Source organism: Nitrospira sp., from assembly GCA_029194675.1.
Lineage (GTDB): Bacteria > Nitrospirota > Nitrospiria > Nitrospirales > Nitrospiraceae > Nitrospira_D.
Genome location: JARFXP010000002.1, coordinates 345,690 through 576,375 on the forward strand (window position 1 = coordinate 345,690; position 230,686 = coordinate 576,375).

Consider the following 230,686-nt stretch of genomic DNA (forward strand, 5'->3'; position numbering starts at 1 on the left):
AACCCACATTCAAGCGTACCCGACCTTCGCGGCACGGGTTGAAGGGTTGAGCCGTGAAGAAGTTGAGTCCTACATCACGCAGGTGTTCACAGAAAAAAAGGAGACGAACGACAAAATAGACGCACCCTCTACCACGTGAAAGGATAGGTGCTCGTGTCGACTTGTTGACACGGTTTCTCATCGGCAGTAGCCTGGCGCAGGCGTTGCCACTGAACGGATTGAGGTCGCGCCACCCGCCAGTCACCGAGGACTTGGATGTCCAAAAACGTCTTCATTTCCTCAACTTTCAAAGATCTTGAATCGTTTCGCAGGACGGTCATTGACGCTGTCAGGCAGTTAGGTGCCGTTGATGTCTCCATGGAGCACTTTGGAGCACGCGACGATCGCCCGAAGGATGAATGTATCAAGTTGATCCGTGAACGGTCGGATGTCTTCGTGGGGATCTATGCCCATCGATATGGGTACGTCCCTGATGGGGATTCGATTTCGATTCTCGAAGCAGAATATGACGCGGCGACATCGGCCCAGGTGCCTCGCTTTATCTACATGCTGAAAGACGAAGCGGCTTGGCCGGCCGATCTCAAGGATTCCGGGGAGTCGGCAACGAAGCTGTCGGGCTTCAAACAGCGGTTGCTGAAACTGCACATCGTGCAACGGTTCACCAATAAAGACGATGTTGCGACGCATGTGGCGGCTGATCTCGGGCGATATTTTTCAGAAGGGGTCATCGCCGCTGACGGATGGCATCGAGGGATTCTGCACGAACCACCGCCCAATTGGGTGGCGCCGCTCGCGCAGAATCGCCGGCGTTACAAGGTTGTGGCGTTCGACCTCGACGGTACATTACTTCGGGGAGACCAGTATCAATTCTCTTGGGAACTCTTCTGGAACGGCCTCGGTTTTTCAGGGAAGATACAGAAAGACTTGATTCGAGAGTACCGGAACAAAGCCCAACAAGGGGAGGGTCGAGCACAACGGGTGCTCGCGTATCGAAACTGGTGCCAGCAGGCCTGTCAGAAGTTTATGACGAGGAAAGTGACCAGAGCGCAACTGACCCGGATGGTGGCCTCGCTCCGGCTCACCGTGAATTGTTGCAGCACACTGAAAGCCCTGCGGGATGAAGGTATTGTGTTAGCCATTGTCTCGGGTGGAGTCAGCCTGTTGTTGGAGGAGAAATTATCGGACTTTCAAGATCTCTTTGACTTTGTATTCATCAATGAACTCCTCTTTGATTCCCGTGGCTACCTAAACGATGTGGTGTCAACCGAGTATGACTTCGAAGGCAAAGCGGAAGCGTTGGCGTATGTGTGCCAACGGGTCGGGTGCGAACCGAAAAGCGAGGCTGTTTTTGTCGGAGACGCATTTAATGATGAAACGATCATGCTGTCGGTGAGTTTGGCGATCGCCTATCCTCCCAAAGATAAGGTTGTCGAGGGAATCGCCACGCCGATTGAAGAGGACGACCTCGAACTTGTCCGTCAACAGATCGTCAAGGAGTGAGGGGCTGAGTTGAAGAAAGCAGATCGTGCGCGGCAATGAGGCTAATCGATTGATCAGCCCACATGCTCGTTGAGACTCGGGGAGGCTCATGAAACCCCATGCCTTTGTGGCGATGCCGTTTGGCGTGAAGTTGGCGTGAAGAAGGACGGTCAGGGCAACGAGGTTGATTTCAATCGCGTCTATGCGGAGCTGATCAGACCGGTGCTGGAGGCCACAGGGGTGGAGGTCTTTCGGACGGACGAAGAAGAGTCTGCAGGGGATATTCGCACAGATATGTTTCAAGAGTTGCGTCTGGCAGCTCTCGTCGTAGTCAATCGGGTGCGGGGCCTTGCCATCATCGTGGCAGCGAGAGTACATTGCCCAACACTTAGACTGTAAACGTTTTCGAAATCGTGCTACTAGCGGGGAATAGAAGTTTGGAGTGAACATAACCAATGAGGATGCACATGAAGCTCATGCGCGTCGATCTTCGAAGCAAGCAACCCGTAACCTTCACCAGTTCCCCTCAATCTGGGTCTCTGCGGTTCGGATACCAACAACGAATACGTGGTGGTATTTGCTCGCGACAAACGCTGGGCAGGTATCTAGTGGGCAAGTTTATGCGGATTCTCTCCCGTCAGCGTTTTTGCGAATCGGTCAAGTAACATATCAAACAGCATGACTTCGCTGCCTTCAATGTTTGGGAGAGGACTTGGGCAAAACGGCTGCCCACCTAGTTCAGAGCTGGTTTGGAATATGGCCGTAAGCGGTGCTGTTATAAGAAGAAGATAAGTGTCCGTGGTGGATTACGGAGAATCCCGTGACGGCGGCAATCCACTTTGTCGACCGTGAGTGAACACCCAACACTGATGCAGATGATCTCCAATATTCTTGCGGTACGGAATTTTCATCTAACATGCGGTAACCTGGGATGCATATGACCCTGCGGGACTGCTATTTCTGTGGGCAGATCAAAGGACGACCTGAACGTGACCTCATCGCCCAGATGCTCCCTGGGTCAAAATACGTTCGTCGAGTGATGATGGAAAGCGACGCGTTCGCGGTCATACCAAGCCTCGGTCAACTGACCGATGGTCACGCCTTGCTGTGCCCCAAATGGCACGTGCGTAGCTTCGCCGCGCTTGGTCCTGATCTGCACGTTGAGTATGACGCCATGAAACGACGATTGCAACAGGCGCTCAAAGCGCTCTACGGCGACACGGTGCTGTTGTTCGAACATGGTATGGCTGCTACGGGCCGTCGGATTCCTTGCTCGGTGGATCACGCTCATTTGCATTTTGTGCCACTGCCTGCGGAGGTTGCGGCCACCTTGGTTCCTGTCCTTCGCTGGCGAAGGTTCGACGGCTCGATTGCGATGTTGAGTAGCCTGGCTGGCGGTGACGAATATCTTCAACTTGAGACTGCCGACGGTATCTGTCGCATCGCGACACAGGGCGCGGAAGGTTTCGAGTCGCAACTCATGCGCAGGGTGATTGCTGCGAGGGCAGGGAGCGAAGGGGAGTGGAACTGGCGCGATCTGCCCAAACCAGACGCTGCGCATGCCACCTGGCAGCACTTCAGGTTGCGTTGGCGGGGGCTTTGATGAACAACTATTGCTTTGTCATCATGCCCTACGGAAGAAAGAAGGGTGTGGGTGGCCGGCGGATGATCGATTTCGACAAAGTGTATGAAGACATGATTGTCCCAGCAGTCGACGGCTTCCTCGATCTACACTGCATACGGTGCGACCGCATCGACGAGCCGGGTTCGATCCACAAGCGGATGATGACGCAAATTTTCGAAGCGCGAGTCGCCATTGTTGATACCTCCACCCTGAACGCCAATGTGTTCTATGAACTTGGGGTGAGGCATGCCCTCACGCGTTCGGTCACGGTACTGATTCAGGAGGAGGAAACCGAATCGCCGTTCAACATCGCCGGGATGGCCACAATTCGCTACGGCGCAAACAAACAGAGCATGGCGCATACGAAGGACACCATACGGGCCTACGTCAGGAACGCATTGTCCAACCCCAATGGCACGGATAGCCTTGTGTATGAGGCTTTGCCGCAATTGAGGGTGCAACGGACGCAACAACAGGTCTCGAAGTTCACCGTCACACACTATCGCCTCAAAGGCTGTCCTGAAACCGGAATAAGCCGACGTAGGGTGGGATTCGTTACGGGTGATCGGCGTGACATCAATGTAGGCCAGATATGGGTCAATTCTGAGAACACCAATATGCAGATGGACAGTTTCTACGGCAAGTCCACCTCCGCGACTATTCGCTACCTTGGCGCCGAAAAAGACGCCATCGGTATGGTGGCCCGCGATACCATCGGTGACGCGCTGCGCGCAAAGCTGGATGGTCGTCTCGTGGTCGATCCGACGACCGTGATCCCTACAACGGCCGGGGCGCTGGAAGCAACCAATAACGTCAAGTGGATCTTTCACGTTGCCGCGGTTATCGGCCAGCCGCTGGTGGGGTATAGACCGATTGAACAGGTTGATCAGTGCGTGAAGGCAGCGTTGCGACTTGCCAATCACCAGGATTTCGCAAACGACGAGATTCGCTCCATATTGTTTCCCATCTTCGGCACCGGACCGGGGGGCGGCGATCTGGAATCCACGATCAAGGCATGCCTTGATGCGGCAGTAGAACATTTGGGGCGCAGCTGTGAACAGCCAAGGGGGATGCGTGACATCTACTTCTATGTTTGGGGAGCGCGGGATCTTGAGATCTGCACAACGGTTGCCTCCAAGAACCCCGCACTGCTTGCCGATGACAGCCCCGTTTGAAGTGGAAATCGGCATCGGCCCCCTGTCCGATGTCTATTTCGATTGCGACGAAACCCTCATACCCTGGGGGGTTGTTGAAGCCTTGGACGTTCGTCACATCCGAGCAGTCGGTTCGTTCACCGATCGACCGAGACGCATACACAACGCTGCCACCAGACTGCGTGGGTGCTCCGGTCTTGTGTGTGCTTCGCTCAATACGGAGATCGCTGAGGTGGCTCGAGAGCAAGGGCTTCCCGTCCTCGCCATCTCCGATCAGTCTTCAGCCAATCTGGACGAGTTCTGCCGAGCGGTGGTTGCTCATCCGTGCACCGTGCGCTCCTACGCTTTCTACATCGGTCGCCTGGAGCGTGATTTTGTCCATGCGCGCGAGGCGATTCGGGTTGCAGTCGAAAGCGAGGCTGGAATGCATTTCCTGTGCATCGACGACGGCTGTCATACCACCAATGTCGCTGGCATTCGCGAACGGACGCGGTTGCTGGTTCGGCATGCCGCTTTCTTGATCGCTGACCTGACGCTGGGCATCGAGAATCCGAGGTGCGAGAACCCCAGCCGGGCTCATGAGATCGGTATGGCCATTGCCTATGAGCGGCCGCTGTTCCTAAGCAGTCAAGAACCGCGGCGCTATCCATATTTTTCCGTGGCCGACATGCAGATGAGCTTCTGGGCGCGTGAAGATGAACTTGAGACAGCCCTACGTAGCTGGATACGCACTCACCGAATGGCGGTGGCGCGGCGGGTGCTTAACTACTCGCTGGCGAAAGCAGTTGTGTCGGAGCCCAAATTTCAATTTGATCCTAACCGACGCTTCATCGGGCCGAACTTCGCAGATCAGTCGGTACGGGTGGAGTGTTGAGGCCAACGTGTCCACTGCTTGTGTTTACTGTTTACACAATGGGCATCTGCGCGACGAGCAGATCCTTCTGCGCGGCGATACTTTCTACCTGTGTGCGCCACGAGGACAACTTGTCGAAGGGTTCCTGGCGATAGCACCCTATCGCTGTAAGGGCTGTCTGGCTCAGCTGCCAGCTACCGACATCGACGAGTTATTGGCCATGCAGGATCTGGTTCGCGACTTTTATGCCAGGAGCTACCACACGCAGGCGGTGATCTTCTATGAACAAGGCCGCGCTGGTGGCGGGGCGCTCACCGACTTCAGAGAGCGTTTCCCGCTACATGCGCACCTGTGCGGCTTACCGGCTGTTGTTGATCTCCACGGGTACCTCCGCCACACATATTTGCCGGTGCCGGTGGGAAGCCTCGCCGGGTTGGCAACAGCTGTGGGTGGGCAGCCATATCTATATGTCGAGGCATCCGATCTATCGCTGGCGTACCTCGCGCGGCGAAATGACCAAGCCACCGTGCTGGAACGGGCCCGTTTGAAGCCTGTCATCGCGCAGTTGATGGGCATCAGCGAGCGAGGAGACTGGCGAGCCTATCCCGGAGACCGCGAACTCCAACACCTGGTTGAGAACTGGAGGCACTATTGGGATGGGCAAGCATAAAGGTCTTGCAGCGCAAGGCCCAGTTGCAAAAAAAAGCAGGTGAGGCTGATGCCGCCGCAAAGACACTCCTCACCGCGATGCGCATTGCCGCAGCAAGCCTGGCGGATTTGCATGGGACCCTGGGTGGTGTGTTTTGGGACCAGGGGCGGCTTGCAGAAGCCACAAATGAGTATGATCGTGGGTATCGGATCGAGCAACGCTACGGCATCGTCAGCTCCTACAATGCACTCAACCGACTGTTGACGCGTCTGATGGCGGATGGAGCAAAACCAGATGGCAAAGCAGTGGCTAAGGGTATTCGCATTCAAGGTGGAGTCGACATCAACACGGAACTGCGGCGCCTGCAGCTGCAGTTGACAGGCCAATTACGTGGGATCGATGCAGTTGAATTCTGGACGGCCGGCGACCTCGCGGTAGTCGCGGCGCTTAACGATGACCTACGGGCGATGAGGAGGGGGCTCGCGTTGTTTATGGTGCCATCGACGCCGCGCTCCGCATACGAGGCATATCTGAAGACGGTAGCCAGACTGCTCAGCAGCAAGCATCCACGCAATCGTGGTTTGCCCATCTTGCATCGTGAATTGTTGCGCGGTGTAGACCAGCGGTGCTGAGTCTTATGCACTCTTGAAGAACCGCGTGGGCGCGGTCCACGCGAATACGTTCAGTGTGCGAGGCTCAGGTGGGGAGACGTACTGTGATTCGCCATTGAGAAGCCAACTGCCGTTGTTTCAGTTCGTGCTACGGCGGCATGCCCGGAGGGTCCTGGAGTGACGACGCCCCATCCGCTCTGCTTTGTGCTGATGCCATTCGGCCGCAAACCAGGCCTCGGCTGCGGCATCGTCGATTTCGATGCCGTGTATGCGGAGTTGATCGCACCCGCGATAGAAAAGGCCGGTCTTGAACCTTTGCGTGCCGACGAAGAAATGGCGGGCGGCATCATTCACAAACCGATGTTCGAGCGGCTGATTCTGTGCGACTATGCCGTCGCCGATCTTACCGGCGCCAATGCCAATGTCTTTTACGAGTTGGGTTTGCGGCACGGAATCAAGCCGGCTAGCACGGTGTTAATTTTTGCTGATAGCGGCGGGGTGCTTCCGTTCGATGTTGCTCCACTCAGGGCGATACCCTACAAGCTCGGTCCCGATGGGAAGCCAACCGCAGCGACTGAAGGCCGGCAGGCGCTGGCGGAAAAGTTACTCGCTGCCCGAAGCGGGCTTGTTGACAGCCCGGTGTTTCAGCTGATCGATGGTTTTCCGGATATCCAGCGGTTGAAGACAGATGTCTTCCGTGATCGAGTAGAGTATGCGCGGCAGCTGAAGGAACGGTTGGCAAATGCGCGGGAGTCAGGATGGGAAGCACTAAAGGTGATCGAGACTGAGCTCGTCGAAGCTCCAGGCGGTCTGGCGGATGCTGAGGGCGGGGTTGTCATTGACCTCTACCTCTCCTACCGTGCGATTAAAGCGTGGGATGCCATGATCGCGTTGGCAGATAAGATGTCGAAGCCTTTGGCGGCAACACCTTTGGTTCGGGAACAATTGGGTTTGGCCCTAAACCGCGCTGGCCGTGGTGATGAGGCAGAGAGCGTGCTCCTGGAATTGATCACGCGGCGTGGCACGTCCAGCGAGACCTGTGGAATGCTGGGACGGGTCTACAAGGATCGCTGGGATGCGGCGGTGAAGTGCGGCGACACCTTTGCGGCGCGTGGGCTGCTCAATAAAGCGATCGATGCCTATCTTCGTGGGTTCGAAGCCGATTGGCGCGACGCCTATCCCGGGATTAATGCTGTGACGCTGATGGAGCTGAAAGACCCGCCCGATGCCAGGCGCGAGCGGCTCATACCGGTGGTCGCATACGCGGTGGAGAGACGTATTGCGTCCGGCAAACCGGATTATTGGGACTATGCCACGCTCGTGGAGCTAGCGGTACTTGCCAAAGACGAACAAAAGGCCGAGTCAGCCCTGGCCGATGCGCTTGCGGCCATGCGCGAACCTTGGGAACCGGAGACGACGGCCAGGAACCTAAGATTGATTCGCGAAGCCCGCGAGCGGCGCGACGAATCTATCCAGTGGGCGAAGGTCATAGAAGCTGAATTGGAGCGTCGCTCGGAATAGTAATGCATGCCTGATAAGCATTGCGCATCAGGCAACTTTCCGCGGTCGTTCGTGCGAGGATTGTTAACCAGGCCGCCTCAGAACGCCGTCTCATACAGCAGAATTCACACGGGGGTGGTACCACGGGAGAGATTATTTTGGATAGCAGTGGGAGGAGCTATTGGTTGACCCTGAACAATTACCCAATAACGGCCGATACTTTCAAGACACAATGCATTATGGGGAATTAGTTCGTGGGTTCCGCGAGAAGGGTTACATGGCAGATGCCCAAGATTGGAAAGTTGTGGGAGGATAGCGCTCATGCCTGGCTCAAATTCAATGGATATAATGGATATAAAGGGTGCCAAGATTTTCATCAGCTATTCACGCAGCGACCATGAGATAGCTGCTCGAATTGCGAATGCACTCAAGAAAACCCAATTTGAGGTATGGCTAGATATCGATCGCATTCAGCCAGGCCAGAATTGGGTTCGGGTCATTGATCAAGCGCTCACTGATGCCGGCTATCTTATTGCCTTGCTATCCAAAGCTTCCTTGGAATCCCTGTGGGTGCAACAGGAGTGGACAACTGTTCTGACGAGGCAACTGTCAGGCACCAATGGTGGCGTGGTGATCCCGTTGCGTTTGGAGCCCATTAGTCTGCCAACCATCTTGCGCGCAATGCAGGCCATTGACTTATTCCCTGATTTTGACGAAGGGCTCAAGAAGTTGGTTGGGTTTCTCTTGTGTGATACCAGGCCTGCCTGGCTCGTTCAGCATGAGTTTCATGCCACGAGGCAGATCGATAACTTGGCCGACTCTCCGTCCTTGCAGACGCTAAAGACTGAACCCGCGAGATACTCCAATGCTACATGGAACGCGTGGCATCAGGCGTTGCATTCTGAACAAGTCACTGACCCGGCTCTGGCAAAGCTGGACAATCGAACCATACGCCGCATTGCTCTGAGATGTCTTAGTCAAGCGGAATTGCAAAGTTTCTGCTTTGACAATGGTATTCAGCCAGGTTCGGTGGCGGGAAACAGTTTGAATGAGCAAATTCTTTCTCTTCTTCAGCAGCTATTGAGAGATGGCATTCTGGAGCAGTTCATCAAATGGCTTGCAGAGGAGAGTCCGCGTTGCGTAGAAAACGCCATCAAGATTTTCATGCCAACTTCTCCGAACTAGGAGTCCATGACGCTGAAATAAGTATGGAAACATGTGATAACCGGAGCTATGCGGACTCCCGAAACTCCCTTGTTGGCTTCCGTCTCGTCCGGGACATTGAGCCCTAACCCTTTGTTCTTTATTCTTTGACCCGTTGCTCTTGCCCGGAAAATCAGGAAGGGAACAACAACGTCGGCAACCATTGATGAGGCTTGCAGGTATCTGTCTGGAGCAGTGGCGTGGTTTGATGCCGCGGATAAAGGATGGTTGTAGCCATGGCGTGATGTACATTTCTCAAACACAAGGAGGCTTCATGCCACACGTCACATTTATTCATGGACTTTCTAATAAGCCAGCGGCAGACATTCTTCATCAAATCTGGCGGCGCGCGCTCGCAAAGGGCAGTGGCGGTTTGGATCTCGGAGCGAAAGGTGTGACCACCAGAATGGTGTACTGGGCCGATGTGGTCTATCCAGAGCCAGATCCAAATGTAGCTGCTTACGAAAGTACGTCAGAACGAACGGCCCAAGAAGTCGATGCGAGCGGAGATGCGCACATTCCCGTGGGTGAGAACGCCAAGGAAAAGCGTTTTATCCAAGCGATGCGAGCACAAGACACCAGGATGACCGATGCAGAAATCGAGAAGGCGGGGGACCAGGGCTCGACCGACGAGAGTGCCACCAAGCTCGAGCGCATTCCCCTTCCGTGGTGGATCAAGAAGAAAGTCATGGAGGCGAAGGTGCGGGACGCCTATCTCTACCTGTTCAACAAGGAGTTCTCCCCAAGACCAGGCATAGCCTACAAGGTGCAAGACCACATCCGCAAACTGTTCATCGATGCAATCAAAGCTGCGCCAGCTCGTGGTCCACATGTCGTGGTCAGTCACAGCATGGGGACGATTATTGCTTACGACTGCCTGAAGCGTGTCCCCGGGTGCCCAGTCATCGACGGCTTGATGACACTAGGCAGTCCGCTTGGCATCGATGAAGTGCAAGATTGTTTGGAGCCGGAATGGTCACGTTCTAACGGATACCCCACATCGCTGATAAGGTCACAATGGGTGAACGTCTACGACCATCTCGATGTTGTCTGCGGAGCCGATCCAATAATTGCCAACGATTTTTGCGAAGGGAGTGTCAAGCGTATCCAAGACGTCAGCGTGACCAATGAAGGGGCTTGGCGCCATTCAATCGTGAAATACTTTGCGCGTGACGAAGTGCGTAACGCCCTACGCCAAGCTCTTGGGTTTTAAGGGAGGGCTGGATGGACACACAACAGAAGGCAGACAAGAAGGTCCAGCGCACCAGAGAGTTGCTGGGCCGCGCTCACTGGCCTATGGGAAGTGCAGATGCCCGCGAGGCCTTGCAACTGAGCAGTGATCTCAAGGACCTGCGCCAGTTTGCCCTGCTCGCAGATCTCAGTGAACGCGTGGTGCGAATGCAGCCCAACGCGATAACTGAGCAAAAAGTTTACGCACAGGCCCTGATCGAAACCGGCCAGGCGACCGCCGCGATCGCCGTGGCCGAGAAGGCCTTGGACGGACTCTCTTCCCGTCATAAGGAATGGAACGAGCTCACCGGTCTGATTGGACGTGCGTACAAACAAATTGCCATCGACACCGGAGATCCCCATTGTCCGGAAAGCCGAACGGCGCTCGCACGCGCGCTCGACGCCTACAGTAAACCTTACAAACGGAATCCGAAAAACACCTGGCATGCCATCAATCTTGTCGCGATTGCTGCATTCGCCAAGCGGAGCGGCGTGGCCATCCCGACGTCGATCAATCCCACCACACTTGCCAGGAATATCATTGCGACGATCAACCATAAACCAAAGCGTATGCGCGACCGCTGGGATGCGGCGACGTTAGCCGAAGCGTACTTGGCGCTGCACGATCTGGATGCGGTGGAGCAGTATCTACACATCTATCTCTCGGATTCCAAGATACGCCCCTTTGAGGTCGGTAGTACCCTCAGGCAATTCAGTGAGGTCTGGGGATTGCGGGACGCCACCGATTCTCGCAGCAAAGGCCTCTTGCAAGCTTTGCGGGCACGGCTCATGTGCCTTCCAGGGGCGCAGTTACATCTCTCATCCAGTGACGTAGCACTTCAGCGAAAGATGCCTCCGCCGGAGGAACGACAACTTGAAGCAATCCTTGGAAACGAAGGGACCCAATCCTACGAATGGTGGAAGTGGGGGTTGGACCGTGCCTGCTCGGTGGCCGCCATCTATGCCGGCATCGGGCAGCGTGTGGGAACGGGATTTGTCGTGTCGGCACGAGATCTGACGTACGCCGATACGGATGAATTAGTAGTCGTAACGAACTTTCATGTGGTGAACGAAAAAGGAACTAGCAGGGCTCTGAGGCCAAGCGACGCCCAGATCGTCTTCGAGGCCATCAATCCCCGCAAGCGATACAGCATTAAGGAAATCGTGTGGTCGTCCCCAGTCGACCGTCATGACGCAAGCATCCTTCGCCTGGCCGAACAGCCTTCCACCGTGACCGCCATCCCTCTTGCCAAGAACCTCCCCATTGTGGAACCGACCGCAAAAGTTTACATCATCGGCCATCCGGGGGGAGGTGGATTGGAGTTTTCATTCCAGGACAACGCGCTACTCGATCATGAAGGGGTAGAGGGGGGGAAGCCGAGTACGCCCGACGTGTGTCGCCTCCACTACCGTGCTCCAACAGAAAAAGGAAGTTCGGGCAGCCCCGTGTTCAATGCCGGCTACTGGGAAGGCATTGCCTTGCATCATGAGGGAGGCATCCTATCAAAATTGAACGGCCAGCAAGGGACCTACCCGGCCAATGAAGGGATCTCCCTTCTCTCGATCGCTGAAGCGATTGCCAACAAAAGAAATTATCACTCATGAATTCATCAGCCACCAATCCATTGATGCTCCTTTGAGATGGAAACGGGATCGTATTGTTGCAGGCCAATTATCAATGTCCGTACCGATTACCAAACTTGATTGTGACATTGTCCTCAGTCGTTCGCACAAGGACCGCCATTTTGGCTTGTAACTCGAACAGTGGCTATCCGCAATGATCTTTCCCTCACGCAGGGCGTCTGCAGTGGCGATCTCTTGTTCGCCGCAGCTTGCCAGCAACGTGGAGTCAGGGTGCAGTGGCTACGTCAGCTTTCATATGGCATCAGCAAGGTCCAATTCATCTGTCTCCGGGACGGGGGTGGGGGCGACGGTCCCGGCGGCACCGCGCACATGTATCGGGAAGTGAACCGCCGGACAGGTCAGGTGACCTGGATCGATACTCGATCTCTTTAATTCGAAACCCACCGTACCCATTTCGATACAGTCCCGTATCGGTTTAGATTCTCCACCCAATTGCTACGACCAGTCTCGCAGCGGTTTTATACCTTCTTCACAGCCGTTGAAGAAACCATAGTGAAAAAAATCCTTAGAAAGAGTACATAGGGATGCAATCAAGCTAAGTCCCTTCTGCCGGTACGTATTGGCAAGATGATTGCTCAAGTCACAGGTCGACACTATCTCGAGTTTCGTCCCGGTCGGTCTTGCACCTATTACATCACAGAAAGGAGTGCATATGGCAAAACGAGCGGTGCTCATCGGGATCAACAAGTATCAGGTTCCTGGGTCGGATCTGAACGGGTGTGTCAATGACGTGAAGAACCTGAGTGGAGTGCTGAAGACATACTATGGTTTTGCGGACAAAGACGTCATGACCCTCACCGATCTGAAGGCAACGAAGAAGGCGATGCAGTCGGCGATCCAGAAGCTGATTGCGAGCGGGAAGAAGGGCGATGTCCTGCTCCTCCATTATTCTGGGCATGGGTCGAATGTGCCGGATGACAACGGCGACGAGGCGGATCATCGGGATGAGATCTTGTGCCCGACCGATCTGGATTGGAAAGACACGCTGCGCGACGATTGGCTTCGAAAGACGTTCGACAAGCTACGTAAGGGCGTCAGCCTCACGGTGATCATGGACTGTTGCCACTCCGGCAGCATCACTCGCGCTATCACGCCGCTGGATGCGCCCAGAAGAGAACGGTTCCTTCCGTGCCCGTTGGATCTGATGGCCACTGAGTCCGGCAGAAAGCTGCGAGGAACGATTCGCGGTCAGCTGGGAAAAGCTCCCCGAGAACGGAAGAGAAAGAGCGATATCGTCCATGCCGACATTCAAGAGCTGTTGATCACTGGCTGTCGGGATACCCAAACGTCAGCCGATGCCGATATCGGAGGGACCTATAATGGGGCGCTGACCTATTACCTCGTCGAATCGATCAAAGAAGCTGAGGGTAAGCTGACCTATCGAGAACTGCACCAGCGGACCACCGCAAGACTGAAGAAGAACGATTTCGATCAGGTGCCTCAACTTGAAGGACAGCGCGCCTCGTTCGATCGGCAGTTTCTGAGCTAGAGAGGCGGGGAAAACGGTGAGAAAGGAGGCACCATGATGCGCACCTAAAGGCACGCATCACGGCCAAAGGGCCCAAGAAAATTCTTGCCCTCGATGGCGACGGCATTTCCCGGATGACGACGATCGAGGTGTCGCGGACATTGAGCGTCTGATTCCGTGCGGGACGATCATCGCCCCGCACGAGCGGTGGATCACTTTGCTGGGTCGTACGCGACATCCAGGACTTTGACGTCGAAGAAGAGTGTTTTGCCGGCCAGCGGATGGTTGAAATCCAGGACGACCGTATCGTTTTTCACCTCGGAAACACGCGGAAACACCTTTCGTCCCTCAGGGGTTTTGCCTTCCAACCGTGCCCCAACTTTTTGAGCATCCGCCGGTATCATTTTTTTGTCGATCTCCTGAAATGCTTTCGGATCAATGGTGCCGTAGCCGTCGGTTGGGGCCACCGAGAACTTCTTTTTCTCGCCAACCGCCATACCCTCGATCTGTTTCTCGACCCCGGGAATAATTTGGTGACTACCCTGAGTGACTTTTAACGGTTGCCCACCGACGTTGGTATCGACGACTGATTGATCGTCCAGTTTCAGGGTGTACTCCAGGCTCACTTGTTTTCCGTTCGAGACTGTTATTGGTGAGGTTCCTTTCTTCTGGTCTCCGGCACATGCAGCCACAGTCGAGAACAACAGCACTGCGCTCCAAGCGGACAGCACAAAGGATAGGTATGGACGTCTCATAGGTATCGTACCTCCTGTGAGAAATGGTTCGTCTGTAGACTGGAATGGGTCGCGGGACCGGATGCGCGACAGGACGGGCGATCGGTTCCAGACTATGTTGCTGGGTTACTTATCACGCTACCACATGAGTGCGCCTGATGCTACCCAGTAATTTACCGACCGTTCAACTTTGATACAGCGCGAGAAATGCGATGTTGCCACCGAACTGTGGCCCTGTTACTCCCTGGCAGAGGAGCAGTCATGATCTGTGGCATCTATTTTCAGGTGATAAGGCTCGCGTGGTGATGGCCACGTCTCGTTAAATGCTTTCGGCCACGATGCTTCATGTGCCGTCGTAAGCCTGTTGGATCTTTTGAAGATCCGGCTTAGTCATTTGAAGGATGGCCTCCATGACTCGTTCCGATTTCTTGATATCTTTGTCTCGCAGCATTTTGTCCCATTCCGGAGAGACGATTTGCCATGAGAGCCCATACTTATCCTTCAGCCAGCCGCATGGCCCAGGTTCCCCGCCTTGGGAGAGTTTGTCCCACATCTCGTCGATTTCGGCTTGCGTCTCGCACTTCACCATAAAAGAGACTGCCTCGGTGAATTTGAAGAGAGGGCCGCCGTTCAGGGCCACGAATTCCTGGTTTTCGATCTCAAACGTGACGGTCATCACCGATCCCTTCGGCTGTCCGAATTGAGCGCCGGCTTCTCCATAGCGTGTTATGGGACCCATCCTCGAATGCTTGAATATCGACAGGTAGAACTTCGCCGCCTCTTCGGCTTGGTCGTCGAACCAAAGACAAGGGGTAATTCGTTGTATAGTAGGCATTGTGCCCCTTCCTCCTCGCACGTGGACTGTGAATGAGGCTGCATTCTGATGCAAGTCGAACTGTCAGCCACAGGCCTTTCGTGCCGCCTCCTTCAATTCATCCGGGTTGACGTCTCGAACGTGCGTGGCGATCGACCACTGATGCCCAAAGGGGTCTTCCAGCAGGCCGTAACGATCTCCCCAGAACATGTCGGCGACCGACATCATGATTTTCGCGCCGGCTGCGACGGCTTGGTTGAAGACCGACTCTACATCCTGGACATAGAGATGGATGGTGACCGGTGAACCTTTCAGCGACTTCGGCCCGAATGAGTTGTGATCGGGAAATTCATCGACGAGCATGACGGGAGAGTCACCGATTCGGATCAGGGCATGGAGGAGTTTCCCCTCTAGTCCTGGTACCTTGCACAACTCCACGGCATTGAAGGCCTTCTTGTAAAATTCAATTGCATCGGCGGCACCGGCGCACACCAGGTGCGGGGTCACAGTATGCATCCCATCTGGAATCGGCTTGACCGGCTTGTTCATCGCGTGCTCCTTTCGGTTGATCCCTCGGGTGACTTATTCTTGGTTTCTATGTTGCGGGAACTATCCTCCCGCCATGGCTCCCACGATGAGGAACGGCTCGCTTCCCATGACAACGGCGTCGGGCAGGGGACTATCCGGCAATTCATGGGACAGATCCTGCTCACAGGCAAAGAAACGGATAAACGGTCTGCGTTTGAGCGTGACGTGATCACGGACTGTTCCCCGTAACACCGGATAGCGGGCTTCAAGCGCGTCGAGCACCGACCGTTGCGTCGCCGGACCTTTGACCTCAAGGGTCACTTCACCGTTCACACGCGCCAGGGTCCGTAGATGTTGAGGAAGGATGACGCGAATCATTTGTCACTCGTCTCTTGTAACGCTTGGTTACCGTATGGTCTTCCGACTCAGCACTCAGTCTTCAGCACTTCTCATGGGAGCGTCTGTACCTCTACGGAAAGCACTGCCGGCAGATCCCTTACAATCGGCGCCCAACTGTCGCCGCCATCGGCCGACCGTTGATCACCTGGCCGAACCAACTGCTGGTTTGGGAGGCATAGATGCGATCCGGATCGGCTGGCGAGGCGTTCAGGTGGTACAGCTCCCATCCGCCGAAGTGAGGGCCTTGTACCTCCCATCGTTTGCGCGTGCCGTCCGATGTCAGAATGAACGCCCCCTTTTTGGTGCCGACCAGCAGTCGTACGCTGCTCATGGTGTGATCCCTTTCTCGTGATGACCGGTTTTCGGCGGTCAGCGTCAGCCGCTTCGTCAAGTTGTCGTCCGATTACAGTTTCCTGCTGTAGATGATCTCCAGAAATTTCGTTTCTTTTTGCTTTCCGTGGGCACCGTACATCTCGAACGTAGGGTTGTTGGCGTCGGCGATTTTCCAGTGCTGTGGGTCCATCGCTCTTTCATGCTTCTTCTCTTTGGCGAAAACCGGCCAGCCGGTCAGCATGATGCACAATGTGGTCACTGCCAAGGGTTTCAACTGCATGGTGGCCTCCTGCCGGTTAAGTTTTGAGCAAAACCGCGTTCGATACGATTGATAGTCGATTGCATGGGCCGGTTTCTCAGCATCATGCTGGCTCATGAAGCGGCTAGGCGTCGGCGAGGACCTTGAATCCACCGTAGGCCATTCGTATGCAATCGAAAACCATGCCTGCGTTTGATTGCGCAGCCCGCTCGTTTCGTCCCGGCCTTTGAACGGGACATCATTATTTCCTTTTGGCAGTCTCTGCCCGCAATCGTTCTTCCTGCCCTCGCAGTTCCGGCGTGAACTCGGCACCGAAGTCGTCCGCTTCGAAGACTTGACGAATTTCGATCTCGGATTCTCCCGGCATGGGGTTGGGGCAGCGTTTGACCCATTCGATCGCCTCTTCCTTCGATTTCACCTGCCAGAGCCAATAGCCGGCAATAAGCTCTTTAGTTTCGGCAAAGGGGCCGTCGATCACGGTGCGTGTCTTTCCCGAAAATATGACACGTGTACCCTTCGAACTCGGCTGGAGCCCTTCACCCGCAAGCATCACCCCCGCCTTCACCAGTTCTTCGTTGAATTTGCCCATTTCGGTCAGCAGTTGTGTACTCGGCATGACACCAGCTTCCGACTCCTTTGTCGCTTTCACAATGACCATGAATCGCATATCAACCTCCTCTGTCGTCTCATTTGTGGGTTCGGCCAATGGTTCCGTCTATCTGTAGTCGAACGAGTAGACCTGAAATCGACAGCGATCTTCAATGCTCTTCTACGTTCAGAAACGTTTTGTGATGTCCGCACTTCATTCAGAAGGTTATGAGAGCGTCACGCGGCGCTTGCACCATAGCCTCGACCAAGCTTGCAGCCAGACGAAGGCTGGGCGCGGCTATCCCCGGTCTGATGGGGCGTACTGCGCGGCCAGGATGGCAACCAACGCAAAGGCCGGGAGGAAGTATAGGGAGGAAAGGAGTAAGCCGATCATCGTTGCCCTGCGCGGCTTTCCGTGCATTCATTCAGGAAGCCAACTCCACCTGAGTTGCCCAACTGTTCACCGATTGCAACCCTCTGAGATGCGATGACCTTCAGGGTCAGACCTGGTATAGCCGGGTCCAACGGCACAGACCACGAGCGACCAGGTTCCTATTAATAGACTGGCTGTAGGTATGATGCTTCCGCTCATTGCTTTCGCTTCAGATCGATGATACGGGCTATCTTGAGCCGGTAATTTCTTCGACGAGGTGTCCGGTACAGCATCCTGTTGCGATCAATTGAGCTCCCTCTCGCCACAGCTGTTTCAGTAGAAGCTTACCGTCCTCTCCCACAAAGGTCACACCCGTGAGGTCCACGACGAAAGGGACTGCTTCGACCGATTGGATAGTTCGCCACTCCTGCTCGAGTTCACCGACCCAGGGTCCGGTCAGGCTGCCCTCCAGTCTGAGTCGCATCGAATTCTTCTCTGAGGTGATCTTCAGCATGCGAATATCCTCGGAACTATTCCATCACAACCATCCACTCATGCGGGTGTTTCCATCGGCAGCAATTTCTCCTCTTCGAGATTAAACGACGCCGCTTCAGGCTCTAAGATCGGTCGGTGTTGGGCAGCGATCAGCGAGTAGAACACCGGCACCACGAACAGCGTGAAGATCGTGCCGACCGTCATCCCCGTGACCAAGACCATGCCGATGCTGTTGCGTGCCGCTGCGCCGGGCCCGGATACCAGCACCAGGGGAAGATGTCCGAAGACGGTGGCCGCCGAGGTCATCAGCACCGGACGCAGTCTGGTCAGGGCCGCCTCACGCACCGCGTCGAGACGAGCGAGTCCGCGAGCCTGAAGCTTGTTGGCGAATTCCACAATCAAGATGCCGTTCTTCGCGATCAACCCGACCAGCGTGATCAACCCGACTTGTGAGTAAATGTTGATGGTCGTGAAATCCAAGAAAGTAAAGATCAGTGCGCCGGAGATCGCGAGCGGCACTGAGCCCAACAAGACGATCAGCGGATCTCGGAAGCTGTGGAACTGGGCGGCCAATACCAAATAAATGAGCACGACGGCGAAGCCCAGTGTAACGGTCAAGGCAGCGCTCTCTTGGCGGATCTGTCTGGACTCGCCCGCATAGTCGAGCATGACAGGAGGATTGCTTGCCTTCGCCGCAGCCGCTTCCAGCACCCGCAGTCCTTGATCTTTCGTGACGCCGGGCTTGACGCCGCCGAAGATGCGCACGGCGTTCCGCTGCTGAAAGCGGTTCAGGGTACGAGGCGCGGTACTCGTTTCGATGTGCGTGAACGTCGACACCGGCACCAGTTGGCCGCCCGGTGTTTTAATCTTCAGATCGAGCAGGGGACCGACGGTCGAACGGTCCTTGTCTCCGAGCTGCGGGATGACCTTATAGCTTCGATCGAAGTAGTTGAACCGGTTCACATAGGCCCCGCCGAGCATGGTGCCGAGTTCGCGGCCGATTCCGGCCAGGTCGAATCCAAGATCGGCGAGACGCTCCCGGTCCAGCACGACACGCGCCTCGGGCAAATCGATTTTCAGGTTTGTGTCGACGTACAAGAACATGCCGCTCTGCCACCCGGCGTTCAGGACTGCCCCCGTCGTTTCGAGTAATCGCTCGATCGGCAGGTCGCTCTGCAACAGCAGTTCGACGTCATATTGGCCCGGCGTCGGCAGAGGCGGGTCCAAACGCGGGAAGACCCGGAGGCCAGGCACCTGAGAGACCAGGCCGAACATCTCACCGTACATTTCCTCGGTCGAGCGTGTCCGCTCGTGCCAATCCTTCGCGACCAAGCCCCCGAAACCGCCCCAGGACGTCGTCAGTGACCAGGTGAACTTCGTTTCAGGAAGGGACGTGATGGCTTGGACGACGTTCAGATGTTCGCGGTTGCTGGCGGCAACCGTCGAGTCTGGGGACGCTTCGAAGAACAAGCTGATGTGGCTTTGATCCTCCACCGGCGCGAGTTCTTGTCGCGAAAACAGGTAGAGCGGCCAGATCATGGCCATGATCAGTAATGCCGCCGCCACGATTCCCCAACGCATGGTCAATGCGCCGTCGAGCAGCCAGGCGTAGGCGCGGCGTGCCTCTTCGAACCGTCGGTTGACAAAGGCGGTCAACCGGCCTTCCTTCCCTTGCGGGTGGACAAAGCGCGAGCTCATGACCGGCGAGAGCGTGATGGCGACGACGCCCGACAACACCACTGCCACGGCGAGCGTAATGGCAAACTCCAAGAAGAGCGAGCCGGTTAACCCTCCCTGGAATCCGATCGGCGTGTAGACCGTAGCCAGCGTGATCGTCATGGCGATGATCGGACCGAGCAGTTCGCGGGCTCCGATCAACGCCGCCTCGATCCGCGACTTGCCTAGGCGCACATGCCGCTCGACGTTTTCAACGACGACGATCGCGTCGTCCACGACCAGCCCGACCGACAGGACGATCGCGAGCAACGTCAGGAGATTGAGGCTGAAGCCGAACGCAACCATGAAGATAGCCGCGCCGATCAGCGATACCGGCATCGCGACGAGGGGGACCAGCGCGGTTCGCACCGAGCCCATAAAGAGGAACACGACGAGGGCGACGATCAAGATCGTCTCAGACAATGTCTTCGTGATTTCCGTCAGTGCATTCCGCATGAACATCGTGCCGTCCCACACCAGCTGCATGTCGATGTCGGGGGGCAGTGTCGGCCGGATGCGCTCCATCTCGTCGACCAACCGATGCTGGACCTCGATTTCATTCACACCCGGTACCGGCCAGATCCCGAGGTACACGCCTTCCGTCGCGTTGTACTTGGCGATCATGTCGGCTTCTTCGGCCTCGCGCTCGACCTTCGCAATATCTTTTAGCCGGACGATGGCCCCGCCTCGATCGGCGACGATCAGCTCCTCGAACTCGGTAGCGGAGCGAAGATCGGTGTTCGCGAGCAGATTGATCTGAGCGAAGTTTCCCTTCGTCCGCCCGACCGCGGCCAGGTAGTTGTTGCGCCGCAGCGCGTTCTGCACGTCTCCGGGCGACAGATTGAAGGATGCGAGGCGGTCGGGATCGATCCAGATGCGCATGGCGATTTGGCGACCGCCTTCGAAGGTGACTCGCTGGATGCCGGCGAGTGTGGACAGTTGCGGCTGGAGCGTGCGCAGCAGCCAGTCCGTGACGGCAGGCACAGTTCGTTCGCTGGAGGCGAAGCTGAGGTAGAACGAAGCGTAGGGCCGATCGGCCCGCTGCAGCTCGATCACCGGCGGTTCGGCTTCCACCGGCAGTTCGGCGCGCACCTGTTGGAGTCGTGCCGTGACCTCGGCTAGGGCCGCCGTACTGTTATGGTTGAGTTTCAGGTGTACCGTGACGGTGCTGACACCGGCCCGGCTGGTTGACTCCACGTAATCGACGCCGCTGATTGCAGAGACCACTCGCTCGATCGGTGTGCTCAAAAATCCGCGAACCGTTTCGGCGCTCGCGCCGTAGTAGACAGTTGTGATGATGACCGATGAGCTTTCGATCTGCGGGTACTGCTGCACAGGCAAGGACATCAACGCTCGCCAGCCGACGAGGATGATCACGAGGTTGACGACCACGGCAAGGACCGGATGCTTGATAAAGATGTCTGTGAATGAGCGCATGCGGATATCCTTTTTGTGCCTTTTCGGCTGGTTCAGCGTCTGCTGAGCAAGTGACTCAGCCGATTCTCTTTACCCTGTTCATCGATGATGGCCACCAGCACACCGTCGCGTAACTTGAAGGAGCCGGATGCCGCCACCATCTCGTCGACCGACAACCCTGTGTGGATGACGATCTCGTCGCCGACCATCGCGCCGCTTTCGACGGACCGCACATGCGCCCGCATCTTCTGCTCTTGATCCGGCGCGATCACAAATACCTGATCGCCTCCCGGCCCCTTGCGCAACGCACTGACCGGAACGGCGACCGCCTTCCGGAGGGGCCCGACCGGCACGCGCACCCGGACTGACGTGCCGGGGGTCAGCCTATGGCTTGTACCATCAACCCGCGCCCGCACCATGGCATTGCGAGTCGTCGGATCTATCCGCGCATCGAGGGCGACGATGGTGGCTCTGGTGGCCGCCGCTTCACCGGCCGCGAACACCTCGACCATCTCCCCATCCCGTAAGCCGGATGCGACTTGCTGTGCCACGGTGAAATCCACATGTACCGCATCGCTCACGCCCTGGAGCGTTGTGAGCAATGTTCCTTCGTTCAGGTATTGGCCTGGGTGAACATCGGCGATCCCTACGTGTGCCAGGAACGGCGCCCGAATCGTCTTCTTGGCGATGATCGCCTTGGTACGGGCAATCTGGGCGCGGGCAATATCCAAGTCGGCACGAGCCCGGTCGACTTCCTCCTGAGTTGTGGCGAGTTCCTGATTGAGGTTCTGTCGACGATTGAGCACCGTCTTGGCAAGAGCGGCCTGGGCTTCCTGCGCCTGCAGCTCCGCTTCCTCGACGGAAACGTCGAGCGCGACCAGCAAGGTGCCAGCTTCCACGATCTGTCCCGGCGTGAGCCGGACTTCGCGGACTGTCCCGGCGAGTTCGTTCTTCAGCATGACCGAACGTAAGGCCAGAACCGTGCCGATCGAGGTGGTGGTCTGTCGATGTTCAATGTCCCTGGCCGCAGCGACCATGACCGATTCCATCGGCTCCGGTTGCCTGGCGGAAGCCTCGGCACTGGCTTGAACGGATGCATATTTCCACAATCCCAAGCTGAGACCGATAGAGATTATGCTGAACAACAGTAAGGAGCTGAGCCACCCACGACGATTCATGATCAATAACCTCCTGCCCACTGGCGTGAATCTGACAGAGGGAGTTCAGCAATGGACGTTCCAGCAGGTGTTGCGAGCCGGTAGAATGTGTAACGCATGAATATAATAGTGAAATATTTATTCCGCTGGAAGAATCTTGGAACAAAAAGAAAGGCATTGCCGGTAGGAGTCTGCCGTCAGTTCGACAGGTGCCGAAATATCGGCGAATGTCAGTGAGATGAGAAGTGTCAAACTGATGATAGATGCCCTCGGTCTCCTTCGTGGAGACGAACTCCGGAATGTCTGGAAACAATAGCGCGGCGATTATACCTATACCCGGTTTGTTCCTTCACGTGTATCATTGCTCTTTCGGCCAGTAGTCCCGTTGAAATTCCTTCAAGACTCCGTCTGGGCCGAACGTGAGAATCTTATTCCAACCCTGAGCACCGCCGTAGCCCCGAAACTCCCATCGCAAGATTTCTCCACCGTCTCCAGCTTTCGCTCGCTTCGTCGGCCGTCCCCATTCGCGCACATAGTAATCCTTCGTCTTCACGCCGACCTCCTGCCGCATCTGCGCGTCAAACGCCTCCCAACGTTGTTCCAAGGTCCAATAGCATCCGGAGAGGAGCGGTACGGTGGCAGCCAACACAACAGAGAACAGCAAGGTCACAGTCTTCATGCTACACCTCTCGAATTCTTGAGAAGTCTTGCATCATGGCGCCTTCGCTATCAGCCGGGCCAGTGCGCCGTCGAGTTCAGGCGCGTCCGGCAGAACGATCCGAAACTCTCCTTCAAGCGTTTCCCTCATATCGGTCACGCTCGTAATCAGATGCCGGTCTTTACCGCCGGCTCGATGATGCACGGTCAGTTGGTTGTTGAGCAGCCCATATCGTCGATCCGGTGCGGGCCTGGCCGCCAGAAGACTGCTCACAAACCGAGAATTCGGGTGGGTGGATACGTACCAATTTGCCATCTCATAATCGGGCAACAATTGCTCGGCCAAGCTGAACCAGTACAGCGAGACCCAGTGGTCGTCGATTTTGACTTGCTCGATAAATTCCTCAAATTTCTCCTGGGCCTTCACCAGACGGAAGGGTTCATGCGGGGTGGTTTGCTCGATATCGAGTTCGAGCCGTAATGGGCCCGTCAGCGTGATCCCACCGAATCCGGCGTCCACGACGTAGCGCTCCCCGTCGAGATCGACCAGAAGCAACATATGACTCCGGGGAGGCACGGTTCCTTCCGGCATGCTCCATAGCACGCGCGCCGCCAGTCCGGTGACGCGAAACCCCAGCGCGTCGAGCGCATGTTTGAGCAGGAGATTGTGTTCGAAGCAATAACCGCCGCGACCGTCCCGCACCAGCTTCTGCTGAAGCGACTCCGCATCTAAGCGAACCGGCCATCCCATCAAGGGATTCAGGTTTTCAAACGCAATGGTCTCGGCGTGCCGGAGCTGGATGGCGGCCAAAGTATCCAGCGTCGGCTTGCGTGCTCCCTCGTAGCCGATACGCTCGAAATAGGCGGTTAAGTCGATTGCCGTCGTCGGAGCCCGTTGCAGCGTCGGACTATCCATGCATGCTCTTGAGAGCCGGTACGGCTGTACCGCTCTCGTCGTGACAGGATGCGATCATACCGTAGGCTCCGCGCGGTATACCCAAACCTTCGGCAACAAGAGGTTTGTGGCGATGACCGCAAGCACACAAACTACACCGCCGCTCCACAGACTGATAGAAACGCAGCTCTGCGCAGTGACCCAGCCGGCGCGCCGTGCAGGGGACCGGGTGTTCGGTGAGGGGGTAGACGCAGGCGGGGTGTCCTCAATCCCGCGCTGGTTTTGGTCTTGAGCGAACTCGGGTCGGTCGAGGCGATCAAGACGATTGAGATACTCCAAGGTGCTCGGCATGTGTTTGGTGATGCCCATGCCGGGCCAGCGCAAGACGATTCACGGCAGGCCGAGGCTCAGAAGCACCACGAGGCCCGCCGTGACATTCTGTCGACGGGTTTAGCTCATGCTCTTGCCCATCCGCGCTATTTCTTCTTGCCTATCGTTTGTTGCAGGAGAGATTTCCATTCGTCCCGGTTGACGGACGGCATCGTGGTAATCTGAATATGACCCATCGAGGCATTCAATACTGCTGCTTTCATGGCCGTCTTATTATCTGGAAATTCCCAAATGGCGACGACGTCGTATTCGCCCAGGCAATAGTACGCCTGGATCAACTTGCCGCCGAGCGTCTGAGCGTTCTTCTTGACCATGTCGGCGCGCTCGGTCCCTTTGTCTTTCATGGTTTGAAGACCATGCTGCGTGAACTTGATGAGGCTGACGTAACTCGGCATAGTAGACCTCCTTGGTGGGTCGACGCAGAGGGAGCGTCGAGTTGCGGAATTTTAGACGCTTTCGGACGGCCAACACAAGCGAGAAGTCAAGTGGATGGTTAAGCTCGGAACCCACACTATTCATGAACGTCTCTACTGCAACCCCGGATATGCCTCTGCGACGAGCTTGGCGAGGAGTTCGCACGGCCAAACGGGCTGGGTGGGCCGGTCAGGTTCTTACGGTAATCTTCGGTTCAGGCGCGTGTGCTCTCGCGTTCATTCGCGCATCTCACTGGTACCAGGTCGACGCTGACTAGGGCGTGTCATCAATTAAGCCATGTCATCGAAGCAGCGAGATAGATGGCACCGAGGAAATTGGCGGCGCGTTTATCATAGCGGGTGGCGATGGCACGGAATTGCTTGAGTCTCGCGAAAAAGTTCTCGATCAGATGGCGGGCTCGGGAGAGGTCTTGATCGTATTCACGTGGGGTTGTTCTGTTGGATTTGGGTGGGATGACGATGGTCTTCCCTGCTTTTCGCAGCGGTTCAATCACCCGTTCATCGGCATCGAAGGCTTTATCGGCGATGACGGTATCCGCCTCAATGCCGGGTAGCAAGACATCGGCGCCCTCCAGATCATGCGCCTGTCCTGGGGTGAGATGAAACCCGGTCGGATTACCCAGCGCGTCACAGGTGGCGTGGATTTTCGTGGTCAGGCCCCCCTTGCTGCGTCCGATGGCTTCCTGCACTTGGTGCCCCCTTTTGCCCCAGCGCTGTGCTGGTGGGCACGGACGATGGTGGAATCGATCATCGCGTATTCATTGTCGAGATCCTCGGCCAGACGCGCAAACACCCGTTGCCAGACGCCGCGTCGACTCCAGCGCGTATGGCGCGTGTGGATCACTCGGAAATCTCCGAACCGCTCCGGCAGATCCCGCCACGGGATTCCCGCGCGATACCGGAACAACACCGCTTCCACAAATAGCCGGTTGTCCTGCGCGGTCACCCCCACCGTGCCTTCACGCCCAGGCAACAGGGTTTCAATCTTCTCCCACTGGTCATCCCGCAACCCGTACCGTCTCACCATCCGCAGGCCCCTCCTTCGGCCTGGGACGGAGTGAATCACACCACGATGGCTTTGTGAACCTAGAAAATTAATTGATGACACGCCCTAACCTGAACCGGCATACTTTTCAATTCTTCTTCCGCCGGTCGTAGGGTAGGTGGGCGAGTCGTTCAGGGCGCAAGCCGTATCGCGGAGGTCTGGGCGAGGCTTCGTCCCCAGTTGCTGGTAATCCGGCGTCTGGTTGACGGTTGCTGATGCGAGGCGTGACAGATTCAGGCAGGGTTCTGCCGGTTGGCTGCCGCATGCGGGATCCGGGAGCGCTTCGTTCGAAAGTGGACCAGGTCCTTCGAGAAGAGCACATCCAGCGTCCAGTCCAAGGCCACGAGCAGTTTCTTTTCAAAGCGAGGCAGTTTCAGCAAGTAGATCGTCCGCCACAACCACCAGGCGATGAAGCCGGAGAAATTCACCCCGAGAATGTTCGCGACGCCGGTCCGTTTCCCAATGGGAGCCAGCAGCCCGAGCGTCGAGTAGACGAAGGGCTTCATGCGCTCCCCTCGCAGGGTCGCCAGGATATTCCGCGCCGCCACTCTCCCTTCACGCAGCGCATGTTGCGCGGTCGGAGGATGGAAGGCTCCGGTTTTACGATCCGGCACGAGCGCGCAGTCGCCGAAGGCCCAGAGGCCCGGCCACCCCGGCACTTCCAGGTACTCGTTGACGAGGACCCGGCCCTTCGTTTTCGGGCAGGGCAGGGTCTCCAAGAGGGCATGCGGGCTGATGCCGGCGGTCCAGACCAGCGTATTGGTCGACACTGTCGTCCCATCGCTGAGGGTGACATCGAGGTCCGTCACGGCGGTGACTTTACAACTTGAATGGATTTCCACCTTTTGCTCGATGAGTTTGCGCTGGGCGTAGGTGCCGAGCTCCTCCCCCAGTTCCGGCAAGATGAATTTCCCCGCACTGACCAGGATGATCCGCAGCATGTCCGCCCGCAGATGCGGGAAGAACTGCACTGCCTCCCGCAGAAAGTCATTCATGGCCGCGATGGTCTCGACCCCGGCGAACCCGCCGCCGGCCACGACGAAATTCAGTAAGGGCGCCCGGAGCGACGCTCCGCACTCATAGTCCGCCTCTTCCAGATTCGCGATGAGGTGGTTGCGCAGCACAATCGCATCATCCAACGATTTCATGGTCAGCGCCCGGTCGGCCAAGCCGGGGATGTGGAAGAAGTTCGTGGTGGACCCGAGGGCCAGCACCAGGTGGTCGTAGGGCAGCGAGTGGCAATGGGCCTCGTGCCCATGCGAGAGGCCGACGCGCTTGTGCACGAGATCAATGGCTTCGATCTCGCCGTGAAAGAACGTCACGCGCCGCAGCAGCTTCCGGATCGGGCTGACGATATTGGTGATATCCAGGTCGCTCGCCGCGACTTCGTGCAGCATCGGGGTGAAGAGGAAAAAGTTGTCCTGGTTGACGAGGGTGACGTCCAAGTCGGCTCCGCGTGTCAGGGCCCGTTCGAACTCCAGCGCGGCATACATCCCGCCGAACCCCCCACCCAGAATCACCACGCGCGGTTTTCCGTTAGACATCAATCCTCCTCAATGGCGAGCATTTTCTTGGGAATATGAAGCTAGGGAGGTGAGAAATCGAGGCGCGAGAAGTGACGGTTCCTGAGGGGATTGTCGAAGGTGCGAGCCTCCACCTGTTTTCATTCCACCACCCAGATCGCAAATCCTTTGGCGGTGTGCAGGAGATGGTCGGTCGTGCCGCCGCCGAACATCTGTTTGATCCGCGATATCCCCTGCCGACCCACGACGATGGTATCGTGATGCCCGTTTCGAGCCTCTTCGAGGATATTTCTGGCGATGTTGTCGTCATGACCATATTTTACCATCACTCGGTTCATGTCGAACCCGGATCGTGTCAACGTCTCACAGGCCTGTTTCAGGACATGACACTCGGATTCCCGCTCCTTTTGAATCCAGGCGTCCTGCTCATTGCGCAACTGGGCGCTCAATTGCGCCTCGACCGCCGGGTTCTCCGATCCACCATGCTCCAGGAACCTCCGCGGCATGGGCTTGAGCACATGAAAGAGGGTGATGACGGCGTTGGGCGTTCGGCTCAGCAGAGATCCAACATACTGGACCACGCGATGGGAGTTTTCGGACTCGTCCACAGCCAGAAGAATTCGCCCAGCGACCGACCTACTTGCTTCCTTCTCTCCATTCTCTATATTCTGCTCTGCCTGTTGAAACATAGGCACCTCCCAAATCCTTGACAGGTTTCATCTAGAGCCATGCCTTCACACTCACGACATGAGTGCTTGAATCTCGTCTTGAGTTGAGCATCGATATTTCCCCAATGCGGCCTACTCCAATTACTTGGGCCGAGAAGACAGATGCTAAACACAGTCCGCTTACCTCATCCCACCCCTCATTTCCGGCATGACGAACCACACAATTCCCAGCACTACGAACCACAGCATCAGCCCAAATGAGCTGACCGCGCTGACCATCACGAGACAACAGAGGAAGATAAGCGGCACCCGGGTTATAACCTCACAGGAATCTACGCACCACTTCGCATATCGCCGGCGCGTTACCGATGTTGAGCAGCCGGTTCTTCATGATGTTGCTCCTGACCGAGGGACCACTCGTGGTTCATCAGGCTCATGTGATAGCTCAGACCCACTCGATGGAGTGCGATCAAGTTCTGTCGGCTCAGACGATTGATTGCAACAAACACGTGGCTCCAAGCGAAGTCTGGTTGGCCGACCGTCAGCATCTCGTCCATCGTCATTACTTCGTATCGTTGAAGCATCGTCAGGATGGCCAGCTCCATATCCGCATGTCCCGTGGTCATAGACTGTCTCCCGCTGCGCTATGGACCAACCTGCTCGAATGCCCGTACAGATTCCCGTTCCACACTCTGAGTCATGGCCGAGCTCAGCATGCTCAACAGGATGCTCGGGTCGGATGACTTTCGAACCCAGGCAAAAGCTCCCAGCGTCTGCGCCAGGTCGTACATATCCCAGTCGACTTCCGTGAATAGAATGATCGGTCGTTCGGGCCAGGTCGTTCGAGATTGCTTCAGGAGATCGAGCCCATTAAGGTCAGGAATGTGAGAGTCGATGACGACCGCATCAACGTGGCGAAACTGCATCTCGCATAGTGCCTGAACCCCATCAGGCACCTGCACGACGACAAACCCCTCCTGCTCTAGTAGTCCGGCGAGAGGCAGTTGCGTTGTCTCCGGATCATGGATGAGCAACAAGCGTCTCCCATAGCCGATCATGGGCTTCTCCTCTCCGAGGTCGTGCCGCCGTTCGGCTGCTCTGCAGGACTGTCGCTCCTCTCTTGTAGCGAACCCGCTCGCATCGAACTGTCGACCTCGTCGCAATGACAGTAGGGACCATCGATGACCGCCCACCCACAGACCAATTCGTCCATCTCAGCGGCAAGATCGGCTGCTGACATTCCTCCGCAACGTGGACAACTCATCCCGCCCCTTTCTTGCAATCATCTCACCCGAGGAGGCCTGTGCACGATTCGGCCCGCACAAGCTCCACGAGGTCATGAGCACCGAAAAGCCATGGATTGTAGTAAACACCATGGTCTCATTCAGGAGGATAGGACCGAGGCGCTCGTACATGTGGGAGTCAGTTGGAGCGGTCTGTAGGAATTGTCCGACAGGGAAGCGACTCGGGAGAGTAGGGGCGCTAAGGGTGTATCACCACCGGCGGTGAACTACGTTGGGAAGACACAGAAGGGGTCGGCTGTCGTGATCATTCCACGAGGTGATGTTGTACCGCGTAGCGCGCCAGGTCTGCATTGGTCTTGAGATTCAGCTTCTCCAGGATGCGGGTACGATAGGTACTGATGGTTTTGATGCTGAGGGACAGTTGGTCGGAGATCTCCGTGATCGTGCTGCCGCCGGCAATCAGGCGAAACACCTGGTCTTCGCGATCGGACAAGGAACTGTGAGGCGGTCGCTCGTGGTCGCCTTGTTGATGAATGTGCGATGCCAGGAGTTCAGCCGTTTTGGGTGTGATGTATTTCCCTCCGCGCGAGATCACCTTGATGGCCTGCACCAATTCCTGGGGAGCGCTTTCCTTCGTCAGATACCCGGCTCCGCCGGCACGTAACACGCGTACGGCAAACTGGTCCTCCGGATGCATGCTCAATACCAGTACGGGAAGGTTTGGGAAGAGCCGTTTCAGTTCGTGCAACCCCTCCAACCCGCCGCGGCCCGGCATAGTTAAATCCAACACAACCACATCCCACCGGCGTTGCTGTGCTTGCTCCACTAACTCATGGACGTTCGAAGCCTCACCGATCACGGCTCCGGAAAACTCATCGGTGAGAATCTGCGTCAGGCCTCGGCGAAGGTACGGGTGATCGTCTGCAAGGAGAATGTTAATCATCGCTTGTCGGAGATCGCGGCATTCTGACGGTGACCGTTGTTCCGATTCCCGGCGTGCCTTGAATGTCGAACGCACCGCCCTGCTCTTTGGCGCGTAGGCGCATCCCCAGCAGGCCGAAGGCTTTCGGCCCGGACTTTTCATCGGCGGTGATGCCTTGGCCGTTATCCCTGATTTGCATGATCACATGGTCGCGGGTTTCTTCCAGTCTGATGTCCACTTTGCTAGCATGGGCATGCCGAGCCACGTTCGTCAAGACCTCTTGGAGGATGCGGAAGAGCGCGGTCGATTGCTGATCCCCCACACCAATCCGGTCCGGTGAAATACTGGTGGTACAGGCGATTCCGGTCCGATGACGAAACTCACGCGCTTGCCATTCAACCGCGGCTTCCAGGCCGAGTTGATCCAACACACCGGGCCTTAACGTCGTCGCGATCTCCCGCACCGATTGAATGGTGGAGTCCACGAGCTCCAGCGACGAAGCCAATCTTGACAGGACGGCAGATGGCTCGAACGAGCCATTCGATTCCATAATTTGCTTGTAGACCCACGACACATCGAGTTTTAAGCCTGTCAAGGCTTGCCCCAGCACATCATGAGCCTCCAACGCGATTCTTCCTCGTTCTTCTTCACGCACCGACTCCAAGCGAACGGCGAGGGCCGCGAGTTGGTTGCGGGAATTAAGCAGCGCCTCCTCTCCGCGTTTCCGATCAGTGATATCCATCGAACAGCCGACGATGCCGATTGGAGCACCGCTGTCATTCCGCAGCAAGACGAGCGAAAGGTGGGCAACCCGTAGTGCTCCGGACTTGGTGAGTCTCCGGATTTCGACCTGATGGGTTCCTTTGGTCTTGACAGGGGTAAGCACGTCACGTTCCAGGAACTCGCTGTCCTCCACTGGGTAGACAAATGAGATATGTTTGCCAAGGGCCTCGTGTATCGTATATCCAAGCAATCGTTCCGCCCCGTTATTCCAGCTCGTCACGTAGCCGTTCATATCAACAGTGATAACCGTTTCTTGGATTTGATTGATGATGTCGGCCTGTCTCCGAATCAGTTCATCCGCTTGTCGTTGTGCGGTGATGTCGGCGAAGAGGCCGACGAGTTCTTGAGAGGTTCCGTCTGACCGTAGGATCAACACCGCTTGGTCGCGGAACCAGCGGTACTCGCCGTCGTGTGTCTGCCAGCGGTACTCAGTCGCCAGTGCGCCGGTTTCGGACAGTTTGTTGAACTCCGTCAGGGTCTTCTCTTGATCGTCGGGATGGAGCCGCGATGCCCAAAGGGATGAGTTATCCACAAAACTTTTTGGTGGATAACCGGTCACCGTCTCACTGTTCTCGCTCACCCACAAGGCACCATAGTCCCCCGAAGGCTTTGCAGAGTACATCACGATGGGCAAACTGCGCAAAATCAAGGCTTGGCGGGCGTGCCCCACCATGACGGCTTTCTCAGCCTGGCGGCGTTTCGCCAAGTCGTAAAAGATCACGAGTCCTCCCCCGCCGGCAAGAACAATGGTCAAGAGGGTTCCACCAAAAATGAGCGACAACGTGAACGCAGCCTCGCTGTCTGTGTGCTTCGACCAGTCAGCCAAGAGCATCTGCTCCTGCTCCCGCATCTTCCCAAGCACGACTTTGATCTTGTTCATCGTCTCTGTACCGGCGTCGAGATGTGCCTTCATCTCATGGATGTCCATCTTGTCAGCATCCCTGAGGTCGATTAATGTTCGGGATTGTGTCAACCTCAGGTCGATCAGACGATGTAACGTCAGCACGTGTTGTCGCTGAACCTGACTGTCCACCGTCTGGTCGGCAAGGGTGCGCAAGACTGCCTCGATGTTCTGACGCTTGTCACGATATGATCGCAGGTATTGCCGTTCACCTGTCAGCAGATCGATCAGTTGCCTGGATTCCAAGTCCTCCATGAGGAGAAGCAGCTGCTCAATCGTTTCTCTGATCTCATGCGTTTGCACGACTCGGGATTCATGAGCGATGAGGTCAGCCGCACTACGATAAGAAATGATCCCGATTCCAAGCAGGAGGATGAACGCAGCCACGAGGCCCACCGCAAGCTTCTTCTCAAGCGAAACCTGGATCAGACCTTCAAACATTGACCCGCCTCCTCGCACGCGCGTGGAGTCAGACAGCCACTAAACACGTGCAGCGTCTCTTCGCGTACCCTGAGTCATGTCCACGCTATCACGGTCCACGAAACCTTGCTCAGGTATCATTGCCGACGCGACGGCATTCGATTGCCGCTCCCGCGGCGAGACATTGCGGCTCAGCTGAATTTCTATGACCTGCTTGACGGACGCCGAAGTATCATCACCATGATCAGCCCCACCAGGATCATTAGGGCTCCAATGCCGATCCATCTGAACGTTTGATGAAGCGTGGCGGAGGAGGTCACCCATTCCTCACCAAGAAGATAACCCGCTGTGATAAATGTGGCAGACCAAACCATCGCGCCGGTGTACGCAAAAATTGCAAAGGTGGGATATCGAAGTCCAGATGCACCTAACATTAGGGCGCTCAGATGTCGCAGACCTGGTACAAAGTACGCAACAAGGAGTCCATACTTCCCCCATTGGCTGACCCACCGCTGTGCAGTAAGAAAGCTGGTTTGGTCGATATGGAGCCATGGCCCCAGTGTCATGGGGACGTGTGCCCCCAAGAGATGACCCAGGCCGTAACTGATCGTGATCCCACAGGCGCTGCCCACCACGGCGGCCGACAGTGAGAGCGGTGTCGACAATTCACCCTTAAAACTCAAATAGCCGACAAAGAGCAGCAGTGTTTCATCGGGAATCGGGAGGCCGACAATCCCCAACATGAGCAGCAGGACAATGGCTGGGTACTCATAGTTGTGGACCCAGGCAAGCATTGTCTCCATGATGTTCCGCTCACTGCCCGTTAATTGATCCACAACGGCTGAGATGTCTTCACCAGGCTCTCATCCGGTTTTGGCATGAGACTCATGTGCAAAAAGTCTTCGCTGCGCGCGTTACCGGAATCGGCCCGATTCCCGCATAAGCTCGGGGGGCGATGCTTTACGTGCAACCAGAGGTCTCCGTCCCGCATTGCTCCCTGCACGATGACGGCCCCAATAGCACAAGTCGATTTTGATAAAGCAGGGGCGTGGTAGACGGTGTAGAAAACGTGAGGTTCGAGGCTACCTCACGCCGGCTAGTTGAGCGGCAGGGCGATGCATCCGACGGTCACGCACAGGGCCGACAAGCAGAGGATTCAAGCCAACCTGGTACTGCTTATCTGCATCCACCTGTCTCATGCAGACCCGTTTTACGCGGCAGCGGACGAGGACGCGCCGTGCTCGCAAAGCCGGTGTGCTGATCGAAGAAGGGGTTGAACGACTCGTGTTCGAGGACCGCTGATGAAGGTAGTCGGAGCGATCCAGCCTCGTCGTCCTGATCGGTTCCACCTCAAAGGACAGTCCCACAACACTGGCACATCTCGCCGTTTCGCGGATGCAAGCCCATAGCGTTTGTACGCACAGGCGGAACTTAATTTTGTTGAAATGTGCCAGTTTATTGTGGAGCTACGACCAAGTACAGACCCCCAATGAAAGGCTGTCCTCTCTCATGTCTGTGAGCAGACCGGCGATCCAGCGAGGATGCTCCCCTCGGCAGGCTCACTGCCTGGTGATACCAAGTAAGTTGGTGAGCAAAGCCGTGATTGCAACAACTACCCCGATGCCGATAAACCCGTAAATCATGATTTTTATATGGTCCATGCGTACCTCCTTGTTAGGGCGCAATCATGGCATAAACAACGTCTCTCGTACAAGGCCTTACAAGTCGATATGCCCCGAAAGTTGTTTCCACCCGGATGCTCATTCCAGCACAGGCATTGTAGGGCAGATACCCTCTTGACTATCGAGCTGTATCATGGGTGTATCTTTTTTGGATTGTCCTGTATCGGAACAGATACCGGTAATGGTCCTAGTCGAAATCAGACTGACCCTTCTTCACATCTGCCTGGGCGATCATGACGATTCAACCACAAGTCATTCCTTGTGTTTGGCCGTTTTCCCAGACATCGCTCCACACAACCTGTCCGATACTTTCCATGCGTCCATGTCTTGCATAAGTGAAAGAGTCTGAGGAAGGAACAACCTGTTAGAAGAAGCTGGGAGGACACCATGAGACGTTCGGGTAGGGCATTGCGCGTGATGGCGTGGTGTTACAGGGCATTGAACCGCATGGTCCCGTGGCATCGACTGCCGAAACTGCCGGGGCTTCTCAACCTGATCGCCCTTCAGCACGACCTGCGGCGATGGAATTTACACGATACGACCCAGTTTGCAGAAAACACGGGCAAGCGATGTCCATTTCATGCGACCGATCTTTCGGCACGACGGGCGGACGGATCGCATAATGACCTGCAACACCCCTCGATGGGGCAAGCAGGAACGCCGTTCGGCCGCAACTGTCCATTGAATCTAATCCCAGTCTCGCAAGACCCCGGTAACGAGAACCCCAGTCCCAAGACCGTCAGCCGTGTGCTCTTGACACGCACACAGTTCATTCCGGCCACCTCGGTGAATCTGCTTCTTGCCGCGTGGATTCAGTTTCAGTTGCACGACTGGTTCAATCATAAACGAAGCGATTACCCGGATACGCCGATTCACTTGGGACCAGGCGACGAATGGCATGAGGACCCGATGATGGTTCGCAAAACCAACGAAGCGCCACGGGCTCGAGGCTGTCCCGCCTCCATGCCGGTCTTCTTAAACACTGAAACGCACTGGTGGGACGGATCCCAACTGTACGGAAGCGATGTCACCCGCCAACAGCTGGTCCGCGGCGAGGCGCGACATGGCAAGCTGATGCTCATCGACGGCCGCCTCCCGTCGATGGCAACAATCGACGCGGACCAGCCAGGTATTGATCTCACGGGCTTCAACGACAATTATTGGATCGGCCTCAGCATGTTTCACACGCTCTTTGCGCTGGAGCACAACGCGATCTGCGAAGCCCTGCATGTCAGCTATCCGTCATGGACCGATGAACAACTCTTCCAAAAAGCCCGCCTGATCAACAGCGCCCTCATGGCCAAAATCCACACCGTGGAATGGACGCCCGCATTGCTGCAGCACCCAACGGCCGATCGCGCGATGCGGATCAATTGGTGGGGCGCGTTCGGAGAACGGATTCGCAAGCGATTCGGGCGATTGAGCAACAGTGACCTGTTGGGAGGAATTCCAGGGTCTCCCACGGATCATCATGCCGTTCCCTATTCCCTGACCGAGGAGTTTGCCGCCGTCTACCGGTTGCATCCGTTGATTCCTGACGACTATCGGTTCAACTCGCTCACAGACCCGACAGCTTGTCACTACAAGACATTCGGAGAAGTCGAAGGCAACAACACGCGTCCCGTGATGGACAAGCTGGGCATCGAGAATATGTGGTTCTCGTTCGGCTTGGCACACCCCGGGAAACTCACGCTGGGCAACTTCCCGCGCTTTCTCCAAGAGCTCAAGCGGATCAAGCCGCTTCAGGACGGCAAGGAGGAGGTCCTCGATGTGGCCGCGATCGACGTCTTCCGGGATCGTGAACGGGGGGTACCGCGGTACAACAACTTCAGACGCATGTTGCGAATGCGCCCTGTCCGGAGCTTCGAAGAGTTAAACCGTGAATGGGCAAAAACACTCCGGGATGTGTACGAAAACGATGTTGAGCGCATCGACACCCTGGTTGGATTGTTCGCCGAAGAGCCGCCCGAAGGCTTTGCGATCAGCGACACGGCATTTCGCATCTTTGTGCTCATGGCGCCGCGGAGACTGAAGAGCGATCGGTTCTTCACGGCTGATTTTCGCCCGGAAGTGTATACCCCCATGGGAATCGACTGGGTGCAGATGAACGACCTGACGAGCGTCCTGCTTCGCCACTATCCGACGCTCGCCCCGGCCGTGCAGGGATTGGGCAACGCGTTTTTCCCTTGGCATAACATTCACGAACCGGCTGGACACAAACCGACCTGATTGAGGAGCCTCGACCGCTGGATGCGGCGCAAACCCATTGGTTCCTTCTCGTGAAGGAGGCTGGCTTATGTCGTTGATGACCACATTACAATGGACCATTCGGAAGGGATTCTGGAACTTCGTGGCGAAGAGAAAATATAAAGGCAATATCCCGATGGTGGTCGATCATCCCCATCGAACGCCTGCTCGTCTTCAATTGATCCCTTTGATACAGGTGTATCCGAGCATCCCGATCAGCGAGATTCGGATCGCCGATCATCCGCTACAAGACGAAGGCCGCGCCAAGCGAGGAATGCTACGGCGATTGTTGACCAGGCTGTATCCGAAATTCTTTCCAGAAGAACTGTTCCTGCGCGTCTTAGCATGGCTCTCTACCACCAAGTGTGGTCCTATGCAGCCGGGCCGCCCCGAGATCCCGGCTGATCCCTATGTCGCCCTGGATCAAGCCTATACCAAAGGACACCGCCGGACGGTGATACAAACGTCGACAGCGTTGAACCTTGAGCCGAAGAGAATGCTGAAGCCGCCCGCCTTGCCGCCCGAGCTGGAACAGTTCCCGGATCTCGGTACGCTAGCCTTGCGGGGGCCTTATGCGGGTTACTTGAAGAAAGTGAAAGGCTCCCGTACGCAGTACGAGTGGGATTTGCGAGAGCTCTCATCGTACGAGTCATATCCAGACCTCTACGAACCGTGGGCTCACGTCCTGTTCCAATTCCATGAGCAAGACGCCTCGCTCAAACCCTGTCGGATTGAATGTCAGCTTGGAACGATTGTCCCGGGCGATCCCGAGTGGCCGCTTGCATCGCGCATTGCCGTCTGTGCCGCCACGACCCATACCGCCCTCATACGGCACTGGACCTGGACCCATTTGGTCGGCGGCGAGCTCTTTGCCTTTGCGACCCGCACAAGGCTGACCGAATCTCATCCGCTGTACCGCCTTCTCTGGCCGCATCTGGTCGGTACACAGGCCAGCAATCGGCTTGCGACGTTAGGGCAACTGGTGCCGGGCGGCGATTTTGAAGCGATCTACAGTTTGACCTACAAGGGCCTCTGTCATTTGATCAGCAAGTCGACCGCAACGTTCCGGTTGGGTAGCTTCGATCCCAGGGAAGACCGGCATGGTCGGGACATACGCGGAATCGTTCCTACCCCGACACTCGACAATTGCAAGCGCCTGTTTCGAATCATGCAGGCCCATGCCTACCGGTACTTCCGGCTCTACTACACCGACGAGGCGATACGGTACGATGAGCAGATACAAGACTGGGTCGGCGAGTTGGACCGATTGCTTCCAAACGGTCTGGGGCTCCCCCCGGTCAAGCTGGGATGTGCTTCGCTCGCCAACGTAGTCGCAAAACTTATGTATATGGAGTGCGTGCATCATGAGCAGGTCGGCACGCACTGTTGGAACTATCAATTATGGGCACACACACATCCGGTGCGTGTCTATCGCGACGATCGCCGAGTGCCTGAAGACGTCTACCAACGCTTGGTCAATACCAACTATATTCTCAATATTGTGCGCACTCCCTTGTTGAGTGATTTGATGAATCTGGCTCTGGAGGGCGAGCGGATGGAAGATGCGAAGAGAGTCTTTCGAGTCTTTACGGACAGGCTCCGAGATTTAGAGCATGCGATGGAACAGGAGCCGTGGGCGCCATGGAAGATTTACCCTGCCCAACTTGAGGTCAGCAGTAATGCCTGATGTATCGGCAAGCCCGCTTGCTGCCGACACCCTTGTGTCGGACAGTGAAGAGCAGAAGGAGTTGTTGACTCAGGAGCACACGATCCTCGATCGTGCGCTGATGAAATTTCGGCCTTTTGGAAAGGATGAGCAGGGGCAGAAAATTGCCGACGTGAGCGGAACCCTCGTCGTTTCTGCGATCCAACATCTCGAACACTGTGTGGAAAAATCCAGCGGAACGGCGGGCGTCCAGACTGTCGAACAGTTATGCCGGCTGCTCAATGGCCGTATTCAAGATCCTTCCTACCATGTGACGCCCGCATTTTTGCGAAAAGAATGGAACAGCTATTCATATGAATTCTTGAGCTATCTGCGGGAATTCTGCAAGCAGCTCTCGGGTGATCCGCAGTTTCATTACAATACCGGCCTGACCACCGTCATTTCACCGGTGTTTCGAGTACTGGGGCGCCCGTTCACGCTTGCGCAGTTCTCCAAACTTGCATTGTACTGGACCCAACGGTATACGCAGGGGACCGTCGAGTGCGAGATCGCCGATGTCACGAATTGCTCGATGATCTATCGGCTTCGCTTTACCGAGCATACGCTGAAGCAGTTTGGACCGTATCTCAAAGCTTGTGCCCACCAGGTCTGCGCTTCGACCAAGGGACGAATAGTGGCGGCTCCGCCGCTTATCCACGGTGGACCGCCCGCAAGGGTGACGGATCGGACTTGTATCGTCGACGGGGCACCCTGGTGTGAATGGGAGGTACGCTGGCAGCCCGAGCCGCGACAAACATTTTGGTCTGCCTGGACATTCGTGCCGGGAGTCGCGGCGTGGCTTTACCTCCATTATTTCTATCCCATGGTGTCCGGAATCGAGGCGTTGTTGTTGGCGACGGCGCCCACCTTGGCTGCGGGAATGTTGTCCGAATCTCGTCAACGGGCCGCGAATCGCAAACGGGAGTCATTAATCAACGAGCAAACGCAGTTTGTCGAAGAACGGTACGCAGAACTAAAGGAAGCGTACCTCGATCAGGAACAGACCCGTGTCGAACTCCGTCGCAAGGTGAGTCAGCTCACCGCGCTCCACCGCGCAGGTCTCTCGTTCGGATCGACGCTGGACCGCGAACCACTGGTGCAGACCGTCCTGGAGACCCTCATCCAGGACCTCCACTACGATCGAGCCATGATCAGCTTTTACGACCCGGTACGCCGGGTTCTTCACAGCGGCAGGGTCGTAGGAGTCTCCGATGACATCGCAGAGTTCGTACGTCGGCGAGAGCTGCCGGTGTCCGATCCCAACGAATTTCCGGCGTCGGCGCTGAACGCCGGCAAACCGGTGCTGATTCAAGATATCAAGACCGTGTGGGCGCGTCTGCATCCGATGAATCAGCAATTGGCTGCATGGACCGGCGCGAATTCGGTGATCTGGGTCCCGCTGAAGGCGAAGGACCGTCTGCTCGGCACGCTCACGGTTGACCGTACTACGCCGAACAGCTTGACGGACGATGACCTGGAACTCATGGAGACGGTCTCCAGCCAGGTGGCCATCGCTCTGGACAACGCCTCGGCGTACGCACAGATCGAGGAGCTGAATACCGGGTTGGAAGCCAAAGTCCGGGAACGCACGGCGGAGTTGGAACGGGCGGACCAGATCAGGTCGAGCTTCTTGTCGCATGTCTCGCATGAGTTACGGACGCCGCTCACGTCGGTGAAGGGCTACGTGGAGAACCTCCTCGATGGGCTGACCGGTCCGTTGAACAGCAAACAGCAACGGTACCTGGGGCGCATCTCCGACAATCTTGAGCGACTGATCCGAATGATCACCGACCTCCTTGACCGAACCCGCATTGAAACGGGCCAGCTTGCCCTCTGCCCGGCGGAGGTGGATTTGGAACGTTGCGTGGCGGAGGTCATCGAACAGCTTCGACCCTTGGCGAGGGAAAAGCAGCAGATGCTGACGAGTCATTATCCACCTTCAATACTCATTGTCTGGGTCGACCGGGATCGGTTGATCCAAATCCTCACCAACTTGGTGCACAACGCCATCAAATTCACACCGACAGAGGGACGCATTGACGTGTCGGTATCCGCGTCCGATAGGGCCTTTGCCACAATTCGCGTCCGCGATACGGGGCCCGGGATTCCCGAGGAGGCGGTGGCAAAGATCTTCGATCCGTTCTACCGGACAGTGCAAGGACGACAGCAACGCACCGAAGGGCAAGGGCTCGGTTTAGGCCTCTCCATCGTGAAAACGCTCGTCGAACTCCATAGCGGCCGGATCACTGTACGCAGCGAACCGGGTCAGGGTTCCGAATTTTCTGTGACGCTCCCCCTCATCCCAGCCGCCCCTTTGGTATCGGCGCATGACCAGCCGGTCTCGAAGCGATTGCTGATCGTGGATGACGACCCGGACATTCGACAACTCTTGGCTGATCGCTTGACCGCCGAGGGCTATGAAACGGAATCGGCGATCGACGGGATGCAGGCCCTCAAGGCCATGCAGGAACGACGGTTTGCCGGAGTCCTGTTGGACATCGGCCTTCCACAGTTGGATGGACTCGAGGTCCTTCGTCAGGTGCGACGGTGGAACCAACAGACTCCCATCGTCGTGATCACGGCGGCGCAATCGAAGGACCTCGCGGTCCGCGCCATCAGCCTGGGCGCTCAGGCCTATGTGTTGAAGCCGTTCAACCTATCGGAACTCCATCACGCCGTCCGGAGTTGGTTCGCAAACCCTTCGACATAGAATTGCTCTGCGTCGTTCAGAAGCCGATATTGGATACCGACCGAGGGTCAAGCCCTATTAAGACAGCAGCGAACGATGTTGTGGCGGAAGGGCCATATCGAGCAGTAAGCGGTGATGTCGCAACGTTGCCTGGGCCTCGGCAATGGTGCATTGAACGAACGAGATGGTGTGACCAGGCATCAGTTGAGCGGCCAGAGGGAGATCGGCCGAGATGACGACGGCGATCTTGGGGTATCCGCCGGTGGTCTGTCGGTCGGCCATCAGGAGAATGGGCTGCTCGTCCGGTGGGATCTGCAAGGCTCCCATCACGGTACAGTCGGAAATGAAATGCGCTGATCGCTGGAAGGCCATCCTCGGCCCGATCAAACGATATCCCATGCGGTCGGATTGTGGAGCGACTTGGTAGGAGGAATCAGTCAGGGTCGCGAACGACGCAACCGAAAAGCACTCTCGCTGCGGGCCCGGGACGATACGCAGGGTCGCCGATCGGCAGTAACGAGGAAGCAGCTGAGCAGGCAACCGTTTGCCGATCAAACGGCCGACGGAGCGGCTGGGTTGTCCACTGCGGAGAATGTCTCCCTGTTTCAATGGTCTTCCCTGAAGTCCGCCTGTTTCGCTCGAACAGTGGGTAGAACGGCTGCCAAGAACCAGTGGGACATCGATGCCGCCGGCGATGGCGAGGTACGCACGAGACCCGGCGCGCGGCCTGCCGAAGCTCAATCGGCTGCCACGCCGGAGTTCCATGCTTTCCCAAGGTGGTGTGGCCATCCCGTCGATGGTCGGCGAGAGATCTGCGCCGGTGATGGCGATGATCGCATCTTGCTCGAACTGAAGTTCAGGTCCTTTCAGGGTGAGTTCGAGGACTGCTGCGCCGTCGGAATTTCCCACGAGGCGATTGGCAACTGTTGCGGCGAAGCAATCCATCGCTCCCGCAACGGTGATGCCGTATTGTTGGTGGCCGTACCGTCCCAGGTCTTGGACTGTGGTCAACCAGCCGTTCTTCACGACTCGGAGGCTGACAGGTTCCATCACGTGCAACTTGTCCGAGCGATGTGTACGCCGGCCGATTCGACATCGCGCCGAATGAGACGAACAAACTCGACTGCGTCCGGGGTATCTGCCTGGGGGGCGTTGGCTTCTGAATGCGCGCGGACGTCCGTCGGCCCCGTGCCCATCGCGTCCGTGGCCGGCGATCGCTGTGGTACAGAAATTCAGTCGGATTCCTCTCTCCACGTTCTGGATCGACCTTGACGCGGCGAGAGGAACTGAAGCAATTAAACTGAGAACTCCCCTGACCGAAGTGACATCAGCGGTCGCTCACGGACGGTGCCGTCAGGGTGGCTGCCAAGGTCGACTCCTTCCCTACGGCATCCAGATGCTTATCGATCCATTCCGACGCGATCCGCCGTCCGATGGCATGGAGGTGTCGCAGGAAGCGCAATTCATTGTTGAGTTTGCTCGAGGCGCCGAACTCGCGCAACTCTTCGGCATGGATCTCGTGCAGTCGGGGATTCCGGCCCTTCAAGGGATGACCATCCTGATCCCTCCCGGGCAACGCGAGGACATATTTCACGGCTTCCAGCTCCAAGAACAATGCGGTGCTGAAGCTGATCTCAGTGGCCCTATCGATAATTTCGCTGGCCCTCCAAGGCAGCTCGGGTCGAATCAACGGATTAATGCCGATGATGATGAGATCATCGACAGGCGTCTCGTGAAAGAGCGGAGCGATCGCCGGGTTCCCGGAATAGCCGCCGTCCCAGTAGGCCTGACCATCGATTTCAACAGCCTGAAAGAGGTGCGGCAGGCATGCGGAGGCCAAGACCGCATCCACGGACAGTTCGCTATTACTGAACACTTTTCGCCTTCCTGTCCGGACATTGGTCGCGCACAGGAACACGCGAATGGTCTCACTGCGCCGGAGCCGATCAAAATCAATCGACTCGGCGAGCAAGTCACGAACCGGGTGATAGTTGAACGGATTGAGTTTATACGGCGACCACATACGAGACATCAAATCAAAAAACAGATAGACCGGTGAGGAATCGAAACTGAACCGGTCCCCTATGCCGAACGGATTGCAGAATGCGGCAAGCCCAGGCATGCGGCCGACTGCCTCCCACATCGCAGTCAGCGAGGCTTTGCCGCCTTTCTTGCCATCCCGAGACAGACCGTCGGCAAGGGCGACGGTGTTCATTGCGCCGGCGCTGGTCCCGCTGATTCCAGTAATCTCAAGATCTTCTTCTTCAAGCAAACGATCGAGCACGCCCCACGTAAAGGCGCCATGTGAGCCACCCCCTTGAAGCGCCAAATTGACTTTGCGTGTCGGCATCGACGACCTCCTGCTGGCTGTTGAAGCCTTCTTGTGATGGGATCGATTGGCGGAAACCATGACGGGCACTTACCCGCGGCCTTGCTTGCGCATTCTTAGCACATCGAGATGCAGTATTACAAACGCCGGCAGCGGCCGCCCGTAGCTTGTCGAGCGGGAGTCGGGTAGCAGTCTCATGTCCGAGCTACTTTCATGACGACCGGTTGAATCCTGTCACGGCCGCTTGGGTAGGAACTGGCATGTCTCTGGGCAACGGGTCGGGTGTGGCAGCTGCAAAGAGATTGGACAGACCTACGGGCCGGACACAAATCGAAGGAAGAGGGCAACGGCCTGTGGATCAGTTTTCAGTTCGTCATGCGTCAATCCAGGCAGCCGCTTGTTCTCCGCCCCCTTGAGAGCCGGACTGTCCGCATCCCCGACAGGCCATCCGAAGAGCCATGAGCGATAAAAGATGTCCGCTCCGGTTCCGTCATAGATCGTCATGTAACGTGCGGGGCGCGGTGTTTCACCCGTGCCGCGACCATCGTTCAGTTTCGTCAGCCAGTCGGAACCGGGAACCAGCTCGTCACAACCTATGAAATCGTTCCAGCCAATGAACCACATCAACCAGAGCCGACGGCAGACGGTGGTGCCATGGTTGGGACCGGCGATGGCAACCACGTGCTCGACTCGATTCAACAGGTCCGCATGTTCGGCCAGCACCGTTCGGCTAATGACGACTCCCAGCGAATGACCGACCAGATCCACTTTTTCCGCGCCGGTATAAGCCAGCACGGCTCTTATAAAAGCGGCTAAGTCGGACGCGTTGGCTTGCGCATTGGTCCGGCACTGCGAGGTTGGCGGTTCACGTCTCATGGACTTGCCGTTATAGGAGAGGGCCCACAGCTCCTGCCGCGAGTATCCCGCCTCCAAGAAGCGCTGTTTCACGCTGTTCGCCGGCTCATCCCAGTCGTCGGCATCACGGGTATTGCCGTGAACGAAGATGATGGGACGATGCCGCAACGGGGCGCCTTGTTGCGCACCACCCCATCCCCCGAGGCGGTAGTTCCACTCATAGTCCTGAATGATCGGAAAATCGGATGGAAAGAGCGCTTCGGCAGGCCCGGGGCGGCAGTGGCCGAGCTTGTGTCCGGCCTCGGCCGGATGTCCGAAGAGCGTCAGCACAACGAGGAGTGAGACTCCTGGGAGTAGGAGCGTGACGGGTCTCACCGGCGACACCTTCGAGCCGCCCACTAACCCCGGTCTTGCAGCCACTGCACGATCGTCGGGGGCAAATCCCGTTGCACCTTTCCGCTGACATACATGCCGATGTGCCCGACGGGGAAGGATCGCAAGGTATAATCCTTGGTCCCTACATAACGTTCGAGCGCGATGGAGGAGGTCGGCGGAACGAGGTGATCCTGCTCGGCATACACATTCAACACCGGCGCCCGGACCTGGGAGAGGTCGACCCTCTTCGTTCCGATCATGACATCGCCACTGATCAACTTGTTGCCCTGGTAGAAGTCCTTCATGAACTGTCGATAGGTCTCCCCCGCTTGGTCCGGACTGTCAAAGATCCATTCCTCCATGCGGAGGAAATTGAGCAACTTTTCGTCGTTGTCCATGATGTCGATCATTTCAAGGTATTTCCCCAGGCCCAACTGGAAGGGTTTCAGCATGAGGAAACCGAGATTCATGAACTCGCCGGGGATGTTGCCGAAGGCATCGACCAGGGTATCCACGTCCATGGTGTGGGCCGTCGTACTACATCCGGCCCAGAGATTGGGCACGCCCTCCTGGACGTGAAAGTCCACTGGGGTGACCATCGTGATCAGGTTCTTGACCTTTTCGGGATAGAGCGAGGTGTAGCAGAGGCTGAAGGTGCCTCCCTGACAGACTCCCAGAAGATTGATCTGCTCCAAGCCGTGCCATTCACGCACCACATCCACACAGTCGTTGATATACCCGTTGATATGGTCGTCCAGGGTCAACCATCGGTCTCCCCGGCCAGGATATCCCCAATCGATCAGATAGACGTCCATGCCCAGCTTCAAGAGATTGCGGACCAAAGATCTGTCTTCCTGCAGATCGACCATATAGGGCCGGTTGACCAAGGCATACACGATGAGGACGGGAATGTGGAACGGCTTCTCCACCATGGGAGTGTAGTGATACAAGACCACATTGTCTTCTCGATACACTTCCTCCTTTGGACTGACCCCGGCCTTGATGTCCTTTTCCCGGACATGGCTCAGGCGCTCGATTCCAGTGACGACCTTGCGGTTCAGGTCGATGAGTTCACGCATGGTCTGCTCAGGACTCAGATAGAACGGACGAGACATCTCATAATCTCCTTGCCGGCTCGGCGCCATCCATCGATGCAGAATGGTTATCCTTGGGCCGGTTGACTCTTAGCCTGGGTGGAAAGTTCCGCCTTGATGGCGTGCAGCGCTTTTTTCAGTTCCTTCACTTCCTTGCGGAGATGATAGATTCTGCGATGGGCTTCGTCCATCTCGCTTCGATAGGGCACATCACTGGTTTTCAGAAAGGTTTCGACGATTCCGCGCTCATGGAGCCGATACGTCATCGCCGTGTTGAGCAAGTGTCCCTGCAACCGAATGTAGTCGTCGGATCGGAAGGCCTTCGCAAATACCTGATCGATGACGTCGATCCATTGAAACAGGAGTTGCCGCAGGCTCTGAACGGTCTCGCCCTTTTCGGTCTGGGCGATCAGGCTCCGCATAAACTCTTCGAAGGCGCGCGTCCAGGTTTCGCCTACCTCGACTTGGTATGCAAAACTCGCCTGGCGGTACTCCACCCACGCCGAGAATCCCTTGATGAGGTCTTCGTTCAGTTCGCGCGTGTGTCCGAGGCTCGGGCTCTCGACAAGACGGCCGAAGGTGCGCTCGTACGCGTCCCCGTAGAGATGCATCAACTCGACGAGGGCCGACCCATCCCCGGTGGAAGCTTGGCTGACACGCCACGGAGCCTGCTGGAGGGACGACGCCCATGGCTGGACAAGTTTTTGCCACTGCTCCAGATAGAGGCCCCAGAGCTCACCCGTGTCCTGAGTCGCCTTTTGCGCTGCCTGGGGAGACAGCAAGAACTGCTCACGCAACTGCTCGGTATATTTGGCCAAGACGGTGTGCCAGCCCTCGCCGGCTTCAACCTTGGGAGCGATGGCATTCCATGAGTTGAGCGAAAGTTCGAGAAAGCGCAGGACACAATCTTGAGAGTTGATCAGTCGTTGACTGACGTCCTTCGCGATTTGCTCGGCTTCGGTCGTCCAACCCTTGAGCGCCTGGGTCGCGGTGTCACGCCACTGGTCGGCCATGGCAGGCGACACCGGCGTCGGCGCTGGTGCCGCACGCATCAGACCCATCCAGCTTTCCCACATCTGCTTCTGAACGTCGCTTAATGCCTTGGCCATCGTCTCGGACTGCTCAGTCGAATGCACGGTATCCCCCCACAATGGTTACACCCGTTATCGCGCCCGGTTCAGCCTCCGGTTTTTCCCTTGGATTTCTGACCTTGGCCTGCGGACCATTGACGGACCCATTCTGCCTGACTATCCATCGCTTTCTGAACAGCGTCCTGCCATCCCTGCAAGAATTTCTGACCCTCTCCTGCCCAACTCATCCCCGTTGCCGCAGTGGGGTCCAGCTTTCTCACGACCTGGAACCAACTGGTCCAGAGCTGCCTCTGAGTCTCCGTCCATCGGCTGCTCATTTCCTGACCTTGCTTGGCCCATTCCACCATTTCCTTCGGCGTGCCCTGGCTTGCGGTGAAGCTCTCTGTCCAGCGCTTGGTCCAATCGCTCTGAGCGTCCAGAATTTTCTTGATGGATTCATCCCACGCGTCAAGCGTCTTGTCCCACACCTGACTGGAGGGAGACTTCCCGAATCCTTGTATCGCCTTCAACCAGTCATTCCACATCTTCGTCTGCGTGTCGGTCCAGGTCTTGAACATCTCTTCCGATTGTTTGGTCCATTCCATCGTTTCCATCGCTCCCTCCGTGTTTAGTCTTTGTTGTGATTGCCTTCTGCAACGGTCCATTCATGCATGAGAACAGGGCTTCTCACATGTACAGACCCCCGTTGACACTTAAGACCTGACCGGTCACGTAGGAAGATTTTTCATCCGCCAGAAACGCAACCGCTCGGGCAACTTCCCATGGTTCGGCCATTCGTCCCACGGGGATCGTCTCGACGATCTTCTCAATGATCTCCTTTGGAATCTTGTCCGTCATCGCGGTCTTCACGAACCCCGGCGCAACGGCGTTCACGGTGATACCTTTCTTGGCCGTTTCCAGCGCGAGGGATTTGGTGAAGCCGATAATCCCGGCCTTGGCCGCCGCATAATTCGTCTGTCCCACATTCCCCTTCTCTCCGACCACTGAACTGATGCTGATGATGCGACCATACCCCCGGGCAAGCATCTGGTTGATCACCGCCTTTGAGCAATAAAAGACCGAGGAGAGATCGACCGCAATCACCTGTTCCCACTCGTCGGGAGTCATGTTCTTGAGGGTTCGATCCTTCGTGATACCGGCATTATTGACGAGAATATCGATCTGGCCGAAGTCTTTGATGATCGTTTCGACCACAGCCGTGACTGCTTCATACTTAGCGAGATCCGCTTTGTAGAGCTTCGCTCGATATCCTTCTTGGGTAAACCCCTTGAGAAACTCCGCCGCCACGTTGTCCGGTTCGACAAGATAGTGGAGGGCGAGGGCAGCCCCTTCCTTCGCCATCTGGGACGCGATCACCTGGCCGATCCCTCCCACTGCTCCGGTCACCAGCGCCACTCGACCCTTTAACGCATCTCCCATGTGTCTGCCTCTTTTTGTCCAGTACGGTTATCGTTCGCACAGCCGGTCGCACCGACCATGGTGAAGACGGTTCAGCTCAAGAGTTCGACCGCCACTGCGACCGCCTCTCCGCCGCCGATGCAAGGGCTTGCGATCCCTCGCTTCAGACCCATCCGCTTCAGCGCGTATAGCAACGTGGTCAGCATCCTGGCGCCCGTGGCGCCAAGGGGATGGCCGAGTGCGACCGCCCCACCATGGATGTTCAATCGGGCCGGATCAATCCTCAGTTCCTTCATTGCGGCCATCGGCACGACTGCGAACGCCTCATTCACCTCATAGAGATCGATCTGAGCCGCATCGACTCGCAGCTTGCTCAGCAAGGCCGAGATGGCCTGGATCGGCGCGATGGTGAACCACTCGGGCGCGATCGCCTTTTGAGTGTAACCGAGGATTCTTGCCAGTGGAACCACACCCATTGACTCGGCTCGCTCTTCGGAGAGGAGCACCATGGCAGCCGCTCCGTCGTTCATGCCGGACGCATTACCTGCCGTGATGGTTCCGTCCTGCTTAAAGGCGGGCTTGAGCTTGCGCAATTTGGCCTCGTCGAATCGTGCAAGCCGTTCATCATCGCGGATAACGATCGGTTTCGGTTTCCCCGGAACCTCAATCTCCATGATCTCGCCGCTGAACCAGCCTTCCTGCCTGGCCTTCAGCGCTCTGCCATAGCTCTGCACTGCAAAATCGTCCTGTTCTTCGCGCGAGAGTTGATACTTTTCAGCGCACAACTCACCGCAGGCGCCCATGGAGAGGTTCCCGTACGGATCCCAGAGCCCATCCTTGATCATGCTGTCGGTGAGTTCTCCATGTCCCACTTGGTATCCGGACCTGGCCCGCTCCAGGATATAAGGAGCCCGGCTCATACTTTCCATTCCACCTGCCACAATGACTTGGGAGTCTCCGGATTGAATCGACTGGCAACCCATCATGACGGCTTTCAACCCTGACCCGCAGACTTTATTCACCGTTGTGGCACAGACGGTATCAGCGAGCCCCGCTCCCTTTGCGGCTTGCCTTGCAGGAGCCTGGCCAAGTCCTGCTGAAAGCACATTCCCCATGATGACTTCATCCACGGTTTCAGGATGGACATGCGCCCGCCGTAAGGCCTCCCGGATGACGGAACTTCCCAAGGCCGTGGCGCTCAAGGTGCTCAGCGATCCATTCAGATTGCCGATCGGGGTGCGCACCGCTCCAGCTATGAGTACGTGTTGCACAACCCACCTCCTTGTTTGAGATTCAAGCCCGGATTCATAAGTGTTCCTCAGTTGCTGCGCTGTATGATATTAGAGTGACCGATCCAATACTAGGCTCATCTGATCCTGATGTCTAGATCCTAATCCGCCTGCGAGCAGTTAGACTTCCCCCTCACTCAGAAGTGGCGATGGCCGGATGACCTCTGAATCGGTAAACCGAATAGTTAGGGGAGACGCCGAAATGCTGAGGGAAAGTTCCCGAGGTCCTCGATACCGACGAACCAGCAGCACGTTGACATATCTGGCACCACGGTACAGGCTAAGGGGCGCGCCTGGCCACCCCTTAGCCCATACACCACTGCTTTGTAAGTTTCAGATTTACGAAGGAATCATCACGTTCAACACTTGCTTGTTGATCTCACGGACGTATGTCCTCGACGGGGCCGCCACCGAGCGCTCGTAATATCCAAAGGAGTTCTCAGCAATCGTCTCCGAATGTTTGAAGATCGGTTCGATCGCCGCCAGAACAACACCGGTCGACTGCTTTGTCAATCCTGGAATCGGACTTGCCACGCTCGACTGTCTCTGGGCCTCCTCTTGCTTCTGCGCTTGATCTTCTACCCAGCCTTTCCACCAACTCAGGACTTGACGCGACCCGGACAAGCCCTGTTTAAACGAATCCCTAATCAGGCGCTCGTTGTCTTCCTGCCATTGCAGGCACAGGTTCAAACCTTGAAGATATCCGTCCTTCCAGTTCTTTGCCATTTCTCTATACCCGTCCTTCACTCTTTCCTCGCTCATCGCTTCAGCAGTCATGTTTGACCTCCTCAATTCTTGTGCAGGTGATGGTTCTAGTCGGCTCGTGTGCTCTGCTTCTTTTGTAGCTACTGTCGCTACGGGAACCGGCGGCTCGAGCCGAACGGCCTGTTCGGTTCCTTGGCTCCTCCCGATTTCTTTGTCGCCTTTCTTTGTGTGTTTTGCTGCCATAACTTCCCCCTCTCGACAATCAGCAATCTATAGGAGCCGATGCTTCTCGCGCAAGCCGTCGCGAACGACATGGCGAATTGTTAGGGTAGTGCTAACACATTTCTTATGAACGAGTCCACAAGAAATATTTCAAGGCTGCTTGGCTGGGCAGGTGTGGGAGTCTGATCTCCGAGGGGAACCACAGTCCTGACGCAACACATCAACTTTCTACCGTAAAAGACTATCGCAGGTCAAGTACCCCGCATCACGTTTGGGCCAAGACGGGGTCTACACAATAGGAGAGGGGGACCGTTCAGCCCTATCATAATTTAATACTGTCAGTATTTAATGCTAGCTTTTAGAGACATTTTTCTATATAGCATAGCGCCATTCGACCAGGGACATTTGCACCTACGGCAGCAAGGCGGCGGGCCGGTCTAGATCATGTCGCAGCGAGGGAAATCAACCTCCGTCGCCTCCAGGCAATTGACCAGGAGGGACGGCATTATGGTCCTACACGAAAGGAGACTCATATCATGAAGACTTGGACGCTCCATCTCATCATCACCCTGTTCGCAGTGACCGGATTCGCCACGACCTCGTTCTCGGGTGAGACCACCGCCACCATGGAGAAAATGAAAGGGGAAGCCAAGGCGCTCACAGAGGAGGCGAAGGGTCAGACGAAGGGGGCAATCGAAGATGCGAAGGGCAACAAGATCAGTGCCGAAGCGGAACGAGCGAAGGGCAAGGCTAAGGGTGAAATGGAACGGGCGAAAGGAACAGCGAATGAAATGAAGGAGAAGGCCAAGTAATCCCGGCCCTGAAAGACCGGGATCGAGATATCCCGCATCACCCGATCACACATTGCTCGACTACCTTCTATAGATCAGGAGGAGGTTCGCGATGCACAAAGGATTCCGATCAAGAAAAATGGTTTATTACGGAACGATGCTGATGTTGTCATGGAGCCTGATGCCCATGGGATTACCGGTCGCCTATTCGCAACCGACGCCCGAACAGCCTGTTCCCATAGAGCCGGTCCCCACAGAGCCGATCCCTAGTCAGCAGCCGCCTACCGTGACGCCGACGGAAGCTGAACGGGCCAATGAGGCCAAGCAGTTGAAACAGGCCGAACCAGCGCGAGTGGCCGAACCGGAAACGAGAATTGAACGGAAACTGGTGCGCCCGAGCGAAACGTACGTGGGAGGGTTCGGCGGCTATACATTCGGCGGTAGCCTCAGTGACGTGGCAAACACGGGTAGGGATCGCGATCTTGCAGATTCAGTCGTCTATGGTGGAAAGGTCGGGCATTTCTTCGGCGATCGACTGGATTGGCTGGGCCTGGAGATGGAGGCGTACAATACGACTCCCCATGTGGAGCAGGACGGTCAGGCGCCCGGGATCCACCAGCGAGTCACGACCTTGGCCTTCAATGTGGTCGGCCGGCTCAAATTCGGCTGTGAAATGAAAAGAGAGCGAACGGAAACGCGAACGGAGCGGACGGCAGAAGGCACCTACAAGGAGCGGAAGCATCCGACGACGGGAGAGACGTACAGGGAACGGCGAGATCCGAGCACCGGAGACATATACATGGAATACATGGAGCGGCGAGATCCGAAGACGGGAGAGCTGTACGTGGATCGGGTAGATGCGAGTACGGGACAGAGGACCCGCGTGGAGCGAGCTGTGATGGAGCGAGCTGTGATGACGACCCGTGACATCCACCATGAAACTCACTATGAGCGGGAGTTTTGCCGGCTGCAACCCTATGGCGGGGTAGGGCTTGGGGTCTTCTTCGCCCATCTGTCGAACAATGGCAACGGCTTCTCCGACAACGCCGTGCCTGGCTTCAATGGCTTGGCTGGTCTGCGCTATTTCATCACCGAGCGCATCGCACTGTTTGGTGAATATAAATACAATTTTGCGCCGTTCGATTACACGCCCGATGGCTTTTCCGGAGGAGCAGGAGTGAAAGCTGATTACCATATTAGTCATTTCGTCGGAGGACTGTCGCTCCATTTCTGACGGGCTGCTAGGACAAAGTACGAAGTATTGCCGAGAGGAGCAGTCATGGCGAAGCCAAAGCCGGAGCAGCGAAGAGGGTCCATCTCATCCTCATCTAGACGCCAGCGGCCGAGTCGCCGAGCCGCAAAGGATGCGCAAGGTCGGCAAGGCCGGAATGGGTTAGCCGCCTATTCCTACCGCGAAGACCAGATCGAGGACGCTTTGGCGACGGGCAAGGACGCCGACCTACTGAAGTCCTATTTCGGCGAGGCCCAGTATCAAGAGTTGCGAGAGCTGGCGACACAGGCTCAGCGCCGGACAGTCCGAGGTGGCCCGCGGGTGCTGATTCTGCCCGGCATCATGGGGTCGACGATCGGAAAAGGCCGTTCGATTCTTGACGATGTGTTGTGGTTTGATCCGGTGGATATTGCGCGGGGGAGGCTGAGTCAGCTGGCCCTCGATGGGTCGCCCGACAATTTCACCGCATTGGGAGCCATTCCGTTAGCCTATACAGGGTTGAGGTTGCGGTTGAAGTCGGCAGGCTTCGATGCGGAGTTTCACTATTACGACTGGCGAAAGGGCTTGGATGTGCTGGGAGAAGGATTGGTGACCCAGCTGCAAGCAGAAAGTGTAGAACAGGTTGGGCTTGTGGCGCATAGTATGGGAGGGTTGGTCGCACGAGCGGCTATCACACGGGACTCGTCCGTGACAAGGAAGATCAGTCGTCTGGTGATGCTTGGAACCCCGAACCATGGATCGTTCGCGCCGGTGCAAGCGATTCGGGCCGTCTACCCCGTGGTCAAGCAAGTCGCCGCCATCGATCTCGTGCACGATGCGGAGGAGCTGTCGTCGCTGGTGTTCACGACGTTCCCGGGTCTGTACCAGCTGCTCCCGACCAAGGAGGTGTTCAACGACGTCGATCTGTTCGAGGTCGACTCCTGGCCGACCGAAGGTCCCAAGCCGCAGCAGTCCCTCCTGGTACAGGTGCCGCCGGTTCAGCAGTCGCTCGCGCCGGCTGACGATCGATTCTTCCTCATCGCCGGAGTGAACCAGGAAACGGTCGTCGATTTGGAGTTGCGTGACAATGAATTCGTGTATCAGCAGTCCATCGAAGGTGATGGCACGGTGCCGAAAGCATTCGCTGAACTGGAGGGAACAAAGACCTATTATATAGAGGAATCACACGGCAGTCTGCCCAACAATCGCCTCGTCGCTCAAGCGACCATTGACATTCTGCAGCAGGGCGATACGTCGCTGTTGCCTCAGCAATGGGCACCGAGCCAGCGCAGCACGGCCCGCGCCCTGCCGGAGCAGGAACTCCGCACCCCGGCCTATGGGGGCCGTAAAGGGAAGGAGTTAACCGAGCAGGACATTCGGTACGCCCTGGACGGTTTTGTCGCTCCTGACAGTCGAACACAACCGGTTGTGGCTGGTGCTCCAGTCGCCGCGGCAGCAGCGCAACCAACTCTGCTTGAGCAGCCGTTGAATCAGGTCATCGTCGGACGTCGAAGACAGCATCGCCTCGACATCCGACTGGCGCTCGGCAGTATCACAGAGTTGGACAGTCGCGCCTACGTGTTGGGCATCTACCGCAATGTCGCTCCCAGCGGCCCGGCCGATGCCCTCGATGAACGGATGGGTGGGGCCATTAGAGATTTTACGGCGAGGCGAATGTTTGCCGGCAATGTGGGTGAGGTGTTCGTGATGCCGACCGGCCGCCACCCGCTCCAAGCGGACTTCATCATCTTCGTCGGGCTCGGCGACTTCGATCGGTTTAGCGATACCGTCTTGCAAGTGAGTGCCGAGAATATCGTCCGCACCTGTATCCGAACGAGCGTCGAAGAATTCGGCACGGTATTGCTGGGAGGGCGGAGCGGCCAGGACATCGACAAGGCATTGCAGGATTTATTGACCGGCTTCTTCCGTGCGTTGAAAGACACAGACGGGGACCATTGGTTCAGACGAATTACGGTTTGTGAGATGAACCAGCAGCGCTATCAAGACATTCGCTCGGCCCTCTTGCGGCTTGCGACCACTCCGCTCTTCGATGACATCGAAGTCACGTTCGATGAGGCGCGGCTCAAGCCTCCGTTGGTACCCAGCGGGCTTCGTGCATCGAAAGGCCCCGAGCCGGCTTACTTGCTGGTTCGGCAGGAGGCGCCCGATCAGGATAAGGGCATGCTCAGCTTGACGTCGTCCATCCTGACGCCTGGATCCAAGGCCAGCGTCATTACTGATACGCAACACCTTACGAACGAGGCTCTGGATCGACACTTTAAGAAGGTGGAGTCGCCGTCCTTCAGTCTTGACACGCTGACTCGATTCGGCGATGAGTTGGCGCACCTCGTGCTTCCGCAGCGAATCCTCGCCGTGCTGCCACAAATGAAACAGCAGCATCTGGTAGTGGTGCATGATGCCCCATCCTCACGGATCCCTTGGGAGACGATTCAGATCAACGGATGGGCCCCGGCGATCAGTCAGGGTTTGAGCCGGCGTTATCTTGCCGGTAACTTGTCGGTGGCCAAGTGGCTGGAACAGCGGCAGCGCACCGATAAACTCAAACTTCTCCTCGTCGTGAATCCCACTCAAGATTTGCCGGGAGCCGAGAGGGAAGGGGAGCGGATCGAGAGTCTCTTCAGCGCTCAACCGGGGGTCGTTGTCGAAAAAGTCCATGGCCCACAAGCCACGAAGTCGGCGTTGCTGAAGAAGTTCCAATCCGGCGCCTATGATGTGGTCCACTATGCCGGGCATGCGTTCTTTGATCCTCGCATGCCGGCTCGCAGCGGCATTCTGTGCCACGGGAAGGAAATATTAAATGGCGCAGATTTGGCGGCGATCGGCAATCTTCCGAGCCTGGTCTTCTTCAATGCCTGTGAAGCGGGCCGTATCAGGAAGCCGCCGGAAAAGAAGCAGCGAGACCTCGATATGGACAAGCGCATTGAGCGAGCGGTGGGATTGGCCGAGGCGTTCCTGCGCGGAGGCGTGGCGAACTACGTGGGAACGTACTGGCCAGTCGGGGACCAGGCTGCTGAAGCCTTTGCCCAAACCTTCTACATGGAATTGCTACGGCAAAAGACGATCGGCGCCGCGCTCCTGGCCGGCCGGGAAAGGGTCCGCACCGAGCTCAAATCCGTCGACTGGGCCGACTACATTCACTACGGCAGCTACGATTTCGCGCTGAAACAGGGTTAAGAGCCAAGGCAGGGCTCGCGAAGACGCTGGGGAAGCTCAAGCATGGTAAGGAAGCCGCACACCATGGAGATGCACCCTATGAGTTTCTACGACATTGACCTCGTGACCATCGACGGCAAGCCGCAGAAGATGGACGTTTATCAAAGCAAGACGCTGCTCATCGTCAATGTTGCGAGCGAGTGCGGCTTCACGCCGCAGTATCAGGGACTGCAAGCGCTCTACGACAAATTCAAAGATCGGGATTTCGTGGTGCTCGGTTTTCCCTGTAATCAGTTCGGGCACCAGGAGCCGGGCGGCGAAGCAGAGATTGAGCAGTTCTGCACTACGACCTATGGGGTCACGTTCCCGATGTTCGCAAAGATCGACGTGAACGGCGTGAATGCACACCCACTTTACCAATACCTCAAGTCGGAGAAGCCCGGGATTCTCGGTACCGAGGCGATCAAATGGAACTTCACCAAGTTCCTCGTCGGCTCCGACGGCACGGTCGTGAAGCGCTATGCGCCGAGCGATAAACCGGAGATGATCGAGGCCGACCTGGCCGCGAAGCTGTAAGCGCCCGCCAAACCCTGAGCCGTCCGCACATCTTCGCTCAAGATCTATTTCATCGCGCGAATCGTTCCACAACCTGAGCGGTGGTGGTCGAACAAGAGGGAGGGGAGTGTGCTGATATAGGAGATTCTTTCCCTTGCTCGTCGGACATAGACGAGGCTGGATTCTCGACTGCTCCTTAGTCGATCTTGCTGCGGTGTGGAACTGCCCAGGTCACACATCACGATAACCAAATCTTCAAACGCTCGGGGCAGGGATCTCATTCGCCGGATTCCTGGCTCGCTTGTGACCGTCTACGCGCCTCGGTTCAGCGCTGACGTCAGCATTCCTTTTCGCACAAGTCGATTACTGCATCGACTTCCAGTCCAAAGCGGCCTCGACCTCGCTGCACAAGTCTTACATCCGGACATTTCTGCTCCAGCCGTCGGCGAAGGAGAATCAGCCGGGTTTCCAGATTGTCCTTGATCTCGGGTAAGCCCAGCCAAGCATCCATGCGCAGTTCTCGATTCGTGAATTCTATCCGGCTCTCATCTCGATAGTGCTTGAGCAACCGCCAGAGGATCCTGGCTGGCACGTTGCGGATGAGATAGTCGCCATCTACGAAGATGCAGTCGTCTTTGTGAAAATAGCTGAACCGGCGTATAGCTGTCCGGTTGGGCATGGAGGTTGCCGACACAGATCTAACTCGATCCGTCGGCGCCTCGTCCGTGTCGCGGCTGAGTTGGTCGATCGCTGTGGCGAGATGCAGTCCGATGATGGACAGCAACGTGTTCTTGCGTGGATGAAAGGCAAGCGGATCCTTGCTCTCAACGGCCAGCACACCGACCAAGCGCCGGCGCGTCACCAATGGCACCGCGATTTGGCTGGCTGCATCGGGCAGACCTGGAAGCGGGATCGCGCGCTCGATGGCTTCCGTCTTTCCCATAGATTCGGCGCGGTCCCGTACCGCACGCGCGTATCGCAAACTGTGATCCATGGCGGATAAGTGTAAAACCCGCTGTGCACGCGCCACCATGCCGATCAAGCCTTCACCTATGCCGATCTCCGACCCGACGCCGTTCTCTGGATAGCTGTGGCTGGCGATGGTCATCAGCTTGGCGTTCCGCTCATCGGCAAGAAGGATCATCGAATGGTGGAAACCAAAGAGATCATCAAGCATCTGAAGCGACCCTTGCAACGCCTCATCCAATGTCTGCGCATGGTTCAGCCGCTCGGCGATCAAACGAAGCGACACCAAATCGGGCTCGATGAAGAGCTCGGACGGGCGTTCGGATCGCAGTGGAACAGGCAGTCTTGTGAAGCCATTCAAGCGTTCGATGCCCAGCACCTCATACACGTCGGCCGCCAGCAGGCGAAACACCTGTGTCATGCCCGAGTAGGACGCAACCACCTGGAGTTGAAGTGACATCGAGTCGAACAAAGGTCCAGTCTCTTCAGAATGGTCATACCGGAGTTGGAGTCGATAGGCGTGCAATGTTCGCGGGTCTAACACGACGACAGAGGCGAACGGATTCTCGCGGACGTTGCGATGAGTCTTGTTGAAGAATTGAAACGAAATCGCGACGTGTGTGGAGTCCACATAATAGACCTGGCTGATAAAGGTGATATTCGGCGTGCCGTCATTCGCGCAAGTGCTCAAGGCAGCTGGGACCATGCCTTGAAAGCATGCCCATAGATCCTCGATCGGCAACGATACCTGGTTCACGGTCCAATCTTCTTGCCTGCGCCGGGTCCAGGTGTTTGATCAAAGACATCGGTGACAGCGATCTCCACGGCAACGGTCGGTTCGACAATCCACCCCTCAGCCAATGTGGACGATACGCCGACGGCCGTCAGTTCGGCCGTGAAGTCCCGATGCCAACGCCGGCTCAGCTCTCGCTGAGCCGATGTCACCGGCTTGATGCTTCGGACCTGCCCCTTCAACTGGCAGGTGATATGGTCAGTGGGTCTGGTGCAGGTGACTGCGATCATGCCGTTGTCGCGCAGGTTGTCGAGCGTTTTGCCGGCGAATGTCTCGGCGAGGAAGAGCGTCAGGCTGACACGGTCCGCTGCGACATGCATCCCCCATGCGCGCGTGCATTCCGGCATCAGCGATTCATTGCGAGTGCCGACCATGACTGAGAAGCCTGTTTGAAGAAGCGTGACGACCCAATCAGGAATCATGCAATCGAGGAAGTCCGTTAGGAAAGATTTAGGCGAAGGTTAGCATAGTTTTAGGATCCGTGTCGCGGAACGGCGTGGTAGTGTCCCGCTTGCAATGTACGAAATGAGTACGTTCCAAACGAGCGAATCACACACAGGAGGAGATCATGCGATACAGGTTATACGGTTCGATGGCGTTCCTATCCATAGCGGTTGCGTCACTGTCGGCCTGGGCAGGCGACCGTCAGAGTGCCGCAGCGCTGCCCGGCGGGGACGGATCGGTGGTGTTTGTGGCCCACGACTACAGCTTCAGCGGCCCCGACCGTCTGACTGCCGGTCTTACGACCGTTCGGATCGTGAATGAAGGGCGAGACCTTCACCACATCCAGTTCTTAAAGCTGCTGCAAGGGAAATCGGCGGCTGACTTCCGTGCGGCCATTGCAGCCGATCCACATCATCTGCCCGACTGGGTGCAATATGCCGGTGGACCGAATGCGCACCAAGAGAACAATTCGGCATCCGCCACGGTGAACCTGACGGAAGGCGACTATGTGCTCATCTGCTGGATTCCGGATAAGAACGGTGTGCCTCACGTTGCGCTGGGGATGCAGAAGGTGCTGTCCGTGCGAGGAGGAAAGCCAGTGAGGGTCTCGCAGCAGAAACCGTCAGTGACCATCACGCAAGTGGATTATCAATTCATACTTTCAAAACGAGTGGAGTCCGGACTTCAGACGATCGAGGTTGTGAATCACGGGACTCAACCCCATGAAGTCGTGGTGGTGCGGCTGGCGACCGGCGCAACGGTTCAGGATGTGATCGCCTCGTTCGAACCCGGTGCTTCGGGTCCGCCACGGGGTGCCTTGGTGAGCGGAATTACAGGCATTAAAAAAGGAGCGCGCATGTCCTTTACCGGAGAATTCGAAACGGGGAGGTACGGCCTCATCTGTTTTGTGCCGGATACGGTCACCGGACGACCGCATTTTCTTCATGGCATGACCACCGAATTCACTGTGGAATGAATGATAGATAAGGCGGATCCAAACTTCAGAAGGCGCAAGGGCCGGTCAGAGCACGGAATCTGACCGGCTTTTCTTGCCCATGTTGGCTATCCCTCACACCGGACGCATCTGTCATCCTTGTGTGGTACGGAGGTTTGGAATAACCGGACTTCTGACGAGTGGAACAGACCGCGCGAATCGTTCTACAACCTGAGCAGTCGTGGCGACTTCGCCGAAGATGCCGCCTTCCACACCGATCATGGCCAATGCAGCCTTGTGTAAGGCTGCATCACCCGAAGTGCAGGCATCACTCACCGTGATACATCGGTATCCAAGGTCGACCGCAGAACGCAGCGTTGAGCTGACGCACACCTCCGTGGTGACGCCTGTGATGATGAGCGTTTCGATACTGCGCTTGGTCAGCGCCTGTTGCAGTGTGGTGTGAGAGAACGCACTATAACCGGGCTTGTCGATGACGATCTCACCGGTCTTTGGGCGTAAGCTCTCGACGAAATCGTGCCCGACTTCTCCACGCACCAGCCGGCGTCCGAGCGGCCCTTTCGAGCCGATTTCCGCACCGGCCCTTCGGCTGCATTCCAGCCTATATGGGGGACAATCGGAAAGGTCAGGCACATGGCCTTCTCGGGTATGCACGATCAACAGCCCGGCTGCCCGTCCCACTGCGAGCAGCTTTTCAATCGGACGGATGGTCGCGATCAGAGGCGTGATGTTGAGCCCCGCCTGTGCCGCGTACCCTTCCGGCAGGAGAAAATCACGCTGCATGTCGATCACCAGTAAGGCCGTCCGTGCGGGCATCAGAGAATCGAGGAGATTCGTCGGAGAACGGTCCATACCATATGATTTTCCCGGGAAGGCTCCCAAGTTACCAAGCAAGGCGGCAACCCCGATGTCGGCTGCGACTTTGCTTCCGTGAACAAGAATGTCGCGCCGCGATGGGCCATCCTCGCTCGTAGACGTCTGGTCTCCAACTATAGGATCGGTCTTATTGGATTGCTTCGATCTCATCGCTTACTTTTTATTGCAGCGAAGGTCCGTCTTCTGAATCGCTGCAATTTTCTCATCGTCGAAGGGGATTGGAGCACAGCCGTGTCCCTTTTCACAAACGAAGTCGAATTTCGCCGCCGGTTGATGACAACTTAAACATGTGACCCCCTGAGAATGATTAACGACATTCTCTCCTCGCTCTTTGATCTTGGTCCCCTCCTTGGAGACCTCCAGGTCGAAAAATTCCCAGCCGTTCGTCGTGGGAAACCTCTCACGCGGATGCTTCACCATGGCTTCAAACGGAATAAGCTGAAGGACGGTGCCGACTGGATATTCCTTGTCCGGCACGCTGTCGCGGAAGATCCGCATCGCCTCTTTCAACTTCTTCGGATCGTCGTGCTTGAAATACGTATTTCTGACCTTCGGCCAGTCGAGGATGCAGCCAAAGGTTTGCTCGGTTACCGTGATATCTTGAGCCAACACGCCGGACACGATGAACAAGCCGAGTCCGGCAGCAAGGATGGTCCGTTTCAAGACACAGGCTGAAAGCCGGCCGATGATCGCGATCCTATGACGCATGTGGTGTACTCCTTTCATGGTCATTCCTCGGAAACACTCAGACAGCCCCTTGTGCCGAGGGGGTAAACGTCGCCGCATGCTTCCCGATGAACTCCTGGACGCTCAGCGGCCTCTGGCCCGTTAGCGTGAGCACGTCGTCGGACATACGATCGTCACGTCCCGCGCGGTGCAGATCGGCCATGGTCGTGAGGTGGTTCACCAGATGAGCCGGCAGGCTGTGCTTGAGCAGCCTGTCCCGCCACGCCCCGACCGGAATGTCCTGATAGGTGATCGGGCGGCTGAGCGCCTTCGGGTACTCCCGCGCAAAGAACTCTATATTTTCGGACTGCGGACCCGTCAGGTGATGGGGGAGCTTGCGGATGAGATCCCCCATGCCCCAGAAACAACCGCCGGCCAATATCGCTGTTTCAGTTCGGCTCACGGAAGTACTTCTTTTGTCGTGTGCCTGTCCCTTCGTCGAAAGTCGTCTTTTCAGGCAGATCAACCCCCGGCGTTCCGCAACGAGAGGGCGTTGATGCAGAAGCGTAATCCGCTCGGTTCAGGCCCATCTGGAAACACATGGCCGAGATGAGCATCGCATACATTGCACGTCGTCTCGATCCGGTTCATGTCATAGCTGTCATCCTGATGATAGGCGATCACGCCCGGCGCCACGGGCTGGGTGAAACTGGGCCAACCGGAATGGCTCTGATACTTCCGTGTCGCATCGAACAGTACGGTATCACAGCAAAGACACCGATACTGTCCTGGCTCGAACAGCCGACACATGTCCGAGCTGTGTGCCCGCTCAGTCCCCTTCAGACGTGTCACGCGGAATTGGTCGTCGGTGAGGAGCGCACGCCACTGCGCCTCCGTCTTTTCTACTCGACGCGGCGGCAGAGGATTGCCGTGACGGGCTAAGCGGACCACATCGTCCCATTGCAAAATTTCCGCTGAAAAGGAATCGCCCTTCGCGCGGTCGGCTGTGGTGGAACGGTCCTCATCCTGCATCATAGATCCTCCGTTCAACGGCCAGATGAGGCACGCTTCATGTACCACAGATTGGTATGCATGGTAGACCTCCATACCGCCGAGATCTGCTCTAGTAGTCGACCAAGCGCGCCCAGTCGGCGGCTTTGAAGGCGTCCGCGCGGTTGGGGCGCGGCGGATAGATCCACTGCGTGTTGATCTCGCGCTTCATCGCCTTGGCCTTGTCGCCGCTCATCTCGACCTTGGCGTCCCAGCCTCTAGTGAACACGGCGCCGGGCGGGCCAAGATCGAGGCAGGTGACGTAGTTCTTCTGTCGATATGGCTCCAGCGGCACGCCGAGCAGGTCCGCCGCCGCGTTGAACCCGGCGGAGGCACCGAGCCGGTTGGCGTGCTGACACGACATGAGTGCTTGGTGCCCCAGGTCGTCCGTCGCCGCCTGCGCGGTGTCGCCGGCTGCGAAGATCGTCGGCACCGCGGCAACGCGCAGATTGCGGTCAACCACCAGTCGGCCGGAGCGATCGCGCTCAGCCGGGACCTGCGCGGTGAGTGGACTCGCGTGGAAGCCGCCCGCCCAGATCACGGTGGCGCTCTCAATGGACTGCCCGTCGCTCAGCGTGACTCCGCTCTCGTTCAGCGCCGAGACGCCCACGCCGAGCCTGGTTGTCACGCCGGCCTCGCGCAGCGCCTTCTCGATCAGCGGACGCGGATTGGGGCCCATCGCTGGCGCGATGGCTTCGTTGCGGTCGACGATGATGACGCGGACGTTTGCCTTTGGCCCGAGGATAGCGCGCAGGCGCGATGGCATTTCGGTCGCCACCTCGATGCCGGTGAAGCCGCCACCCGCGACGACCACTGTGTCCCGGGCGGCAGAAGATGGCCGGTTCGCCAAGGCGTTGAGGTGGTGGTCGAGCGCAATCGCGTCGTCGAGCTGATCGACGGTGAAGCCGTACTTGGCAAGGCCTGGGATGTCCGGCTTGAACCCTTGACTGCCGGCAGCCAGCACCAGGCAGTCGTAGGGCAGCGGGCGCCGCATCCCGTCGGGCCCGACGACCACGGCCGACTTGCTGGCGGAGTCGATGACGTCGATCCGGCCCCGTTCGTATAGGACGTCGATGGCCTCGAACACTTCAGCGAGCGATGCCACCATGGTCTCGGGTGCGGGCTCGTACAGGCGGGGGCGGATCACCAGCCGCGGCTCCGGCGCAACGACGACGATCTCAAGAGTGTCGGACGAGACGCCTTGCTCGTTGCGCAGGCGCGCAGCGGACAGGGCTGCATACATGCCGGCGAAGCCGGCACCGATGATCAAGATGCGCTTCATGGTTGGATACCTCCTGTTTCGGTTGGTCGATGTGAAGCATGAATGGAAGCGCCTCGGGGACACCAGCTTGATGCAGCCGTATTGCTTTCATGGGAAGCCCCCTCCGCGTGACCTTCCATATGACTCTTTTATCAGAGCTGGTTCATGCCGCCGTCCAATGTGTTCTGCATGTCTTGATCCATTACTACACGCATGGGGTGGGGGTATATCGCTCTCGTTTGGCCATGTTGTTCATGATTGCTTCCTAAACAAGAAGAACAGTGTGGTGCATCGATCCCATGTGCCGTTACCGCGCGCCTCCGGCGAAGAACTGCTCGCGCGTGATCTTGCTGTCCTTGACCGTATAGATACCGACCTCTTCCACCGTGATCTGTTGGCCGGTGGCTTTGGGGGTGACTTCGAAGGTGAAGTGAACCGCGAACTGATTGGGACCGTTGAAGAATGGACCGCGGACCTTTTCTCCGCTGATGGGATTTTGGGCTTGAAAGCGCTCGGACTTCTGGATGACCGGTGTCTTGCCGGCAGTTTCCTCGCCGTTAGGCTCGACGGACACGATGTCGGGAGCGTACATCGTCTGCATCACGTCGAAGTTCTTACCCTGGTTGCACATCTCCACAAACTGGCCGGCAATGGTTTGAAGGCTCATAGTGCACTCCTTTCTAGAAGAATTGCTCGCTGCGTTCTTGTGTGGCACTGGCTTGGGGTCCGGTAGCCATAGCACACCTCCGCAGTAAGGTGATGGGTTGTGGTACTGCGCAGACCGATCCTCATCGGTCCTGTCACATCAATGGAAATCAATCGCGTGGAAGGTTTCGCAAGCCGTGTCATAGCAAGAAGTGCTTAACTCGACCGCCTTTCTCATGGAGTAGGGCAGTCGCGCCTCAGGTGGTCGCAGGCGGGTGTAGAATTCAAAGTATGAACTTCTTCAACAGGCACTGTCAAAGAGCGTGAATGGAAATTATGAAGCTGCCTGGCTCACCTTTCCCCACTCAATCGTCTTGGCCCACTCCGTAAACGTGGTGAGCGGGATACCGAATTGCTGCTTCAGCTTGGGAATGTCGATCGCGTAGCCGACCTCGTTGAACCAGCGGAACATCACCGCGAAGTCATGTCCCATAGCGCCCTCGGCCTGGTCCAATGGAACCTCTTGGAAGCTGATCGGTCTGCCCATGGTCTTTGTCAAAATGGCAGCGGTCTCGGGGATGGTGAGTTCATCACCCGCCAGGTCGATCGCTTGGCCGATGAAATCCTTGGGGCGCATGAACGCTGCCGCACTGAAAGCACCGATGTCCTTGAGAGCGACCATGGCCAGCTTTCTGGCCGGTCTCATGGGCAATGTGAGGATGCCCTCAGCCGAAGGCTTCGCAAACGTGGTGAAATTGTCCATGAACCAGACCGGCCGCAGAATCGTCGCCGGCAATCCGATCTTCTGAATATGCTGCTCCACCTTCCACTTGCTCTCAAAATGCGGAATGCCGGTATGGCGATGCGCACTTCCGACGGACGTATAGACGTAATGCGTGATCCCGGCTTGCTTGGCCGCATCGGCCAGCATGATCCCTTGGCGCACCTCGACATCCATACCCGCCTCGAAGGGGGTGGACATGGCAAAGACGCCGTTCACGCCGCGCAACGCGAGTTGTAAAACAGCCTGGTTTGTGAGATCGCCTTGCACGATTTCCGCTCCAGCCTTGGCTAGCGCCTTAGCCTTCTCCGGATGCCGCGTCATCACGCGAACCTTTTGCCCCTTCGCGATCAGCGCCCGCGCAACCGCTCCACCCTGCTGCCCTGTCGCCCCGGTCACCAATATCGGATTGTTTGAGGCTGTCATAGCCACCCTCCTTTGTTTTGACACACCAAGGAAAATGGAATTCTCGTTACGCTTTCATAAAATTTGGCACAAATCGAATCGTAATGCACCCCGAAAAAACTTGGACAGGGTACTTGATGGTTTGAAACAGTGTTTGGAGAGCTAGATCGAGACGGTCGCTCCAGGCAAGCACCTAGCAGAGGCCATAGGCGAGAGTGGAACAGAAGAAGCTGTCGAGGCTAAATATGTTGTGGCGGCAGAGCTGCATCGAGCAGAGTACGGTGTTTCCTCAATGCTGCTTGCGCCTTGGCAACAGTGGATAGGGCAAAGGTGACGGTGTCGCCAGGACTCAATTGAGCTGCAAGGGGCAGATCAGCTGAGATCACCACGGCGATCTTGGGGTACCCTCCGGTTGTCTGTCGGTCGGCCATCAGAAGAATTGGTTGTTCGTCTTGAGGGACTTGCAAGGCGCCCATCGCGGTGCAGTCGGAGATGAATTGAGCCCGCTCCTTGTGGACGAGCGGTGGTCCGCTGAGACGATACCCCATCCGATTGGATTGCGGAGTGACCCTGTAGGAGGAACCGGTTAGGGTCGTGAATGATGCGGCCCGAAAAGAATCTTGTTGAGGACCCGGGATGATGCGTAGAGTCGCCGATCGGCTGTAGCGAGGGATCAACCGATCCGGAAGCCGTTTCCCAACCAAACGGTCTACGGATTCAGTGGGCCTCCCGCCGCACAAGATGTCTCCCTGTTTCAATGGCCTTCCCTGGACCCCACCCATCTCGCTTGCGCAGTGTGTCGAACGGCTGCCCAGAATCCATGGGACGTCGATGCCGCCGGCGATCGCCAGGTATGCGCGAGCCCCAGCTCGCTGATTGCCAAAACTCAGTCGGCTGCCACGTGAGACCTCGAGGCTTTCCCAAAGCGGGACACTGTTGTGATCGATGGTCGGGGAGAGGTCTGCTCCGGTGATGGCAATGACAGTCTCTCGCTCGAACAGAAGCTCAGGTCCTTTCAAGGTCAATTCGAGCACTGCCGCATGATCGGGATTTCCCACCAGGCGATTGGCGACGATTGCGGAATAGCAGTCCATCGCGCCGGCGACAGGGACTCCATACTGTTGATAGCCGTATCGTCCCAGGTCCTGCACCGTGGTCAACCAACCGCCCTTCACCACGACAAAGCTGGTAGGCTGATGATGCCTCACGCTTGTGCCTTGATGCGTATGCCTGCCGATGCGATCTCGCTTCGAATGAGCCGGACGAACTCGACGGCGCGCGGAGTATCCGCGTGCATGCACAGACTGTCGGCATGCAACAACACCAGTCGGTCATCGATGCTGGTCACGTAGCCGTTCAGGATTTCGCGCAATTGCCGGCGCACCTCCTGTTCGGTCTGCAGCAGCGCGCCTGACTCAGAGCGTGAGACGAGTGTGCCGTCGGCGCAATAGGCTCGATCGGCAAAGGCCTCCTGGACAACCACCAACCCTGCGTTTTTGCCGCTCGTCACGAGGACTGATCCCGCGAGCGCAAAGAGCAGAAGCTGTGGATCGAATGTCGCCACGGCTCGTGCCACTTCATCGGCCGTGGCCCGATCCCTGGCAGCCAAGTGATACAGCGCTCCATGAAGTTTCACATGGGTGAGTCTCAGATGATCTCGCGTCAGCACATCGGTCAGTGCCGTCAATTGCCTGGACACTAACGATGCGACCTCATCGGGAGAAGTTCGACGATCCCGGCGACTGAAATCTTCGGCGTCCGGAAATCCCGGATGCGCGCCGATTGCGATTCCGTGTTGTGCAGCTAGCGTTGCCGTCCTGCGCATGAGGTCGGGATTGCCGGCATGAACGCCGCACGCGATATTGACCGACGTGATCAGCGGCATGAGTTCAGCTTCACAAGCCAGAGCCTCCGCGCTCTCGTACTCACCCATGTCACTGTTCAAATCAATGGTTGTCATGTGGTGTCTCATGGCTCAGACGATCGAATTCAGCTCGATCGATCGGCTTGAATTGGACCACGTCCCCTGGCTTCAGCAGAAAAGGGTTTCCGCCGGTCTTGTAATACAGGCAGGTCGGAGTCCGTCCGATCAGGCGCCAGCCGCCCGGTGTCGTGGTCGGGTAAATGCCGGTCTGACGGTCGGCAATGCCGACTGACCCGGCCGGGACCTTGGCGCGGGGCGTGGACAGGCGCGGCATGGCTAAGCGCTCGGGGACCAATCCCAAATAGGGAAAGCCAGGGCTGAATCCGAGCATGTAGACACGATAGCGGATCGAGACGTGCAACCTGACGGCCTGAGCCGGTGGCAGGCGGGCGAAAGTCGCAACGTCCTCCAAGTCCGGCCCTCCTTCGCCGCCAGAGAGAACGGGAATCTCATGCAACGTTCCCTGCGATTCGGTGTCGTTTGACTCCGGTCGAGGCAAGGTTTTCAGTCTGTCGACCAAGACGACCGACTTCCAGTGAAGGGGATCGAAGTGGATTGTGACCGACCGATAGGTTGGTACGACATCAAGAATGTCGTTCCAGCCTTGGTCAACAACGGTTTTTGCAAAGGCGACGGCGCGGGCATTGATCCGGGGATCGATCTCATCGCCGAACTCCACGGTGATCGCGGAGTCGCCGAGCGGCGCAAGACGGAATATTTCTTTGGATGTTCGATTCGGACGTCTTGAAGGATAGGAAGGAGACATTCGTCACGCCATAGCTGATCCCTTCTAACCGGTTTGCGGCAGCAGGTAAAGAAGTTAACGAGACCAAGAAGACTCCAAGATTTGACAGGTTCATGCGTGAGTCGTAGTCTGTGCGCGAGTTGATAACCTAGGACAATGTACGTAATTCTGGTAGGTCGGAGCAAGAGAACCGTGGGATTGGCGGCGGCGTGGCAAATTACGTGGGAACGTACTGGCCCGTCGGGGACCAATCGGCTGAAGCGTTTGCGCAAACCTTCTACATGGAATTGCTAGGGCAGAAGACGATCGGCGCCGCACTCCTGGCCGGCCGAGAAAGGGTCGCACCGAGCTCAAATCCGTCGATTGGGCCGACTACATTCATTACGGCAGCTACGATTTCGCGCTGAAACAGGCGTAAGACGCATGTTATCGGGTATGCGCCTCAAATAATAGGAGTGCTTCGCGGGCTTCGCTCATCAGGACGAGTCGTCCATCTTCGGCCTTCCAGTATCTCGTCCTTTCAAGACCATTCAAAAATGCCCGCTCCTGTTCCATGAGCCCTGGGCAGAGCTTTCGCGTGGTGGCTAAGCCGACAAATCTCACATTCCGGCCCTCTAATTCGTAGTGACCATGCAAGCCATTGCAGCCTGTAAAGCCCTCTACTTTTCGGCCATCTGAAACGAGGCGCGCATGGGCCCTGGGTCCTGAACCTGCCTGGACTAGGCGATCGTCGTTCTTGATGAGCCTCCACTCACGGTCGAAGAGGTCCATCTGCTGCATCGTTTCATTCACGATCCGGCCGGGCGTTCGGTCGTGCGATGTTCCCTCACGAGGAAGCGCAGAGAGTTCTTCCCCGAGCGGCCATAGAAGCAGGCCGCTCGGGCCGACGGCATTATACACCGGGGCGAACCGACTGACCTCGATGCCGGTGAGGGCCATGCCCAAAATGGTAAGGCTGATGAGCGCAGGCGTCATGGCTCACTTGGTATGGTCATTGATCCACTTCACGTATTTTGACACGCGAGCATAGACGCCCGGCTTATCCTCTCTTGCGCAACCTTCTCCCCAGCTCACCACACCGGCCAGCGCATACAGGTCGTTGTCCATTTTTACCGCCAGTGGGCCTCCGCTGTCCCCTTGGCACGAATCCACCCCACCTTCCTGATGTCCCGCGCACAGCATGTTGTCGGTGATGGCGCCGTCATAGGAACCCTGGGCGTTGCATGTTTTCCTGTCCACAACAGGCACGGTCGCGCGCTGGAGCTTCGGCGAGACCTCACCATTCTCCTTCGTGTATCCCCATCCGGTGATGAGGACCGTTTCACCGGCTTTCACCTTCGACTTTTCTTCCTGCGCAGTGATCAGGCGTATGGGCGCGCGCAGGCTCGAGGCCTTCACGCGTCTGGAGAGCTTCAGCAAGGCGACGTCGTTGTCATTGGTGTTCGCGTTGTATTTGCCGTGGATGATGATTTGTTTGACCGAACTTCTTTTCCCACCCGACCGAAGATCATCGGTCCCTGAGATGATGTCGATTTGATCCGGTATGGTGCCTCGACTGACGCAATGGGCCGCCGTCAGGACCCAGTTGGGTTTGATCAGAGATCCTCCGCAGAAGTGTCCGGTCAGGTTTGAGGTGGATTCCGCCGCGACGATCGACACCTGCCATGGGGTGTCCTTGATCTCCGCGTCCTCGCCTCCGACGATCCGTGGGCGAAACCGGATTCCTTCCAAGTGTCCCTTGCCTTCCGACCGGCTCACGGCGTCGATCAGCGGCACCGACCCCTTTTCTTCCAGTTCAGCCACGGCCTTTTTGTATGACTCTTCCTTGACCGGCACCCCCGCGATGGCCGGAACGCCGATCAACAATGTGACGATGAGCATCAGGATCGACATCGTTCGCCTCCTTTTCTTTCTGAGAATGGTCCCGCGCGTCACTTGGTGCCCATGACGATACCCTGCCCAGGGTAGAGTTCACCTCTATAGGTGATTCATCCTATGAAGTCAACCGCATCCATGCTAAAAGTTCGCAGAAGCGAAAAGCGGAGTACAACAAAGGGATCAGCCCCCTTGTTGTGTCCCCTTTACCAGTTTGCGAACCTTAGTCGTCGCGATGTAACAGCTCGTTCAGTCGTTGTCGGCCAAGGGACAAGTCGAATGGTGCTACCTTGTCAGTTCGGCGAGGAAGTCGGCCAACGAAATGATGGCGATGTCCGCGTGGCGCTTGAGCGACAGGAGATGTCGATCGCCGGAAACAATCCGCGCCGCCTGCGCAGCAATCGCGCATTCGAGAATACAATTATCCGGTTCGTCCTTCAAGAGGTGAAGGGTGGGGCGGGGGCGCAGCACGGTAGCCGTCTGACTGATCTCCTGTACCGCATGCCGAACCTTGTCTTCCGCCCAATCGAACTTCGTTTGGAGCACTCTCGCAGTTTCTGTCAGGATCGCAACCGAGGTGAACAGCTCGAACCGGCCTTGGATTGCATGGAGGTATGCCTCCTCGGCGGTACCGCCCGGAATGGCAAAGGCCGAGATGTAGATATTTGTATCAAAGACGACGCGCACGATCAGCGGCCTTGAAACACCAGTTTCTCCACGTCGCCTTCGGTCAGCACCCCTTTCTTCCTGGCTTGCTTCGCTCCGTATCGCTGTATCTCATGGAACTGTGCTTCGCGTCGCTGCCGCTCATAGACAGCGAACATCTCCCGAAAGAGCTGGCTCTTGTTTTTCGCCTCTGCTTTGGCAAGCCGTTCAAAGTTCTCGGCGAGGTTGGACGGGAGTGAAACCGTAACCGGTACACGCGCGCGTTTCATGAGAGCCTCCTGTATGACAAAATCATACAGGGTCTATTGGGGAGAGGTCAAACGTCGAGGTGAAAGGGATGGGCTGGAAAAACAGGGACATCTGGGTTTTTGCGGCGCCTGAGTAGTCCAATAGCAAGGAATCAGTCCGTCAGTGAGGGTGTAGGTATGGGCGTGGCAGAGGAAGATATCGACGTCGCCGGCGAGGCCGGCCCGGGTCCGGCTCTACGCCCACATGCCTATCAGGAACACTCATGGCGAATCATGTTCGGCTACTCGTGGGACCGGAACAGGAGGGGGCATGGGGCTCGTTCAGGCAGAGCGTGAGGCTTACTTTCATCGAGGCCGTCGGACGGCCCGGCGGGCCAGGGGATAGAGCAGCAGCCGGAGCATCGGTTTCGTGTAGATCTTCGACCAAAAGGCCCTTTGATTCCGGGCTCGGCTGCTGAGGCGCACGAGGAGGTCATACCCTGGTTGTCCCATGAATTCGTACCAGTAGCGGTTGATCAGCGAGGTCCGCAGCTGACCGCCCAATGTGGTGCGACACAACCGATCGTATTGCGATCCTTCAATGATACTGCGGGCCGCGAGGGAGCCGGAGACCATCGCCTGCCTGATGCCGAAGCCGAACAGACAATCCTGTAATCCCGCCGCCTCGCCGACGTAGTGTCGTCGGCCACTGATCAACGGCCTGGTCAGGTCAAACGTGCCGTAGCCGCCGAAGTGATGCACGTTGCGCATCGTGAGCCCCACGAGATCCTGAACACGGTCTATGGTTCGCTCCAGACAGGCTTTTCCCGCTGCAAACTGATCGTAGAGCACCGTGGCCAACGTGCCTCGTCCGTCCGCGACCAGCAGGTAGGCATAGCCCTTGGGGGCGAGCCGGTTATCCAGCAGCACGGCCGCTTGCTCATGCATGTCGGTGCCGAAGACACAGCCGACAGCGATCGCGCAAGCCTGGCGGGGTCCCATCGCGACAATATCCGTTTCTGCTTCCGTCAGAACACTCTCAAAGCGAATGTCCACCCCGAGATCGAGCGCCTGCCGCTTCAGCGCGCTGTCCAGAGAACCGGGCTTCGCGCCTCGTCGAATGAGGTAGGCATGGGGTTCTGCAAACGTCACGTGCGCGGCGCTGCGCGGGCCGTACGACGACAAGCGGGTGATCGGTCGGCAGTAAAAGTCAGGCTGGATTCCGAGTCGGCGAATTGTGTCCAGGGCATCTTCTTCCGAGGTCCAGTTCTCCAACGCCTGATAATCGTCGCAGAACCGCATGCCCACGTCCGGCCGGCGCTCGTGCACGACGACCTGATGCCCTGCACGGGCCAAGGTGATCGCAGCGGTTAAGCCGGCGGGGCCGGCTCCTGCGATCGTGATGGTCCGAGACTGCCGCATGGGCGGAGGATTATAAACAGCCCTGGGGTCGGCGTAAACGGAGTTCGAGAAGACATAGCGGTCAGAGGCCAAGACAGACTTGAACTATAAAAGGAAAGTTCGATGAAGAATTGACTTCGATCAGGTGCAAGAGCCAGGATGGACTGATGCGCCAAATCTCAAATCCTCCAAACCCATTTGAGTCGCAGCATCGGGACCTGCTTGAACCGGCCGGCCCAGCCAAACTGACAGTCTATGCGGACGACAGTCGGGAGATTTTGAGCCGTAATGACAGTCCGGATTTACCTTTTCGGTGGAGCGTGAATCCCTATCGAGGCTGCTTTCATGCCTGTGCCTATTGTTACGCGCGTCCTTCGCATGAGTATTGGGGATTCGGCGCCGGAACCGATTTCGAGAGCAAGATCATGGTGAAGAAGGATGCGCCCCAGCTGCTTCAGCGTGCCTTTGACAAGGCATTCTGGTATGGAGAAATGATCGTCTTTTCTGGAAACACGGACTGTTATCAGCCGCTTGAGGCGGAGTACGGATTGACCCGTGCCTGTTTGGAGGTCTGCGCGGATTATCGGAACCCTGTCGGGATCATCACAAAGGGCGCATTGATTCTTCGTGATCTGGACCTGTTGCTTCGGTTGCACCGAGAAGCGTCGGTGCTGGTGTATTTCAGTATTCCCTTCGCCTCGGACGATGTGGCACGCAAGGTTGAGCCGCATGCGCCGTCGATCGCCAAGCGGTTCTCCGCCATGAAGGCTGTTGCCGATGCCGGTATTCCGACCGGTATTTCGGTCGCGCCGATCATTCCCGGTCTCAATGAAGATGATATTCCTGCATTGCTGGATCGCGCCTATTGTGGTGGAGCTCGTACTGCTACATATAGCTTGTTGAGATTATCCGGCAGCCTGGAGCCGGTGTTCTTGGAGCGGATGCAGGAGGCGTTTCCGGAACGGATCGGAAAGATCACCAATCGGCTCCGTGAGGTCAGAGGCGGGACGTTGACCGAGAGCCGATTTTTCAAGCGGCAGGCTGGACAGGGACCTTATTGGAAGCTGATCGAGCAGCTATTCGCTCTTGCCAAACGGAGGGTGGGATTTCCTGAAGATGACCTGAGCACCATCCCTCAAACGTTTCGGCGTCCAGGCGTCGAACAGGTGTCGCTGTTTTGAAGAAAGAGGAGGAGACATGAAGCATAATCCAGGGTTCTTGCAACTTGTCGAACAGGCGAAACGACGTGTCAAGGAGTGTGGCGTGGCTGAGGTGAAGGCTCGTCTCGACCGGAGCGAGCGGTTCCATTTCATCGATATTCGGGAAGATCATGAATTCGTCAAGGACCATGCCCGAGGCGCTCGACATCTTGGGAAGGGGATCATTGAGCGGGATATCGAGTCGGTGGTTCCTGATAAGCAGGACTCGGTCGTGCTCTATTGTGGCGGCGGGTATCGATCGGCGTTGGCGGCTGATGCGTTGCAGCAGATGGGGTATGGGAATGTCCTCTCTATGGATGGAGGGATTCGCGCATGGCGGGAGGCAGGGTACCCGCTGGAATAGCTTGACTACCGTCTCAGGTTACTTGTTCACTCGATCGAACTCCTTAATCACCTGCTCGGTCAGATCAATCGTGTCCTTATTGTAGATCACGATTTTGACGGTCTGCTCGCTGCCTTTATCCACAACGAGTGCGACTCCTCCTTTCTCAGCGACTGTTTGTGTCGCGACGGAGATTTTCTTCATGTACTCGTCCACCAGCTCCTTCTGTTTCTTCTGGAGCTCCATGTTGAATTCCTGCGCGCGCTTCTGGAAGTCCTGGACCTTCGTTCGGAACTGGCCTTCCTTCTCTTTCTTTTCAGCGTCACTCCACTTGGGAGCTTGTTCTTTCAGTTGCTTTTCGTAATTACGAAGGTCATCCTCATCCTTAGCCAGGAGCTTCTGCCTGGTCCCTACGTATTCTTTCAGTCCGTCGAGAGCTCGCTTCCCTGCCTTGGATTTTTCCAAGACCGACTGGGGGTCCACCACCCCCATCTTAAATTCCGCTGCCTGGATGGATGTCGCCACGAGCGGAACAAGCAGAGAGAGTAGCACCGTCAGCAACAAGGTTTGCAAAGCAGGAATACGCATATCGTCTCTTGGGCCTCCTGACCTGAATGAGGGAACCGCGGCAGAATAACCGCGCACCGTGGGTCTGTCAAGCGATGGTATTGTTACCACGAATCAAAACCGATCGGCTCTTCTGCGATCCAGATCTCGACGCCATACTGCCACTTTAGGCGTCGCGCGACTGCTCTCATGGCGTGCTCATCCGCGTGCTTTGGATCGAAGGGGTTCTGGATTTTCTGTATCTTTTCTTTTTTGAATGGAAGGGGGTACCCAAGGTCCTTCATGGCGAGCGCCAAGATGTTCAGCTGAAAAACGCGCGGCGTTTGATTCAGCTCTACCAATGCGACTTCCGCCGAACCATCTGAAGCGCGATGCGTTTGGAACAATTCAATAACCCGGCCTTTCAATTGGGAGCGTTGAAGTTCCGTGAGTTCGGGGAGGGCTAGTTCCACCAAGAGCGCGTTGGTGGCGCCGTTGAACGACGGCATGTCGAGAAGCCTGCTTAGAAATCCCATCAGAATCCTCGCGCAAGATCGTGAAGCTGCGATACGGCGGTTTTCCCCCCCGGCGAAGCGGCTAGGATTGGGAGAGTGTACTGAAACGAGGGGTGATTTTCCAGACTGCAAAAAGAGGGGTGCAAAAAGCGGGAGGATCCTGAGACTCACAGCAGGTTTTATCGATGATGCCGAATTGGTTTTCGGGTGTTCACGCATGCAATCCGCGGAGGCGATCTCAGCAGCCGCGTGAGTCTGCGATGGAGAGGGGAGCTGGATCTGCTAGAGGTCAGGCTGCCTTACTACCCTTTAGGGCTCTCACTAGGGTGAGGTCAAAGTTCAGATGGGAAAGGTTGGAGTGCAGGCTTTCGAATGACTCTGCTTCTTCCCAATAATCGGGATGGTCCTGCAGGTAACCCAACCACTGTCGCTCATCCTCCAAGTAGTAATAGTTGATCACTTTCACGGCGCTATCTCCTCAGCAGATTAAGGAGCACGAAAGAACAGAAGGGAACCGGAATCTTTGGTGAGAATAACCAGCAAGGTCTATACCAAGCGTTAAATCGAAGCTCCGCGTTGATTTTTCAGAAACAGACAGAGGGACGGAAGGTTTACGAGGGAGATCGAGCAAGAGAGCTGTATCTGAAACGATTTAGGACTGAATCAAAAGAGATCCTGCCATTCTCTTCCTGTTTAACTTGACATTCCCCGCGCTTCAGCGAACGGACGCAGGGCACGGCGTGATCGTTCGAATCGAAGGAGCGCCACTTGGCGACGGACCGCATCACGCACGATGTCGCTGCGACTACGTTCGAGCTGCCGGCTGAGCCGATCCAGTTCGCGCTGAATCTTGGTGTGGAGCCGGATCGATATGGTGGAAGCTTTCATATCCGACAATCTCACACTGTGGTATCAGCGCTCTCTCCATGACCTGGCGAATGACATTTCCCTGCCGCAACTCGTTCCATCTCATCGTGACTCTGTCCTCTCCGACCATCCAGCCTTCTTTGCTAGAGCTGAGAGTCTATAGAGAACTCTTCTGTGGTGACAGAAGCGGACATTATCACAGTGGGATTACACTCTCGCCTGCCCGTGTCAACCAAGTGCAGCTCTACCAGCCGCAGTTCGTAGCCACTGCAAACATGAATTCCGACGGCGTGGGGGGGCTGATCAATAAAGCCGGTGACTAAATGTGTGAGGTTCTGCACGAGCCTCACTGTGCGAACAAGCTTGTTTTGTCCTTGAACAGGAGAACCGAGACGTTTCGTCATGCTTTTGTTTTGGCGCGAGGCTTGCACGTTTTAGTGGGTAAATTGAAGCGGTGATGGAGTTCACCAAGAACCGTCCTCTCAGCCGAGGGGAATGATAACTCCTACCTGACATCATCTGGTAGGAGTTTTTTTATGGGCCCCCTCGGTATAGCCCCTTACGCCTCTTCCTTTCCCCTTTCATTCGTACATTCCCTGGAGAAACGCATCCTCGTTCTGAAGTCTCACACCATCACGTCCTTTTGGTCTGCATCAATGCGGTGGGTGTCGTTTTCCCCTGTAGGTCATTCCAAATCTCTTTCCAAGCAAGGAGGTTCTTATGAAAGCGCTAGCCAGAATCGTTTGTACGGTCGGCTGTGGCTTTGTGCTGGCTGTTGGCCTGTCAGATCAGATCACGTGGGCTGGAGACGAGACAACAGTCTCCCATTCTGCTGAACGAGTCGGCGGACAAGCCGGGCTCCCATACGATCACGTCAAATACGAGTTCGCGTCTGTTCAACCTGAAGAACGAATCGGGGGGCAAGCTGGAGAGAGCTATGGTCTCATCCAACTAGAGTAGCGTGCCTCGCTGTCATGAGCCCTGTAGCCCTGAGTGATGGCGTCGGGGACGCCATATTTGCGCAGACAAGATGAGGAGTCTGGGAGTCCGCTTCTGTGCCGATGCGGGGCCATAGACGCAACCGGAGCTGGTGGTGACATGGCAGGCATAAAACCACAGTCGATGCACCAACGGAACTGCGTTTGACCATTCCAGAACATGGAAGAGGAGAACCGGCCTGTGTCGAACCGTCGAAACGAGAAGCGGCTCAAAATAAATCTGGAGGAGCGCGATGTTATCTGGTGTGGGGCGTGATCGCGTTGGCTTTGTCAGCCTAGCGCTCCTGGCTCTTTTGTTCATGCAGGGGTATTCGAGCGAAGCTGTAGGTGCTGAGACCTCGGATGTAGATCAACCGGCTAGTAGCCCGGAAGTTTCGGAGGCGAATGCCACAGAGGAGGCAGGGCAGCAATCTACGAGCCAAGGGTCATCTACTGCGGGACGGATTGCTGGACGAGGATACCAACTCTTTCGGTACAAAGGCATCGTCATTTCGCCCGGTGGTTTTTTCGACGGAACCGTTATCTTCCGTTCTACCAATGAGAATGCAGACGTTCAAAGTACGTATGGAAACATCGCGCTCCAAGGGTCAGCCAACAGCCAGCTTTCGGAATTTCGAGGAACGGCTCGTGGCTCCCGTTTGAACCTCTTAGTCGAAGGGGAATATCGGAAAATTGCTATCGCCGGCTATGTCGAAATCGACTTTCTCGGCGGCGCGACCTACGCGAACGAGTTGGAGACGAATAGCTGGGGTCCGAGGCTGCGGCAAGTGTGGGGTAATGTCGATCTTCCTAATGGCCTCTCCCTGTTGTTCGGCCAAAGCTGGTCTCTTCTCACCACCTTTCGCGACGGAATCAAACCGAGACACGAGTTCATTCCTCTTAACACCGACCTCCAAACAGTGGTGGGGAACAATTGGGCGCGACAATGGGGATTGCGTGTCACAAAAGCCTTCGGTCCCAATCTCATCATGGCTGTTTCGATCGAAAATCCAGAAACCAATGTGAACGGAGTCGTCCAGCCGACCGGCGTACAGGGTTTCAATACCTCCCCCAATGCCCAAAATCCCTCTAATTTTTTCACCACCAGTGCCACGCCGGGAGCCAATGGTATTTCGACTGATCTTGCACCGGACATCGTAGGGAAGCTGGTATGGGAGCCCAGATATGGGCATTGGGAAATGAAAGGTCTTGTCAGATTTTTTCGGGACCGATTAGGCGGTGAGAACCATGTCGCTGTCGGTGGCGGGGTAGGACTGGCTGCCGTGCTTCCCGTGACACCAAAGCTCAGTCTGATTGCTGAAGGTCTGGTAGGACAAGGAATTGGTCGCTATGCCTCCACGATTGGGGCCGATGTCGTCGCCAGCCCGTCAGGGAAGGTTGTGCCGATTCCGGCGGTACATTTTCTGACAGGGCTAGAATGGCATCCAGGAGATGATTGGGATGTCTATGCGTACTACGGGATAGAGTATTATGCGAGGACAGCCTATGCCGGCACATCGATCGGATACGGTTCTCCCTTGGCTGACCTCAGTGGTTGTGGAGTCGAAGATCCGGGAACTCAGCCTTGCCACGCTGGCAATCAGACCGTCAGCCAGGTTCAACCTGGGTTCTGGTATCGGATGATCAACTCAGATCTTGGGATCGTCGCGCTCGGACTCTCCTATGCCTACACGCATCGCACTGTGTGGTCGGGATTACACGGGATACAGCCGTGGGGGGAACAACATACGATCATGACAACGATTCGCTATTATCTCCCGTGAAAAGTACCCTCCAGAGGTCTCGATTGTTGCAAGAACACTTTTCATTACCCTACGGATCAGGTGGAGCCCGAAAGTGATGATGGTCTCAGCCTGGGCGTGGGAAACAACGCAGCATTCGGATCGTTGTCTATACTGAGGTGTCCTACAGAAAAGCCGGCAGTCATTTCCCTTCCTTGACCTTCCTTTCCGACGGCACCTATAATCCCGCTACAAGTTTGCTGCAACATACTGATTCAACGAACAAAATGTCTGAATTCACGCACTTCAACGAAGCTGGTCGTGCTCGGATGGTCGATATCAGTACCAAGGATTCAACCGAACGGCTTGCCACTGCTCAAGCCAAGGTTTTCCTACTTTCCGAAACCCTTGAAAAGATTCAACGAGGCAAGATCGCCAAGGGGGATGTGTTGGCGGTTGCTCAGGTCGCCGGTGTGATGGGTGCGAAGAAAACGCCGGATCTGATTCCCATGTGCCATCCGATTCTGCTCACCAGTGTCGATATCTCCTTCAAAGAGGAGTCGCAGCCAGACAGAGAGGGGCGCTGTTCCATCACCATTACAGCAACCGCCAAGACAACAGGACCGACGGGAGTCGAAATGGAAGCCATGACGGCCGTCTCGGTTGCGGCCCTGACCATTTACGATATGTGTAAGGCGGTGGATCGCGGGATGAGTTTCAGCGATGTCTCCCTGCTTTCCAAATCGGGTGGAAAATCAGGGACATATTCAAGAAAAGATTAAGATTTAGGTTAAAGCTGAGGGACGATGATCACGGTGCGATTGTTCGGTATGACAAAAATGCTGGCGGGGAATCAGAGTTCCCTGTCGCTGAATGTGACCAACGGGCGACCGGTTCAAGAGCTGATAGAGCTCATCATGACTCACTATCCCGCGATCGGCGAACTGATTCAAAAGAAGAAGGTGCTCGTGTCGGTGAATCAGGAAATCGCGCATGAAGCGACGGTCATTAGGGATAACGACGAGATTGCGTTGCTCCCGCCGTTTGCCGGAGGCACAGGACTGGAACAAATCAACGACGGTCAATTCGTCCGTGTGCAGCGGGAGAATTTTTCCATCGATCGGGAACTCGATCTGGTGCGCAGCCGATCGAAGCGAATCGGCGGAATTGCGACGTTTTTGGGCATTGCGCGTGATCGGTCACGCGGGCGGGATGTCGATGGCATTACGTTCGAGCATTACGAAGGAATGGCGCAGAAGAAGCTGCATGAAATTCGGGAACGAGCGCTGAAAGAGTTCGATATCCTAGAGCTGCTCATCATTCATCGATACGGAGAAATCGCGATTGGCGAAAACATCGTCCTGATCATCGCCGGGGCCGAGCATCGTGCAGATGCGTTCCTGGCCTGCAAGTGGGCGATCGACGAGTTGAAGCAAATCACGCCGATCTGGAAGCTGGAACATACGCCGGAAGGGGAGGTCTGGGTGGAGGAACATCCCTAGAGGATGGTGAAAATGGCGCCCAGCTGCGTTCTCGCATCGCTCAGAGGCTCGACGTACCAAACAATGTACGACTCGCCTCCTTACTCGCTGCGGCCTTGGTCGGAGAAAGTCGCGTCTTGGCGCGAGGGGGTGGGCGGGTGAGATGAAGGCCATTTTGACCATCCTCATGAGAGACAGATGAAAGAAGATTCTTCTCATAGTGATCTTGTGGAAGGCGTAACCGATACGTTTGGTCGTCCACTTGGTAGTCTGCGACTGTCCGTCACCGATCGCTGCAATCTTCGCTGTCGGTATTGCATGCCGGAGCCTGAGTACGTCTGGCTGCCGCGCGAGGATATCCTCAGCTTCGAGGAAATGGTGACGCTCGCGGGATACTTCGCTGATCTGGGAGTCGACAAGGTCAGATTGACCGGTGGTGAGCCTTTGCTGCGGCGGGATCTTGCGCGGCTGGTGCGGTTACTCCGACAGGATCGGCGGATTACTGAAGTGGCCTTGACCACGAACGGCATACTCTTTACCGAGCATGCACAAGCACTCTACGAGGCGGGGCTTGATCGGGTGACGGTCAGTCTCGATACGCTCCGACCCGAGCGGTTCCGGCAACTGACCGGACGGGATGAATTTTCACGAGTTCTGGAAGGTATCGAATCGGTCGGGAAAACGGGCTTTACCAACTTCAAACTTGATACGGTCGCCATTCGTGGGTTCAATGAAGATGAACTGGGGGCGTTGATCGAATTTGCGAAACACTGTCAGGCCGAGGTTCGCTTCATCGAATATATGGATGTCGGAGGGGCGAACGAATGGAGCCTGGATAAGGTTCTGTCGCAAGGCATGATCCTGGATTTCTTAAGTCGGCGGTATGGTCGGATCACGCCGCTTCCGGGACGAGGAGCCGCCCCAGCACAGCGATTTCTCTTGCCGGATGGCGCGATCTTTGGGATTATTCCTTCGACGACGACGCCGTTTTGTTCGCATTGTGATCGCAGCCGTCTCACGGCCGATGGCTTGTGGTATCTGTGCTTGTACGCGGGATCGGGAGTTGACCTTCGCAAGCCCCTTCGCATGAATGAGCAGCCAGAGCACATGCGGGAAATCATTCGATCGGGATGGGCTGCTCGCCGCGATCGCGGAGCGGAGGAGCGTAAGGCGCTGGAACGAGTGGGGCTTCGGGACGGAGGGTTGATCGAGATCGATCGCCTCCGGGAAGATCCACACTTAGAGATGCATGCCCGCGGAGGATGAGATTCTCTTGGACGGATCTGCTACAATATGTGCCCGCCTTCAATAGTTCTGTTTCCGCCGACTATTCAAACGAAGGTCGTCCATGGGTGTGATTTCCTAGAACATGCTGCCTGATCCCCAATTTGTGTCGCTGCTAGGCGTCGGGTTCCTGCTGGGGCTGCAGCATGCTTTGGATAGCGATCATCTGGCCGCTGTCTCGACGGTGCTTGCGGAGCGGCCCTCACTTCTGGCATCTGGGGCAGTGGGGCTCTGTTGGGGCATTGGGCACACTTTCACGCTATTGCTGGTCGGGTCGGTTGTGCTTGCGTGGAGGATTCGCATTCCCCAGGAATTCGAATTCTTGGCTGAGTCCGGTGTGGCAATTCTTCTGATTGTCCTGGGCACTTCCTTAGCGCTGAAACTCTACCGCGCACGATGGCATGTGCACAGCCATCGCCACGACGGTGAACGACATTCCCACCTGCACAGCCACCAGTGGCAGGAGAATCACCGGCATCGGCATTGGATGGTTCAGTCAATCCGCCCTCTCTGCATCGGTATGGCTCATGGACTGGCTGGATCGGCGGCGTTGATGTTGACGATTCTTGCCACCACGAAGGAGATGGGGGCCGGACTTCTGTCTATCCTCGTCTTCGGAGTCGGCTCGATTATCGGCATGATGGTGATCGGGCTGACGATCAGTGTGCCGGTCATTTGTTCACGTTCGATGAGTCAGCGCCTTTTTATGGCGGTACAGGGTGTGGCAAGCGTTGCCAGTGTCTCGATGGGCATGTGGATGTTGTTCAAGTTGGCGCTGTCGGCGGCGGGGGAATGAAACCATCTCTCTGTGGATATCGCATGCATTCTCGGAGCTCGGCACTGCTTATAAGAATGGAGTGCAAGACCCGATAGGAGAGCGCAATGGCCTGGTTCAAGAAAGAGAAGCCCACAGAATCTAGTCCGCCACCACGTTCGAAAGGCAGCGAGGGGATGTGGCTCAAGTGCAACCATTGCCGGGAGATCGTCTATCGGAAGGAAGTCGACCGGAACAGCAAAGTGTGCCCGAAGTGCGAGTATCACTTTCCGATCTCGGTCACCGAGCGAATCGGGTTACTGATCGACCTCGGGACCTTCAAAGAATGGGATGCTGAACTCGAACCCCAAGATCCATTGACCTTCCAAGACACCAAGTCCTATCGAGATCGCGTGAAGGCTCACCAAGAAAAGACGGGCCGGAAAGATGCCCTGGTCATCGGCGAAGGCCTGGTCAATGGCCGCTGTGTGGTGCTCTGTGTCTTCGATTTCAGCTTTATGGGCGGAAGTATGGGATCCGTGGTCGGCGAAAAGCTCTGCCGCGCGATTGATCGTGCGTTGGAACTGAAGCTGCCGGTCATCCTGGTCACCGCTTCCGGAGGCGCCCGGATGCAGGAAGGTATTCTTTCCTTGATGCAAATGGCCAAGACCTCGACTGCGGTTGCGAAGTTAGGCGAGGCCAAACTACCGTTCATCTCGATCCTCTCCGATCCCACGTTCGGCGGCGTCACAGCCAGCGTGGCAATGTTGGGGGATGTCATCATTGCCGAGCCGAAAGCGCTGATCGGGTTTGCCGGACCTCGTGTCATCGAACAAACCATCAAGCAACAGTTGCCGGATCAGTTCCAACGGGCCGAATTTCTTCTCGAACACGGCATGATCGATATGATCGTCGAGCGTAAGCGTCTCAAGGAGACGATCGGCACCCTCGTGAATCATTTTTAGCTTTCTGTGTCCTCCCGACTTGTTGATGAGCTACTCCTCCGTCATTGAGTACCTCTACGCGCTTCAGAAGCACGGTATCAAGCTGGGTCTGGAGCCGATGCGGATTCTGTTAGACAGGGTCGGCAATCCCCATCGCTCACTTCGCATGCTTCACATCGGAGGAACCAACGGCAAGGGTTCGACGGCGGCGATGGTTGCGTCGGTTCTTCAGCATTCAGGCCGACGCGTCGGGCTGTATACGTCTCCCCACCTCGTCGACTTCCGGGAGCGGATTCGTGTCAACGGGTGCATGATCACGGAGAATCAAGTCGAAGGGGTGATCGCGCGTTTACGAGTCGCGCTACAAGATGACCTGGAACCGACCTTTTTTGAGATGACGACGGCGTTGGCGTTCCTGTATTTCGCGGATTCAGAAGTCGACGTCGCCGTATTGGAAGTCGGGTTGGGCGGACGGTTCGACGCAACCAACGTCGTGGAGCAACCGCTGGCCACTGCGATCACGACGATCGGCTTGGACCATCAGGAGTATCTGGGGCAAACGGAGGAGGCGATCGCGTTTGAAAAGGGGGGAATCATCAAGCCGTTTGTGCCGGTGGTGATCGGGCGGATGGGGCAGGAAGCTGAACAGGTCCTACGCCGGATTGCGCGGGATCGATCGGCCCCTCTGTGGCAGCTTGGCCGGGACTTTGCTATTGACGGATATCGTCCCGAGCGACTCACATATCGGGGAGTGACTCGCGTCTGTGAGGATCTGATTTGCGGCCTGGAAGGGCGTCACCAGCGGGATAATGCCGCTTGTGCGTTGGCACTCCTTGAAGCGGTGGGTCGAGCAGGAATCGACGCAGATGACATCGCCGTGCGTGCCGGCCTGCGTACGGTCTCATGGGAAGGTCGTTTGGAGCTGATCGACGAGGATCCAAAGGTCGTGCTCGACGGCGCCCACAATCCTGCCGCCGCGCATGCGCTCGCGGAGTATCTCAAGGACTTTTCCATTAGTCACCCCACATCTCGGATCATCCTCGTATGGGGCATGATGCGGGATAAAGATCGACAGGGATTTATCGCTCCACTGTTACCCTTTGTGTCGGAAATCGTGCTGACGCAGGCGACTCTCGCGCGGTCTGCAACGGTCCAAGAGCTCCGTGCAACGCTGCACGAATGGCAGGGGCCGGTGCTCGAGGCCGTTCTTCCCATGGACGCGATGACCGTCGCCAGAAGCCGAGCTATGCCTCACGATCTCATCTGTATTGCCGGATCGTTGATGCTCCTAGGGGATATCAAAGCGGCCGTGCGTGGCTGTGGGCTGTCACCGATTCGTGGTTAGCATGGCGGGTCCTCTCGTGTGGGGCCGCTGGCGGCTCTTCTTTGCCGTTGCCGCTCTCGTGTTCGTTCCGTTTCCTGGATCAGCGGCGGACAACCGAGTTGGTGCCGGAACGTCCTCCGCCGGATCCGCTCCTCTCGATATCACGGCAGATCGTATCGACTACCGACAAGATCAAGACGTGTACGAAGCAAACGGATCGGTCGTGATTCAGCAGGGAGCGATCAAGCTGACGGCGGACCACGCCACCATTCAAGCCTTGCCGGGGATTCTCACTGCCGTCGGCCATGTCCATTTAACAGACCCGCAGGCTGACGTGACGGCTGAGCGGATGGATCTCAATATCAATACTGAGGCCGGTGTCGTGACGCATGGCCGGCTCTACGTTCCGACGACCAACTCATCAATATCCGGCGGCCTCCTACAGAGATTTTCCGAATATCATTACCGAGTTAAAGATGGCAGTTTTACGAATTGTGATGCGCAAGATGGAGAAGTGCCGGCATGGCGCTTTCGGTTTAAAGATCTGGATATGACCCTCGGGGACACGTTGGGATTGAAGGGCACCTGGTTCTGCGTCTTAGACGTGCCCACGATTCCACTGCCCATCTTCTCCTATCCTATGAACAGACGACGAACCGGATTTTTGATGCCGATCCCGAGCTATGACAATCGGTTCGGATTCCACGTGAAACAGAGTTTTTTTTGGGCGATCAATCCCAGTCATGACCTGACGGTGACGCCATCGTTTTACAGTAACCTAGGGTATGGGTCCGATTTTCTGTATCGGTATGCCTTGGACCGGCGATCTCGCGGGCAATGGTTTGTGAGCTATCTACAGCAGATGCAACTTCCCAACGTCTCCGGCGTCACCGATACCGAGCCTGCCAAGGAGGGGCGGGCAGTGCTGACCGGAACCCATACGCAATACATCACCGATACCCTCTTGCTCCGAGCCAACGCGAATTTGCTTTCAGACCCACAGATTTTGAATCAGTTGAGCAATTCCGGAGCGCTCCGAGCGCTACCGAATTCCGAATCAAACTTCTTGGCGAGCCAGCGCTTGCGCTACGGCAATCTCTATCTCCTGGGGCTTTATCTACAGCCGTTACAACTGGGAGGAGCAGACACATTCCAACGTCTTCCGGAGGCCGGCTATAACCTACCCTATGTCTCACTGTTCAACTCACCTGTCCTCTTTGGCATGGACGGGCAACAGGTCTATTGGTTCCGCCAGGAAGGATTTACGCTCAATCGGATCAATGTGGTTCCGGGTATTTCGACCGAGGTGTTTCATCTCGGGCGGATGGTTGGAATCCGCCCCCAGGCGAAGTTTCGTGAGGTGTTCTATACCAGAGGCATACAAAATGATGAGGCACAAAATCGAGAAACGTTTTGGCTAGGATTGGATGCGACCTCGAAGTTGGCACGCCGGTTCCCACTTGCTGATGGAAACAGTCTTCTGCATACGATCGAACCGACGGTGACCTACGAGTATGTTCCGGTGACCAACCAGTCCAATTTGCCTCAAATCGACGCAGTCGATAACCTGCCGGGGAAGAATCTGCTGACCTACATGCTGCGCAGCCGTCTATTGGAATCCGGCAAGCGCAATGCCTTCAACTGGCTCGATCTGATGGTGGCCCAGAGCTACCATGTCGGTGATGTGCAGACGTCGGCGGCTGATTACGCCATCCCTCCCTCCATAGGAACGACGACCCAGCCGCTCCAACCGGCGACCGTGCCTATTCAAGGGAAAAAGTTTTCTGATATCTGGATGCGGGCCGTCATCGGCAACAACCTCCCGTCGCAATTCGGACTCTCCCAAATGGGTGCGCCGATATTCGGACCCGCCTCCCAGGCCTGGGCGTTGCGTCCGCCGATCAATCGGTATCTGACGATCGATGCGTTCGTCGATCCCTACGAACTAGGATTCAGTCAATTCAACACCGACCTTCGCTTCCAAGAAGGAACCAATTGGTATGTCGAGGTGGGTCAGCGTTACGCACGAGACGGCAGTCGAGTACAGAGAGGGGATATTTGGAATGCCGTTTCGTTCAATCAAGTGTTTGCTCCAGCCAATGGAATCCTGTTTGCCACGATGGGCGGCGCGTTCCGCACCCCTTGGGGATGGACCTTCGGGGCAAAGGCCTATTATGACCTCGAAAACGGACAATTTCCTGAACTGGATACGGTTGCGCTCTATCAGAATCCATGCAAGTGTTGGTCTGTGGGGTTCTATTTCTTGAAATTCCCCGACCGTGAGCAGTACAGCTTCATGTTGAGCCTCACCGGAATCGGCTGGACTGAGGACTCCGGGACGCGAGTGATACGGACTCTCTTGAGCCCGCTTCTGTGGGGTGAGCGTGGTCTTCCTTGGGCGGCACCGGGAGGTCCCTATGGCCTGCCTCCGCAGCCCGCCGAAGCGGGCGACACATTGCCCGGAGCTCAAACCGGCCGATGACTGTATTTGACAGTAAAAACAATGGTGGGGTACGATGCCGAAGTTAGCGCGTATTCATGATCTCAACCTTGAAGGAGGGCGCAGACGTGGCTGGTGATGCCTTGAAAGTCGAAGATTCCACCTGGGATGCCGAAGTCATGAAGGCTTCTGAACTCGTCATGGTCGATTTTTGGGCCGTGTGGTGCGGTCCCTGCCAAATGGTGGCTCCCATCGTTGACGAATTGGCCCAGGAATATGCCGGAAAGCTCAAAGTTCGAAAACTGAACACTGATGAGAACCCCGAGGTCGCGGGTCGTTACCAGGTGATGAGTATCCCTACCATTCTTTTCTTCAAAAGTGGCCAGCCGGTTGAAAAGCTGGTGGGCGCCAGACCAAAACGCCAATTTAAAGAAATGATCGATTCGCTGCTCGCTCAACATGCAGGGACCGCCTAAGAAGTCTCCTCGCAGCCATGCTCACTGAGCTGCGCATCACAAATTTTGCTGTGATCGAACGACTGAGTCTGAGCATTGACTCAGGGTTTACCGTGTTGACCGGAGAGACGGGGACCGGGAAGTCTTTGTTGATCGATGCAGTGGCCCTTCTTGTCGGCGGGCGGGCCTCAAGCGACCAGATTCGATTCTCCGAGGACGAAGCCCAACTTGAAGCGTCGTTCGAGATTCCGCTCACGCACCCCCTCCTTCAACGGCTGCGGGCCAGAGAGATCCTTGGACCGCAGGATTCTCAGCTCATCATTCGACGCATCATTGCTCGTTCAGGAAGAAACCGGGTTTACCTGAATGGAGTCTTAAGCCCGGTCCACGTGTTGGAAGAGTTCGCAGGGACGCTCATCGATATCCATGGCCAGCACGACCAGCAATCGCTCTTGTCCAATTCCGCTCAGCTCGATGTTTTGGATGCCTACGGCCGTCTCCTGGAGCTGCGGTCTCAATATCGAACGGCCTATTGTGACTGGATACGTTTCCGTGAAGAACGTGCTGAGCTGGCGGCTAGGCTGCAGCAGCGTGCCCAGCAGGAGGACCTGTTGCGTTTTCAACAGCAGGAATTGGATGAGGCTGCCTGCCGAATCGGAGAGGAAGAGTTGCTGCGAGCCGAACGCCATCGGTTGGGGTCGTCGCAACGTCTGGCCGCGTTGGTAACGGAAGCCCAGGAGCGAATTCACGATGATACGCACGGTATCATGACGAATCTGATGTTGCTGGAGCGTGTATTGGGAGAACTCTTTCAGATTGATCCCGAGATGCAGGAGAACCTTCGATTTGCATCCGAGGCCAAGATGCTCCTGAAAGAAGTCGCCGATTCCCTTCGTAGTTATGCCGAGGGCTTGGACGCTGATCCGATGCGACTCGGTGCGATCGACGATCGTTTGGCTGTCATTCAGAGGATGAAAAAGAAGTACGGAGAGACGATAGAAGCCGTCCTGGAGACGCATAATCGAGTGAAACAAGACCTGGAGCAACTGCGGGGATCGGACAGCGAGCTGGATCGGTATGATCGTCTCATTGAGGAGCAACAACAGCACGTCTTGGTGATGGCCCGAGAGCTCTCAGGCAAGCGAGCGGAAGCGGCTAAGCGGTTGACGAAATTAGTGGACAAAGAGCTCAACGCGCTGAAGATGGGATCGGTGCGGTTTCTTGTTCAAGTCATGCCGAGTGGGTCTGTCGATGTCTACGGCCCTGATGGAAGCGATCGTGTCGAGTTTCTGCTGTCGGCCAATGCCGGTGAGCCTTTGAAGTCGATGTCTCGTGTGGCATCCGGCGGCGAACTATCGCGTGTTATGTTGGCGTTGAAATCCGTCCTTGCTGATATCGATCATGTGCCGGTCCTGATTTTCGATGAGATCGATACAGGGGTCGGAGGGGCTGTCGCGGCTACGATCGGGAAACGGCTGAGGGAGTTGGGCCGATACCATCAAGTGTTGTGCATCACGCATCTTCCTCAGGTCGCCTCTCAAGCCCAGCATCATTTCTCGGTTGAAAAGTCGGAAGTGAAGGGGCGGACGGTCACGACGGTGCGTTCGTTGACCGGTATGAATCGCGAGGGAGAAATTGCGCGCATGCTTGGTGGAGAGCGAGTCACTCAAAAGGCACGATCTGCGGCAGCAGAGTTGATCGCCGGAACGCATGAATAGATCAAGCGGCGGGGGCGATGTCCATGGTGGGAGGCGAGAGGGGCGAGTCCTTCACGACTTGTAGGAAGAGATCCAATAACAGCGGATCGAAATGTCCATGGGATTGAAGGGAGAGCTGGCGGGTCGCGATATCCAGTGGGAGAGAGACGCGCCCAGGTGCGTCGGCGGTCAGATGATCGAACGTCTGAGCGATGCCGACAATGCGGGCCAATAACGGAATATCCGTGCCTCGGAGTCCACGAGGGTAGCCTTGTCCATCCCATTGCTCGTGATGGGATGCGATGATTTGCCCCACCTCAATAGGTAAACCCAATGGGGCAATCATCCGTGCGCCTCTGTCGGGGTGTTCCCTACAGAGGGATGCTTCGCCGGACGGAAGGATCTGGTCTTCTGAAAACCTATACGATGGGATGCTGGTTTTCCCTATGTCATGCAAAAAGGCCCCCAGGGCCAATGATTTTTGCTCGGAGGCGGTAAGATTGAGTCGGCTGGCCATCAACGTGGCATGGAAACTCACTCGGCTGGAATGATTGAGTAATTGACGGTCTGTGGCTTCCAGAATATCGGACAAAAGTGGAAGTAGGTTCATGTCGTCTTGCTGTAAAGCGGCATCGCCTTGTGCGTCGGACAGCGCAGCATATCCAGTCTTGACCTTGTCCCATGCTCGTGCGCTCTCTTCCTCTGAGCCCCAAAGATCCGTTAGTGTCTGAAGACAACGGCGAAGAAAGTCGAGTCGGCGTTTCTTGTCCATCGTCTGCCGAATGAGGGTAGTCAGTTCATTCACGTTGAAAGGTTTAAGCAAATAGCCGGCGGCTCCGTGGCGGATACCTTCCATGGCGGACTTCAGGCTCCCGTATCCCGTGACGATAATGACCTCTACGTCGGGGCGATGGTGCTTTATGTCTTTGAGAAGATCGAGTCCATGACGATCCGGGAGTTTTTGGTCAAGCGTGATCACATCAATGGGTTCCTGGTCGAGGACTTCAAGAGCTGTCTTGGCGTTTTCTGCTGAACGAACATTGCAGAAGGTGCGAAGTATCACGTTAAGGGCATCGCGGGGCCCCGCTTCATCATCAATTACGAGGACTGTCGGTTGTGTCCCTGCCTGACAAGAAGCCGTGACCATGCTCGTTGTTTACTCCAAACCACGTGCGTAGCAAGCAATTCTCATTCCTTTTCATGAGGTTAGGGAGTTTTTCAATATAAAGGGGTGGGTGGTGGGATGGGCAGCTATACGTAGCTTACAATAATAATAGGATACCTATTATTGTATGATGAGGAGGGTAATGTGTGCAGAAGTGTGACATTCTTGTGCATAAGTGTGTCATTCTTGCATGGGCGGAGCGTGCTCTTGGATGGCGGAATTGTCTGGACGACCGATGCCGAGGGTGTCCATTCGGTATTTCAGCATCCGGCGGCTGATTCCCAGTAAGTTCGCGGCGTGGGTTTGTACGTGATTGGTTCGTTTTAGCGCATCAAGGATAATCTCCCGTTCAAACTCCATCACGGCTTTTTCAAGCGACATGCGACCGGCGAGAGTATCGTCTCGAAGCGACGTTGAACGGGAGTCGTTCTTGATCAGCGTCGGCAAATGCTCGGGAGTGATTTGCGCAGCATGTTGAGACCAGATGAATGCCTGCTCGACGAAGTTTTCGAGTTCACGAACATTGCCCGGCCAAGCATAACGAGTCAGAAGCTCCAGAGCGTCTTTTCCGAAATCGATCTGAGGACGTCGTTCCGCTTCCAGCCGTTTCTCGAGGAAATGTTTGGCCAGGAGGGGAATATCCTCGCCACGTTCCCGGAGCGGAGGGAGAAAGAGCGCAATGACGTTGATGCGGTAGTACAGGTCTTCGCGAAACTGCCCCTTTCGAACGAGTTCGTCGATATTCTTGTTCGTCGCCGCCACAATGCGGACATCGACCTTGATCGGCTGAACCCCCCCGATCCTCGTAAATTCTCGCTCTTGGATGACACGCAGGAGCTTAGCTTGTGTGACGGGACTTAAGTCGCCGATTTCGTCCAGGAACAGCGTTCCGGTGTTCGCCAACTCGAACTGTCCGACGCGTCGAGCTGTGGCATCCGTGAACGACCCCTTTTCGTGGCCAAAGAGTTCGCTTTCAATGAGCGTTTCAGGCAAAGCAGCGCAGTTCAGTGCAATGAAGGGGCGTTCGCGCCGGGAACTGTTGTAGTGCAAGGCTCTCGCCACCAATTCCTTTCCCGTGCCGCTTTCTCCCGTTATGAGCACGGTGGTACGGCTGTCGGCGACCTGCTCGATTTTTGAGTAGATCTCCTGCATGCCCTGGCTTTTGCCGATCAGATTATGGAAGGCATAGCGCTGGACGACTTGAGCCCGCAGTTGCTTGACCTCTCGCTCCAATTCTGAGGAGTTCAGGACTCGATCGATGACGATACGGAGTTCATCGACGTCGAACGGTTTTGAGAGATAGTCAGCGGCTCCAAGCTTCATGGCGTCGACGGCTGTTTTGACGGATTTGGTGCCTGTGAGCATAATGACCGGGGTTATCTTGCTCTCCATGCGGAGTGTTTGAAGCACTGCGAGACCGTCGGTTCCGGGGAGAAGAACGTCAAGGAGGATGAGGTCGGGCTCATCCTTCCGAAACACATCGAGCCCCTCATCTCCGTCACCAGCTTGGAGAATGTCATAGATTGGTTCGAGGACCATCTTCAGAGAGGCACGGACCCGGGGATCGTCATCGATCAACAGAATTCGTTGCTTAGCAACCGAGCTTTCCACAAGCGCTCCTTGCGTTCTACCCCTGATGGGAGGGAAGTTTGATGCGGAAGGTCGTTCCGATCCCTTCCGCGCTCTGAACTTGAATCTCTCCTCGATGCTCCCGAATGATCTGATGAGCGATGGTCAGTCCCAACCCCGTTCCTTCGTTTATGACGCTCGTGTGTTTGGTGGTAAAAAACGGGTCGAAGATGTGGTCAAGGTGTTCTGGTGAGATGCCGTGCCCCGTATCTTCGATCTCTATCTGAGACCACACTGCACCGTCCGCTTTCTGGAGCCTAGTGGTCCGTACACGGAGGGTTCCGGTTTTTTCGCTCATGGCATCCATCGCATTCAAGAGCAGGTTCAACAGCACCTGCTTGACTTGTTGCCGATCTAACATGCCACGGGGCAGCTCAGGCGCCAAATCTTTTTCAATCTTAATCCCGCGGCTGTCGGCTTTCACCTGGATGAAGTACAGGCACGACGAGACGATTTCATTCAGATCCTCATCGGTCAACTGAGGTTCCATGTATCGAGCGTAGTCGAGAATCTCCTGAATCAACCGTTCAATTCGATTGACATCATCGAGCACAATTCGACTGAATTCACCAATGAATTGACTGTCATCCTTGCGTTCCGGAGCCAGCTGAATGAAGGTCTTGATCGACGTCAAGGGATTTCTGATCTCATGAGCGAAACCTCCGGCAATGGTCTCCAAAGAACGCAATCGATCAGTTCGTCGCATGAGCGCCTGGGACTTCCCGAGGTCCTCATACAGCAGGAAAGAGTCGAGCGCGTTGGCGGCATTCTGAGCCATAGCAGCCAGGAGTTCCATGGTATGGGAAGGAAGGACAGTGGGACCTGTCCGGGATTGAAGCAATACGAAGGCGATCAACCTTCCTCGATTCAGCAGCGGGATGGCCAGATTGATGGGAAGAGTGGCGAGTTGGGCACCCGTCGCATTGTCCAGCGATGCCCTGTATAGGGAATCGGTCAAGGCGGACGAGTCGAGGATGTCTTGATGGTTAGCCAGTTGCTGAACTAGGGGATGATTGAGGGCAACGATGGGAGATCCTACTATCGAAGGGATCTGGGCTTGTGGAACCACCTGGCAGAAACATTCGCGGTCGCGGTCAAACACATATACCACACCTTGAGAGTGCCGGGATGCTTCAGAGAGGCCGGAAAGAATGCGCTCTGCGATGACCGAGAGACTGATCGGGTGCCCCATGTCCCGCGCGAACTGCGTGAGCCGTTGCAGCGACGCTGTAATTGATTGATAAGAGCCCGATTGCGGAGCCGTGCGATCCGTCATGAGTGTGGTGTGTGAGGTCTTATGCGGGTGTCGTTCGTCGTGGTGAAAACATGGCTACGTATCATCACTAGGTGGAAAGTATACACCCGAGGGGCTGTTTCATCCAGTGGATTTGGTCTTCCGTACAATGATGAGTAGAAGTTGGTTGTCGAGGAGGGAAAAACTGGATCGGCCCTCAGGAATCACGGCCGTCAAACCATGGGGCTCCACGGAGACGGCTGAGATAGTGAAGAAGAATTTTGGACGGTAGGAAAACTGCGGGATGCTCGCAGGCCTGTCGGATGGTTCCTGCCGACAAGCCTGCGAGAGGAGATCAGTACGCGGCGGCAGTCTTGCCTTGTTCCGAGCAAGCCCCTGGAGTCATGTAGAGCAAGTAATTGCCCATGCCATGTTGGAGTTCAGTTCTCTGCAGAGAATGGTGGTAGACCATTACCATCTCATAGTCATCCTCTTTGGAGATGGGGAAACCCTGGACGTCTTTATAGACTTGATGGGGTAAGAATTCGCGGAGCGTTCCGTCCCGCTCAACATCCGGTACAGTCCGGAGGAGGGTCTCTCCCTTGGTCTTATTCTCCAATGCAATCAGGAGCAATTCATCGTGGCCGTGCGGATACGCGTATTTGACGCAGCCATCCATACTAAACTTCAATGGTGCCGTACGGACTTGGACACCCGCCCCGAGTTCGATCCCTTCGTCTGTCTGATCCGCCGGACGGTCGCCGAACTTGGTGAAGCAAACGATGTTGACGCCGACCTGATAGACCTCCATCTCCTTGACCGGTTTGATCTTGGGCGCAAAATACATCGTGAACGTTGTAATGACGTCCTTGGTGGGCGGGGCACCGTGATAGAAGGCGACGACCGTCATCAATTTGTCGGTTGCCGACAGCTTCACGCCGTATCCATCCGGGAATTGAGTCTCGGACATTTCGAGTCCGGCTCCACCGAAGAAGAGCGGCTCACCGGGACAGGACACGCTGGGTTTGGTGTTGTTGATCATCAAAATATGGTGCAGGTAATTTTTCGGTAATTCCTTCCCATCGACCGTGGTAATGGCCGACTTGAAGCCGACCAAATATTTATCTTCCGGCAACTGGAAGTGGAACCGAGGCATGGAATCGCCCATATCGCCTTCGCCATGGCCGGTCGGAAGATCGATGGGGCCGAAGGTCAGAATCGCGGTGTTCTCTCCATAGGTGATCTTTGAGCCCACGTGCTTTTTCAATGTGGGAATCGCATGGTGATCGTGGCCCCCATCGGCATAGGCGGATGAGGCCAGGAGAAACACGGAGAGCGGAAGAATAAGGAATCTGCGCATAGGACCTCCCAGAGGAAGTAAAGCGGTGATTGGAACCGGGCTCCGACTTGGTGGCATGGTTGAACACGTGAACGGATTCATTGGGCGTCGGCGGGGATCGGCGTGAGCCGATTCCATTGGTAGGTACCGCCATGTTCGCGCGGCGGAATGTTTTTATGCGTGCCCACGCGGGTATACCACCATACGCCCTTCGCCTGACTGCCGTCTTCAGAGAGGAGGACTTCAAAACCTCCTTCACGATCGTTGCCGGGTTGTTGCCAGGTGCCTTGCCACAGACGATCGGCAATCTTCGTGGTGACGAAGCGGCCGCCATGTTGGGTGTACGGCCCATTGCCGTTCTTGTCCAGCGTGGCCTTGTATCGTTTTTCGTCCTCGACCTCGAGAATCTCCCATTCTCCGCTCACGTCAAGGACCGCTGCGGCAGCATCATTGCTGACAAGCTTTTGCGATCCTGCTGCCATCGATGGTGAGGCGAGGGAACCTCCTAATTGAGCGGATCGAAAGGACTCGTGCCACGACAACAGTTGCCAACGGCCGGCACGACGTTCGAGGACACCGGTTTCCCTTAACGGAAGCACGGTCCGTTTCACCTTGGACCCTTCACCGACGTAGCGGGTATAGTCGAGCTCCATCGTAAACCAGGCCAGGTCGCCTTTCGTCCAGACCTTGAGTTCATTGATCGGAATCTCAATCTTCGTTGCGTTGATGAATTCCTCCCGCATTTCCCGTTCGAACTCCGGCCAGCCCACGTATTTGCGACCACCGACCGAGTAACTGACGATGTCGGCATCGTGAGCCATGAGCCGAGACAGAGTCGGGAGGTCTTTTTCCGCATTGGCCCTGACCATTTGACGAATAGCCGTTTCTGGGTCTGGAAGGTCACCGCCGCTCGCCACCGGAGTAAAGCCGATAACAAGGAACAGACTCCCACACACACACCATCCCCCTCGGGGCATAAAGAGCTCCATGTATGCGACAAGGTTCAAATGAGAAGGGAAACTACACGGCCTGACTGACCATGTCAACAACGAAGTACAATCAGGACAAACGAGGAGCGACCACCACCACGGTGACATTGTCTTCGCCGCCACGATCGAGCGCAGCGGTGACGAGGCGGTTACAGAGAAGAGTCGGATTGAGTTCGCCGGGGGCGAATACTGTTCGGATATCCTCGTCCTCCAGCATCTTGGTCAGTCCATCCGAGCAAAGCAGAACCAGGTCCTCCGGAAGTATGGGAAAAGCGGTGATAGTAGGTTTCACCGTCGCGCCTACCCCCAACGCACGCGTCAACACATGCCGCTCCGGATGTGTTTTCGCCGATTCTGTCGTGAGGATGCCGCGTTCCAGGTATTTTTCGATCAACGTGTGGTCCTTGGTTAGAGGGGTCAACGTGCCCGATCGAAATCGATAGGCACGGCTGTCGCCGACATGGGCGAGATATGCGACCGGGGCAGGGCCGGAAATGATCGCCAGCAGCACGATGGTCGTGCCCATTCCTTTCAGCTTGGATTTTGATCTGGACCGATTGAGGATGGCGTCATGCGCTCGGCTGATCAGGTCCGTCAACACATCTGTGGGAGACGTTTGACCGTTACCGAGCAGGCGGCTCGATGCTGCAGCCTCGGCCTGTATCGTGGCGATAGCGGTCTGAGCGGCGACTTCCCCACCGATATGACCACCCATTCCATCCGCGACGGCCCAGACCCCCACCTCATCGATGACAGCGAACGCATCTTGGTTGAGGGTGCGCACGAGTCCGATTTCGCTCCGACCGATGCCGATCCAGGTACTCATTGGGAATAGGTCGATTGAAGAGTGGTCGACAATGCGGAGAGTCCGAACCAAACCAGGCTCGTCGCTTTTCCCTCGCGATGAAGTCCCACGACCATCGCTACTCCCGATTTGGGCGAGGCGTCGGTCGTTTTGATGTTGAGATAACCTGCCTGAGATCGGCAGGTCTCATACGCCTCTAGCGGTGCTTCATCGTACCAGATCTTGCGATGTTCGGATAGGGCGTCTACGGACGGGTGATTACGCAAGCTTCGCTGCTCGAACAAACCCTCCTGTTGCCAGCGGCGGACTGCCCCAACGCCTGGTAGAAAGATGAGGCTGAAGGTCGGCATCTCAGGGATTGTAGCCTTGATTTCGCATAGGAGACAAGTTACAGTTCCGAGCATCACGAAGAATGCAGTGAAGAGACAGGTGGATCATCGATCGCATGACCGTGCCGGCAAAGCGGATTCGTATTACTGTGGGCGGAGTTCAGCTGGAGGCAGAACTCAGAAAGACGAAGACGGCCGATGAAGTCTACGCCGCGCTTCCGGTCACGGCTGCGGTCAGCACATGGGGAGAAGAATTCTACTTCCCGATTCCTGGAGTCCGCGACTATCGGGAAACCGCGACGACTCAGGTGAAGGTCGGAGACATTGCTTTTTGGGGAGCAGGGAAGGTCCTGGCGATCTTTTTTGGGAGAACCCCTATGAGTTTGGGGGCCGATCCGGTGCCGGCTGATCGGGTGAATATCATCGGGAGGATTGTCGGCGATGCGAGCCGATTTCGGCAGGTCATGGAAGTCCCGACGATTCATCTCGAACCGGGGTGAATGCGATGCGGCTGTCGAAAGAGCGGGGGCGGCGTATAGCCGAGAGCCTCACCGGTCGTCTCCAAGCGGAAGGTCACCTCGAGCTAGTCGGAGAGCGCAAGGGATTCGTCGAGGCATTGGAGCAGGCCATCACGCATGAGTTAGCCGCTGAGGATCGTGTGAATGCGGAAGTGCGGCAACTGCTGAAGGCCTATGAACATCAGATCGAGCAAGGGCAGGTCGACTATCAGAAGATGTTCCAGATGGTGAAACAAAAGTTAGTCCGTGAACGAGGCATCATTTTATGAAGCGTGAAACGTGAAGCGCTTGCGAATGACGAGCGACGAGCGACCCGCGACGCGTGTTGCATGTTGAGTGAGGACAAAGTCAGTCATCTCTCCCATGTGATTCTCACGGCAGTCAAGCAATATGCTGGAGCGAGAGTCAAGAGCGATGATGCACGGTTATTAAAAGAGATCAAGCGCGTGTTGGCTGCCGAGTTGGTCCAGGAACAGGAGATTGATCGAAAAGTGAAAGCCAAACTCGCGTCGTATTCCCGAGGCATTATTGAAGGGAGTAACGAGTGGGACGTGCTGTATCGAAAGCTGTTCGAGGAAGAAACGCGCAAACAGATGAAAGTCTGAAGGTTGAGGTCGCGTTGTCATGAAAAAGACCGTACAACGATTGGCAGTCTTGAGTATCGTGCTGGTGCTTGTCGGCATGACCGCCTGTTCGCAGAAGCGCAAGCCGCTCGTGCCGCTTGCCCTTGACGGTGCGGTGAAGTCTCAGGCTACGGCGCTGACTGAACAGGGAACGCAAGCGTATCAGGCCAAACAGTTTGTAGAGGCGAAGCAATACTTTGAACAAGCGGTTGCCGCAGCACCACAATCCGGCCAGGCTCATTATAACTATGCGTTGGCGTTGAATGCGCTTGGGGATTCTGAACTCGCGCGGCAACACTTTATAGCAGCTGCCGACTTAGCACCAGGAGACAAAGTCATCTGGGACTCGCCGGCGCTTTCGCCATACGGAAATCCAGAAAATAAAAACAAGGCCAAGATGCGTCCCAATACGCCGCGCCGTTCGTCGTTCGGCGGTGGCATGCCCTCCGGCGGTTATTAATTCCCGAACAAGGACGGACCTATGAGTAAAGAGCTTGCGGTCGGAGATCAGGCACCGGAACTCTCGATCCCAGATCAGCATGGGAAGACGGTGACTCTGAAGAGCTTCAAGGGCAAACAAATCGTGCTGTATTTCTATCCGAAAGACGATACGCCGGGGTGCACGAAAGAGTCCTGCGACTTTCGGGATGTGGAGTCGCAGATTCTGCGGGCCGGAGGCGCAATCGTCGGAGTGAGTCTGGATGGAAAGGAGTCCCACCAGAAATTCATCAAGAAATTCGGATTGCCGTTTCCGCTGCTCAGCGATGAAGATGCGGCGATCTCCAAGGCGTACGGTGTGTACAAGGAAAAGAACATGTACGGCAAGAAGTATTGGGGTATCGAGCGGAGCACGTTCGTCATCGATCCCGAAGGCAAGCTGAAGGCGATCTTTCGGAAGGTAAAAGTCGATGGTCACGCGGATGAAGTGCTCAAGGCGCTGAAGGCCTAGGCGAAGGACCGATGGCTGTGCAGTCAACGGCCATCTTCTTACGCATCCTCCGGTTTTCTCTCATTTCTTTCTCTGCCATTTTCATCGGCACATCTCTTCTCTATGCTGCGGAGAAATCCTCCGCAACGATTCTTGTTAAGGATGCGTTCACGTCTCCGACTCACGCGGCGACCATTGAAGCTAAATTGATCTCGAAAGGTCTCTTGGCCAGCAGCCCACTGGGAGGAGAACCGGTTGAACTGGTAGTGAACGGGAAGGTCGTCGCCACGGGCATGACCGGTGGGGACGGCAGGGCATTCTTCACCTATATCCCAAAGGCCCAAGGTCTAGTGCCAGTCCAGGTCCGCGTCGGTAACAGCCCTCGCGTGGCTTCGACGGAAGGACAGGCCAACCTGGCTGTATGGGAAAAACGGCATCCCATCCTCACGATCGAGCTATCTTCGCTGATCGAAGAACCGACGCCGAGTCGTGTCCCTTCCATGGGGATTGCGTTCGAGTCGGAACGAAGACCAATGGCTGAGGCGGCCGATGAACTCGGCAAGCTCACCCAGTTCTACTATCGGGTCATTTATGTCGTCGCTGTGTCTGCCGGGGGAGATGGAGTTCAGGCAAGTGCTGAGGCGAGAGACTGGCTGAAGACGCATAAGTTCCCAACCGGCTATGTGATGACGTTACCGTCGGACCCTCAAGCCTTAGGGGCAAAGATCGACGAATTCCATGCTGAGGGCTGGAAAACCATCAAGATCGGAGTCGGTCGAACCAAAGCCTTTGCTGAAGCGTTTCTGCAGCGGCGTCTCGAAGCCGTCATCGTGCCGGAACCGATAAAGGGCGACGTGCCGCGGAAAGCCAAGGTGGCGAAAGATTGGAAGGAGGTGAGGAAGAAACTGTAGTGACGGCAAGTGAGCAATCTGATCCGTCCTTCACCCAAATCTCATTATAAGCAACTCTCTTCAAGCGAACTGCCAGAATAACTTCATCCCTTCTGCGGAGATTGACAGTTTTCATGAATCGGCTGACAATAAAGCGGATTCGTTCTTGTTCTATAAGGCTGACGTCGGTTGTTGCGTCGGCGCAACACGTCTGAATCAGATAGTTCCTGAGGGCCGTGGACACATAGCATCAATTCCTGGTTTCGCCCGCCCTGCGGCAGTTCAAGAGGTCAAGGCGACGGAGGTGTTCTCCGAGAGCGACCCGGGCGTTTACGCCGGAAGGGGAGAGTCAATGCAGGACGGTGACCCTGAACATCAGGACGAGTATTTGTATGACGCCTTCATCAGCTATCGACGATCGGACGGGACGAGCGTCGCGACATGGCTGCGCCGGCGCCTTCAGGACTACCGCCTCCCGCCGTCGCTTTCTGCGACACACAAGAAACTGCATGTCTACCTCGACACCGCCTTCGAACGTGCCAACGAGGACTTCTGGACGAACAACATAGAACCGGCGCTGAAGTCGTCACGCACTCTGATTGTCATTGCCACCCCGGACACGCTTCGCCGTCAGGCCACGGGGCAACCGAACTGGGTCGAACGTGAGATCGATACGTTCCTCAACCTTCCCCAGAAGACGAATATTGTTGTCGCTCGGGCGAAGGGCGACTTCGATGCCGAACTGCCGGCTCACCTGCTCGAGCGGTTTCCACGCATTACCATCGTCGACCTCAGGCACTTCTCATCCTGGCGAGATCACTTCTATCTGCGCCAGTCGCTGCGCACGCGCCTGCTCACCATCCTGGGTGCGGTTCACAACATTCAACCCGAACAGGTGCCGGAATTGCGCATGGAGGATGCGCGTAACGCCAGGAATGCGGCGATGCGACTCGCGGCTGTAGCGGCCGCTCTGCTGGTCGTGATTTCCGCGCTCGCCGTCACTGCATTCATCCAACGAAACAGTGCAAGAGCCGAACGCAACATCGCTGAAACGAATGCGGCTCAGGCCCAGGCGCGAGAACTGGCCGCCTATGCAGACGGCAGCCTGAATCAGGATCCGGAACGAAGCCTGATCCTCGCAATCGAAGCCGTGAACACCACCCTGCGACGGAACGAGCCGCCGGTCACGTCGGCGGAAAACGCGTTACAACATGCGGTCTTTGCTTCCCTCTCGCGAGCGACACTGCAGGGGCACGCTGGACATGTCAATGCGATTGCACTGAGCCCGGACGGTACGCGAGCAGCGACGGGCGGCGCCGACAATACGGCACGGATCTGGGACCTAACCACTGGCGCCACGCTCCTCACGATTAAGGATTTTGCAGGCCCGGTGAATGCGCTGTCCTTCAGTCCGGATGGCAGGCGCCTCGTTACCGCGAGTCAGGTGACTTTGGGCTTCACGCCGGATGGCCAGTTCACCAAGACAGGTCGTCCAGAAGAAACGGTCAGCATTTGGGATGCGGGCACCGGAAAACGAATCCTGATCCTCCAGGGTTCCCTCGACCGGGTGAATGCACTCGCGCTCAGCGCCGACGGCCGGTTCCTCGCGACCGCCAACGGGGACAAGACGCAGTTGTGGAACGCCTTGACCGGGCAGGAGCGACTGACATTCGCAGGGCACGGGAGCCCCGCGAAGGCCCTGATTCCCGGGAATGTCGAGGCACTCTCCTTCGGCCACGACAGCAGATATCTTGCGACGGCGAACGCCGATCGTACCGCGACGATCTGGGACACGAGCACTGGACGCGAGTTGCTCACCGTTCGCGACGGTGTTCTCGGCATCGAGAGTGTTGCGCTCAGTCCCGACGGCAAGTTGCTCGCGACGGCCGCTGACAACGTCGCCAAGCTGTGGGATACCAGCACGGGCCGTGAACGAACATCGCTCAAGGGGCACGAGTCCACGATCGACGCCATTGCTTTCAGTCCCGATGGTCGATTTCTGGTGACAGGCAGCTGGGACAAGACCGCGCGGATTTGGGACCTGGTCACGACGTGGTCCGAACTCGCCACCATGCGCGGTCATACCGACTTCGTCGCCGGCGTAGTCTTCAGCACAGACGGCAGGCGCGTTGCGACCGCGAGCTGGGACGGAACCGCGAAGATCTGGGATGCGGTGAGCGGTCCGGAGTTGGTGACATTAAAAGACACCTACGACGCTGCAGCGTCGGACTTCAGTCCCGACGGAACGCGCCTCGCGATCAGCAGCGACAGCAACTCAGCGAAAGTGTGGGACATTGCCAGAGGGAAGGAACTCGTGACCATGCGTGGCCATGCTGACCACATCACAGCGATCGCGTTCAGTCCGAATGGGAAATACCTGGCCACTGGGAGTGCCGACCACACCGCGAAGGTGTGGGACGCGGCCAATGGAACGGAGTTGGCGACACTGCGGCCGACCAGCACCACGATCGGTGTGTTAGCCGTTGCCATGAGCCCCGACGGTCAGCACCTCGCCACTGGCACGGGCGGTGGTGAGATGACGATATTCGATTGGAACGACGGACACGAGCTGTTCAAACGGCATGGGCATGACAGCTTAGTCACGTCACTGGCATTCAGTCCGGACGGAACGCGCCTGGCGAGCGGCGGCTTCGACAGGACCGTCAAGATATGGGATGCGAGCAACGGCAGCGAGCTGCGCACCCTGCGTGGGTATACTAAGAGCATCACGAAGGTCGTGTTCAGCTCGGATGGCAAGTGGCTGGCTACGACCAGCCAGGATGGGTTGGTCAGAGTGTGGGATGCGGAGAGCGGAGGTGAGCGGATGACTGTTCGGGGACATCAGGAATCGGCGAATGATGTCGTCTTCAGTCCCGATGGCACGCGCATCGCCAGTGCCAGCACGGACGGCACGGTGAAAATCTGGGAGGCCGGTTCTGGGCAAGAGCTCCTGACGCTGCACAGTTACCTGGCGCCACTCTACAGAGTCACGTTCCAGCGCGACGGCCGACACCTCGCGGCCAGTGCATTCGACAAAGTGCAGACCTACACGTTGGACATTCAGGAATTGTTGAAGATCGCGCTGAACAGAATCGGCCGCCGCCCACCTGTCCTGACGCCGCAAGAGTGCCGGCAGTACTTCCCTTCCCCATCGCAGCCGTGCCCGTTGGCGAATGAGAGCCCGAGGCTGGACAACGAACACTGAATCGGGTGATTGGGTGATGGTTGTCGCTAACCAGCTGATACCCTGGAAAGGTTTCTGATCTAGCGGCGGAGATCAGGCGGCTGCATCGTCCATCGCACGATGCGGGACGCCACGCTTTCGATGGCAAACCGCAAGCGTCCAACAGTCCCACCTGTACTGAAGAGTTATGGTGGTGCAGTGTAAGTGCTTTGATGGAAGGCGCAAGCCGATGGTGAAGCACATGGGTCGGGGTACTGGGGCAAGCATCTTGATGCGTCCTACGAGGGCGATTTAACGCAGCGCGAGTACTGTGCGAGGCACGGCTGACCGAAAGTCACCCGTGCCTCTTGTGCTTCCAGGAACATATTAAGAAAGGTGGTATTTGGCCATACGGTAGCGCAGCGTGTTCCTGGTCATTTTGAGGAGTCGGCTGGCTTCCGAGACATTGCCCGAAGACTTCCGTAACGCTTCCTCAAGCATCCGCTTTTCCATGTCCTGAAACGACAGCCCAAAGGCCAGCAACGATGGTTTGGAGCTCTGACTCAGGCAATTGGTCGGGGAAGTGGTTCTCACGGATGCCGGTAGATGAGCAGGCTGAATGATCTCTGCTTTGCATGTGATGGTCAGCCATTCAACGACATTGTGGAGCTCGCGTACATTTCCAGGCCAGTCGTGGTTCCGAAGGACAGTAAGGGCTGCCGGGGCGATCGCCCTAATGCGGCACCCGCGCTCCTGTCTGGCCCGCTCCAAAAAAATCAAGAGGATCGGTTCGATGTCCTCAAGTCGTTCACGCAAGGGTGGAATGCGCAGCTGGTAGACGTTCAATCGATAGTACAGGTCGAGGCGAAAACGACCGGCCTTGATCTGGGCAAGCAGATCCTCATTGGTGGCGGCGATGATGCGGATGTTGACGGTACGGCTTCGGGTATCCCCCAAAGGATCGATGGTGTGATGTTCCAACACGCGTAGAAGCTTAGCTTGAGCGGTGGGACTCATTTCACCGATCTCGTCGAGAAACAGTGTTCCTCCCTCGGCCATTTGAAACCGGCCTGCCTTTGACCGTTTGGCATCGGTAAAGGCACCTGGTTCATAACCGAATAACTCCGCCTCGATGAGATTCTCCGGGATGCCGGCGCAATTCAAGGCAACCAGGGGACCGTTGGTTCTGAGGCTGTAGTGGTGGATGGCTTTCGCGAACAGTTCTTTGCCGGTTCCGCTTTCACCGGTGATGAGGACGGTTGCGTCAGTCAGGGCCACTTCTTTTGCCAGTTGCTTCATCAGATTCATTTGCGGGGAAAGGCTGATGATGGAGGAGAATGGATCCTGTGCGGAAGAGGGCGAAGCCGAGCTAGGATGCCTGAGCGCTCGAGTGATGGCAGTTTGTACGTCTTCGAGAAGAACGGGCTTCGTCAGGTAATCTGCGGCGCCGGCCCGCATGATCTCGACCGCGTCTTTGATGGAATGGCGTTCCCCGATCACAAGCAACGGCGAGGATTCCGGCGTTTGGCGAGCATACTCCAGCAGCGGAGACAGAGTATGGGGATTACCTTCACCCAGAACCAGAGCTGGAGAAATCTCAGGCCAGAGTGAGAGTCCTTTTGAAACGTTCTCGGTAGAGTAGATTTTTGTTTGAGGAGCGGCAACCTGGACTAGCTGCCGGAGTCCGGAGTCTTTGGAAATAAGGAGAAACGTCTGAAGGTTCATCGGAGTGCTCCCGGTTATAGCCTCCATCCGAACCATCGTAATCACGAATACCTTACACTTCTTTGCGTACGGAAGGAAAGGGGAAAAGCGAGGGAATTTAACAGGTCTAACAGAAGAAGCTATGGCAACCTGATTTTTCCGTGGGGCGGCAGTAACAGAACTAATTCCGGAAGTATTTGAGAAGGAATGTTGGAGAACAGTGGGACTGGGATTGAGGTAATTTACAGCGAGCTGTCAGTCGATGGTCTCGACTGACAGCTCTCCGTAAATGGGTGAATCCAGATTTTTTCAGCAGCTACTCGGTCTCCTTACAGAAGGTTCGTTCGTAGGCGATGGTCATCCAGGCCTCTTCCTCGGTGATGACGCCTCCCTTTATCAAGGCCGGCATACCGGTACCGGGACTTCCGTTCTTGACGATCCAGTGCAGTTCTCCGTCGTTCCGCTTCTTGTGGAACTTGCAGTTCGTGAAGTTTCGAGGGCCCGGCGACAACAACATTCCGCCGGGGCCATCGCCTGCTCCAGTCAGGCCATGACAGTTGACGCAGGTCCCCTTGCCTTCGTAGAGTTCCTTGCCTTTGGCGATGATGTCGGGTGTCACGGTCAAAGGGCTCTTTGCCTTCCGTACTTCGGCCCGTTCAGCCTCCGGGACACGCGGCTTCAATGGGTCGGCCTCGGGAGCGGCCCATCCTGCCGTACTCAACAAGGCAACGGCGACTATGTTGCATACTGTCATGACTATACGCGTACCTCTCATGATTCCTCCTTGGTGATTACCAGTGATGTTACCGCCAGATGGCTGCTCAGGTGGCGCGCCCGGAGACGCAAATATTGAAAAATATGATAACACGATATGGTCCTCAGTGGCAGTGCCCATGTCCTGTGAAGAATGATCAGGTCGAAGTCGAGTTAGAGGCAGGTTTGGGATTCCAACTGAGGACCTCGCCAAGCCCGAACCTACCGGCCCGAGCTTGGCGAGAGACTAACTTAGGACTACCACAGTGATCATCACTGCGAGTCCTGACTGTGTCATCAGGGAACTTCGACGATGTCCTTCTTCATCGGCCCGAGGACGCCGAGCAACTCGTCCTTTTCTTTCTTCGGGACGTTGAAAGTATCCAACGCACTGACCAGGTCCTCCACGAGGGCGTTGAAGGCGGCCGTTGTGACCTTCATACCCTTGTGCGTCGTCTTCATATCTCGACCTGTGTAGGTGCAAGGCCCGCCGCTCGCCGCACACACCTGTTCGACTAAGAGTTTATTGAGGTTCTTGAGATCGGTGGTCGCGAAATAGCCATTAATGCGCTTGTCTGCTCCCACATTGCCGATGAATTTGGTGACAACGGCTTGAATGGCGCCCTGTCCGCCCAGCCGCTCATAGAGCGACCGCTCAGCGGCAAAGGATGTCGCGCTGCTCAATGTCCAGGTGGCTGCCACGGCAATGGCAACCGTCGCTATCTGCTTCGAGAATCTCATGTCGTCTGCTCCTTTTTGTAAGAATAGAATAATTGTATGACGGCCGTACCCCGCTTATTGATTAAGGGTTCCAAGGGGTGAGTGGCATCAAGCTGTCATACTTCTTGGGGTTCTGGTTGGCTACCACCACGGCAATCGCACCTCGCAAGGCTCCCGTTAAGGAGTGTGTCACGATAGGATAGGCTCCCGGTTCATCAACGATCATATCGAATGTGGCTGCGCTGCCTGGACCGACCACATAGGTCTGAACCCCCGTAAATTTGTTGGCTGGATTGCCGCTTTCGTAGACATTGTCCCAGATTTCGGCGATTGTATGGAGAGAAGAGAATTCATTCGGGCCGGCATTCACAAAGTAAATTCGTACCCGCTCACCGACCTTGACTTCCAATGGCTCCGATCCCGGGAAGAAGGGATGGTACTTGAAGACGCCGCCGTTGAAGATGGTGTGATCGAATTTCCGATCGAACATGGCCTGCACGTTATCCGGGTTCTTCCACAGCTCGGATTGCACCAGGACAAATTCCCGATCGGCTTTGGGCCAGGCATTCGCGTTCTTTGGGTCAACGATGATCGCCCCGAACATGCCGCGACCCACGTGCTGGATCATGGGCGGTGCGCCGCAGTGATAGAAGAACACGCCGGGTTTCTTGGCTACGAACGTATATTTGATCGTCTCGCCGGGCCTGATTTCGCGGTAGTTCTTCAAGAAATCGATCTCAGCCGCGTGAAAGTCCATCGAATGTCCATTGGCGTTCGTCTCGGGGTTGACAAGGGTGAAGTTGACGGTATCCCCTTCCGTCACCCGGACGACCGGCCCGGGCATCTGACCGTTAAAGGTCCAGGCCTTGTACTTCGTACCGGCACCATCAATGACGATCTCCGTTTCGGTCGCCGTGAACGTGACATCATGGACCTTCGCCGCTGCGGACCCGGGCATCGTGATACAGCCGCTGGCTCCAAAGAGGACGGCAAGTCCCAGGGTGGATGTGAGCATGCGAAACCTCTGCATAGTAGCCTCCCTTTAGTTTTTTATGGAAAAGAGGCGCTGCACTGATGAGCGCGGCGAATAAGGTCCCTCCCTCACTCGTCAAGCAGGCGCCGGGCCAACTATCTACCAAATTCTGAGGAGAAAATACAAAGAAAATTTTTATAGCGTGTTCTGCCGAGTACACAAGGGCCCTGTCTCGCAAGGACTGACGCCATTGGAATAGCGGCGTGGCAGAATACATACCACTAGTGTTGATAGACAGGTAACAATGATTTGTGGGCAAAGTTAATGCCCTATTAGGCAGTTGCTGAAGGCACGACATGGTTACGCAGGCTTGAGATTACGCTGGGCGATGGCCACGTTTCGGAGAAGGCCCTGGTGTTTTGCGCGCTTGATCGGGCTTTGTCGAAATACCATAGAGAAGGTCGTCTCATCCAGTTTGGAGAGTTCGTTCAAGTCAGGAGAGAGTGTCAGATGTGACGGTTGAAAGGCGCCTTCCTGCGTCGGTTCCGCTCGGAGATTGAACGGACACACATCGAGACAATCGTCACATCCGAAAATCTTGTTTCCCATGCCTGTTTTCAGCTCGTGAGGGATGGCGGTGTCATCGTCACGCAATTCAATCGTGAGGTATGAAACACAACGAGTGGCGTCGACAACGTAGGGCTCTGTGATGGCTCCCGTCGGGCAAGCCTGAATGCAGAGCGTGCAGCTGCCACAGAGATCGGTCGCCGGTTCGTCGGGATCCAGCACCACCGTGGTCAGAATTTCTCCCAGCAGGAGCCAAGAACCATACTCGGCTGAAACAAGGTTGGAATGTTTCCCGATCCAGCCCAAGCCTGCTCGTTCCGCCCAGGCTTTCTCCATGATGGGACCGGTGTCGCTGTATGAACGGGTTCTGGCGTCCGGTGCTATCTTGTGAATCAACTGTTCCAGTTGCTTGAGCCTGGAATCAAAAAGCTTGTGATAATCCCTTCCCCAAGCATATCGCGCAATGCGGCCGTAGCCGGGCTGTTCGTTGGCGCGGTGCTCGGTGAGATAGTTGACCCCCAACGAGATGATGGAGCGGCAGCCGGGAAGCACCTGGCCAGGATCGGCGCGTTTGTTCGGGGCCCGTTCCATCCAGACCATGGTGCCGTGGTAGCCTCGCCCGAGCCATTCGGTGAGACGATCAAAGAGACCTCGGAGTATTGCGGTTTCGGGATGCGAAAGCTGGTTGTTTTCTTGGTCCTCGGCAGCTGACCTTGTGTCTTCGCTGCAGACGGGCGTAATCCCAACCGCATCGAATCCCAGCGCGCGGGCTTCTTGTTTGATGGCTGCCGTGATGGACATGGGATACACGTGAGCTCAATGCTGGGCGGAGCAATCAAAGCGCACACTGAAGTGTGCCGAACATCGGACCGATTTGCACCGGTCGCACGTGCCGACAATGTTCGTTTTCCAATCAGTCTTCGTTTTATCAAACCGACAGTGCAGTTGGCCGCCCTTCGAGATCGTAGTCCAGGGCTGCTTGGTCCCGGGAATGGAGGCCACTCGGCATTCTTGTGGGAATGGAACGTGGCAGGGGCGTCCGGTTTCACCTTTCTCCATTGAAAAGCTGCACGACAACTCCGTCGTGGCTCCCGAATCCTCTACCTCCTGTGCCCTGGTGTCGAGGGAAGGAATGAGAAGTATCAAGAGCAGCAAAACGAACAGGCCAAACGCCCTGCATCGAATCAGCATAGTGGCCGATGGTAGCACAGTCCTTTGTCTTGCGGCCATGGAGTGGGCCGCGTAGAATCTTCCTGCCGGCTTCTATTCACACCAATGGAGGCTTTATGCTCGCGACGCGGATTACGCAAAAAGAGGGCGCATTCTATTTCCTCGCGTACAAGGCCGGTGAGCTCTTGAGCAAGGTTCGGTTTACCAGCCGATACTATTTCGAGGGGGAAGAGATCGCACAGGCCAAGATTTCCGAACACGACGAGGTCGCGCAATTCATCGCGGGAATCGAGCGGAGCGAGAAGGGATTCCAACGGGTCTTGAATCGGCAGAAGATCAAGCAGATCGTCAATTTTTATGAGACCGTCGTGGCTCAACCGATGATTCCCGGTACCGTGCTGCTCTTTACCGACGAAACGCTTCGCTTCCAAAAGGCAGAAGGCTCGGAGTCGATCGGCCACCTGAGCGAGCCGAAGGGAAAGTATCTGGTGATCGACGGGCAACATCGGCTCGCAGGGCTTCACTTTTTCCACGAAAAACATCCGGATCAAAGTGCGCAGGTCGAGGTGCCCTGCCTCTTGTTCGATGGGCGGAGCGCGGACTTCGCCACGGAGATGTTCGTGATCATCAACTCCACCCACACGCGGATCAACCGGTCGCATTTGGTGGATCTCTACGAGAAAGTCTCATGGGAAAGTCCTGAAAAGAAATTCGCCGCCAAGGTCGTGAACCTCTTATACGGCGAATCGGACTCACCGCTGCAGTACAAGATCAACCGACTGGGAGGACGGAGCAAGCAGGAAAAATGGATTCTGCAGTCCGAGGTGTTCAACGAGCTGCTGAAAGTCGTGACCGTCCATAAGCGCTGGATAGAGACTCATCTTGGGATGAAGGCCGATCGCTGCTACGCGCTGGTGCGCGACTACCTGAAGGGGGTCAAGGAGGTCATGGGCGAGGTCTGGGGGCAGAACGACCGGTATATGTTTACGCGCGATGTGACGCTCAAGGCGTTGATCCGCGTCCTGGACGATCTGATCGTGGATCGCAAGCTCATCAATGACTGGGACGAACAACGCTCGCACAGGCCGTTTGCGGAGATCGTCAAGCCCTGGGCTCCTCTGACGAAGGAGTTCCGCGCTGACGGCTTCTACGAACGCTTTCCAGCTAAAGGGCAAGTTGAACGGGTACGAAAGATTCACCAGCGGCTGCTGGATGCGATTGTTGGATAAACGGCCAGCATTCTTGCCGGGCGTCGTCTTACGGCTCTCACTCGCCGTGCTTCTGTCCGTTGCCGGATCGGAGGCGGCGCCTCTGCCGACGGCTGAGACGGATAGGCTGGAGGTGAGAGTAGAATCCGGCGGTGGAGTCCGCGTGACAGCGCAGGTCTTCTTTCCAGCCGAACCGGCGATCGTCCAATCGTTGTTGACCGACTATCCGCATTGGCCCGAGCTCTTTGAAGTTCGTCTACGGGTAGCCGACTTACAGATCCATGATGGGATCGCCACGGTCGATCTGCGTATCGATCACCCCTTGATGCCGGGAGAGCGCAAGTTAGTCACAGACTCAAAGATTTTATCGAGCGGTGGGCTTGTGACCGACCTTACGGGAGGCGACTTCAAGCGCTATCATCGAGTATGGAAACTACAGCCGGTCGGAGAGGGGAGCCAGACGCGTGCTGATTTCGAGTTGGTGGTTGAAATCGCATCTATGGTGCCGGATTGGCTCGTGGCAATCGCCATGCGACAGGAACTGGAAACGCACTTTCGTATCGTTAAACAGAAGGCCTTGGAGCACTCCAAGCGGTAACTGATATGGTTCACGGTTCCAGAGGGAAGAATCCTGGCGCATCGGTACTCGCCGGCCTCTACGTCATTCTCGATCCATTGGTCATTCCGGATCGTCCGCTGCGCGATGTCCTGAAGATTTCCGCGGGAGCCGGCGCCACAATGTTTCAGTACCGGAACAAGACGGCTTCGATGAAGACCGCCTATGCGGAGGCGTTGCCACTGAGGAAGGTAGCGCAAGAACTCGGGGTGCTGTTCATTGTCAACGATCGATGCGATTTGGCCCTGGCAGTGGATGCGGATGGTGTGCATCTCGGACAGGGAGACTTACCGCTCAATCTCGCACGAAAGGTCATGGGGCCTGACAAACTGATCGGTATTTCGACGCACAGCCGAGAGCAAGTGGTGGCGGCGACAGCCGGCGGGCCGGACTATCTCGGGTTTGGTCCGATTTTCGCGCCCGGCTCAAAGTTGGACCATGATCCGGTCGTTGGTCTGGAGGGGCTACGAACAATCCGCCCGGTGACAGCGCTCCCGATCTTTGCCATCGGTGGGATGACGGCTGATCGTACTGAAGAAGTCATTCGAGCAGGAGCCGACGGAGTGGCGGTCATCTCCGCGGTTTTGAAGGCCTCCGATGTTCGACAAGTAGTTACCGACTTCGTCTCGCGCTTCCTCGTACGAGCTTCACCAGCTTCTTAATGGTGGTTGATCGAGCAAGATGGGTGATGGCTGGGCGGAAGCGGCTTGGCAGGCCTGGTTCGTAAGGGAGTGGGCCGATCACAGCGATGCCGGATTGTTTGCGAAGGATCTCAATCGTCGATCGCTCTTGAACGCGCGCGAGGGCCGATCGGACGGGATGTGTGCGATTCAGAACGAGCGCGACCATCCGGATCTTCTTTCGCCGAAGGGCTTCGACTGTCAGCAATGCATGATTGATCCCTCCCAGTCCAGATCGCCCAATGACTACGACCGCAAGACGTAACTGCTTGATTAGATCCATGACATTGGACCTGGTTGTGACCGGCACATGCACGCCGCCGACTCCTTCGACCACCATGCAATCATACCGACCGGACAGGAGGCGGTAGACTTTTTTGATGGTGTTCGGATCGATGGTTTGTCCTTCCGACTGAGCAGCAGCAAGTGGAGCGACCGGCAACCCAAACGAATAGGGACAGATAGCTCCCAATGTCTCTTCGCTTTCTATGATAGCCCGTAACCGGGCTGCATCCGACCGAGCTTCGCTTCCTGCCGAGACTCCTGTCTCAATCGGTTTCATCACACCGACCGTCAGACCACGTTTCTTCAGATGCAGCGCGAGCGCAGCGCTGACCAAAGTTTTTCCGACCCCCGTATCGGTGCCGGTGATGAAAACTCCGTGCGTCATGAATAAGCTCCAACGGTTGAGGTGGGAGGCGCTACTCCTGGTTCAGAGATGTCTGCTGTCGCAGTTCCATACTTGTCCCGATACGTCGTTGAGTTGCGCCAAATGTACGATGGTACCGGCAACTTCCTCTATCGCCGGTGGACGGTGCAATGCATGATCCGGCCATCCGCTGCTTTCCGGGAATATTCCCTCGGTCAAGTCGGTCTTCTGCCAACCCGGCAGCACGAGATTCACGCGAATATTCTGTGGCCCCCACTCGAGCGCGGCCGTTCTGACGAGCCCGATCAGCCCGGCCTTCGAGGTCGCATAGGCACTCTGGCCCGCCACACCGTGGAATCCTGTGTGGGAACCGATCACAATGATGGAGCCTCCGCCGCGAGTGAGCAGGGCAGGTGCCATGGCCCGCAGACAGTGAAATGTTCCTGTGAGATTTGTGGCGAGAACGTTCTCCCAGATCTCCTGTGAATGGCGCACGAGCAAATCGCTCTGTCCGATTCCGGCGTTGCAGACCAGTACCAACGGGCCGGATGCGCAGCTGGAGAATCTGTCGATCATGTGTCGAACGGATTCTGCTTCTCGAATGTCGGCGGGATAGAGATCACCGGCTCCGCCTGCGTGCAGCACCTGTCGCAATGTCTCTTCTGCCGATGGTTTGTTGCAATAGTAGTGCACGCCCACATACCACCCGGCCTTTCCGAATCCCTCACAGATGGCGCGACCGATGCCTCCGGAAGCCCCGGTGATGAGGACGGCTGGTCTCGATCCAATCGGGGACGGCATGCGACGAATTATGCGAGGAGAGCTGTATGAAGGCAAGCGATAGAGAAGTCGTGGGCATTCGTGAGGTGGAGGGTGGTCTGAGGACGGAGTCTATGGATGGGGAGGATGGTGTGGTCGGCCGAGCGTCGTGAGAGTGTGCCCAAGGGTGATGTGCGAATGCGGACCGGACCTCGCGTATTTCAAAGCGTGATGATACAAGACGCGTAAGCAGGTTTCAGCGCAGGCGAAGGTACTCATCGACGGAAAATCCTGCGTCTTTAAGAATCCTGACGACGAGGCCTCTCCCTATATCGCATCCGGTGTGTACAGGAACGGTGATGGATATGGAGCGACCAGCATGCCAGAGGGTTAAATGGCTTCCGGCTTGCCGATCTTCAACGAACCCTTGTGCCTTGAGGAAACGAATCAGTTCGTGAGCCGTGACTTGCGGCATCCGCGACATTAAGGCACCGCGACAGTCAATTCTTCGACATGCACCAGTTTCTCGTTTTGCGGAATCGGTTGCTGATGAGTCAGGAGGGATTGAAGATGCTGTTGAATGGCTTCGCGAATATTGCGCTTGGCTTCTTCGATCGTTTTCCCGTTGCTGAAACACCCCGGCAATGTCGGGCTGTACGCCAGGTACCCAACATCGTCGGTTTCTTTTTCGACGACAATCTCGAAGGTATAGTAGGTCATCGCTTTTGCCCTTTCGAGTTGGAAGTATAACACAAGCATGCCCTACCGACACTCGCTTGCGGCTCATTCATACCTATTGCCGGGAACAGGTTTACGCAAGATCGGCGGAACAATCCTCGGCAGGGATGCCACCGTCCTTGACTCAATTTCATAGTCTTGCCGTAGGGAAGAACATAGAGGTTGAATGTGGGATGCCCTGTTGATGATCAAGGAAGATGTTCGGAAGGTAGGTGGTTACTGCGGTGTCGGCTGGAGAAGGGGGAGTCGTACTTCCTGCACCATGCACGATTCAAGGTCCGACCCCCGGTTGACCCGGCCTTTCCGAATCCCTCACAGATGGCGCGACCGATCCCACCAGAAGCCTCGGTGATGAGGACGGCTGGTCTCGATCCAATTGGCGACGGCATGCGACGAATTATGCGAGGAGCGATGCACGAAGGTAAGCGGAGGGTGACGTCGGGATTTCCCTATCAAAGCCTGATTGTCAGCCTCCTCCATAAAAAAGGGACGATCTATTCAAGCCGGAAGGCATCGTGCACAATACAAGATCCGATCCCAAATGAGTTCTGTGCATGATGCCTCTTGGCCTATTCACCGGGCTGTGAGCTATTGAACGTATTGTCGGTGCGCGTACGAGGTCAGGCTGCCGTGCTATACTCCGCCTGTCCCTACGAAATGAGCGAGGTGTACCATGAAAGCGGCTGTACAGAAATCCGGCGTCCTGGTTCCCAAGCGTCTTTTGAACGGCGCAAAGACCGTTGAGATCCGCTGCGAACGTGGGCGGGTTGTCATCCTCCCACTCCAGCCTAGCCACGATCCTCTTCGCAAGCTCGGCCGTCACCCGGTGCGGTGCGGCGTGCGGAACGGCGCGGCCGACCATGATGCCTACCTCTACGACACCCCGTGAAACCTCTACACCAAAGCCGTTGAAATCGGCACCTACCTCCAAACGAGTCCGTCTGTCGAGTTCGTCACCATCAACGATGAGCTGTTTCAAGTCGGGTGGGAGTTGTTTCAACGATACTCGGATAAGCGGTTTCACTCACTGATTGCCTTTCGTTTGCTGTGATGCACCATCTTGAACTCACCACCGCACTGACCTTCGATCACCACTTTGCGCAGGCAGGCTTTCGCTGCAAGCCATAGTGTGAGTCTGATCTTCCCCTGATTTCAGAGACTCCTGTATAAGCAGAAATTGGTGATCACGGTTTTCTGGAAGTGGTTTGTGGCCGGCATTGCCTACTACGGAATCCTGCATAAATACGCCAGCCGCTCCGCACCACGGGGCAATTTACCAGTTCGCTTTTGAGACAGGCCTATCGAGACTCGACTCGACCCTCACAATGCATAAGCCAAGGTCCGACCCCCACTTGACTCTTACATTCCTGAGATAGTCCGTTCGCCCTGAGCGCGTCGAAGGGTGAATGGGGATGCGTGAAAAGTATTGACATGTGCCGTTCGTGCTGAGCTCATCGAAGCACAGCCCCGCGGCTCGAAACAGCTTCTAGACAGTCCTACCTATACAAGCTACACTTGGGCCCTTCTTGTTCGGAAGCAACGGATCGTTTCGGTGAACCGGCGGCTGTGTTGGAAGCAAGGCCCGCACCATGAGTGACATCTTCATCAGTTACGCCAGCGAAGATAGAGAACGAGTCAAGTCCATGGCCCATGCCTTGGAGCGGAAGGGTTGGTCTGTCTGGTGGGATCGACGTATTCCCACGGGTCGCTCGTTTGATGAAGTGATTGAGGAGGCACTAGATGCCGCGAAAGCAGTGGTGGTTGTCTGGACCAAGGCCTCGGTGAATAGCACATGGGTCAAAAATGAAGCGCGGAAGGGGATGCGCCGAGGAGTGTTGTTTCCCGTGTTGTTGCTGGAAGAGGTCAAGATCCCGCTGGAGTTCGAGCATCTGCAAGCGGCACACTTGATGGATTGGCGATCAGGGAAAGCTCACGCCGGCTTCGATCAATTTCTCGAAGATCTGGATGGATTCATCGGGACATCATCGAGCACCGTGGTTCAACCACCTCCTTTCGTACCACCTCAAGAGCCTACGCAATCTTTCCCGGAATCGTTCAGGGAAGGGTTCATGGAAGAGTTCAGGGAACAATTCTCCTCAAAGTCCACGATAGATAACATAGCGTTGGCAATTTCCGTGGTGATGGTTGTAGTTGGCTTGCTGTGGTGGCTGTATTTGTCTGTATTGAAGGGGTAATCCTTCTTGGTAAAGAGAGCAGGTGCAGCACCAACTCCATCGGAGGGCTCGCGACCGCGTGGGTGAGCAGGTATACCGACGCCTCGGCTCGTCCCTCTCGGGTTCCGTTGCGCCCAGGACATTCCGAACTAACCTTTACCCTTTGACCCTGTTTCCTTTTCTCCGAACCGTGGCATTGGCTTCTCGTCTTGAGACGTGGCGTGTGAGTTGAGTCGCGTCAATAGGTCGAGGTCTGCCGGTAAGTCTCGCTAACATGTCGCCGACACGGTCATCGCTGATACGTCTGTGTAGATTCCCTTCTTTAGCCGACCAGATTCACCCACCTACGCAGGAAGCCACAGCTGTCATGCAGTGGTGGAATGCGCAGTGGGTGCCCTCCGAAGCCTTGGCGAAGGAGGACAAACTTTGGCGGGTTCAGCCGAAGACACAAAAGGGACCACGGCTGTCAAGCCGTGGGGCTCCCCAAAGGATCAGTGCTGGAAGGACCACGGAATTTGCGTAACCATTTGTGGCGGCCCTGCCCTTATGCTAAGAAGGTCGCTATGCACGACAAGCCCACCGGAACGGAAACCGTGACTACGCTGTATCGTCGCGCGTTCGCGGAATATGGGGCGCAGGCTCTGTGGAACATGCGGCCTCGTGAAGACCCTACGGTTGCCGATGCCTTGGCGATCACGAAGGCATTGCGGACGCATGGCGGGATGGAAGGGCGGCGGTTGGCGGAACAGATTGAACAGGTCTGCCGTGCCCCTCACTAAACTACAATCCCATGTGTTACGCCTGATCGCGGCAGAGCGCAGCCCAGATAGTTACATAGCGGGTGGTATCGCTCTTAACCGTGGAGGGCCACGTTATTCCAGCGACATCGATATCTTCCAGGATACGGAGCAACGTCTTCACGCCGCCGCCGTTGCCGATGCGAGAACGTTAACGGCGGCCGGGCTTACACTCTCATGGACAAAGATTGTGACCGGCAAGCGCGCGGTGGAGCTTGAGGGGCTCGGCGACACGATGAGACTGGAATGGGTACATGATGCACCTTTCCGTTTTTTTCCGCCGCAACGTGACGAACTGTTTGGTTACGTCCTGCACCCCGTTGACCTTGCGACCAACAAAGCGGCGGCGGCAGCTGACCGTCGCGAACCGCGCGACCTCGTTGACCTCATCACCGTTCACGACACGATCCTCCCGCTCGGAGCCGTCATTGCTGCTGCGGTTGGGCGTTTTCCGGGACAATCGCCGGAAGAAATGCTGGCTGAGATCACGCGCCACAGCCGCTTTACTGCGGAAGAGTTTCAGGCGCTCGCGACCGAGCGGCCTCTTGACCCGCACGCCCTGCACCGGCATATCCGCAACATGATCGAAGACGCGGAGCGATTTATCAGCCGCGTTCCCAGTGACGCCGTGGGCGTGCTCTTTCTGAAAAATGGAAAGCCCGTCCAGCCCGATTTGGAGGCGCTTGAAACCTACCAGCGTCATGCCGGAACTCCGGGCGGCATCTGGCCGACCTCACCCGAAATATCAGCCGCGATGCTGGAGCGGTACAACAGCGGGCCGAAGCCGTAACGCCGCACCATCGGCAAGACATTCCGGCACTGTTTCACAGCGGGTCAGTTCTGCAACTTGCGTCGAACCCGCGCCAACGCTGGCCTTCCCGTGGCGCACCACCGCATGTCAGCATGATGGCCGCTGCAGGCCTGACACGGCCTCGAATCACAATCCGCTCGACGGAAATGGCATCGTGAGGAGTCATGTGATGGGAACCCGGTCAAGGCAAGCATTAGGGAAGACTCGATACAACCCCGATCGGCTTGCCGCCGTCGGGACTCCTATGATACCGTCGAATCCTCTTATCTGGAGTTGGAATGATGGTGAAACTTAAATGTGATATGCGACTGGTGTTGACGGTGGGAGCGTGCCTGCTCTTAGGACTACACCCCTGCCCTATGGTGCTCGGTGCCGAGGAGCCGGTCACGATTTCAAAGTCCGAGGAGTATTTTCCCGATACGGCCGGGAGCCGCTGGACCTATCGCGGCCAGATCAACGAGGGACCGCTCCAGTCTGTGGAACTGAAGTTTTTCACAAATGTGTCGACGGTCGAGGGAACCAAGACCATGAACGGTGTCACGGTAACCGTCTTTCACGATACGAACCCGGGAGATCATGGACCGTCGGATAGTTTTTATCGACGCGATGCGGTCGGCATTGTGTATTATGGGTCGGAGCCGGGAACACCGTTCGAAAAACATCTTACCCCCTATCAGATTTTTAGATTTCCGTTGAGAATTCCATCCTCCTTCCAGCAGTTTGACCGAATGGGAGTTGATTTCGGCAGCGATATGGATCGTGATCAAACGGATGAAACGGTCGATACCCAGGGGTGGAGTAAGGTGATCGGTCGAGAAACCATCACCGTCCCGGCCGGTACGTTTCAAGATACCATCAAAGTGGAATCACGGATGAACATGAAGATCCACTTGTCAGGAAGTCGTCGCATCGTCTCAGGAATCGACGTGATGACGGCCTGGTTCGCCAAGGGGGTCGGTCTCGTGAAATATTCCGAGCGGCAGGAATTATCAGCCATCAAGGAAGACCGCGGCGTGGTCACGGAAGTTACAGAAGAACTTGAAGACTACACCATCAAACCCGCGAAGGCCTCACTGAGTCGATTCGAACCCACGGCGAAGGGTGTTCTCACTAATGACTTTGGCGATCATGAACTGGGCCAGGTAATCTTCTCCCCCCGCTTTCGCACCCACCCCTGAGAAACGGTGCCCACCGAAAGGTTGACGAGAGACGAGGGCGCCGGTGATTGGTCGGTTCAAGTAGAGATTGCCCACGTCGAATTCCTCCCGTGCCTTGGCAAGAGTGACCGGGCTTCTGGCATAGACCCCTCCGGTCAAGGCATAGTCGGTCCCGTTCGCCATGCGGATTGCGTCGGCAATACTCTCCGCTTTCATCACGGCTAAGACCGGCCCAAAGATTTCCTCCTGTGCCAGACGGTGATGAGGTCGGATGTCGACAAACACCGTCGGTCCGACGAAATATCCGGTTTGATCCAGGGGGTACTGCACGAGGAGCCGGCCTTCCTCGAGACCGAGTGAAAGATAGCGTTGTATGCTCGCCTGGGCTCGGGCATCGATCACTGGTCCCACTTTGGTGGACGGGTGCATGGGATTGCCGACCTCCAAGCTCAGCACTGCCTCACGTAGGCGGGAAACGAAGGTATCGTAGACGGTGCGATGGACGATGACTCGGGAGCAAGCCGAGCACTTCTGTCCTGCGTAGCCGGCGAATGATGCGACGACGCCGGTGATCGCTTCGTCCAGATCGGCCGTCTCATCGATGATAATGGCATTCTTCCCACCCATCTCGGCAATCACCCGCTTGACCATAGGCTGTCCGGGGCGCTCGTGCGATGCTTCGGCCAAAATGCGGAGCCCCACGGTCTTCGATCCGGTAAACGCGATCGTCACGACATGGGGATGCGCGACGAGCGCTTGGCCGACCTCCGGTCCGCCTGGGAGACAAGTCAAACAACCGGTCGGTACACCGGCTTGGATCAAGATGTCAGTGAGCAGAGTCCCTAAGATGGGCGAGCGTTCCGACGGTTTGAACAGGACAGGATTCCCGGTCACGAGAGCCGCTGACACCATTCCGGTGGGGATGGCGAGCGGAAAATTCCATGGTGCGATGACTGCCGTCACGCCGCGCGGTTCATAGAAACGCTGGTTGAGTTCCCCCGGACGGTTGCCTAATCGCATCGGCCGAGCCAGACGATCCATCTCATCGGCATAGTAGCGGAGAAAGTCGATCGCTTCCGTCACGTCGGCATCGGCCTCACGCCAGGGTTTGCCGACCTCAAAGATCTCCCACGCTGCCAGCTCGTACCGGCGACGAGACATTTCCGACGCTGCATTGCGCAGGATTTCAGATCGCGCTTCCGGAGCTTTCTGCCGCCAACTGTCCCATTGTTTGACCGCCTGTTCGATGATGTGGTCCAGGTCGGACACTGCTGCGCTCTGCACCTTGGCCAGGACCTCATTCGGCCTACAAGGATTACGGGATTCCAACCATGGGCCGGTCAGCCTGCTACCTGATGCCACACCGTGCCATTGTCGGCCCAGCTGAGATTGAACCGATCCAATACTCGCCCGCATGGCCTCCCGAACCTCTGCCTGTGAAAAGTCGCTGTGTGGTTCGTTGCTGAAACTCTTCCCGCCGCTCGTTGTTGTGTGTTGGAGCTGGGTCGGCTCTGTCGGTGGAGCGAGGAGCCTGGCCAATGGTTGGGACTCCACGTACTCTTTTTGGAGGAACGATTCGTTCGACGTATTTTCCAACAGCCGGCGTACCAGATACGCCATGCCCGGCAGCAACCGGCCCACCGGCGTATACAACCGGACACGGCGACCGAGCTTCACCATGGCCTGTTGGAAAGGCTCCGCCATGCCGAAGATCATTTGGTACTCGCGCGCGTCAGGCGTCAGACCACGCGATTCCGCATGGGCTTCGATGGCAGCTAACGTGCGAAGATTGTGCGTGCCGAACGCGGGGCGGATGAGATCGGAATGTTCAAACAGCACCGGAATCAACCGCTCGTAGTGCATGTCGGTTTCCGCCTTGTGCTCAAAAAGCGGAAGTGGCCAGCCTGCTTGCCGATATCGGACAGTGTCTGAATCCCAGTACGCACCTTTGACCAGTCGAATCGTGATCGGTATACAACGTGTCCGCACCCAGGCCACCAGATCCTGGACATCCCGTTCGGTCTCTCGATGATAGGCCTGGAGCGCGAGTCCTGCATAGGGATAGGATCGATAGGCCGACTCTGCGAAGAGTTGCTTGAAAATGTACAGGATCAGGTCTTTCGTCTCCGCTTGTTCCATATCGAAAATCAATCCGGCCGGCAGCGACTGTGCCAGATCCACCAGCGGACGGAGACGCGCGGCGACCGATTCGTAACTTCCATCGGGATCGATCGGGTCCAAACGAGATGAGAGAGCCGAAATTTTGAGCGAGAACTGCACGGGTGGGATCGGTCCCAAGTGGTCTTGTTGGAGCAGAGGCGTGGAAGCCCAAGTTTTGGTGGCCTGACCGAGTTCGTTCAAAGCATTCAGGCACTGATCACGATAATGGTCTGCCTCCCGCTCGCTGATCGTCGCTTCTCCCAGCAGATCGACAGACCAGGCTCGTCCGTCTTTCCATAACTGCGACAAGACCGGCAATGCCTCTTCGATCGAGGCTCCGGCGATGAAGGTTTTCGCCATCTGTTCGATCTGTTTCCTGATCGACTTACCGGTGAGACGGGCTCCCATGCTTGTTGAAGCCAGTGCCTTCAATCCCCACTGAAGCCCGAACAACGCGCTGCTCTCGCGGCCGAAATATTCTTCGGCCAGCGAGACGACTCGTTCATCATCCTGAATGACCGGAAGGACATCGATGAAGTGGAACAACCTTGTCTTAAACGACGCATCCTTCATCGCCAGATTGATCGCCGAATGAGACCACCACCGGCTGTCAAAAATTGACGGTGAAAGACAGCCGGAGAGCCGCGCGAGTCGTTCGCCGATCGAGCGAATGGCAGGTTCCAACGAGGGAGATGGTGTCATCGTTAGTCCTGTGAGTAATGCGCTCCGTATGAATTCAGTATACCTCTCCGACGGCAGATGGTCATCGTCCAAGCCTTCCCCTGTCGGCACATGGACGATAGCCCGAGCGACCCATATCATTTCGCGCCTGGCATCGCTTATGATGATGAATCACACGTGACGGCGACTCGACCGTGGTTATTCGAGAGTAAGGTGACGGTCGAGCACAATTGGATGGGAGAATCGATATGGCTGACGAACATAGTCATGGGGTGCAGCAGCCTCAGGCAAAAGATAATTTGATCCCTGGAGTGAAACAGGTCATCGCGGTGAGCAGTGGAAAAGGCGGGGTTGGGAAATCAACCGTGGCGGCGAACCTGGCCTGTGCGTTAGCCGTGGCTGGTGCCAAGGTCGGACTCTTGGATGCCGACCTTTACGGCCCCAATATTCCCATGATGATGGGGAGCACAGCCGGACCGGAACAGAAAGACGGTAAGATCCTTCCTGTCGAGAATTACGGGGTGAAGCTGATTTCCATGGCGTTTCTGGTGCCGGAGGAAGCCCCGCTGGTTTGGCGTGGTCCAATGGTCCATCAGTATCTGCAAGCGTTCTTCCGCGACGTGCTCTGGGGGGACCTGGATTATTTACTCATTGACTTGCCGCCTGGTACCGGTGACGTGCAGCTTTCTTTGTCACAGATGGTTCCGTTGGCCGGAGCGATTACGGTGACCACGCCGCAAGAAGTGGCGCTCTACGACGTTCGTAAGGGCATGGCGATGTTTCAAAAAGTAAATGTCCCGCTCCTAGGGATCGTGGAAAACATGAGCTACTTTGTCTGTGGTCACTGCGGTGAGCGGACCGAGATCTTTTCGCATGGAGGAGGGGAGCGGGCTGCGGCCAAGCTTGGTGTGCCGTTCCTGGGACGGATCCCAATCGATCCCGCTATTAGGGATGGTGGGGATACGGGTCATCCAATCGTCGTGGCCGATCCAGCGTCTCCTCAGGCCGAGGCGTTTCGGGGTATTGCAAAGAAAATCATGGGAGAGCTAGGTGGCGCCGGGAAGGCCGGCCCGTCCATCGATAGTTTGCTCAAGAAGATCAAGCAGCCGTTCAGCAGCAATTGACAGGTCTTATATTTGGAGGGAAAGAATGGCGGAGTTCGTGCGAGTGGCAGCTACAGCAGATGTAAAACCTGGGCATGGTATTGTGGCAGAAGCGAATGGGACGACACTGGCCGTATTTAATGTGGATGGGACGATCCACGCGATCAACAATACCTGTTGTCATCGAGAGGGCCCATTGGGAGAGGGAGAGCTGGAAGGCAACATCGTCACCTGCCCTTGGCACGGATGGCGATACAATGTGACCACTGGGGCTTGCGTGAATAACCCTTCTGCAAAGGTTGCGACGTATCAAGTAAAGATTGAAGGTGATGATGTGAAAGTATTACTTGAACAATGAGCCTTGCTCGTGCCAAAGAGCGAACAGCATACTAGGGTTCAGCCGAGAAGGATTCGCGGTTTTTGCTATAAACCATCGGCCATTCACTCTTACTTGAGGTGACACATGTCTGTTTCTGCCAACGATCAAACCGATATTGCGGCCGCGCTCGTGCGTCTCTATGTCTTTCTGGCCCAGTATCTTGATCGGTGTTTCGATGAAGCGGCTCGGAAGAGCTACCCGGACTCCGAACTCCAAGGGCATCTTGACGAAACGCGACGGAAGCTCATGGAGATCCTGTCAGTCAATCCGGTCGTGAAGGGGAAGCTCGCCGATGAGTGTGACCGAATCCTGACGCTCGGTGCCTCTTGCCTAAAAGCCGGTGCGATTGATGCCAAGACCCGCGAGGCGATTCAAGCTGAGCGGGCAGTACTCAAGAACAAGACCATCGCACTCAGCGACTTGGTCGCCGTCTTCCGAGCGTTAGAATGACCGATGAGTCAGGGCGGGCTCGACAAACACCAGCTCGCTGGGTTGGACAACCGGGAGCGGGGATTTAGCAGACCGGTCGAGTTTGAACGCTCAGGGGAAGGCTATCGAGCCATCTTGCGGTATGAGACCGTCCGCGTCACGACGGAGATACATCCGACCCAGGACCACGCGCTCAGCAGTTTGATCCAGACCTTACATGCCAGGGGCTACCGGCAGCTGAAAACTCAAATGAGTTTTCGCGACGGTGTCTATCTCGGATCGCAGGAACTTTGGGTGGAATATCCGGATCCACCAGAAACTGTGCTTGGCCCATCTGGTTTCTTTGATAAAATTATGAAGTGGTTTACGTCGCGCTCCGTGAAGGGATAGTGCTTTGAGCTTTATTCCTCTTGATCGTCTTCGGTCCGCTTCAGTTACGGGCTCTCACCCCTCACCCGTCAGCCGACCCCGCCTTCCTTCCTGGTTTAAGGTCCAGGCCAAGACTGGTCCGAATTACCTCGATATCAAGCAGACCATGGAGCGGCTCACGCTCCATACGATCTGCGAGGAGGCCGGCTGTCCGAACCGGTGGGAATGTTGGAATGCCCGTACTGCCACCTTCCTTATTCTGGGCGATATCTGTACCAGACGTTGCCACTATTGTTCCGTCGAGACCGGAAGGCCGAATCCAGTGGATGAGAGGGAACCAGGTCGTGTTGCGGAAGCAGTGCGAGCCCTCGGCCTGCGCCATGCCGTGATCACCTCGGTGAATCGTGACGAATTGCCTGATGGTGGAGCCTGGGTCTTTGCGGAAACAATCAGGCAGACCAGGCGGCTGAATCCAGACTGTACGATTGAAGTATTGATTCCGGATTTCGAAGGCAATGAAGCGGCGCTCGCGACTGTCTGTGCCGAGAAGCCTGAAATTTTGAATCACAATATTGAAACCGTCCGGCGACTCTTCCCTTCAATCAGACCCCAAGGGAAGTATCAACGATCAATTGAACTCCTTGCGAGGGCGAAGGAGCATGGGATGAGAACGAAATCCGGTTTGATCTTAGGGATGGGAGAGACACTCGACGAAGCGCGCGAAGTCATGCGCGATCTCCGAGCGGTCGAGTGCGATATCATGACCATCGGCCAATATCTCCAACCGACGAGAGACCATCTGCCCGTCGCCCGGTTCTACGATCCCTCTGAGTTTGCCTTGCTGAAAGAAAAGGGCCTTGCCATGGGTTTCACTCATGTGGAATCAGGTCCGCTCGTCCGCAGCTCTTATCACGCGGAGCAGCAGGTTTCGAGCAGCTAGTTGGTACTGTCTTCTTCTGTTGAAGCCGTTGCAAATGGCCTGGAATCGCCGTAGAGTGGTGGTGCCACTTCACGGAGTAATGGTCATGCCAAAATCTGTCGCTGAATTAGAACAAGAGGCAAATCGTCTACCGAAGAAGGATCGTGCGGTCTTGGCGCATCATCTCATCGCAAGCATCGATCCGGGAGAAGATGTCGATGCAGAAGCGGCTTGGCTAGAGGAGGCCGAACGTCGTTATCAGGCATACCGACAAGGGAAGTTGGCAGGTAAACCCGCCGGACAAGTTTTTCGCGAAGCCAAATCCAAGCTCAGATGACTGTGGCTATCTTTCTTCCTCCCGCCGAGGAGGAAATGATTGCCGCCGCCCAGTATTATCAGTGCCAATCAGCCGGGCTGGGATCAGAATTTCTCAGTGAGGTCGAAAGGACGGTGGCCGCTATCCTGGTCCATCCGGAAGCCGCGCCAAAAGTGAAGAAGGATATCAGACGACGGCTGCTGAAACGTTTTCCATTTGGGATTCTGTACGCGGTTGCCGCTGATGAAGTCGTCATAGTCGCGGTCATGCATCTTCGACGTCGGCCTGGGTATTGGGAAGATCGGCTCCATTCTTGATAAGCCAAGCTGAGAACACATTCTCCACGCCTGGTCTTAAGCCAACCATATTCGTGTGCTTGTCACGACCTTAGGACTTCAAGCAGGCCTGCCTCAACAAACGTCAGTGGAACTGTCTTCACGACCAAAAAAAGAATGTTCTTTTCTGAGAACCATAGGCGGCAAAAAAAGTACGCTTCACACTTGTCGCTGTGCCTCTGGTAAGACGTCGAGGCGGGGTTGGATCATGCGAGAGTTCGCGCTGGCATGGGCGGAACGTGGTCCAGCACGGCAAGCCCGAGCCGGTAGTGCCAATAGGCCCAGGAGCGGGGCGTAAACTGACCGATTTCGGCCTGACGCAGCACGGCGCGGAGATAATCATCGCCGGCGAGCGTGGCCAGTGCCTGAACGTCGTCGTAATCGCCGATGTTCATGACCTGGGCTACGACGCGATCGGGCATGGTCACGGCTTCCTCCGGCGTCATCCACCAGATGTACTTGCGCGCAAAGGGCGTCAGTGAAGCGGGGTCAGGCGGTGCCATCAGTAACCATGTACGATAGACAGGAGTGACGAACGATGGACAAATTCTACGCCAGAATCAGGTGATTGCCAACAAGCTTGCTTTCGAATGGAATGAGCCGAAATGCACAGGATCGATACATCATCGGCGTGATTTCGGCTTCAGGGCGAGTTGCATGTCGCGTCGGGTGTCGGTCGAAGGAGCGATCGCATATCCGCCTGGCCCGAGATCAAGACGCCGGTAGATTTCAAACGCGGACTGCTGATTGCGACGGTCCATCTCGTCTTGTGATGCCAATTTTCCTCGCGTGAGGGTTGCGGACGCGGGCTGGCCTGGGTTTTTCTTCATTTGATTCAAAGCCTTTTCAGTTTCAGGGTCTAAATAATGGTTCCGAGGCCCATTGGCGGTACGTGGTTGGATTCACTCCTCCGCCCCACAATTTTCTTGGACACACAATTGGGGCAGACTGCCCCCTCATGAATGGAGGTGTCCATGGCGAAATCGACGGTGGAGCGAGGCCGGTTTTCTTCGCGGAAGAAGCGGGACGTGGTGCTGCGCGTGCTGCGTGGCGAAGATCTCGATCTGGTCTCCCGGGACGCCGGGATCACCGCCGCGAAGTTGTCGGAGTGGCGGGAGCAGTTCGTGGCCAGTGGCCAGGCCGGGTTGAGGAGCCGGGCCGCCGATGGCCGCGATGACGAACTCGCGCGGCTGAAGGCCTTGGTCGGAGATTTGACGATGCGGCTGGAGTTGTCGCGGGAGGCCGTCCAGCGGGTACGAGGTGGCGCCCCGTTAGCCACCGGGAGGTCGACGCGATGAGCCACACCACGTCGCCTTCCGTTCATCGCCCGTATGGTGTGGTCCGGGTCTGTCAGGAATGACCCCGGTTGTCAATAGTGGACGCCATGAGTTGCCGCCTCACGCCGCCAGCTGTTGACGAGCCCACTGCTGGGCAAACACCGCGGGCGAGCAATTTCCCAGCCTGGAATGCCGACGCTGACGGTTATAGAAGAGCTCGATGTACTCCGTGATCTCTCGCCGAGCCTGCTCCCGTGTTTCATACCGCCGGTGGTGCACCAGCTCATTCTTGAGCGTTCCCCAGAAACTCTCCATCGGCGCGTTATCATAGCAGTTGCCCTTCCGACTCATAGACGGGGTCAGGCCGAACTGCCGCAATTGCGCTTGATAGTCCTGGGCACAATATTGAGAGCCGCGATCAGAATGATGAATGAGCCCCGGGGCCGGGCGCTTGGTGTCGAGAGCGTTCCTGAGCGCCCCCTGCACCAAGTCCGTCGTCATCCGCGCCCCCTCGCATGCCCAACCACCTCACATGTATACAGATCTTTGATCCCCGCCAGATACAACCACCCTTCTGCGGTGGGGATATACGTGATGTCGGTGACCCAGGTCTCGTTCGGGCGCGTGGCGACAAACGTTTGGGCCAAGACATTCTCCGCCACCGGCAGCGAGTGCTTTGAATCCGTCGTGGTCGTGAACCAGCGCACCTGTTTGCAACGTAGTCTCAGTTTCTTGCGTAGCCGTTTGATGCGTCCGACCCCAGCGGGGAACCCATCCTCACGCAATTCCGCTTGGAGACGTTCCGGCCCATAGGTCTGCCGGGTGCGCACATGCGCGGCCTGGATCGCCACTTCTAGGCGCGCGTTCTCCTGAGCGCGCTTCGAGGGACGGCGCGTGCGCCAGGCATAGTACCCACTTCGGGACACCTCCAGCACCCGACACAACACACTCAGGGGATACTGGGGCCGCAGCGTCCTCATGAGCGCGTACCGGGCAGCTGCGCCTTGGCAAAGTACGCGGTGGCTTTTTTTAAGATGTCGCGCTCCATCCGCGCCTCGGCCAGGTCGCGCTTCAGCCGAGAGACCTCGGCCTCCAGCTCTGTCACGGGCCGTCGGCTCTCCCCCAGCGTCGCGAGCTGACCGCGCCGGGCTCGACACACCCAGTTCTCGAGCGTCTTGCCCGACATGGCCAGGCGTCTTGCTACCTCTGGAATCGTCAACTTCTGTTCCAGGACCAGCTGCACCGCTTGCTCACGGAACTCCTTCGTATACTGCTGTCGCGGAACTCGTTCCATCTCACACCTCCAGACCTCAGATCATAGGTTGAAGGCGTCCACTTTTTCGAGCCTAGCACACCGCGCGTTGTGGGCCCGCGCGTCCATGACGGCACAATCATCACAGAGTATCCGAATCAGATGTGGGGCACCGATGCCACCAGCACGGTGACGGTGCAGGATGGGGCCGTCACGGTCTTCGTCGGGGTGGATCATTGTACCCTCGAAGGGATCGGCATCCATGCGGCAAGGCGGGCCACCCGCTTCGAGGCCTTGGAGCCGATTCGCCAAGGGGGGCGCCAGCAGTTCGGAGCCGTCTCCGCTGGCAGGGCGACGGGCCTCCAGGTGCGGCATGATCACGGCAGTCCGTATAGGAGTGACGATTTCCAGGCCGAACTCCGATTCCTGGGGATCACATCGAGTCCGGCGTTCGTGCGTGCTCCTGAAGGCAACGGCGTCGCGGAGCGGTTCATTCGGACGCTCACGGAGCAGCTCCTGTGGGTGCGCACGTTCCACACCGTGGAGGAGCTTCGCCGCGCACTCCTCGACTGGCTGGGTCTCTACAATGAGCCGTGGCTCGTCGAGCGGCATGGATTTCGGTCCCCGGCCCAGGTGCGCCGTGAGCTGTTGACGACAGAGGTCGCAGCGTGATTCTTATCAACCCAGTGTCCAAGAAATCAGGAGCGGTACATCAGGTCCTACTTCGATCAGCTTCTCCACATGTTCATCTGTTAACCAAAAGCTCGTTTGGAGAGAGAGGAAGTAGGCGCGGCGTTCGGGATCCTTCAGCGCTTCGAAGTTGACCTCGATAACATAGGGATCGATCTCGGTCGCGAGTTTTGGGAGTGGTAGTGCATTGGGGCATTGGTCTAATCGTTTTTGGCACGCGGCGATACTCTTCTGTGACCTCACGCGCTCTGCCCTCAGGTCCTTGATCATCTCGATCATCTCGACGCTATAATTGTCCATGGCAATCGTGGCAGTCTTCGATGCCACAGTGAACAATCCTGGTGCACTCTCGTCTTGGCTGATCTCATCCTTTTCAATGGTACGGGCATTGACGACGATCACGACGAACTTCTCGATCTTGCCCTCGTTCACCAACTTCCTGATAAAGCCACTGGTGTGTTGATAGGCGGCTTCGATGGGGCGAAGGCCGATATTATCGCCGAGCCCGCCATCCATCAAATGCAGATAAGGCAACTTCCGGTCATCCATATAGATCATACGGTTCTTGGCCCAATAGTAGCGACGCCGATTGGTGTCGTAATCCTCAAGTCCTCCTTTGTAGTCTTTCGGTAGTTCGAATCCTGTGTGCGGATAGTTCTTGAGCGTGATGGGGCTCAGTAAGAACGGAAAGGCCGAAGACGCGGCGACTGCCCGTGCGACCGGAACACTATTCAAGTCAGACATTAAGAAGTCGAACTGCTCTTGCGTGAACTCGAATCGTTCTCCATTCACCATATTAGTAGCATTGAGGATGATAAATGGCCGACGGGAAGGCTCGGAAAGCGACGCGAAGGTTTTTTCGTCAAAAACGTGCTGATCGTAATATTCGGCGGCCAGATCGATTCTGTCAAAATAGGGCGAGGCCAGTCTCACACAATTCATCGGATTGAACAGTCGCCAGAGGAGGGCACGTTGAATATTGACGTTCAGGAACTTATCTCGAAACTCCTGAAAGATCCGATCTCCAAACAGGCCGTAATAGGCGGCGGTAAACGAACCGCCGGAAATCGATGAGATGCAGTCCACTTCTTCGAGGAGGCTTTTCTCTACTCCCTTCCATGTAATGCGCGTGGCTCTTAATTTCTCCAGCACTCCATACGAGAGGGCTGCCGCTCGGGTACCTCCACCCGAAAAGGCCAGACAGACAAATAACGAGTCCGTATTGTTGCCGCTTGCTTGATAGTTGAATCCATAGGCTGTGGTGGACTTGTCACCCTCTTTCGGAGCGTTTACCGGATAGTGTGCACAGGCCTGAAGCGCAAGAACGAGAGCACAGGTTAGGGCAGTACAGGCGGTATGCCTTAAGCTCAAAATTCACCTCACGGGGATCCAATTCCGAAGTGTCCTTAAGCACAATAGTGTACTGATCCGGTGTGTAGTTATCATAAGGAGGACCGAGCGACACGACATGCCGGCCTACTTCCAGCTCAATGACATCTTCTGTTCGCCCGTTGAATTCGTCATCAATGAGCACACGCCGAGATCGCGGGAAATGCACCAGCAGAAATTCCATACGTGTCCTCCAGGGGTGGGATCATGAAGAAAACTGGAGCCAAAGGACTCCCGACGCGCACTCAACTGCCAAATCGATGCCAGTTGTAATCCAGCCATTGGCGGAGCGTGTAGGTCATTGTTTCAATAAGGATGTACTGATGAAAGAAGGATTCGGGGTAGCTGTCAGGCGCCTGCTAGGTATTCATACGGTAGCGTGGATAGTATCTGAAATGATTCAGCTCCCGAGACGAAAGGATACATGCTCGGCACGTGTCGAATAGGAAATGCCGAAAATATGGTGCTTCTACTTAGCGGTAGGTCTGATTACGCAGAGCATGTAATTTGCAAGGAAGAAGGACTTTTAATGGGATAGCATCAGGACGTTGATCGCAATTATGGGTCCAGTGTTTGCCCGTTACTGCATAACGCAAAAGGGTGACCTGAACTGACTCAGGTGAATCCTTTATCGATTGATGAGGAGGTGATCATGAAAATTTCATCAGGTATGCATAGGCGTTTTTGTGATGCCATGACTTTATGGTTGCAACAGAATAAATATCAAATAGGTTGCGTTCCCTCGGATGTCAATTTGACAACGAATAAGGTTGCCAAAGCCATTAAGCTTGGGTTCAAGCTTGTTAGGACCCTTACTAATGGAACCCCGTCCTTAGATTGGAATGAAGCATTAACTTGGAGTGGAGCGTCTGTAGAGGAGATAACGAATGCCTTGAAACCTTTCACTTCAATATCGGATTTGATTGGATACCACTTAGGCTGGAACGATAACAGCCTGCTCTTAGTTTTGTTGGCTGATGAGTTAAGCCAAGGTGAAACTTCGCAGCGATTTGATGAATTGTTTGAGCTAGCTAAACCTCTGCAACCACTTGGCCTTCATGTGCGTGGCCAAGCTCCTGAAGCTATTGTTCAGCCACTTCTGGTTTATTTCGACAAAGCGAAATACGTGGAGAAGGTCCCAATGTTATTCCCGGCTGGATGGAAATATTCCTACTGGAGACGGACCATATTGAGGCCTGCCTATATAAACGTCACTGAGCGGACCATTTTGTGGACTGATCCTAGAGGATTCGCTAAGGCAGGGTATACGCTGATGGAAATGTTCGGGGCAAAAATGGATCCCTTTAGCACCCAGGATTTACACTCAGTTTTAGACTCAATGGCATAGCATAAGCCTTCCAAAGGCGTGTACATGGCAACACTCTAGCCCATCTGGGCTGGTATGGACTTCCCAGGGTTTTGTGGACACATCTTTAAGCATTTTTCGACACGGCTTCAAAGGCCTCCGGACTGACCCCGCTGAGATGGCTGTGTCGCCGGAGGCGATTCTAGAAGGTCTCGATGTACTCGTCGATCTCGGCCATAGCCATCGCTTGAGTGATGTAGATGCGCTTCTTGATCCGCTCCTTCTTCAAGCTGCTGAAAAAGGATTCGGCCACCGCGGTGTCCCAGCAGTTACCCCGTCGACTCATGCTGGGTTCTAGGTGATGGGCCCGGCAGAAGCGCCGCCACGCATCGCTGCCAAATTGGGGGTGAGCATCAACCCCTTGGCAGCCCCAAACAAGGCCGGTCTGAAATAAAGGGTCGGGTCTGAAATAAAGGGTCGGATACCTTTATTGCGGCGGTGCGCTGTGGATTGTTTCCCGCCAAGGATATCGTTGTCTGGACTCCCCAAGAGGTCGAAGAATGGAAGGCCATCCCCAATGCCTTCATCTCCACCGTACTGGCCGAAGGCAAGCTGCTCTATGAAAGATAGGTCGGCTCTGGCCCGAGGGTGGTTTCGCAAGGCCGACAGCGACCTTGCAGATGCCCGGCGCACTGCCGCCAGTGAAGGTCCCTACGACACCTCGTGCTTCCATGCCCAGCAAGCCGTCGAGAAGTATTTGAAAGGTGTACTAGCCTGGAGGAGCCTGGAGATTCCCCGCACGCACGACTTGGAGGAGCTTCAGCGGTTTCTGGGAGTGGGGTCGCGTCTTGCAATCATACGGTTCGGTTTGGGGTTCTGATGTTCCGCGGTTCGCTCTCGAACAGTGGGGGGCTGCTAGATAAATGTAAGAAGTCTGGACTTCCCTTGTTCGCGTACAGTCAGTTCCCTTATGCGGGGACAAAGGGCTCGATCTTGATTTTCCGGGCCTGCTTGCGCATCTCGTTGCTGTCATACCAGGCCTGCATCTGGAGCAGCATCTCCATCTTCAGATGAAAGGCTTTTTCCAGCCGCAACGCCATTTCAGGGGAGAGCGCCGCCTTTTCATGCACCAAGTCGGAAAACGTAGCCCGGCGCACGCCCAAGATTGCAGCGGCCTTAGTTATGCTGAGCCTCAGCTCGTCCAGAATTTCTGTTTTGATGAAGCCGCCCGGATGGGAAGGCGTCATGCCGATTTTCATGCCTTTTCGTGCCATTAGTGATAGTCCTCCAAATCCAAGGCATCCACATACCCATTCTCGTCCGCAAACGTGATCCGCCAGTTGCCCGAGGTCGAAATGCTCCATGTCCCTTTACGGTCGCCCGAGAGCTGATGCACCCGCCAGCCTGGAGGCGCACTTTCCCGACAACATTCGCATATCCTCGGCGACAATCAAGGCCGTCAGGATATTCCGTATCCGGTTCACCAGGTCGGCCCGTAGCTCCCTGGTTTGATCGCTCTCAAGGAGACGCTTGAGAATAGAAGTAAGGGGCCGGATACCTTTATTGCCGCGGTACTCTGTGGGGTGTTTCCCGCTAAGGATATTGTCGTCTGGTCGCCCGAAGAGGTTGAGGAGTGGAAGGCCGTGCCGAACGCCTTCATCTCCACCGTACTGGGCGAAGACAAACTGCTCTATGAAAGATTGGTCGGCTCGCTCGAGTGCCGCCGGACACGCGACCCTAACCCTCGCAATCAGCATTCGGATTCCGTTTCCACCCTGAGAGGACACATCGTTGCGCGATCAGCGGGGTGAATTGGGTAATGTCTTGTGAGATTTCTAACATGAACTGGTCGGCGAGAGATGGATCTTCAAAACATTCGTACACGTCGTCGAGAAAGCCTCCACGAAGTAGCGGGTGATGGAGAAACTCATGGCCTGGACCAGTCGCGACTTCGAGCGGATACTCAATGACCTCGATTCGTTCAAGATTGAGAGATTCGAACCAATCTCGCCCTTCCTGCACCGAAGGCCGTTCGTTCAAATAGGTCTGAAATCGCGCGCGCTCTTCGGTTAAACCAAGGTGGATCATTGCTTGATCCACTCGCTGCCACAGTGAATCGAATGTTCCATAAGAAGGAAAGGTCAGGACGAGCTGACCCCCTGGGTTGAGCCGTTCGACGAGTCCACGGACGGCCTCGAACCGATTAGGGCGAAAGAACATGACGGAGAGATTCCCTGTCACGCGATCGAAGGTCGGTAGATCAGGAGGCAGAGATCGAATGTCCATACATTCGAAGCGGAGCCATGGTAGCTGTGATCCTTGAATCGCCCTGGCACGAGCGACCTGACCGACATTCACATCCGTGGCCAGCACTTCACCAGTGGGGCCAACCTGTTCGGCGAGGTAGAAGGCAGGAATGCCGTGGCCGGATGCGACATCCAGGATCCGCAGTCCTGGTCGAAGGTCGAGGTGCTGCAGCAACGATTCGGCGAACGGCGTGGACCAATAGTCGTGCTGCGGCAAGGGCCAGCGCGTAACATGCCGGTTCATAGCGCAATGAGAATCATGTGGGAGAGGCCAATGCGCCGGCGATGAGGGCTTGTGCTTCCTCTTGAATCCGCTTAAGGTGTTTCTTTCCTCTGAAACTCTCGGCATACAGCTTGTACACGTCTTCCGTGCCTGATGGCCTTGCGGCGAACCATCCGTTGTCTGTCACAACTTTCAAACCACCGATGGCTGCGCCATTGCCGGGAGCCTTGGTGAGCATGGCCGTGATCTTGTCACCGGCTAGCTGCGTTGCTCTGACTTGATCGGGTGACAGCTTCGACAGAATCGTTTTCTGCTCCGGTGTGGCCGGAGCGTCTATCCGTTCATAGACCGGCTCGCCCAGTTCATTTGTGAGGTCTCGATACAACTCGGATGGATCATGACCGGTCTTGGCCATCATTTCGGCAGCCAGTAAATCCATGATGATGCCGTCTTTATCAGTCGACCATACTGTCCCATCTTTCCGTAAGAATGACGCGCCGGCGCTTTCCTCACCACCAAAGCCGAGGGACCCGTCGAGCAGGCCGTTCACGAACCACTTGAAGCCAACTGGTACTTCTACCAGTTTCCGTTTGAGTTTTGCAGCCACTCGGTCAATGAGGCTGCTGCTGACTAAGGTCTTGCCGATCCCAGCGTCGGATTTCCAGCCTGGACGGTTGGCAAAGAGGTAGGCAATCGAGACAGCCAGGTAATGGTTCGGATTCATCAAGCCGGAACGAGTGACGATCCCATGTCGGTCATTGTCTGCATCATTACCGAAGGCGACGTCGAACCGATCTTTTAGCGCGATGAGATTGGCCATGGCATAGGGCGATGAACAGTCCATACGGATCTTGCCATCCCAATCCAATGGCATGAAGCGAAAAGTCGGATCGATTGTTGGATTCACATTCTCGATATTCAACCCGTAGCGTTCGGCAATCGGCTGCCAGTAGGCCACCCCGGACCCACCGAGCGGATCGATCCCAAGCTTCAGCCTCGCGGACTTGATGGCATCCATGTCGACCACGTTGTTCAGATCGCTCACGTAGGCCCCAATGTAGTCGTGCCAATGTGTGGTCGATGCCTGTCGAGCCTGTTCAATCCGAAGGCGTTTCACTCCTTGGAGGTTGGCGGCCAGAAGGGCATTGGCTCGATCCTCGATCCATTTAGTGATCTGTGTATCAGCAGGTCCACCGTTCGGCGGGTTGTACTTAATGCCGCCGTCTTCCGGGGGATTGTGCGATGGCGTGATGACAATCCCGTCAGCCAGACCGGAGGTTCGGCCACGGTTGTAGACGAGGATTGCATGAGAGATCACAGGTGTCGGCGTGTAGCCATCATTCTGGTCGATCATGACATCGACACCGTTCGCCGCGAGGACCTCGATCGCAGTCGTAACGGCCGGCTCAGACAGTGCGTGCGTATCTTTTCCCAAATAGAGTGGCCCGGTCGTGTGCTGTGCCGCCCGGTATTCGCAAATTGCCTGAGTGATTGCCACGATATGGTTCTCATTGAAGCTTCGCCTGAAGGAAGAGCCACGGTGCCCTGAGGTACCGAACGACACGCGTTGTTCTTGGAGCGAGGCATCCGGTTTCTCAGTCCAGTAGGCGGACAAGAGTTTTTCCACGTCCACGAGGATGGAGGGAGGTGCTGGTTGGCCGGCGAAAGGATGAATAGCCATAGGTAAAGGTGTAATTCGACAGTCCGACCGCTGTCAACTGTGGAATGTCAACGTAACAGGAAAGAAGACAGCGGTCTTGTCAGGTATCAGTAATAGTGGTTGCCTCGGAGGCTCCTGTAAGTCTTCCGTGATGATGGCGATGCTCGGAAGGATTGGTCTTTGAACTATGAAATCGGAGGAGACAAAACTCCTTATAGAACGCTGAGTTCATGGATTTCGAGTGATTGATCCGGTAAGATGCCGACAGAACCTGTGGGTCATCTGAAGGGGTTGTTGTGTCCCGTCTTCGGCTTGTCGTCCTCATATTGGTCCTCGTCGTATTGGCCGGAGCGTTCCTCTCCTTTTCGAGGGAGCTGACTGGTCAAAACTATCTCAAGGACTTTGTTCTCGATCAACTCGAGGAGAGTCTGGGCCGGAAAATCGACGTTCATCACGTCAAGTTCGTCATCTTCCCTCGTATTCGTGTAGAACTCTCCGAAATCACGATTCATGATCCTCAATCAGATCAAGTCGTACTGACGGCTAAGCGAGTCGATCTTGTTCTGCGTCTCTTGCCGCTCCTCAAGAAACAAGTCGTCGGAAAGCGACTGTTGATTGAGGAACCGACGCTGACCCTCCGGCGGAACGAACGCGGTCATTGGAATCTCCTGGACGGGTTAAACGGGCAAGCGGATACCGACCAGCAAACGATGGAGCTGATGGCGCGGACGTTCATGATCAGAGAGGCGACGCTCGTCAACGGAACGATCACCGTTGTTGATGCTGCCAGACCTGACGGCATTCGGTCCATCAAGTTAGAGCATGTCGAGTTTAAGTTGCTGGTCCGTGCTGATCGCAACCTCGCCGAATTGCACCTGTCGGCGGATCATCAAGGACAAGGAGAATCAGGCCTATCCGCTCTGTCGCTGGATGGTGTCGTCAAACGAGCAGAACCAGCGCTGTCGTTGTCCGGCGAGGAGACGACGGAATCGGCCACAGGATTTCAGCTTGAAGGACAGATCGACGCCGCCGATCTCAGGATACGGGACGCAGCCGACTTTCTCGGTCCCAGGCCGGTTTCGAAGAATCTTCAAGGAGCATTGAACCTCAAGGGTACCGTCCGCGTCATGCCGGGGGTTGCCGGATATGACATGGTCTTGTCCGACATGACCGCGCATTTGAACAACATTGGGCTGAAAGGAAAGGCCAATCTGGCCGGCCTTCTGACTCCTCAGCCGACGTTTGCCGTCACGTTCAGCAGTTCTCCTGTTGCTCTTCCTCAGCTCCTGAAAACCATTCCTCCAGACTGGATCCATCCGCAGCTTCCAGCCTTGCTGGTTGATCGACAGATCGACGGCAAGGTGCAAGTGATGAATGCGACGCTTACCGGGGCCGCAACGGCCGGTCCCCAACTTTCGGTGATCGGGGAGTTTCATGTCAGCGACGGGCAAGGTTTGATCGGCCGTGATCGGATAGCCGCGAAAGACCTTGCTGCGGTGGTGGTGGTCGAGACAGGACGTGTTCGTATCACCAAAGTAAGCGGAATGTATGGGGTGATGCATATCACCGGTGGAAAAGGGGAGGTGTCGTTTAGTGACGCAGGTCCCTGGGCGGAACTGGAGCTCACGGGAACGGCGACGGCCACGCATCTCTTCGAGTTTCTGATGAGAACCGTGAAAGCGGAGCTAGTCACGCAGTTTTTGGCCGGTATCCGTGACGCTGAGGGTACGGCGCAGGCGACGGTTCGCCTTGTAGGACCGTTGGGACATTCCGGCGGGATCACATTTGCCGGTGGAGAGATTACGGTTGGCCAAGTCAGTCTCACCCATGTGAATTGGCCGGAGCGTTTGACCGGGATGCAGGGAAGGGTTGTCTTCGCCGATGGGTCCACACAGTTGGATCAAATCACCGGCCGTTTCGGCGGGAGCGATGTCCAAGTCCAAGGGACGATCACCGGAGGAGGGACAAGTCGGTTCCAAGACTTTGTGATTCGCACACGCGGTGATGCGGCGCAGGTGATGCGGCTGTTCCACGTCACGGCGCTCGGACAGCGTGCGTTCGAGGGTACGATCAGCTCGATGGTGGCGTTCTCCGGTTCCACGGCGAGACCTCATCTCCGCGGGTCCGTTGTGTTGGATGATGCAAAGGTGGCGGTTGGAGCAATGGAAAAACCCGTCGGCCCTCACGCCACGGTGGAGTTCGAGGGCGTCATGCCCCAGGCTACCACCATAAAGCTGCATCGCGTGGAGCTGGTTCTGCCATCTTTGACCATTCCCGCGAAAGGAACGATGCAGTTTGGGAATGGCGTCATGATCGATATGGCGGTGGCAACCGGCACAGTGTCGGTTGCCAGTCTGCCTGAATGGATATCCAAAGGTGGGCTTGAGGCTGGCAACCTCGAAGTTTCGCTCGATGTCAAAGGAAGAGAGATGGATTGGCGGACGTGGAGAATTGCCGGATGGATGGGGTTAACGAATGGGTTGATGCAGGCAAAAGGGATCGATGGGCACTTACAGGATCTCTATGCTCGTGTCAAGTTTGCCCGCAACGAGGTCGAACTGAAGCGGCTGTCGTTTAAGGTTCACGGTAGCGACGTTGCCATAGAAGCCGCGATTCAAAATTGGATGACGAAACCGATCGTCACCGGCAAGATCGAATCAAACCAATTAGATTTGAGCTTGGTCATTCCGAAGGGTGAACGGACTCCGATCCGTGAATTCCTTGAAACTCTGGCGGCCACCAGTCACCTTACGATGTCCGCATCCATCGCACGGGGGCATTATCGGCATATGAAAGTCGGCGGGCTTACCGCGCGAATCAATATTCTGGACGGGGTGCTTGACATCGATCGTCTTTCCGCTGAGTCAACCCATGGGCAAGTGGCTGGACGGCTGGTGGTGCACCTTCCCCGAAAGGCACCGGCGGACTTTGATCTTTCATTCCGGGCTACCGGCGTAGAATTTGAAGACCTGGTGAGCCTGACCAATGCTCAGGTCCATGGCGTATCAGGAGAGGTTCGCTTCAGCGGCGTGCTTCGCGGTCATGGGCGCAATCCCCATGGGGTCTATCCCTCGTTAAACGGAAAAGTCGAGTTGTTGTTGGAAAATGGTCGTATCCTGAAATCGAACGAGCGGGCAGTATGGAAGATTATTAGTTTGCTGAACCTCCCGGCTGTGTTGCAGGGAAAGGTGGATCTTGAAAAGGAGGGGCTGCCCTACAACAGGATTTCCGCGACCGTTGCCATTCAAGATGGGATGTTTCAGACGGAAAGTCTGATCATCGACAGCCCGATTCTGAAAATTACGGCTGCCGGGAATTACGACCTGCCGACCGATCAGCTGGATCTAGTCGTTGCCGTGAGTCCGTTTGGGTCATACTCACAATTCCTCAAGACGATTCCACTCTTTGGGCGAATCGTTGCGGGCGATCGCAAGGGTATCGCCACGGCGATGTTCACTGTGAAGGGAGCGATGGAAGATCCAGAAGTGACCTATCTGCCGGTGAAGTCCTTTGCGTCCGGCCTGTCGGGGTTGGCCCAACTCGCGGTCGATGTCTTAACAAACACCCTGACGCTGCCGATAGATTTGGTGACGCCGGATGAAGAATCCGGAGTACGACCAAAGGATATGACTTCGTCGCCGGCTCCTGCCGTGCCGTGACGGTCCTTAATTTCTTGAGCGACTTCCATTTCTTGACCGACCTACGCCCCCATGCTAGCATCGGTTGAAGCGCGACTCTGGACACCTCTAAGGATTCCATTCGGTCCTGCGACCCCACTGATATATCCATGAAACGCCCCACGATATCACAACCAGAGCTGGCCACACTGTTCATCGCCGCCAGCGAGCAGGACTCGAATCTGTACTATGCCACGCGCTTCATGGCGCCGGACCCGTTCATCTATCTCGAAATCAAAGGTGAGCGGTTGATGGTCATGAGCGATCTGGAAATAGATCGTGCCAGAACCCAAGCTTCAGTAGATCGGGTGCTGTCCTATTCTGGAATTGAACAGAAGGCGAAGAAACAGGGGATCAAGAGCCCGACAACCGTCGATATCGTGCACGTCGTCTTGAAAGAGTTCAAGGTCAGACGGCTGCTGGTTCCTGCTAATTTTCCGTTCATCTACGCCACGCGGTTACAGGAACTGGGATACAGCCTCAAGCCGAAACGTGATCCTTTCTACGAACAACGTGTCGTGAAAAGCGCGGAGGAAGTTCGATTTATCGAGCTATCCCAGCGAGCCACTGAAGATGCGGTGGCCTCGGCGCATGATCTGCTGCGACGGGCGACCATTCAGGACGGGGAGCTGTGGTTTGACGGAGCGCTGTTGACATCTGAGCGGGTCAAGCAGTTGATCAATGTCAAACTCATGGAGCTGAACTGTGTGGCCCAGCATACGATTGTGGCAGGTGGGGAACAGGCTTGTGATCCTCACAATGAAGGCAGCGGACCGCTGCCGGCTCATCGTAGTATCATCTTCGATGTGTTCCCTCGCTCGGCGACAAACCGTTATTTTGCCGACATGTCCCGTACAGTGATACGCGGGACGGCGAGTCCGGAACTCAAGCGGCTGTATGGCGCTGTCAAGGATGCCCAAGAAGATGCCATCGATCAGATCAAAGACGGCGCTGATGGTATGAAGATCCATCAGGGTATCTGTGCGCGTTTTGAGAAGGCCGGATACAAGACCGGCTTGGTGAACGGCCGCATGCAGGGGTATTTTCACGGAACCGGACATGGTGTGGGGCTGGATATCCACGAGGCGCCACGGATCAGTCGAACTGGGGCGCTCCTCCAAGAGGGCCACGTCGTCACGGTCGAACCAGGACTGTATTATCCAGGATTGGGAGCCGTCCGAATCGAGGACATGGTGCTCGTGACGAAGGACGGTTGCCGCAATCTCACCAATTTTCCCAAAGCCTTCGAGCTCGGATAGAGGACGGTCCGGACCAGGCCCCTCATTTCCGCCTTTCCTCATCGGGTAAGCACTCCGTTTTGGTACAGGGATGTCCCACGCATTTCACTTTCTGGACGACGTCGCCACAGCTGATCTGGCGTTCGAGGCCTCCGGCAATTCGCTCCAGGAACTCTTCCAAGGGGCGACATGTGCGGTCATCGAAGCTCTGGCTGATCCTACAACAGTCGGATCTACTTGGCGGCAAATGATTGAACGCACCGATGAGGATCCTGCCGAATTGTTGTTCGATTGGCTCTCGGAGCTCGTGTACTGGAAGGATGCAGCCGGGGTAGTATTCAGTCGGTCGGAACTCACGTTGGCTCGCCAGGACCACGACTGCTGGAAACTGACGGGGTTACTGTACGGAGAGCCGGTCAACGGCTCAGCTCAGACACTGAGGGCCGATGTGAAGGGAGTCACCAAACATCTCTATCGATTGGGCCAAGAGGGAGGACAATGGGCCGTGAGGGTGGTGTTGGACGTATGAAGCTGAATACTGACATGCGGGTCAATCGGATTCGTGACGAGGTATGGGAAATTCCCGTTACCGAAAAATCCGGCATGCTTGTTCCTGCACGAATCTATGCCACACCGTCGATTCTTCAAGCGATGGATGCCGGAGTGTTCGACCAGGTTACGAACGTCGCTTGTCTCCCTGGAATTAGGCGATATGCGCTCTGCATGCCGGATGGCCATTGGGGTTACGGTTTTCCCATCGGAGGCGTTGCCGCCTTTGATGTCCGTACGGGGATCATTTCGCCTGGTGGTATCGGCTATGACGTCAATTGTGGGATGCGTCTCATCAGAACGGATCTCACCCAACAAGGTGTGCAGCCCCATCTTGATCGATTGATGACGGAATTGTTTCGTCGAGTACCGGCAGGGGTAGGCGCAAGCGGGTTTGTACGGTTGGACCGCTCGTCGTTCGAGGACGTTATGGTCCATGGGGCTCGATGGTGTATTGAACAGGGATTCGGTTGGCATCGCGATCTGGAGGCAATTGAAGAAGGAGGATGCATAACCGGAGCCGACCCTTCAAAAGTCAGCGACCAGGCAGTCAAACGAGGAATCAATCAGTTGGGGACCTTGGGGTCAGGTAACCACTATCTCGAAGTACAGGTGGTATCCAGTGATCAGGTATTTGACAAAGAGACTGCTTCAGCTTGGGGGATCACCGGCCACGACCAGATAGTGGTGATGGTTCACTGCGGGTCACGTGGCTTCGGCCACCAGGTCGCGAGCGACTATCTCAAGATATTCGAACGAGCAATGCGGCGACACGGGATTTCCGTCAAGGATCAGCAACTGGCCTGTGCCCCGTTCGCTTCCGTCGAAGGACAGGATTATTTTGCGGCTATGAACTGCGCGGCCAACACGGCCTTCGCCAACCGTCAGGTCATCACTCATCAGATTAGAGAAACGTTTGCCACCGTGTTCGGCCGGCCAGCAGAAGAGTTGGGTATGGAGCTGGTCTACGACGTGGCGCACAATATCGCCAAAGTCGAGCGGTATCCGGAAGGAGAATTGGTGGTCCATCGGAAAGGTTCAACGAGAGCATTGGGTCCTGGCAGTCCCGATCTCCCATCACGGTATCGTGCGACGGGTCAACCGGTCATTTGCGGTGGTTCGATGGAAACCGGATCGTATCTATTGGTGGGCACGGAGGGAGCGGTGCGGGATACCTTTGCTTCGACGATGCACGGATCGGGGCGGACGATGTCGAGGGCCCAGGCGAAGAAGGCTGTTCGTGGTGAACAGATACAGAAACAAATGAAACAACGCGGCATCCTCGTGAAGGCGGTCTCAATGTCGGGTTTGGCGGAAGAAGCGGGGTTTGCGTACAAAAACATATCCGAGGTGGTCGAGGCGGTCGATCGTGCGGGAATCACAAGAACAGTAGCGGAACTCCGGCCGATCGGCAATATCAAGGGCTAGCGACGCACGGTCTTGGGATTTGCCCATGGAACAAATGAAAGATGCTCGGGTTACCGTTCAATTTCCGAGTTCATTCAGTGGTTGACCCCTGACGTGAACTAAGGGGTGACCCCATAAATATATTCGGAACTCCCACATTCGTTGTCCTATTCCTTTGGAAACGATCAGACCTAGCCACGACAAGGCCTTCACCTATGGAGTACCACCCCCTTCCCCTAATCCAGGTCAGAAAGATACCGTATCGTTTATTCCACAATCTTCAGTTGCCGAAGCCCCCCACGGTAATACTGCCGGTCTTCGGATTATTGTCCAACCGTTGCCAGCCTGGACATGAATCCCCATTGCAATGCGTGCCGAATGACTTCCATATCCATCCATCATTGTGCAATTGCGTGAGCCGGGTACCAGCTGCCGCTATCATCTTCGTCTTGGGATTATTATCGAGCCGTTGCCAGCTCGGACAGCTGTCGTCATTACAGGGCGTGCCGGTATAGCGCCAAATCCACCCGTCGTTATGCAACTGGAACAGTTGGTTGCCAGCCGCGACAATCGCAACGGTCTTGGGATTGTTGTCGAGGCGTTGCCAGCCCGGACAGCTCTCGCCATTACAGGGGGTGCCGGTGTAGCGCCAGATCCACCCGTCGTTATGCAGTTGATACAGGCTGTTGCCCGCGGCGGCGATGGCGACGGTTTTCTGGTTGTTGTCGAGCCGCTGCCAACCCGGACAGGAATTGCCGTTGCAGGGCGTGCCGGTGTAACGCCAGATCCAACCGTCGTTGTGTAACTGATAGAGCGCGTTTCCTCCAGCTGCGAGCCCAATCGTCTTGGAGTTGTTGTCCAGCCGTTTCCATCCCGGACACGAATCGCCTGAACATGCCGCGCCGGTGGATTCCCAAATGCTTCCGTTGTCCCGTGGCTGCGCCGTCAGGCCGGTGAACTGCGTAATTTTACAGCTCGGCGTGTTAGGCAACGGCAGGTTTTCCTTGAATTGATTTGCACAATCTCTAATCGCTGTCGCGGCATCTAAATTTGCCTGGTTAAACGTGATCTGGCCTGGTGTCATCCATATCGGTGAGTCGACTGAGTGGGGGTTCTTATGTATTTGCTGCAGTTGTGTCGCTCGAATGCCGAAATCCCGTGCCGTACCGCCGACTCCGACGTTACTCACGCCCATCCGGTGACAGCCATTGCACGTATTGCCTTTCACTTCAACCTGGTAGGCTTTCCACGCGGCAAAGTCTGATCCGACAAAATAGTAGGGTTGACCGATGCGGTTGAAGGAGCTGTCCCCGGCACCAGGAAGTTTGTTCGGTCCAGTGAGCTGTGACAGATATGGTGAGCGCACAATCGGTCCGCTGTCGTGACAACGCGCACATTGAATTTGTGCAGTTCCCAAAGGCGATATCCACGGCCACGTTTCTTTGGAAGGGGCCGTGACGTTCCCATCCAGGTTATTGTCAAGCGCCTGATAGAAGCAGGTGGCGCCATTGTCTTTGTTGTGTTGAATAACCGCAATATCCCTGTACTTTCCGTTATTGGCAGGGTGGCCTCTTTTCCGGCAATGGGCGACCGCATAGGCATGGTCATTAGAGCCGGGCAGCACTTGAAAACGGCTCCCTGGATCACATTCTTGATTTAGTTGGTTAGGCCGGTCACACACTGCATCTGGGTAACTTCCTGTGAGGTGTGTGCTCGGCACGAGTGTGCCACTTTCACAATTGAAGTCAGGAACAGTAATGCCAATTGCCGCATCGCACTGCTGCGCATACTGCTTGAGGGTGTCTCCCGCGTAAGCCAAGGTTGATGTGGATATGAATATGCCTAGGATGAATATTCTGTGAGAAAACATTAATTAACCTCCTTGCTATAGGCAGAGAGTTGCATGCATGGGGTAAGCGGCAAATCAGCGACTCATCTTCATAGTGAGGACGCGATTCATATTATGTGCAGCATGCATGGATCACGCCGAGCAGGTTAGCCGAGCAGGTTAAGAGATAGTTCTGCTTCTTTCTAAACACGACGTGCTAAGTGTTGCCGCATTTACAACCAAATAACCGCGTGAATACTGTGTTTCAAAGCCTATTATGCGGCGTTATTTATGTCGCCGTGTATAACAATGGGGAATTGCTGACAAAGGCTTCAGAAGTAGATGAATATCTGCTGCTTGAAGAAAATGTGGAACATCGCTCGTGAATCTATTCCGATACACATGTGTATCGGAATAGATTCAGAAATTTATCTGCTTGAGTTCTAACTCCAAGTGCAACACTGCCAGCCCAGATGGGCTCTGGTGTTGCCATGCACACGAGATCGTACCGACACCTGAGTGCCGAAGAACGTGAGACCTTGAGCCTGGGGTTGGCCCAGGGGCATTCGCGCCGAACGATGGCGCGGATCTTGGGCCGTGCCCCCAGCGCCGTGAGTCGCGAGGTGGCCCGGAATGCGACACGAGGCCGTCCCTCTCGTGCCTGTACGGCGCAGAGCCACGCGGATACCCGAGTTCCCCATCCCCGGCGACCACGTAACCTCCTAGACCCGTGGCTCTGGCAGTATGTCCGGACCCACCTGAGCCGAGGCGGTTCGCCTGCACAGATTGCCGGGCGCCTCCGATACACGTATCCTGACGATAGGCGGAAGCGACTCTCGACGGAGACGATCGATGCGGGCCTGTACGGATTGCCGCGCGGCACCCTGCGCAGCGAACGGCGGGCGGCCCTGCGGCAGGCGCACAAGGCCCGTCGGCCTCGGTCGCGGGGAACTGATCGACGCGGCCACATCCCGCACATGACGCCGATTGCCGTCCGCCCTGCGGAAGTGGCGAGCCGCACCGTCCCCGGCCACTGGGAAGGCGACCTCATCAAGGGGGCCCGACACGCCTCGGCCGTGGGCAGCCTCGTGGAACGAACGACGCGCCTGGTTATTTGGGCCCGCATGGCGGGCACCGATGCGGACAGTGCCCGCGAGGGATTCACCAGGAAACTCCGGCACGTGCCGGCCCCGCTGCGCAAGACGCTGCCCTACGATCGGGGCAAAGAGATGGCGGAACACGAGCGCCGGGCCCAGCGGCTCGCCAGTCACGTGTTCTTTGCCGATCCGCACAGCCCCTGGCAACGCGGGACCAACGAGAACACCAATGGCCTGCTGCGGCAGTATCTGCCCACGGGCACAGACCTCTCGGGCTATACGCAGCGCCAGCTGAACGTCATCGCGCATCGGCTGAACACGCGCCCAAGACAGTGCCTCAACTTCGCCACGCCGCTGGAGGTGTTCACACAGCTGCGTCATCATTCATCCGTTGCACTTGGAACTTGAAACCGCCCTGGAATAAAAAAGGTGCTGGGAGTCTGTGTGCTACGAACGCAACCATCTGTGTAAAGATGGAAGCGATGCTTCACTCATGATGAGGGTAGGTCTCTCGAGGTCGGCGTACAGGCGCAGACTTTACACCACCGTAAGCGGCGGGGATCAAGAGTCACCGTCGTGAACGTTGTCGAAAAAGCGGTGGCAACTCCGTCAGATACGATTCAAGAAGACGAACGCACGTGAACCGCTGATGACGTGTCGAAAGACCCCACGCGACGTCGAAACCGGGACAAAAACTCTACCCGCGAAGCAGGCGGAGGACGACCTGTCTACCGCTCCACTGGTGTTCGGCATGAAGGCGGCGTGATCGTGATGCAGGCGTGGGTGAGGAACGTAGAAACCTGTCGTCCCGATGCAAAGGGAGCCGCGCAAGCCGGCAGCCCCCGCAAGCGCCAGGCTACCGAGGCGGGGCACAGGGGCGGAGCCGCTCATGGTAGGGCCGAACGTTCTGTAACGGAACCGGACCGAAGGGGCGGCGTTGGCTGAGGTTATCAGGCGGGCAACTCGCAAGAGGAGGACCGGCATGGATAATGCTAAATCGGTTGGGGTGACCGGTTGGACGATAGGAGCCGGATGAATCGAGAGGTTCACGTCCGGTTCTGGGAGGGCGGGGAGTGAAATTCTCCCGCGCTACTCAACTTAACGCTCTTGTCAGCGTCGGTTGACTCGCGGTCTTGATGCCTAAAAATGACCCCGATCCCTTTCGGACGTCCCTCAAGACCGAAGGTACCGGTGGATAGCTTCCGACAGGTGGATGCCAGTTTTAAAGGCTAGCGACCCGGGGCTCGTGGTTTGTGCTTGTGGGCCAACCGAAGGTAGCCTATTTCCTGCTCGATTCGGAGCTCATTCGGCTCAAGAGACTCTTCCGCCTGTATCGGACATAAACATTTGCGAGGAGGGCCAGACCGACAACCTAGGCAGCTTTGGCAGTTCGAATCTTCGCTGCCTGTCCAAGAATATCGAGTGCAGCGATACGGTAGGCTTCGGCATAGGTCGGAAAGTTGAAGACATTGTCGATAAACGATTCGATCGTTGCGCCGCTCTGAAGGGCTAATTGCCCCAGGTGTACCAGTTCCGTGGCGGAATCTCCGACGACTTGTACCCCGAGTAGCCGTTCACCTGCTGGATCAGCCACCATTTTAAGGAGACCGTGGCCGGCACCTGATATCTGGGCGCGGGCGATCTCCTCAAACTTCGCTCGTCCGATCAACGGATCTCGATAACGCTCCCGGGCGCCCACCTCGTCAAGGCCGATACTGGCCATTTCCGGGATCGTATAGATGCCTAAGGGGATGGTTGAGGCTGCATCACCGATCGGGAGGTTGAGGGCGTGGCGGACGGCGCGTCGGCCGTGCTCCATGGCTTTAGACGCCAATGCCGGCGCACCGACCATGTCACCGACGGCATAGATGTGGGGAACATTTGTCTGGCAGTATTGATTCACAGGAATCACGCCTTTATCAGAAACCATGATCCCCGCAGCGGAGAGATTCAGGTCTTCGACGTTGGCCTGCCGACCCAGCGCGACCAGCATCTTCTCAGTATTGACCGTCGTTCCATCGCTCAGTTTCGTGGCGACGTGCGCCACCTCGTTCCATCGCACCTGCTCGATATGCTGTCCGCCGAGATAATGACCTCCCTGCTGTTCAAAGCCTTTGATGAACTGTTCGACCAGTTCTCGATCCATAAATTGAAGCGGATAGGGAGCCCGATCGATCAACGTGACTTCTACACCCAGCAGCGCAAAGATAGAAGCATACTCGCAGCCGATCACACCACCTCCGATGACAGCCAGTGACCGTGGCAAGTAGATCATGGAAAGAAGCGAGTCGCTATCGAGGATGTGCTCATGGTCGACGGGGATCTCCTCGGGATTTCTCGGGCGCGAGCCTGTGGCGACCACGATGGTATCGGCTGTGAATTGTTGTTGTGCTCCGTCCACGGTTTGCATCTCGACCGTGTGCTCACTGAGGAAACGCGCTCGTCCGTGAAACAGCGAGATACCGTTGCGCCGAATCTGACGGCTCATAAAGGAGTCGTGCGCTTGGACGACGTCTTCAAGCCGGCTCAAGAGTGTCGCAATTTGAGTGTCCGGCTTCAGGCTGAATTGGAACGCTTCTCCTGCTCGTTTGAGCCGATCCAGATGGAGGGCGCTTTCCCGCAATGTCTTGCTCGGGATTGTTCCGCGATAGACACAGCTGCCACCGATGCCGCGCTCTCGCTCAATCAGGGCGACACGCTTCCCGCCTTTGGTACCCTGGACCGCGGCCTTCTGGCCGGCTGGGCCGGCTCCGATGACGATGATATCGAACGCGACAGATGTGTTCATAGATTTAACGCATTCACCACAGTCAGCACGTGGTCTTTCCTGGTCAGCAGCTGACCAATGTCATTCGGGTATAGATTGAGTTCTCCGAAGGCCGGATGTGCGCGGAGCGTCGCTTCCGGCATGTCCTCGGGCGCGAGGAGGTGACTCGCCAGTGTATCGGCGGCACAGGTGAGCAGGCACTCTTGACGGAATGAATCGGCATGGTCGTAATCTGCGTAATATTGGATGGCTGCCGCTACTTGCTTAGGCAAACTCCATTTATCTGCGATGAGGGCACCGACGCGCGAATGATATCCATCGACCCACCTATGTAATACCGATTTCTCAAGCGCAACTCGTTGCGCTTGTGCCAGGGTCGTCACCGTTTGCAATACGACGGGTTTTCCGATTTCGTGCAGCAGACCGCAAAGGTATGCGCTCTCGACGTTGACACGCCTCATGCGGGCGACTTCCTTCGCGAAGGCTCCGCTCGCCAGAGAGTGACGCCACAGTCGTTTCACATCGTCCTCATGTCCCGGCACTTTGAACGCGCCGGACTTCAATGAAGCCGTAAAGGCAATCTCAGACAACAAGGTAATGCCCAGCATGGCCACCGCGTGCTGGAGAGAGACCACAGGGCTGCGAGGCATGTAGGCCGGTGAATTGGCGATCCGCATGACATGCGCAGCGAGTGCTTGATCCTGGTGAATCAAAGATGAGAGCTTCGCCGCATCGGAGGCAGGATCCGCCGCCAGTGCCAGAACCTGGCTGGCTGCTTGTGGGAGCAGGGGAAGCTCAACCTCTTCCGCCTCAATTTTCTGAATCAAGGCTTGTTCCAACCGTTCAACTGAGGTGGTTACCGATCCTATGTCAGAAGCCATATGGAAGTGCTCCTCGAATTCGAGTCTATGGGTCACGACATTCCTTTTCGGCTGGTTCCCCATAAAGGTTGAGTGATCGTGACTTTAAAATCGTGACAGAATATACTCTGGCCTCCATTATGAGAGAACCGTGAAGCGAGGTTGACCGGCGGAAGGGGCCGTATCAGTGGTGTTTGCGAGCCTTGTTCCTTGGTCAGGTATGGCGGGTGAGTCTACGGCGAGCGCCGAAAAAGTCGCGAAGGAGGCTCTGAAAACGATCGAGAGCACCAAGGAATATACCACTCAACCAGTTCCTACGTGACGAGACAGGGGAGTATCCATGATGAAGGTTGTGACACTTGCCGAGTTCAAACAGTTCACCTGCGACAAGATGAAAAAGAACAATCTGTTTCAAACAGAGCGTTTCTTCTGCGACATCTATTGTTTTGAGCCGGGCCAAGAACAAAAGGGCCATGTCCATGGCGACCAGGATAAGGTATATATCGTCCTAGAGGGACAAGGAACATTTCAGGTCGGTACCGACCAACGAATGCTTGAAGCAGGGCAAGGGACTGTGGCCCCAGCCGGTGAGGAGCATGGTGTAAAGAACCATGCGAGCAACCGGCTCATAGTGTTGGTCTTTGTCGCACCCAATCCAGCCTAGAGTCCAACCAGAGCAGCAGTGCTAATAAACGAGGGGGGAGAGAGCATCATGCTCTCTCCCCCCTCGCCGTGTTGCGCTTCTCTTAGTAGACAGGCTCGGTCAGTCTTTATGAGGCTTCAGTCACTCTCTGAACCTCATCTTAGGGTTTGTAACAGGAACGGTCGGCCGGCTTGCCTCCGTGCGAGAACTGGTTTTCATATGCCATCACTTGCCAGATCTGCTCTTCGGATATCAGGCCTTTATTGGCCTTCATCTTCGTCTTTGGGACACCTTCCGAGATACGCCAGAACCAGAACGCGTCTGAGAAGCGGCAGACGATATTCGGGTCACGAAAATCCCGTGCGCCCTTTTTCTTTGGTGTGCCGTCTGTCCCGTGACAACTGCTGCAGTTGACCTCGGTCTTGAACTCGCCTCGATAAATCTTCCCTCCCTCCTCAATGGCTTTTGGATCAGTCCATCCACCGGCCGGCATTTTTTTGTCGGCATACTCGGGTGGAGGTGAGGGCAATGGAGGCAGGTCTTCGGCGGAGGCCATGCCTCCTGAAAGTACAAGGGCACAGCCCACCATCAGCACTGAGAGGCACACATTCCTTTTCGTCATTCGCACCTCCTAATTGAATTGTAAATGGGTAGGGCACCTGTCTTGTTTGCTTGAGTCGGTCGCTCGGTCACAGTATGCAGCGTATTCTCAATGGGGTTGCACTATACCATATTTTCGCTCGGAAAAAACGACAACAACCAGGTGCATCATGAAATCAGATCACATGACCGCATGGCATCGACGCCCGACCCCAAGGAATATTTCGTACAGTGACCCTGTCTTGGCCCGTCGGATGATCTGAGGCGGACGGTTTTCGTTCAGACGGTTCGACGATTGCTCTTATTGTTCACGGATGACTTGTTTGGTTGCCTCAACAATGGAGCGCACCCCAATTCCATAGTGGTCGACGAGTTCTTCTGGTTTTCCACTATGCGGAATTTCACGAACAGCGAGTTTGTAGACTTTCATGCCTTCCGTTGCAACAGCGCTGAGCACGGCATCGCCAAGACCTCCGTGGGCGTAGTGATCTTCAACCGTGAGGATTCGACGCTGAGTCGCCCGACCACTCTCTACCAAGCTATTTCTATCGATGGGGACGATGCTGTAGAGATCGATCACGCGAACGGCAATGCCCGATGACTTCAGTTGGTCATGGGCTTTCAAGGCTTCACACAGCGTCACTCCCGCGGCCACGATTGTGAGCACATCCGATGCACTCTGCCGAAGGATTTTGCTGCCGCCGATGCGGAACCGTTCTTCTGGTCCGTAGAGGACCGGAGTCTTTGGTCTTCCAGCACGTATATAGACCATTCCCTTATGCTTCGCAGCTTCCTCGATTAATCGATAGGTTGAGTTGCCGTCTGAAGGATAGAGCACCGTCACGTTCGGTTGTGCCGCCATCATTGCGATGTCTTCCAATCCCATTTGCGACGGCCCATCCTCGCCGATGCTCACACCGACATGGGTCCCGACGAGCTTGATATTCGACCCGCTGACCGCGGCCATACGGATGAAGTCGTAGGCGCGACTGAAGAAACAGGCGAAGGTCGCTGCGAACGGGATTTTGCCGCAGGCAGCCAGACCTGCGGCGGCACCCACCATATTTTGCTCGGCGATGAAACTCTCAAAGAACCGATGGGCAAACTTCTTGCCGAATTTGTCGGTATACGTGGAATTCTTTACGTCTGCGTCTAGCGCGACGATGGAAGGGTTCACGGTCCCCAAGGCTTCCAATGCCACACCGAAGGCTTCACGCGTCGCGACAGAGTCACCGATTTTATAAGGCGCGGAAGGCATCGGGCCGATGGCTGCGGGAGCGGTGCTGGGAGCCGATGGTTTTGGGATCTGAATCACGACGCCGTTCGGGCTCAATTGCTTCGTGAGCTCGTCAAGGACCTTCTCTGTCTCCTCACCTTTTTTAAGTGGTTTGCCGTGCCAGTCTGCCTTGTTCTCGATGAACGAAATACCTTTGCCTTTGTATGTGCGGGCCAGCAACACGGTCGGTTGTCCTTTGGTGCGGGCAGCCTCATCGAAAGCCCTGAGGATTGCTGTGAAATCATGACCGTCGATGACGATTGCATGCCAACCGAATCCAGCCCACCGGGAACGGTACGCATCCATGTCATGTTGCAGCATGGTCGGATCACTCTGCCCCAGTCGGTTCACATCAACAATAGCGCACAAATTATCCAAACCATATTGGCGGCCGATTTCAGCAGCTTCCCAGACCGATCCTTCGACCGATTCGCCATCCCCCATCAACACGTAGGTTCGGTAATCGAGCCTGTCCACGAACTTTGCATTCAATGCGATGCCGATCCCGACGGGAAGCCCTTGTCCCAGTGAACCAGTCGCCATATCGACGAAGGGCAAGCGAGGAGTTGGATGTCCTTCAAGGTCGGACGTCAAGGTGCGCAATTTTAAGAGGTCACTTTGAGGAAAGAGGCCCGCTTCCGCCCACGCTGCGTAGAGCAGCGGAGCCGCATGTCCTTTTGACAGGATAAAACGGTCGCTGTTAGGCGTCTTTGGATTATGGGGATCGTAACGCATGACGGAAAAAAATAATGCGGCGACGATGTCGGCGGCGGAGGCGCAGCTCGATGGATGGCCGCTCCCTGCCTCGCTGGTCGCCCGCACACTGTTGATACGGAGTTGGGTGGCCTTGTTGTGTAAGGTGCTGAGTAACTCAGACGAGGTCGCTAAACTAGCCATAGGATATCCTTTCGGGAGTAGGGATCGATTGAGATAAAAGGCGTGTAGTTCTGATTGTATACTCTCGGCAGTAGGCTGATCGAAGTTGAGGCTAACAAATCGGCCGGGTAGAGGTCAATGAAGAGATGAGCTCCCCTGGAGAGAACCAGGGGAGCCCTGAAGCTATAGTGATGATCGACCGGCGGGTTGCTTAGCTTTGAGCGGCGGGCGTGACTACCAGTACCTCATTCGAACAGGAACTAGAACTTTCCGATTCGCCCACTTCGCCCCCATAGGCACTGATTGCAAAGAAATAGGGTGTGTTCGGCTCGAGCCCGGTAATGATGGCCGGCGGGGCCTCGACCGATTGGCTTTCCTCATAGGAACATGAGCCCGGTTCTCCGGATGATTGTTTTCCGTAATGAACAGAGTAACCAGCCACATTGGAATCAGGGTAAGCTTCCCAGGTCAATCGTGCGGTCGCGCCGGTCCGAGTGGCGGTCAGCGAGATGGTCGGGTCTTCCTCTCCCTCGGCAGGTTCCACTTCGGCTTCAGGGGCAGAATCTTCGGCCGCATTCGCGGCCGCATGTGCGGTCTCGTGTTCTGCGGTCGCCTGTTCTTCGGCCGTGTGTTCTGCGTCCGCATGTTCTGCGTCCGCATGTGCGGTCGCGTGTTCTGTTGATGTTGCTGCCGGGTCGTCCTCTGCAGGAGATCCCGTTGTAGCAGGGTTAGAGTCCGACTGCGTCCCTTCACCCGAATGGGCGTCGGATGGTGTGGAGAGAGACGAAATAGTCGGTCCCCCTTGTCCGTCTGCACCACATCCAGCTAGTGGTAGGGCGATGAGGCCTAAAACTATGACCTGGGCGATCGCAATCGTGAAATTTCGATGGGCGAGGCCAAGCGAAATCGCGTTTCTCAGCATAAGAAACTCCCTCAGAATTAGGTGAATATTGTGTATGAAGCAACGACAGTTCCAGTGCCAAAGCAAGGGTTATGCCCAGGTGCCAATAAAAAAAGGTATTACGATTCAGTATGTTGTAAATTTGTCGGACGGACCAAGATGCTGAGTGTGAAGGGATCAGCCTTCAAGTACTGCCGATAGCCAGCGAGGTTGTGATGAGGCCGCACCGTAGGATTGGCCAAGTCACGACCATTGTGATGATTGATCAACGGAAGGGATTACGAAGTGATTCGTTGAGGATCTTCTCGATCTCTAAAAAATCGAAACAGCAGATAGCCGTTTATAAGAACCACGATGGATAAAATACTGTAGGTTGTGATGGGTGTGGCCAGATCGAGTTCTACCAGCACGCGAGACAAGCCGAATCCGACTACTAATCCATCGAATGCCATACAAATGCGTCTGAACGTTTCAGGATCCATCAATCGGATGAGGTAGGTTCCGAGTGGAATACCAACGATGACGCTCGGAACGATGTAGGGGATAATATCCATACTGCCGACACTGTAGAAGCCGATGAATCCATAAGCAATCGCCGTGAGAGAGGACTCAGCGACACGGATGACTCCCAAGGCTGCCCGGAAATCTTGTTTGGCATACCCCTGATTGTTGAAGAGCAAGGCAAGAGGGGGCCCGGAAATGGTTGTGACCGAATAGAGTGTCCCGATTCCAATTCCAAACGGGACGGCAATAGCCTTTTCAGCTTGAATGGGTTTTCGGATGCCGGCAGCTTGAAGGAGGATCAACGGTAATAAACAGAAATAGGTGACGAATTTGATCCATGCCGGCTGAACCAGAAAGAGAATGTAACTGCCGATCCCGATTCCAACGGCCAGCCCAATCAGAATAGGGGCTACACGCCACCAGATATTCGGGATACTCTTCCGATTCATGAACAGTACATACCCATTGATGACGAGTTCGATCAGCACGAGGGCAGGGTTTAAGATGCGATTGGTGTAGAACAGCAAGGCCACGGGAACAGTGATCGACGAAAAGCCGTAGCCGAGTGCACCGTTGACCGTGGCGGCGACAAACGTAATGAGGACAAGAACGACTGAATCCATTGGATAATTAGCCCTTGGGATGGCCTGCGGCAAAGTCGGCTAGGGAATAGTGATCGAGGATTCCAGCAATCGCATCACGCACTGTGCCCATCACTTGTTGTACAGGACACCGTGTCTTATTCGCATAGGGACAATCGTTGCATTTCTGGTACGCCGTCTTACTGACGCAGCCGATCGGCGCCAGGGGACCATCGAGTATACGTATGACTTGGCCGAGTGTGATCTCGTCCGGCTGTTTAATAAGGACATATCCTCCGTTCACGCCTCGTCGGCTGGAGATGACCCCAGCTCGCTTGAGTGTGAGAAGAATCTGTTCCAAGAATTCAACAGGGATGTGCTGGCGAGCGGCAATATCGTGACGCTGCAGAGTTCGGTTTCCGTGAACCAGCGTGAGTTCAAGCAACGCCCGGAGACCATATTCACTTTTCTTCGAGAGTTTCACGAAAGTAGAGTTAGTTTGTCAACAATCGTTGAGAATAGGGTAAACCTCGACGGTTCGTCAAGGTCAAAGTTTGTGGGACGAGTATTCAGTCGGTGGCCGACATAGGAGACGTCTCGGCTAGGTCGATCACTTCATAGTCCACTCTTCCTCCCAGCTTTTATTCCCTTTGGGGATTCATTAAGATAGGTACCTCGTATCGTTCTCCTCCACGAGGTCATTGTTGAAATCCAAGATCGTCTTTTCTTGCCAAACCTGTGGACATCAGGCGCCACGGTGGCTCGGCCGCTGTCCTGACTGCGGCGGCTGGAATACGATGAAAGAGGAGCGGCAAGCGGCGACCGGAAAAGGGCGACCTGCTGCCATAAAGACCGCTCAGCCCAAGGCCACGCCTATCGGTGAAATTGAAGTGGTGGGAGAGGATCGTCGGCTCACCCGTATCGGTGAATTCGATCGTGTCTTGGGCGGTGGGGTGATTCCCGGCGCGGTCATTCTCATCGGGGGCGATCCTGGAATCGGGAAGACAACGCTACTCTTGCAAGCCTTGCCACGGTTGGCGACCAAGGAGGCGCCTGTTCTCTACGTTTCCGGGGAAGAGTCTCCTCGGCAGATCAAGATGCGTGGGCAGCGGCTCGGCATCGAGCATCCGCATCTGTTGATTCTCGCCGAAACTTCTCTCGAACAAATTCTGAAAGCCGTCCAGGAAACTGGGCCAGCTGCGGTGGTGATCGATTCGATTCAGACAGTGTATACAGAACAAATTACCTCCGCTCCCGGTAGCATCAGTCAAGTTCAGGAAGTCGCCGGACAGCTGATGTGGTTTGCGAAACGAGCCGGTGTCCCGGTCTTTATCATCGGGCATGTGACCAAAGAAGGGGCCATTGCCGGGCCGCGGCTGCTGGAACATATCGTCGATACGGTCTTATACTTTGAAGGCGATAAAGGGCACAGCTATCGGATTCTCCGTGCCGTGAAGAATCGTTTTGGATCGACGAACGAAATCGGGGTCTTCGAAATGAAGGAGGTGGGGCTCGAAGAGGTGAATAACCCATCAGAGTTGTTTCTGGCGGAACGTCCTGAACGGAGTACCGGATCTGTGGTTGTGTCGAGTCTCGAAGGTACGAGACCGATACTGGTTGAACTGCAAGCGTTGGTGTCCTCAACCACCTACGCGATGCCTAAACGAATGGCGAACGGGGTGGAGGTCAATCGAGTCTCGCTTCTGCTCGCCGTGATGGAGAAACGGCTTGGGGTGCATCTTTCCGGGCAGGACGTGTATGTGAATGTCGTTGGAGGCATGCATATCGACGAACCGGCGATTGACTTGGGGATCGTCGCGGCTGTCACATCGAGTTTACGGGAGGTGCCTGTCGAGCCAGGGACGTTATTGTTGGGAGAAGTAGGCCTGGGAGGCGAGGTACGTGCCGTCAGTCAGGCTGAATTGCGTATTCGTGAGTCCGCCAAGATGGGGTTCAAGCGATGCATTCTGCCTGAACGAAATCTGACGAAGCTCGATCCCATCGAGGGTATGGAGCTGATCGGTATTCAGGAACTGCGGGAGGCATTGGATGTGGTGTTGGCGTAGAAATCGGGAAGCGAGAGGCAGCCAAGGCTCGGTGCTCGCGCAACGCGCACACAAAATTCATCGAATGATGATCACAATGGGCGGTGCTCGTTGCATGCGCGCAGGAGAGCCTTATCCGCCTCTGCTTCCCTGTAAAGGGGAGGGTAGTGGGAAAACTGGATTGCTGCACTTCGTTGGCCTGTGTGTTGCCATCTCCATGCTGGTTGGCTGTGCATTTTTTCCGCCGACGCCCGAACAGCCGCTCAAACGAGTCACCGCCGAAGAACTGACCGATCTGTTGCGCCAGCGAGATGCAGCAATCCATTCTTTGAAGGGGCTGTTCAGCGCAAAAGTGCGTGGCGGGTTCTTGCCGATTGCCTCTCGCGTCGAAGGCGCGGTCTACTACCGTCGGCCGAACGCGTTGCGGCTAAGAGGGTTTACTCCTCTTGGGAATGAGCTGTTCGACTTTGTTCAAACTGATGACCTGTATAAGCTCCGCTTGCCTCTCGAGGGAAAAACCTATGCCGGTCACCAGTCCGACATGAAGGACGGTGGGAAGCTGGCTCGATTCTCTCAGTTGAGTGTATGGGCGGTGGGTGGCCTGTTGGGGACAAACTCCATTGCCAGGGATGAAATGGTGAAGGTCGTGGAAGAGCAAGGTCGATATCGTCTCGACGTCTATGCGTCGACAACCGAGGGAACGAGCCCATCGCGTCCTCCGATCCGGCGCCTATGGTTTGACCGCCGATTGCTGGTGGTACAAGAAGATTGGTTTGGGTCGAGTGGGGAGGTCGAGGCGACGATTCAGTATGACGATTTTAGGCCGCTCGACGAGGTGGGAAGTATTTCGGCAGAGACCATAGGGGATCAGGATGTTCGGCTATTCCGCCCCTTCAAGATTTCTCTGGAAGATGGGCGCGGACAAGGCTCAGTGCGAGTCACCTTCCACGAGATGCATCATAATCAAGCCATACGAGCAGAAGACTTGGGTCAGGCCTCATAATCGTCGATGAAACTCCTTGCGGTTGAAACGGCCACGACGTGGCAGAGTGTCGCAATTCTCGAAGACGACCTCATTCTGGCGATGCATGAGCAGGAGGCCGGTGGCGCTCAAGGGTCTCTCCTCTTGCCCACTATCGATCGACTGTTGTCTCAATCCGGATTGCAGCTCAGTGATCTCAGTGGTCTTGCCTGTTCGATTGGGCCGGGTTCGTTTACCGGTATCAGAGTGGGTATTGCAACGTGCCTAGGACTTCGGGAAGCCACCGGTCTTCCGCTTGCGCTGGTACCGACACTTGAAGCAATGGCGAGGAGTCTGGAAGCAGCAGCCGTTCCTGTCTGTCCGATGTTGGTCAGTCGTCGTGGAGAACTGTACTGGGCGATTTTTCGTTGGGTGGGGGGTCAGCGATTGAATCGCACCCTGAGCGAACAAGTGGGAACACCAAGCGCGTTGGCACAGAGCCTCACCGAACACACGATGGTATTTGGGCCCGGATGGTCGTCGATGGGGCATGATATCCAAGCGGCATTGCCGCCGTCCGTCACCGTCACGGCAGGGCCCGATCGAGCCTTCAGACCTTCCGCTAGCCAGGTCGCTCGTATCGGGATGGAGCGGCTTCGTCGAGGCGAGATCGCCGGCGAAGTGATTGCACCGCTGTATGTTCAGCGGGCCGAAGCGGAAATCCAGTACGACCGGTCGGGAGGCGTATCGCCGGTTGCGCGACGCCAGAAGCGGGTTGAAACAAAAATCGGTGAGCGAATGGGTCGATCTCGTCGCCGGTAGAACATGAAAGAAATATGAGCAGCGAGGCTCTGTCCGCATTCAGGATCGTCCCAGCAACTACGGAGATGTTACCGGACATCCTTGCTTTGGAAGAGGCTTGCTTCTCGTCCCCTTGGACGCGCAAAATGCTGGAAGCTGAGTTAACGAACAACCAATTCGCGCACTTTCTCGTCGCGAGGCACCAACAAGAGTCGGCAACAAAGGCAGAACCCACGATTATTGGGTATCATTGCTTCTGGATCGTCTTTGAAGAGCTGCGATTGATGAATTTGGCGGTGCGAGAGTCGATGCGGAAGAGGGGGGTTGGAAGAGCGCTCGTCACCGAAGCCCTCCGTCGGGGATTAGAACAAGCGGCGACTCGGGCGGTCCTCGAAGTAAGAGCCTCCAACGAGCCCGCGCGTGCCCTCTATACACGTATAGGTTTTGTGCAGATCAGCAGTCGCCCTCATTATTATACGAATCCCACCGAAGACGCCGTGCTGATGGAAATGAACCCGCTCGTGATATTGCGCGGCCCGCAGCGGGATAAGAGCTTTGCCTCAGGAGGTGAACCAGCTTCGACCAACCCACTTTAACTAGGAGGTGTCGTTATGTTGACAGAAAATGCGATTGCCGAACAGCTTCGCCACTCCAACACCGAATTCCGGGAACTCGAAGCGTCTCACCATCGTCTGGACCTTGAACTCAACGAACTGCAGAAGCGCCATGTCCTGACCCCGACTGAGGAGATCGAGAAAAAACGGATACAAAAGGAAAAATTGGCGAAGAAAGACAAGCTTGCAGAACTGATTCGCCTCTACCGCGAGCAAAGGCTCGAGCCGGCGCGGTAGCAGGCTGATCCGCCATCGACTCTGCAGGCGGCTGAATCTGTCGATATGGAACAGGCCATCCATCCGCTTGCCTCACACATCCAAGCTGTCAAGCGACGACTGATCATCATTGGCGTGACGGTCTTGGGTTCGTTGGTGCTGACCTTTTCTTTTTCCGCCGAAATGGTCGCGTGGCTCAACCGCCCCTTTCCCAATCAACTTGCGTTTTATGGCCCCACTGAGGCGCTGTTCGCTTCGATCAAGGTGTCATTGTTGGCAGCCCTCATTCTCAGCTTGCCGGTCATTTTTTATCAGTGTTGGAAGTTCATCGAGCCCGCCCTGTTGCCGAAAGAACAGCGTTGGGCGATCCCGCTATTTATGGTGGCGGGAGGGCTGTTCGCCTTAGGGCTGGTTTTCTGCAATCTGGTGATTTTGCCGCTGGTAATCGACCTGTTCGTCAGTTTCGGACTTGATCGTGATATTACCCCGCAGTTGAGCGTCGGCACCTACATTGATTTTAACGTGAAATTCCTGTTCATTTTCGGCTGTGCCTTTGAGCTGCCCTTGGTCATGAGTCTCGTGGCTGTGATTGGAGTGGCATCGGCAGACACGTTCGCGCGGTACCGTAAACATGCCGTTTTGTTGTGTCTCATTATCTCCGCTATCGTGACTCCTGACGCAACGCTCTTTACCATGCTTTTGATGGCGGTTCCCTTGATGGGGCTGTATGAGATCGGGATTGTGGGTGCCCGGCTGTTCGGGCGAAGCCAGGATCTCAAGGGGGTCGATTTGCCGCTTGATCCGGATTTGCCGATCAACACAGCCGGAACGAGGGTACGATGAGACACGAGGCCGTAAGGACTCAGCAGCTACGAGCCATCATGTCGGGTCTACTGTTGTGGGGTGGTGTGCTCGGTTCAGCCGGTGGGGAAACTCTCCAATCCTTCGATCAAGCGCGGATGCCGTCGCCGTTGACGATCTCAGAACGACCGGAACAATCCGCAGCCAGCGTACAGGCCTTAGTGATCGGCGGAAACGGGGTTATCTATGCCGGATCATTCGGGCACGGAATTTTCCGAACCCTGGACCGAGGAACAACATGGATTCGGGTGGGAGAGGGCGTCACTGATCCGTTTATTTTGAGTTTGGCCGCCTCGAAAAATGGTGCAATCTATGCCGGTACATTTCGTGGCGGAGTGTTTCGTTCGCGTGATGAAGGGACTACCTGGCAGCCGGTCAATGCCGGACTCAAACGACTGGAGATCAAGGCCCTACTAGTGGTGGACCGTGAACTATTCGCCGGAACCGGAGACGGCGTGTATCGTTTGAACGCCTCCGAAGATCACTGGACGCCTGTGACGACAGGGCTGGACGATATTCTGGTCCATGCGGTGGTTCGCGCTGCGGACGGAACATTATTCGCAGGGACGTCCGGGAAGGGCATCTTTCGGTTCAGCCCTCGCTCAACCGGTTGGGTGCGTATGCAGCATGGGTTGAAGGATCACGAGGGGATGATCGAAAACTTCGTTCGTGTTTTGGTGATTGATCGGGACCAGAGTATTTTTGCGGGCACGTTCGACGGCGGGGTCTTTCGTAGTGCCGACGGCGGACTGACGTGGCGCTCGATCAGCCGGGCACTGCCTAACGATTCTATCCGAGGCATTGTGCTCAGCGACCAAGGGTTGGTTGTCGCGACCGGGAACGGGATTTTTAAGACCGTGGATAAGGGAACGCGATGGATTCCCCTTAATAAGGGGCTGACCAACCTTGCAATTCAGGTGTTGATCGGATCTGGTGAGAAAGGACTCTATGCGGGGACCAGCTCAGGGGTCTTTCGCAGCGATGACGGTTTGTCGTGGGTGGCCGTTAATCAAGGATTGGAAGCGGAGATGGCGCCACCGCCGTTTCTCTTTCGATAACCGCAGAAAGGATACATGTAATGGCTGATGTAGGCGGGCAGACACGGGCAACAATAGCCGTGACGAGTAAGGGGCAAGCGATGGGAGAAATCGTGCTGAAATTTTTCCCGGACGTGGCGCCCGATCACGTCAACAACTTCGTCAAGCTTTGCCAAGAGGGATTTTACAATGGGACGACGTTTCATCGCGTCATCCCCGGTTTCATGATTCAGGGAGGAGATCCCAACAGTAAGAATTCCGATCGTTCATCCCACGGAATGGGCGGACCTGGTTATAAGGTGAAGGCGGAGTTCAACAGTACGCCGCACAAGCGAGGCATTGTTTCCATGGCTCGCGCGAACGATCCGGATAGCGCGGGGTCACAGTTCTTTATTTGCGTTGCAGACGCCAATTTCCTCGACTGGCAATATACGGTCTTCGGGGAGGTGGTCACCGGAATGGAGGTTGCCGACAAGATCGTCAATTTGAAGCGCGACGGGCGAGACAACCCCCTGGAGCGTGCGGAGATGACCGTGACGATAAGCAAAGCTTGAAGCTAAGGCAGAAGGTCAAAAATGCCGTTGAACTTCCGTTGTCTGATCTTAGCTTTGACATCAGCCTTCCTGCTGGTCGGTTGTGCCATTCCTCAAGTCCCGTCACGGATTGTCTATGAGGACCCGGTCAATTACGTGCGACTGGAAGAAGACGCCGGTGTTCTAGCTGAATGGCCTCCAAGTCATCATGCCCATCCCATCACGATAGAGCCGGGACAGGTACGCGAGATTCTGTCAGGCCTGAAGGTGCGAGAACATCGGATTGCATTGCAACGGTGGTTCAAGGGCGAGGCAGAGCTAGTTGCAGCCTTCACCGATGAGGAACTGGCGATTTTGTCTGTACGGATATCGGAGGCGCTAGCGGAGGCGAAGTATAACGAACGTGTCACCTTCTACTTGAGTCAACCGCAAACATTGACGAGGCGAATCATCACGACGGGCGGCCTCTACGTTCATGGAACGGAACTGCATATCCTTCTGGGAAACTGGCGGATCCTTTACGGCATTCCGGCTTATGGGATGATCTATGATCGGCGTTACCCTATGCGACCGACTGCGGCGAAGGGATTCGATCTGCTCTTTCAGCCTTCCGAAGCCGTGATTCCGGTGAAGAGCAGCCTGCTGGACGGAATTTTGGCCAATGCGAAGGACGAACTCATCATCGATTTGACCAAGCTCGATCCGCCCGATCCGGAGGTTTCTCTCATTCATAAGGTGTTGTCTGAATCCTGAGTCGATGTGTGTACGACCGCGAGCGACACGGCGTTCGAGTTGATACGAGGAGAGGTCGCTGGAAGAAAAGCGGTAGAGAAAAGCCTTATCGACCAATTGGACCCCAAAGATACATTTTGGGTACTTCCATCAACGCTTCGACGATGGACTTCCATCCGAGCTTGCTTTGGCCTTCAATCCGATCGGAAAAACGGATGGGTAATTCTCTCACATCCGCACCCAGCTGCAGTGCCCGCCAGGCCAACTCTACTTGAAAGATGTACCCTTTCGCCCGGACGGTTGCAAGGTTCATTCGCGCCAAGAGCTCACGGCGATAGCAGCGGAATCCTCCCGTCCAGTCGTGGATGGTTGAACCCAGGAAGAGGCTGACGTAGGCATTCCCGCAGCGAGAGACGAAGCGACGACTTGCGTTCCAGTTTTCGGTCCCTCCGCCGGCCACATAGCGACTCCCAATCACCATTGGCGCGTTCATTGTAAGTTGGGAGGATAATCACAACCGATTGTTTGAAATCGAACGGTGAGGCGGGGACGGGCTGTTTACCTGCCGCCGATTGGGAATGCTCAAGATGCAGGTTTCCCGTATCATATCGGCTGATAGCAATGCGCGCACTGTCGGCGCCTCGGGCGATCAATTCCTCGGCAAGCTCGAAGTCCGAGACGGCGTATGCTTCATCTGGGCTTAGCTCTTTGAGAGGAAGGACACAGTTGTTCTCGCTGACGGGACAGTAGCGTACGGCAGGTGCTGAAGTCTTCTCTCCCGATAATGGCAGCGAGAGTGATTCGCCAGGTGGGCATGGGAGTCCTCATGGAACCAGATCCGGAGACGGGCGGCATTGTAAACGACGATGGATACCCGTGCAAGCCGAAGTCTACCCGGCTGTCCGTGCCCACTTACGTGCTTTTTGACAGCGCGGGAACGGCTATGCTACAGTCCGCGAACTGGTGATATTCCAGGTCGTTCTCTCCTTATTTTCTTAAGGAACACTGTTATGGGTGGGACACAGGCGCACGTGGTAATCGTGGCGGGAGCGGGACCGGCCGGACTGGCTGTTGCCAGTGCGCTTTCGAAGGTCGGTCACGAAATCATTATTCTCAATCGCGATATCAAATTCGGCGGGTTGGCTGAATACGGGATATTCCCTTCTAAACTGAAACTTCGTGGTGGGCTCAAGAAACAGTACTGGGAACTTCTTCAGCAGAAAAACGTTCATTATTTTGGGAATGTCTCCATCGGGAACGGAAAGGACCTCACGGTCGAAGATGTGCGCGGGCTGGGTGCAAGCGCGATTGTCTTTACGATCGGTGCGCAGGGAACCAAGGCCATTGGCGTCGAGGGGGACTCGGCGCAAGGCGTCTTTCACGCAAAAGATGTGGTCTATCACTTCAATCGTTTACCGGGGTTTGGCGACCGCCCATTTGAAATGGGGAAACATGCCGCAGTGATCGGGGCGGGAGATGTGATGGTGGATATTGCCCACTGGTTGATCCGCTACAAGAAGGTTGAGAGGGTCACGGCAATTGTCAGGCGGGGACCAGTGGAACGTAAGTACAATCCAAAGGAGATTCGCAGTATCTGTGCCAATATGGACGTCGAGGGAATCAAAGCGGAGTTTGAGCGCATCAAGGACCGTCTCGCCAAGGTCGGCCAGAATCCCGATGAAGTCTTGAAGGCATTCACCGACGAATTTACCAAATGTGAGCCGAAGGTGACCGAGACGAAGATGGGGTTTCGGTTCCTCGCGTCGCCGAAGCGTATTCTGGTCGACGGCGATAATCGGGTTCGCGGACTTGAAATGGAGGACAACCGGCTCGACCCTAAAGGTCAAGATACCGTTGCCGTGGGCTTGAAGCAGCACTATGAATTTCCCTGTGATGCGGTTGTTTTTGCCGTCGGCGACAAGGTGGATGAGACGGTCGGGTTACCCTATAAGAACGGTATGTTCTCCACGAACCCGAATAAGACCGGTAATGATCCCGATGATGCGCTCTTTCAGGCTTACGATGAATCTACAGGCCAGGTGATGGAGGGCGTGTTTTTGGCCGGTTGGGCTCGGAAAGCCAGTGAGGGCCTTGTCGGCGTCGCGAAGCGTGACGGTGATTGGTGTGCCGAAGTCGTCGAGCGCTATCTGATGACCAAGAGCGGCAAAGACGCCAAGATTGTCCTTGCTCACTTGCACTCGCTTCTCGGAAAGCGGCAAAGTCGTCCGGTCGATGTGAATGGCTTACGGGCACTCGATGTGGCGGAACGCTCGTTCGCTGGGAAAGCCGACTGCATCGGAGAGTTCAAATTTTCAGCAAATCAGGACATGCTCAAATACATTGAGCAAGCGAGAGCATACACTAGTTGAAGGGCAACGTCTTCAGCCATGACCCCATTTCAGTTTTTCCCGCAACACTTCATAATAGTGGCTTTCTGGGAATCTGATCAATCTCGTCCGATAGTCTGAAGCCCGGATCACTGCCGTATCGCTCTGTGTCATGGCAACGCCGACTTGCCCATCAAGTGTGGCCATCGATCCCTCATCCTTACTTGTCAACGTCACTTCAATGACGACATCGCCTTGTACGATCAACGGGCGATGCGTCAAGGTGTGCGGACAGATAGGGGTCAAGATGAGCGCCTGGAGGGCGGGGTTCATGATGGGACCTCCAGCAGAGAGGGAGTAGGCGGTAGAGCCTGTCGGTGTTCCGATGATCAGGCCGTCACCTCGTAGATTTGTCACGAATTGGCCCCCTATGGCGATCTGTAGCTCGATCATACGAGCGAGGGTGCCTTTACTGATGACGACATCATTGAGTACGATTCCTCGCGCAACTGTTTCTCCGTGACGATGCACATGCGTCGCTAACATGAGTCGTTCATCGAGAGTGTAGTCGTTGGTGAACACACGTTCCAGCGAAGGATAGAGGTTGTCCAGCCGCACCTCGGTTAAGAATCCGAGCCCGCCCATGTTGACCCCTAGGATTGGAATACTCCGTTCTGCTGCTAGTCGTGCTGCACTCAGAATGGTTCCGTCGCCGCCCAGCACCAACAGCACATCGGCTTTTTCGGCGAGCTGAGTTTTCTGAATTCCGCCCGGTTCGTTCAGTAACGTGGCAGACGTTGTATCGAGAAAGACATTGATACTGCGGTCTCGGAGCCACGCAACGACCCCGAGCAACGTGGCTTTGACTTCGGGGAACTTGGGTTTGGTGAGAATCCCGATACTTTTACTTTTCATGGATCGCGTGTGCGTGAACGGGGCAAAAAGGAGCGTGATTGTATCGGGACGCTTCTTTTTATGTCAACGCACGGCTGATCGCATTCATGGGTGTGTCATGCAGAAAGCAAAGAAACAGCGAGCGATGTTTACCGTACGTATCACGCCGTTTTGTTATCCGCTCAACCTTGACTCTCAACAGTACTGTGGTTAGAATTAGGCCAAGGTTTTTCAACGGTTTTGCTCGAACGCGGCCAGGATTCGTCGTCACGAGTAAGGAGGCAGGATGTTCGAACGATTCACGGACAAAGGTCGAAAGATCATCATTCTCGCGCGCGAGGAAGCCGAGCGACACCAGAACGACTATCTAGGGACTGAACATCTTGTCTTGGCCATACTTCGCGAGTCCGACGGCATTGCTCTCATGATTTTGAAAAAGATGGGGCTTTCTACGGAGCAGATCAGGTTAGAAATCGAGCGAAATCTGCCTGGAGGAGGGACCACCATGACGTTCGGGGAGATTCCCTTTAGTCCACGCGTCAAGAAGGTCATTGAATACGGCGTCGAAGAAGCCCGCCTGCTGGGCCACAATCACATCGGCAGCGAGCATCTTCTTCTCGGCCTTCTTCGTGAAGAAGAAGGGATAGGTGGAAAGATTCTTCGTAGTTTGGGCGCAAATCTGTTGACCGCACGGCAGTTAACTGTGACGTTTCTGCGCAAATCGGCTCCGCGAGAGCGGGATAGGAAAAGCAATACTCCAGCTCTCGATGAATTCGGACGTGATCTGACCCAACTGGCTCAAGAAGGTCAACTGGATCCTGTGATCGGCAGGGCTGACGAAATTGAGCGTGTCCTGCAGATCCTCAGTCGAAGGAGCAAGAATAACCCTGTACTGATCGGTGAATCTGGCGTTGGAAAAACCGCCATCGTGGAAGGGCTTGCTCAGCGGATCGTTCAATCTGAAGTTCCCGACAATCTGCTCTCTCGTCGGGTCATCGCCTTGGATCTAGGTTCTTTAGTCGCCGGTACCAAATACCGCGGGCAGTTCGAAGAACGTCTCAAGGTCGTGATGAAGGAGATTGTCCAAGCTGGCAATATTATCATTTTCATCGATGAGCTGCATACGCTGGTTGGAGCAGGAGCTGCAGAGGGATCCATCGATGCCTCCAATATGTTGAAGCCGGCCTTGTCGCGCGGCGAGATCCAATGCATTGGGGCCACGACGTTGGATGAGTACCGAAAACATATTGAAAAAGATGGCGCGTTGAAACGGCGATTTCAGCCGATACACGTTCAGCCCCCCAATCTCGATGAAACTGTCCGCATTATTCAAGGGCTTCGAGACCGATACGAAGAACATCACGGAGTGGAAATCACGGAGGACGCCATTATTGAGGCTGTCAAGTTGTCCGATCGGTACATCACCGACCGGTTTCTCCCGGACAAGGCGATCGATTTGATCGACGAAACCGGGTCACGGGCGAAGCTTCAGACCTATGCGCTCCCTTCTGAATTGAAAGCGATGGAGCAAGAGCTGAAAAAGGTGTCGCGGGAGAAGGAACTCTCGATCTCTATGCAGAATTTCGAGGAAGCCGTACGGCATCGTGAGGAAGAAGAGAGGTTGCGTAAGCTGCTCGACGAATCCAAGCGAGAATGGAAAAAGAATCAGGAGAAGAGCAAGCCTGTGATCGGCAAGGAGGATGTCGCTTACGTTGTCTCAAAAATGACCGGTATTCCGCTCTTTAAGCTGGAGGAAGAAGAGTCCAACAAGCTCTTGCGCATGGAAGAATTTCTCCATAAACGAGTCGTCGGTCAAAATGAGGCGATTTCGGCGGTCGCCCGCGCCATCCGTCGATCTCGTGCCGGCTTGAAGGAAGCTCGGAAACCGATCGGCTCGTTCATTTTCTTGGGACCGACGGGCGTGGGCAAGACGGAACTGGCCAGGACATTGGCCGAGTTTCTGTTCAATAGTGAAGATGCGCTGATTCGTGTCGATATGTCCGAATATCAGGAGAAGTTTACGAGTTCTCGACTCTTCGGTGCTCCTCCCGGCTATGTGGGCTATGAAGAGGGGGGGCAGTTGACCGAGAAGGTCCGTCGTCGGCCTTATTCCGTCGTGTTATTCGATGAAATCGAGAAGGCACATCCGGATGTGTTCAATGTCCTGCTCCAAGTATTAGACGACGGCGTACTGACTGATAGCCTCGGACGAAAGGTTGATTTCAAGAACACGGTCGTCATTATGACGTCCAACATCGGGACGAAATTGATTCAGAAGGGTGTTTCCCTTGGTTTCCAGAGCACAGAAAGCGAAGCCGCCCGTCGGAAGAAGGAAGAAGTGCTCGGAGAGCTTCGGAAATCGTTCAGTCCGGAATTCCTGAACCGGATCGATGAGATCGTGATTTTCCATCAATTGGAAAAAGAACAGCTCTATAGCATCTTGGATATCCTACTCCGTGAGTTGAACCTCCGCCTCCTGGATAAAGGGATTGAGATTGATGTCGATGACGAAGTCAAGCAGTGGCTCATCAAAGAGGGCTATGAGCCGTTGTACGGAGCAAGGCCAATGCGGCGGGCTATTCAACGTGCCATCGGAGACCCGCTGTCCGATGAACTGATCAGGGGGCGGTTCAAAGAAAGCCGCAAGGTGAAAGTGGTTCTGCGGGACGGAGCTCCGACCTTCATCGAACAGGAGGCAATGGCCGAAGTATAGTGCTCTTTGTGATCGTTAAAATCCTCATACAAGTGTTGGCGGCCTCTGTGGCTGATTGCTGCAGAGGCCGTTTTGTTATCCAATGTCATCTGGCTCCTTCGTAACGAGATGTGTTCCAACTCCAATCGGTCCGAGTTTCAATATGAGGCTCGATGGCGTCCGGGCTCGGTTCTTGGAATCGAGTCTTCATGCGACGAAACGGCTGCAGCCCTACTCAGTTGTGAAGGAGAAGTGCTTTCCAACGTCGTGTCTTCACAAGTGGCCGTCCATGAAAAATTCGGTGGCGTCGTCCCGGAGTTAGCCGCGCGAGCTCACCTTGGGAAGATCGACATGGTGGTCAGGGAAGCCTTGGCGACGGCTCAAGTCTCGAAACATACTCTCGGTGCCATCGCAGTCACCCAGGGACCGGGATTGGCTGGGGCGCTTTTGGTAGGAGTTAATTATGCAAAAGCCTTGAGCTACGGTTTGGGTATTCCGATCATCGGGGTCAATCACCTACAGGGGCACATCGCTTCCGCATGGCTCGCCGACCCCATGTTCCCACTGTCCTGCATTGTGCTGGTTGTATCGGGTGGCCATACCCACCTCTATCGCCATGAAGTCGGCGGCCTGTGTATACTACTGGGACGCACTCGCGACGACGCCGCTGGTGAGGCGTTCGACAAGGGGGCCCAGATGCTTGGTTTGGGGTATCCGGGCGGACCAGCTATTGATCGAATCGCACGTTCCGGTGATGTACAGGTCTTTCGATTCCCCCGATTTCACCGGGCAAAGAACAGTCTTGAGTTCAGCTTCAGTGGTCTCAAGACGGCTTTGTTGTATAAGTTGCGAGAAATGGGTGGTCCTCTGCGATCTCAACAGACTGCCGATTTGGCGGCCGGCTACCAAGAAGCTATTGTGCAGGTTTTGGCCACGAAGGCCTTCGCCGCTCTCAAGCAGTCGAACCTGGCTGCGCTTGCTGTCGTGGGAGGGGTTTCAGCTAATTCGCGATTAAGAACTGTGCTGAACGAGCGCGCGGCACGTGAAGGTATTCGCCTATCGCTGCCGCCTATCGAGTTTTGCACTGACAATGCTGCCATGATTGCCTCAGCGGGTCGTCAGTTGCTGATGAACGGAGAACGACCACATGCAGATCTCGATATCACTCCGGCCGAGAGGTTTGTGATGGTTCATGAAAAACCCGATCAAGCATCGGTTTTTCCAAGGGATAAGGAGAAAGCCAATTCCTGATATCCGGGGTCAGATCACAGGATTACGTACCAGCCAAGTCGCGTCGGTTGAACGACTCTACCGACGTCGTGTCTCATCCGATAAAGTCATTACCGCGGAGCTCGCAAAGGCAATGGCCCAGCTGACCGTTGAACTCCGTCGTCCGCTCGGCGTGCTCTTGACCAGACGAGGACAAGTTCAGGAAGTGATTGTGGGAACGGATTTGACGTTGTCTTCAACAACGTTGACCTTGTTCCGTGCGGGTGCGCGATCGCTCCGTGGTTTGAGGTTCATTCGTACACAACTGCACGATCAGCCACTCAATCAAGAGGTGCTCACCGACCTCGCCTTCTTGCGACTTGATCTTATCGGCCTCCTCTCCATTACCGAGGATGGCCAACTTGGCAACCTGTATGTAGCTCATCTGCTGGCGCCCAATTCGACCGGTCAATTGTTCAAAGTGCTCGAGGCTGTTCCGTTCCACAACCTGACAATGATATTCGACCAGTTTATCGAAGAGCTCGATGCAGACCTTCAGCAGGCGCGAGCTCACTATGCGGTGGAGAGCGGTAAGGAAGCGGCGATACTCGTCAGCGCTTCTATTAAAAGTCGGTCCGAGCAGGAAGAGCGTTTGGCCGAATTGGCGGAGTTGGCCACCTCCGTCGACGTCACAGTGGTCGATCAAGTCGTACAACGAACGTCGGATGGGCATCAGCGCTATCTCTTGGGAAGCGGCAAGATGAAGGATGTTTTGATTCAGACGCTCCATCGAGGCGCCGACATGGTGATCTTTGATCAAACCTTGTCGCCGGCTCAACTGCGAGCCATTTCAGAGATGACCGATATTAAGGTGATCGATCGGACTCAACTGATCCTGGACATCTTTGCTCGCCGAGCCCACAGTCGTGAAGGCAAAGTACAAGTGGAACTAGCGCAGCTACGGTATCTGCTTCCACGATTGTCTGGGAAAGGTGCTCAACTCTCGCGCCTGGGTGGTGGGATCGGCACTCGAGGACCGGGCGAAACCAAATTGGAAACTGATCGTCGCCGCGTGCGTGACCGCATCACCCATTTAGAACGGGAACTGACACAGTTTGGACGCCAACAAGACCAACGGCGGTCAAGGCGAAGTCGGCACGGACTTCCCATCGTTTCACTCGTGGGCTATACGAACGCCGGTAAGTCGACATTGCTCAACGTGTTGACGAACAGTCAGGTATCCGCTCAAAACAGATTATTTGAAACCCTGGACACGACGAGCCGCCGTCTGCGGTTTCCCGAGGATCGCGAAGTCATCATTACCGACACGGTAGGGTTTATTCGGGATCTTCCGCAAGAACTGGTCGGCGCCTTTCGGACAACGCTCGAAGAGCTCCGAGAGGCTGATCTCCTACTGCATGTTGTCGATGGCAGCGCAGCAGACATTGATATCCAAATTACGGCCGTCATCGCCATCCTTGAGGAGTTGCAGTTGAATGGGATACCGAGATTGCTCGTGTTTAATAAGTGTGACCAGATATCTCCATCGCACATCGAGTTACTCTGCCGACGTTACGGAGCCATCGGCATTTCGGCGCTCCAGCCCGCCACACTTCGTCCGCTCCTCGCTCAACTGGAAGCGCACGTGAGAGCGTTGCCAACCGGTGAACATCGGACTGTTGATCTACCGCCGCAGGGCGACGCACTGGTGCTTGCATCTCGTCGGTAACCTCTGCACAATCGGGCCGCCATGAAGCAACCCCAACACGTGGGCGTACAGTCCGTTCTCGACCGCCCGGCGCAGATTGCCAGGAGTCTCCGTCACGCCATGCCGGTGGCACAAGTGGAATTAACGTATCGTTCTCCATGGGAGCTACTGGTCGCCACAATTCTATCGGCACAGTGCACGGACCAGCGTGTGAATCAGGTGACGCCGAGCCTGTTCACGCAATATCCAACGCCTCAAGCCATGGCAAAGGCGACATCGACTGAGCTGGAGGCATTGATCAGATCGACGGGCTTTTATAAGAATAAGGCGAAAAACTTGATCGGCTGTGCCCAGGTCATTAGCGCGCAGTTCAAGAGCCACGTTCCCGACACAATGGAAGAACTCACATCGCTACCTGGTGTCGGGCGAAAAACAGCCAATGTACTCCTTGGGGCCGTATTTAGAAAACCGGGCATTGTGGTTGATACACATGTAAGGCGGGTGGCCAACCGATTGGCCCTGACCCATTCAAGGGATCCCGATCAAATTGAGCGCGATCTGCAATCAATGTATCCGCAAACCCAGTGGACGGATGTGTCCCAACGGTTGCTCCTTCATGGCCGGTATGTGTGCCTCGCGCGGAAGCCTCGCTGTTGTGTTTGCCCGATTTACGATGTTTGTGAGTGGGAAGGAAAACTCCAGAAATGATTAAGAGCATGACAGGATTTGGCCAGCGACAAGAATCATGGTCCGAGGGGGCCGTGAGTGTTGAAGTGAGATCAGTCAACCATCGGTTCCTTGAAACATCCATTCGTATGCCGAAGTCGATGAGCGGGCTCGAAGAACGCTTCAAGAAGGTGATCCAACAACATTGTGCACGTGGAAGAGTTGATCTTACAGTGTTGCTACAAGGCAGTCGAGGAAGCGCTCGTGCAGTGCAACTTGACGTTGAGCTAGCGAAACAGTACCATCAGACCCTTCGTACACTCCAACGCAGGCTGAAACTTAAAGGCTCCATTGACATCGGACTGATGGCGGGGTTCCGCGATATTATCGCGCTTTCGGAGCAGCCGGCCGACGATCCTAAGCTCGTAAGAGTGGTGGAGAAACTGGGGCTAGGCGCGGTGTCGGATCTGGCGAAGATGCGGGAGAAAGAGGGCTTCTTGCTTGCACAGGATATCCTCGCTCGACTTAATCAAGTGCGGGAATGCAGGAGTGCAGTATCGTCCCGTGCTCCCCTTATTGCGCAGGAAACCTTCGACCGTATGAAGCAGCGAGTGGAGAAGTTGTTGGCAGACTCTATCCCCGACCTCCCTCGGCTCAATCAGGAGTTGGCCCTCTATGCCGATCGGTGCGACATTACGGAAGAGTTGGTCAGGCTGGACACGCATATGGTACAGTTTGAGCGTGCGCTCCAAGGTACCGAACCAGTGGGAAAGACGTTGGACTTTCTTCTTCAGGAGATGGGCCGGGAAGTCAATACCATTGGATCAAAAGCCAATGACGCGGCGATCAGGGCCAACGTGGTGCGAATGAAGGCCGAGCTTGAGCGTATGCGTGAACAGATACAGAATGTCGAATGAGCACCTCTATTACCACAAGTAATCACCCTCCTGGTGTTACGGGGAATCGACAAGTTCCTGAACGGCGGGGAATCTTGTATATCATTTCAGCCCCTTCAGGAGCGGGAAAAACGACCTTGTGTAAACAGGTCGTGGCATCGGTCTCCGGGCTGTGGCATTCGGTGTCGTGTACGACGAGAAAGGCGCGCCCAGGAGAAGAACACGGACGTGAGTACTTCTTTATTGAAGAGAAAGTATTTCACGATATGGTTGCGAGAAATGAGTTTCTAGAATACGCACACGTGTATTCCAGCTGGTACGGAACACCGCGGAAGCCTTTAACTGAAAGAATGGAGCAGGGCATCGATGTCTTGCTGGAGATCGATGTCCAAGGTGCGCTTCAGATTAAAAAGAAATTTGGCGATGCCGTCTATATCTTCATCCTCCCTCCATCGATGGACATCCTGCGTGCTCGACTCCAAGGTCGGGGGTCAGACTCTCAAGAGGAGATTGTTCGCCGATTGCAAAAAGTAAGGGAAGAAGTCTGGAGTTTCAGAGAATACCATTACATTGTCCGCAACGATGATCTGACGCAATCTCTTCATGAGCTGAAAAGCATTTTCGTGGCGGAACGTCTGAAGACCAAACGGATAGACATGCATTGGCTTGAGCAAAGCTTTATTCTTGAGAAAGATGCACAAAGGGAACCGTCATCCATTTTATAGCCAAGGGAGCAAGACCTATTATGATCGACATGCTGAGTTTGTTGCCGCAATATACGTCCAATGAATTTGATTCGCGTCATCGACTGGTAATCGTCGCCTCACAGCGGGCGAAACACTTGACTCAAGGTGCTAAGCAAGCCGGGTCCTCTCGCTTCACAAAAGAAACAACCATCGCACTTGACGAGGTGCTGAGAGGTTATGCCAAGTATTTGACCGGCAAGGAGGCTCGCGATGCGATGAAGGAAGCTAAACGAGGAAAAGAGGGTGAAACTGAGCGGATAGCGATGATGACCGGAGAGGACGCCCGCGAAATCAAGAAGGAGCTCAGTGTGTACGTCGATGATACGGTGCAGCCGACGACGGCTCCGGCTGAGGGGTAAGGATTGGACGAAACACAATCGCCGACACACCTGTGGGGCAAGCGGCTTGCCCTTGGAGTAACCGGCAGCATCGCCGCGTATAAAGCGGTCGGCTTGCTTCGAGCTTTTGCGCGTGAAGGTGCCACTGTCTCGGTGGTGATGACTGAGGCCGCCACGAAATTTGTGACTCCCCTTACGTTTGAAGTGCTCTCTGGAATGCGGGTCGCGACGGATCTTTTTGAATATCATGAAGAGATGGCTCATCTCATCGTCCCAGGACAGGCCCACGCAATTGTTGTGGCGCCAGCTACGGCAAATTTTCTGGCAAAGGCGGCGCTTGGTCTGGCGGATGATCTGTTGAGCACGATGCTGTTGAATGCTCGGTGTCCCGTGATTGTCGCTCCTGCCATGGACGGGGACATGTGGGCACATCCCACGGTTGTTCAACATGTTCAGCTGCTCCGCGCCCGTGGGATCGTTGTGCTTGATCCTGAAGTGGGTCCGCTGGCATCAGGTCAAGTCGCACAAGGGAGGCTTCCAGCAGAGTCAAGAATCTTGGATGCCGTCCATAAGGCACTGATCCCTCAGCTGGATTGGCGAGGACAACGGGTGCTGGTATCCGCGGGCCCGACTCATGAACCCATTGATCCGGTTCGGTTTATTTCCAACCGTTCCTCCGGGAAGATGGGGTATGCCATTGCAGAAGCCGCAAGGGATCGAGGGGCGGAAGTTGTCTTGGTTACAGGGCCTTCCTCTCTAACGCCTCCTCCAGGGGTTACCACTGTTTCAGTCAACACCGCGAGCGAGATGAGTGACGCGTTGAGTCGGCATTTCCAGTCTGCTACGGTTCTGATCATGGCTGCAGCGGTCGCAGACTTTCGCCCCAAAATTCCGGCTGGGCAGAAGCTCAAGAAACAGGGCAAATCTGCGCTGGTGCTCGAACTTGAATCCACTCCGGACATTCTCGCAATGTTGTCCGCACGCCGGACATCGCAAATTGTGGTTGGTTTCGCGGCAGAAACCGAACAAGTCTTATCTCATGCAGCAGACAAGTTGAGAGGGAAAGGATTGGATCTCATCATTGCCAACGATGTCGCGCAAGCGGGAAGTGGGTTTGGCAGTGACGACAATGCGGTCGTTATTCTTTCGGCCACGGGCGAACAGAAAGCCTTAGGCCCGATGCCCAAGCGCCGTCTGGCCGACGAAATTCTGACGACCGTGCGCGAACTGTGCCTGACCTCACCTCGTCGCGCGTCCCTGGTGGAGTGAGTCGAGCTATGACCTCAGGTTCAAAAAAAACGGGTAATGCCGGTGTAATTGATCAGTTGGCCTTGACCTTAGCTAAAGAGCCAAAGTCTAAGGTATTCATCCCTCTGGCAGAAGAATACGGCAAAGCCGGCATGTGGGAAGAGGCCGTTGCTGTTCTTGAAGATGGGTTGAAGACTTATCCAGGTTTCATCACGGCCATGGTGGCGTTAGGTCGCGCATATGAGCAGATGAACCAACCAGTCAAGGCTAAGGCCATTCTTGAGGAAGCCATAAAATTGAGCCCTGACAATCTTCGTGCACATCGAACATTGGCGAAGCTCTACGCGGCTCAAGGGGCCAAAGAAGCGGCCGTCCGGTCGTGCGATGTTATTTTGTCCATGAATCCACACGACCAGGAAGCTTTGTCCCTTCGCGCCGGGTTCGACGTACCGACGGTTCATGGAGAGGCACAATCGCAAAGACAATTGCTTGCCACGCCGGTAAAGACCGCTAGCGTTGAGTCTGACCGGCTTCGCGGCGAGGGCTTGACATACGCATTAGGCGATGCGACGCCGGCAACCAAAGCTGAAGCCAACGGGGTGTCTAGTAGCGCACCCCGTTCGGAAGAAAGACTTGCCCAGACAGCCGGTTTTACGGCCCAAACCTCACAGAAAACGAGAAGCGTAGTGATCGCACAGCTTGAGCAGTGGCTTAACTCGGTCCAGACACGCCGACGAAATCTCCAAGTCTCTTCTCGACTCGACTCCTGAACTCCCCTCATGACTTCAACGGTTTGACCCTCTAAGAGGGGGCTGTTAGAATGCCGCCCTTGGCGTGGCGGTGTGAGGGAGATATAGAGGGGAGGTATCCCACGCGACATGCGCATCTTGGTCCTTCACGGTCCGAATCTGAACCTGTTGGGTCACCGGGAGGAATCTATTTACGGAACGGTGACCCTTGATACGATCGATGCGTCGCTGATAACGCTGGGTGGCGATCTTGGAGCTGAACTGGTTATTCGTCACTCGAATCATGAAGGGGAATTGGTGAACTGGATTCAAGAAGCGCGACGAGGCTATCACGGCATTATCATCAATCCAGCGGCCTATACTCACACCAGTATCGCGATACGCGATGCCCTGGCCGCCGTTGATTTGCCTACCATTGAGGTCCATCTGTCAAACATCTATCGGCGTGAAGAATTCAGGCGACATTCATATGTATCGGGAGTCGCCTTGGCACAGATCTCTGGGTTCGGTGCGGCCGGCTATCTGTTGGCCTTGCGAGGACTGTGCGAACAAATATCTGCTTCCGGATCAAAACGTTCTGCTGATGGGAGTGCCTCAGGAAGCGGAGCGAAGCCAGGCGCTCGATGAGGGGATGCCCAAGCTGTCGGTCGCTTTTTCAATGATAGGAGGGAGTTGCGAGTGATTTCCACGGTGGATTTTCGCAGCGGGGTGCGTTTGATGGTCGAGGGAGAGCCTTTTTATATCGTCGAGTTTCAGCACGTCAAGCCCGGCAAAGGCGGTGCCTTCGTACGTACGAAGTTGAAAAGCTACCTCTCTGGAAATGTGTTGGACCGAACGTTTCGCTCTGGAGAACGGTTTGAAGAGCCCGATTTGGATGAGCGCGTCATGCAGTTCCTCTACGCATCCGGAAATTCTTACACTCTGATGGATACCGAGACGTACGAGCAGTTGACGTTTGAGAGGAGTCAGTTGGGAGAGAACGCCGATTTGTTGAAAGAAAATATGACCGTCAAGATCCTCATCTACGAGCATCGCCCGATCGCCGTCGAATTGCCGAACTTCATTGAGCTCAAGGTGGTCGATGCGGAGCCCGGTGTGCGGGGGGACACTGCGTCTGGAGGAACCAAACCGGCGGTCGTGGAAACGGGGGCGACGATCAAAGTTCCGCTCTATTTGGAGGTCGGCACCGTCATCCGGATCGATACTCGCACCAGATCCTATGTGGAGCGCGTTCGGTGAGCCGTCGTCGATCTATTCATTCCAAGACCAAGACGCGTCGGATTGTGTTACCGCAGACTGTGAACGAGACAGGTGATGAGGTCTCACTCACAGGGGGTTCCACCAAGCAAATCCAAGAACTCATCGATTTGCTTCGGCGCAATAATTTGACCGAGCTTGAGTTTGAACGACAGGGCATCCGTATCCGTGTCCGCCATGAACTCGTAGCCAGACCTCTTGCGACTTCAGCGCAGGAGTCTGTCCAAACCCCGCCTCAACAACCGATGCATTCTGCTTCAGTCACGGCACCGGTGTCGGACGCAAGCACGGGTTTTGTGACCGTCACTTCCCCAATCGTCGGCACATTTTACCGATCCCCCTCACCCGACGCCGATCCGTACGTTGAAGAGGGGGAGTCTGTGAAAAAGGGGCAAGTGCTGTGCATCGTCGAAGCGATGAAACTCATGAACGAAATTGAGTCAGAAGTGGACGGTCGCCTTGTCAAGATCTTGGTGGAAAGCACAAAGTCAGTGGAATATGGTCAGGCACTGTTTCTTATCGATCCCAAAGCCGCTTCATAGGTCATTTTAAGGGCTGTCCTCACCCTCGTATCGGAGCCGAGACGTGTTTAAGAAAGTTCTGGTTGCCAATCGCGGAGAAATCGCGCTGCGAGTGATCCGTGCTTGCAAGGAACTCGGCATCAAGACCGTGGCCATTCATTCTGAGGCGGATGCGCTTGCGCTGCACGTTCGAGCGGCCGACGAAAAGATGTGTGTCGGGCCGGCCGAATCGGCATTGAGTTACCGAAATATTCCCAATGTCTTGAGTGCCGCAGAGATTACGGGAGTCGACGCCATCCATCCGGGGTACGGATTTCTGTCGGAGAATGCCCATTTTGCGGAAGTCTGCGAGTCGATCGGCATGAGGTTTATCGGACCGAGCTCAGAAAATATCGCCATGATGGGGGATAAGGCGAAGGCGCGAGAGATCGTGGCGAAGCGAGGCCTTCCGGTCACGCCGGGGAGCCCAGGCGAATTGCGCAGTGAGGAGGAGGCGCTGCAGGCGGCGCAGAAGATCGGTTTTCCTGTCATTATTAAAGCCACGGCCGGAGGGGGAGGGCGAGGCATGCGCGTCGTCAATAAGGCCGATGACCTGGGCCGAGCCTTCCAGGCTGCTCAGGCTGAAGCGAAATCGACCTTCGGCAACGACGGTGTGTACCTCGAGCGGTACTTCCTGGAACCGCGGCATATCGAGGTGCAGATTTTGGCCGACCAATATGGTCGGGTGGTCCACCTCGGAGAACGAGACTGTTCGATTCAACGGCGACATCAAAAATTGGTTGAGGAAACCCCCTCTCCCGTAGTCGATGACAAATTGCGTCGGGAAATCGGCCGAGTAGCTGTGGAGGCGGTGAAGGCTGCGCATTACCGAAATGTGGGCACGGTAGAATTTTTACTGGACAAAGACCGCCAGTTTTATTTCATGGAAGTCAATACACGCATCCAGGTGGAGCACCCAATCACCGAAATGGTGACCGGCGTGGATCTGATTAAGGAGCAGATCCGTTTGTCGGCCGGTCATCCGCTCTCAATTCGGCAACAGGATGTGACCATCACGGGGCACAGTTTGGAGTGTCGCATTAATGCCGAGGATCCGGAGAAATTTACCCCGTCTCCAGGAGTAATCACCAAATACAGTTCTCCGGGAGGCTTCGGAATCCGCGTCGATTCAGCCATGGAGTCGGGTTCGGTCGTCGTTCCTTACTACGATTCGATGATTGCGAAGCTGATCACCCATGGACGTGATCGACAGGAGTCAGTAGCTCGTATGAAACGCGCGCTTGGCGAGTTTATCATCGAGGGCATTAAGACCACCATTCCGCTTCACCGTCGAATCCTCGACGATCCCGATTTTCAAAAGGGCCACGTATCGACGACGTTCTTGGAACGATTCTTGGCAAGCTAAGCCCGCAAGTTCTCCCTCCGGAAGCACAGCCTTTTCGGTGTTGCTCCATCAAGTGATCTCATTTCTTGGTAAGCGTAGAGTCTCATGGTAAGCTCATCAAAATACTCCCCGCTTCACGCGAGGGAAGGTGCATCACCTATTGGGTTCCTGATAGGATATATTGGTGCTCGCTGTGTCGAGCGCCCAACGTATGCGACGTCTCGGCTTCATTATTAGTATCGTGGCTATCGGAATTGCCATCGGTGGCTACGTGTTTTTTAACGGAGAGCGGAAACCTCCCATTCGATATCGGGCGGCAGCAGTCGAACGTGGTGAGATCGTTTCTGTCGTCAGCGCGACGGGAACCATCAATCCGGTTGTCTCCGTCCAAGTGGGTACGCAAGTATCAGGGATGATCAAAAGCCTCCACGCCGATTTCAACTCACGAGTAAAGGCCGGAGAGACGGTTGCCGTCATTGATCCCGAACCGTTCAAGGCTCGTCGGGAACAGGCTGCCAGCAATCTGGAAATGGCGCGGTCAAACATCGCACGATCCAAAGCCGACCTGGCGCAGCGAAAACGTGAACTCGACCGTGTTCAATCGCTGTTGCCTCAGCAGTTTGTTTCACAAAACGACGTCGATGTCGCACTCACAAATTTTCAAAGCGCAGAAGCACAGTTGCGGGTTGCCGAGGCACAGGTCAAGCAAGCGGAAGCAGCATTGAATGCGGCCGAACTGGAATTGAAATATACCGTCATTCGGTCCCCTGTAGACGGTATTGTCGTTGCGCGGAATGTAGAGGTCGGTCAGACGATCGCCGCCAGCTTTGCCACGCCCAACTTATTTCTCATTGCCCTCGATCTGACCAACATGCAAGTCGATACCAACGTGAGTGAGTCGGATATCGGCGGGATGACGGAAGGGAAGGCGGCGGTTTTCACGGTAGATGCCTATCCGGGAATGTCCTTTGCCGGCATTATTAAACAGGTGCGCCTCGCACCCATCAACGTCCAAAATGTCGTCACCTATACTGTGGTGGTAGGCGTAGATAACAAGGACTTACGTCTAAAGCCTGGAATGACTGCGAACGTAGCGATTGTGGTGGCTCAAAGAGACCAGGTGCTCAAAGTTCCTAACGCGGCGCTACGCTTCATGCCTCCGAAGACTGAAGGAGACCGCCGAGGATTGGAAGGACAAGCGACAAAAGCAGAGGGGGGACACCCGATCCACACAGGAGGAACAGCGGGGCAGTCGAGGACTGTTTGGACACAGGTAGAAAGCGGTGACCTCGTTTCTCTGTCGGTCCAAACGGGTATCTCGGATGGCATCACCACCGAAGTCCTGTCCGGCGGTCTCACGGAAGGTGATTCGGTCGTTGTCGGTATCGAGCAGTCTTTTGGGGAAAGAAAGAGCAGCGAGCTGCCGCCAGGATTCGGCAACCAGCGGCGCCCTCGTTCTCGGTGAGCCGTCGGATTGTGTGATACATACGGTGTATGCGATTTGGCTTGCCGAACGTAATCTCTTAGCACCGTCCTCCGGTCATTCATCTTCAGATCGCATCTCCTAGAGGATAGGTTTGTGACCGCGCTGATCATTTGTGAAGATATTTGGAAGGTCTATCGAGTCGGCGACGTTGAAGTGCAGGCGCTGAGAGGGTTGAATCTCACCATCCGGCAAGGCGAGTTCGTTGCGATTATGGGGTCGAGCGGATCAGGCAAATCCACACTGATGAACATTCTCGGGTGCCTTGATCAACCGACCAAGGGACAGTATCGGTTGAACAGTATTGATGTCGGACATTTGCAGCCAGACCGGTTGGCAGAGATCCGGAATCAGCAAATCGGCTTTGTCTTTCAAAGTTTCAATCTCATCCCTCGCACCAGCGCGTTGGAAAACGCCCAGTTGCCACTGTTTTACCGAGGACTTCCCCTCAAGGAACAGAAATCGCTGGCGTCTGCTGCGTTGCAGCGTGTGGGGTTGAGCGGGCGCGAGCACCATTCACCAACACAACTTTCGGGAGGGCAGCAGCAGCGAGTGGCGATCGCTCGGGCTCTGGTGACGTCACCCTCGTTGCTCCTTGCGGATGAACCGACCGGAAATCTCGATACTCAGTCCAGCCAAGAAATCATGGAGATTCTTGAAGGGTTGAATCGGGAAGGGATCACGGTGATCCTGGTCACGCACGAAATCGATATTGCGGCCTATGCGTCACGGCAGATTACGATTAAGGATGGTCAAGTCCTAAGCGATCGGGCGACCGAAGGCAGATCCCATGTGGTGGGAATGTAAATGCATGCGTTTGTGTGGCTGACGATCGTGACGGCATTGCGAATTCTTGGGCGAAACAGGCTGCGTGCCGGCTTGACCATGCTGGGGATTATCATCGGTGTGGGAGCGGTCATCGCGATGGTCAGTATCGGCGAGGGGGCAAAGCAGGCCGTGCAGAAGCAGATTGCCACCATGGGCACGAATGTCATCATGATCTGGCCTACCGCGACGAGCGTCGGTGGTGTGCGAGGTGCACAAGGTGGGGCTGTCACGCTGACCGTTGCGGATGCAGTGGATCTGAAGAAGAGAATTCTGGTTCTATCGGATACTGCTTGGACGAAACGCGACATACTGCAGATCGTGAACGGTCACCGCAACTGTAACAGCCCGGTCAATGGAGTGTCACCCAGCTATCTCAGTATCCGAGACTGGACGTTCAGTAAGGGAGGTTCCTTTACCCAGGCAGATATGGATAGTGCGGGGCTCGTCGCACTTCTTGGACAGTCGGTGGTTGATGAACTCTTCGATCAAGGGGAGGAACCACTCGGGGCCGTCATTCGCATTAGAAACGTCCCGCTCCGCGTGATCGGCATCTTATCTCCAAAAGGACAGAACACGTATGGTCAGGATCAGGACGATGTCGTCTTTATCCCCTTCACGACTGCCGAGCGAAAAGTCTTTGGAACGCCGTTCCTTGGATCGGTCGGCGGCCTGTACGCCGCCACAGATCGAGCCGAGGATATGCCGGAAGCGGTAGAACTCATACGAGAGGTCTTGAGGTCTCGCCACCGTCTACAGGGCGAGCAGCCGGATGATTTCGCCATTCGTACGCAGGTCGATATTGCCATGGTGCAGGAGGGGACGAGTCAAACCTTGACGGTCATGTTGATGGCGATTGCGTCCGTCTCGCTGCTCGTCGGCGGGATCGGCATTATGAACATACTGCTTGTTTCTGTGACCGAACGAACAAGAGAAATCGGAGTCCGTATGGCAGTTGGAGCCAAGCGAGCCCATATCCTGATACAGTTCTTGATCGAGGCCATGACGCTCAGTGTGGTCGGCGGTTGTATCGGCATCCTATTCGGGGTGTTTGCGGCCCGCTTGACGACGGTGATTGCCGGATGGCCCACGATTATCTCGGGCCACACGGTTGCGACGGCATTCGTCTTTTCCGTCGCCGTCGGCTTATTTTTTGGTTTATATCCTGCCAACAAAGCCGCTCGACTCAATCCCATCGAAGCGTTGCGCTACGAATAGGGTTGGCCACCATTCGTGTTGGCTCCTCAAGGATCCATCGTGATGATTGTTTCAATCGCCCGTGTCCGAGGTTCGTCGGCCTGCTGTGCAAGGTTGACGACCAATGGCGTGACATACTCGGTGCCTCCTGGTTGGTGAGTAATGGTGACGATCGGTTGATGCAGTTTCTCTTGATTGAGCTCCGTGACCACGGCCAACTCTTGTGTATTCAGCCGTACATGACTATGGACCGGATAGATACCGACTCTCGCGATAAACGCCGACAGGATTCGTTGATCGATCTTGCCTTGCCGCGCTTCTTGATACAAACATTGAAATGTGTGGTGGGGAGTGAGCGGAGGTGTCCCGCCGAATCCAGTGATCAATTCATCATATCGATCCACGACCATCAGGATGCGGGTGCGGTCGGAGGTAAACCGTCCCCGTGACTCTTTCGGGTAGCCGCTGTCATCGAGATAGACATGATGATTTGCGATAAGCTGGAGTATGGCGCTCTCAATCCTGCCTTGCCGCTCCAACATAAGAACCGCATGGCGAGGATGAGTTTCCAGTTCATGTTGGTCGGTCTCGGAAAGGCCTGACGTGGTGTGAGCCTGGCTGACAATGGCAGACCGGATCTGCAAGAGCCCGATATCATGTAACAGCCCGGCGGTCGCAAGTTCCTGCAGTTCCAAAGGGTTGAATTGGTAGACCTGTCCTAAGACCAGTGACAGCGTACAAGTGGCCAGCGCATGGCGGCTGAGAGTGGAATCGCCGGCCCGATTTTGACTCAATGCCATGAAAATAGCGGAGTCGGTGAGAGTTCTCATAGCGATCGTGATTTCTTGAACTGCTTCGGCCGCCTGCTGAGGATTGACCGTCCCTGTTTTGCTGATGGTGGAAAAAACGGATTGTACGGCTTGATCCATCTGTTGCTTGGCCAGCTTCGCTTGGACATATTCTTCGTTCAGCTGAGCTAAAGACTTGGATTGTTTTTTAATACTCCACGTCGGTGCTGCCTCGGTCGCCGAATGCGGCGCATCTGATATCTGATGAGGCTGAGAAGCCATTCCCCGGTCGAGGTCGATGTCGACCACCTTCACCCCTGCGCGTACTAATTTTTCAATCTGCGAAGGATGCTCGATCAGAAATGAATGGCGGAGGAAGGGGGAGCGGAACCACGAAAGGTCCAAATGGGCGACGTACATTCCGATCTGAAGATCACGGACAGAGACGCGGGTTCTCGCCATCGGACTCCGGGTACAAGTAATGAGGCTGCAGAAACACCTCCTGTGAGGTATCGGCACCGATGGCAGATAACTGTAGCTGAGTAATGGTTGCGTTGAGTGGTCAGCCCGAGTGATCAGGCGGGTGAAGGAACGAGAGAGAGACTTCAATGCGAGGATCGGTTTTGTCGACCTGTTTGTACAGATGGGTTTCAATGATGCGATTGTCGTTCAAGCCGAGCCCTTCGCAGACCGCATCTTGGGCGATCTTCAGGCCTCCGTCGAGGTCACGTCGTAAGGGAGAAGCGAAAAAGAACCGGATCGACAGCGCCAGCGGTCCGGATTGAAGTCGATCCCGCAAGGAAGGTCCGGCAGGGGACTGTGCCAATGCCAGCCATACGTGCCGGCCGACGTATGTTTTATACGCACGTCCGGCCGAGGACAACAAACGACGCCCATTCACCGATGCGTATTGATGATTGATGCTGGGAGGAACAGGCAACGTAACCGTGAGCATGTTCGATGTGATAATAGGCGGGTGGGATGGATTCCGAACGACCGCCGGGGAGTTCAATGGAAGGAGCTTCAGCGATCCGGCCGAACCATTGACGGGCACGGGCGTCATCGATCTCAGTCGTGATCGTTTGTCAGTCCACTGGGTTGTTGTGGGAAGGGGAAAGTTCAAGGCGAATACGGTGCGGCGACGTCGGTTTGATGGCATGGAGGCGAACTAGAGGAGGTTCATGATTTTTGCCATGTTCTGTTCATACCGACCTTCTGTACGGGCAATATACCGACGCCAGTCACTCGGATTCCAAATTTCCATTCGGTGATACAGGCCGACGAGGATGATCTCTTGATCTTCATCGACCGGAACCAGTTTTCGCAGGCGACCGGGAATCAGAATCCGGCCGGTTTTATCGATGTCCGATGACCCGGCCTCGGAAACGACAAAGTGCATAAACAGGCGGCTCTGGTCTTCGTCCAGAGACGTCCTGGTCCGTTCAAGAACCTTCTCCCATTCTTTCGTGGAGTAGATCAACAAAGATTGTTCCGGACCTTTCAGGAACATGACCGTCTGGCCCTCGGCCTCGATCTGCTCACGGATTGGTGAGGGGACGATGAATCGTCCTTTCTCATCAACCTTACAAAGGTATTCACCGGCAAACATTGCAATATCCTGTGTTTAGGAATTCACGGCGGTTCTGGTTCGGTCGCGGATCCATTGTTCGAGATCCGAACGTACAAATCGCCATTCTTTTCCCAGCTTGAAGGCAGGAATCTGCCGACTTCGAAGATAGCGGTAGAGGGTCCGTTGAGTAATCTTGAGATAGCGACAGGTTTCTGTCGCTGTCATGAGTTCGGTCTTCGGAGCCCTGCTCATCACTCCACCTGTTACTAGAGCGAGGAACACTCATACCGCCTCCAGTACTGCGCTATTCTAGAGACCGCTACAGGAATGTCAAGCGAAAGTCTATGACATTACATGTCAAAGGCCGTCAGTGCCGTCTGTTACTCCTTCACCGTCTTCGGATTGGTCCATCATCGCTTCGATATCGTCGACGTCCTCGCCCATTTCCTGCCCCATTCTCTTCATCAAACGGGCGACACTCCGAGGATCATTCTCATCAATCCCTCCGAGGTTAGCTGGATCTGAGAGCGATTCGAGTCGAGCTTCTTCGGACTTGGGAGCCGCAAATCGCGACAGGAGACGCTCCAACTTCGAGCAGCCACAGTGCCGACAGACAATCGATCCGGGATGGCGGGGGTTCATGATCAGGAACGAACTTCGCCTGCGGCACTCCTGACATGAGTACTCGTAAATTGGCATGGAGTTATCCTCCAAACGGTTCAAAAGGGGTATGGATGCTGAGCCAGCATTCGGTCGAGGACGATATCGGTACCCACGGTTCGGCTTAACGTTATGGCGAATACGTCAGCAGATCCAGCTCTACGCAGGGCCTTTGCACATTCATTCACCGTGGTGCCGGTCGTGAAGACGTCGTCGATCAGAAGAATGCGCTTCTTGGCGATCGCATCGGGGCGTCGAACAGCAAACGATCGACGAAGGTTTTTTTGACGGCTCTTGCGGGACAATGTGGTCTGGGGCGGCGTAGGAACAGTTCGGATCAAATTGGTATATACCACGGGAATATCGAGGCGACGCCCGATGTGATCGGCAAGCAGCAGAGACTGATTGAATTCTCGCTCACGAAGCCTCTGAATGTGCAAAGGTACTGGTATGATCATATCTACAGTATTGAGTGGAGGAAGTCGAGCCATCATGAGGCGGGCAAGTGGAGCCGCGAGTGAAACTTTGCCCTGGTACTTAAAGAGGCGGATGGCGTGTTGGAGCGGAGGCAGATAAGGGTACAGCGTCCAGGCCCTCGTATAAGAAGGCGGACGTACAGCGCAGGGTTGGCAGACATGATGCGGGCTGTAGGTCGAGGCGATGGAAGAGGGGAAGGGGCGGTCACAACGGGTGCATCGAGCGTCAGGCATGAGCGAAATCGCGCTCCAACAATCAGAGCAAAAATGCGGGATTGGGTCATCTTTCAGACGCGAGCTGCAACTCGAACAATGAACAGGAAGAAAGAACCTCATCGCACGGCGCGCGAGACGTGGGACCAATTCTGTCACATGATTGGCCATTGAGAACCCGTGATTCTTGCTTGTCCCACCCCTCTTTATGGCGAAGAGCCTGCTGGTGTCAAGGTTGTCCGCCTCCGATTTATTGTGCTATACGAAGGAGAATTACCGGGCACCCAGGCGATCAATTGTCGGAGAGAGCGGCCGTCGATGGTGATATTGCGACAACTCTCGAAAACCTATTTGCGTGGAGAAGCCACGGTTGTGGCTTTGCGCGATGTGAGTTTAGAGATTAAGGCCGGAGAATTCTGCGCGTTCGTGGGCCCCAGCGGCTGCGGGAAAAGTACCCTGTTGAACCTCGTGGCCGGTTTGGACCTACCAACCGCGGGAGAAATCGTGCTGGATGGACGATCCACAAAAAATCTGACCAGCTACGAGTGGACAAAGATCAGGCGTGAAACGATCGGGATCGTTTTCCAAGCCTTCCATTTGGTTCATGGTTTGACGGCTGAAGAGAACATTGCGCTGCCCTTGATGTTGCGCGGGGAGAATAGGCGGGAGATCGTAAAACGGGTGGAGGACATGTTGGAGAGAGTGGGGATGAGTCATCGTCGCCGACATCGACCCGCCGAATTATCCGGTGGAGAGCAACAAAGAATCGCGATCGCGCGGGCATTAGCGCATGGCCCCCGTCTCCTGTTGGCTGATGAACCGACAGGAAATATCGATTCTCATCAAGGAGCAGGTATTATGGCGCTCATTCGTGAGCTGGCGATATCTGGAGGGCAGACGGTATTGTTGGTTACCCACAGTTTGCAGGCCTCACAATCCGCCGACTATGTGTGGACTATGCGAGATGGACAACTGATTTCACGCACTGAACGTAGGACCGAACTGGTAACTCCGTGATCGATCTCTCCACAACGATCGCCGGCGTGACCTTTCCCGGCTGTTTCATGAATGCGTCGGGAGCGCTCTGTGTCACACGAGAGGAACTCGAGGCCCTCGGGAAATCCGGGGCGGGGGCGATCGTCACGAAGTCGATGACGATTGAGTCACGCCAAGGGAACCCTACGCCACGGTATCACGGATTTCCCGGAGGATCGATCAATTCGATGGGTCTTCCCAACCTCGGGTATAGAGCCTACGTCGAGTTGATTCCTCACCTCAAGCGGTTCGGAAAGCCGGTTATCGCCAGCGTGGCGGGACTCAGAGAGGAAGACTTTCCGACCATCGCGGAAGCGATCAATGCAGCCCAGCCGGACCTCATCGAGGTCAATCTATCCTGTCCGAATATTCCAGGCAAGCCCCAAATTGGCTACGATTTGGAAACATCCGAGCGGGTGCTCCGCAAGGTTCGGCGTCTCATCACGGTTCCGATGGGGGTGAAGCTGCCGCCGTACTTTGATCCGGCGCATCATGAGGCCATGGGGAAGGTACTCGGGCGTTGCGGAGTCGACTTTCTCAATTTGATCAATTCCGTGGGCAACGCCTTGGTTGTCGATCCGGAACGGGAAACCGTCGTCATTAAGCCTAAAGGAGGGTTCGGCGGGTTGGGCGGGCGACTGATCAAGCCGGTGGCATTGGCGAACGTCCGCGCCTTCTTCAAGTTTTTTGGTGGGAAGATCCCGATCATCGGAACCGGAGGGATTGTGGAGGGAATCGATGTGTTCGAACATTTCCTCTGCGGAGCCTCGGCGGTTCAAATCGGGACGGTGTTGGTGGAGGAAGGGCTGGGTGTGTTCGGCCGACTGGAAGCGGAATTGACCGCTGTCTTGACAAGAAAAGGATACCGGTCGATTCCGGAATGCCGAGGACGGCTCACGGAATTGTGAACCTATTTATTGCCGAAGTTGCGAGGCAACAAGTTGTGTTGTAGGGCCTGACGCAGGAGTTGGGCGACGTTCCGAACATCGAGTCGACGCATCAAGTTGAAACGATGTACTTCGACCGTCCGGACGCTGATATCCAACGATCCGGCGATCTCTCGATTCGTGTGGCCCAGCGCGACCAATCGGAGGACCTCGCGTTGGCGGGGCGTGATGGGCACAGAAGATTTGGAGCGATGTTCCATTCGGTGGAGCGGACGTGCGGTGGTCTTTTTCTTTCTGGCCATGTGTTCTCCTCTCGGAAGTTGCTATGATTCAGTCTAGCAAACGACCGAAAATGTGTAAACGAAACTACTGATATATGTCGAGCGTGCGAACACGCAGAGGGGACTGATAAGCCCAGTCCCAGTAGGAAGACTCTCTCACGCTACATGCCTGCCTTTGTAAGGGTGTTACTGCTTCTTCTCAGCTCTCATGTCCGGCAATGGCCGTTACGTACGTTGCTGACGATTGTCGGAGTGGCTCTCGGAGTGTCGGCCTCCGTAGCCGTGCGGAGCGCCAACGTCGAGGTGCTCCGGTCCTTTGAGCAGGCGGTCATGACGGTGGCCGGTCCAACCACCCTGGAAGTGTCAGGAGGTGAGACTGGGTTTGATGAACAAGTCATTACCAGGGTACGAACCATCGCCGGCGTGACGACCGCATCGCCGGTGATTCTACAGACGGCAGTTCGCATGAGGGAAGAGCAAGCCTACCAAGCAGTACAGGTGGTGGGTCTGGATCTTTTGGCTGAATCCACTACACGTGGGTTTCGCCTGAGCCGACCGGAGAAGGAAAGTCAGCTGGTGAGTATGATCCAGCCGGAGGCGGTGTTTCTGGGAGCCAAATTGGCCGCTGAGTGGAATCTGTCGGTCGATGACCAGGTCGATCTTCTGATGGGGCCGAGGCGTCTCACCTGTCGTGTGGCAGGGGTTCTTCACAATGAGTCGGGCCGAACCTCATCCTGGGAACGCATGGCCGTCATGGACATTGCGGCTGCACAAATTACGTTCGGGATGCTCGGGAAGGTGGATCGAATCGATATCGTGACCGACGAAAAAACGGCCGTCGAAGACGTGGCACAGGACCTACGAACTGTGCTGCCGCCCCATCTGACGGTGGAGCGGCCGACCAACCGAACGAGACAGGTCGAGCAAATGATGCGCGCCTTCCGCCTCAATCTGACGGTGTTGAGCTGGGTTGGTCTGTTGGTCGGGGTGTTCCTGATTTACAACACGATGGCGTTTGCCGTCGCTCAGAGGAGACAGGAAATCGGGATATATCGAGCGATCGGGATGACTCAGTCTCGGGTGGCCGTTCTGTTCTTGATGGAAGCGGGGTTATTCGGATTTTTGGGAGGAATCGGCGGTAGCGCGGCGGGGGTGGCATTAGCGCAAGAGCTTGTGACCTTGCTCAGTCGGACTATTTCGGATCTCTATGCTCCGGTAGGTGCCGGCGAGGGAGGGCTGTTCTGGACCGGTCAATTCTGGAGCATTGTGATCGAAGGGATTTTGATCGGATGCGTCGTGTCCATGATCGGTGCCTTTGGCCCAAGCCTGGATGCCGGCCGCACGATGACTGTACGGGCATTGGCTCCAGGTGACTACGAAGCGAGTCGACAGCTACGGGCGGGCGTGCTTGGTGCCGTGGGAGTGAGTTTGCTCGCTGCCGCTGGACTCTTGAGTGTTCCTGGACCGATAGGCGAGGTTCCTGTCTTGGGTTATTTGGCGACGTTGTTTCTGCTGGCAGGGTTGGCCTGTCTGGCCCCCATTTGCGTCACTGGATGGCAGCGTCCACGCCGATCTGTGGGGCGTGAATTTGGAGTACGGAGCGTCATGAGGGGGATCGCGGTAGAGCATGCATCCCGCAGTCCCGGACGAAATGGAGTCACCGTCTCTGCCTTGATGGTGGGATTGGCGATCATGATCGGCGTGCTTGTGATGGTGCGAAGTTTTCGACATACGGTCGAACTATGGGTCACCGATACGGTCCTGGCCGATCTGGTCGTGGCACCGTCGATGTGGCTGCAGGGCACGGAGATCGGGGACGCCGGCCGGGCGCTCCCACCCACATGGTTGAATGTCCTGTCCTCCATCCCTGACGTGGCGGCGGTCGACAGCTATCGCGACGTCCGGGTGGAAGTGAACGGCCAACGGGTGGCTGTCGTATCACGGGATCTGCGGTTGCATGCCCAATGGAGTCGGTATCTCGTACGCAGGGGCGACTCTTCGGAACAGCTCAGACGGGCGGCTGATATCCATGGCCTCCTCGTCTCGGAGGTCTTGGCTAATCGGCTCGGCGTGGAGGAAGGATCGACACTTGAAATTCTGACGCCCAGCGGTCTCGCGCGATTCCCGATCGTGGCCGTGTTCTATGATTATTCGACGGACGGAGGCAAGCTTCTCATGGATCGGGCACTCTACCGGTCGCTCTGGCACGATGATCTGGTCACGGTATTTCCCCTGTACTTGAGCGCCGGATCAAGTATCGACCGTGTGAGAGAAAGGATCACAGAACAGCTGAGCGGCGAAACCGGCGGGGGACTTCCGCCGCTCGTGATCAGTAACACGGAGTTACGGAAAGAAATTCTCGACATCTTCGATCGCACATTCCTTCTGACATACGTTCTGGAGGCCATCGCTGTCGTCATTGCCATGCTCGGGATCGTCAATACACTGGTCACGTCTGTTCTCGAACGTCGCAGGGAGTTTGCCACTCTACGGGCCATCGGCGGCAGCGGGGAGCAGATTCAACAGCTCGTGCTATGGGAGGCGGCCTACCTCGGTGTGATAGGGATTGCCTTAGGGCTTGTCGGTGGTGGGCTGCTCTCGTTGCTGCTTATTAAAGTCATCAACAAGCAATCGTTTGGATGGACGATTCAGATGATCGTTCCGATCAGTGCGCTTATCCAAGCCGTGGTGCTTGCCATCATCGCAACCTTGGTGGCGGGCTACTTCCCCGCCCGCTGGGCAGCACGTCAACCGATCGTAGAGGGGTTACGGGAAGAATAGGGGAGGCGATTACTTGGAAAGAGCCCACAGGCTGTTCAAATAGGCTGTCCAGCAAGGCCACAGCAAGCGAGGAGGCGAAGCGTAACCTATTTTTACCCGGCCCACCCATCGCCTGTCGGAACAGGCGTTTACCCAGGCCGTACGTTGAGTCTCTAAGCGACGCGAGAACGCCGCTGGCGGACTTTTTCAACAGCCTGTTAGAGATGGCTCAAGCCTTGGCGCCAGGTCCGTACTTATCCAACAGGGATTGAAGTTCTTCCGGGATCGGCATTGATTTAAACGGGGGCACCCGGGCACCTCCAGTATTGCCGTTTGGAACCCAAATTCGTGAGAACAGTAGGGCCCCCACGATCCGTGGCAGTTGACCGATAATTTCTACAAAATCTCGACGCCTCCAACCGACCTTGAGCATCCACCAATGTGTGCTCGCATGTTCGATCGGAAACGATTGTCCCAAGATATGTGCTCGCTCAAGATGGGAAAACGCGAGTCCGAGGTTCCCGGCATAGTACCGGCTGACCGCCACTGTCATTTCAATATCATAGGCTCTTCGAAGCTCGGGGTGCATACCTTCGTTCCAGATTAGATGGAACTTTTCTCACTGTACCCTACGTATGGATGAGAAACCAGGATGCCGACGCATGATCTTCAAGGTAGGTTCTGTTGCTGGAGGCTACTGCACCACTTCCGCCTTGACGGATGAAGGCAGTATATACAGTGTTTGGTTCTTGATAAGGAATCGATACGGTTGCTCGCCCACATAGAGACCCATCATGCTCTTCGCATTGATCTCCACCTGCACGAGGTACCCAAACACAGGGGGCTTCCCTTTACCTGAGAGATACACGTAGCCTCTTTGTGGCTCTCCAACAAATCGATACCGAGCGGCATCCGGATCAAGCAGAATCCCTTGCATCAAGCGTTTGATGGCATCCTGATACGTTGGTGAGACTGGGACGGCCCCATAGTCGGCACTCGCGATCTGTTCAGGGGTGACGGGTATGGGGGATGTAATGCAACCGAGGGTGAGGAGCAGAAGCAGTGCAGGGACGGTTCTGAGACAGGCCTTCAACGGAGAGATCATTGCTCCTCACGGCAGAAACGGGCAGCTTCTGTGTCGCTCCCTGGCGCTATTCTAAGAGCCGGTGTGTTGACCTTCAATGAGGTTCATCGCAAGGTTCACCGCCTCCACAGCCTTGGTAAGAGGCTATGCACTTCTGAGTCCATCGTTCTTGAGAGGTCTCCGCGTTTGGGAAGCTGAAAACGGACGGTTAGAGGAACAGAAGGGGCGGTGTTTATCCGACCGCCAAATTACGAAAAAACGACAATGAGCGATCAGTATGAGCGAGGGTCTTTCCGGCAAGGAAGGTCCTGAAGGGGTTCATCCGCTGGCGTCAACCACGAAAAAACGAAAATTAGCCAGCTGGTCAACCGAAGGTTGGTTTGGAGAGGGAGAAACACTGAAGGAGTTTATCCGGCGGCGATAATCAAGAGAGGCTTCGCCTGATGAGCCGCCGGCACGAGCAAGCTTGGTTTGGTGGCGGTGACCCGGATCGAACGGGTGACCCGCGGCTTATGAGTCCGCTGCTCTGCCAACTGAGCTACACCGCCACAACGTTAGCGAGAAGGCATTGGATGATAGCTGAAGACTGAGGCCGGTGTCCACCGAGCGGAATTGGAATGGGTACGCCATGTATGGATGAAGTTGCTCGAAACCTGTTATGGTCCTCCGGCTGGGAGTCAAAAGGAGCCAGATGTCGATCGGAGACAATCGTGCGGTGGTGATTACGGGGGCTTCCACCGGAATTGGAGCGGCCTGTGCGCTGCATCTTGATCGATTGGGTTTCGCCGTATTTGCAGGAGTACGGAAATCAGAAGATGGTAAAGCCCTTCAAGCGACGAGTTCCGATCGGCTGGTCCCGTTGGAACTGGATGTGACGAATCTCACGACAATCCAGAAATCTCACGGAATAGTTTCGGAAGCGACGAGAGATCGCGGATTGTTTGGACTCATTAACAATGCCGGAATTGCGGTGGTGGGGCCGCTTGAAGCCGTACCGATCTCCGGTCTCCGGCAGCAGCTGGAGGTCAACGTCATCGGGCAGGTGGCAGTCACGCAGACCTTTCTTCCATTAGTCCGACAGGCACGGGGACGGATCGTGAACATGGGTTCCATCGCAGGACTCTCAACGATGCCGCTTATGGGACCCTATTCGGCCTCGAAGTTCGCACTGGAAGCGATTACCGACGCGCTACGCTTGGAAGTCCAGCAATGGGGGATCCATGTCTCAATAATCGAGCCTGGTGCGATCGCCACACCTATTTGGAACAAGTCGGCCATAGAGGCTGCTGAGAGAGAGACGGCCATAGAGGCCGAACTTCGAACGCTCTATACGCCTATGGTAGCCGCTGTGAGGAAGGTGGTTGGACAAGCGTCGAAGCGAGCGATCTCGCCTGATGCGGTCGCAAAAGTGGTTGAAGACGCGTTGATCGCATCGACTCCCAAAACGCGGTATCTAGTTGGAACCGATGCAAAGTTTCGCGCGCTTATGGTGAGACTCCTTTCCGATCGGATTTCAGATCGGATGCTCACTTGGATTTTAAAGCTTCCACACTGAGTGACCAAGCCAACCTTCACCTTGGGACCACGACTCCGGTGGTTTCCGCTGTCTGTTCATTTGTGGCCGACGATGCCCTCATTGTTTATAAGGGCCAACCGGAAGGAAGACTTGCTGTTGAGGAGGGACTGATCAGCCGACGAAATCCGGGTTCAAACGGGTCAGAGGTTTTACAGAAACGGCTTTGATCTCATTGTAGACGATGGTGCGGCCGACTTGTCTGAGGCGACTGAAGACACCCTCGACGATCACTTGATCACCCTCGTGGACTTCCAGCTGTCCAAGGCTCACGACTTTGAGAGTGCCGGCTTGGTCCTGTAGCAAGAAGCCATAGGCAGGCTGACCCTGACGATTCGTCGCCAACTGTACGTTCATGACCTTTCCTGTGACGACGACATCTTGATGATCGTATAGTTCGGGATGTGCCAAAAGCTCTGCAATCTCGATCAGGCCTGCAGCTGCGGCTGGAGATGGTAACGGACTCATGGGCAACAGGAGAAGAAAGCAGACAACCGCCCATGCAAAAGAGGTTCGTTGGATGGCAGGCTCTGTTGTCATTGCGACCGACCAATTATACCGAGCTGCTGGTGATTGGCAACCATGAAAGTTTACCATTTGTCGGAAGCTCTGCCGCTGCTGTCTTCTCCGGTAAAACTGCGAAGAATGTGTTGCTGCAGCTCCGTCAGTTCGGAGGGGCCGGCCTGGTGCTCTGTTGCGAGCGACTCCGGCTCCTTCGAAATGCGCGTCGTGCGTTTGAGGAGTTCTTCATCCAGCACCTCGTCGCTTGGGTCCAAATCTTTTTGGATGGAGACCAGCCGTTGGAGACCGAACAATGTCCGGGTCGTTTCGCTGTGCATGGCGTTGGAACTGGCTCCAAACACGAGCGAATTCCAAAATTTCGTTTCACTGGTCTCCGGTATTCGAATCTGAGCATAGGCCGTGAGTTTTTCGATCAAGGCCGACTCAGTTTGCTCAAGACCATCATAAGTGGCTATCGATCGTTCGATGGGGGTACGAGACAGAACCTGCATGGTCTCATTCCAGAGATCAAGGGAGACTCTGTTGCCAAGTCCTGCCGCAACGCCGGAGCATTTGGTTTGGAGGAGGGTGAGATACTGTGCCAAGAACTTCACCTTGCGGGCCGCCAAGGTACCGGCCGGGATTCCCCAGATATGGCCGATCTCATGATCAGCCAAGGTTGTACGATCCGACGTGTGCTGCTCACGCTGCGCCAGCTCCAGACGTTTCTTGAACCGCTCGGCAAAGCGAAGTTGCGTCTGCATCTCAACGACCAATCGATGCTTCTGATATTCCTCCGCAGGGATCTCATTTCTGTCCCAACTTTCCTCCAATAGCCGCAACGTCGTCGATGGAACGGCCGCACGAGCTTGCCCTCTGAGTCGTTCGATGGTCTCTGAGGATACTCCACGCGCGCTCAGCAGTGCGGCAGCCCGGGTGGCCAGCGCCCTTGCCATATGAGCCTGATTGTTGAGAGCCACACACTGAAGCCATGTTCGTTCTCGGCGAAGTCGCGCCCGTCGCCGGTATTCATTCCGGCGCTCGATCATCGCCGTGATCGATTCCTGCGTCATCGTCGTGACAGGTTTCTTGCCGGACACGCATCGGGGGTCCGGTCTGTCCGACACCATATAGAGGATTTCCTCGTGAGTGATGTCCAGGTACTGAATCAACAGGAGCCGGAGGATAATGCGGCCTTGGATCGGCAGGCCGGCGATTACCTCCTCGATCATCTCGGTTGTCAGCGGCGAGCTTACCAGTGCTTGTGCCATGATGTCTTTGTCAGCCTCAACCTCCACCTTTCTCAAGATTTCTCAAACACCGGCTATGCTGTTCCGGTTCGTTGTTGCTGCTGCTGTTCCAATTGGAGCGCCACATATTCACGGATCTCCTGTACGCTGCCGCTGACGAACATTTCTCGTGGGATTTCTACCCGCACAAGCCGAGAAGGATCGATCCCTCGATCTTGGGCATATTGTTCATCGATGTACAGGCTTACCGAGCCATCAGGAAAGCGCACGGCGTAGAGAGCGGTGGTATCAGTCATTGATACTCCAGCAAGTGACATTGTAGAGGTATCATAGGCCTCGTCGGGCTGTCAAAGCTGCAGAGACGCGCGGCAGGGCTGCAGTTCATTGCCGTTAAAAACGAAGGGTCTTCGATCGTCACGACCGAAGACCCCTAGTACTCGCGCTGATCCGGCTATCTAGCCGCCGAGGGTGTCGAGGGTTTCCTTGAGACTGCGTCGGATGCAGGTAAAGATCGGAGTGTCCCGCAGGGTATATCGCGATCCCTCCGTCTCCCGCAGCGCCATCACCAAGTCGAGAAAATCTTCCGGCTTGTCGCTTTCGAACGCCACGACCCATTCCTGATCGTCCAAACCGAACGAATACGTCGTGTTCAGCTTTACGGATGGGAACCGATGCCCCACTTCGATGTGCTCGTCCATCATGCCCTGGCGTGCTGCCTTCGTCAGCAGAAACCACTCTCGTGTCTTGAGAAACGGATACACAAAGATGTACTTGCTCTTTCCCGGCACCACCGTCAGACGTTTCCCTTCCTGTCCCGCGTGTGAGTGGTGGTCGACATAGACGGATCGCTTCGTCAGCGCCAAGTAAGAATATGGGGTGGAGAGATACTGCCCAAGGCCGGAGGCAAGCATCTTGGTGCCCATGTCCTGGAACAGGTCGAGATCGTAGCTGATACGCCACAGCATGAAGTCGCAGTCTCCGCGAATGCCGATGGTGGAATAGGGGACCACCAACACTTTGCCGTTGAAGTCCTCCACGGCCCGGAGGAACTCTTGTTTGCCCTGGGTGCGCACATCCTCCGGCAGGCGCCGCCAGGCCGGGTCCACTTTATAAAAAACAAAGTTTACATACTGGCGCCGAGGCGTCGGGGTGGCAGCAGGAGTATCCGGGGTCGACATTCAAAGCTCCTTTAGTAGATTAAAAGGAAACACTTCTTCATTTTTTCTTCGTTTAGCATTTCCCCTTTGGTCTTGTCAACGGGAGAGCAAGGCGGAAAGAGTATTCATTGACAGCCCACCAGGGTTCTGTTACTCGCAGTCCTATGAAATCTCCTGTGTGCGCGGCTGTGTGGATAATGGCGGTCTGGACCTGTGGCATCGCCTGTCCGTCTGCCGCGATTGAGGTGCAGCCGGAACAAGCACAAGTCCAGCTGGCGCTCGATCGAGGGAAAGAGGCAGCGGCACACCGTCAAGCTCCCGAGATATTTTATACCCGATTCGGAAGCGGCGACGATCTGCATCCTGCGGGGTTTCTTGTCACGAAACTCGGAGGATTGTCGGTCATGGCAACACACATGGCCTTACGAGGGCTTGAACCGAGCGCAGCCGATATTGCACAAGTGACTGAGGCCTCGACGATGCTTGTGAGCACGGGGATCCTTGGGGAGAGTCCTTCATTTGCCGTAAACAGTTATATCGTCCTTGACCAAGGGGGAAGGATAGTCAAGCCCGTCACTGTACGGGTCGATGGCCAAGCCGGTCGGAGTTCGGTATGGCCAAAATCTCCAAAATTCCGGGCAAAAGTCGTAGCCACCTTCAGCTATGCCGATTTCGATCCGAATGCGCAGACGACCATCACAGTATTTCCTGCGACCGGCGGAGCGGTCCACTTTTCGCTCAATTTCACCGACATTGATTAGCGTATGCCAATGACACCATCGGCGCGCATGTCTACTGCCGAAACCATCGCGATTGGCTCCGAGCTGATCGTCGGTGGCCGGTCCGACAGCAATTCGCTGTTTATCGCAGATGCCTTGGCCACGATCGGCATCGAGGTCAAGTTTAAGACAATTGTTGGAGACGATCAGTCGGACATTGCCGAAGTCCTGACAACAGCCTGCCGTCGGGCTGGCATTGTGATTCTGACGGGGGGCTTAGGTCCTACGGTCGACGACTGCACCAGAGAAGCCGTCGCGTCGGTAACGGGATTCCGACTGGCTCGCCGCAAAGAAGCGTTCGAGAGCATGAGGGCCAGGTTGGCTCAGTGGGGGCGAACACCGAATCGCGGACAGTTGCGGCAAGCCTTGATTCCGTCAGGGGCTACGGTCTTGCCAAACCCGGTGGGGTCCGCGCCTGGCTTTGCGCTGACATGGCGGAACGCGCGCGTGATTGCACTGCCTGGTGTCCCCAGTGAAATGCAAGCCATGATGCAGCAATCGGTGATTCCGTGCTTGTCGGATCAACTCGATCGATCGAAGCAGGCACGTCTCCATCCCATCACACGAGTGATCTTTCATACCTGGGGCTTACCTGAGTCCGATGTGAATACAAAGCTGCAGGGCCTCATAGAAAAACGGACGCCGGTTGCGCTGGGGCTTCTGGCCTCGCCGACAGGAGTGCTGGTGTCGCTTACGACGAGGGCGCATCGATCGATCAAGGAAGCCGTTCTTCTGTCATTGGTGGAAGGTGTCCGTACGAGATTGTGCGATTGGATCTATGCCGAAGGGCAGGGCACGTTGGAAGAAGTAGTTGGTCGACTGCTACGGCAGCAGAATCTCACTGTCGGAGTAGCTGAATCTTGCACGGGAGGGCTCATTGGCTACCGGCTCACACAAGTACCGGGATCCTCTGCCTATGTCGATCGCGGGGCGCTCTGCTACAGCAACCAAGCAAAGACGGACATGCTTGGTGTGCCGGCGCATCTTATCGAGCAGCATGGAGCAGTCAGTCGAGAAGTGGCTGAAGCCATGGCCAAAGGGATGCGAGACCGCGCTGGTGTGTCGGTGGCATTGAGCGTCACGGGCATTGCCGGGCCGGGCGGTGCGACAGAGACCAAACCCGTCGGGCTAGTCTACATCGGGCTCGACGGTGGTGGTGATGACGTCATGGCAAAAGAGTTTCGCTTCCACGGCGATCGGTCCGTCATTCGACAGCGTGCTGCTCAGGCGGCCCTTGATATGCTTCGTCGATGGCTCATCGCCAGAGGAGAGGCATGATACGGACTTTTCTTGCCGTGGAACTGGGAGAGGATCTCCGCAACCGGATCATGCTGGTTCAACAAGACTTGAAACAACGACTTGGCCGGGAATCCTCACCAGACATCCGGATTACCTGGGTGCAGCCGTCGTCCATTCACCTCACGATGAAGTTTCTCGGCGATACGGACGAGCTCCTGGTCGAGCCTATGCGTGAGGCCGTCGAACGGGCCATGACAGGCCATGGGGCTGTCCACATGACGGTCGAGCAGCTCGGCGTATTCCCTCGTCTTCAACAGCCACGTGTGCTCTGGGTCGGTCCGTCGGAGCAGTGGGAACAGGGTGATGAGGCGAAGCGATTAGTGGCCCTGCATCGTGCCGTGGAGGATGGTTGCCGATCGTTCGGCTTCGCACCGGAAGGTAGGTCCTTGAGTCCACACCTGACGCTCGCGCGGATCAAGGTAGGGGAGCGCCACGTCGGCCAGGCTCTGGCCAAGAGCGGTGTCATGGACCGGCCTATTTCATTGGGTGTGCTGGTGGTGAAGTCGGTCGTCCTGATGAAAAGTGAACTACGACCGACGGGATCTCTGTATACGAAGTTGTGGGAAGTGAGAACGGGTTGTCATGGGTACCCGCAGTGATGATGCTCCCCACGTCGGCATCCGGCCTGTTCTGAGGTTAACTGGGCGGGAATCCACAGCCTGTTAGAGCGTCGCCAATGCGCGCTCCAGATCGGCGATCACATCCTCGATATCCTCGCAGCCGACCGAAATTCTCACGAGCCCGCTCGTGAGTCCTTGCCGCTTCATGACGTCTGCCGGCGCCGCGACATGAGTCATCGAGGCCGGATGCTCGATCAACGTATCGACCGTGCCCAGGGACACCGCCAACGTGCAGAGCGTCAGTCCTTTCAACAGCCGCTTGGCCGCTTCGTACCCACGGGCCAACTCGAAGCTGAAGCAGCCGCCAAAGCCGGTCATCTGCCTGGCTGCCACATGGTGTCCGGGGAACTTGGGATCGCCGGGATAGTACAGCTTGCTGACTGCGGGAAGACCGGCAAGAAATTCAAAGAGCTTCATCGCGTTGTCGTGATGCCGTTGCATGCGCAAGGAAAGGGTTCTGATGCCTCGCAGCAGCAGATAGGCGTCGAACGGGCTGAGAATGCCGCCGGTGTCGCGGCGATAGAGGCGAATCTTGGCGGCCAGTTCAGAGCCGGCCACGACGATGCCGCCGATCACGTCGCCGTGGCCGTTCAGATATTTCGTCGCGCTATGGAGAGAGATATCGGCACCCAGATCCAACGGTCGCTGAAAATAGGGGCTGGAGAAGGTGTTATCGACGATCGTCACGATGTTTTTGGGTCGGGCCAGGTCGGCGATGGCCCGGATATCGGTGATCTTGCACGTCGGATTGGCGGGGGTTTCGTAGAACATCACCCTGGTCTTGTCGCGGATGGCGTCTTCGACGGCCTTCAGATCCGAAGTATCGACGACCGTAGAGGTAATCCCCCAATCGGCTAAACGTTCCGTGATCAAATGAAAGCTTGAACTATATAGCACTTCCCCACAGATCACATGATCGCCGGCTTTCAGAATACTCAACAAGCTCGCCTGGATGGCCGCCATTCCCGACCCAAAGGCGACGGCTGCCTCTCCGTTTTCCAGATCAGCGACCACCCGCTCGACGGTTTCAACCGTCGGATTTCCCATCCGGCTGTAGACGTGCCCGTCGCGACGCCCTAGAAAGAGATCCGCGCCGGCTTCGGGAGAATCGAACGCAAACGTGGAAGTGAGAAAAATCGGCATCGTATGGGCGTTCATGGGCTTCGTCTGTCCGTCGGCATGCAGTTGTCTGGTCGTAAAGCCTTGCATGGGTCGACTCCTCTGCTCGTGCCTGTCCATCCTAGCGGTACCCTTCCATCATATTATGCAATACGCCTTGGTCATCGTCGAGGCTCAGGAGGGATCGCCACATCGGTGACCTTGTTTTCGTCATCCAAAAGCAGGATCACCGACTTCCCTTTCGGCAGGTTGCTGAGCTTTTCCTCGACAAAAGGCCGGACTTCCACATAATGTTCTTTCCCGTCGTTGGTGCGAACCGTCGCCATCAAGACCGGTGGGGTGACCAGCGTCGCATCGAGTTGTCGATCAGAAGCTTTGGGAACCGATCGCTTCCATTCCTGGACTTGCCGGGGGGGCTAACTCTTCGTTCACAAAGGTCGCATCCAGAATCTTGCCGGCTTCACCGATCAGAAACAAAGCTGGAACCCCGATCGGCAGCGCAGCCACCTTCAAGCGAGCCAACGGTCGAACGGCGAATGCCTCTTCTTTGCCGTCGTCCGTTCTGATCACGGCCCATTCATATCCGACGATGAGCGGCTGGGCCAATTGTCCTTTGATGATGCGATGCCAGCCTGGCGCATTCACCGGATGATAGTCAACCACGAGATTCTCGGCGCTCACCGCAAGCTCAATTCGGTCGCCCTTCTTGAGCGACCACTCTCCTTTTTCCATGACGCCCTTGGTTGGAATGAATCGAGGCTGCAGTTCGCCGACATTGACCTTGATCATTCCGCCTTCGATCGCTTCCACGATGTGAAAAATTCGCTCCCGATCGGTGAACATGTAAAAGACCGGGGAGAGCTGGCCCACGTCCTGAGCGAAGGTGCCGTACCAGACGAGATGGCTCGCGAGCCGGAAGAATTCCGCCATCATGACGCGGATAACTTTGGCGCGATCCGGGACATCGATGCCGGCGAGTTTCTCTACGGCGAGGACATAGGGCAACTCGTTCATGACGCCCCCGAGGTAGTCGATCCGGTCGGTATACGGAATGAATGTGTGCCAGGTCTGACGCTCGCTCATCTTCTCCGCCCCGCGATGGTGGTAGCCGATGTCGGGCACCACATCGACGATTCTCTCTTCATCCAATTGGAGAACCAGACGCAAGATCCCGTGGGTGCCGGTGTGGGCCGGTCCCATGTTGAGGAACATGAAATCGGATGTCTCACGCGAACGTTTCATTCCCCACTCTTCAGGACGAAACTTGAGGGCCGCTTCTTCCGCTTCCTGCTTGTCCTCCGGCAAGTAAAACCGGCCTATCTCGGTGGCCCGAGCCGGATGATCTTTCCGCAGGGGATGGCCTTGCCAGGTCGGCGGCATCAGAATCCGTCGGAGATGCGGATGACCGACGAAGGTGATGCCGAACAAGTCCCAGACTTCCCGCTCATACCAGTTGGCGGCGGGCCAGAGATCGGTGATGGTGGGAAGAGCAGCGGCTCTTTCCGTAAGCGGGATCTTCAGGCGCACGTCTTCATTCCGCTCGAACGAGAGCAGGTGATAGACCACCGTGAAATCGCTGGGAGATTGATCCTGCCTCACCCGCCGGACCCGCTCGTCGATCGCCGTGAGGTCATAGAGCATCTTGTAGGGCCGTTGCGCTTCGGTCTTCAGGTAGCCGAGCACCTCGCGCGCCCGCTCCTTTGTCGTCCAGACGGTGGGAATCCCGTCACCAGTCTCTTGTCGACCGAACGTGCCCGACCCGAATTGATTGCGGAGCTCATCGACGATTGCGGTCTGCGTCATTTCCACTTTTCCCGTTTCAACTCGGCCACCGGTAACCTGTCTATCGTCAGCAAGTCCGTCGCTTGTTCTCTCTCCGCTCGTTTGTGATCGCGTTGCGAGGGCATCAGTGGTCTCGACACTTGTCGGTCGCCCATCACCCAGCTCAGCGGCCGCCGCTCCCGGCCGACCTGTTCCTGCAACCGCAACAGGCCTTCCATAAACGTATGTGGAGGAGGAGGGCAGCCGGGAAGATAGACATCCACCGGCAGGAACGAATCGACCCCCTGGACAACGGAATAAATGTCGTACATGCCGCCGGAATTGGCGCAGGATCCCATGGAAATCACCCAACGGGGCTCCATCATCTGTTCGTACAGCCGCTTGATGATCGGCGCCATCTTTATGAAAACGGTTCCGGCGATGACCATCACATCCGCTTCACGTGGACTGCCCCGGACCACTCCAGCGCACCGACCCGCCACACATAGGCCAGCGCGATAAACAGCACCGCGATGAACACGAGCATTTCACCGAACCCAAGCCAGCCGACCTCCGGCACCGCCACGGCCCAGGCGAACAGATACACGGCTTCCAGATCGAAGATCACGAACAGCATCGCGACCAGGTAAAATTGCACCGGGAGCCGGTTTTGCGCCGAGCCCGTGACGGCAATTCCGGATTCATAGGGTTCGTCGGTCGCCTTCTCGCGATGCCGTTCGCCTAAGAGAGCGGAGATGCCGATCATGCCCGCCGCAACGACCAGGACCGCGATAAAATAGCCGGCCAGGGGCCAGAGGTGGTCGGTCACCCATGACCTCCATGATGAGACATGACGTGGGAAGCGTCGCGCCGTCGGTTGTGTCGCAGCGTACCGGGATCACGGACGATGCCACTCGACGCGGCCATGCTTTCTTCACGCAGCCGTTTCAGCCCCCGCCGCATTCAGTCACGACACCCCCTTCTTGCCGCGGTGATATCTGTGCAGATGTTCTATGATCTTCTTGTCATCACCGGCGATGATCACCCCGCATGATGAATCGACGAGCGTCGGAGTCATGTTGTGTCCGGAGATTCGTTTCAGGCGCTCCCGCTCGGATTTGTCTTTCGAGACGTTCCTCAAGATGCAGTCGATCCCCCATTCAGACATCTTGTGACGAACCTGAGCGCTGTACTCGCATTCCTCAAACTGATAGAGCTCAAGCATTTCTTAAGTAAAGCAAATCTCTTCCCATGAACACACTCGCAAAACCCCTAGCAGACTACGGAAAAACCCTTTGTCCAACATTCGAGAGCCTCAGGACGAGCGGAGCAATCATGGAATGTACTGAGGTGTTCCAATCGTGCTGAGCCTTGCCATTGCTCGATTTATGCGTGCCGTGCTCATAGACTCTCCTGTCTGCCTCCTGAAGCACGAAACAGCTTGTTCCAGCCGGTGCAGACTGTCTCCGTTGCAAGAATCCACACCGAACGCGGAACCCCATGGCTTAATAGCCGCGCCTTTTTGCGTCGGCGTCTGAAGAGGTGTGTTATAAGAGCATAGAGAGGGAAAACAGTGGACGAACAGCTTCGAAATCAGTTGTCCAGGCATAGGACCGAGTTGGCCAATGAACGGACGTTGCTGGCTTATATCCGAACTGCGTTAGGTTTTGTGATTGTCGGGGTGCCGGCCATGTGGTTGTTGGACCACCCATACGTACAGACGCTCGGTGCGCTGGCGTTGGCGGCCGGCGTGATATGCCTCGCTCTCGGTATAAGCCGGTTCATAGCGGTCAAAACCATGATCACGCGGGCATTCGGTTCCCAAGTCGACAAAACGGCTTAACGTCCAGCGGAGGATTTCATGAGGCTATCCGCCTGAGGCGGGAGGAAACCCTGGTTTTCGTTAGACGCGTTTGTGAGTCTGGCACCCAACTCAGGCGATATCATCGGGATCGTCAATCCCGGAGTCTTCGCCATCGGCGATACGGTTTCATTGACCGGAGGGTTCAACTTTAGACCTCTGCCGCAGTTCCAGCCTGAAAGCACGTCGAACACACCCTCTGCTGCTTTGAGCAAATCTCCGTTCTGCAGGTTGCCCCATCCCATCTCGAATGCCGTCGAAACCGTATGATGGGAGAGCGCGTGGCGAAGGGGGACAGGCGTTCTTTGATCAAAGAGGATGTTTACTCGAGAAAATCGTTTTAGGTTTCCGCCAGGCTGACTCCAATCCAGCATAATGACAGACCGCCTACCCTCTGTCCTATTGTTCCTTCTTTCGAAAGCCGGTATCCTCGCGCGCCAAGAGAAGAAAAGTATTCCAAATGAATTCAACGTATCCAATTAAAGAAGGACAAGTTTTAAGTGGTTCCCTTTTCAACGAACCAATGCGGGTCGAGACAGTTCGTTTCGGCGGAACAGACACTTGGATTATCGGTCTTGTCGGCACGCAAACTGAACGCTTCAGAAACGTTACCCTCACTCTCTCCGATATCAAGACACTTCGGATCCAAGACCCTACACATACCTACACCGGCGACGGCAATCTCCTCCGTCTTGGATTGCAAGCCTATGCTCTCGGCATTGCCTACGAGTTCGATCCGTATTTCGGTCTCTCCATCTCCCGAGTCGATCCTCTGCCCCATCAGCTAGAAGCCATCTATGACCATCTGTTGAAACTCGCCAGGGTCCGATTTCTGCTCGCCGACGATGCCGGTGCCGGAAAGACCATCATGGCCGGTCTACTGATTCGGGAACTGAAGTTGCGTGGGTTAGCGGAACGCATCCTCATCGTTTGTCCAGCCAACCTTACATTTCAGTGGCAACGAGAGCTGCGGGAGAAGTTCGACGAAAAGTTTCTCATCCTCAAGGGCGACGATATCCGTGACCAATTCGGCGTCAATCAATGGTTGGAACAAAAGCACGTGCTGACCTCACTTGATCTAGCCAAGCGCACGACTATCCTGCCTGGTCTCCGTCAAGTTCGGTGGGATCTCGTCATTGTCGATGAGGCCCATCGCATGTCTGCGTCCGATTCGGAGCACAAGAGTCAGCGCTACCGATTGGGTGAGCTGCTTCGCGATATTAGCGACCATATCCTCTTGTTGACCGCCACACCGCATAAAGGCATCCCGGAAAACTTTAGCCTCTTTCTGCAGCTCTTGGATCAAGACGCCTACGCAGACGTCCGCTCCATCAGGCAGGCGATGGAACGCCGCCACGCGCCGTTCTATCTGCGACGGACCAAAGAGGCGATGGTGTATTTCCCCGAACGGCAGCCGGACGGCAAATGGATTGCCAGAAAGATCTTCACCAAACGTATCCCCCACACGGTGGACTTCAAGATCGACGGCCAAGAGGACCAACTCTATCGCGAAGTCACGGCCTATGTGAAAGCCCAATCCCATAAAGCAGCAGCCCAAGGGGATGATCCGCGCGCCCGTGCGGTGGGATTCCTCATGGCACTCTACCAGCGACGGCTCGCCTCCAGCACCTATGCGCTGCGCCACTCCCTGCAGAATCGTGCCCGGCGTCTAGAGGAAGGCCTGAAACGGGCCCAAGAGCTCGCTAGGCTCGCCCCGCCCGAACTGCCCGATCCCGACGAATTGGAGGAGATGGAGGAATCGCAGCGGGAACGACTGGAAGAAATTCTGGAAGCCATCACGTTGGCGCAGAATCCCGAACAGGCCCGCGAGGAGATCCAAGAACTCAAAGAATTGGCAATGCAGGCGGGGCAGGTCGAAGAGGCCGGAGTCGAGGCGAAGCTCTCTCGGCTCAAAGATGTCCTCCAGGAACAAGGCTTTTTCTATCATCCTGATCAGCGGCTTCTCCTTTTTACAGAGTTCAAAGACACGCTCGACTATCTGGTGAAACGGCTCAAGACCTGGGGTTTCCGCGTGGGATTTATCCACGGCGGGATGAAACCCGGATCGAGAGATGAACCAGGAAGCCGCCTCTACGCCGAGCAGCAGTTCAGGGACGGCGCCATTCAGGTTCTGGTTGCCACAGAAGCAGCAGGCGAAGGCATCAATCTCCAGTGCTGCCACATCCTCTTCAACTATGACATCCCGTGGAATCCCAATCGGCTCGAACAGCGAATGGGCCGCATCCATCGCTACGGACAGGTCAAAGACTGTCTGATCTTCAACTTTGTTGCCACGAATACCGTCGAGGGGCGCGTCTTACAGAAACTGCTTGAAAAACTCCAAGAGATCAGGGACGCACTCGACGACGACGCCGTCTTCAACGTGGTCGGAGAAATTCTTCCCGCGTCGAGACTGGAGAGTGTCTTGCGCGATTACTATTCGGGACGCCTCGGAGATGCGGACCTCGAAGAACGGCTGCTGCGCGATGTGAAAGAGAAACGCTTCCGCGAAATCTGCCAACATGCCTTGGAAGGGCTCGCCTCAAAGAAGCTCAACCTCGAAATGCTGCTCGAACGCCGAGCGCGGGCGCAAGAACGGCGCGTGGTGCCGGAAACGATCGCCCGGTTTCTCCGCGAAGTTGCTCCGCTGGTTCCGTTCACGCTCAAACCGGTTGCCTCGCTCCCGCATACATTCGAGCCAGGAAGTACGCCCCACATCCTTCGGCAGTTTGAGACCAATCCGGATTGGAAATGCCAACCCTTGGCCAACCGATACCCGAAGCTCTCAACCGATCGGGAGACAGCCGAAACGCACAATCTGGAATGGGTGACACCAGGACATCCCTTGTTCGAGGCCCTGCGCCGCCATGGCTTGAATCAGGCTCAAGAGAGTCTCGCGGTCGGAGCCTGCTTCTATTCGCTGGAGCATCCAGCGCCAAGCCGGATTGATTTCTACCGAGCCCGTATCGTTGATGGATTGGGTAATGTCGTCCACGAACGCCTCTTTGCCGTGCAGGTATCGGAAGATGGGGCATGTCGCCTCCATGAGCCCAGCGTCCTCGGGAATCTCCAAGCTGCTCCGGCCCCCAAAGCACTGCCGGGCGTCGCGACCTCCCATGATACCCAGCAATGGTTACATCAGCAGGCGCTTGACCCGTTCCTGGGAGAAGTCCGCGCCGAGCGCTTAGAAGAAGTGGACCGCGTCAAAGCCCATGTCGAACTCTCGCTGCAAGAACTGTTGGAGAAAGAAGATCGGCTCATTGGCCGGTTTGCGGAGGAAGCAGAACGAGGTGTGGAAGGAGCGGCAGGCAGTCTTAAGCTGGCGGAAGACCGACATGCCGTGCTGCTCGCTCGCCGGGAAAAGCGTCGTCAAGAATTGGAACGGCAGCGGTCCCTCACGCTGCAATCCGTGGAGCGAATGACCAGCGTCCTCGTCTTCCCACATCCGGAGCGTAACAAGCCGGAGGTCAAGAATCTGCGGCCCGATCCAGAGACGGAGGCGATTGCCATGCGGGTCGTCATCGAGCATGAACAGGCACAAGGCCGCACGGTGACGGACGTGCATGAAAAGGACTTGGGGTACGACATCACCAGTTTGGATACGCAGTCCGGTGAATTAAGGCTGATTGAGATCAAAGGAATCGGGCACGAGAGCGGCACCGTCTGCCTCACGCCGAACGAGAAGCGGGTGGCCGAAGATCGTCGAGACTGCTATTGGCTGTACGTGGTGACTCACTGCAAATCCCAGCCGCGTCTACAGGAGCCCATCAAAGACCCGGCGCGTCTGGATTGGCACGAGGTCAAGAAGGTGGATCACTACTATCTGTCTGTGGATGCGATGACGCAGCCGATGACCGTGCGCGAGAAATCACCTCCATATGGAAAGAAGGAGTTGTAATCGCCAAGATCAGTGCGATCCTCGGTAACCTATATTCCTTAATAACTGCTTCCACTGTAAGTAGGAGGTGTCTATATTATGAGCATTAAAAGAGCTACGGTTCTGTGGATTGAAGCTGAGCCACTCTCAGGGGGCAGCCATAGTCAGGTGGAATTTCCGGTTGAGGTCGGCCCTTTCTTTGGAGGAAGCTCGAATCCAGCAGTTGGGAATGAAATGGATATTTCTGTGAGATGCGCTGGAATTTCATTCGCCCATAAGAAAATGGATTTCCACCATAACAATGTTTGGCGTCTTAATCTTCCCACTGCGAAACAAGGCTTAGGCCAGTACCGAGACTCATTACTTGTTTTTCAGAAAACTGATGATAGAGGCCGATTTCTTTTATGGAAAGAAATTGTTAAAAGCCCGCTGGGCAAGAAGCTACGGAAACAGGCGAAGAAAAAAGGCCAGATCATCAGAAGAAGGAAGACAACGGGTGGCTTCCGTGAATGTGGTTGCTTCTAATTGACTCAATGCTCATGCCACTCGACCCCCAAGTCAAGCGCCTTGCAGAAAGAGACTTCCCAATAGCACGTGTTTCTGCCTATTCGATAAAAGAGAAGCCAGTAGCTCAAGCACATCCCAAATCCCTTCACCTGTGGTGGGCTAGGCGCCCACTAGGTGCGTGTCGGGCCATGCTCTTAGGACTATTGCTGCCAGATCCGTGTGACCAACTGTGTCCCGAACATTTCAAAAAGAAAGTGCGGGAAATTCTGCCCCAAGTCATTGGAAACATAGGTCCAACCGATGAAGCTCTCAGGAAAGCGCTCATTAGGTTTGTTGGAGAGTTTTCCAACTGGGATGTGTCAGCTGACAGAACTTACCTTGAAGTTTCTCATGCCCTAGTAAAGGCAGTGCATGGTGAAGCGCCACCGCTCGTCGCAGACGCTTTTGCTGGAGGTGGATCCATTCCACTTGAAGCATTACGGCTCGGATGTGAGGCCTTCGCGAGTGATCTAAACCCAGTCGCTTGTCTTATTCTCAAAGCCATATTGGAAGATATTCCACGTCACGGTACCAAGCTTTCTGATCTCGTGTGGAAGATTGGCAGGCAAATCGAAGAGAAAGTTAGTAAAGAGTTAGGTGCTTTATATCCTCGTGATCGTGAAGGAGCCAAACCCATTGCATATCTTTGGGCTCGAACGATTCACTGCGAATCGTCCCAGTGTGGAGCTGAAATTCCACTTATTCGTTCATGGTGGCTCGCTAAATCAGGCAACCACCGGGTTGCACTTCGTTACAGTGTTTGTAGGCCTGAGCGCAGAGAGCAGAGGCCCAGAATTGAATTTGAGGTCGCCAACAATCCTTCTGAGAACGAAATTCCTAACGGAACGATTGTACGCGGCAATGCTGTCTGCCCTTGTTGTGGGAACACAGTCAGCGGGGAGCGAGTACGTGCACAATTAAGGAACCAACGAGGTGGCGGCAATATAATTCTTGATAAGACGGGCTCTCGCTGTGGGGGCGCTCGCTTACTCGCTGTTGTCTGTTCCCCCGCGACGGGCAATGGCAGGATTTATAGAAAGCCCCGTGAAGAAGATTACCGCCCTATTCGAATCGCTGACGAAAGGCTAAGAGAGATTATCGCGCGCGACGAATTTGAGCCAGGCCTATCTATTGTCCCGAACGAGAATCTCCCCCCCAAGGGAACACTAGGTTTCCGGATCCAGAATTATGGCATGACGCAATGGAGGGATCTTTTCAATCAGCGGCAATTACTGGCTCTTTGCACGATATCAAAGCTGATAAGGGAACTTGATGCAGCCGATAGCACAATGGCTAGTGTCAAAGAAGTACTCGCACTATCGGCCGACCGCTTGGTTGATTTTAATTCCACCTTGTCTCGCTGGGCCTCGAACCGCCAAACATCTGCGGCCACCTTTGGCAGGCATGCTTTACCGATGCTCTGGGATTACTGCGAAACTTCACCACTATCTGGATCAACAGGTAGCCTTCAATCGTCTCTTCGAATAGCTCGAGATGTCATAAACGCTACCTTGTGGTCTGGCGCAGAACGAGCGACGGTTGTTGTGGGCGACGCAACAGATATTGCCATTCCTAGCGACTCTGCTGCAATTTGGTTCACAGATCCCCCTTACTACGATGCTATTCCATACTCTGATCTATCAGATTTCTTTTATGTGTGGTTGAAGCGAATGCTCCCCGGACATTCGCTTTTGCGAGACATATTCGATCCACGCAATCCGCTTACACCCAAAGCCGAGGAGGCTGTCCAAGACCGGGAGAAGATCGTAAACGGTCACCCAAAAGATCGCGGGTTTTTCGAAAACAAGGTAGGCCAGGCGTTTTACGAGGGACGCCGGATTCTAAAGGAAAATGGGATTGGTTGTGTTGTCTTTGCTCACAAAACCACCGAAGGCTGGGAGGCACTATTATCAGGCATGATCAAGGCTGGTCTCGTGATCACCGCTTCTTGGCCTATCTCAACTGAACGTCCGAGCAGATTGCGCTCTCAGGCCTCTGCTGCCCTTGCCACTAGTGTTCATCTGATCTGCCGGCCACGATCAGAGGAAACGACCGGCGACTGGGGCGAAGTGTACCGCGAATTGCCAGTTCGCGTTGGGGATTGGATCGAACGATTGCAGTCTGAAGGTGTGCGCGGTGCAGACCTCGTTTTTGCCTGCATCGGCCCGGCGATGGAAATCTATAGCCGGTACTCGAAAGTCGAAGATGCCGAGGGGAGAGTGATCCCGCTCGGTGGAGATCCCACCGCGAGTGAACCATACAAGCGTGGGTTCCTTGCCTACGTCTGGGAAACCGTGGGTCGATTGGCACTCCAACAAGTACTTGGTACAGCCGAAGCTCGCGCGCGCAACGGCGCGGCAGGAGCCGTCGAAGAAGATGCGCGGCTTACGGCTGTCTTCCTCTGGACGCTGCAAAGTACGAGTGGAGAGGGTGAGTCCAAGGTTGAAGGTGAGGACGATGAGGACAGGGATGTAGAGGATAACGAAGAGGATAGTGGTGGGATGAAGAAGAAAGCAAAGGGCTACACGCTGATCTTCGACGTGGTCCGGCGGTTCGCTCAACCGCTTGGAATCCATCTCGACCAATGGGAAGGACGGATCATCGAAACCGAGAAGGGGATCGTCCGTCTCCTGCCGGTGAGCGAGCGGGCGGAGCAGCTCTTTGGCGAAGAAGGCGCCTCTGCCGTTGCCACACGCATTGAGCAGGAGGCCCGCCTCAATCCGCAGATGACGTTAGAGTTTGCGTTGCCGGAGTTGGAAGCACCGGCCCTGAAAGGTCGTGGTCGAGGTAAGAAGGGCAAGGCAAAGTCGATCAAAGAAGTCGGCGACGAAGCATTGACTGCTCGCCGCGAGGCCACAACGCTTGATCGCGTCCATGCGGCCATGTTGTTGCAATCCAGTGGCCGTGCCAATGCCTTGCGCGCGCTGCTCAAAGCAGAGCAGGAACGAGGTCCCGACTTCCTGCGCCTCGCCAACGCCATGTCGGCTCTCTATCCAAAAGACAGCCAAGAGAAACGCCTACTCGATGCGATGCTGTTGGCCGTTCCACGATAACAATGTCTGAAGACACGACTAAGACAGTCTGGCAGGTATCCGGTGGACCTTCCAATCGTTCCTATATCGATCTCTTGCTGAAGCATGGTGTCGCGCTGATTGGACCAGGGGCTATTGGCCCCTGGCATTCCGACCGGAAAGATGAACTGTATGAGGGTCATTTTGTTCGCCACTTCGCGACAGAGGTTCATGTCGGAGACATTGTTCTTCTTCGCCACGGCATGTCAGCGGTTGTGGCCGTTGGATTGGTCGCGAGCGACTACGCCTACCTCCCTCAGTTTGACGACGTGAACGGGTGGGATCTTCAGCATGCGAGACGTGTGAGATGGTTCAAACTCCCTCACCCACATGACTTTTGCGCTCCAGTATTTGGCGCCAGCCCGCCACGCCTCTCCCGTGTGACAAATTCCAATGTGGTCGACTATGCCCGCCGCTTTATTAATTCTCCGCCGCATGACTGGCAGAGTGCCACGCTACCATCACTTCCACCTGCCGAGCTGCTCATGGACGATGTCCCGCCATATCTCATGCATCTCGTCGGCCAAGTGAGAGACCTCTCGGGGTTGTACTGGGACAAGAAGAATTTCGGTGATCCGCCGACCGAAGATGAGACGATATGCCACTTTCTTATCCCTCTTTTGGGCTCGCTTGGATGGCCGCCAGAGTACGTTGCTGTGAAATGGAGAGACATCGATGTGTGCCTCTTTAGTCGCTTACCTCGTCTGCCGGAACACTGCGCTTTTGTTATTGAGGCGAAACGCTTCGGAGAGGGCATTGAGGGCGCACTGGGCCAGGCCAAAGGCTATCTCGAAAAACTTGGAGTTGTCCGCGACATCGTCGTTACCGATGGTATTCGCTATCGACTATATCAAGGCGACAGGGATTTCGAACCGGTTGCATACGCAAACTTAGCTTATCTCAAGCAATCGGCCTTAGCCTTATTCGAAAGGCTACGACGGCAGTAGAGGGGAACCATGAATCTTGATCCTTGGTACAAAGTTGCAACGCCGCGTTCCGAAGTGCAGGATGGCCGGTCATTCAATCCACACGAGTTTGCGATCGCTCTCAATCTAAAATCTAGCGAAGAGAAGCGCCTCCTCGACGCAATGCTGCTGGCTGTGCCAAGATAGGCGTGTCATGATTGTAAGGAGGTAATGATGACTCATTCCGCGTTGAACACACCTCCGGTCCATGATGCGATCGCCGAGATGGTGCGTCGCATTGTGTCCCAGTTTCACCCGGACAAGATCATCCTCTTTGGCTCGCACGCGCGCGGCCAGGCTGGGCCGGACAGTGATGTGGACCTCTTGATTGTCATGCCGGTGGAGGGGTCCAAACGGCGGAAGGCGACCGAAATCGACGGGGCTCTTGCCGATCGAACAATCCCCCTGGACCTCATTGTCGTGACTCCGAACGAGTTTGAGCGGGCCCGTGACCAAATCGGCTCGGTCTTACGACCTGCGGCGATCGAAGGGCGTGTGCTGTATGACCGAGCCGCGTGATGTGGCCCGACAGGTTCGGCAGTGGATCGAGAAGGCGGAGCACGATCTGCGCAACGCGGAACACACCCTCACCATTCGTGACGAGGAGTGCCCGTTCGATACGGTGTGTTTTCATGCCCAGCAATGCGTGGAGAAGTACCTGAAGGGTTGGCTCACATTCAAACGCCTCGATGCCCCACGATCCCATGACCTCGTCGTCTTGCTCAACCTGGCGATCTCAGCCGGGTTGGGCGGACACAATCCACAAGATGTGCAGCCACTCAATCGCTACACCATCGAAGCGCGTTATCCAGGCGATTGGGATCCGATTGATCGGCCCGAGGCAGAGCAGGCCGTCGCCACGGCTCGGCGTGTCCGAGAGTCTATACGGGTATTGTTGCCGCGAGAAGTCCTTCAAGGAGAAAACTGATGGTGTTGGACCCTTGGTACAAAGTCGCGATGCCGCGTCCCGAAGTCCGGGAAGGGCGGTCGTTCAATCCCGACGAATTCGCCATTGCCCTCGAACAGGTCGTGGCCGGCACGGCTCCCAAAGACTATAAAGACCCCGTTCAATTCTTCAATCGGACCTGTTTCACCCGCGCCCTCCAAGAACATGCCGGGATGGTGCTTCAGCGTTTATCTGGAAAGACCGAGAACGCCGCTCCAGTTCTCACCCTCGTCACCCAATTCGGTGGTGGAAAAACGCACACGCTTGCCTCTCTGTACCACCTCTTGGAACACAGTAAGAAAGTCGTCGTTCATGACGGTGTCAAAGATCTGGTGAAACAAGTGGGGCTATCAGATATCCCAAAGGCAAAAGTGGCGGTCTTTGTCGGGAATGCCTGGGACCCACGAGAAGGCCGTGAGACTCCCTGGATTGATCTCGCTCGGCAGTTAGCCGGCGATGCTGGCGTGGCTGCACTTGGACCCGCTGCCAAGACGACGCCTCCTGGCACAGAAACCATCGGTCGTGTGATTGATGCCGCCGGAGGGAGCGCCCTCATTCTGTTCGATGAGGTGCTGAACTTCCTGAATCGCCATCGCACGATGGCAGAGCCCTTTCATGCTTTCATCCAGAATCTGACGGTGGTCATGACCGGCACCCCACGAAGTGCCGCGATGATCAGCTTGCCTCGTAGCCAGGTTGAAATGACCCAGTGGGATCAGGACTGGCAGGACAAGATCACGAAAGTCGTCAAGCGAGTGGCGAAGGATCTCATCGCGAATGATGAGACGGAGATCAGCGAAGTCGTACGGCGGCGTCTGTTTGAGGATCTAGGGCCTGAGAAAGTCCGGAAGGCCGTTGCCAAGGTCTATGCCGACTGGTGTTTTGAACGGCGAGCGCAGTTGCCTTCTGAATGGACCGCAGTCGATACCGCGACTACGGATGCCAAGTCTCGCGACTTTCTTCGCAGTCGATTTGAAGCTTGCTATCCGTTCCATCCGGCCACGCTGTCCGTCTTCCAGCGCAAGTGGCAGGCGCTGCCCCAGTATCAACAAACTCGAGGCACCCTCGCCATGCTGGCGCAATGGATCTCATGGGCCTATCGAGATGCCTATCAACGTGCCAGGCGCGAGCCGCTCATTACCCTGGGATCGGCTCCCTTGGAAGTGTCTGAGTTTCGTGGTGTGATTCTTGGACAATTGGGCGAGTCGCGATTGCTTGGCGCCATTCAAGCCGATCTCACAGATGAGCATAGCCATGCTCGTGCACTCGATGTCGATACCAAAGGCCCCCTTCGGGATATCCATCGTCGAGTGGGCGCGGCGATTCTCTTTGAGTCTTCCGGTGGGCAAGGAGATAAGGCAGCCCATCTGCCAGAGATTCGCTTTGCGTTGGGCGAACCTGAGATTGAGACCACGTCAATCGATAATGCGGCCGTGGCCTTCGAGTCGAAGGGTTATTTCATCAGAAAGGTCGGTCAGGACGGATTCCGGTTTGGTTTCAAACCCACGCTCAAGAAGGTGGTCAGCGATAAGCGCGCCTCCCTAGATGACGACGAGGTGCAGAAAGCCGGTTTGATGGTGGTCAGGAGAGAATTTGAGCGTGGTGCGACCTTGCCGATTGTGACGTTTCCAGAAGACGGCACGGCTATCCAGGATACTCCTCGCTTGACCCTCGTAATTCTCGATCCCGAATCTGAATGGCGTGGCAACGGCACTCTTCGAAGCACCATCGCCGCATGGACCAAGCAGCGCGGGAAATCGCCCAGGCTGTATCCAGGGTCCCTGATTTGGTGCGTCCGGAAGCCAGGCCGTGATCTGAAAGATAAGCTGGAGATGTGGCTGGCCTGGAAACGTGTGGAAAAGGATCTTACGGACGGCACTCTTGCGGGCGAGTTCGAACGGGCGGACCGGTTCGAGGTGGGAAGCAAGGTTCACGATTCGGAAGAACTCGCCAGAGATGAAGTGTGGGCGAGCTATCGCTATGTGGTACTGGCGGATAACAAGGAACAAGACGGCTTGAAAGTCATTGACCTAGGGGCCGGCCATGCGAGCAATTCCGAAACGCTCTGCGGAAGAGTGCTGACGGCTTTGAAGTCTCAAGCCCTGCTCAACGAATCCCCTGGTGCGAGTTATCTCGAAAGAAAATGGCCCCAGGCCTTCAAGGAGTCCGGCTCGTGGCCACTCGTTAGCCTCCGTCAGGCATTTCTCAATGGCTCAATGGAGCGGTTAATCGATCCCGATGCATATCTGCGTCGCTGCATTCCAGACTTTGTCACGCGCGGAGATTTCGGTCTCGCTTCAGGTCAACAGCCTGGCGGCACCTATACGCGGCTCTGGTTTGAAGAGATGCTGCCGACGGATGAAGTTGCCTTTGATGCCGATGTCTACTTGGTCCTGAGGTCAAGAGCTAAGGCACTCAAGACAAGAGCCCAGACGCCTCCTGATGTTGGGGAACAGCCTCTTCCCTCTGAACTGCAGCCGACTACTCCTCAACCAGAGGCACCCAGCATGACGGCCATTGCTACTAAGAGGACGCTGCACATTACTGGTTCAATTCCTCCGGAGGTCTGGAATCGTCTGGGAACCAAGCTTCTCCCTAAGTTACGCAGTGGCTCCGACCTTCGCCTTGGTTTGGACTTTACAGTAGACTTTGATTCCGATCAGATAGGCTCATTTCAGGCCGAACTCCGCCAGGTGCTCCAGGATCTTAATCTCTCGCAGGCGGTGCACATCGAGCTCAGCTAGCGTGTAATCGAAGGAGGTCCAACACCATGGCTCTGGTACGGTGCAGTTCGTGCGGTATTAAGCCTCCGGGGCGAGGAGGCTAGAAACGCACCTATGCTCGTAGCGTGCTGCCTGTAGGACATCCAAACAGTGGCGTAATCTGCGGCAGCCCGTCTTGCAACCAGCCTGGATTGATCTGGTCAGAAAAAGATGACGTGCTGACGGGGAATGATGACGATGTGTTTGTCGTCGGTCATGGAAATATGTTTGCCTTCTCGAAGGAGATAGAAGCCCACGCGTTTGAGGGCTCTCACGACGCGTTCATGAGAGACCTGCGGCAGCTTGGTCATGCGCCGACTTCGACGGTCCGCAACTTCTTGAGGCGTTTCAGATCTTCGATGCTGGCGAGGTAAGTCTTGATGGCGTCCTTGATATTCTCCAAGGCTTCTTCTTCCGTCTCGCCTTGTGAGACGCATCCTTTGAGAGTCGGACAGTACACCACGTACCCTCCGGCTTCAGAATCTTGTTCCAGAACGATAGGATATTCCATATATGCCTCGTAAGTCTGACGATTGGGAAGAATTATAACAGAGTACGGGAGCCAACCTCGAATCCGCTCGAACAATTCCCCCTGGAATCAACGACATTGCCGTGATTGTGTCGTGGAATGTTCACCATATGGTCAATGTGGAACGGAAGCGTAAGATAAACAGCGTGAACTTGCGAGAAGGGTTTAGCGTCCAGTAGAAGATTTCATGAGACTGTCGGCCTGAGGCGGCAGGAATCCTTGGTAACCTCGGTGGCGTTCAGCCAACTCCAAGACGGAGAACGGTTGCCCATCGACGGTTTCCGGCGCCGAAAAGATTTGCCTGAGCGGCCCACCCGCAGCTCCGACGATCTTGCCGGCGAACACTACACCCTTTTGCTGCAGCCGAGCGACGGCCTGTTCGATCTCTTCCACCCGAACGGCCACATGGTGAAAGACCTTGTCACCGAATGTATCGACCCAGCCGGGAATGATGCTGGTCTTACCTCGTGCATCGGGATAGGCTTGGTCTACGAATAGGGCAGGGTAGCCGGTCTTGCGGTAGACCTTCGCGTACCAATCGTCGTACTGCAGGGTTTCATCATAGGTATAGCCCAGCTTGACGAATGGCTCAGCTCCACGGTCGATATCGAGCGTTCGAATCGTGACATGATCAATGACCGGCGAAAAGCCTACGCCGGTCTCGTCAAGCATTGTCTTCAGAGCTCCTGCCGCCCGGTTACGAGCGATATAGGCCGCCACCATCCTTTCCATGAGATCATCGAGTTCATGAGCCTGATCCATTGGTCGCACCTCGTTCAAGATCCGAACTTAATCCCTTGCGCCAGTGGTAATTCTGTTCCCCAGTTGACCGTGTTGGTCTGACGGCGCATATAGGCTTTCCAGGAATCAGACCCTGCTTCGCGGCCTCCTCCTGTGTCCTTCTCCCCTCCGAACGCTCCGCCGATCTCGGCTCCAGAGGTTCCAATATTGATGTTCGCAATCCCGCAATCGCTTCCGGCAACCGACAGAAACCTCTCGCTGTGGCGCACATCGTTCGAAAACATCGCCGACGAGAGTCCCTGGGGAACGTCGTTCTGTATCTGAATGGCCTCGTCGATGGTCTGGAAGGTCATGACATACAGAATAGGGGCGAAGGTCTCACGCTGCACGATGGGCCATTGGTTTTGTGCCCTGATGATCGTCGGTTCAACAAAATACCCGGGCCGATTCAACACATGTCCGCCGAAGAGAACCTCCCCTCCTTCCTTCTTGATTTCATCGAGCGCGGCACGATAGCCCTCCACGGCCACATGGTCGATGAGCGGCCCCAGGAGCACGTCTTTTTCCAGCGGATTGCCGATCTGCACTTGGGCATAGGCCTTCACGAGCCTGCCGACCAATTCCTCGTAGCGTGACTCGTGAACGATCAAACGTCTCGTTGTCGTGCATCGCTGCCCGGCGGTTCCGACGGCTCCGAATAGGATAGCGCGCAGGGCGAGGTCCAAATCGGCAGTCTGATCGACGATGACGGCATTGTTGCCGCTGAGTTCCAGGAGGGTTCGGCCCAATCGTTGTCCGACTAAAGAAGCGACTCGTCGACCGACCGGCACCGACCCGGTAAACGAGATCAGCGGCAAACGTTCATCCTGCACCATCTGCTCGGCAAGAGCCGGCTGGTCGGCAATGAACAGCGAAAAAATGCCCGAATAGCCCTGTTGCTGCATCACGCGATTACAAATTTGCTGCACCGCGACGGCACAGAGCGGGGCCTTGGGCGAGGGTTTCCAGATGACCGTATCGCCGGCAATCGCGGCCACAAACGCATTCCAGGCCCACACGGCAACAGGAAAATTAAACGCGGTGATGACGCCGACCGGTCCTAACGGATGCCACTGTTCACTCATCCGGTGGGCCGACCGCTCGGACTGCATCGTGACGCCGTAGAGCATCCGCGACTGGCCGACGGCGAAATCCGCCATATCGATCATCTCTTGCACTTCCCCATCGCCTTCGGCCTTGATCTTGCCGACTTCCAGCGAAACCAGCGTCCCCAATTGGTCCTTCTTTTCGCGGAGGGCTTGGCCGATCAGTCGGACGATCTCGCCACGCTTCGGTGCCGGTACCACTCGCCAGGTGCGGAAAGCCTCAAGCGATTCTTTCACGATTCGCTGATAGTCCGCTAAAGAACACGGATACACTCCGGCTATCTGCTCGCCTGTTGAGGGATTGATCGACGACAGGAGGGACCCATCATTACGACCGGACCACCAGCTATTGCCGGTACTTCCGCCGGAATTCACGGCTTGGATGCCCAGGTCTCTCAGCGCACTGTGTATTGTGCTCATCGGAAGCAGGCTCCAAAATCATTGTCCAAGAAATCTTTCAACAATACGGATTCCTGAGTGACGAATCCATGGTACGCCGATGGATGGGTCAACACAAGATCCATGACGCAGCAGGCACTGGATGCGGTCGTCACTTGGATCGCCGACCAGAGTTTGCCCTTGATGCACTGCGGATACACTTTCTTCACATAATTTTCCTCAAAGAACCCATCTTCGTTTCTTCCCGTGACCGAGGCATAGATCAAGACGACGTCCTGGAGGGTTTGGGGAACGGCATGTTCCAGTATTCGCTTCAGGGTCTCTCGGTCTTCATTGAGTTTGAGGTCCTTCATCAACAGGTGGATCTTTTCGCAGTGGCCGGGATAACGGAGAGTTTTATAGTTCATCGTTCGAACTTTACCGACATAACTGTCGGCCAAGGTACCCAATCCACCAGAGGTGTTGAACGCTTCGTACAGCAGCCCATCCAGCTCGATCGTTTCGTAGCCTTCGAGCGGTTGCAGCTGGACTTTCTCACCTGCTTCTATGCCGTAACACACATTGCCGTATTCATTAATGAGTCCATCAGTGGACCAGGTGAGCGAGTACTTGAGGGCATTACTCGGATGGACGGGCAGCGCGCCCACCCGCATCTTGACCGTATCCAGCGTTTCAAAGTGGGTCATCAGTTCGTGCGCCACGATACTGATGAAACCAGGTGCGAGACCACATTGCGGCACAAAGGCATGCGGGGCACCAGCGCTCAAAACCTTGATTTGGTTCGTCACTTCGACATCCTCCGTCAGGTCGAAGTAGTGCAGATTATGGGTCAAAGCCAGTCCGGCGACGGTCGGATTACAGAAATAGGGAAGGCTCGAGAGAACGGCGTCGAATTGATGAACTGAGAGATAGGTCCCGACTGCATCCGGATGCCGTACATCCAGCAGACATGGGGTGACCCGTTCCAAACCGAGATCTTCGACCAGATGCTTCGGCGCATCCAAGGTCATGTCGCCCAGATGAACCTCGTACCGGCCATGTTGATTGAGCAGGCAGGCAATCAGAGATCCGATCTTGCCGGCACCGAGGACGAGCACACGATTCATCATGACGCATTATACTCTACCCTGGAATTCTGACACTCGCTTTGAGAAATGGTGCGCCCGACAGACCGAGTCGTCACTGTTGATCGAGAGCATCGACGACATACTGCAGACGGTTGGTCGGTTCCGTTGTCGTCTGACTGTACCGGCAAGGAGGAATATCGGCCTGCAGTCTTCGTAAGAGCGTCGCCATCTTCATCGTGCCGGGCACTTCGCAGATCCAGACATGCATGCCGGATTCCAGCTCATCAAAATGACGCAGGACGCGAAACCCTGGCTGCTCCATAAAGTAGGCGGAGAGAAAACCGTTCACAGCCGTCACGACCCAGGGATGTTCCTTGATATAGCGGTAACTCAGCCGCAGTTCCGTCATCGAGACTTGCTCTTCAGACTCCATCGCCGCACTCTATCAATTCGGACTATGACCCCGCCACTACCTCAATGGAATGTCTGTGTGTTATTGAGCTTGACCGGAAGGTGCAGCGGGTGGTGAAGCGAGCGACCCACCGAACTGAGCGGATCGAAAGGATTCGTGCCACGACAACAATTGCCAGATGCCGTTGCGACGTTCGAGAACCCCGGTTTCCCGCATCGGGAGCACGGTCCGTTTCAATGCAGGTCCATCGGCAACATAGCGGATATAATCAAGTTCCATCGCATACCAGGCCACGTCTCCCTTGGTCCACACCGTAAGTTCATGAATCGGAATCTCGATCTTCTGAGAATTGACGAATTCGTCTCGCATTCCCTTCTCAAGCTCCGTCCAGCCGATGTACTTACGTCCGGCGACCGCGTAACTGATGATATCGTCATCGTGTGCCATCAGTCGTGAAAGCGTCGGGAGGTCTTTTTCGGCGTTGGCGCGCACCATCCGGCGGATGGCCGACTCTGGATCATCTGAGGGCTCGGACGCGATTGTGGCGGTCGGGACAGTCATGAACAGAGTCAGACCACACCAGGCAAACAGTCTGAGACAGGTCATGGAGAACTCTCTTTCATCAACAAACTCAAGTTCCCGCCCTGTAGGTCATCAATCACGGGAATGAAGGAAGAATCAAATCAACGTTCCCATCGATACCCGACGAGAAACGGCATGACCGTCAACACGCCGAGCGCGCCGATGGGAATCGTTCCAACAGCAGCGTCTTGACTGGTGACGTACCCCTCGAACGACAGACTCTGAAGGGCTTGTATGACTGTCCACTCCGAGATCAGCATGAGGCAGAGGGCCACAAGTCCAACACCGAGGCGAATGCCGGGCAGGGGAGGCAAGGTGAATCGGTCTACCACCCACCGCGCCCCGATCATGGTGGCGAGAAGCACGTTCGGAATCTCCAGTATCTCGGCAAGTTTCTCGCCGACATGCAGAGCCACCACTTGTAGGCGAATGACCTCCAGAACAAACTCCGCTCCGACCGAGACCAGGAAATAGATGGTGCCGGCCTTCAGCACCTGCACAAGACCATGCGGTCTCTCGCTACCGGGTGTGTGATCCGGCACGGGACTCACAGGATATGTCGCATCGCTGAGTGGGGAGTCAACTCGGCGCCTCCTTATGTAGACCAAATGTAGACCAAGGGATAGCCGATTATTTTTGGTAGGTCAGTCTAGCGGAAAATCACGGACAGATCTATGGCCTGAAGAATGTGGAACGGCGAGGGAGCCTCATGGCCTGACAACCCTGAGACCCCACCATCCTGGGGGCGTAGAAGGAATGACGACTGATAACATTCCGCGCTCTCTACGAGGCGTTGGGAGGCAAGTTGATCAAAGACGGTTTCACGAACCAGCAGGACCTTGATGCATACGTGAAGCATCAACACCTCGTCCTGCCGGTCGTCGATCAACAAGGGCAGCGAGCGTTCAGTACAAGATGGAAGGGAGAAAGGAACCGGCAGGCTTCTGATACAGTCCGAGGCTCATGAGCGTCATGGGTTGGACGACCCGCAGGCCATGACTCAGGCACCATTGGAACAATTCCGTGTTTCGGGTCGGCAGCAAGAATCCTGGTCCGGTAAAGGCCGGCGCAGCTCCGATCAGAGCCTTGAGTTCTTCGTTCGTTCGACCGACTGCATGTCCAAAGAAACCAAGCCCCGTGGCATAGCCGGTAATCCGACCACCGTGCTCCACAACCGTCGCTGTCCCATCGACAACCGCATGGGTGACCTCACCACGCCGATCGTGACCATGCACCATGCGACAGACGGCATTGCACGCCTCCAGGTCGTCCAGGCTCGCTTGACGGACTCGATAGCCGGATAGCTCCAGCTTGAGAGGTGGGCCCTGCAGAGTGGAAAGCGACTCGCGCGCTTGAAATCCCAGCTTGGTGTACAGAGACAGTGAACGGTTATGATAGGCGGCCTGGACAAGCCGAACACCGACCTGATGCCGATTCTCGGCTCGGTCCAAGACCGACCGCATCAACCGGCGTCCCAGTGAGGCGTTCTGTGCCGCTGGAGGGACTGTGATCGGACCGACACCCGCAATCACATCACCTTCCCAGAGAAAATTACTGCGCACGATTTGGCCGTCGCATTCCCCTACGACCGAGAAAATGTCTGACCGTCCCAGGATCATCGTGTACAATCCGATCGCGATCTCGACGGAGGGAAAGTCTGGTGGAAAGCTATGTTGCTCGGCAATCGCCTTGAATGCCTCGTAGCCGATCCTTCCGCAGGCCGGGGCGTCAGCAGCAGTGCCAGATCTGAATGTCACGTGCATGGGTCTGGCTATGAACGGGGACAAGCTCGTAGGCCGGTCAAAAGTGACATCGCGCGATTCGAGCGATCCATTTGCATGGACAGCATAGTTCCTCTGTTATCACAGCGGCAACCGGGGTTTCAATGGATGTGCAACCGGGTGATTGGCCGATTTTCATGCGTTTGCCAGTGATCTCGTAGAGATTCTCGCCCAAAAAACATTCTCGACCATTTTGTTATGATCTTTGCTCTTCTTATTGGGTGCGGCGGCGACTGGTTTTGCGTGCGCGGTGATGCACAGTACAAGATCCAACCCTCCTTCTATCGAAATCCGAGCGAGGTCATCGTTGGGAGGGCAATCTGGCCAGTCACGTTAGTTTTTCAACAGCCTGCTATAGATGGTCTTCCAATCCGTGCATCAGCTCATGAACGAGCCGGCCTGTTCTCTCATGGGCTCGTAGTGTGCATCCTGTGTTGTAAGGAGTGTTTCGAGGCTCTTTCCTTGACTTCATTCCAAAGCAGGGCCAGCTGGCCCTCTTGAAATAAACCTGGGATCAACACCGACATAACGGCACTCCCATAGGCGTTACGAGCAGGCATAGGGTGAGTGTCATCACCGAGCACATCGGATAATTCGCTCCACAGGTCGAGGTAGTAGTCTTTCCTGTGATCAAAACTCTTGAGGATGGGGATGAAGGTTTCCGTGATGACCAGCCGGGCATCCTTCGAGAGGGGCTGAAGCCAGCCTTCGCGGAGACCCACTTCCCGATAGATCCGAGGGATCAGGACATCTTTCAGCCCAATGCCGTCGATTCCAAGGACCTGGCAGACCTCCGAGAGGATATCCTCGTCATACTTGTTCAGATAATAAATGGTCTGTCTGGGAAAACTCTCGGCTGGAAGCACCAGCGAGTCGGCATGGTGCTGCAACCGAGCGAGCTTCTCCTGCATCGTGCCGGTTGAAGGAAGTCCGAGATCCTGCAGCCATTCGGAGAGTTCCTTGGACATAGAAAAATTGAGATAGCAGTCAATGAGTCTTGCCCTCAGCTCCTTGTTCTCCGGAGATAAAACCGCCATCGGTCCGCTATGCTCGTCTGCTTGATCGAGCCTTCCTGAAACGGCTTCCTCGAATCTCATCTCGTCCGATGCCTTCACCTTGGCGCCACAGAAAGGACAGAACTGAGCTTTCAGCGGGAGCGCGGCATCACAATGTGTGCAATCCATGACGACCTCCCACGCAGGGCCGGAAAACTTGTTCCGCGACTCTGCTCGATTTATCCCAACACCCAGATAGCCGTTCCGGACAGATCCCGCAATAACCGATCGGTGATGCTGCTACTAAAGAGTCGCTTGGTGCCAGTCGTTTCATGACGTGCGACGACGATGGTGCCATAGGCTCCGGATTTTGCCTCGTCGATAATCGTGTCGGCAATATCGCGCTCGTGTCCGAACTTGAGTGTGACGTGATCGATGGGGAACCCGGTCTGCCCCAGTCGTTCTAGTGCTTTGAGCAGGATGGGATATTCGACAGCTCCCTCCATCCGTACCCACTCCTCCTGATCTTTGCGTAACTGCGTTCCCAGACTGTTCTCGACCTTCGGATTCTCGGAGCCGCCGTGCTCCATCAACTCACGAGGCATCGGTTTCAGCACGTGAAGCAGCGTCACGTTCACATCGCAGGTGTCCCGGAGCAACGAACCCACGTAATGCATCGCATGAAGCGATTGATCCGAATCATCCACGGCCACGAGGATTTTCTTGGGGAACGTTCCGATCGTGTGGGCCTGCTGTCCTGCCGAAGGCAATGCATCTGGTTTGGTTATCGTAGCCATGATGTTCACCATCTCTCAGGGTGACGAAGGTCTATGTTTCTCGCCGCACCTCCCCCCTTCTTTCGCGAAAGGATTCTGCGTCAGGCGCTTCGGAGGCAAGACGACCGGTTGGTGTAGAAGAGGCCCGTCTCGTGGGTTGTGATCAGACTCCTGATCGGAAGACTATCGTGATGCTCCTTGAAGATCTCGTGACAAGCGACCGACCAGAAGCCCGCTCTCACATCGGCGGGCCACTGTGAACTGGTGGACTGAGCGGTTCCATTGCGCCCCTCCTTGTGGAACGATTGGCCGACGACATCTGGCACATGGAACAGACTTCAGCCTATTCCCATAAAGGAAGTAAGTCAACGCTCGGATCCGGCCATGTCAAGCCAATTTAGAAATGTCCTCTTCTTCCCACCAGTAGAAATATCCGGTTTCTGTTCCGGCCGCCGCCGGGTGTGGTCCTCGTTCCTGCCGCCAGCGCTTGCGCCACGGAGGGGCCGGTTTCGGCGTGACCGGGCGGTGGGAGCGGGGGCGTGGTGCGGCCTTCGCCACCGTCACCGACCGCGCGGCGATCGCGTGAAAGTCGAGCGCCCGTCCGAACTAACTCTGGGGTTCCTCCCCGGCCAGCTGCTCCGCCACCGTGGGCGCAGCCGGTGACTGGTAGGTCGTAGGCTTGTCCGCAGAGACAGCCAGCGGAATCCCATAGCGCTGGAAGCTGTCCATGGCTGGGATCGTCCCTTCATAGTCATAGAACCGGGCATACACTCGACTGGAGGCATCATCGATGTACGCCATCAAGACGCACGCCGGGCCGCGCCCCTCCAACCAGTCATGGTGCGACCCATCGAGTTAGACCAACTCGCCGACATGGGCCTTCCGCGCGCGCCAGGCCCGATGCGGCCGCTTGCGTCGCCGGAAGTGCGTCACGCCCTTGGCGTGCAGCCAGCACCGTAGGGGTTCGTCGCTGACGGAGAGCCCATGCCGCTCAGCCAATTTCTCCGCCGCCAACGTTGGCCCCAAATCACCATACCGCTCCTCATAGAGCTTCAAGACTTTCGCCTTCCTCTTCTCAGAAATCCGCCGGTTCGATGGCTTCCCCCGCCCCCGATGGACCAGCCCCGGTCACCTTCCTGCTCCACTCGCCGCAGGAGGCGCCGGATCTGACGATCCGTCAGCCTCAGGAGCTCCCCCGCCTTCTCCTGGGTGATCGGCTTCTCCATCGCTTGGCGAATGACGTGCACCCGCCGTAGTTCTTTCCCGCTCATCAGGACCCTGTCCTTCTCTCTGACCATCCCGCCCTCCTTGTGAGAGCGGCCAGTCTACCAATGCAGAGGACCTTTCTACTGTGGTCAAACCGGACATTATCATGTTGGGATTACATATTACTGACCTATGAGTAACAGTCGTGGCGCAGAACTGATGGCGGAGGCATGCGCCGCCAGCCCGGCGAACGGGAAACCGATATTGCTTCTTCATCTTTCATCTGAGGCTATTTTTGGTGACAACGTGCATGGGAGGAAGTACACAGAAGAAGCTGAGCAACAAACTAACAAATCCGACTTTCACCACATTCAATTGCGACGCAGTTCAGAATTGACAACTCAAGGCATTGATGATCAAGATGTTTCTTGACCTGGTTTTTGAGATGCACTGGCTACTGCGGAATCCGGGTTCAGAATTGACAACTCAAGGCAATGATGATCAAGATGTTTCTTGACCTGGTTTTTGAGGCGCATCGGCTACTGCGGAATCCGGGCTAAGTTAGGAGGCATACACGATGAAAGTGGTGTTGTTTTGTGGTGGCCAAGGGATGCGCTTAAGAGAATACTCGGAAACGATTCCGAAGCCCATGGTTCCCATCGGGTACAGACCCATTCTATGGCATGTGATGAAATATTATGCCCACTTCGGTCACAAGGATTTTGTGCTGTGTCTTGGACATGCCGCTGATGTCGTCAAGAATTACTTCTTGAACTACGAAGAGGCCGTTTCAAATGATTTCGTGCTTTCCCAGTGCGGGAAACGCGTTGACCTGTTGAGTACGGATATCAGCGACTGGCGAATCACATTTGCCGACACCGGGCTCAGCTCCAACATAGGTCAGCGATTGCAAGCAGTGCAAAAGTATCTGGACGGGGAAGAGTTCTTTCTCGCCAACTATAGCGACGGGCTTACGGATCTTCCGCTGCCGGCTCAACTCGATCGGTTTTTCAAAGAGGACAAGATCGGCAGTTTCGTATGTGTGAAGCCGCGCCTGAGCTATCACATTGTAACGTTGAACGGACTGGATGATATCGAGAAGATTGAGGACATGAACCAGACCAATCTTTGGATCAATGGTGGATGCTTTATCTTCAAGAAAGACATTTTCCGTTATATTGGCCCGGGAGAGGAACTGGTTCGGGAACCATTCCAGAGATTGATCAAAGAGAAGCAGCTCATCGGGTATAAATACGACGGTTTCTTTGCCTCCATGGATACGTTCAAGGATAAACAAGCTTTGGATGAGATGTATGCGCATGGTGATGCGCCGTGGGAGGTGTGGAAACCACGTCCTGAGAGAAAAAGCAGCCTCTCCTAGTGTCCTGAGTCTGAAGTCCGCATTATAGTTTTTGCAAGCAGCTGTTTGATTGATAATGACTTTACACGTTCGATTTATTCAACCCATTTCAGACTCAGGACACTAGCCATAGTCGGCTTTCTTGTTGTCCTCCCGATTCCTGTGAAAACCAACACCACGATTCAGCTTGCTCACAGACGATTGAATATTCTGTGCATCGGAGCTCATCCCGACGACATTGAGATTGGATGTGGCGGGACGGTTCTCAAGCTCCTGCAGACCCATCCCGGTAGTCGTGTTGTGTGGGTGGTCCTGACGGCAAGAGGAGATCGTAAGAAAGAAGCGGTGAAAAGCGCGGCCGCATTTCTTCGGAGAGCAGAGTCTACGAAACTCGTCACCAAATCCTTTAGGGAAAGCTATTTGCCGTATCATGGGAAGGAAGTAAAGGAGTATTTCGACACGCTTCCGCATGTGATCGATCCTGACCTCATTTTTACCCATTATCGTCACGACCTCCACCAAGACCACCGCGCCGTGTGCGAATTGACGTGGAATACGTATCGTCGCCATCAGATTCTCGAGTACGAGATTCCAAAGTACGACGGAGATTCGGGCCAGCCGAATTTGTTCGTGCCGCTTCCAGACGATATCGCTCAGGCCAAAGTCAAGCTGCTTATGGAGGGATTCGCAACACAACGCAGCAAACAATGGTTCACGGAAGATACCTTCTACGGACTCCTCCGGATTCGAGGGATCGAATCTCCCAAGTCAACCAGGTACGCCGAGGCCTTCTACGCAAGGAAAGTTGTGCTTGAATAGGCCGGAAACATTGAGGGACGGATGAAATCAAAAGTCGGAGGCTGGGCCCAGATTGAGAGGAAGGGGGAAAGTCTCGCCACACTCAAGCGACTTGTGCCACGGTTTCCGCCTGCGCTGCCGCACCAGGTATCTTGATAAGGCGATGAGCGGGGCCGCGGGCGTGCACGCGTCGCTCAGATGTCCTACACCAGTATTCCCATCATCCCATGACCATTCTGGTCACCGGCGGCGCCGGGTTTATCGGTGCCAACTTCGTTCTTGACTGGCTGGCGCAACACGAGGAGCGCCTGATCAATCTCGACAAGCTCACCTATGCGGGCAATCTGGACAATCTTGCCGGCCTCCAAGGGGATACGAGGCATCTGTTCGTGCGAGGCGATATCGGTGATACGGCGCTCGTCGATCGACTGCTGGCCGAGCACCGTCCTCGTGCGATGATCAATTTCGCGGCTGAGAGTCATGTCGATCGCTCCATTCACGGTCCCGGCGAATTCATTCAGACCAACATCGTCGGTACCTTTCACTTGCTTGAATCCGTGCGGGCCTACTGGGAAGCGCTGGAAGGTGAGGCCAAAGAGGGCTTCCGTTTTTTACACGTGTCCACCGACGAAGTTTTCGATAGGCCTCGTGCTGCGGACCGGTTCAAGGACAGGTCATCGCATTTCATGGACAAACAGGGGTGTCAATTGGAGTTTCGCCCTGACCTCCTTTCTTCGGATGCAGTCTTGTTGAGCTCGATACAGATTCTATAGGCGGTGAGACCGGCGTGGAGCGGAGCTGATGCGCGTGGACCAGGAGTTTCTGTCGATTGGGCACGCCGACCTTGTCGAAAATGCTCGTCATGTGATGCCGCACCGTACTATCGCTAATCGACAGCGTGTAGGCAATATCTTTGTTCGAGAGTCCCTGTCTCACCAAGCAGATAATCTCGCGTTCCCGCTCAGTCAAGGCCTCGGGCCAGGCCGGCGGCTGTGGGTCTGAATCGACCTTGTCCTTGAAGGGGGTCGCGAGGCCCAATCCTCTCGCAGGGGTATGGGGTTTCACGGGGGCATACAGCGACTCAATTATCGCGAGCACGACCTCAGGCGGTTGAACCTTGAGGATGATGCCTTCGACGCCGAAGACAAACGCCTCGCGCATGCGGTCCTTGTCCTCGAGCCCGCACAACAACACGACCTTACTGGTCGGGGCAGACTCTCGAATCTGTTTGATGGTGCCGAGGGCATCGCTCTGGGTCTCCAAATCCAGGATAAATATGTCGGGTCGGCTCTCGGCGAAGAGCAGGTCATGTGTCCTTCCCTTGTGCAGGTGCACAACCATCGGGATGGTCGCGCTCCTCTCGAGAATCTTCTGCAAGCCCAACCACACGAGACACTGACTGCTCAGTATCGCGATCGTGAGGGTCGGCATCGCGACGACGGTGTCGGTCATGAAGTCTCCTTAACAGAACAGATAACTGGGTGAGCTACAGGACTCATGCTACGGTTTCGATTGTATGTCGTTGGACACAAAAAGGCCCATGTGCCACACGAATGGTCACACGTAAGCACCGCCAACCAGCGAGTGCCAGGGTTGTTTCAGACATATCACTTACTTCCATTCCCATTTCATTTCGCGATCATCATTCTGCGAAACAATCTTGCGATAGATTCTAAGGTTAAGAACGGACGCACGTAGAGACACTTCTACGGAGTCTGAGGCGGTTGTTGCTGGATAGGGGGGTGCCAGGGTGATCGATCATCCTTCGCGGGCCAGGTCATCAGCTCGAAGAATTTTTGCAGGAGGCTTGCCGATCGGACTGCAGCCATAGGGTTTTTCTGGAATGGGCTAGATTCGTCTTCATTGTTCCCAAGCGGGATCGCATAGCGAAGTTCGACATGGCTTGGTCGTACGACACCGCTGAGGGCCAGCATGTGAAGGGCCTTCCGTTTTTGTCGAGTGCCCTCGATATACGATCGCAGTTGACGTAGCGGCATACGGTAACCTCCATTTTCATTAGCCCAAATTGCTCAAAGTCAGATCCATAGGATGCTCTTGAAGTCTGTGTCGAGGCTTCGCGGATGACCGCATCGGCGGCAACGAACAAATAGGCTCGAGTCGTTGGGTGTCCCGGAAGCTCGTAGGACAAGTTGGTAGGTCTTGCCTCCACAGAAAGGGCACGCTTTTCCAGGAAGGTTCTGTCGTATGGGTCCTAGCCGGTTGAGTTGTCTTTCCATTATCCGCCCCCCCAATCCGTTAGCTATGATGTGATCGGTCCGGTGTCAGAATAGGGTCATACTCGGTGCGACGGAAATACCCTGGATGCATGCTCATTTCGGGCCAACGAGGAATGATCAATCCTGGCTGCACTATGGTCGTCACCGGGAGAGGCAAAAATCTGGGTGAAGGAAGATTTCTTCTGGAGGGAGAAGAAATCTCTCGCTGCTCGCAGGTGGGCATCCGCAAGGAGCTACCTTCACCCGGGTATTATTCCATCAAATGCATTCGTTCATGACAAGCTCGTAGTTTTCCTAGTCTGACGGCCGTTGAATGTTGGAGTTGATATCACGCGCGAATCATGATTTGTTTGTCCATCCTCGCTGACGTCGGCAAGGGGTTTTCTGCTGGAGCCACGAACTGCCGGAGCCGTGCTTGGTCCGTAGGTGAAACAAGCAGAAGCTCGATCTTGATCCACTCATTCTTGACCCACTGAACCTCTGCCAATTCGATCGTGCTATAAGCGTTTTCCTCGGGGAACCACAGACGGAGTTTGACATAATCTCCTGGCCGCAGCTTTTCAGGATCTAGGATGACAGGATGAGAGGACGATAATTCATACACGCAACCATCGCCCCTCAAGCCGTCGCGTCCCTTCGAAAGCATACAATCGATCCCAATTGTTGATAGGAGTCCTGGCGGCATGCTCTCTCCTCTCGTGGAAAATCTGAACAGTGAGAACACCGTAATACAGGAGTGGGCGTGAGGGCTACTATCCTGGCAGGTGGAAGGACCTACCTAAAGAGGCATTCACCATGATTCTCCTCTATTGCAGAATTGAGAACGGCATGGGCACATAAACATTTTAAAAAATAATGATTTATAAATTTTATCTAATGCCATGGAGCCTCGCTGAAATCATGCAACCAAATTTTACCTCCCCGTTGGCAACCAACTGACATTGGTTGGGATAACTTTCCTTTGTTGCATCTGATGAGCGCGCTTGATCAAACGTTCTGGCCAGTTGCCTGGACGAATAATAGATGATTTCGCTGAATCGCCCGCGCCTGAAATAAAGCAGTTCTCTATAATACTGTAATACTGTGTGCGGTCTTTAATGACTCACTCATGTCCATGGTCTGTTGAGGGCCTGTTGCGAGCGGAAGAAGGTCGCTCAAAAAGCAACCTTGCTCCCGGCTTGAAGGTCAGGTAGTACCAGACCCATTCCGACATCACTCGGAATCGGTTCCGGAAGCCGATCAGGAAGAAAATGTGCACCACGCACCAGAGCAGCCAGGCGAAGAGTCCTGAAACATGGACCCAGCCGAACTGCGCCACGGCTTGCGCACGGCCGATCGTCGCCAGGATGCCACGGTCTGTATAGGCAAATGGTTGGCGCCGGCCTGGATCAATGTCATCATCGATGAGACGGGCGACATAACGCCCCTGTTGCATGGCCACAGGAGCTAAGCCAGGCAAGGGCTTCCCATCGCTACCCACGCAATGTGCCGCGTCGCCAATCACGAAGATCGAGGAATCGTCCGGGACCGTCAGATCCGGTCCGACCTTGACACGGCCGTACGAATCCTGAGGAGCCGAGAGCTTATTTAATAGAGGCGCAGCTCTGTTGCCGGCCGCCCAAATAATGTTGGTCGAAGCGACCCACTCCTGTCCGATCATCGCACCGTCGGCGTGAATGGCGCTCACAGGGCTGTTCAACCTGATCCTTACACCCATGCGCGCGAGGGCATCGGCAGTCTTCGCGGAAAGTTTGGCGTCGAACCCTGGCAGAAGGCGCGGGCCGGCTTCCACGAGCAGGATAGAGAGATTCTCAAGGCGCAAAGTCAAAAAGTCAGGACCCATGGCCTTTCTTCCGATCTCAGCCAGCGCACCGGCCAACTCGACCCCTGTGGGGCCGCCTCCGATGATAACGAACGTGAGAGGATGGCCTGGCGCACCGGTGACAATTCTCCGGCGTTCGGCGTTCTCAAACGCGAGCAGCATCTGCTCACGCACTTGGACGGCATCGGTCATCGTCTTGAGACCTGGCGCAAACGATTCCCACTCGTCGTGCCCAAAATAGGCATGGCGGGATCCCGGAGCGGCAATCAAGACATCGAAGGCAATCGGCGTATTGTCTCGCAGGTGTACCGTCCGAGCCGCCCGATCGATTGATACCACCTCATCCATCATGACCCGGACGTTGGGTTGCGACCGAAAGAGTGTGCGCAAGGGCCAGGCGATATCGCTGGGCGACAGCGCGGCCGTAGCCACCTGATAGAGCAGCGGTTGAAATAGGTGGTGATTCGTGCGGTTGATGAGGAGGACATCCGCCTGGCGCAAGGACCGGGCGGCCGTCAGACCTCCGAACCCGCCCCCGATAATGACGACCTGTTTGCGAGTCATAGGATGGAAGAAGGAGGCAACCGATGTGCGATAGGGA

General features: G+C 55.9%; 234 protein-coding genes, 1 tRNA gene, 4 pseudogenes and 1 riboswitch (1 of these 240 running past the window's edge). Of the genes and pseudogenes, 112 read left to right on the forward strand and 127 right to left on the reverse strand.

The annotated features are described in order from the left end of the window. From P0120_10510 to P0120_10570, 13 genes are all read left to right on the forward strand, one after another. Positions 1 to 139, forward strand: the end of a protein-coding gene (locus P0120_10510; protein MDF0674749.1) for a DUF4231 domain-containing protein. Its footprint begins 419 nt before the window's first position; the window shows 139 of its 558 coding nt (coding positions 420–558); the start codon falls outside the window, past its left edge; its stop codon occupies positions 137 to 139. Positions 140 to 255: 116 nt separating this feature from the next. Beyond that, positions 256 to 1,500: a DUF4062 domain-containing protein gene (locus P0120_10515; GenBank protein MDF0674750.1), complete on the forward strand. Its 1,245-nt coding sequence runs from the start codon at positions 256 to 258 to the stop codon at positions 1,498 to 1,500. A gap of 135 nt (positions 1,501 to 1,635) precedes the next feature. Beyond that, complete coding sequence (locus P0120_10520; GenBank protein MDF0674751.1) at positions 1,636 to 1,878, forward strand: hypothetical protein; 243 nt, start codon at positions 1,636 to 1,638, stop codon at positions 1,876 to 1,878. A 538-nt stretch (positions 1,879 to 2,416) separates the two neighbouring features. Beyond that, entirely contained in the window at positions 2,417 to 3,082 is a 666-nt protein-coding gene (locus P0120_10525; GenBank protein ID MDF0674752.1) for a hypothetical protein, read from the forward strand. Beyond that, positions 3,082 to 4,278, forward strand: coding sequence for a hypothetical protein (locus P0120_10530; GenBank protein MDF0674753.1), 1,197 nt, complete (start codon positions 3,082 to 3,084; stop codon positions 4,276 to 4,278). The genes P0120_10525 and P0120_10530 overlap by 1 nt, the downstream gene beginning before the upstream one ends. Next, complete coding sequence (locus P0120_10535) at positions 4,262 to 5,131, forward strand: hypothetical protein (protein ID MDF0674754.1); 870 nt, start codon at positions 4,262 to 4,264, stop codon at positions 5,129 to 5,131. Before P0120_10530 ends, P0120_10535 begins: the two co-directional genes overlap by 17 nt. A gap of 7 nt (positions 5,132 to 5,138) precedes the next feature. After that, entirely contained in the window at positions 5,139 to 5,780 is a 642-nt protein-coding gene (locus P0120_10540; GenBank protein MDF0674755.1) for a hypothetical protein, read from the forward strand. Further along, positions 5,762 to 6,391, forward strand: coding sequence for a hypothetical protein (locus P0120_10545; protein MDF0674756.1), 630 nt, complete (start codon positions 5,762 to 5,764; stop codon positions 6,389 to 6,391). Before P0120_10540 ends, P0120_10545 begins: the two co-directional genes overlap by 19 nt. A gap of 156 nt (positions 6,392 to 6,547) precedes the next feature. Then, entirely contained in the window at positions 6,548 to 7,891 is a 1,344-nt protein-coding gene (locus P0120_10550; GenBank protein ID MDF0674757.1) for a TRAFs-binding domain-containing protein, read from the forward strand. A 300-nt stretch (positions 7,892 to 8,191) separates the two neighbouring features. After that, complete coding sequence (locus tag P0120_10555; GenBank protein ID MDF0674758.1) at positions 8,192 to 9,055, forward strand: toll/interleukin-1 receptor domain-containing protein; 864 nt, start codon at positions 8,192 to 8,194, stop codon at positions 9,053 to 9,055. A gap of 292 nt (positions 9,056 to 9,347) precedes the next feature. Then, entirely contained in the window at positions 9,348 to 10,286 is a 939-nt protein-coding gene (locus tag P0120_10560) for a hypothetical protein (GenBank protein MDF0674759.1), read from the forward strand. Positions 10,287 to 10,297: 11 nt separating this feature from the next. After that, complete coding sequence (locus P0120_10565; protein ID MDF0674760.1) at positions 10,298 to 11,908, forward strand: serine protease; 1,611 nt, start codon at positions 10,298 to 10,300, stop codon at positions 11,906 to 11,908. Between the two features lie 691 nt (positions 11,909 to 12,599). Further along, entirely contained in the window at positions 12,600 to 13,436 is an 837-nt protein-coding gene (locus P0120_10570) for a caspase family protein (GenBank protein MDF0674761.1), read from the forward strand. A 191-nt stretch (positions 13,437 to 13,627) separates the two neighbouring features. Here the strand turns inward: P0120_10570 and P0120_10575 are convergent, their stop codons facing one another. The 21 genes from P0120_10575 to P0120_10675 form a co-directional block, all read right to left on the reverse strand. Further along, positions 13,628 to 14,170 carry a peptidylprolyl isomerase gene (locus P0120_10575; GenBank protein MDF0674762.1) on the reverse strand — a complete coding sequence of 181 codons (543 nt, stop codon included), beginning with the start codon at positions 14,168 to 14,170 and terminating at the stop codon, positions 13,628 to 13,630. 322 nt (positions 14,171 to 14,492) lie between these two features. Further along, positions 14,493 to 14,984, reverse strand: a complete 492-nt coding sequence (locus P0120_10580; GenBank protein ID MDF0674763.1) for a VOC family protein — start codon at positions 14,982 to 14,984, stop codon at positions 14,493 to 14,495. A 63-nt stretch (positions 14,985 to 15,047) separates the two neighbouring features. Next, positions 15,048 to 15,512 carry a VOC family protein gene (locus tag P0120_10585; GenBank protein ID MDF0674764.1) on the reverse strand — a complete coding sequence of 155 codons (465 nt, stop codon included), beginning with the start codon at positions 15,510 to 15,512 and terminating at the stop codon, positions 15,048 to 15,050. Positions 15,513 to 15,572: 60 nt separating this feature from the next. Next, positions 15,573 to 15,869 (reverse strand): MoaD/ThiS family protein, encoded by a 297-nt coding sequence (locus P0120_10590; protein MDF0674765.1) that lies wholly within the window; start codon positions 15,867 to 15,869, stop codon positions 15,573 to 15,575. A gap of 118 nt (positions 15,870 to 15,987) precedes the next feature. Further along, the gene (locus tag P0120_10595; GenBank protein MDF0674766.1) at positions 15,988 to 16,221 is read right to left on the reverse strand and encodes a hypothetical protein; all 234 of its coding nucleotides are present in this window, start codon (positions 16,219 to 16,221) and stop codon (positions 15,988 to 15,990) included. Positions 16,222 to 16,293: 72 nt separating this feature from the next. After that, positions 16,294 to 16,503, reverse strand: coding sequence for a hypothetical protein (locus tag P0120_10600; GenBank protein MDF0674767.1), 210 nt, complete (start codon positions 16,501 to 16,503; stop codon positions 16,294 to 16,296). 220 nt (positions 16,504 to 16,723) lie between these two features. Next, positions 16,724 to 17,149 (reverse strand): YciI family protein, encoded by a 426-nt coding sequence (locus P0120_10605; GenBank protein MDF0674768.1) that lies wholly within the window; start codon positions 17,147 to 17,149, stop codon positions 16,724 to 16,726. 541 nt (positions 17,150 to 17,690) lie between these two features. Then, positions 17,691 to 17,957, reverse strand: coding sequence for a hypothetical protein (locus P0120_10610; protein MDF0674769.1), 267 nt, complete (start codon positions 17,955 to 17,957; stop codon positions 17,691 to 17,693). A gap of 38 nt (positions 17,958 to 17,995) precedes the next feature. Next, positions 17,996 to 21,091: an efflux RND transporter permease subunit gene (locus P0120_10615; protein ID MDF0674770.1), complete on the reverse strand. Its 3,096-nt coding sequence runs from the start codon at positions 21,089 to 21,091 to the stop codon at positions 17,996 to 17,998. A 32-nt stretch (positions 21,092 to 21,123) separates the two neighbouring features. Continuing rightward, on the reverse strand, positions 21,124 to 22,248 hold the full coding sequence (locus P0120_10620) for an efflux RND transporter periplasmic adaptor subunit (protein MDF0674771.1): 1,125 nt from the start codon (positions 22,246 to 22,248) through the stop codon (positions 21,124 to 21,126). A gap of 337 nt (positions 22,249 to 22,585) precedes the next feature. Continuing rightward, positions 22,586 to 22,906 carry a hypothetical protein gene (locus tag P0120_10625; protein MDF0674772.1) on the reverse strand — a complete coding sequence of 107 codons (321 nt, stop codon included), beginning with the start codon at positions 22,904 to 22,906 and terminating at the stop codon, positions 22,586 to 22,588. A 33-nt stretch (positions 22,907 to 22,939) separates the two neighbouring features. Next, positions 22,940 to 23,800 (reverse strand): arylamine N-acetyltransferase, encoded by an 861-nt coding sequence (locus tag P0120_10630; protein MDF0674773.1) that lies wholly within the window; start codon positions 23,798 to 23,800, stop codon positions 22,940 to 22,942. Between the two features lie 455 nt (positions 23,801 to 24,255). Next, positions 24,256 to 24,564 (reverse strand): GYD domain-containing protein, encoded by a 309-nt coding sequence (locus tag P0120_10635; GenBank protein ID MDF0674774.1) that lies wholly within the window; start codon positions 24,562 to 24,564, stop codon positions 24,256 to 24,258. A 305-nt stretch (positions 24,565 to 24,869) separates the two neighbouring features. Continuing rightward, a protein-coding gene (locus P0120_10640; GenBank protein ID MDF0674775.1) for an IS5 family transposase occupies positions 24,870 to 25,627 on the reverse strand; the annotation gives its coding sequence in 2 pieces (ribosomal slippage) (positions 24,870 to 25,286 and positions 25,289 to 25,627; 756 coding nt in all). Positions 25,628 to 25,881: 254 nt separating this feature from the next. Further along, the gene (locus tag P0120_10645) at positions 25,882 to 27,192 is read right to left on the reverse strand and encodes an NAD(P)/FAD-dependent oxidoreductase (GenBank protein ID MDF0674776.1); all 1,311 of its coding nucleotides are present in this window, start codon (positions 27,190 to 27,192) and stop codon (positions 25,882 to 25,884) included. A 119-nt stretch (positions 27,193 to 27,311) separates the two neighbouring features. Beyond that, the gene (locus P0120_10650; protein ID MDF0674777.1) at positions 27,312 to 27,860 is read right to left on the reverse strand and encodes a universal stress protein; all 549 of its coding nucleotides are present in this window, start codon (positions 27,858 to 27,860) and stop codon (positions 27,312 to 27,314) included. A gap of 341 nt (positions 27,861 to 28,201) precedes the next feature. Beyond that, complete coding sequence (locus P0120_10655) at positions 28,202 to 28,465, reverse strand: hypothetical protein (protein MDF0674778.1); 264 nt, start codon at positions 28,463 to 28,465, stop codon at positions 28,202 to 28,204. 18 nt (positions 28,466 to 28,483) lie between these two features. Beyond that, positions 28,484 to 28,897 (reverse strand): response regulator, encoded by a 414-nt coding sequence (locus tag P0120_10660; protein ID MDF0674779.1) that lies wholly within the window; start codon positions 28,895 to 28,897, stop codon positions 28,484 to 28,486. A 490-nt stretch (positions 28,898 to 29,387) separates the two neighbouring features. Further along, complete coding sequence (locus P0120_10665; GenBank protein ID MDF0674780.1) at positions 29,388 to 30,026, reverse strand: response regulator transcription factor; 639 nt, start codon at positions 30,024 to 30,026, stop codon at positions 29,388 to 29,390. Further along, a complete protein-coding gene (locus tag P0120_10670) occupies positions 30,019 to 32,130 on the reverse strand; it encodes a PAS domain-containing protein (protein MDF0674781.1) in 2,112 nt (703 codons plus the stop codon). Before P0120_10670 ends, P0120_10665 begins: the two co-directional genes overlap by 8 nt. A gap of 182 nt (positions 32,131 to 32,312) precedes the next feature. Further along, positions 32,313 to 32,912: a DedA family protein gene (locus tag P0120_10675; protein ID MDF0674782.1), complete on the reverse strand. Its 600-nt coding sequence runs from the start codon at positions 32,910 to 32,912 to the stop codon at positions 32,313 to 32,315. Between the two features lie 1,266 nt (positions 32,913 to 34,178). Between P0120_10675 and P0120_10680 the strand changes: the two genes are divergently transcribed. From P0120_10680 to P0120_10690, 3 genes are all read left to right on the forward strand, one after another. Then, positions 34,179 to 36,020 (forward strand): peroxidase family protein, encoded by a 1,842-nt coding sequence (locus P0120_10680; protein ID MDF0674783.1) that lies wholly within the window; start codon positions 34,179 to 34,181, stop codon positions 36,018 to 36,020. A 67-nt stretch (positions 36,021 to 36,087) separates the two neighbouring features. Beyond that, entirely contained in the window at positions 36,088 to 37,725 is a 1,638-nt protein-coding gene (locus P0120_10685) for a lipoxygenase family protein (GenBank protein MDF0674784.1), read from the forward strand. Beyond that, positions 37,718 to 40,453, forward strand: coding sequence for an ATP-binding protein (locus P0120_10690; GenBank protein MDF0674785.1), 2,736 nt, complete (start codon positions 37,718 to 37,720; stop codon positions 40,451 to 40,453). The genes P0120_10685 and P0120_10690 overlap by 8 nt, the downstream gene beginning before the upstream one ends. A gap of 57 nt (positions 40,454 to 40,510) precedes the next feature. Here P0120_10690 and P0120_10695 read toward each other — a convergent pair whose 3' ends face one another. From P0120_10695 to P0120_10735, 9 genes are all read right to left on the reverse strand, one after another. Continuing rightward, positions 40,511 to 41,482, reverse strand: coding sequence for a biotin-dependent carboxyltransferase family protein (locus P0120_10695; protein ID MDF0674786.1), 972 nt, complete (start codon positions 41,480 to 41,482; stop codon positions 40,511 to 40,513). A gap of 277 nt (positions 41,483 to 41,759) precedes the next feature. Next, the gene (locus P0120_10700) at positions 41,760 to 42,782 is read right to left on the reverse strand and encodes a patatin-like phospholipase family protein (GenBank protein MDF0674787.1); all 1,023 of its coding nucleotides are present in this window, start codon (positions 42,780 to 42,782) and stop codon (positions 41,760 to 41,762) included. A gap of 291 nt (positions 42,783 to 43,073) precedes the next feature. After that, positions 43,074 to 43,991, reverse strand: a complete 918-nt coding sequence (locus tag P0120_10705; GenBank protein MDF0674788.1) for an alpha/beta fold hydrolase — start codon at positions 43,989 to 43,991, stop codon at positions 43,074 to 43,076. A gap of 23 nt (positions 43,992 to 44,014) precedes the next feature. After that, positions 44,015 to 45,106, reverse strand: coding sequence for a class III poly(R)-hydroxyalkanoic acid synthase subunit PhaC (gene phaC, locus P0120_10710; protein MDF0674789.1), 1,092 nt, complete (start codon positions 45,104 to 45,106; stop codon positions 44,015 to 44,017). A gap of 47 nt (positions 45,107 to 45,153) precedes the next feature. Beyond that, entirely contained in the window at positions 45,154 to 46,194 is a 1,041-nt protein-coding gene (phaE, locus tag P0120_10715; GenBank protein MDF0674790.1) for a class III poly(R)-hydroxyalkanoic acid synthase subunit PhaE, read from the reverse strand. 68 nt (positions 46,195 to 46,262) lie between these two features. Continuing rightward, a complete protein-coding gene (locus P0120_10720) occupies positions 46,263 to 46,769 on the reverse strand; it encodes a hypothetical protein (protein MDF0674791.1) in 507 nt (168 codons plus the stop codon). Positions 46,770 to 46,842: 73 nt separating this feature from the next. Further along, the gene (gene fabG, locus P0120_10725) at positions 46,843 to 47,595 is read right to left on the reverse strand and encodes a 3-oxoacyl-[acyl-carrier-protein] reductase (GenBank protein MDF0674792.1); all 753 of its coding nucleotides are present in this window, start codon (positions 47,593 to 47,595) and stop codon (positions 46,843 to 46,845) included. Between the two features lie 71 nt (positions 47,596 to 47,666). Then, a complete protein-coding gene (locus tag P0120_10730) occupies positions 47,667 to 48,845 on the reverse strand; it encodes an acetyl-CoA C-acyltransferase (protein MDF0674793.1) in 1,179 nt (392 codons plus the stop codon). 357 nt (positions 48,846 to 49,202) lie between these two features. Continuing rightward, positions 49,203 to 49,640 (reverse strand): hypothetical protein, encoded by a 438-nt coding sequence (locus tag P0120_10735; protein MDF0674794.1) that lies wholly within the window; start codon positions 49,638 to 49,640, stop codon positions 49,203 to 49,205. Positions 49,641 to 50,326: 686 nt separating this feature from the next. On the opposite strand from P0120_10735, the gene P0120_10740 reads away from it, so the two are divergent. The 4 genes from P0120_10740 to P0120_10755 all read left to right on the forward strand — a co-directional run bounded on the left by P0120_10740 (position 50,327) and on the right by P0120_10755 (position 55,541). Continuing rightward, positions 50,327 to 50,602 carry a hypothetical protein gene (locus P0120_10740; GenBank protein ID MDF0674795.1) on the forward strand — a complete coding sequence of 92 codons (276 nt, stop codon included), beginning with the start codon at positions 50,327 to 50,329 and terminating at the stop codon, positions 50,600 to 50,602. A 91-nt stretch (positions 50,603 to 50,693) separates the two neighbouring features. Further along, positions 50,694 to 51,815, forward strand: a complete 1,122-nt coding sequence (locus P0120_10745; GenBank protein MDF0674796.1) for an outer membrane beta-barrel protein — start codon at positions 50,694 to 50,696, stop codon at positions 51,813 to 51,815. Between the two features lie 45 nt (positions 51,816 to 51,860). Then, entirely contained in the window at positions 51,861 to 54,986 is a 3,126-nt protein-coding gene (locus P0120_10750; GenBank protein MDF0674797.1) for a CHAT domain-containing protein, read from the forward strand. Positions 54,987 to 55,064: 78 nt separating this feature from the next. Next, positions 55,065 to 55,541 carry a glutathione peroxidase gene (locus P0120_10755; GenBank protein ID MDF0674798.1) on the forward strand — a complete coding sequence of 159 codons (477 nt, stop codon included), beginning with the start codon at positions 55,065 to 55,067 and terminating at the stop codon, positions 55,539 to 55,541. Positions 55,542 to 55,857: 316 nt separating this feature from the next. Here the strand turns inward: P0120_10755 and P0120_10760 are convergent, their stop codons facing one another. Then, a complete protein-coding gene (locus tag P0120_10760; protein ID MDF0674799.1) occupies positions 55,858 to 57,243 on the reverse strand; it encodes a GAF domain-containing protein in 1,386 nt (461 codons plus the stop codon). Then, the gene (locus tag P0120_10765; protein MDF0674800.1) at positions 57,240 to 57,701 is read right to left on the reverse strand and encodes a hypothetical protein; all 462 of its coding nucleotides are present in this window, start codon (positions 57,699 to 57,701) and stop codon (positions 57,240 to 57,242) included. Before P0120_10765 ends, P0120_10760 begins: the two co-directional genes overlap by 4 nt. 146 nt (positions 57,702 to 57,847) lie before the next feature. Here P0120_10765 and P0120_10770 point away from each other — a divergent pair, with 146 nt between their 5' ends. Next, positions 57,848 to 58,699 carry a hypothetical protein gene (locus P0120_10770; GenBank protein MDF0674801.1) on the forward strand — a complete coding sequence of 284 codons (852 nt, stop codon included), beginning with the start codon at positions 57,848 to 57,850 and terminating at the stop codon, positions 58,697 to 58,699. A gap of 111 nt (positions 58,700 to 58,810) precedes the next feature. Here P0120_10770 and P0120_10775 read toward each other — a convergent pair whose 3' ends face one another. From P0120_10775 to pxpB, 10 genes are all read right to left on the reverse strand, one after another. Next, positions 58,811 to 59,704, reverse strand: a complete 894-nt coding sequence (locus P0120_10775; protein MDF0674802.1) for a cysteine hydrolase — start codon at positions 59,702 to 59,704, stop codon at positions 58,811 to 58,813. A gap of 3 nt (positions 59,705 to 59,707) precedes the next feature. Beyond that, entirely contained in the window at positions 59,708 to 60,262 is a 555-nt protein-coding gene (locus tag P0120_10780; protein ID MDF0674803.1) for a hypothetical protein, read from the reverse strand. Between the two features lie 37 nt (positions 60,263 to 60,299). Next, positions 60,300 to 60,683, reverse strand: a complete 384-nt coding sequence (locus tag P0120_10785) for a hypothetical protein (GenBank protein ID MDF0674804.1) — start codon at positions 60,681 to 60,683, stop codon at positions 60,300 to 60,302. A gap of 59 nt (positions 60,684 to 60,742) precedes the next feature. Further along, positions 60,743 to 61,255, reverse strand: a complete 513-nt coding sequence (msrB, locus tag P0120_10790; protein ID MDF0674805.1) for a peptide-methionine (R)-S-oxide reductase MsrB — start codon at positions 61,253 to 61,255, stop codon at positions 60,743 to 60,745. 88 nt (positions 61,256 to 61,343) lie between these two features. Beyond that, positions 61,344 to 62,552 (reverse strand): NAD(P)/FAD-dependent oxidoreductase, encoded by a 1,209-nt coding sequence (locus P0120_10795; protein MDF0674806.1) that lies wholly within the window; start codon positions 62,550 to 62,552, stop codon positions 61,344 to 61,346. 286 nt (positions 62,553 to 62,838) lie between these two features. Further along, positions 62,839 to 63,198, reverse strand: a complete 360-nt coding sequence (locus tag P0120_10800; protein MDF0674807.1) for a nuclear transport factor 2 family protein — start codon at positions 63,196 to 63,198, stop codon at positions 62,839 to 62,841. Between the two features lie 312 nt (positions 63,199 to 63,510). Then, on the reverse strand, positions 63,511 to 64,383 hold the full coding sequence (locus tag P0120_10805) for an NmrA/HSCARG family protein (protein MDF0674808.1): 873 nt from the start codon (positions 64,381 to 64,383) through the stop codon (positions 63,511 to 63,513). 218 nt (positions 64,384 to 64,601) lie between these two features. Continuing rightward, positions 64,602 to 65,570 (reverse strand): biotin-dependent carboxyltransferase family protein, encoded by a 969-nt coding sequence (locus tag P0120_10810; protein MDF0674809.1) that lies wholly within the window; start codon positions 65,568 to 65,570, stop codon positions 64,602 to 64,604. Continuing rightward, the gene (locus P0120_10815) at positions 65,567 to 66,322 is read right to left on the reverse strand and encodes a LamB/YcsF family protein (protein MDF0674810.1); all 756 of its coding nucleotides are present in this window, start codon (positions 66,320 to 66,322) and stop codon (positions 65,567 to 65,569) included. The genes P0120_10810 and P0120_10815 overlap by 4 nt, the downstream gene beginning before the upstream one ends. Continuing rightward, positions 66,309 to 67,052, reverse strand: a complete 744-nt coding sequence (gene pxpB / locus P0120_10820; GenBank protein ID MDF0674811.1) for a 5-oxoprolinase subunit PxpB — start codon at positions 67,050 to 67,052, stop codon at positions 66,309 to 66,311. Before pxpB ends, P0120_10815 begins: the two co-directional genes overlap by 14 nt. 188 nt (positions 67,053 to 67,240) lie before the next feature. On the opposite strand from pxpB, the gene P0120_10825 reads away from it, so the two are divergent. Next, positions 67,241 to 67,438 carry a hypothetical protein gene (locus P0120_10825; GenBank protein ID MDF0674812.1) on the forward strand — a complete coding sequence of 66 codons (198 nt, stop codon included), beginning with the start codon at positions 67,241 to 67,243 and terminating at the stop codon, positions 67,436 to 67,438. Between the two features lie 19 nt (positions 67,439 to 67,457). Here P0120_10825 and P0120_10830 read toward each other — a convergent pair whose 3' ends face one another. The 5 genes from P0120_10830 to P0120_10850 all read right to left on the reverse strand — a co-directional run bounded on the left by P0120_10830 (position 67,458) and on the right by P0120_10850 (position 71,221). Beyond that, positions 67,458 to 68,006 (reverse strand): META domain-containing protein, encoded by a 549-nt coding sequence (locus tag P0120_10830; protein ID MDF0674813.1) that lies wholly within the window; start codon positions 68,004 to 68,006, stop codon positions 67,458 to 67,460. Positions 68,007 to 68,009: 3 nt separating this feature from the next. Next, positions 68,010 to 68,924, reverse strand: coding sequence for a serine protease (locus P0120_10835; protein MDF0674814.1), 915 nt, complete (start codon positions 68,922 to 68,924; stop codon positions 68,010 to 68,012). Between the two features lie 267 nt (positions 68,925 to 69,191). Further along, positions 69,192 to 69,593, reverse strand: a complete 402-nt coding sequence (locus P0120_10840) for a putative toxin-antitoxin system toxin component, PIN family (GenBank protein MDF0674815.1) — start codon at positions 69,591 to 69,593, stop codon at positions 69,192 to 69,194. A 2-nt stretch (positions 69,594 to 69,595) separates the two neighbouring features. Continuing rightward, positions 69,596 to 69,841, reverse strand: a complete 246-nt coding sequence (locus P0120_10845; GenBank protein MDF0674816.1) for a ribbon-helix-helix domain-containing protein — start codon at positions 69,839 to 69,841, stop codon at positions 69,596 to 69,598. A gap of 324 nt (positions 69,842 to 70,165) precedes the next feature. Continuing rightward, positions 70,166 to 71,221 carry an NAD(P)/FAD-dependent oxidoreductase gene (locus P0120_10850; GenBank protein ID MDF0674817.1) on the reverse strand — a complete coding sequence of 352 codons (1,056 nt, stop codon included), beginning with the start codon at positions 71,219 to 71,221 and terminating at the stop codon, positions 70,166 to 70,168. Between the two features lie 146 nt (positions 71,222 to 71,367). Between P0120_10850 and P0120_10855 the strand changes: the two genes are divergently transcribed. Both P0120_10855 and P0120_10860 read left to right on the forward strand, forming a co-directional pair. Continuing rightward, entirely contained in the window at positions 71,368 to 72,381 is a 1,014-nt protein-coding gene (locus P0120_10855) for a PA0069 family radical SAM protein (protein ID MDF0674818.1), read from the forward strand. A gap of 16 nt (positions 72,382 to 72,397) precedes the next feature. Further along, positions 72,398 to 72,763, forward strand: a complete 366-nt coding sequence (locus tag P0120_10860; protein MDF0674819.1) for a rhodanese-like domain-containing protein — start codon at positions 72,398 to 72,400, stop codon at positions 72,761 to 72,763. Between the two features lie 18 nt (positions 72,764 to 72,781). Here P0120_10860 and P0120_10865 read toward each other — a convergent pair whose 3' ends face one another. The 4 genes from P0120_10865 to P0120_10880 form a co-directional block, all read right to left on the reverse strand. After that, a complete protein-coding gene (locus P0120_10865; GenBank protein ID MDF0674820.1) occupies positions 72,782 to 73,330 on the reverse strand; it encodes an OmpH family outer membrane protein in 549 nt (182 codons plus the stop codon). An 83-nt stretch (positions 73,331 to 73,413) separates the two neighbouring features. Continuing rightward, positions 73,414 to 73,824 carry a hypothetical protein gene (locus P0120_10870; protein ID MDF0674821.1) on the reverse strand — a complete coding sequence of 137 codons (411 nt, stop codon included), beginning with the start codon at positions 73,822 to 73,824 and terminating at the stop codon, positions 73,414 to 73,416. A gap of 268 nt (positions 73,825 to 74,092) precedes the next feature. After that, positions 74,093 to 74,269 (reverse strand): hypothetical protein, encoded by a 177-nt coding sequence (locus tag P0120_10875; GenBank protein ID MDF0674822.1) that lies wholly within the window; start codon positions 74,267 to 74,269, stop codon positions 74,093 to 74,095. 227 nt (positions 74,270 to 74,496) lie between these two features. After that, positions 74,497 to 74,691 (reverse strand): ribbon-helix-helix protein, CopG family, encoded by a 195-nt coding sequence (locus P0120_10880; GenBank protein ID MDF0674823.1) that lies wholly within the window; start codon positions 74,689 to 74,691, stop codon positions 74,497 to 74,499. A 423-nt stretch (positions 74,692 to 75,114) separates the two neighbouring features. After that, positions 75,115 to 75,185, forward strand: a riboswitch (Fluoride riboswitch). A 205-nt stretch (positions 75,186 to 75,390) separates the two neighbouring features. On the opposite strand from P0120_10880, the gene P0120_10885 reads away from it, so the two are divergent. The 11 genes from P0120_10885 to recN all read left to right on the forward strand — a co-directional run bounded on the left by P0120_10885 (position 75,391) and on the right by recN (position 87,789). Further along, positions 75,391 to 75,630: a hypothetical protein gene (locus P0120_10885; GenBank protein ID MDF0674824.1), complete on the forward strand. Its 240-nt coding sequence runs from the start codon at positions 75,391 to 75,393 to the stop codon at positions 75,628 to 75,630. Between the two features lie 271 nt (positions 75,631 to 75,901). Beyond that, the gene (locus P0120_10890) at positions 75,902 to 77,431 is read left to right on the forward strand and encodes a hypothetical protein (GenBank protein ID MDF0674825.1); all 1,530 of its coding nucleotides are present in this window, start codon (positions 75,902 to 75,904) and stop codon (positions 77,429 to 77,431) included. A gap of 245 nt (positions 77,432 to 77,676) precedes the next feature. After that, the gene (gene moaC / locus P0120_10895; protein MDF0674826.1) at positions 77,677 to 78,171 is read left to right on the forward strand and encodes a cyclic pyranopterin monophosphate synthase MoaC; all 495 of its coding nucleotides are present in this window, start codon (positions 77,677 to 77,679) and stop codon (positions 78,169 to 78,171) included. Between the two features lie 24 nt (positions 78,172 to 78,195). Then, positions 78,196 to 78,891, forward strand: a complete 696-nt coding sequence (locus P0120_10900) for a molybdenum cofactor biosynthesis protein MoaE (GenBank protein MDF0674827.1) — start codon at positions 78,196 to 78,198, stop codon at positions 78,889 to 78,891. A gap of 177 nt (positions 78,892 to 79,068) precedes the next feature. Next, on the forward strand, positions 79,069 to 80,136 hold the full coding sequence (moaA, locus tag P0120_10905; protein MDF0674828.1) for a GTP 3',8-cyclase MoaA: 1,068 nt from the start codon (positions 79,069 to 79,071) through the stop codon (positions 80,134 to 80,136). A gap of 103 nt (positions 80,137 to 80,239) precedes the next feature. Further along, entirely contained in the window at positions 80,240 to 80,950 is a 711-nt protein-coding gene (locus tag P0120_10910; protein ID MDF0674829.1) for a hypothetical protein, read from the forward strand. An 86-nt stretch (positions 80,951 to 81,036) separates the two neighbouring features. Beyond that, the gene (gene accD / locus P0120_10915; protein MDF0674830.1) at positions 81,037 to 81,873 is read left to right on the forward strand and encodes an acetyl-CoA carboxylase, carboxyltransferase subunit beta; all 837 of its coding nucleotides are present in this window, start codon (positions 81,037 to 81,039) and stop codon (positions 81,871 to 81,873) included. Positions 81,874 to 81,898: 25 nt separating this feature from the next. Continuing rightward, a complete protein-coding gene (locus tag P0120_10920; GenBank protein MDF0674831.1) occupies positions 81,899 to 83,197 on the forward strand; it encodes a bifunctional folylpolyglutamate synthase/dihydrofolate synthase in 1,299 nt (432 codons plus the stop codon). Position 83,198: 1 nt separating this feature from the next. Next, positions 83,199 to 85,658, forward strand: coding sequence for an LPS assembly protein LptD (gene lptD / locus P0120_10925; GenBank protein ID MDF0674832.1), 2,460 nt, complete (start codon positions 83,199 to 83,201; stop codon positions 85,656 to 85,658). A gap of 86 nt (positions 85,659 to 85,744) precedes the next feature. Beyond that, entirely contained in the window at positions 85,745 to 86,092 is a 348-nt protein-coding gene (gene trxA / locus P0120_10930) for a thioredoxin (GenBank protein MDF0674833.1), read from the forward strand. 17 nt (positions 86,093 to 86,109) lie between these two features. Then, entirely contained in the window at positions 86,110 to 87,789 is a 1,680-nt protein-coding gene (gene recN, locus P0120_10935) for a DNA repair protein RecN (GenBank protein ID MDF0674834.1), read from the forward strand. 1 nt (position 87,790) lies between these two features. Here recN and P0120_10940 read toward each other — a convergent pair whose 3' ends face one another. The 7 genes from P0120_10940 to P0120_10970 all read right to left on the reverse strand — a co-directional run bounded on the left by P0120_10940 (position 87,791) and on the right by P0120_10970 (position 95,279). After that, entirely contained in the window at positions 87,791 to 88,915 is a 1,125-nt protein-coding gene (locus P0120_10940) for a response regulator (protein ID MDF0674835.1), read from the reverse strand. A gap of 198 nt (positions 88,916 to 89,113) precedes the next feature. After that, positions 89,114 to 90,544: a sigma-54 dependent transcriptional regulator gene (locus tag P0120_10945; GenBank protein ID MDF0674836.1), complete on the reverse strand. Its 1,431-nt coding sequence runs from the start codon at positions 90,542 to 90,544 to the stop codon at positions 89,114 to 89,116. Between the two features lie 16 nt (positions 90,545 to 90,560). Beyond that, positions 90,561 to 91,838, reverse strand: a complete 1,278-nt coding sequence (locus tag P0120_10950; GenBank protein ID MDF0674837.1) for an ATP-binding protein — start codon at positions 91,836 to 91,838, stop codon at positions 90,561 to 90,563. A gap of 313 nt (positions 91,839 to 92,151) precedes the next feature. Beyond that, entirely contained in the window at positions 92,152 to 93,156 is a 1,005-nt protein-coding gene (locus P0120_10955; protein ID MDF0674838.1) for a hypothetical protein, read from the reverse strand. A gap of 77 nt (positions 93,157 to 93,233) precedes the next feature. Beyond that, positions 93,234 to 94,112, reverse strand: coding sequence for a nuclear transport factor 2 family protein (locus P0120_10960; GenBank protein MDF0674839.1), 879 nt, complete (start codon positions 94,110 to 94,112; stop codon positions 93,234 to 93,236). 82 nt (positions 94,113 to 94,194) lie between these two features. Next, positions 94,195 to 94,950 carry a protein phosphatase 2C domain-containing protein gene (locus P0120_10965; protein MDF0674840.1) on the reverse strand — a complete coding sequence of 252 codons (756 nt, stop codon included), beginning with the start codon at positions 94,948 to 94,950 and terminating at the stop codon, positions 94,195 to 94,197. Beyond that, positions 94,947 to 95,279, reverse strand: coding sequence for a hypothetical protein (locus tag P0120_10970; GenBank protein MDF0674841.1), 333 nt, complete (start codon positions 95,277 to 95,279; stop codon positions 94,947 to 94,949). Before P0120_10970 ends, P0120_10965 begins: the two co-directional genes overlap by 4 nt. Before the next feature lie 95 nt (positions 95,280 to 95,374). Between P0120_10970 and P0120_10975 the strand changes: the two genes are divergently transcribed. From P0120_10975 to P0120_11000, 6 genes and pseudogenes are all read left to right on the forward strand, one after another. Beyond that, a complete protein-coding gene (locus P0120_10975; GenBank protein MDF0674842.1) occupies positions 95,375 to 95,758 on the forward strand; it encodes a cyclophilin-like fold protein in 384 nt (127 codons plus the stop codon). Between the two features lie 5 nt (positions 95,759 to 95,763). Further along, positions 95,764 to 96,381, forward strand: a pseudogene (locus P0120_10980) (DUF507 family protein). A gap of 19 nt (positions 96,382 to 96,400) precedes the next feature. Continuing rightward, positions 96,401 to 96,859, forward strand: a complete 459-nt coding sequence (locus tag P0120_10985; GenBank protein ID MDF0674843.1) for a hypothetical protein — start codon at positions 96,401 to 96,403, stop codon at positions 96,857 to 96,859. Positions 96,860 to 96,880: 21 nt separating this feature from the next. Further along, positions 96,881 to 97,348 (forward strand): thioredoxin-dependent thiol peroxidase, encoded by a 468-nt coding sequence (gene bcp / locus P0120_10990; GenBank protein ID MDF0674844.1) that lies wholly within the window; start codon positions 96,881 to 96,883, stop codon positions 97,346 to 97,348. 11 nt (positions 97,349 to 97,359) lie between these two features. Continuing rightward, positions 97,360 to 98,238: a hypothetical protein gene (locus P0120_10995; GenBank protein MDF0674845.1), complete on the forward strand. Its 879-nt coding sequence runs from the start codon at positions 97,360 to 97,362 to the stop codon at positions 98,236 to 98,238. Between the two features lie 331 nt (positions 98,239 to 98,569). Continuing rightward, positions 98,570 to 101,422, forward strand: coding sequence for a TIR domain-containing protein (locus tag P0120_11000; GenBank protein MDF0674846.1), 2,853 nt, complete (start codon positions 98,570 to 98,572; stop codon positions 101,420 to 101,422). A gap of 345 nt (positions 101,423 to 101,767) precedes the next feature. Here P0120_11000 and P0120_11005 read toward each other — a convergent pair whose 3' ends face one another. The 5 genes from P0120_11005 to queG form a co-directional block, all read right to left on the reverse strand. Continuing rightward, a complete protein-coding gene (locus P0120_11005; protein MDF0674847.1) occupies positions 101,768 to 103,105 on the reverse strand; it encodes a sigma-54 dependent transcriptional regulator in 1,338 nt (445 codons plus the stop codon). 295 nt (positions 103,106 to 103,400) lie between these two features. After that, positions 103,401 to 103,859 (reverse strand): cytochrome c, encoded by a 459-nt coding sequence (locus tag P0120_11010; GenBank protein MDF0674848.1) that lies wholly within the window; start codon positions 103,857 to 103,859, stop codon positions 103,401 to 103,403. A gap of 275 nt (positions 103,860 to 104,134) precedes the next feature. Next, positions 104,135 to 104,578, reverse strand: coding sequence for a group 1 truncated hemoglobin (locus P0120_11015; GenBank protein ID MDF0674849.1), 444 nt, complete (start codon positions 104,576 to 104,578; stop codon positions 104,135 to 104,137). A 61-nt stretch (positions 104,579 to 104,639) separates the two neighbouring features. Beyond that, on the reverse strand, positions 104,640 to 105,572 hold the full coding sequence (locus P0120_11020; GenBank protein MDF0674850.1) for a multicopper oxidase domain-containing protein: 933 nt from the start codon (positions 105,570 to 105,572) through the stop codon (positions 104,640 to 104,642). A 318-nt stretch (positions 105,573 to 105,890) separates the two neighbouring features. Beyond that, positions 105,891 to 106,898 carry a tRNA epoxyqueuosine(34) reductase QueG gene (gene queG / locus P0120_11025; GenBank protein MDF0674851.1) on the reverse strand — a complete coding sequence of 336 codons (1,008 nt, stop codon included), beginning with the start codon at positions 106,896 to 106,898 and terminating at the stop codon, positions 105,891 to 105,893. A 485-nt stretch (positions 106,899 to 107,383) separates the two neighbouring features. On the opposite strand from queG, the gene P0120_11030 reads away from it, so the two are divergent. The 3 genes from P0120_11030 to thiE are packed head-to-tail and all read left to right on the forward strand — an operon-like array spanning position 107,384 to position 109,753. Further along, positions 107,384 to 108,496, forward strand: a complete 1,113-nt coding sequence (locus P0120_11030; GenBank protein MDF0674852.1) for a DGQHR domain-containing protein — start codon at positions 107,384 to 107,386, stop codon at positions 108,494 to 108,496. After that, positions 108,489 to 109,073, forward strand: coding sequence for an SRPBCC family protein (locus P0120_11035; GenBank protein MDF0674853.1), 585 nt, complete (start codon positions 108,489 to 108,491; stop codon positions 109,071 to 109,073). Before P0120_11030 ends, P0120_11035 begins: the two co-directional genes overlap by 8 nt. A gap of 5 nt (positions 109,074 to 109,078) precedes the next feature. Next, positions 109,079 to 109,753, forward strand: a complete 675-nt coding sequence (thiE, locus tag P0120_11040) for a thiamine phosphate synthase (protein MDF0674854.1) — start codon at positions 109,079 to 109,081, stop codon at positions 109,751 to 109,753. Here the strand turns inward: thiE and bioD are convergent. The 4 genes from bioD to P0120_11060 all read right to left on the reverse strand — a co-directional run bounded on the left by bioD (position 109,704) and on the right by P0120_11060 (position 111,899). Beyond that, entirely contained in the window at positions 109,704 to 110,441 is a 738-nt protein-coding gene (gene bioD, locus P0120_11045) for a dethiobiotin synthase (GenBank protein ID MDF0674855.1), read from the reverse strand. The genes thiE and bioD overlap by 50 nt on opposite strands. 42 nt (positions 110,442 to 110,483) lie before the next feature. Further along, positions 110,484 to 111,221, reverse strand: coding sequence for an SDR family NAD(P)-dependent oxidoreductase (locus P0120_11050; protein ID MDF0674856.1), 738 nt, complete (start codon positions 111,219 to 111,221; stop codon positions 110,484 to 110,486). A 214-nt stretch (positions 111,222 to 111,435) separates the two neighbouring features. Next, positions 111,436 to 111,654, reverse strand: coding sequence for a type II toxin-antitoxin system HicA family toxin (locus P0120_11055; protein ID MDF0674857.1), 219 nt, complete (start codon positions 111,652 to 111,654; stop codon positions 111,436 to 111,438). Between the two features lie 8 nt (positions 111,655 to 111,662). Next, on the reverse strand, positions 111,663 to 111,899 hold the full coding sequence (locus tag P0120_11060; protein MDF0674858.1) for a type II toxin-antitoxin system HicB family antitoxin: 237 nt from the start codon (positions 111,897 to 111,899) through the stop codon (positions 111,663 to 111,665). A 691-nt stretch (positions 111,900 to 112,590) separates the two neighbouring features. On the opposite strand from P0120_11060, the gene P0120_11065 reads away from it, so the two are divergent. The 5 genes from P0120_11065 (at position 112,591) to P0120_11085 (ending at position 116,877) form a co-directional block, all read left to right on the forward strand. Next, positions 112,591 to 112,806, forward strand: a complete 216-nt coding sequence (locus tag P0120_11065) for a hypothetical protein (protein ID MDF0674859.1) — start codon at positions 112,591 to 112,593, stop codon at positions 112,804 to 112,806. Positions 112,807 to 113,506: 700 nt separating this feature from the next. After that, a complete protein-coding gene (locus P0120_11070) occupies positions 113,507 to 114,112 on the forward strand; it encodes a toll/interleukin-1 receptor domain-containing protein (GenBank protein MDF0674860.1) in 606 nt (201 codons plus the stop codon). A 542-nt stretch (positions 114,113 to 114,654) separates the two neighbouring features. Then, on the forward strand, positions 114,655 to 114,870 hold the full coding sequence (locus P0120_11075) for a hypothetical protein (protein ID MDF0674861.1): 216 nt from the start codon (positions 114,655 to 114,657) through the stop codon (positions 114,868 to 114,870). Next, a complete protein-coding gene (locus tag P0120_11080; protein ID MDF0674862.1) occupies positions 114,857 to 115,678 on the forward strand; it encodes a hypothetical protein in 822 nt (273 codons plus the stop codon). The genes P0120_11075 and P0120_11080 overlap by 14 nt, the downstream gene beginning before the upstream one ends. Before the next feature lie 299 nt (positions 115,679 to 115,977). Continuing rightward, on the forward strand, positions 115,978 to 116,877 hold the full coding sequence (locus tag P0120_11085; GenBank protein MDF0674863.1) for a hypothetical protein: 900 nt from the start codon (positions 115,978 to 115,980) through the stop codon (positions 116,875 to 116,877). Here the strand turns inward: P0120_11085 and P0120_11090 are convergent. Further along, positions 116,770 to 119,718 carry a proline dehydrogenase family protein gene (locus tag P0120_11090; protein ID MDF0674864.1) on the reverse strand — a complete coding sequence of 983 codons (2,949 nt, stop codon included), beginning with the start codon at positions 119,716 to 119,718 and terminating at the stop codon, positions 116,770 to 116,772. The genes P0120_11085 and P0120_11090 overlap by 108 nt on opposite strands. 227 nt (positions 119,719 to 119,945) lie before the next feature. Here P0120_11090 and P0120_11095 point away from each other — a divergent pair, with 227 nt between their 5' ends. The 7 genes from P0120_11095 (at position 119,946) to P0120_11125 (ending at position 123,529) form a co-directional block, all read left to right on the forward strand. Further along, on the forward strand, positions 119,946 to 120,821 hold the full coding sequence (locus P0120_11095) for an Mrp/NBP35 family ATP-binding protein (GenBank protein ID MDF0674865.1): 876 nt from the start codon (positions 119,946 to 119,948) through the stop codon (positions 120,819 to 120,821). 25 nt (positions 120,822 to 120,846) lie between these two features. Beyond that, positions 120,847 to 121,158, forward strand: coding sequence for a Rieske 2Fe-2S domain-containing protein (locus P0120_11100; GenBank protein ID MDF0674866.1), 312 nt, complete (start codon positions 120,847 to 120,849; stop codon positions 121,156 to 121,158). A gap of 105 nt (positions 121,159 to 121,263) precedes the next feature. Next, the gene (locus tag P0120_11105; protein MDF0674867.1) at positions 121,264 to 121,629 is read left to right on the forward strand and encodes a hypothetical protein; all 366 of its coding nucleotides are present in this window, start codon (positions 121,264 to 121,266) and stop codon (positions 121,627 to 121,629) included. Positions 121,630 to 121,632: 3 nt separating this feature from the next. Continuing rightward, positions 121,633 to 121,998, forward strand: a complete 366-nt coding sequence (locus P0120_11110; GenBank protein MDF0674868.1) for a hypothetical protein — start codon at positions 121,633 to 121,635, stop codon at positions 121,996 to 121,998. Between the two features lie 4 nt (positions 121,999 to 122,002). Beyond that, entirely contained in the window at positions 122,003 to 122,917 is a 915-nt protein-coding gene (gene lipA, locus P0120_11115) for a lipoyl synthase (protein MDF0674869.1), read from the forward strand. Positions 122,918 to 123,002: 85 nt separating this feature from the next. Continuing rightward, entirely contained in the window at positions 123,003 to 123,233 is a 231-nt protein-coding gene (locus tag P0120_11120) for an addiction module protein (protein ID MDF0674870.1), read from the forward strand. Further along, positions 123,230 to 123,529: a type II toxin-antitoxin system RelE/ParE family toxin gene (locus tag P0120_11125; GenBank protein MDF0674871.1), complete on the forward strand. Its 300-nt coding sequence runs from the start codon at positions 123,230 to 123,232 to the stop codon at positions 123,527 to 123,529. The genes P0120_11120 and P0120_11125 overlap by 4 nt, the downstream gene beginning before the upstream one ends. Before the next feature lie 224 nt (positions 123,530 to 123,753). On the opposite strand, the gene P0120_11130 is transcribed toward P0120_11125, so the two are convergent. Beyond that, complete coding sequence (locus P0120_11130; GenBank protein MDF0674872.1) at positions 123,754 to 124,050, reverse strand: hypothetical protein; 297 nt, start codon at positions 124,048 to 124,050, stop codon at positions 123,754 to 123,756. 120 nt (positions 124,051 to 124,170) lie between these two features. After that, entirely contained in the window at positions 124,171 to 124,377 is a 207-nt protein-coding gene (locus tag P0120_11135; GenBank protein ID MDF0674873.1) for a hypothetical protein, read from the reverse strand. 138 nt (positions 124,378 to 124,515) lie between these two features. Between P0120_11135 and P0120_11140 the strand changes: the two genes are divergently transcribed. After that, a complete protein-coding gene (locus P0120_11140) occupies positions 124,516 to 124,845 on the forward strand; it encodes a hypothetical protein (GenBank protein MDF0674874.1) in 330 nt (109 codons plus the stop codon). A 99-nt stretch (positions 124,846 to 124,944) separates the two neighbouring features. Here P0120_11140 and P0120_11145 read toward each other — a convergent pair. Then, positions 124,945 to 126,118, reverse strand: a pseudogene (locus P0120_11145) (IS3 family transposase). Between the two features lie 60 nt (positions 126,119 to 126,178). Here P0120_11145 and P0120_11150 point away from each other — a divergent pair. Continuing rightward, positions 126,179 to 126,748, forward strand: a pseudogene (locus P0120_11150) (integrase core domain-containing protein). Positions 126,749 to 126,754: 6 nt separating this feature from the next. On the opposite strand, the gene P0120_11155 reads toward P0120_11150, so the two are convergent. Beyond that, complete coding sequence (locus P0120_11155; GenBank protein MDF0674875.1) at positions 126,755 to 128,137, reverse strand: patatin-like phospholipase family protein; 1,383 nt, start codon at positions 128,135 to 128,137, stop codon at positions 126,755 to 126,757. A 670-nt stretch (positions 128,138 to 128,807) separates the two neighbouring features. Between P0120_11155 and P0120_11160 the strand changes: the two genes are divergently transcribed. Further along, the gene (locus P0120_11160; protein MDF0674876.1) at positions 128,808 to 129,503 is read left to right on the forward strand and encodes a hypothetical protein; all 696 of its coding nucleotides are present in this window, start codon (positions 128,808 to 128,810) and stop codon (positions 129,501 to 129,503) included. Between the two features lie 85 nt (positions 129,504 to 129,588). Here P0120_11160 and P0120_11165 read toward each other — a convergent pair. Further along, positions 129,589 to 129,864: pseudogene (locus P0120_11165) on the reverse strand (IS3 family transposase). Positions 129,865 to 130,080: 216 nt separating this feature from the next. Here P0120_11165 and P0120_11170 point away from each other — a divergent pair. Further along, the gene (locus P0120_11170) at positions 130,081 to 130,341 is read left to right on the forward strand and encodes a HEPN domain-containing protein (GenBank protein ID MDF0674877.1); all 261 of its coding nucleotides are present in this window, start codon (positions 130,081 to 130,083) and stop codon (positions 130,339 to 130,341) included. 88 nt (positions 130,342 to 130,429) lie between these two features. Here P0120_11170 and P0120_11175 read toward each other — a convergent pair whose 3' ends face one another. The 5 genes from P0120_11175 to pgm are packed head-to-tail and all read right to left on the reverse strand — an operon-like array spanning position 130,430 to position 133,671. After that, the gene (locus P0120_11175) at positions 130,430 to 130,735 is read right to left on the reverse strand and encodes a HigA family addiction module antitoxin (GenBank protein ID MDF0674878.1); all 306 of its coding nucleotides are present in this window, start codon (positions 130,733 to 130,735) and stop codon (positions 130,430 to 130,432) included. After that, positions 130,735 to 130,857: a hypothetical protein gene (locus P0120_11180; protein ID MDF0674879.1), complete on the reverse strand. Its 123-nt coding sequence runs from the start codon at positions 130,855 to 130,857 to the stop codon at positions 130,735 to 130,737. Before P0120_11180 ends, P0120_11175 begins: the two co-directional genes overlap by 1 nt. Further along, a complete protein-coding gene (locus P0120_11185; protein MDF0674880.1) occupies positions 130,832 to 131,218 on the reverse strand; it encodes a hypothetical protein in 387 nt (128 codons plus the stop codon). The genes P0120_11180 and P0120_11185 overlap by 26 nt, the downstream gene beginning before the upstream one ends. Next, entirely contained in the window at positions 131,199 to 132,011 is an 813-nt protein-coding gene (locus tag P0120_11190) for a class I SAM-dependent methyltransferase (GenBank protein MDF0674881.1), read from the reverse strand. Before P0120_11190 ends, P0120_11185 begins: the two co-directional genes overlap by 20 nt. A gap of 13 nt (positions 132,012 to 132,024) precedes the next feature. After that, on the reverse strand, positions 132,025 to 133,671 hold the full coding sequence (pgm, locus tag P0120_11195; GenBank protein MDF0674882.1) for a phosphoglucomutase (alpha-D-glucose-1,6-bisphosphate-dependent): 1,647 nt from the start codon (positions 133,669 to 133,671) through the stop codon (positions 132,025 to 132,027). Between the two features lie 275 nt (positions 133,672 to 133,946). Between pgm and P0120_11200 the strand changes: the two genes are divergently transcribed. The 4 genes from P0120_11200 to P0120_11215 all read left to right on the forward strand — a co-directional run bounded on the left by P0120_11200 (position 133,947) and on the right by P0120_11215 (position 140,542). Beyond that, entirely contained in the window at positions 133,947 to 137,309 is a 3,363-nt protein-coding gene (locus P0120_11200; protein MDF0674883.1) for an AsmA-like C-terminal domain-containing protein, read from the forward strand. A gap of 128 nt (positions 137,310 to 137,437) precedes the next feature. Further along, on the forward strand, positions 137,438 to 138,586 hold the full coding sequence (locus P0120_11205; GenBank protein ID MDF0674884.1) for a Xaa-Pro peptidase family protein: 1,149 nt from the start codon (positions 137,438 to 137,440) through the stop codon (positions 138,584 to 138,586). A 70-nt stretch (positions 138,587 to 138,656) separates the two neighbouring features. Then, positions 138,657 to 139,094 carry an archease gene (locus P0120_11210; GenBank protein ID MDF0674885.1) on the forward strand — a complete coding sequence of 146 codons (438 nt, stop codon included), beginning with the start codon at positions 138,657 to 138,659 and terminating at the stop codon, positions 139,092 to 139,094. After that, positions 139,091 to 140,542, forward strand: a complete 1,452-nt coding sequence (locus tag P0120_11215; protein ID MDF0674886.1) for an RtcB family protein — start codon at positions 139,091 to 139,093, stop codon at positions 140,540 to 140,542. The genes P0120_11210 and P0120_11215 overlap by 4 nt, the downstream gene beginning before the upstream one ends. Positions 140,543 to 140,801: 259 nt before the next feature. On the opposite strand, the gene P0120_11220 is transcribed toward P0120_11215, so the two are convergent. Continuing rightward, a complete protein-coding gene (locus tag P0120_11220; GenBank protein MDF0674887.1) occupies positions 140,802 to 142,391 on the reverse strand; it encodes a hypothetical protein in 1,590 nt (529 codons plus the stop codon). 449 nt (positions 142,392 to 142,840) lie between these two features. Here P0120_11220 and P0120_11225 point away from each other — a divergent pair, with 449 nt between their 5' ends. Beyond that, positions 142,841 to 143,854: an IS30 family transposase gene (locus tag P0120_11225; GenBank protein MDF0674888.1), complete on the forward strand. Its 1,014-nt coding sequence runs from the start codon at positions 142,841 to 142,843 to the stop codon at positions 143,852 to 143,854. A 964-nt stretch (positions 143,855 to 144,818) separates the two neighbouring features. Here the strand turns inward: P0120_11225 and sthA are convergent. Both sthA and P0120_11235 read right to left on the reverse strand, forming a co-directional pair. After that, positions 144,819 to 146,234: a Si-specific NAD(P)(+) transhydrogenase gene (gene sthA, locus P0120_11230; protein MDF0674889.1), complete on the reverse strand. Its 1,416-nt coding sequence runs from the start codon at positions 146,232 to 146,234 to the stop codon at positions 144,819 to 144,821. Further along, entirely contained in the window at positions 146,231 to 147,094 is an 864-nt protein-coding gene (locus tag P0120_11235; protein ID MDF0674890.1) for an HDOD domain-containing protein, read from the reverse strand. Before P0120_11235 ends, sthA begins: the two co-directional genes overlap by 4 nt. Positions 147,095 to 147,413: 319 nt before the next feature. Between P0120_11235 and P0120_11240 the strand changes: the two genes are divergently transcribed. Continuing rightward, on the forward strand, positions 147,414 to 147,737 hold the full coding sequence (locus P0120_11240) for a cupin domain-containing protein (GenBank protein MDF0674891.1): 324 nt from the start codon (positions 147,414 to 147,416) through the stop codon (positions 147,735 to 147,737). Positions 147,738 to 147,876: 139 nt separating this feature from the next. On the opposite strand, the gene P0120_11245 is transcribed toward P0120_11240, so the two are convergent. From P0120_11245 to P0120_11265, 5 genes are all read right to left on the reverse strand, one after another. Beyond that, positions 147,877 to 148,338 carry a cytochrome c gene (locus P0120_11245; protein ID MDF0674892.1) on the reverse strand — a complete coding sequence of 154 codons (462 nt, stop codon included), beginning with the start codon at positions 148,336 to 148,338 and terminating at the stop codon, positions 147,877 to 147,879. Positions 148,339 to 148,617: 279 nt separating this feature from the next. Then, a complete protein-coding gene (locus tag P0120_11250) occupies positions 148,618 to 150,489 on the reverse strand; it encodes a transketolase (GenBank protein MDF0674893.1) in 1,872 nt (623 codons plus the stop codon). 190 nt (positions 150,490 to 150,679) lie between these two features. Next, positions 150,680 to 151,390 (reverse strand): fibronectin type III domain-containing protein, encoded by a 711-nt coding sequence (locus P0120_11255; protein MDF0674894.1) that lies wholly within the window; start codon positions 151,388 to 151,390, stop codon positions 150,680 to 150,682. Between the two features lie 257 nt (positions 151,391 to 151,647). Further along, on the reverse strand, positions 151,648 to 152,496 hold the full coding sequence (locus tag P0120_11260) for a sulfite exporter TauE/SafE family protein (GenBank protein ID MDF0674895.1): 849 nt from the start codon (positions 152,494 to 152,496) through the stop codon (positions 151,648 to 151,650). A 7-nt stretch (positions 152,497 to 152,503) separates the two neighbouring features. Then, the gene (locus P0120_11265; GenBank protein MDF0674896.1) at positions 152,504 to 152,938 is read right to left on the reverse strand and encodes an Rrf2 family transcriptional regulator; all 435 of its coding nucleotides are present in this window, start codon (positions 152,936 to 152,938) and stop codon (positions 152,504 to 152,506) included. A gap of 220 nt (positions 152,939 to 153,158) precedes the next feature. On the opposite strand from P0120_11265, the gene radA reads away from it, so the two are divergent. From radA to P0120_11310, 9 genes are read left to right on the forward strand one after another with little or no spacing between them, the layout of a single operon-like run. Continuing rightward, complete coding sequence (radA, locus tag P0120_11270; protein ID MDF0674897.1) at positions 153,159 to 154,520, forward strand: DNA repair protein RadA; 1,362 nt, start codon at positions 153,159 to 153,161, stop codon at positions 154,518 to 154,520. Further along, complete coding sequence (locus P0120_11275) at positions 154,504 to 155,502, forward strand: hypothetical protein (protein ID MDF0674898.1); 999 nt, start codon at positions 154,504 to 154,506, stop codon at positions 155,500 to 155,502. Before radA ends, P0120_11275 begins: the two co-directional genes overlap by 17 nt. A 6-nt stretch (positions 155,503 to 155,508) precedes the next feature. Continuing rightward, positions 155,509 to 156,282: a tRNA (adenosine(37)-N6)-threonylcarbamoyltransferase complex dimerization subunit type 1 TsaB gene (gene tsaB / locus P0120_11280; GenBank protein ID MDF0674899.1), complete on the forward strand. Its 774-nt coding sequence runs from the start codon at positions 155,509 to 155,511 to the stop codon at positions 156,280 to 156,282. 14 nt (positions 156,283 to 156,296) lie between these two features. Next, positions 156,297 to 156,857, forward strand: a complete 561-nt coding sequence (rimI, locus tag P0120_11285) for a ribosomal protein S18-alanine N-acetyltransferase (GenBank protein MDF0674900.1) — start codon at positions 156,297 to 156,299, stop codon at positions 156,855 to 156,857. A gap of 15 nt (positions 156,858 to 156,872) precedes the next feature. Next, positions 156,873 to 157,112, forward strand: coding sequence for a DUF465 domain-containing protein (locus P0120_11290; GenBank protein ID MDF0674901.1), 240 nt, complete (start codon positions 156,873 to 156,875; stop codon positions 157,110 to 157,112). A gap of 45 nt (positions 157,113 to 157,157) precedes the next feature. Further along, complete coding sequence (gene tatC / locus P0120_11295) at positions 157,158 to 157,934, forward strand: twin-arginine translocase subunit TatC (GenBank protein ID MDF0674902.1); 777 nt, start codon at positions 157,158 to 157,160, stop codon at positions 157,932 to 157,934. After that, entirely contained in the window at positions 157,931 to 159,010 is a 1,080-nt protein-coding gene (locus P0120_11300) for a hypothetical protein (protein ID MDF0674903.1), read from the forward strand. Before tatC ends, P0120_11300 begins: the two co-directional genes overlap by 4 nt. A 20-nt stretch (positions 159,011 to 159,030) precedes the next feature. Then, positions 159,031 to 159,543, forward strand: a complete 513-nt coding sequence (locus P0120_11305) for a peptidylprolyl isomerase (protein ID MDF0674904.1) — start codon at positions 159,031 to 159,033, stop codon at positions 159,541 to 159,543. A 21-nt stretch (positions 159,544 to 159,564) separates the two neighbouring features. Beyond that, positions 159,565 to 160,275: a hypothetical protein gene (locus P0120_11310; GenBank protein ID MDF0674905.1), complete on the forward strand. Its 711-nt coding sequence runs from the start codon at positions 159,565 to 159,567 to the stop codon at positions 160,273 to 160,275. Positions 160,276 to 160,360: 85 nt separating this feature from the next. On the opposite strand, the gene P0120_11315 is transcribed toward P0120_11310, so the two are convergent. Next, complete coding sequence (locus tag P0120_11315; GenBank protein MDF0674906.1) at positions 160,361 to 160,735, reverse strand: hypothetical protein; 375 nt, start codon at positions 160,733 to 160,735, stop codon at positions 160,361 to 160,363. A gap of 529 nt (positions 160,736 to 161,264) precedes the next feature. Here P0120_11315 and P0120_11320 point away from each other — a divergent pair. Then, positions 161,265 to 162,623: an FAD-dependent oxidoreductase gene (locus P0120_11320; protein ID MDF0674907.1), complete on the forward strand. Its 1,359-nt coding sequence runs from the start codon at positions 161,265 to 161,267 to the stop codon at positions 162,621 to 162,623. 12 nt (positions 162,624 to 162,635) lie between these two features. Here P0120_11320 and P0120_11325 read toward each other — a convergent pair whose 3' ends face one another. Beyond that, positions 162,636 to 163,496 carry an NAD(+)/NADH kinase gene (locus tag P0120_11325; GenBank protein ID MDF0674908.1) on the reverse strand — a complete coding sequence of 287 codons (861 nt, stop codon included), beginning with the start codon at positions 163,494 to 163,496 and terminating at the stop codon, positions 162,636 to 162,638. 265 nt (positions 163,497 to 163,761) lie between these two features. On the opposite strand from P0120_11325, the gene P0120_11330 reads away from it, so the two are divergent. The 16 genes from P0120_11330 (at position 163,762) to P0120_11405 (ending at position 180,415) form a co-directional block, all read left to right on the forward strand. Beyond that, positions 163,762 to 166,188, forward strand: coding sequence for an ATP-dependent Clp protease ATP-binding subunit (locus tag P0120_11330; GenBank protein ID MDF0674909.1), 2,427 nt, complete (start codon positions 163,762 to 163,764; stop codon positions 166,186 to 166,188). 108 nt (positions 166,189 to 166,296) lie between these two features. Then, positions 166,297 to 167,418, forward strand: a complete 1,122-nt coding sequence (gene tsaD, locus P0120_11335) for a tRNA (adenosine(37)-N6)-threonylcarbamoyltransferase complex transferase subunit TsaD (GenBank protein ID MDF0674910.1) — start codon at positions 166,297 to 166,299, stop codon at positions 167,416 to 167,418. Then, complete coding sequence (hflX, locus tag P0120_11340) at positions 167,360 to 169,105, forward strand: GTPase HflX (GenBank protein ID MDF0674911.1); 1,746 nt, start codon at positions 167,360 to 167,362, stop codon at positions 169,103 to 169,105. The genes tsaD and hflX overlap by 59 nt, the downstream gene beginning before the upstream one ends. A gap of 21 nt (positions 169,106 to 169,126) precedes the next feature. Further along, positions 169,127 to 169,792 carry an endonuclease III gene (gene nth / locus P0120_11345; GenBank protein ID MDF0674912.1) on the forward strand — a complete coding sequence of 222 codons (666 nt, stop codon included), beginning with the start codon at positions 169,127 to 169,129 and terminating at the stop codon, positions 169,790 to 169,792. Further along, entirely contained in the window at positions 169,789 to 170,667 is an 879-nt protein-coding gene (locus tag P0120_11350; GenBank protein ID MDF0674913.1) for a YicC family protein, read from the forward strand. Before nth ends, P0120_11350 begins: the two co-directional genes overlap by 4 nt. 74 nt (positions 170,668 to 170,741) lie before the next feature. After that, positions 170,742 to 171,371: a guanylate kinase gene (gene gmk / locus P0120_11355; GenBank protein MDF0674914.1), complete on the forward strand. Its 630-nt coding sequence runs from the start codon at positions 170,742 to 170,744 to the stop codon at positions 171,369 to 171,371. A 20-nt stretch (positions 171,372 to 171,391) separates the two neighbouring features. Beyond that, positions 171,392 to 171,751, forward strand: a complete 360-nt coding sequence (locus P0120_11360) for a DNA-directed RNA polymerase subunit omega (GenBank protein MDF0674915.1) — start codon at positions 171,392 to 171,394, stop codon at positions 171,749 to 171,751. 3 nt (positions 171,752 to 171,754) lie between these two features. Further along, positions 171,755 to 172,999, forward strand: a complete 1,245-nt coding sequence (gene coaBC / locus P0120_11365; protein ID MDF0674916.1) for a bifunctional phosphopantothenoylcysteine decarboxylase/phosphopantothenate--cysteine ligase CoaBC — start codon at positions 171,755 to 171,757, stop codon at positions 172,997 to 172,999. An 8-nt stretch (positions 173,000 to 173,007) separates the two neighbouring features. Further along, a complete protein-coding gene (locus tag P0120_11370) occupies positions 173,008 to 173,748 on the forward strand; it encodes a tetratricopeptide repeat protein (protein ID MDF0674917.1) in 741 nt (246 codons plus the stop codon). A 108-nt stretch (positions 173,749 to 173,856) separates the two neighbouring features. Then, positions 173,857 to 174,354 carry a type II 3-dehydroquinate dehydratase gene (gene aroQ, locus P0120_11375; GenBank protein MDF0674918.1) on the forward strand — a complete coding sequence of 166 codons (498 nt, stop codon included), beginning with the start codon at positions 173,857 to 173,859 and terminating at the stop codon, positions 174,352 to 174,354. Between the two features lie 51 nt (positions 174,355 to 174,405). Then, positions 174,406 to 174,966: an elongation factor P gene (gene efp, locus P0120_11380; GenBank protein MDF0674919.1), complete on the forward strand. Its 561-nt coding sequence runs from the start codon at positions 174,406 to 174,408 to the stop codon at positions 174,964 to 174,966. Then, positions 174,963 to 175,526 carry an acetyl-CoA carboxylase biotin carboxyl carrier protein gene (gene accB, locus P0120_11385; GenBank protein ID MDF0674920.1) on the forward strand — a complete coding sequence of 188 codons (564 nt, stop codon included), beginning with the start codon at positions 174,963 to 174,965 and terminating at the stop codon, positions 175,524 to 175,526. Before efp ends, accB begins: the two co-directional genes overlap by 4 nt. 43 nt (positions 175,527 to 175,569) lie before the next feature. After that, positions 175,570 to 176,910: an acetyl-CoA carboxylase biotin carboxylase subunit gene (gene accC / locus P0120_11390; GenBank protein ID MDF0674921.1), complete on the forward strand. Its 1,341-nt coding sequence runs from the start codon at positions 175,570 to 175,572 to the stop codon at positions 176,908 to 176,910. A gap of 190 nt (positions 176,911 to 177,100) precedes the next feature. Continuing rightward, positions 177,101 to 178,354, forward strand: a complete 1,254-nt coding sequence (locus P0120_11395; protein MDF0674922.1) for an efflux RND transporter periplasmic adaptor subunit — start codon at positions 177,101 to 177,103, stop codon at positions 178,352 to 178,354. A gap of 114 nt (positions 178,355 to 178,468) precedes the next feature. Continuing rightward, positions 178,469 to 179,179, forward strand: a complete 711-nt coding sequence (locus tag P0120_11400; GenBank protein ID MDF0674923.1) for an ABC transporter ATP-binding protein — start codon at positions 178,469 to 178,471, stop codon at positions 179,177 to 179,179. Further along, a complete protein-coding gene (locus P0120_11405; GenBank protein ID MDF0674924.1) occupies positions 179,180 to 180,415 on the forward strand; it encodes an ABC transporter permease in 1,236 nt (411 codons plus the stop codon). It begins immediately after the preceding gene. A 26-nt stretch (positions 180,416 to 180,441) separates the two neighbouring features. Here P0120_11405 and P0120_11410 read toward each other — a convergent pair whose 3' ends face one another. Together P0120_11410 and P0120_11415 are read right to left on the reverse strand one after the other, a co-directional pair. Next, positions 180,442 to 181,644 carry a DUF3391 domain-containing protein gene (locus P0120_11410; GenBank protein MDF0674925.1) on the reverse strand — a complete coding sequence of 401 codons (1,203 nt, stop codon included), beginning with the start codon at positions 181,642 to 181,644 and terminating at the stop codon, positions 180,442 to 180,444. Positions 181,645 to 181,744: 100 nt separating this feature from the next. Beyond that, entirely contained in the window at positions 181,745 to 182,137 is a 393-nt protein-coding gene (locus tag P0120_11415) for a RusA family crossover junction endodeoxyribonuclease (protein MDF0674926.1), read from the reverse strand. On the opposite strand from P0120_11415, the gene P0120_11420 reads away from it, so the two are divergent. Further along, positions 182,130 to 182,354: a hypothetical protein gene (locus P0120_11420; GenBank protein ID MDF0674927.1), complete on the forward strand. Its 225-nt coding sequence runs from the start codon at positions 182,130 to 182,132 to the stop codon at positions 182,352 to 182,354. The two genes, P0120_11415 and P0120_11420, sit on opposite strands and share 8 nt — an antisense overlap. Here P0120_11420 and P0120_11425 read toward each other — a convergent pair. The 4 genes from P0120_11425 to P0120_11440 form a co-directional block, all read right to left on the reverse strand. Beyond that, positions 182,351 to 182,791, reverse strand: coding sequence for a hypothetical protein (locus tag P0120_11425; protein ID MDF0674928.1), 441 nt, complete (start codon positions 182,789 to 182,791; stop codon positions 182,351 to 182,353). The genes P0120_11420 and P0120_11425 overlap by 4 nt on opposite strands. 15 nt (positions 182,792 to 182,806) lie before the next feature. After that, the gene (locus P0120_11430; GenBank protein ID MDF0674929.1) at positions 182,807 to 183,004 is read right to left on the reverse strand and encodes a helix-turn-helix domain-containing protein; all 198 of its coding nucleotides are present in this window, start codon (positions 183,002 to 183,004) and stop codon (positions 182,807 to 182,809) included. Between the two features lie 105 nt (positions 183,005 to 183,109). Further along, the gene (locus P0120_11435) at positions 183,110 to 183,451 is read right to left on the reverse strand and encodes a zinc ribbon domain-containing protein (protein MDF0674930.1); all 342 of its coding nucleotides are present in this window, start codon (positions 183,449 to 183,451) and stop codon (positions 183,110 to 183,112) included. 20 nt (positions 183,452 to 183,471) lie between these two features. Next, positions 183,472 to 184,122 (reverse strand): ComF family protein, encoded by a 651-nt coding sequence (locus P0120_11440; GenBank protein ID MDF0674931.1) that lies wholly within the window; start codon positions 184,120 to 184,122, stop codon positions 183,472 to 183,474. Positions 184,123 to 184,419: 297 nt separating this feature from the next. Between P0120_11440 and P0120_11445 the strand changes: the two genes are divergently transcribed. Together P0120_11445 and P0120_11450 are read left to right on the forward strand one after the other, a co-directional pair. Continuing rightward, positions 184,420 to 185,118: an ABC transporter ATP-binding protein gene (locus tag P0120_11445; protein MDF0674932.1), complete on the forward strand. Its 699-nt coding sequence runs from the start codon at positions 184,420 to 184,422 to the stop codon at positions 185,116 to 185,118. Then, positions 185,115 to 186,044, forward strand: a complete 930-nt coding sequence (locus tag P0120_11450; protein ID MDF0674933.1) for a dihydroorotate oxidase — start codon at positions 185,115 to 185,117, stop codon at positions 186,042 to 186,044. Before P0120_11445 ends, P0120_11450 begins: the two co-directional genes overlap by 4 nt. Positions 186,045 to 186,046: 2 nt before the next feature. Here P0120_11450 and P0120_11455 read toward each other — a convergent pair whose 3' ends face one another. Further along, positions 186,047 to 186,325 (reverse strand): response regulator transcription factor, encoded by a 279-nt coding sequence (locus P0120_11455; GenBank protein ID MDF0674934.1) that lies wholly within the window; start codon positions 186,323 to 186,325, stop codon positions 186,047 to 186,049. A 144-nt stretch (positions 186,326 to 186,469) separates the two neighbouring features. Between P0120_11455 and P0120_11460 the strand changes: the two genes are divergently transcribed. Next, positions 186,470 to 189,085, forward strand: a complete 2,616-nt coding sequence (locus P0120_11460; GenBank protein ID MDF0674935.1) for an ABC transporter permease — start codon at positions 186,470 to 186,472, stop codon at positions 189,083 to 189,085. Between the two features lie 208 nt (positions 189,086 to 189,293). Here the strand turns inward: P0120_11460 and P0120_11465 are convergent, their stop codons facing one another. Next, entirely contained in the window at positions 189,294 to 189,653 is a 360-nt protein-coding gene (locus P0120_11465) for a DUF3703 domain-containing protein (GenBank protein MDF0674936.1), read from the reverse strand. Positions 189,654 to 189,758: 105 nt separating this feature from the next. Then, the gene (locus tag P0120_11470) at positions 189,759 to 190,169 is read right to left on the reverse strand and encodes a hypothetical protein (protein MDF0674937.1); all 411 of its coding nucleotides are present in this window, start codon (positions 190,167 to 190,169) and stop codon (positions 189,759 to 189,761) included. A gap of 256 nt (positions 190,170 to 190,425) precedes the next feature. Between P0120_11470 and P0120_11475 the strand changes: the two genes are divergently transcribed. Next, positions 190,426 to 190,572, forward strand: coding sequence for a hypothetical protein (locus P0120_11475; GenBank protein MDF0674938.1), 147 nt, complete (start codon positions 190,426 to 190,428; stop codon positions 190,570 to 190,572). A gap of 48 nt (positions 190,573 to 190,620) precedes the next feature. Here P0120_11475 and P0120_11480 read toward each other — a convergent pair. Further along, positions 190,621 to 190,696 (reverse strand) — tRNA-Met (locus tag P0120_11480). A 143-nt stretch (positions 190,697 to 190,839) separates the two neighbouring features. Here P0120_11480 and P0120_11485 point away from each other — a divergent pair. Then, positions 190,840 to 191,703: an SDR family oxidoreductase gene (locus P0120_11485; protein MDF0674939.1), complete on the forward strand. Its 864-nt coding sequence runs from the start codon at positions 190,840 to 190,842 to the stop codon at positions 191,701 to 191,703. A gap of 132 nt (positions 191,704 to 191,835) precedes the next feature. On the opposite strand, the gene P0120_11490 is transcribed toward P0120_11485, so the two are convergent. From P0120_11490 to P0120_11505, 4 genes are all read right to left on the reverse strand, one after another. Further along, entirely contained in the window at positions 191,836 to 192,261 is a 426-nt protein-coding gene (locus P0120_11490) for a hypothetical protein (protein ID MDF0674940.1), read from the reverse strand. A 50-nt stretch (positions 192,262 to 192,311) separates the two neighbouring features. Next, positions 192,312 to 193,493 carry a hypothetical protein gene (locus tag P0120_11495; GenBank protein ID MDF0674941.1) on the reverse strand — a complete coding sequence of 394 codons (1,182 nt, stop codon included), beginning with the start codon at positions 193,491 to 193,493 and terminating at the stop codon, positions 192,312 to 192,314. Between the two features lie 53 nt (positions 193,494 to 193,546). Then, positions 193,547 to 193,768: a hypothetical protein gene (locus P0120_11500; protein ID MDF0674942.1), complete on the reverse strand. Its 222-nt coding sequence runs from the start codon at positions 193,766 to 193,768 to the stop codon at positions 193,547 to 193,549. A 159-nt stretch (positions 193,769 to 193,927) separates the two neighbouring features. Then, positions 193,928 to 194,650: a chlorite dismutase family protein gene (locus P0120_11505; protein ID MDF0674943.1), complete on the reverse strand. Its 723-nt coding sequence runs from the start codon at positions 194,648 to 194,650 to the stop codon at positions 193,928 to 193,930. Positions 194,651 to 194,793: 143 nt separating this feature from the next. Between P0120_11505 and P0120_11510 the strand changes: the two genes are divergently transcribed. The 3 genes from P0120_11510 to thpR are packed head-to-tail and all read left to right on the forward strand — an operon-like array spanning position 194,794 to position 197,306. Further along, a complete protein-coding gene (locus P0120_11510) occupies positions 194,794 to 195,390 on the forward strand; it encodes a hypothetical protein (protein ID MDF0674944.1) in 597 nt (198 codons plus the stop codon). Positions 195,391 to 195,393: 3 nt separating this feature from the next. Further along, positions 195,394 to 196,686 (forward strand): competence/damage-inducible protein A, encoded by a 1,293-nt coding sequence (locus P0120_11515; GenBank protein ID MDF0674945.1) that lies wholly within the window; start codon positions 195,394 to 195,396, stop codon positions 196,684 to 196,686. Then, positions 196,683 to 197,306 (forward strand): RNA 2',3'-cyclic phosphodiesterase, encoded by a 624-nt coding sequence (gene thpR, locus P0120_11520; protein MDF0674946.1) that lies wholly within the window; start codon positions 196,683 to 196,685, stop codon positions 197,304 to 197,306. Before P0120_11515 ends, thpR begins: the two co-directional genes overlap by 4 nt. Positions 197,307 to 197,369: 63 nt before the next feature. On the opposite strand, the gene P0120_11525 is transcribed toward thpR, so the two are convergent. The 6 genes from P0120_11525 to P0120_11550 form a co-directional block, all read right to left on the reverse strand. Continuing rightward, entirely contained in the window at positions 197,370 to 198,536 is a 1,167-nt protein-coding gene (locus P0120_11525) for an aminotransferase class I/II-fold pyridoxal phosphate-dependent enzyme (GenBank protein MDF0674947.1), read from the reverse strand. A gap of 71 nt (positions 198,537 to 198,607) precedes the next feature. Beyond that, positions 198,608 to 198,772: a hypothetical protein gene (locus P0120_11530; protein ID MDF0674948.1), complete on the reverse strand. Its 165-nt coding sequence runs from the start codon at positions 198,770 to 198,772 to the stop codon at positions 198,608 to 198,610. A gap of 40 nt (positions 198,773 to 198,812) precedes the next feature. Next, positions 198,813 to 200,249 carry an NADH-quinone oxidoreductase subunit C gene (locus P0120_11535; protein MDF0674949.1) on the reverse strand — a complete coding sequence of 479 codons (1,437 nt, stop codon included), beginning with the start codon at positions 200,247 to 200,249 and terminating at the stop codon, positions 198,813 to 198,815. Continuing rightward, positions 200,246 to 200,656 (reverse strand): NADH-quinone oxidoreductase subunit NuoB, encoded by a 411-nt coding sequence (gene nuoB, locus P0120_11540; protein MDF0674950.1) that lies wholly within the window; start codon positions 200,654 to 200,656, stop codon positions 200,246 to 200,248. Before nuoB ends, P0120_11535 begins: the two co-directional genes overlap by 4 nt. Further along, positions 200,656 to 201,036, reverse strand: a complete 381-nt coding sequence (gene ndhC / locus P0120_11545; GenBank protein MDF0674951.1) for an NADH-quinone oxidoreductase subunit A — start codon at positions 201,034 to 201,036, stop codon at positions 200,656 to 200,658. The genes nuoB and ndhC overlap by 1 nt, the downstream gene beginning before the upstream one ends. A gap of 138 nt (positions 201,037 to 201,174) precedes the next feature. Continuing rightward, positions 201,175 to 201,432 carry a glutaredoxin domain-containing protein gene (locus P0120_11550; GenBank protein MDF0674952.1) on the reverse strand — a complete coding sequence of 86 codons (258 nt, stop codon included), beginning with the start codon at positions 201,430 to 201,432 and terminating at the stop codon, positions 201,175 to 201,177. A 348-nt stretch (positions 201,433 to 201,780) separates the two neighbouring features. Here P0120_11550 and P0120_11555 point away from each other — a divergent pair, with 348 nt between their 5' ends. The 8 genes from P0120_11555 to P0120_11590 all read left to right on the forward strand — a co-directional run bounded on the left by P0120_11555 (position 201,781) and on the right by P0120_11590 (position 214,217). Continuing rightward, positions 201,781 to 202,050, forward strand: coding sequence for a DUF202 domain-containing protein (locus P0120_11555; GenBank protein MDF0674953.1), 270 nt, complete (start codon positions 201,781 to 201,783; stop codon positions 202,048 to 202,050). A 541-nt stretch (positions 202,051 to 202,591) separates the two neighbouring features. Then, positions 202,592 to 205,966: a helicase-related protein gene (locus P0120_11560; protein ID MDF0674954.1), complete on the forward strand. Its 3,375-nt coding sequence runs from the start codon at positions 202,592 to 202,594 to the stop codon at positions 205,964 to 205,966. Between the two features lie 78 nt (positions 205,967 to 206,044). Next, positions 206,045 to 206,470 (forward strand): hypothetical protein, encoded by a 426-nt coding sequence (locus tag P0120_11565; protein MDF0674955.1) that lies wholly within the window; start codon positions 206,045 to 206,047, stop codon positions 206,468 to 206,470. Positions 206,471 to 208,182: 1,712 nt separating this feature from the next. Further along, complete coding sequence (locus P0120_11570; GenBank protein ID MDF0674956.1) at positions 208,183 to 209,544, forward strand: hypothetical protein; 1,362 nt, start codon at positions 208,183 to 208,185, stop codon at positions 209,542 to 209,544. Between the two features lie 2 nt (positions 209,545 to 209,546). Then, positions 209,547 to 210,509 (forward strand): hypothetical protein, encoded by a 963-nt coding sequence (locus P0120_11575; GenBank protein ID MDF0674957.1) that lies wholly within the window; start codon positions 209,547 to 209,549, stop codon positions 210,507 to 210,509. Positions 210,510 to 210,698: 189 nt separating this feature from the next. After that, the gene (locus P0120_11580) at positions 210,699 to 211,046 is read left to right on the forward strand and encodes a nucleotidyltransferase domain-containing protein (protein ID MDF0674958.1); all 348 of its coding nucleotides are present in this window, start codon (positions 210,699 to 210,701) and stop codon (positions 211,044 to 211,046) included. Beyond that, positions 211,030 to 211,455, forward strand: a complete 426-nt coding sequence (locus P0120_11585) for a HEPN domain-containing protein (GenBank protein ID MDF0674959.1) — start codon at positions 211,030 to 211,032, stop codon at positions 211,453 to 211,455. Before P0120_11580 ends, P0120_11585 begins: the two co-directional genes overlap by 17 nt. Further along, on the forward strand, positions 211,455 to 214,217 hold the full coding sequence (locus P0120_11590; protein MDF0674960.1) for a DUF499 domain-containing protein: 2,763 nt from the start codon (positions 211,455 to 211,457) through the stop codon (positions 214,215 to 214,217). The genes P0120_11585 and P0120_11590 overlap by 1 nt, the downstream gene beginning before the upstream one ends. A gap of 179 nt (positions 214,218 to 214,396) precedes the next feature. On the opposite strand, the gene P0120_11595 is transcribed toward P0120_11590, so the two are convergent. From P0120_11595 to P0120_11660, 14 genes are all read right to left on the reverse strand, one after another. Beyond that, positions 214,397 to 214,546 (reverse strand): hypothetical protein, encoded by a 150-nt coding sequence (locus P0120_11595; GenBank protein MDF0674961.1) that lies wholly within the window; start codon positions 214,544 to 214,546, stop codon positions 214,397 to 214,399. Then, positions 214,543 to 214,746 (reverse strand): type II toxin-antitoxin system HicB family antitoxin, encoded by a 204-nt coding sequence (locus P0120_11600; protein ID MDF0674962.1) that lies wholly within the window; start codon positions 214,744 to 214,746, stop codon positions 214,543 to 214,545. Before P0120_11600 ends, P0120_11595 begins: the two co-directional genes overlap by 4 nt. A gap of 183 nt (positions 214,747 to 214,929) precedes the next feature. After that, positions 214,930 to 215,526, reverse strand: a complete 597-nt coding sequence (locus P0120_11605; protein ID MDF0674963.1) for a hypothetical protein — start codon at positions 215,524 to 215,526, stop codon at positions 214,930 to 214,932. A gap of 14 nt (positions 215,527 to 215,540) precedes the next feature. Then, positions 215,541 to 217,070 (reverse strand): aldehyde dehydrogenase family protein, encoded by a 1,530-nt coding sequence (locus P0120_11610; GenBank protein ID MDF0674964.1) that lies wholly within the window; start codon positions 217,068 to 217,070, stop codon positions 215,541 to 215,543. Next, a complete protein-coding gene (locus tag P0120_11615; GenBank protein MDF0674965.1) occupies positions 217,067 to 218,158 on the reverse strand; it encodes a saccharopine dehydrogenase C-terminal domain-containing protein in 1,092 nt (363 codons plus the stop codon). The genes P0120_11610 and P0120_11615 overlap by 4 nt, the downstream gene beginning before the upstream one ends. A gap of 70 nt (positions 218,159 to 218,228) precedes the next feature. Then, complete coding sequence (locus P0120_11620; GenBank protein ID MDF0674966.1) at positions 218,229 to 218,549, reverse strand: hypothetical protein; 321 nt, start codon at positions 218,547 to 218,549, stop codon at positions 218,229 to 218,231. Positions 218,550 to 218,609: 60 nt separating this feature from the next. Beyond that, a complete protein-coding gene (locus tag P0120_11625) occupies positions 218,610 to 219,134 on the reverse strand; it encodes a nuclear transport factor 2 family protein (GenBank protein ID MDF0674967.1) in 525 nt (174 codons plus the stop codon). A 77-nt stretch (positions 219,135 to 219,211) separates the two neighbouring features. Further along, a complete protein-coding gene (locus P0120_11630) occupies positions 219,212 to 219,652 on the reverse strand; it encodes a hypothetical protein (protein MDF0674968.1) in 441 nt (146 codons plus the stop codon). Positions 219,653 to 220,015: 363 nt separating this feature from the next. Beyond that, the gene (locus P0120_11635; GenBank protein ID MDF0674969.1) at positions 220,016 to 220,867 is read right to left on the reverse strand and encodes a GNAT family N-acetyltransferase; all 852 of its coding nucleotides are present in this window, start codon (positions 220,865 to 220,867) and stop codon (positions 220,016 to 220,018) included. Between the two features lie 431 nt (positions 220,868 to 221,298). Further along, positions 221,299 to 222,075, reverse strand: a complete 777-nt coding sequence (locus tag P0120_11640; GenBank protein MDF0674970.1) for a hypothetical protein — start codon at positions 222,073 to 222,075, stop codon at positions 221,299 to 221,301. A gap of 50 nt (positions 222,076 to 222,125) precedes the next feature. After that, positions 222,126 to 222,683 carry a universal stress protein gene (locus tag P0120_11645; GenBank protein MDF0674971.1) on the reverse strand — a complete coding sequence of 186 codons (558 nt, stop codon included), beginning with the start codon at positions 222,681 to 222,683 and terminating at the stop codon, positions 222,126 to 222,128. 585 nt (positions 222,684 to 223,268) lie between these two features. Further along, a complete protein-coding gene (locus P0120_11650; protein ID MDF0674972.1) occupies positions 223,269 to 223,463 on the reverse strand; it encodes a hypothetical protein in 195 nt (64 codons plus the stop codon). Positions 223,464 to 223,517: 54 nt separating this feature from the next. After that, positions 223,518 to 223,718, reverse strand: a complete 201-nt coding sequence (locus tag P0120_11655; GenBank protein MDF0674973.1) for a hypothetical protein — start codon at positions 223,716 to 223,718, stop codon at positions 223,518 to 223,520. After that, positions 223,715 to 223,960, reverse strand: coding sequence for a hypothetical protein (locus P0120_11660; GenBank protein ID MDF0674974.1), 246 nt, complete (start codon positions 223,958 to 223,960; stop codon positions 223,715 to 223,717). The genes P0120_11655 and P0120_11660 overlap by 4 nt, the downstream gene beginning before the upstream one ends. 100 nt (positions 223,961 to 224,060) lie before the next feature. Between P0120_11660 and P0120_11665 the strand changes: the two genes are divergently transcribed. The 3 genes from P0120_11665 (at position 224,061) to P0120_11675 (ending at position 226,047) form a co-directional block, all read left to right on the forward strand. Continuing rightward, the gene (locus P0120_11665) at positions 224,061 to 224,300 is read left to right on the forward strand and encodes a hypothetical protein (protein ID MDF0674975.1); all 240 of its coding nucleotides are present in this window, start codon (positions 224,061 to 224,063) and stop codon (positions 224,298 to 224,300) included. Between the two features lie 145 nt (positions 224,301 to 224,445). After that, on the forward strand, positions 224,446 to 225,249 hold the full coding sequence (locus tag P0120_11670; protein ID MDF0674976.1) for a sugar phosphate nucleotidyltransferase: 804 nt from the start codon (positions 224,446 to 224,448) through the stop codon (positions 225,247 to 225,249). A 45-nt stretch (positions 225,250 to 225,294) separates the two neighbouring features. Continuing rightward, positions 225,295 to 226,047 (forward strand): PIG-L family deacetylase, encoded by a 753-nt coding sequence (locus P0120_11675; protein MDF0674977.1) that lies wholly within the window; start codon positions 225,295 to 225,297, stop codon positions 226,045 to 226,047. Between the two features lie 182 nt (positions 226,048 to 226,229). Here the strand turns inward: P0120_11675 and P0120_11680 are convergent, their stop codons facing one another. From P0120_11680 to P0120_11700, 5 genes are all read right to left on the reverse strand, one after another. Next, positions 226,230 to 226,571 carry a hypothetical protein gene (locus tag P0120_11680; protein ID MDF0674978.1) on the reverse strand — a complete coding sequence of 114 codons (342 nt, stop codon included), beginning with the start codon at positions 226,569 to 226,571 and terminating at the stop codon, positions 226,230 to 226,232. A gap of 139 nt (positions 226,572 to 226,710) precedes the next feature. Next, on the reverse strand, positions 226,711 to 227,478 hold the full coding sequence (locus P0120_11685) for a response regulator transcription factor (GenBank protein MDF0674979.1): 768 nt from the start codon (positions 227,476 to 227,478) through the stop codon (positions 226,711 to 226,713). A gap of 254 nt (positions 227,479 to 227,732) precedes the next feature. Beyond that, entirely contained in the window at positions 227,733 to 228,023 is a 291-nt protein-coding gene (locus P0120_11690; GenBank protein ID MDF0674980.1) for a hypothetical protein, read from the reverse strand. Between the two features lie 568 nt (positions 228,024 to 228,591). Next, the gene (locus P0120_11695) at positions 228,592 to 228,948 is read right to left on the reverse strand and encodes a hypothetical protein (protein ID MDF0674981.1); all 357 of its coding nucleotides are present in this window, start codon (positions 228,946 to 228,948) and stop codon (positions 228,592 to 228,594) included. A 417-nt stretch (positions 228,949 to 229,365) separates the two neighbouring features. Beyond that, positions 229,366 to 230,649, reverse strand: a complete 1,284-nt coding sequence (locus P0120_11700) for an NAD(P)/FAD-dependent oxidoreductase (GenBank protein ID MDF0674982.1) — start codon at positions 230,647 to 230,649, stop codon at positions 229,366 to 229,368. Positions 230,650 to 230,686 lie beyond the last annotated feature (37 nt).

Coding starts and splice junctions, on each gene's coding strand:
- P0120_11695 (MDF0674981.1), bottom strand. CDS start 228,948: ATGCCGCCAGGACTCCTATCAACAATTGGGATCGATTGTATGCTTTCG.
- P0120_10860 (MDF0674819.1), top strand. CDS start 72,398: ATGAAGCATAATCCAGGGTTCTTGCAACTTGTCGAACAGGCGAAACGA.
- P0120_10635 (MDF0674774.1), bottom strand. CDS start 24,564: ATGCCGAGTTACGTCAGCCTCATCAAGTTCACGCAGCATGGTCTTCAA.
- P0120_10605 (MDF0674768.1), bottom strand. CDS start 17,149: ATGCGATTCATGGTCATTGTGAAAGCGACAAAGGAGTCGGAAGCTGGT.
- P0120_11590 (MDF0674960.1), top strand. CDS start 211,455: ATGGTGTTGGACCCTTGGTACAAAGTCGCGATGCCGCGTCCCGAAGTC.
- moaA (MDF0674828.1), top strand. CDS start 79,069: ATGAAAGAAGATTCTTCTCATAGTGATCTTGTGGAAGGCGTAACCGAT.
- nuoB (MDF0674950.1), bottom strand. CDS start 200,656: ATGGTCATCGCCGGAACCGTTTTCATAAAGATGGCGCCGATCATCAAG.
- P0120_11250 (MDF0674893.1), bottom strand. CDS start 150,489: ATGGCTAGTTTAGCGACCTCGTCTGAGTTACTCAGCACCTTACACAAC.
- P0120_11310 (MDF0674905.1), top strand. CDS start 159,565: ATGCCGTTGAACTTCCGTTGTCTGATCTTAGCTTTGACATCAGCCTTC.
- P0120_11505 (MDF0674943.1), bottom strand. CDS start 194,650: ATGTCGACCCCGGATACTCCTGCTGCCACCCCGACGCCTCGGCGCCAG.
- aroQ (MDF0674918.1), top strand. CDS start 173,857: ATGCGCATCTTGGTCCTTCACGGTCCGAATCTGAACCTGTTGGGTCAC.
- P0120_10750 (MDF0674797.1), top strand. CDS start 51,861: ATGGCGAAGCCAAAGCCGGAGCAGCGAAGAGGGTCCATCTCATCCTCA.
- P0120_10800 (MDF0674807.1), bottom strand. CDS start 63,198: ATGAGCCTTCAAACCATTGCCGGCCAGTTTGTGGAGATGTGCAACCAG.
- P0120_11660 (MDF0674974.1), bottom strand. CDS start 223,960: ATGGTCAGAGAGAAGGACAGGGTCCTGATGAGCGGGAAAGAACTACGG.
- P0120_11350 (MDF0674913.1), top strand. CDS start 169,789: ATGATTAAGAGCATGACAGGATTTGGCCAGCGACAAGAATCATGGTCC.
- P0120_11090 (MDF0674864.1), bottom strand. CDS start 119,718: ATGACACCATCTCCCTCGTTGGAACCTGCCATTCGCTCGATCGGCGAA.
- P0120_10885 (MDF0674824.1), top strand. CDS start 75,391: ATGAAAGCGCTAGCCAGAATCGTTTGTACGGTCGGCTGTGGCTTTGTG.
- P0120_10665 (MDF0674780.1), bottom strand. CDS start 30,026: ATGATTAACATTCTCCTTGCAGACGATCACCCGTACCTTCGCCGAGGC.
- P0120_11425 (MDF0674928.1), bottom strand. CDS start 182,791: ATGTTTGCCGGTGAATACCTTTGTAAGGTTGATGAGAAAGGACGATTC.
- P0120_10630 (MDF0674773.1), bottom strand. CDS start 23,800: ATGGATAGTCCGACGCTGCAACGGGCTCCGACGACGGCAATCGACTTA.
- P0120_10880 (MDF0674823.1), bottom strand. CDS start 74,691: ATGAAAGCTTCCACCATATCGATCCGGCTCCACACCAAGATTCAGCGC.
- P0120_11135 (MDF0674873.1), bottom strand. CDS start 124,377: ATGAAGAAAAACCCAGGCCAGCCCGCGTCCGCAACCCTCACGCGAGGA.
- P0120_11510 (MDF0674944.1), top strand. CDS start 194,794: ATGAAATCTCCTGTGTGCGCGGCTGTGTGGATAATGGCGGTCTGGACC.
- P0120_11560 (MDF0674954.1), top strand. CDS start 202,592: ATGCGGGTCGAGACAGTTCGTTTCGGCGGAACAGACACTTGGATTATC.
- P0120_11000 (MDF0674846.1), top strand. CDS start 98,570: ATGCAGGACGGTGACCCTGAACATCAGGACGAGTATTTGTATGACGCC.
- P0120_11170 (MDF0674877.1), top strand. CDS start 130,081: ATGAAAGATAGGTCGGCTCTGGCCCGAGGGTGGTTTCGCAAGGCCGAC.
- P0120_11325 (MDF0674908.1), bottom strand. CDS start 163,496: ATGAAAAGTAAAAGTATCGGGATTCTCACCAAACCCAAGTTCCCCGAA.
- P0120_11010 (MDF0674848.1), bottom strand. CDS start 103,859: ATGAGAGGTACGCGTATAGTCATGACAGTATGCAACATAGTCGCCGTT.
- P0120_11175 (MDF0674878.1), bottom strand. CDS start 130,735: ATGGCACGAAAAGGCATGAAAATCGGCATGACGCCTTCCCATCCGGGC.
- P0120_11225 (MDF0674888.1), top strand. CDS start 142,841: ATGCACACGAGATCGTACCGACACCTGAGTGCCGAAGAACGTGAGACC.
- P0120_11185 (MDF0674880.1), bottom strand. CDS start 131,218: ATGCTGATTGCGAGGGTTAGGGTCGCGTGTCCGGCGGCACTCGAGCGA.
- P0120_10555 (MDF0674758.1), top strand. CDS start 8,192: ATGCCTGGCTCAAATTCAATGGATATAATGGATATAAAGGGTGCCAAG.
- P0120_11585 (MDF0674959.1), top strand. CDS start 211,030: ATGACCGAGCCGCGTGATGTGGCCCGACAGGTTCGGCAGTGGATCGAG.
- P0120_10740 (MDF0674795.1), top strand. CDS start 50,327: ATGAAGACTTGGACGCTCCATCTCATCATCACCCTGTTCGCAGTGACC.
- P0120_11290 (MDF0674901.1), top strand. CDS start 156,873: ATGTTGACAGAAAATGCGATTGCCGAACAGCTTCGCCACTCCAACACC.
- moaC (MDF0674826.1), top strand. CDS start 77,677: ATGTCTGAATTCACGCACTTCAACGAAGCTGGTCGTGCTCGGATGGTC.
- P0120_11205 (MDF0674884.1), top strand. CDS start 137,438: ATGAAACGCCCCACGATATCACAACCAGAGCTGGCCACACTGTTCATC.
- P0120_11005 (MDF0674847.1), bottom strand. CDS start 103,105: ATGAACCTTCAGACGTTTCTCCTTATTTCCAAAGACTCCGGACTCCGG.
- hflX (MDF0674911.1), top strand. CDS start 167,360: ATGAAAAACCCGATCAAGCATCGGTTTTTCCAAGGGATAAGGAGAAAG.
- P0120_10955 (MDF0674838.1), bottom strand. CDS start 93,156: ATGCGCAGATTCCTTATTCTTCCGCTCTCCGTGTTTCTCCTGGCCTCA.
- P0120_11360 (MDF0674915.1), top strand. CDS start 171,392: ATGATCGACATGCTGAGTTTGTTGCCGCAATATACGTCCAATGAATTT.
- P0120_10865 (MDF0674820.1), bottom strand. CDS start 73,330: ATGCGTATTCCTGCTTTGCAAACCTTGTTGCTGACGGTGCTACTCTCT.
- P0120_11240 (MDF0674891.1), top strand. CDS start 147,414: ATGATGAAGGTTGTGACACTTGCCGAGTTCAAACAGTTCACCTGCGAC.
- P0120_11020 (MDF0674850.1), bottom strand. CDS start 105,572: ATGCTCACATCCACCCTGGGACTTGCCGTCCTCTTTGGAGCCAGCGGC.
- P0120_10920 (MDF0674831.1), top strand. CDS start 81,899: ATGAGCTACTCCTCCGTCATTGAGTACCTCTACGCGCTTCAGAAGCAC.
- P0120_11500 (MDF0674942.1), bottom strand. CDS start 193,768: ATGACTGATACCACCGCTCTCTACGCCGTGCGCTTTCCTGATGGCTCG.
- P0120_10870 (MDF0674821.1), bottom strand. CDS start 73,824: ATGGGATTTCTAAGCAGGCTTCTCGACATGCCGTCGTTCAACGGCGCC.
- P0120_11105 (MDF0674867.1), top strand. CDS start 121,264: ATGTCTGTTTCTGCCAACGATCAAACCGATATTGCGGCCGCGCTCGTG.
- P0120_11245 (MDF0674892.1), bottom strand. CDS start 148,338: ATGACGAAAAGGAATGTGTGCCTCTCAGTGCTGATGGTGGGCTGTGCC.
- P0120_11430 (MDF0674929.1), bottom strand. CDS start 183,004: ATGAGCAGGGCTCCGAAGACCGAACTCATGACAGCGACAGAAACCTGT.
- P0120_10620 (MDF0674771.1), bottom strand. CDS start 22,248: ATGAATCGTCGTGGGTGGCTCAGCTCCTTACTGTTGTTCAGCATAATC.
- P0120_10995 (MDF0674845.1), top strand. CDS start 97,360: ATGGCTGTGCAGTCAACGGCCATCTTCTTACGCATCCTCCGGTTTTCT.
- P0120_10835 (MDF0674814.1), bottom strand. CDS start 68,924: ATGTCGATCCTGATGCTCATCGTCACATTGTTGATCGGCGTTCCGGCC.
- thpR (MDF0674946.1), top strand. CDS start 196,683: ATGATACGGACTTTTCTTGCCGTGGAACTGGGAGAGGATCTCCGCAAC.
- P0120_10575 (MDF0674762.1), bottom strand. CDS start 14,170: ATGAGACGTCCATACCTATCCTTTGTGCTGTCCGCTTGGAGCGCAGTG.
- thiE (MDF0674854.1), top strand. CDS start 109,079: ATGGTTCACGGTTCCAGAGGGAAGAATCCTGGCGCATCGGTACTCGCC.
- P0120_10515 (MDF0674750.1), top strand. CDS start 256: ATGTCCAAAAACGTCTTCATTTCCTCAACTTTCAAAGATCTTGAATCG.
- P0120_11470 (MDF0674937.1), bottom strand. CDS start 190,169: ATGATCTCTCCGTTGAAGGCCTGTCTCAGAACCGTCCCTGCACTGCTT.
- P0120_10900 (MDF0674827.1), top strand. CDS start 78,196: ATGATCACGGTGCGATTGTTCGGTATGACAAAAATGCTGGCGGGGAAT.
- P0120_11465 (MDF0674936.1), bottom strand. CDS start 189,653: ATGCACCCCGAGCTTCGAAGAGCCTATGATATTGAAATGACAGTGGCG.
- P0120_10600 (MDF0674767.1), bottom strand. CDS start 16,503: ATGCAGTTGAAACCCTTGGCAGTGACCACATTGTGCATCATGCTGACC.
- P0120_10950 (MDF0674837.1), bottom strand. CDS start 91,838: ATGACGGATCGCACGGCTCCGCAATCGGGCTCTTATCAATCAATTACA.
- P0120_11050 (MDF0674856.1), bottom strand. CDS start 111,221: ATGCCGTCCCCGATTGGATCGAGACCAGCCGTCCTCATCACCGGGGCT.
- P0120_11595 (MDF0674961.1), bottom strand. CDS start 214,546: ATGACCAAGCTGCCGCAGGTCTCTCATGAACGCGTCGTGAGAGCCCTC.
- P0120_11255 (MDF0674894.1), bottom strand. CDS start 151,390: ATGCTGAGAAACGCGATTTCGCTTGGCCTCGCCCATCGAAATTTCACG.
- P0120_11100 (MDF0674866.1), top strand. CDS start 120,847: ATGGCGGAGTTCGTGCGAGTGGCAGCTACAGCAGATGTAAAACCTGGG.
- P0120_11495 (MDF0674941.1), bottom strand. CDS start 193,493: ATGGCACAAGCACTGGTAAGCTCGCCGCTGACAACCGAGATGATCGAG.
- P0120_10645 (MDF0674776.1), bottom strand. CDS start 27,192: ATGTCTAACGGAAAACCGCGCGTGGTGATTCTGGGTGGGGGGTTCGGC.
- P0120_10815 (MDF0674810.1), bottom strand. CDS start 66,322: ATGACAACCATTGATTTGAACAGTGACATGGGTGAGTACGAGAGCGCG.
- sthA (MDF0674889.1), bottom strand. CDS start 146,234: ATGAACACATCTGTCGCGTTCGATATCATCGTCATCGGAGCCGGCCCA.
- P0120_11640 (MDF0674970.1), bottom strand. CDS start 222,075: ATGGATTGCACACATTGTGATGCCGCGCTCCCGCTGAAAGCTCAGTTC.
- rimI (MDF0674900.1), top strand. CDS start 156,297: ATGAGCAGCGAGGCTCTGTCCGCATTCAGGATCGTCCCAGCAACTACG.
- P0120_10690 (MDF0674785.1), top strand. CDS start 37,718: ATGCCTGATGTATCGGCAAGCCCGCTTGCTGCCGACACCCTTGTGTCG.
- P0120_11665 (MDF0674975.1), top strand. CDS start 224,061: ATGAGTAACAGTCGTGGCGCAGAACTGATGGCGGAGGCATGCGCCGCC.
- P0120_10685 (MDF0674784.1), top strand. CDS start 36,088: ATGTCGTTGATGACCACATTACAATGGACCATTCGGAAGGGATTCTGG.
- P0120_10970 (MDF0674841.1), bottom strand. CDS start 95,279: ATGCCGACCTTCAGCCTCATCTTTCTACCAGGCGTTGGGGCAGTCCGC.
- P0120_10660 (MDF0674779.1), bottom strand. CDS start 28,897: ATGATCGGCTATGGGAGACGCTTGTTGCTCATCCATGATCCGGAGACA.
- P0120_10560 (MDF0674759.1), top strand. CDS start 9,348: ATGCCACACGTCACATTTATTCATGGACTTTCTAATAAGCCAGCGGCA.
- P0120_10650 (MDF0674777.1), bottom strand. CDS start 27,860: ATGTTTCAACAGGCAGAGCAGAATATAGAGAATGGAGAGAAGGAAGCA.
- P0120_11160 (MDF0674876.1), top strand. CDS start 128,808: ATGAAAATTTCATCAGGTATGCATAGGCGTTTTTGTGATGCCATGACT.
- P0120_11215 (MDF0674886.1), top strand. CDS start 139,091: ATGAAGCTGAATACTGACATGCGGGTCAATCGGATTCGTGACGAGGTA.
- nth (MDF0674912.1), top strand. CDS start 169,127: ATGAAGCAACCCCAACACGTGGGCGTACAGTCCGTTCTCGACCGCCCG.
- P0120_11550 (MDF0674952.1), bottom strand. CDS start 201,432: ATGCTTGAGCTCTATCAGTTTGAGGAATGCGAGTACAGCGCTCAGGTT.
- P0120_10850 (MDF0674817.1), bottom strand. CDS start 71,221: ATGCGGCAGTCTCGGACCATCACGATCGCAGGAGCCGGCCCCGCCGGC.
- P0120_11235 (MDF0674890.1), bottom strand. CDS start 147,094: ATGGCTTCTGACATAGGATCGGTAACCACCTCAGTTGAACGGTTGGAA.
- P0120_11575 (MDF0674957.1), top strand. CDS start 209,547: ATGTCTGAAGACACGACTAAGACAGTCTGGCAGGTATCCGGTGGACCT.
- P0120_11530 (MDF0674948.1), bottom strand. CDS start 198,772: ATGGCGACGGTTCGCACCAACGACGGGAAAGAACATTATGTGGAAGTC.
- P0120_10830 (MDF0674813.1), bottom strand. CDS start 68,006: ATGACGCCTGCGCTCATCAGCCTTACCATTTTGGGCATGGCCCTCACC.
- P0120_11060 (MDF0674858.1), bottom strand. CDS start 111,899: ATGACCTACTATACCTTCGAGATTGTCGTCGAAAAAGAAACCGACGAT.
- P0120_11445 (MDF0674932.1), top strand. CDS start 184,420: ATGGTGATATTGCGACAACTCTCGAAAACCTATTTGCGTGGAGAAGCC.
- P0120_10770 (MDF0674801.1), top strand. CDS start 57,848: ATGCGATACAGGTTATACGGTTCGATGGCGTTCCTATCCATAGCGGTT.
- P0120_10975 (MDF0674842.1), top strand. CDS start 95,375: ATGACCGTGCCGGCAAAGCGGATTCGTATTACTGTGGGCGGAGTTCAG.
- P0120_11120 (MDF0674870.1), top strand. CDS start 123,003: ATGCCAAAATCTGTCGCTGAATTAGAACAAGAGGCAAATCGTCTACCG.
- tatC (MDF0674902.1), top strand. CDS start 157,158: ATGGAACAGGCCATCCATCCGCTTGCCTCACACATCCAAGCTGTCAAG.
- P0120_11075 (MDF0674861.1), top strand. CDS start 114,655: ATGCACGACAAGCCCACCGGAACGGAAACCGTGACTACGCTGTATCGT.
- phaC (MDF0674789.1), bottom strand. CDS start 45,106: ATGTCTCGTCCGTTCTATCTGAGTCCTGAGCAGACCATGCGTGAACTC.
- P0120_10735 (MDF0674794.1), bottom strand. CDS start 49,640: ATGACTGCTGAAGCGATGAGCGAGGAAAGAGTGAAGGACGGGTATAGA.
- P0120_11605 (MDF0674963.1), bottom strand. CDS start 215,526: ATGGATCAGGCTCATGAACTCGATGATCTCATGGAAAGGATGGTGGCG.
- P0120_10745 (MDF0674796.1), top strand. CDS start 50,694: ATGCACAAAGGATTCCGATCAAGAAAAATGGTTTATTACGGAACGATG.
- pgm (MDF0674882.1), bottom strand. CDS start 133,671: ATGGCTATTCATCCTTTCGCCGGCCAACCAGCACCTCCCTCCATCCTC.
- P0120_11610 (MDF0674964.1), bottom strand. CDS start 217,070: ATGAGCACAATACACAGTGCGCTGAGAGACCTGGGCATCCAAGCCGTG.
- tsaD (MDF0674910.1), top strand. CDS start 166,297: ATGTGTTCCAACTCCAATCGGTCCGAGTTTCAATATGAGGCTCGATGG.
- P0120_11190 (MDF0674881.1), bottom strand. CDS start 132,011: ATGAACCGGCATGTTACGCGCTGGCCCTTGCCGCAGCACGACTATTGG.
- P0120_11065 (MDF0674859.1), top strand. CDS start 112,591: ATGAAAGCGGCTGTACAGAAATCCGGCGTCCTGGTTCCCAAGCGTCTT.
- P0120_11455 (MDF0674934.1), bottom strand. CDS start 186,325: ATGGCCAGAAAGAAAAAGACCACCGCACGTCCGCTCCACCGAATGGAA.
- recN (MDF0674834.1), top strand. CDS start 86,110: ATGCTCACTGAGCTGCGCATCACAAATTTTGCTGTGATCGAACGACTG.
- P0120_10965 (MDF0674840.1), bottom strand. CDS start 94,950: ATGAGTACCTGGATCGGCATCGGTCGGAGCGAAATCGGACTCGTGCGC.
- P0120_11095 (MDF0674865.1), top strand. CDS start 119,946: ATGGCTGACGAACATAGTCATGGGGTGCAGCAGCCTCAGGCAAAAGAT.
- P0120_10615 (MDF0674770.1), bottom strand. CDS start 21,091: ATGCGCTCATTCACAGACATCTTTATCAAGCATCCGGTCCTTGCCGTG.
- tsaB (MDF0674899.1), top strand. CDS start 155,509: ATGAAACTCCTTGCGGTTGAAACGGCCACGACGTGGCAGAGTGTCGCA.
- P0120_11260 (MDF0674895.1), bottom strand. CDS start 152,496: ATGGATTCAGTCGTTCTTGTCCTCATTACGTTTGTCGCCGCCACGGTC.
- P0120_11645 (MDF0674971.1), bottom strand. CDS start 222,683: ATGGCTACGATAACCAAACCAGATGCATTGCCTTCGGCAGGACAGCAG.
- P0120_11070 (MDF0674860.1), top strand. CDS start 113,507: ATGAGTGACATCTTCATCAGTTACGCCAGCGAAGATAGAGAACGAGTC.
- P0120_11055 (MDF0674857.1), bottom strand. CDS start 111,654: ATGCCGCAAGTCACGGCTCACGAACTGATTCGTTTCCTCAAGGCACAA.
- bcp (MDF0674844.1), top strand. CDS start 96,881: ATGAGTAAAGAGCTTGCGGTCGGAGATCAGGCACCGGAACTCTCGATC.
- fabG (MDF0674792.1), bottom strand. CDS start 47,595: ATGGGAGATGCGTTAAAGGGTCGAGTGGCGCTGGTGACCGGAGCAGTG.
- P0120_11650 (MDF0674972.1), bottom strand. CDS start 223,463: ATGGCGTACATCGATGATGCCTCCAGTCGAGTGTATGCCCGGTTCTAT.
- P0120_11110 (MDF0674868.1), top strand. CDS start 121,633: ATGAGTCAGGGCGGGCTCGACAAACACCAGCTCGCTGGGTTGGACAAC.
- P0120_11300 (MDF0674903.1), top strand. CDS start 157,931: ATGAGACACGAGGCCGTAAGGACTCAGCAGCTACGAGCCATCATGTCG.
- P0120_10845 (MDF0674816.1), bottom strand. CDS start 69,841: ATGAAACGCGCGCGTGTACCGGTTACGGTTTCACTCCCGTCCAACCTC.
- P0120_10890 (MDF0674825.1), top strand. CDS start 75,902: ATGTTATCTGGTGTGGGGCGTGATCGCGTTGGCTTTGTCAGCCTAGCG.
- P0120_11565 (MDF0674955.1), top strand. CDS start 206,045: ATGAGCATTAAAAGAGCTACGGTTCTGTGGATTGAAGCTGAGCCACTC.
- P0120_10940 (MDF0674835.1), bottom strand. CDS start 88,915: ATGGTCACGGCTTCTTGTCAGGCAGGGACACAACCGACAGTCCTCGTA.
- P0120_11515 (MDF0674945.1), top strand. CDS start 195,394: ATGCCAATGACACCATCGGCGCGCATGTCTACTGCCGAAACCATCGCG.
- msrB (MDF0674805.1), bottom strand. CDS start 61,255: ATGATGCAGGATGAGGACCGTTCCACCACAGCCGACCGCGCGAAGGGC.
- P0120_10985 (MDF0674843.1), top strand. CDS start 96,401: ATGAAAAAGACCGTACAACGATTGGCAGTCTTGAGTATCGTGCTGGTG.
- P0120_10960 (MDF0674839.1), bottom strand. CDS start 94,112: ATGCCCCGAGGGGGATGGTGTGTGTGTGGGAGTCTGTTCCTTGTTATC.
- P0120_11625 (MDF0674967.1), bottom strand. CDS start 219,134: ATGACCTGTCTCAGACTGTTTGCCTGGTGTGGTCTGACTCTGTTCATG.
- P0120_11685 (MDF0674979.1), bottom strand. CDS start 227,478: ATGACCGACACCGTCGTCGCGATGCCGACCCTCACGATCGCGATACTG.
- P0120_11330 (MDF0674909.1), top strand. CDS start 163,762: ATGTTCGAACGATTCACGGACAAAGGTCGAAAGATCATCATTCTCGCG.
- P0120_10695 (MDF0674786.1), bottom strand. CDS start 41,482: ATGGAACCTGTCAGCCTCCGAGTCGTGAAGAACGGCTGGTTGACCACA.
- P0120_10670 (MDF0674781.1), bottom strand. CDS start 32,130: ATGTTTGAAGGTCTGATCCAGGTTTCGCTTGAGAAGAAGCTTGCGGTG.
- P0120_11535 (MDF0674949.1), bottom strand. CDS start 200,249: ATGACGCAGACCGCAATCGTCGATGAGCTCCGCAATCAATTCGGGTCG.
- P0120_11690 (MDF0674980.1), bottom strand. CDS start 228,023: ATGCCGCTACGTCAACTGCGATCGTATATCGAGGGCACTCGACAAAAA.
- bioD (MDF0674855.1), bottom strand. CDS start 110,441: ATGACGCACGGAGTTTTCATCACCGGCACCGATACGGGGGTCGGAAAA.
- P0120_10680 (MDF0674783.1), top strand. CDS start 34,179: ATGAGACGTTCGGGTAGGGCATTGCGCGTGATGGCGTGGTGTTACAGG.
- P0120_10535 (MDF0674754.1), top strand. CDS start 4,262: ATGACAGCCCCGTTTGAAGTGGAAATCGGCATCGGCCCCCTGTCCGAT.
- P0120_10565 (MDF0674760.1), top strand. CDS start 10,298: ATGGACACACAACAGAAGGCAGACAAGAAGGTCCAGCGCACCAGAGAG.
- P0120_10675 (MDF0674782.1), bottom strand. CDS start 32,912: ATGGAGACAATGCTTGCCTGGGTCCACAACTATGAGTACCCAGCCATT.
- P0120_11475 (MDF0674938.1), top strand. CDS start 190,426: ATGAGCGAGGGTCTTTCCGGCAAGGAAGGTCCTGAAGGGGTTCATCCG.
- P0120_10525 (MDF0674752.1), top strand. CDS start 2,417: ATGACCCTGCGGGACTGCTATTTCTGTGGGCAGATCAAAGGACGACCT.
- P0120_11370 (MDF0674917.1), top strand. CDS start 173,008: ATGACCTCAGGTTCAAAAAAAACGGGTAATGCCGGTGTAATTGATCAG.
- P0120_11410 (MDF0674925.1), bottom strand. CDS start 181,644: ATGGCGAGAACCCGCGTCTCTGTCCGTGATCTTCAGATCGGAATGTAC.
- P0120_11490 (MDF0674940.1), bottom strand. CDS start 192,261: ATGACAACAGAGCCTGCCATCCAACGAACCTCTTTTGCATGGGCGGTT.
- P0120_10655 (MDF0674778.1), bottom strand. CDS start 28,465: ATGACCACGGGACATGCGGATATGGAGCTGGCCATCCTGACGATGCTT.
- P0120_11395 (MDF0674922.1), top strand. CDS start 177,101: ATGCGACGTCTCGGCTTCATTATTAGTATCGTGGCTATCGGAATTGCC.
- P0120_10780 (MDF0674803.1), bottom strand. CDS start 60,262: ATGCGTCATAGGATCGCGATCATCGGCCGGCTTTCAGCCTGTGTCTTG.
- P0120_10585 (MDF0674764.1), bottom strand. CDS start 15,512: ATGAACAAGCCGGTCAAGCCGATTCCAGATGGGATGCATACTGTGACC.
- P0120_11620 (MDF0674966.1), bottom strand. CDS start 218,549: ATGGAGTCTGAAGAGCAAGTCTCGATGACGGAACTGCGGCTGAGTTAC.
- P0120_11440 (MDF0674931.1), bottom strand. CDS start 184,122: ATGCCTGACGCTCGATGCACCCGTTGTGACCGCCCCTTCCCCTCTTCC.
- P0120_10595 (MDF0674766.1), bottom strand. CDS start 16,221: ATGAGCAGCGTACGACTGCTGGTCGGCACCAAAAAGGGGGCGTTCATT.
- phaE (MDF0674790.1), bottom strand. CDS start 46,194: ATGGCCAAGGCATTAAGCGACGTTCAGAAGCAGATGTGGGAAAGCTGG.
- P0120_10570 (MDF0674761.1), top strand. CDS start 12,600: ATGGCAAAACGAGCGGTGCTCATCGGGATCAACAAGTATCAGGTTCCT.
- P0120_10765 (MDF0674800.1), bottom strand. CDS start 57,701: ATGATTCCTGATTGGGTCGTCACGCTTCTTCAAACAGGCTTCTCAGTC.
- accD (MDF0674830.1), top strand. CDS start 81,037: ATGGCCTGGTTCAAGAAAGAGAAGCCCACAGAATCTAGTCCGCCACCA.
- P0120_10625 (MDF0674772.1), bottom strand. CDS start 22,906: ATGAAGACTGTGACCTTGCTGTTCTCTGTTGTGTTGGCTGCCACCGTA.
- P0120_10755 (MDF0674798.1), top strand. CDS start 55,065: ATGAGTTTCTACGACATTGACCTCGTGACCATCGACGGCAAGCCGCAG.
- P0120_10720 (MDF0674791.1), bottom strand. CDS start 46,769: ATGGAAACGATGGAATGGACCAAACAATCGGAAGAGATGTTCAAGACC.
- P0120_10910 (MDF0674829.1), top strand. CDS start 80,240: ATGCTGCCTGATCCCCAATTTGTGTCGCTGCTAGGCGTCGGGTTCCTG.
- P0120_10795 (MDF0674806.1), bottom strand. CDS start 62,552: ATGAAGCGCATCTTGATCATCGGTGCCGGCTTCGCCGGCATGTATGCA.
- P0120_11130 (MDF0674872.1), bottom strand. CDS start 124,050: ATGGCACCGCCTGACCCCGCTTCACTGACGCCCTTTGCGCGCAAGTAC.
- P0120_11435 (MDF0674930.1), bottom strand. CDS start 183,451: ATGCCAATTTACGAGTACTCATGTCAGGAGTGCCGCAGGCGAAGTTCG.
- P0120_11305 (MDF0674904.1), top strand. CDS start 159,031: ATGGCTGATGTAGGCGGGCAGACACGGGCAACAATAGCCGTGACGAGT.
- P0120_11615 (MDF0674965.1), bottom strand. CDS start 218,158: ATGATGAATCGTGTGCTCGTCCTCGGTGCCGGCAAGATCGGATCTCTG.
- P0120_11030 (MDF0674852.1), top strand. CDS start 107,384: ATGCTCGCGACGCGGATTACGCAAAAAGAGGGCGCATTCTATTTCCTC.
- P0120_11015 (MDF0674849.1), bottom strand. CDS start 104,578: ATGAGATTCTCGAAGCAGATAGCGACGGTTGCCATTGCCGTGGCAGCC.
- P0120_11670 (MDF0674976.1), top strand. CDS start 224,446: ATGAAAGTGGTGTTGTTTTGTGGTGGCCAAGGGATGCGCTTAAGAGAA.
- P0120_11315 (MDF0674906.1), bottom strand. CDS start 160,735: ATGGTGATTGGGAGTCGCTATGTGGCCGGCGGAGGGACCGAAAACTGG.
- P0120_10775 (MDF0674802.1), bottom strand. CDS start 59,704: ATGAGATCGAAGCAATCCAATAAGACCGATCCTATAGTTGGAGACCAG.
- P0120_11700 (MDF0674982.1), bottom strand. CDS start 230,649: ATGACTCGCAAACAGGTCGTCATTATCGGGGGCGGGTTCGGAGGTCTG.
- P0120_10610 (MDF0674769.1), bottom strand. CDS start 17,957: ATGCTGAAGATCACCTCAGAGAAGAATTCGATGCGACTCAGACTGGAG.
- P0120_11125 (MDF0674871.1), top strand. CDS start 123,230: ATGACTGTGGCTATCTTTCTTCCTCCCGCCGAGGAGGAAATGATTGCC.
- P0120_11415 (MDF0674926.1), bottom strand. CDS start 182,137: ATGCTCACGGTTACGTTGCCTGTTCCTCCCAGCATCAATCATCAATAC.
- P0120_11525 (MDF0674947.1), bottom strand. CDS start 198,536: ATGCAAGGCTTTACGACCAGACAACTGCATGCCGACGGACAGACGAAG.
- P0120_11320 (MDF0674907.1), top strand. CDS start 161,265: ATGGGTGGGACACAGGCGCACGTGGTAATCGTGGCGGGAGCGGGACCG.
- P0120_11580 (MDF0674958.1), top strand. CDS start 210,699: ATGATGACTCATTCCGCGTTGAACACACCTCCGGTCCATGATGCGATC.
- P0120_10590 (MDF0674765.1), bottom strand. CDS start 15,869: ATGATTCGCGTCATCCTTCCTCAACATCTACGGACCCTGGCGCGTGTG.
- P0120_10580 (MDF0674763.1), bottom strand. CDS start 14,984: ATGCCTACTATACAACGAATTACCCCTTGTCTTTGGTTCGACGACCAA.
- P0120_11210 (MDF0674885.1), top strand. CDS start 138,657: ATGTCCCACGCATTTCACTTTCTGGACGACGTCGCCACAGCTGATCTG.
- P0120_11600 (MDF0674962.1), bottom strand. CDS start 214,746: ATGGAATATCCTATCGTTCTGGAACAAGATTCTGAAGCCGGAGGGTAC.
- P0120_11460 (MDF0674935.1), top strand. CDS start 186,470: ATGCCTGCCTTTGTAAGGGTGTTACTGCTTCTTCTCAGCTCTCATGTC.
- P0120_11275 (MDF0674898.1), top strand. CDS start 154,504: ATGTGGTGTTGGCGTAGAAATCGGGAAGCGAGAGGCAGCCAAGGCTCG.
- lptD (MDF0674832.1), top strand. CDS start 83,199: ATGGCGGGTCCTCTCGTGTGGGGCCGCTGGCGGCTCTTCTTTGCCGTT.
- P0120_10530 (MDF0674753.1), top strand. CDS start 3,082: ATGAACAACTATTGCTTTGTCATCATGCCCTACGGAAGAAAGAAGGGT.
- P0120_11220 (MDF0674887.1), bottom strand. CDS start 142,391: ATGTTTTCTCACAGAATATTCATCCTAGGCATATTCATATCCACATCA.
- P0120_10855 (MDF0674818.1), top strand. CDS start 71,368: ATGCGCCAAATCTCAAATCCTCCAAACCCATTTGAGTCGCAGCATCGG.
- P0120_11405 (MDF0674924.1), top strand. CDS start 179,180: ATGCATGCGTTTGTGTGGCTGACGATCGTGACGGCATTGCGAATTCTT.
- P0120_11485 (MDF0674939.1), top strand. CDS start 190,840: ATGTCGATCGGAGACAATCGTGCGGTGGTGATTACGGGGGCTTCCACC.
- P0120_10700 (MDF0674787.1), bottom strand. CDS start 42,782: ATGCCGACACGCAAAGTCAATTTGGCGCTTCAAGGGGGTGGCTCACAT.
- P0120_11085 (MDF0674863.1), top strand. CDS start 115,978: ATGATGGTGAAACTTAAATGTGATATGCGACTGGTGTTGACGGTGGGA.
- queG (MDF0674851.1), bottom strand. CDS start 106,898: ATGTCCATCACGGCAGCCATCAAACAAGAAGCCCGCGCGCTGGGATTC.
- pxpB (MDF0674811.1), bottom strand. CDS start 67,052: ATGTCTCCTTCCTATCCTTCAAGACGTCCGAATCGAACATCCAAAGAA.
- P0120_10805 (MDF0674808.1), bottom strand. CDS start 64,383: ATGACAGCCTCAAACAATCCGATATTGGTGACCGGGGCGACAGGGCAG.